This is a genomic window from Paenibacillus taichungensis, from assembly GCF_050994985.1.
Taxonomy (GTDB): domain Bacteria; phylum Bacillota; class Bacilli; order Paenibacillales; family Paenibacillaceae; genus Paenibacillus; species Paenibacillus taichungensis.
Genome location: NZ_CP194720.1, coordinates 6458668 through 6689353, shown reverse-complemented (window position 1 = coordinate 6689353; position 230686 = coordinate 6458668). Strand labels below are relative to the sequence as shown.

General features: G+C 48.3%; 185 protein-coding genes and 2 riboswitches (2 of these 187 running past the window's edge). Of the genes, 47 read left to right on the top strand and 138 right to left on the bottom strand.

The window, feature by feature from the left end; genetic code table 11:
* From atpD to ACR1R9_RS29950, 25 genes are all read right to left on the bottom strand, one after another.
* A protein-coding gene (atpD, locus tag ACR1R9_RS30070) for a F0F1 ATP synthase subunit beta (RefSeq protein WP_024632716.1) crosses the window boundary here: on the bottom strand, window positions 1-1296 show its 5' portion. It extends 108 nt beyond the left edge of the window; 1296 of the gene's 1404 nt are visible here — the first part of the coding sequence; the start codon lies at window positions 1294-1296; its stop codon lies off the left edge, out of view.
* Window positions 1297-1392: 96 nt separating this feature from the next.
* Window positions 1393-2265 (bottom strand): ATP synthase F1 subunit gamma, encoded by an 873-nt coding sequence (gene atpG, locus ACR1R9_RS30065; protein ID WP_076287594.1) that lies wholly within the window; start codon window positions 2263-2265, stop codon window positions 1393-1395.
* A 212-nt stretch (window positions 2266-2477) separates the two neighbouring features.
* Window positions 2478-3992 (bottom strand): F0F1 ATP synthase subunit alpha, encoded by a 1515-nt coding sequence (gene atpA, locus ACR1R9_RS30060; protein ID WP_076287593.1) that lies wholly within the window; start codon window positions 3990-3992, stop codon window positions 2478-2480.
* 16 nt (window positions 3993-4008) lie between these two features.
* Window positions 4009-4557: a F0F1 ATP synthase subunit delta gene (locus ACR1R9_RS30055; RefSeq protein ID WP_076287592.1), complete on the bottom strand. Its 549-nt coding sequence runs from the start codon at window positions 4555-4557 to the stop codon at window positions 4009-4011.
* A complete protein-coding gene (gene atpF / locus ACR1R9_RS30050; protein WP_024632720.1) occupies window positions 4554-5042 on the bottom strand; it encodes a F0F1 ATP synthase subunit B in 489 nt (162 codons plus the stop codon). The genes ACR1R9_RS30055 and atpF overlap by 4 nt, the downstream gene beginning before the upstream one ends.
* 114 nt (window positions 5043-5156) lie before the next feature.
* Complete coding sequence (gene atpE / locus ACR1R9_RS30045; protein WP_017691934.1) at window positions 5157-5381, bottom strand: F0F1 ATP synthase subunit C; 225 nt, start codon at window positions 5379-5381, stop codon at window positions 5157-5159.
* 78 nt (window positions 5382-5459) lie between these two features.
* Complete coding sequence (gene atpB / locus ACR1R9_RS30040) at window positions 5460-6278, bottom strand: F0F1 ATP synthase subunit A (RefSeq protein ID WP_076287591.1); 819 nt, start codon at window positions 6276-6278, stop codon at window positions 5460-5462.
* A 45-nt stretch (window positions 6279-6323) separates the two neighbouring features.
* Complete coding sequence (locus ACR1R9_RS30035) at window positions 6324-6701, bottom strand: ATP synthase subunit I (RefSeq protein ID WP_076287590.1); 378 nt, start codon at window positions 6699-6701, stop codon at window positions 6324-6326.
* Window positions 6694-6948, bottom strand: a complete 255-nt coding sequence (locus ACR1R9_RS30030; protein ID WP_076287589.1) for an AtpZ/AtpI family protein — start codon at window positions 6946-6948, stop codon at window positions 6694-6696. The genes ACR1R9_RS30035 and ACR1R9_RS30030 overlap by 8 nt, the downstream gene beginning before the upstream one ends.
* A gap of 186 nt (window positions 6949-7134) precedes the next feature.
* Window positions 7135-8292 (bottom strand): non-hydrolyzing UDP-N-acetylglucosamine 2-epimerase, encoded by a 1158-nt coding sequence (wecB, locus tag ACR1R9_RS30025; protein ID WP_433922035.1) that lies wholly within the window; start codon window positions 8290-8292, stop codon window positions 7135-7137.
* Between the two features lie 56 nt (window positions 8293-8348).
* Window positions 8349-8978: a uracil phosphoribosyltransferase gene (gene upp, locus ACR1R9_RS30020; RefSeq protein WP_053782842.1), complete on the bottom strand. Its 630-nt coding sequence runs from the start codon at window positions 8976-8978 to the stop codon at window positions 8349-8351.
* A 426-nt stretch (window positions 8979-9404) separates the two neighbouring features.
* Window positions 9405-10652, bottom strand: coding sequence for a serine hydroxymethyltransferase (glyA, locus tag ACR1R9_RS30015; RefSeq protein WP_175381407.1), 1248 nt, complete (start codon window positions 10650-10652; stop codon window positions 9405-9407).
* Window positions 10653-10866: 214 nt separating this feature from the next.
* A complete protein-coding gene (locus ACR1R9_RS30010; protein ID WP_099857623.1) occupies window positions 10867-11460 on the bottom strand; it encodes a TIGR01440 family protein in 594 nt (197 codons plus the stop codon).
* A 139-nt stretch (window positions 11461-11599) separates the two neighbouring features.
* Window positions 11600-11681, bottom strand: a riboswitch (ZMP/ZTP riboswitch).
* 116 nt (window positions 11682-11797) lie between these two features.
* Window positions 11798-12370, bottom strand: coding sequence for a low molecular weight protein arginine phosphatase (locus ACR1R9_RS30005; protein ID WP_076287586.1), 573 nt, complete (start codon window positions 12368-12370; stop codon window positions 11798-11800).
* A gap of 124 nt (window positions 12371-12494) precedes the next feature.
* Window positions 12495-13055: a manganese efflux pump MntP gene (locus tag ACR1R9_RS30000; RefSeq protein WP_076287585.1), complete on the bottom strand. Its 561-nt coding sequence runs from the start codon at window positions 13053-13055 to the stop codon at window positions 12495-12497.
* A 168-nt stretch (window positions 13056-13223) separates the two neighbouring features.
* A complete protein-coding gene (locus ACR1R9_RS29995) occupies window positions 13224-14333 on the bottom strand; it encodes an L-threonylcarbamoyladenylate synthase (RefSeq protein WP_433923778.1) in 1110 nt (369 codons plus the stop codon).
* Window positions 14334-14657: 324 nt separating this feature from the next.
* Window positions 14658-15320, bottom strand: coding sequence for a stage II sporulation protein R (gene spoIIR, locus ACR1R9_RS29990; protein ID WP_099857619.1), 663 nt, complete (start codon window positions 15318-15320; stop codon window positions 14658-14660).
* Window positions 15321-15621: 301 nt separating this feature from the next.
* Complete coding sequence (locus ACR1R9_RS29985) at window positions 15622-17181, bottom strand: glycosyl hydrolase family 18 protein (protein ID WP_310854019.1); 1560 nt, start codon at window positions 17179-17181, stop codon at window positions 15622-15624.
* Between the two features lie 754 nt (window positions 17182-17935).
* Window positions 17936-19156 carry an FtsW/RodA/SpoVE family cell cycle protein gene (locus ACR1R9_RS29980; RefSeq protein WP_076287581.1) on the bottom strand — a complete coding sequence of 407 codons (1221 nt, stop codon included), beginning with the start codon at window positions 19154-19156 and terminating at the stop codon, window positions 17936-17938.
* A 212-nt stretch (window positions 19157-19368) separates the two neighbouring features.
* The gene (locus tag ACR1R9_RS29975) at window positions 19369-20589 is read right to left on the bottom strand and encodes an FtsW/RodA/SpoVE family cell cycle protein (RefSeq protein ID WP_076287580.1); all 1221 of its coding nucleotides are present in this window, start codon (window positions 20587-20589) and stop codon (window positions 19369-19371) included.
* An 85-nt stretch (window positions 20590-20674) separates the two neighbouring features.
* Window positions 20675-21559: a peptide chain release factor N(5)-glutamine methyltransferase gene (prmC, locus tag ACR1R9_RS29970; RefSeq protein ID WP_175381525.1), complete on the bottom strand. Its 885-nt coding sequence runs from the start codon at window positions 21557-21559 to the stop codon at window positions 20675-20677.
* A 25-nt stretch (window positions 21560-21584) separates the two neighbouring features.
* A complete protein-coding gene (prfA, locus tag ACR1R9_RS29965; RefSeq protein ID WP_063566965.1) occupies window positions 21585-22652 on the bottom strand; it encodes a peptide chain release factor 1 in 1068 nt (355 codons plus the stop codon).
* Between the two features lie 383 nt (window positions 22653-23035).
* Complete coding sequence (locus ACR1R9_RS29960) at window positions 23036-23635, bottom strand: SUKH-4 family immunity protein (RefSeq protein ID WP_433922036.1); 600 nt, start codon at window positions 23633-23635, stop codon at window positions 23036-23038.
* Window positions 23636-23853: 218 nt separating this feature from the next.
* Window positions 23854-24954 carry a redox-regulated ATPase YchF gene (gene ychF / locus ACR1R9_RS29955; protein WP_063566964.1) on the bottom strand — a complete coding sequence of 367 codons (1101 nt, stop codon included), beginning with the start codon at window positions 24952-24954 and terminating at the stop codon, window positions 23854-23856.
* Between the two features lie 192 nt (window positions 24955-25146).
* Entirely contained in the window at window positions 25147-25617 is a 471-nt protein-coding gene (locus ACR1R9_RS29950) for a GNAT family N-acetyltransferase (RefSeq protein ID WP_433922037.1), read from the bottom strand.
* A gap of 166 nt (window positions 25618-25783) precedes the next feature.
* Between ACR1R9_RS29950 and ACR1R9_RS29945 the strand changes: the two genes are divergently transcribed.
* The gene (locus tag ACR1R9_RS29945; RefSeq protein ID WP_433922038.1) at window positions 25784-26215 is read left to right on the top strand and encodes a hypothetical protein; all 432 of its coding nucleotides are present in this window, start codon (window positions 25784-25786) and stop codon (window positions 26213-26215) included.
* A gap of 303 nt (window positions 26216-26518) precedes the next feature.
* Here the strand turns inward: ACR1R9_RS29945 and fni are convergent, their stop codons facing one another.
* The 9 genes from fni to ACR1R9_RS29900 all read right to left on the bottom strand — a co-directional run bounded on the left by fni (window position 26519) and on the right by ACR1R9_RS29900 (window position 37355).
* Window positions 26519-27586: a type 2 isopentenyl-diphosphate Delta-isomerase gene (gene fni / locus ACR1R9_RS29940; protein WP_433922039.1), complete on the bottom strand. Its 1068-nt coding sequence runs from the start codon at window positions 27584-27586 to the stop codon at window positions 26519-26521.
* Between the two features lie 333 nt (window positions 27587-27919).
* Window positions 27920-29401, bottom strand: a complete 1482-nt coding sequence (locus ACR1R9_RS29935) for a phytoene desaturase family protein (protein WP_433922040.1) — start codon at window positions 29399-29401, stop codon at window positions 27920-27922.
* A complete protein-coding gene (locus tag ACR1R9_RS29930; protein WP_433922041.1) occupies window positions 29398-30546 on the bottom strand; it encodes a glycosyltransferase in 1149 nt (382 codons plus the stop codon). The genes ACR1R9_RS29935 and ACR1R9_RS29930 overlap by 4 nt, the downstream gene beginning before the upstream one ends.
* Window positions 30547-30548: 2 nt before the next feature.
* Entirely contained in the window at window positions 30549-31307 is a 759-nt protein-coding gene (locus ACR1R9_RS29925; RefSeq protein ID WP_433922042.1) for a lysophospholipid acyltransferase family protein, read from the bottom strand.
* Entirely contained in the window at window positions 31276-32043 is a 768-nt protein-coding gene (locus ACR1R9_RS29920; protein ID WP_433922043.1) for a carotenoid biosynthesis protein, read from the bottom strand. The genes ACR1R9_RS29925 and ACR1R9_RS29920 overlap by 32 nt, the downstream gene beginning before the upstream one ends.
* Window positions 32043-32915 (bottom strand): phytoene/squalene synthase family protein, encoded by an 873-nt coding sequence (locus tag ACR1R9_RS29915; protein WP_310854024.1) that lies wholly within the window; start codon window positions 32913-32915, stop codon window positions 32043-32045. The genes ACR1R9_RS29920 and ACR1R9_RS29915 overlap by 1 nt, the downstream gene beginning before the upstream one ends.
* Window positions 32912-34375, bottom strand: coding sequence for a phytoene desaturase family protein (locus ACR1R9_RS29910; protein WP_433922044.1), 1464 nt, complete (start codon window positions 34373-34375; stop codon window positions 32912-32914). Before ACR1R9_RS29910 ends, ACR1R9_RS29915 begins: the two co-directional genes overlap by 4 nt.
* Window positions 34372-35922, bottom strand: coding sequence for a phytoene desaturase family protein (locus ACR1R9_RS29905; RefSeq protein ID WP_076287569.1), 1551 nt, complete (start codon window positions 35920-35922; stop codon window positions 34372-34374). Before ACR1R9_RS29905 ends, ACR1R9_RS29910 begins: the two co-directional genes overlap by 4 nt.
* A 290-nt stretch (window positions 35923-36212) precedes the next feature.
* Window positions 36213-37355, bottom strand: coding sequence for a MerR family transcriptional regulator (locus ACR1R9_RS29900; RefSeq protein ID WP_433922045.1), 1143 nt, complete (start codon window positions 37353-37355; stop codon window positions 36213-36215).
* A gap of 21 nt (window positions 37356-37376) precedes the next feature.
* Between ACR1R9_RS29900 and ACR1R9_RS29895 the strand changes: the two genes are divergently transcribed.
* From ACR1R9_RS29895 to ACR1R9_RS29860, 8 genes are all read left to right on the top strand, one after another.
* The gene (locus ACR1R9_RS29895) at window positions 37377-38855 is read left to right on the top strand and encodes a phospholipase D family protein (RefSeq protein WP_076287568.1); all 1479 of its coding nucleotides are present in this window, start codon (window positions 37377-37379) and stop codon (window positions 38853-38855) included.
* A 126-nt stretch (window positions 38856-38981) separates the two neighbouring features.
* Complete coding sequence (locus ACR1R9_RS29890; protein WP_433922046.1) at window positions 38982-39605, top strand: TetR/AcrR family transcriptional regulator; 624 nt, start codon at window positions 38982-38984, stop codon at window positions 39603-39605.
* A complete protein-coding gene (locus tag ACR1R9_RS29885; protein WP_024632750.1) occupies window positions 39602-39943 on the top strand; it encodes a DMT family transporter in 342 nt (113 codons plus the stop codon). The genes ACR1R9_RS29890 and ACR1R9_RS29885 overlap by 4 nt, the downstream gene beginning before the upstream one ends.
* Window positions 39943-40257, top strand: coding sequence for a DMT family transporter (locus tag ACR1R9_RS29880; RefSeq protein WP_099857480.1), 315 nt, complete (start codon window positions 39943-39945; stop codon window positions 40255-40257). The genes ACR1R9_RS29885 and ACR1R9_RS29880 overlap by 1 nt, the downstream gene beginning before the upstream one ends.
* 131 nt (window positions 40258-40388) lie before the next feature.
* Entirely contained in the window at window positions 40389-40520 is a 132-nt protein-coding gene (locus ACR1R9_RS29875) for a hypothetical protein (protein ID WP_256716718.1), read from the top strand.
* Between the two features lie 299 nt (window positions 40521-40819).
* Window positions 40820-41749 carry a TetR/AcrR family transcriptional regulator gene (locus ACR1R9_RS29870; protein WP_076287732.1) on the top strand — a complete coding sequence of 310 codons (930 nt, stop codon included), beginning with the start codon at window positions 40820-40822 and terminating at the stop codon, window positions 41747-41749.
* A 40-nt stretch (window positions 41750-41789) separates the two neighbouring features.
* On the top strand, window positions 41790-45008 hold the full coding sequence (locus tag ACR1R9_RS29865) for an efflux RND transporter permease subunit (protein WP_433922047.1): 3219 nt from the start codon (window positions 41790-41792) through the stop codon (window positions 45006-45008).
* Window positions 45009-45378: 370 nt separating this feature from the next.
* Complete coding sequence (locus ACR1R9_RS29860; protein ID WP_433922048.1) at window positions 45379-47067, top strand: PucR family transcriptional regulator; 1689 nt, start codon at window positions 45379-45381, stop codon at window positions 47065-47067.
* A gap of 4 nt (window positions 47068-47071) precedes the next feature.
* Here ACR1R9_RS29860 and ACR1R9_RS29855 read toward each other — a convergent pair whose 3' ends face one another.
* The 11 genes from ACR1R9_RS29855 to ACR1R9_RS29805 all read right to left on the bottom strand — a co-directional run bounded on the left by ACR1R9_RS29855 (window position 47072) and on the right by ACR1R9_RS29805 (window position 59212).
* Entirely contained in the window at window positions 47072-47299 is a 228-nt protein-coding gene (locus tag ACR1R9_RS29855; RefSeq protein WP_433922049.1) for a hypothetical protein, read from the bottom strand.
* Between the two features lie 5 nt (window positions 47300-47304).
* The gene (gene hydA, locus ACR1R9_RS29850; RefSeq protein WP_433922050.1) at window positions 47305-48744 is read right to left on the bottom strand and encodes a dihydropyrimidinase; all 1440 of its coding nucleotides are present in this window, start codon (window positions 48742-48744) and stop codon (window positions 47305-47307) included.
* Window positions 48741-50036: an NAD-dependent dihydropyrimidine dehydrogenase subunit PreA gene (preA, locus tag ACR1R9_RS29845; protein WP_433922051.1), complete on the bottom strand. Its 1296-nt coding sequence runs from the start codon at window positions 50034-50036 to the stop codon at window positions 48741-48743. The genes hydA and preA overlap by 4 nt, the downstream gene beginning before the upstream one ends.
* A gap of 267 nt (window positions 50037-50303) precedes the next feature.
* Window positions 50304-51671, bottom strand: coding sequence for an NAD(P)-dependent oxidoreductase (locus ACR1R9_RS29840; RefSeq protein WP_433923779.1), 1368 nt, complete (start codon window positions 51669-51671; stop codon window positions 50304-50306).
* 60 nt (window positions 51672-51731) lie between these two features.
* Entirely contained in the window at window positions 51732-52613 is an 882-nt protein-coding gene (locus ACR1R9_RS29835) for a nitrilase-related carbon-nitrogen hydrolase (protein WP_076287561.1), read from the bottom strand.
* A gap of 45 nt (window positions 52614-52658) precedes the next feature.
* A complete protein-coding gene (locus ACR1R9_RS29830; protein WP_433922052.1) occupies window positions 52659-53939 on the bottom strand; it encodes a M20 family metallo-hydrolase in 1281 nt (426 codons plus the stop codon).
* Window positions 53940-54019: 80 nt separating this feature from the next.
* On the bottom strand, window positions 54020-55393 hold the full coding sequence (locus ACR1R9_RS29825; protein WP_433922053.1) for an aspartate aminotransferase family protein: 1374 nt from the start codon (window positions 55391-55393) through the stop codon (window positions 54020-54022).
* A gap of 88 nt (window positions 55394-55481) precedes the next feature.
* Complete coding sequence (locus tag ACR1R9_RS29820; RefSeq protein WP_433922054.1) at window positions 55482-56558, bottom strand: ABC transporter substrate-binding protein; 1077 nt, start codon at window positions 56556-56558, stop codon at window positions 55482-55484.
* Window positions 56559-56656: 98 nt separating this feature from the next.
* Window positions 56657-57607 (bottom strand): ABC transporter permease, encoded by a 951-nt coding sequence (locus ACR1R9_RS29815; RefSeq protein WP_433922055.1) that lies wholly within the window; start codon window positions 57605-57607, stop codon window positions 56657-56659.
* Window positions 57604-58428, bottom strand: coding sequence for an ABC transporter permease (locus ACR1R9_RS29810; protein ID WP_256716714.1), 825 nt, complete (start codon window positions 58426-58428; stop codon window positions 57604-57606). The genes ACR1R9_RS29815 and ACR1R9_RS29810 overlap by 4 nt, the downstream gene beginning before the upstream one ends.
* On the bottom strand, window positions 58397-59212 hold the full coding sequence (locus ACR1R9_RS29805; protein WP_433922056.1) for an ABC transporter ATP-binding protein: 816 nt from the start codon (window positions 59210-59212) through the stop codon (window positions 58397-58399). Before ACR1R9_RS29805 ends, ACR1R9_RS29810 begins: the two co-directional genes overlap by 32 nt.
* Window positions 59213-59756: 544 nt before the next feature.
* On the opposite strand from ACR1R9_RS29805, the gene ACR1R9_RS29800 reads away from it, so the two are divergent.
* From ACR1R9_RS29800 to ACR1R9_RS29790, 3 genes are all read left to right on the top strand, one after another.
* Window positions 59757-61979 carry a methyl-accepting chemotaxis protein gene (locus ACR1R9_RS29800; RefSeq protein ID WP_433922057.1) on the top strand — a complete coding sequence of 741 codons (2223 nt, stop codon included), beginning with the start codon at window positions 59757-59759 and terminating at the stop codon, window positions 61977-61979.
* 119 nt (window positions 61980-62098) lie between these two features.
* Window positions 62099-63100, top strand: coding sequence for a GTP 3',8-cyclase MoaA (gene moaA, locus ACR1R9_RS29795; protein WP_076287554.1), 1002 nt, complete (start codon window positions 62099-62101; stop codon window positions 63098-63100).
* A 323-nt stretch (window positions 63101-63423) separates the two neighbouring features.
* On the top strand, window positions 63424-64260 hold the full coding sequence (locus ACR1R9_RS29790) for a methyl-accepting chemotaxis protein (RefSeq protein WP_076287553.1): 837 nt from the start codon (window positions 63424-63426) through the stop codon (window positions 64258-64260).
* An 87-nt stretch (window positions 64261-64347) separates the two neighbouring features.
* On the opposite strand, the gene ACR1R9_RS29785 is transcribed toward ACR1R9_RS29790, so the two are convergent.
* Window positions 64348-64956 (bottom strand): LysE/ArgO family amino acid transporter, encoded by a 609-nt coding sequence (locus tag ACR1R9_RS29785; protein ID WP_433922058.1) that lies wholly within the window; start codon window positions 64954-64956, stop codon window positions 64348-64350.
* Between the two features lie 157 nt (window positions 64957-65113).
* On the opposite strand from ACR1R9_RS29785, the gene ACR1R9_RS29780 reads away from it, so the two are divergent.
* Window positions 65114-66601 (top strand): PLP-dependent aminotransferase family protein, encoded by a 1488-nt coding sequence (locus ACR1R9_RS29780; RefSeq protein WP_433922059.1) that lies wholly within the window; start codon window positions 65114-65116, stop codon window positions 66599-66601.
* 115 nt (window positions 66602-66716) lie between these two features.
* Here the strand turns inward: ACR1R9_RS29780 and ACR1R9_RS29775 are convergent, their stop codons facing one another.
* The 6 genes from ACR1R9_RS29775 to ACR1R9_RS29750 form a co-directional block, all read right to left on the bottom strand.
* Window positions 66717-67544, bottom strand: coding sequence for a carbohydrate ABC transporter permease (locus ACR1R9_RS29775; RefSeq protein ID WP_076287550.1), 828 nt, complete (start codon window positions 67542-67544; stop codon window positions 66717-66719).
* Window positions 67541-68425: a carbohydrate ABC transporter permease gene (locus ACR1R9_RS29770; protein ID WP_076287549.1), complete on the bottom strand. Its 885-nt coding sequence runs from the start codon at window positions 68423-68425 to the stop codon at window positions 67541-67543. The genes ACR1R9_RS29775 and ACR1R9_RS29770 overlap by 4 nt, the downstream gene beginning before the upstream one ends.
* A 78-nt stretch (window positions 68426-68503) precedes the next feature.
* Window positions 68504-69784 (bottom strand): ABC transporter substrate-binding protein, encoded by a 1281-nt coding sequence (locus tag ACR1R9_RS29765; protein ID WP_076287548.1) that lies wholly within the window; start codon window positions 69782-69784, stop codon window positions 68504-68506.
* Between the two features lie 144 nt (window positions 69785-69928).
* Window positions 69929-71029, bottom strand: coding sequence for a response regulator (locus tag ACR1R9_RS29760; RefSeq protein WP_076287547.1), 1101 nt, complete (start codon window positions 71027-71029; stop codon window positions 69929-69931).
* Window positions 71026-72816, bottom strand: coding sequence for a sensor histidine kinase (locus ACR1R9_RS29755; protein WP_076287546.1), 1791 nt, complete (start codon window positions 72814-72816; stop codon window positions 71026-71028). The genes ACR1R9_RS29760 and ACR1R9_RS29755 overlap by 4 nt, the downstream gene beginning before the upstream one ends.
* A 130-nt stretch (window positions 72817-72946) precedes the next feature.
* Window positions 72947-74950, bottom strand: coding sequence for a beta-galactosidase (locus ACR1R9_RS29750; RefSeq protein ID WP_099857447.1), 2004 nt, complete (start codon window positions 74948-74950; stop codon window positions 72947-72949).
* 246 nt (window positions 74951-75196) lie between these two features.
* On the opposite strand from ACR1R9_RS29750, the gene ACR1R9_RS29745 reads away from it, so the two are divergent.
* On the top strand, window positions 75197-76171 hold the full coding sequence (locus ACR1R9_RS29745) for an AraC family transcriptional regulator (RefSeq protein WP_433922060.1): 975 nt from the start codon (window positions 75197-75199) through the stop codon (window positions 76169-76171).
* 41 nt (window positions 76172-76212) lie between these two features.
* Here ACR1R9_RS29745 and mobA read toward each other — a convergent pair whose 3' ends face one another.
* Window positions 76213-76809: a molybdenum cofactor guanylyltransferase gene (gene mobA, locus ACR1R9_RS29740; protein ID WP_246318005.1), complete on the bottom strand. Its 597-nt coding sequence runs from the start codon at window positions 76807-76809 to the stop codon at window positions 76213-76215.
* 96 nt (window positions 76810-76905) lie between these two features.
* Between mobA and ACR1R9_RS29735 the strand changes: the two genes are divergently transcribed.
* Complete coding sequence (locus ACR1R9_RS29735) at window positions 76906-78132, top strand: MFS transporter (RefSeq protein ID WP_175381434.1); 1227 nt, start codon at window positions 76906-76908, stop codon at window positions 78130-78132.
* Between the two features lie 390 nt (window positions 78133-78522).
* Here the strand turns inward: ACR1R9_RS29735 and ACR1R9_RS29730 are convergent, their stop codons facing one another.
* Window positions 78523-80262, bottom strand: a complete 1740-nt coding sequence (locus ACR1R9_RS29730) for a glutamine--tRNA ligase/YqeY domain fusion protein (protein ID WP_076287543.1) — start codon at window positions 80260-80262, stop codon at window positions 78523-78525.
* A gap of 261 nt (window positions 80263-80523) precedes the next feature.
* Here ACR1R9_RS29730 and ACR1R9_RS29725 point away from each other — a divergent pair, with 261 nt between their 5' ends.
* Both ACR1R9_RS29725 and ACR1R9_RS29720 read left to right on the top strand, forming a co-directional pair.
* Window positions 80524-80781 carry a DUF2164 domain-containing protein gene (locus ACR1R9_RS29725; RefSeq protein WP_090808970.1) on the top strand — a complete coding sequence of 86 codons (258 nt, stop codon included), beginning with the start codon at window positions 80524-80526 and terminating at the stop codon, window positions 80779-80781.
* A 31-nt stretch (window positions 80782-80812) separates the two neighbouring features.
* Window positions 80813-81361, top strand: coding sequence for a GNAT family N-acetyltransferase (locus tag ACR1R9_RS29720; protein ID WP_076287542.1), 549 nt, complete (start codon window positions 80813-80815; stop codon window positions 81359-81361).
* A gap of 186 nt (window positions 81362-81547) precedes the next feature.
* Here ACR1R9_RS29720 and ACR1R9_RS29715 read toward each other — a convergent pair whose 3' ends face one another.
* Window positions 81548-82336 carry an SDR family oxidoreductase gene (locus tag ACR1R9_RS29715; protein WP_433948846.1) on the bottom strand — a complete coding sequence of 263 codons (789 nt, stop codon included), beginning with the start codon at window positions 82334-82336 and terminating at the stop codon, window positions 81548-81550.
* A gap of 24 nt (window positions 82337-82360) precedes the next feature.
* Window positions 82361-82864, bottom strand: a complete 504-nt coding sequence (locus ACR1R9_RS29710; protein ID WP_433922062.1) for an N-acetyltransferase family protein — start codon at window positions 82862-82864, stop codon at window positions 82361-82363.
* Between the two features lie 237 nt (window positions 82865-83101).
* On the opposite strand from ACR1R9_RS29710, the gene ACR1R9_RS29705 reads away from it, so the two are divergent.
* Complete coding sequence (locus tag ACR1R9_RS29705; protein WP_433922063.1) at window positions 83102-84373, top strand: methyltransferase domain-containing protein; 1272 nt, start codon at window positions 83102-83104, stop codon at window positions 84371-84373.
* 127 nt (window positions 84374-84500) lie between these two features.
* Here ACR1R9_RS29705 and ACR1R9_RS29700 read toward each other — a convergent pair whose 3' ends face one another.
* Together ACR1R9_RS29700 and ACR1R9_RS29695 are read right to left on the bottom strand one after the other, a co-directional pair.
* Window positions 84501-87902, bottom strand: coding sequence for a GH36-type glycosyl hydrolase domain-containing protein (locus tag ACR1R9_RS29700; protein ID WP_433922064.1), 3402 nt, complete (start codon window positions 87900-87902; stop codon window positions 84501-84503).
* A gap of 279 nt (window positions 87903-88181) precedes the next feature.
* On the bottom strand, window positions 88182-89177 hold the full coding sequence (locus ACR1R9_RS29695) for a LacI family DNA-binding transcriptional regulator (protein WP_433922065.1): 996 nt from the start codon (window positions 89175-89177) through the stop codon (window positions 88182-88184).
* A 457-nt stretch (window positions 89178-89634) separates the two neighbouring features.
* Here ACR1R9_RS29695 and ACR1R9_RS29690 point away from each other — a divergent pair, with 457 nt between their 5' ends.
* The 3 genes from ACR1R9_RS29690 (at window position 89635) to ACR1R9_RS29680 (ending at window position 94178) form a co-directional block, all read left to right on the top strand.
* Window positions 89635-91284, top strand: a complete 1650-nt coding sequence (locus ACR1R9_RS29690) for an ABC transporter substrate-binding protein (protein ID WP_433922066.1) — start codon at window positions 89635-89637, stop codon at window positions 91282-91284.
* 96 nt (window positions 91285-91380) lie between these two features.
* The gene (locus tag ACR1R9_RS29685) at window positions 91381-92388 is read left to right on the top strand and encodes an iron-hydroxamate ABC transporter substrate-binding protein (protein ID WP_433922067.1); all 1008 of its coding nucleotides are present in this window, start codon (window positions 91381-91383) and stop codon (window positions 92386-92388) included.
* Between the two features lie 77 nt (window positions 92389-92465).
* Window positions 92466-94178 (top strand): ABC transporter ATP-binding protein, encoded by a 1713-nt coding sequence (locus ACR1R9_RS29680; protein ID WP_433922068.1) that lies wholly within the window; start codon window positions 92466-92468, stop codon window positions 94176-94178.
* An 81-nt stretch (window positions 94179-94259) separates the two neighbouring features.
* On the opposite strand, the gene ACR1R9_RS29675 is transcribed toward ACR1R9_RS29680, so the two are convergent.
* From ACR1R9_RS29675 to ACR1R9_RS29570, 22 genes are all read right to left on the bottom strand, one after another.
* Complete coding sequence (locus ACR1R9_RS29675) at window positions 94260-95840, bottom strand: hypothetical protein (protein ID WP_433922069.1); 1581 nt, start codon at window positions 95838-95840, stop codon at window positions 94260-94262.
* Window positions 95841-96037: 197 nt separating this feature from the next.
* Complete coding sequence (locus ACR1R9_RS29670; protein ID WP_433922070.1) at window positions 96038-97330, bottom strand: ABC transporter substrate-binding protein; 1293 nt, start codon at window positions 97328-97330, stop codon at window positions 96038-96040.
* Window positions 97306-99084, bottom strand: a complete 1779-nt coding sequence (locus tag ACR1R9_RS29665) for a histidine kinase (RefSeq protein ID WP_433922071.1) — start codon at window positions 99082-99084, stop codon at window positions 97306-97308. The genes ACR1R9_RS29670 and ACR1R9_RS29665 overlap by 25 nt, the downstream gene beginning before the upstream one ends.
* A gap of 92 nt (window positions 99085-99176) precedes the next feature.
* Window positions 99177-100826, bottom strand: a complete 1650-nt coding sequence (locus tag ACR1R9_RS29660) for an ABC transporter substrate-binding protein (protein ID WP_433922072.1) — start codon at window positions 100824-100826, stop codon at window positions 99177-99179.
* Between the two features lie 27 nt (window positions 100827-100853).
* Window positions 100854-101723: a carbohydrate ABC transporter permease gene (locus ACR1R9_RS29655; protein WP_175381446.1), complete on the bottom strand. Its 870-nt coding sequence runs from the start codon at window positions 101721-101723 to the stop codon at window positions 100854-100856.
* 15 nt (window positions 101724-101738) lie between these two features.
* Entirely contained in the window at window positions 101739-102704 is a 966-nt protein-coding gene (locus ACR1R9_RS29650) for an ABC transporter permease (RefSeq protein ID WP_433922073.1), read from the bottom strand.
* 227 nt (window positions 102705-102931) lie between these two features.
* Window positions 102932-104479, bottom strand: a complete 1548-nt coding sequence (locus ACR1R9_RS29645; RefSeq protein WP_433922074.1) for a response regulator transcription factor — start codon at window positions 104477-104479, stop codon at window positions 102932-102934.
* 267 nt (window positions 104480-104746) lie between these two features.
* Complete coding sequence (locus ACR1R9_RS29640) at window positions 104747-105661, bottom strand: class I SAM-dependent methyltransferase (RefSeq protein ID WP_433922075.1); 915 nt, start codon at window positions 105659-105661, stop codon at window positions 104747-104749.
* A 210-nt stretch (window positions 105662-105871) separates the two neighbouring features.
* Window positions 105872-107095 (bottom strand): MFS transporter, encoded by a 1224-nt coding sequence (locus tag ACR1R9_RS29635; protein WP_076287726.1) that lies wholly within the window; start codon window positions 107093-107095, stop codon window positions 105872-105874.
* A 218-nt stretch (window positions 107096-107313) separates the two neighbouring features.
* Window positions 107314-109377 carry a molybdopterin-containing oxidoreductase family protein gene (locus tag ACR1R9_RS29630; RefSeq protein WP_433922076.1) on the bottom strand — a complete coding sequence of 688 codons (2064 nt, stop codon included), beginning with the start codon at window positions 109375-109377 and terminating at the stop codon, window positions 107314-107316.
* 473 nt (window positions 109378-109850) lie between these two features.
* Complete coding sequence (locus ACR1R9_RS29625; protein ID WP_099857423.1) at window positions 109851-110705, bottom strand: formate/nitrite transporter family protein; 855 nt, start codon at window positions 110703-110705, stop codon at window positions 109851-109853.
* Window positions 110706-110917: 212 nt separating this feature from the next.
* Window positions 110918-112279 carry an FAD-dependent oxidoreductase gene (locus ACR1R9_RS29620; RefSeq protein WP_433922077.1) on the bottom strand — a complete coding sequence of 454 codons (1362 nt, stop codon included), beginning with the start codon at window positions 112277-112279 and terminating at the stop codon, window positions 110918-110920.
* Window positions 112280-112653: 374 nt separating this feature from the next.
* A complete protein-coding gene (locus tag ACR1R9_RS29615) occupies window positions 112654-113136 on the bottom strand; it encodes a glutathione peroxidase (protein WP_076287522.1) in 483 nt (160 codons plus the stop codon).
* 186 nt (window positions 113137-113322) lie between these two features.
* The gene (locus tag ACR1R9_RS29610) at window positions 113323-114135 is read right to left on the bottom strand and encodes a ferric iron reductase (RefSeq protein WP_433922078.1); all 813 of its coding nucleotides are present in this window, start codon (window positions 114133-114135) and stop codon (window positions 113323-113325) included.
* Window positions 114136-114225: 90 nt separating this feature from the next.
* Window positions 114226-115113, bottom strand: a complete 888-nt coding sequence (locus ACR1R9_RS29605) for an ABC transporter ATP-binding protein (RefSeq protein WP_090995058.1) — start codon at window positions 115111-115113, stop codon at window positions 114226-114228.
* A 437-nt stretch (window positions 115114-115550) separates the two neighbouring features.
* Entirely contained in the window at window positions 115551-118724 is a 3174-nt protein-coding gene (locus ACR1R9_RS29600) for a hypothetical protein (protein ID WP_433922079.1), read from the bottom strand.
* Window positions 118721-119980 carry a TRAFAC clade GTPase domain-containing protein gene (locus ACR1R9_RS29595; protein ID WP_024632789.1) on the bottom strand — a complete coding sequence of 420 codons (1260 nt, stop codon included), beginning with the start codon at window positions 119978-119980 and terminating at the stop codon, window positions 118721-118723. Before ACR1R9_RS29595 ends, ACR1R9_RS29600 begins: the two co-directional genes overlap by 4 nt.
* A gap of 44 nt (window positions 119981-120024) precedes the next feature.
* Window positions 120025-120672, bottom strand: coding sequence for a beta-mannanase (locus ACR1R9_RS29590; RefSeq protein WP_099857415.1), 648 nt, complete (start codon window positions 120670-120672; stop codon window positions 120025-120027).
* A gap of 20 nt (window positions 120673-120692) precedes the next feature.
* Window positions 120693-121976 carry a vWA domain-containing protein gene (locus tag ACR1R9_RS29585; protein WP_163758177.1) on the bottom strand — a complete coding sequence of 428 codons (1284 nt, stop codon included), beginning with the start codon at window positions 121974-121976 and terminating at the stop codon, window positions 120693-120695.
* A gap of 226 nt (window positions 121977-122202) precedes the next feature.
* Window positions 122203-124734 (bottom strand): transcription initiation factor TFIID, encoded by a 2532-nt coding sequence (locus tag ACR1R9_RS29580; RefSeq protein WP_433922080.1) that lies wholly within the window; start codon window positions 124732-124734, stop codon window positions 122203-122205.
* A gap of 1 nt (window position 124735) precedes the next feature.
* Window positions 124736-128125, bottom strand: coding sequence for a tubulin-like doman-containing protein (locus tag ACR1R9_RS29575; RefSeq protein ID WP_433922081.1), 3390 nt, complete (start codon window positions 128123-128125; stop codon window positions 124736-124738).
* Between the two features lie 276 nt (window positions 128126-128401).
* Entirely contained in the window at window positions 128402-130195 is a 1794-nt protein-coding gene (locus ACR1R9_RS29570; protein WP_175381456.1) for a vWA domain-containing protein, read from the bottom strand.
* Between the two features lie 433 nt (window positions 130196-130628).
* Between ACR1R9_RS29570 and ACR1R9_RS29565 the strand changes: the two genes are divergently transcribed.
* Entirely contained in the window at window positions 130629-131561 is a 933-nt protein-coding gene (locus tag ACR1R9_RS29565) for a hypothetical protein (protein WP_099857405.1), read from the top strand.
* Between the two features lie 236 nt (window positions 131562-131797).
* Here the strand turns inward: ACR1R9_RS29565 and ACR1R9_RS29560 are convergent, their stop codons facing one another.
* The 23 genes from ACR1R9_RS29560 to ACR1R9_RS29450 all read right to left on the bottom strand — a co-directional run bounded on the left by ACR1R9_RS29560 (window position 131798) and on the right by ACR1R9_RS29450 (window position 155287).
* Complete coding sequence (locus ACR1R9_RS29560) at window positions 131798-133354, bottom strand: DEAD/DEAH box helicase (RefSeq protein WP_163758185.1); 1557 nt, start codon at window positions 133352-133354, stop codon at window positions 131798-131800.
* Between the two features lie 565 nt (window positions 133355-133919).
* On the bottom strand, window positions 133920-135371 hold the full coding sequence (locus tag ACR1R9_RS29555) for a SulP family inorganic anion transporter (protein ID WP_310854062.1): 1452 nt from the start codon (window positions 135369-135371) through the stop codon (window positions 133920-133922).
* 550 nt (window positions 135372-135921) lie between these two features.
* A complete protein-coding gene (locus ACR1R9_RS29550) occupies window positions 135922-137592 on the bottom strand; it encodes an ABC1 kinase family protein (protein ID WP_076287511.1) in 1671 nt (556 codons plus the stop codon).
* Entirely contained in the window at window positions 137593-137970 is a 378-nt protein-coding gene (locus ACR1R9_RS29545) for a phasin family protein (protein ID WP_433922082.1), read from the bottom strand. It abuts the gene before it with no gap.
* Between the two features lie 72 nt (window positions 137971-138042).
* Window positions 138043-138681, bottom strand: a complete 639-nt coding sequence (locus tag ACR1R9_RS29540) for a ThuA domain-containing protein (RefSeq protein WP_099857399.1) — start codon at window positions 138679-138681, stop codon at window positions 138043-138045.
* Window positions 138682-138716: 35 nt separating this feature from the next.
* Window positions 138717-139439, bottom strand: a complete 723-nt coding sequence (locus tag ACR1R9_RS29535; RefSeq protein ID WP_256716713.1) for an SDR family oxidoreductase — start codon at window positions 139437-139439, stop codon at window positions 138717-138719.
* Between the two features lie 274 nt (window positions 139440-139713).
* Window positions 139714-140550, bottom strand: coding sequence for a uroporphyrinogen-III synthase (locus tag ACR1R9_RS29530; protein ID WP_076287509.1), 837 nt, complete (start codon window positions 140548-140550; stop codon window positions 139714-139716).
* Between the two features lie 129 nt (window positions 140551-140679).
* Complete coding sequence (locus ACR1R9_RS29525; protein WP_076287508.1) at window positions 140680-141885, bottom strand: GerAB/ArcD/ProY family transporter; 1206 nt, start codon at window positions 141883-141885, stop codon at window positions 140680-140682.
* Window positions 141886-141930: 45 nt separating this feature from the next.
* Window positions 141931-142152, bottom strand: coding sequence for a hypothetical protein (locus ACR1R9_RS29520; RefSeq protein ID WP_076287507.1), 222 nt, complete (start codon window positions 142150-142152; stop codon window positions 141931-141933).
* Window positions 142145-143392, bottom strand: a complete 1248-nt coding sequence (locus ACR1R9_RS29515; protein WP_310854066.1) for a Ger(x)C family spore germination protein — start codon at window positions 143390-143392, stop codon at window positions 142145-142147. Before ACR1R9_RS29515 ends, ACR1R9_RS29520 begins: the two co-directional genes overlap by 8 nt.
* Window positions 143349-144809, bottom strand: a complete 1461-nt coding sequence (locus ACR1R9_RS29510) for a spore germination protein (RefSeq protein WP_409347648.1) — start codon at window positions 144807-144809, stop codon at window positions 143349-143351. The genes ACR1R9_RS29515 and ACR1R9_RS29510 overlap by 44 nt, the downstream gene beginning before the upstream one ends.
* A 302-nt stretch (window positions 144810-145111) precedes the next feature.
* On the bottom strand, window positions 145112-146098 hold the full coding sequence (locus ACR1R9_RS29505; protein WP_076287504.1) for a siderophore ABC transporter substrate-binding protein: 987 nt from the start codon (window positions 146096-146098) through the stop codon (window positions 145112-145114).
* Between the two features lie 38 nt (window positions 146099-146136).
* Window positions 146137-146895 carry an iron ABC transporter ATP-binding protein gene (locus ACR1R9_RS29500; RefSeq protein WP_076287503.1) on the bottom strand — a complete coding sequence of 253 codons (759 nt, stop codon included), beginning with the start codon at window positions 146893-146895 and terminating at the stop codon, window positions 146137-146139.
* Window positions 146889-147851 carry an iron chelate uptake ABC transporter family permease subunit gene (locus tag ACR1R9_RS29495; RefSeq protein WP_076287723.1) on the bottom strand — a complete coding sequence of 321 codons (963 nt, stop codon included), beginning with the start codon at window positions 147849-147851 and terminating at the stop codon, window positions 146889-146891. Before ACR1R9_RS29495 ends, ACR1R9_RS29500 begins: the two co-directional genes overlap by 7 nt.
* A gap of 2 nt (window positions 147852-147853) precedes the next feature.
* Window positions 147854-148807: an ABC transporter permease gene (locus tag ACR1R9_RS29490; protein WP_076287502.1), complete on the bottom strand. Its 954-nt coding sequence runs from the start codon at window positions 148805-148807 to the stop codon at window positions 147854-147856.
* A 241-nt stretch (window positions 148808-149048) separates the two neighbouring features.
* Window positions 149049-149384, bottom strand: a complete 336-nt coding sequence (locus tag ACR1R9_RS29485) for a hypothetical protein (protein WP_099857394.1) — start codon at window positions 149382-149384, stop codon at window positions 149049-149051.
* A 48-nt stretch (window positions 149385-149432) separates the two neighbouring features.
* Window positions 149433-150134 (bottom strand): pirin family protein, encoded by a 702-nt coding sequence (locus ACR1R9_RS29480; RefSeq protein ID WP_433922083.1) that lies wholly within the window; start codon window positions 150132-150134, stop codon window positions 149433-149435.
* 225 nt (window positions 150135-150359) lie between these two features.
* The gene (locus ACR1R9_RS29475; RefSeq protein ID WP_099857390.1) at window positions 150360-150770 is read right to left on the bottom strand and encodes a DoxX family protein; all 411 of its coding nucleotides are present in this window, start codon (window positions 150768-150770) and stop codon (window positions 150360-150362) included.
* A gap of 40 nt (window positions 150771-150810) precedes the next feature.
* A complete protein-coding gene (locus ACR1R9_RS29470; protein WP_433922084.1) occupies window positions 150811-151671 on the bottom strand; it encodes a M56 family metallopeptidase in 861 nt (286 codons plus the stop codon).
* A gap of 1 nt (window position 151672) precedes the next feature.
* The gene (locus tag ACR1R9_RS29465) at window positions 151673-152089 is read right to left on the bottom strand and encodes a BlaI/MecI/CopY family transcriptional regulator (RefSeq protein WP_076287498.1); all 417 of its coding nucleotides are present in this window, start codon (window positions 152087-152089) and stop codon (window positions 151673-151675) included.
* A gap of 242 nt (window positions 152090-152331) precedes the next feature.
* Complete coding sequence (locus ACR1R9_RS29460) at window positions 152332-153795, bottom strand: catalase (protein WP_113052987.1); 1464 nt, start codon at window positions 153793-153795, stop codon at window positions 152332-152334.
* A 314-nt stretch (window positions 153796-154109) separates the two neighbouring features.
* Entirely contained in the window at window positions 154110-154916 is an 807-nt protein-coding gene (locus tag ACR1R9_RS29455; RefSeq protein WP_433922085.1) for a winged helix-turn-helix domain-containing protein, read from the bottom strand.
* Complete coding sequence (locus ACR1R9_RS29450; RefSeq protein WP_076287495.1) at window positions 154892-155287, bottom strand: Fur family transcriptional regulator; 396 nt, start codon at window positions 155285-155287, stop codon at window positions 154892-154894. The genes ACR1R9_RS29455 and ACR1R9_RS29450 overlap by 25 nt, the downstream gene beginning before the upstream one ends.
* A gap of 276 nt (window positions 155288-155563) precedes the next feature.
* Here ACR1R9_RS29450 and ACR1R9_RS29445 point away from each other — a divergent pair, with 276 nt between their 5' ends.
* On the top strand, window positions 155564-156691 hold the full coding sequence (locus ACR1R9_RS29445; RefSeq protein WP_076287494.1) for a GGDEF domain-containing protein: 1128 nt from the start codon (window positions 155564-155566) through the stop codon (window positions 156689-156691).
* A gap of 131 nt (window positions 156692-156822) precedes the next feature.
* Here ACR1R9_RS29445 and ACR1R9_RS29440 read toward each other — a convergent pair whose 3' ends face one another.
* Both ACR1R9_RS29440 and ACR1R9_RS29435 read right to left on the bottom strand, forming a co-directional pair.
* Complete coding sequence (locus tag ACR1R9_RS29440) at window positions 156823-157761, bottom strand: aldo/keto reductase family protein (RefSeq protein ID WP_063567219.1); 939 nt, start codon at window positions 157759-157761, stop codon at window positions 156823-156825.
* A 206-nt stretch (window positions 157762-157967) separates the two neighbouring features.
* Window positions 157968-159614: a cellulase family glycosylhydrolase gene (locus ACR1R9_RS29435; protein WP_433922086.1), complete on the bottom strand. Its 1647-nt coding sequence runs from the start codon at window positions 159612-159614 to the stop codon at window positions 157968-157970.
* A 302-nt stretch (window positions 159615-159916) separates the two neighbouring features.
* On the opposite strand from ACR1R9_RS29435, the gene ACR1R9_RS29430 reads away from it, so the two are divergent.
* Window positions 159917-160930 carry a LacI family DNA-binding transcriptional regulator gene (locus ACR1R9_RS29430; protein WP_076287493.1) on the top strand — a complete coding sequence of 338 codons (1014 nt, stop codon included), beginning with the start codon at window positions 159917-159919 and terminating at the stop codon, window positions 160928-160930.
* A 49-nt stretch (window positions 160931-160979) separates the two neighbouring features.
* Here the strand turns inward: ACR1R9_RS29430 and ACR1R9_RS29425 are convergent, their stop codons facing one another.
* Window positions 160980-162620: a hybrid sensor histidine kinase/response regulator gene (locus tag ACR1R9_RS29425; protein WP_175381466.1), complete on the bottom strand. Its 1641-nt coding sequence runs from the start codon at window positions 162618-162620 to the stop codon at window positions 160980-160982.
* A 373-nt stretch (window positions 162621-162993) separates the two neighbouring features.
* Between ACR1R9_RS29425 and ACR1R9_RS29420 the strand changes: the two genes are divergently transcribed.
* The 3 genes from ACR1R9_RS29420 (at window position 162994) to metE (ending at window position 168482) form a co-directional block, all read left to right on the top strand.
* Window positions 162994-164955, top strand: coding sequence for an anaerobic ribonucleoside triphosphate reductase (locus ACR1R9_RS29420; RefSeq protein WP_433922087.1), 1962 nt, complete (start codon window positions 162994-162996; stop codon window positions 164953-164955).
* The gene (nrdG, locus tag ACR1R9_RS29415; RefSeq protein WP_099857377.1) at window positions 164952-165461 is read left to right on the top strand and encodes an anaerobic ribonucleoside-triphosphate reductase activating protein; all 510 of its coding nucleotides are present in this window, start codon (window positions 164952-164954) and stop codon (window positions 165459-165461) included. Before ACR1R9_RS29420 ends, nrdG begins: the two co-directional genes overlap by 4 nt.
* Window positions 165462-165715: 254 nt before the next feature.
* Window positions 165716-165913, top strand: a riboswitch (cobalamin riboswitch).
* A 220-nt stretch (window positions 165914-166133) separates the two neighbouring features.
* Window positions 166134-168482, top strand: coding sequence for a 5-methyltetrahydropteroyltriglutamate--homocysteine S-methyltransferase (gene metE / locus ACR1R9_RS29410; protein WP_433922088.1), 2349 nt, complete (start codon window positions 166134-166136; stop codon window positions 168480-168482).
* A gap of 102 nt (window positions 168483-168584) precedes the next feature.
* Here metE and ACR1R9_RS29405 read toward each other — a convergent pair whose 3' ends face one another.
* Window positions 168585-171404 (bottom strand): glycoside hydrolase family 3 C-terminal domain-containing protein, encoded by a 2820-nt coding sequence (locus tag ACR1R9_RS29405; RefSeq protein ID WP_433922089.1) that lies wholly within the window; start codon window positions 171402-171404, stop codon window positions 168585-168587.
* Window positions 171405-171785: 381 nt separating this feature from the next.
* Here ACR1R9_RS29405 and ACR1R9_RS29400 point away from each other — a divergent pair, with 381 nt between their 5' ends.
* The 5 genes from ACR1R9_RS29400 to ACR1R9_RS29380 all read left to right on the top strand — a co-directional run bounded on the left by ACR1R9_RS29400 (window position 171786) and on the right by ACR1R9_RS29380 (window position 176226).
* Complete coding sequence (locus ACR1R9_RS29400; RefSeq protein WP_433922090.1) at window positions 171786-173330, top strand: FAD-dependent oxidoreductase; 1545 nt, start codon at window positions 171786-171788, stop codon at window positions 173328-173330.
* A 274-nt stretch (window positions 173331-173604) separates the two neighbouring features.
* Complete coding sequence (locus ACR1R9_RS29395) at window positions 173605-173934, top strand: PadR family transcriptional regulator (RefSeq protein ID WP_076287486.1); 330 nt, start codon at window positions 173605-173607, stop codon at window positions 173932-173934.
* Window positions 173927-174517 (top strand): HAAS signaling domain-containing protein, encoded by a 591-nt coding sequence (locus ACR1R9_RS29390; RefSeq protein ID WP_076287485.1) that lies wholly within the window; start codon window positions 173927-173929, stop codon window positions 174515-174517. Before ACR1R9_RS29395 ends, ACR1R9_RS29390 begins: the two co-directional genes overlap by 8 nt.
* A 2-nt stretch (window positions 174518-174519) precedes the next feature.
* Window positions 174520-175425: a DUF4097 family beta strand repeat-containing protein gene (locus tag ACR1R9_RS29385; RefSeq protein WP_433922091.1), complete on the top strand. Its 906-nt coding sequence runs from the start codon at window positions 174520-174522 to the stop codon at window positions 175423-175425.
* A gap of 81 nt (window positions 175426-175506) precedes the next feature.
* The gene (locus ACR1R9_RS29380) at window positions 175507-176226 is read left to right on the top strand and encodes a 3-ketoacyl-ACP reductase (protein WP_433922092.1); all 720 of its coding nucleotides are present in this window, start codon (window positions 175507-175509) and stop codon (window positions 176224-176226) included.
* Between the two features lie 219 nt (window positions 176227-176445).
* Here the strand turns inward: ACR1R9_RS29380 and ACR1R9_RS29375 are convergent, their stop codons facing one another.
* Together ACR1R9_RS29375 and ACR1R9_RS29370 are read right to left on the bottom strand one after the other, a co-directional pair.
* Window positions 176446-176994: a helix-turn-helix domain-containing protein gene (locus tag ACR1R9_RS29375; RefSeq protein ID WP_064641803.1), complete on the bottom strand. Its 549-nt coding sequence runs from the start codon at window positions 176992-176994 to the stop codon at window positions 176446-176448.
* Window positions 176995-177050: 56 nt separating this feature from the next.
* Window positions 177051-177416, bottom strand: coding sequence for a glyoxalase superfamily protein (locus tag ACR1R9_RS29370; protein WP_433922093.1), 366 nt, complete (start codon window positions 177414-177416; stop codon window positions 177051-177053).
* Between the two features lie 224 nt (window positions 177417-177640).
* Here ACR1R9_RS29370 and ACR1R9_RS29365 point away from each other — a divergent pair, with 224 nt between their 5' ends.
* The 4 genes from ACR1R9_RS29365 to ACR1R9_RS29350 all read left to right on the top strand — a co-directional run bounded on the left by ACR1R9_RS29365 (window position 177641) and on the right by ACR1R9_RS29350 (window position 181191).
* Window positions 177641-178315, top strand: a complete 675-nt coding sequence (locus ACR1R9_RS29365) for an alpha/beta hydrolase (RefSeq protein WP_433922094.1) — start codon at window positions 177641-177643, stop codon at window positions 178313-178315.
* Window positions 178315-179085 (top strand): DODA-type extradiol aromatic ring-opening family dioxygenase, encoded by a 771-nt coding sequence (locus ACR1R9_RS29360; protein ID WP_433922095.1) that lies wholly within the window; start codon window positions 178315-178317, stop codon window positions 179083-179085. The genes ACR1R9_RS29365 and ACR1R9_RS29360 overlap by 1 nt, the downstream gene beginning before the upstream one ends.
* 199 nt (window positions 179086-179284) lie before the next feature.
* Window positions 179285-180286 (top strand): cation diffusion facilitator family transporter, encoded by a 1002-nt coding sequence (locus tag ACR1R9_RS29355; protein ID WP_310854080.1) that lies wholly within the window; start codon window positions 179285-179287, stop codon window positions 180284-180286.
* Window positions 180287-180690: 404 nt separating this feature from the next.
* On the top strand, window positions 180691-181191 hold the full coding sequence (locus ACR1R9_RS29350) for a hypothetical protein (protein ID WP_113053006.1): 501 nt from the start codon (window positions 180691-180693) through the stop codon (window positions 181189-181191).
* A 421-nt stretch (window positions 181192-181612) separates the two neighbouring features.
* Here ACR1R9_RS29350 and ACR1R9_RS29345 read toward each other — a convergent pair whose 3' ends face one another.
* Window positions 181613-182692 (bottom strand): YiiG family protein, encoded by a 1080-nt coding sequence (locus ACR1R9_RS29345; protein ID WP_433922096.1) that lies wholly within the window; start codon window positions 182690-182692, stop codon window positions 181613-181615.
* 163 nt (window positions 182693-182855) lie between these two features.
* Here ACR1R9_RS29345 and ACR1R9_RS29340 point away from each other — a divergent pair, with 163 nt between their 5' ends.
* A complete protein-coding gene (locus ACR1R9_RS29340; RefSeq protein ID WP_076287479.1) occupies window positions 182856-183488 on the top strand; it encodes a hypothetical protein in 633 nt (210 codons plus the stop codon).
* 235 nt (window positions 183489-183723) lie between these two features.
* Here the strand turns inward: ACR1R9_RS29340 and ACR1R9_RS29335 are convergent, their stop codons facing one another.
* The 4 genes from ACR1R9_RS29335 to ACR1R9_RS29320 are packed head-to-tail and all read right to left on the bottom strand — an operon-like array spanning window position 183724 to window position 187507.
* Entirely contained in the window at window positions 183724-184797 is a 1074-nt protein-coding gene (locus ACR1R9_RS29335) for an ABC transporter substrate-binding protein (RefSeq protein ID WP_433922097.1), read from the bottom strand.
* Window positions 184794-185600 carry an ABC transporter permease gene (locus tag ACR1R9_RS29330; RefSeq protein ID WP_064641797.1) on the bottom strand — a complete coding sequence of 269 codons (807 nt, stop codon included), beginning with the start codon at window positions 185598-185600 and terminating at the stop codon, window positions 184794-184796. Before ACR1R9_RS29330 ends, ACR1R9_RS29335 begins: the two co-directional genes overlap by 4 nt.
* Window positions 185575-186408, bottom strand: coding sequence for an ABC transporter permease (locus ACR1R9_RS29325; protein ID WP_024632841.1), 834 nt, complete (start codon window positions 186406-186408; stop codon window positions 185575-185577). Before ACR1R9_RS29325 ends, ACR1R9_RS29330 begins: the two co-directional genes overlap by 26 nt.
* Complete coding sequence (locus ACR1R9_RS29320) at window positions 186398-187507, bottom strand: ABC transporter ATP-binding protein (RefSeq protein ID WP_079695543.1); 1110 nt, start codon at window positions 187505-187507, stop codon at window positions 186398-186400. Before ACR1R9_RS29320 ends, ACR1R9_RS29325 begins: the two co-directional genes overlap by 11 nt.
* A 257-nt stretch (window positions 187508-187764) precedes the next feature.
* Here ACR1R9_RS29320 and ACR1R9_RS29315 point away from each other — a divergent pair, with 257 nt between their 5' ends.
* Entirely contained in the window at window positions 187765-189036 is a 1272-nt protein-coding gene (locus ACR1R9_RS29315) for an MFS transporter (protein WP_433922098.1), read from the top strand.
* A gap of 36 nt (window positions 189037-189072) precedes the next feature.
* On the opposite strand, the gene ACR1R9_RS29310 is transcribed toward ACR1R9_RS29315, so the two are convergent.
* The 4 genes from ACR1R9_RS29310 to ACR1R9_RS29295 all read right to left on the bottom strand — a co-directional run bounded on the left by ACR1R9_RS29310 (window position 189073) and on the right by ACR1R9_RS29295 (window position 192580).
* Window positions 189073-189540, bottom strand: a complete 468-nt coding sequence (locus ACR1R9_RS29310; protein WP_326066827.1) for an NUDIX hydrolase — start codon at window positions 189538-189540, stop codon at window positions 189073-189075.
* Between the two features lie 143 nt (window positions 189541-189683).
* On the bottom strand, window positions 189684-190889 hold the full coding sequence (locus ACR1R9_RS29305) for a nitric oxide synthase oxygenase (protein WP_433922099.1): 1206 nt from the start codon (window positions 190887-190889) through the stop codon (window positions 189684-189686).
* Window positions 190890-191017: 128 nt separating this feature from the next.
* Window positions 191018-191497, bottom strand: a complete 480-nt coding sequence (locus tag ACR1R9_RS29300; protein ID WP_076287474.1) for a Dps family protein — start codon at window positions 191495-191497, stop codon at window positions 191018-191020.
* A gap of 342 nt (window positions 191498-191839) precedes the next feature.
* Complete coding sequence (locus tag ACR1R9_RS29295; protein ID WP_433922100.1) at window positions 191840-192580, bottom strand: HAD family hydrolase; 741 nt, start codon at window positions 192578-192580, stop codon at window positions 191840-191842.
* A gap of 237 nt (window positions 192581-192817) precedes the next feature.
* Here ACR1R9_RS29295 and ACR1R9_RS29290 point away from each other — a divergent pair, with 237 nt between their 5' ends.
* Window positions 192818-193081, top strand: a complete 264-nt coding sequence (locus ACR1R9_RS29290; RefSeq protein WP_246317994.1) for a hypothetical protein — start codon at window positions 192818-192820, stop codon at window positions 193079-193081.
* Between the two features lie 151 nt (window positions 193082-193232).
* Complete coding sequence (locus ACR1R9_RS29285) at window positions 193233-193664, top strand: SMI1/KNR4 family protein (protein ID WP_076287472.1); 432 nt, start codon at window positions 193233-193235, stop codon at window positions 193662-193664.
* A 147-nt stretch (window positions 193665-193811) separates the two neighbouring features.
* Here the strand turns inward: ACR1R9_RS29285 and ACR1R9_RS29280 are convergent, their stop codons facing one another.
* The 13 genes from ACR1R9_RS29280 to ACR1R9_RS29220 all read right to left on the bottom strand — a co-directional run bounded on the left by ACR1R9_RS29280 (window position 193812) and on the right by ACR1R9_RS29220 (window position 211935).
* Window positions 193812-195569, bottom strand: coding sequence for an adenine deaminase (locus ACR1R9_RS29280; RefSeq protein ID WP_433922101.1), 1758 nt, complete (start codon window positions 195567-195569; stop codon window positions 193812-193814).
* A 119-nt stretch (window positions 195570-195688) separates the two neighbouring features.
* Window positions 195689-196747: an ABC transporter ATP-binding protein gene (locus ACR1R9_RS29275; protein ID WP_063567191.1), complete on the bottom strand. Its 1059-nt coding sequence runs from the start codon at window positions 196745-196747 to the stop codon at window positions 195689-195691.
* An 18-nt stretch (window positions 196748-196765) separates the two neighbouring features.
* Window positions 196766-197557, bottom strand: coding sequence for an ABC transporter permease (locus ACR1R9_RS29270; RefSeq protein ID WP_024632851.1), 792 nt, complete (start codon window positions 197555-197557; stop codon window positions 196766-196768).
* Window positions 197558-197561: 4 nt separating this feature from the next.
* The gene (locus tag ACR1R9_RS29265) at window positions 197562-198380 is read right to left on the bottom strand and encodes an ABC transporter permease (RefSeq protein ID WP_433922102.1); all 819 of its coding nucleotides are present in this window, start codon (window positions 198378-198380) and stop codon (window positions 197562-197564) included.
* A gap of 282 nt (window positions 198381-198662) precedes the next feature.
* Window positions 198663-199601, bottom strand: a complete 939-nt coding sequence (locus tag ACR1R9_RS29260; protein ID WP_433922103.1) for a nucleoside hydrolase — start codon at window positions 199599-199601, stop codon at window positions 198663-198665.
* 315 nt (window positions 199602-199916) lie between these two features.
* Entirely contained in the window at window positions 199917-200987 is a 1071-nt protein-coding gene (locus ACR1R9_RS29255) for an ABC transporter substrate-binding protein (protein WP_076287717.1), read from the bottom strand.
* Window positions 200988-201493: 506 nt separating this feature from the next.
* Window positions 201494-201838, bottom strand: coding sequence for a Na-translocating system protein MpsC family protein (locus ACR1R9_RS29250; RefSeq protein WP_024632855.1), 345 nt, complete (start codon window positions 201836-201838; stop codon window positions 201494-201496).
* Between the two features lie 204 nt (window positions 201839-202042).
* On the bottom strand, window positions 202043-205711 hold the full coding sequence (locus ACR1R9_RS29245) for a GH32 C-terminal domain-containing protein (protein ID WP_433923781.1): 3669 nt from the start codon (window positions 205709-205711) through the stop codon (window positions 202043-202045).
* Window positions 205712-205989: 278 nt separating this feature from the next.
* A complete protein-coding gene (locus ACR1R9_RS29240; protein WP_433922104.1) occupies window positions 205990-206880 on the bottom strand; it encodes an ROK family protein in 891 nt (296 codons plus the stop codon).
* A 19-nt stretch (window positions 206881-206899) separates the two neighbouring features.
* Window positions 206900-208381 carry a glycoside hydrolase family 32 protein gene (locus ACR1R9_RS29235; RefSeq protein WP_433922105.1) on the bottom strand — a complete coding sequence of 494 codons (1482 nt, stop codon included), beginning with the start codon at window positions 208379-208381 and terminating at the stop codon, window positions 206900-206902.
* A gap of 98 nt (window positions 208382-208479) precedes the next feature.
* Window positions 208480-210087 carry an ABC transporter substrate-binding protein gene (locus ACR1R9_RS29230; RefSeq protein WP_076287466.1) on the bottom strand — a complete coding sequence of 536 codons (1608 nt, stop codon included), beginning with the start codon at window positions 210085-210087 and terminating at the stop codon, window positions 208480-208482.
* A 56-nt stretch (window positions 210088-210143) separates the two neighbouring features.
* Window positions 210144-211025: a carbohydrate ABC transporter permease gene (locus ACR1R9_RS29225; protein WP_433922106.1), complete on the bottom strand. Its 882-nt coding sequence runs from the start codon at window positions 211023-211025 to the stop codon at window positions 210144-210146.
* 16 nt (window positions 211026-211041) lie between these two features.
* Window positions 211042-211935 (bottom strand): ABC transporter permease, encoded by an 894-nt coding sequence (locus ACR1R9_RS29220; RefSeq protein ID WP_326066890.1) that lies wholly within the window; start codon window positions 211933-211935, stop codon window positions 211042-211044.
* A gap of 506 nt (window positions 211936-212441) precedes the next feature.
* Between ACR1R9_RS29220 and ACR1R9_RS29215 the strand changes: the two genes are divergently transcribed.
* Complete coding sequence (locus tag ACR1R9_RS29215) at window positions 212442-213503, top strand: LacI family DNA-binding transcriptional regulator (protein ID WP_433922107.1); 1062 nt, start codon at window positions 212442-212444, stop codon at window positions 213501-213503.
* A 164-nt stretch (window positions 213504-213667) separates the two neighbouring features.
* On the opposite strand, the gene ACR1R9_RS29210 is transcribed toward ACR1R9_RS29215, so the two are convergent.
* Genes ACR1R9_RS29210 through efeO form a run of 3 tightly spaced genes read right to left on the bottom strand, consistent with a single transcriptional unit; the run spans window position 213668 to window position 217756 of the window.
* Window positions 213668-215566, bottom strand: coding sequence for an FTR1 family iron permease (locus ACR1R9_RS29210; protein WP_433922108.1), 1899 nt, complete (start codon window positions 215564-215566; stop codon window positions 213668-213670).
* A gap of 14 nt (window positions 215567-215580) precedes the next feature.
* On the bottom strand, window positions 215581-216855 hold the full coding sequence (gene efeB / locus ACR1R9_RS29205; protein WP_433922109.1) for an iron uptake transporter deferrochelatase/peroxidase subunit: 1275 nt from the start codon (window positions 216853-216855) through the stop codon (window positions 215581-215583).
* A 4-nt stretch (window positions 216856-216859) separates the two neighbouring features.
* Complete coding sequence (gene efeO, locus ACR1R9_RS29200) at window positions 216860-217756, bottom strand: iron uptake system protein EfeO (RefSeq protein WP_099857328.1); 897 nt, start codon at window positions 217754-217756, stop codon at window positions 216860-216862.
* A gap of 303 nt (window positions 217757-218059) precedes the next feature.
* Here efeO and ACR1R9_RS29195 point away from each other — a divergent pair, with 303 nt between their 5' ends.
* From ACR1R9_RS29195 to ACR1R9_RS29185, 3 genes are all read left to right on the top strand, one after another.
* Window positions 218060-218983 carry a hypothetical protein gene (locus ACR1R9_RS29195; RefSeq protein WP_433922110.1) on the top strand — a complete coding sequence of 308 codons (924 nt, stop codon included), beginning with the start codon at window positions 218060-218062 and terminating at the stop codon, window positions 218981-218983.
* A 274-nt stretch (window positions 218984-219257) separates the two neighbouring features.
* Window positions 219258-219989: a DUF3105 domain-containing protein gene (locus ACR1R9_RS29190; protein ID WP_433922111.1), complete on the top strand. Its 732-nt coding sequence runs from the start codon at window positions 219258-219260 to the stop codon at window positions 219987-219989.
* A 277-nt stretch (window positions 219990-220266) separates the two neighbouring features.
* Window positions 220267-221985: a methyl-accepting chemotaxis protein gene (locus ACR1R9_RS29185; RefSeq protein ID WP_433922112.1), complete on the top strand. Its 1719-nt coding sequence runs from the start codon at window positions 220267-220269 to the stop codon at window positions 221983-221985.
* 161 nt (window positions 221986-222146) lie between these two features.
* Here the strand turns inward: ACR1R9_RS29185 and ACR1R9_RS29180 are convergent, their stop codons facing one another.
* Window positions 222147-223100, bottom strand: a complete 954-nt coding sequence (locus tag ACR1R9_RS29180) for a nucleoside hydrolase (RefSeq protein WP_063567354.1) — start codon at window positions 223098-223100, stop codon at window positions 222147-222149.
* 277 nt (window positions 223101-223377) lie between these two features.
* Window positions 223378-225609: an MMPL family transporter gene (locus ACR1R9_RS29175; RefSeq protein WP_310854096.1), complete on the bottom strand. Its 2232-nt coding sequence runs from the start codon at window positions 225607-225609 to the stop codon at window positions 223378-223380.
* Window positions 225610-225873: 264 nt separating this feature from the next.
* On the opposite strand from ACR1R9_RS29175, the gene ACR1R9_RS29170 reads away from it, so the two are divergent.
* Both ACR1R9_RS29170 and ACR1R9_RS29165 read left to right on the top strand, forming a co-directional pair.
* The gene (locus ACR1R9_RS29170) at window positions 225874-226413 is read left to right on the top strand and encodes a TetR/AcrR family transcriptional regulator (RefSeq protein ID WP_310854097.1); all 540 of its coding nucleotides are present in this window, start codon (window positions 225874-225876) and stop codon (window positions 226411-226413) included.
* Window positions 226414-226497: 84 nt separating this feature from the next.
* Window positions 226498-227079, top strand: a complete 582-nt coding sequence (locus ACR1R9_RS29165; protein ID WP_175381495.1) for a GNAT family N-acetyltransferase — start codon at window positions 226498-226500, stop codon at window positions 227077-227079.
* Window positions 227080-227092: 13 nt separating this feature from the next.
* Here the strand turns inward: ACR1R9_RS29165 and ACR1R9_RS29160 are convergent, their stop codons facing one another.
* Entirely contained in the window at window positions 227093-228304 is a 1212-nt protein-coding gene (locus ACR1R9_RS29160; RefSeq protein WP_310854098.1) for a serpin family protein, read from the bottom strand.
* Between the two features lie 289 nt (window positions 228305-228593).
* Between ACR1R9_RS29160 and ACR1R9_RS29155 the strand changes: the two genes are divergently transcribed.
* Entirely contained in the window at window positions 228594-229184 is a 591-nt protein-coding gene (locus tag ACR1R9_RS29155; protein ID WP_099857309.1) for a hypothetical protein, read from the top strand.
* A gap of 99 nt (window positions 229185-229283) precedes the next feature.
* On the opposite strand, the gene ACR1R9_RS29150 is transcribed toward ACR1R9_RS29155, so the two are convergent.
* Window positions 229284-230686 carry the 3' portion of an ABC transporter ATP-binding protein gene (locus tag ACR1R9_RS29150; protein WP_076287452.1) on the bottom strand. 478 nt of this gene lie beyond the right edge of the window, so only the last 1403 of its 1881 coding nucleotides appear in the window; the start codon falls outside the window, past its right edge — the gene reads right to left on this strand; it ends in the stop codon at window positions 229284-229286.

Here is a 230686-nt window from a genome sequence, read left to right as displayed (position 1 = left end):
GCGCACCGTTTCTTTAACCGGAACGTATTTACCCGGAATACCGTTAAATGCTTCAGCAACGTGGAAAGGCTGGGACAAGAAACGTTGAATCTTACGAGCACGGTAAACGAGTGCTCTGTCTTCCTCACTCAACTCATCCATACCCAGAATCGCAATAATATCCTGCAATTCATTGTAACGCGCCAAGATGCGTTTAACGCCTTGAGCTACGTTGTAATGCTCTTCGCCTACAACTTCAGGGGACAAGATCCGGGAGCTGGATGCCAACGGATCTACCGCAGGGTAGATACCCATCTCTGAAATTTTACGCTCCAGGTTCGTCGTTGCATCCAAGTGGGCAAACGTCGTTGCTGGAGCCGGGTCAGTATAGTCATCCGCAGGCACGTAGATGGCCTGGATGGATGTTACTGAACCTTTTTTGGTCGAAGTGATACGTTCTTGCAGTTGACCCATTTCCGTTGCCAGCGTTGGTTGGTAACCTACCGCGGAAGGCATACGTCCGAGCAAGGCAGATACTTCTGAACCTGCTTGGGTGAAACGGAAGATGTTATCGATAAAGAGCAACACGTCACGGCCTTCTTCATCACGGAAGTATTCCGCCATGGTCAGACCTGTGAGGGCTACACGAAGACGTGCGCCTGGAGGCTCGTTCATTTGTCCGAAGACCATTGCTGTTTTGTTGATAACGCCTGAATCACTCATCTCGTGATACAAGTCATTACCTTCACGTGTACGCTCACCAACACCTGCGAATACGGAGATACCGCCGTGTTCTTGTGCGATGTTGTTGATCAATTCCTGAATCGTTACAGTTTTACCTACACCGGCACCACCGAAGAGACCGATTTTACCACCTTTGGCGTAAGGAGCCAACAAGTCGATAACTTTGATTCCTGTCTCCAGCATTTCAGCCTGGGTAGTCAGTTCATCAAATGCAGGAGCCGAGCGGTGAATCGGATTTTTATGTGCAGCAGCTACAGTTCCGCCAGTATCAATAGCTTCGCCGAGTACGTTAAATACACGACCCAGTGTCGCTTCCCCAACAGGTACAGAGATTGGAGCTCCTGTATCTACGGCTTCCATACCACGAACGAGTCCGTCCGTGGAGGACATCGCGATACAACGTACCCGGTTGTCACCCAGATGTTTCGAAGCTTCGAGTGTCAGATTCACACTTACGCCGCTTTCGCTTACTGTAGTGATCGTAATGGCATTGAGGATTTCCGGCAGACCGCCGCGATCAAACTCGACGTCAACAACCGGACCCATGATGCTCACAACGCGTCCTTTGTTCATCTTAACGTTCCCCTCCTACAAGCCTGCTAGTTTTGCAGAAATAAAGTTCCGTTCTCTGTTATCTCTGCACTGCAAGCCTTCATTAATAAAAAACGGTTAGCCTTGTGCTGCGTTGGCACCTGCCACAATTTCCGTAATCTCCTGCGTAATCGCCGCTTGACGAGCACGGTTATAGGTCAATGACAAGTCGTTGATGAGTTTCGATGCATTTTTGGTTGCATTACCCATCGCAGTCATTTTGGCACCCAACTCACTCGCCTTACCATTCAGAAGTGCACCGTAGATCAGCGTTTCCGCATAACGCGGAAGCAGAACTTCCAGTACAGCTTCAGCTGAAGGCTCGTATTCGTAGCTTGCCGTCGGTCCTTCCGCAGCAGTTACCTCAGGTGTTTCCATCGGAAGAAGTTTTTCTACCGTAGGAATCTGGGTCAACGCATTCACAAAGCGGTTATAACAAATGTACAATTCATCAAATTTAGCCAGCTCAAATCCTTGAACAGCTTCGTGTGCAATGGATTTGATATCTGCAAATGCTGGTGAATCGGATAGATCCGTTGTAGTGGATGCGATCGCAATTTCGCGCCGTCTGAAATAATCGCGTCCTTTACGCCCTATGACGAACAATTCGTAGTCATCCTGAGAGTTGTGTTTTTCTTTGAGTGTCAGATTGACCTGACGCAAAATATTTGCATTGTAACCACCCGCAAGACCACGGTCCGATGTAATGATTAGATAAGCTGTCTTTTTGACCGGACGACTCTCCAGCATCGGATGTTGAATTCCCTGCGTGCTTGATGCAATACTAGCCACAACTTCTTTCAGTTTCTCCGAATATGGACGAGCTGCTTCCGCTTTTTCCTGCGCTTTACGCAGTTTTGCAGCAGCAACCATCTCCATTGCTTTGGTGATCTGCTTGGTGCTTTGTACGCTTTTAATTTGCCGCTTTATTTCGCGCATGCCTTTTGCCATGATTTCACCACCTTCAAGTTTTGACGTAGTCAAAACTACTTCGTAAGCTCAAACTTAAACTTTGGCAGAGCCAAAGTTACTTCGTAAGCATTCAATAGTTTTGACCAAGTCAAAACTACTTCGTAAGCATAATCTTACCTTTGGCGGAGCCAAAGTTATACATGCAGACATGCGGAATCGGTTAAACAACTCCGCAACTGCATATCATCTATTTAGACGGAGACAGAAAAGCTCTTTCTGAACTTCTCGATAGCGCCCTTCAGAGCATTCTCATTGTCTGCAGTCAATTCTTTAGTATCACGGATGGATTGAAGAATCTCAGGATGGCTGCTCTCCATGAACGCGAGGAATTCTTGTTCAAAACGAGTCACATCACCTGTAGGAATTTCATCCAGGAATCCTTTAACCGCTGTGTACAAGCTGACAACCTGTTGTTCTACAGGCAAAGGCTGGTTCACACCCTGTTTCAGGATTTCCATCATGCGAGCACCACGATTCAGGCGGGCCTGAGTCGCTTTATCCAGATCGGAACCGAACTGGGAGAACGCTTGAAGCTCACGATATTGAGCGAGGTCGAGACGCAGGGAACCTGCAACCTTTTTCATCGCTTTGATCTGAGCAGAACCACCAACACGGGATACGGAGATACCTACGTTGATCGCCGGGCGTTGTCCAGCATTGAACAAGTCAGCTTCCAAGAAGATTTGTCCGTCCGTGATGGAGATTACGTTCGTCGGAATGTAAGCAGATACGTCGGAAGCTTGTGTTTCAATGAACGGCAGTGCGGTTAAAGAACCACCACCAAGCTCATCATTCAGCTTCGCTGCACGCTCCAGCAAACGGGAGTGCAAGTAGAAGACATCACCCGGATAAGCCTCACGACCCGGTGGACGGCGAAGAAGCAAGGAGAGTTCACGATATGCGGAAGCTTGTTTGGTCAAATCATCGTAGATAACCAACACGTGCTCACCTTTGTACATAAAGTACTCACCCATCGAACAACCGGAATACGGTGCGATGTACAACAATGGTGATGGATCAGATGCTGCTGCAGTTACAACAATCGTGTACTCCATTGCGCCTTTACGACGAAGAGTTTCTACGACTTGTGCAACTGTAGATTGTTTTTGACCGATAGCAACGTAGATACATTTCATGCCGCTGCCTTTTTGGTTCAGGATCGCATCAATTGCGATTGATGTTTTACCTGTTTGACGGTCACCGATGATCAACTCACGTTGTCCGCGACCGATTGGAACCATTGCGTCAATCGCTTTGATCCCTGTTTGCATCGGCTCATGAACTGATTTACGATCCATTACGCCTGGTGCTTTACCTTCAACCGGACGGAATTCCGTTGTAGCGATTGGCCCTTTGCCATCCACTGGAATACCGAGCGGGTTAACAACGCGTCCAATCAATGCTTCGCCAACAGGCACTTGCATGATTTGACCGGTACGTTTTACTTGGTCGCCTTCACGAATATCATAGTAAGGTCCCAGGATAACGACACCAACGTTGCTCTCTTCCACGTTCATGGCGAGTCCCATAACACCGCTTGGGAATTCAACCAACTCGTTGGACATTACGTTCTCAAGTCCGTATACACGAGCAATACCATCACCGACCTCAATAACTGTCCCGACTTCGACTACATCGATATCGGTTTTGTATTGTTCGATCTGGCTCTTAATTAATGTACTGATTTCTTCTGGTTTGATACTCAAGTGTCCTCACCCCAATCTACTGTACTCGTCTGTTAAAAGACTGCTCAAGACGTTCGAGCTTGCCAGCCAAGCTGCCGTCATAGATCGTATCGCCAATGGCGACTTTCAATCCGCCCAGCAGAGTCGGATCAACAAAATTCTCGATACGAATCTTTTTATTCACACGGCCACCGAATTCACGAGCAACCGCTTCTTTTTCTTCATCATTCAATGCATAAGTCGAGTAGACGCGCGCATCAGCTATGCCGAGCGACTCGCCTTGGATCTTCAGATAATCATTCAGCAAAGCTTCCAGCAATTCAACGCGTCCGCGCTCAATCAACAGCAAAACTGTGCGAAGGACAGGCTCGGACACCTTTCCATCAAGGCTTGAATGAAGGACATTCTGCTTTGCTTCGTCCGAGATGTTGGGAGATACGATGAATTTTTCGATATCAGCATCCCCAGTCAATGCACTGACAACCACACGCAGTTCCTGTTCAACTTCAAGTACCTGCTGCTGCTGAAGAGCAACTTCGAACAATGCTTTCGCATAACGCTTGGCAACTATCGTATCGCGGCTCATTGTCGGCCTCCTACCTCATTGAGGTATTGGTTCACAAGTTCCTCTTGTGCAGGACCGTTCTCAACTTCTTTTTTGATCAATTTGGAAGCGATTTGAACGGAAGCTGTACCCAGTTCGCTGCGAAGCGCTGCGACCGCTTTGTTCTTCTCACTCTCAATCTCACGTACAGCATCGTCTTTGAGACGATTAGCTTCCGCTTTCGCATCAGCCAAGATCGATTCGGCTTGTTTACCGCCCGTTTGTTTGGACTGTTCAATGATGTCGTAAGCATCTTTGCGCGCTTGCTCCAGAGCTTGTTTTTGTTCCTCCACATAGGCAATGGCCTGTTCCCGAGTCTGAGCAGCCTCATTCATCTGCGTCATCACGAGTTCACGACGTTTTTCCATAATGGAGAACAAAGGCCCGAAAGCATAACGGCTAAGCAGCCAATATAAAATTGCAAATGCAATAATCGCAAGAAGCGTATTTTCCCATACGAAACTCAATCTGTTCACTCCTTCCTGGAGGTATCCTTGAAACGTCATCCGTTAGAACGGACATTACCTAAAAAGAAGGCGCGGATGGCTATGGCCTTCCCCGCCAAACCTGTATCGATTTAATTAAGCCATACCGTAGAACATGAACGCCAGTACCACACCGATGATCGGCAATACCTCGATCAGACCTACACCGATAAACATTGTTGTTTGAAGAGTGGATTTCGCTTCCGGTTGACGAGCGATACCTTCCACCGTTTTGCTGATTACCATACCGTTACCAATACCTGCGCCAAACGCGCCCAGTCCTGCAACAATTGCTGCTGCGATTAATGCCATTGCTCCCATTTGTATATCCTCCTTAAAATGTTAAATCGTATTTTTTATTGTTCAGCCTGGTGAAGAAATCTTCGTAGGGCTTGAAACTTAATGTTCGTCATGCGTCTCGATGCTTTGTGAAATGTACACCATCATCAAGATTACAAAAACAAATGCCTGGATTGCGCCGATAAAGATACTAAAGCCCTGCCACACCATAAGCAACGGAATCGCTGCAATGGCACCAAACACTTTGAACGTGGTCAGCTTCAGGATCGTTGTAATCAGTACCTCGCCCGCGAAAATATTCGCGAACAAACGCATTCCGTGTGTCAGCAGCTTGGATGCCGTCTCTATCAGGTTGATCGGCAAGAACAAGGCGAACGGTTTAAGATAATGTTGGAGATATCCTCTTGTGTTACGGAACAATCCGAGTCCATGAGATACCAGGAATGCTACGAGTGCCAGTCCCATCGTTACAGACAAGTCGGCTGTCGGTGATTTCCACCAAGCCAGTTCAACGTGTGGATGTGCTTCAGGGTCCTTGGCATGCGCTTCGTTAAACGCATCAACAGCAGTGACAATCGGTTGATTGAATACCTGCGCCTGACTAACCTCCGTAACTTCAGTAACCGCCTGAAACGGAAGACCTAGCATATTACCTACAAAAATGAACATAATCATGGAAAGAGCGAGAGAGATAAAATGTTTCCCTTTCTTCATATCCATCGTGCTGGAAATCAGATTGCGGACGAATTCTACTGCCCACTCCATAAAATTTTGCAGCTTGCCGGGATTTTCAACGGATAATCTACGTGTTGCTAGTACAGCAAAAATGAAAACAAGTGCACCTGTAACCACCAGCATCAACAGAACCGATAGATCCAGTCGAAATCCGCCAAGCATAATAATTGGAGCTTCATGCATATTTTTCTCACCCCTTTCTCGACTTGAAAGCTGCAGCACCTAACATCATTCTGCTCTGCGGGAATAGACGATCCCTATAATCAGTAAGGAAAATTGTGCAATGACCAGACCGCCTGCAACCGCATATGTATTGAAGTACTGCGGAAAGCGCATCGATATGAAGATACCGAGCACTGCGAGTGCCGCTCTTGTCAAAAATCCCAGGTTCACACGCTTCAAGTTACCTTCTGCCGCATCATCAGACATTTTCCTCACTTTGAAGCCTAGGTAAAATGCATTGATCCAGCTAATTCCTGTACCCAGGGCCAGTCCCAAAGCAATTGTCTCCACACGTGGCATAAAGGCCGCTGCGAGAAAACAAATCATAAGAAAGTACATGATGAAAACAGTCATCATTCTGCGGTATCTGGTTAGTTCACTCATCACTTTCCCCCATGAATTTTTTCGCGATAAAGTAGATGCTTACGCCGCCTGCTGCCAAAAAAAAGAGAACGCTTACGGCGATCCATATTCCGCTACCTCCGATGGTCTTGTCCAACCAGGAGCCAACGTAATATCCGGCAACAGCGAGAATGGCAATCTCGATTCCAAAAGCTGTCACGAGCCCCATTGCTTTCCACACATTATCATCATGGTTACGGGATGAATTTGGTTTGTTCGAATCGGCCATTTTCCACGCCACCCTTGCAATCCCAGTTAATTTTACTGAATGATGAGAGCCTTTGTCAATTGAATGATTTTAGCGTTTTAAAGGGGAAAACGACGGGATTACAGGCCATCAGAGCCCATAAACCCGCGTAAACCGTACAGTTTAACTGTATGCTGTACCCTTTATTAATCCATCAGAAAAAATGAATTATTTTTTGAATTTTCTGTGAAATGATTCCGGACGTTCACTATTCACACCAAAATGATGCAAAATCGCATTGACAATTCTTTCCGAAGCATGTCCATCACCATACGGATTGGCAGCCTGACTCATGCTTGCATACAGTGTTTCGTCTGTAAGCAGAGCTTTGGTCCGCTCATATACACGTTCCTCTTCGGTGCCCACCAGCTCCAGTGTTCCAGCCTCAATTCCTTCCGGGCGCTCCGTTGTATCCCGAAGAACGAGAACAGGCACACCAAATGAAGGAGCTTCTTCCTGCAAACCGCCTGAATCGGTCAAAATCAAGTGAGTATGCGGGTAAAAGTTATGCAAATCCACCACGTCTAGTGGATCAATAAGTTTAATACGGGGGTGATTCCCCAAAATCGCGTGAGCCGGCTCCTTCACAGCAGGACTTAGATGCACCGGATACACGATGGCAATATCCTCAAACTCGTCGGCAATCCGTTTGACGGCCTGGAAAATGTTACGGTGAGGCTCGCCTTGGGATTCACGGCGGTGAGCTGTCATCAGCACAAGACGCTTGCCCTGTGCCCAATCTAGTACCGGATGTGTGTAATCCTGCCGTACTGTATATTGAAACACATCTGTTACCGTGTTGCCTGTGACATACGTACTAGACTCCGATTTATTTTCTTTGGCAAGATTGGAAGACGACCAGTCCGTAGGCGCAAAATGCAAGTCAGCAAGCACTCCGGTTAACTGACGATTCATTTCTTCCGGGTATGGAGAGAGCTTGTTCCATGTGCGAAGACCTGCTTCCACATGACCCACCTGGATCTGCTGCAGGAACGCAGCATAGCTGGCTACAAACGTTGTCAGCGTATCACCGTGAACCAGTACGATATCCGGTTTTGCTTCACGCAAAACCGGCTCCAGTCCTCCCAGCACACGAATCGTAATTTCATTCAGCGTCTGGCGATCTTTCATCACATCCAGATCGTAGTCTGGATGAATATTGAATACTTCAAGAACCTGATCCAGCATCTGACGATGCTGTGCAGTAACGCAAACGATCGATTCAATAGATTCGGGATGTTTCTGCAGTTCCAAAATAAGCGGAGCCATCTTGATGGCTTCCGGGCGCACCCCGAATATCGTCATGACTTTAATTTTCTTGGACATTGAAGCAAAGCCCCTTTTCTATAAGTTCGGAACCTCTTACAAAGCATGCGATATGCTTATTTAGTGCCGTATAGACGGTCTCCTGCATCTCCCAGTCCGGGAACAATATAGCCGTGATCATCCAGACGGTCGTCCAGTGCAGCAACGTAGATGTCTACATCCGGATGCGCATCCTGAACAGCTTTCACTCCTTCAGGAGCTGCCACCAGGTTCATCATTTTGATTTGCGTGCAGCCGCGTTTTTTGAGCACGTCAATAGCAGCAATGGCAGAACCGCCAGTTGCCAGCATCGGGTCGATGACAATCAACTGACGCTCTGTAACGTCCGTAGGCAGCTTGGTGTAGTACTCAACAGGTTGCAGGGTTTCCGGGTCACGGAACAAACCTACATGTCCAACTTTTGCCGCTGGCAGCAATTTAACAACACCATCCAGCATTCCAAGGCCTGCACGCAAAATCGGAACCAGCCCAAGCATACGTCCAGAAATGACTTTTCCTTGTGTTTCAGCTACTGGTGTCTGTACATCAATAGTCTCCAGCTCAACATCTCTTGTAATCTCATAAGCCATCAGTGTTGCCACTTCATCCACCAATTCACGAAAATCTTTCGTATTCGTACGCATGTCGCGTATAAACGTCAGTTTGTGTTGAATCAAAGGGTGATCACATATTACTAATTTTCCCATCTAATTTGTCCCTCCGGTATGTTCTTCATGTTCAGCATTACCAAATATGCCTAATCATCATTCATAGGCCCCGATAAATCCTGTATATTATATCATCACCTACACCGAATTACACCATCAAAGGGCACTCAATCATTACAGAAAACCGAATCCTATAAAAATAGGACCGGAAAAATGAGTCTTCCGGTCCTTTTTGCTCTCGCTGTTATGTCAGTTGAGATGATGAAATGCATGTAAACACAATGATGCTCCGCAAACAGAATGACCCTTCGATCGCTGTTACCCCCGGATTTTTTTGAACTCCTTTATTAAGGGGAAAATCCAGGGATAAAGGCGAACGCTACGCTTCTACGTCTTCATTCTGTCTGCTCCGTCTGAGTGTTTACATAAGAACATCTCAAATACAAACACCATGAGCAAGTTTTTTTAGTATTTAAGGTCAGTGTACAGTGGGAATTGATCCGTAAGTGCCGTTACTTCAGCACGGGCTTCGTCCAATTTAGCTGCATCTTTAGGGTTTTTCAATGTTTTGGCAATGATTTTACCAATAGCTACCATTGCTTCTTCGTTCATACCACGCGAAGTAGCAGCAGGTGTACCGATACGGATACCGCTCGTTACAAACGGGCTAGTTGGATCAAACGGAATTGCATTTTTGTTCACGGTAATGCCGATGGAATCAAGTACATGCTCGGCTTCTTTACCTGTGATATTCACGCTGCGTGTGTCGATCAGCATCAAGTGGTTGTCTGTACCGCCGGATACGATGTTCAATCCTTCAGCAATCAGTGTTTCAGCCAATACTTGTGCATTTTTTACCACGTTTTGTGCATACGTTTTGAACGAAGGTTGCAATGCTTCACCAAATGCTACCGCTTTGGAAGCAATCACGTGCATCAGAGGTCCACCTTGGGAACCCGGGAATACCGCTTTATCAATCGCTGCTGCCCAAGCTTTGCGGCACAGAATCATACCACCACGAGGTCCACGCAGCGTTTTGTGTGTAGTTGTCGTTACGAAATGCGCATGTGGAACCGGGCTTGGATGCAAGCCTGCAGCAACCAGTCCTGCGATGTGAGCCATATCCACCATGAACAAAGCACCTACATCATTAGCGATGGAAGCAAGCTTTTCAAAATCAATGGTACGCGGATATGCACTTGCACCTGCAACGATCATACGAGGGCGATGTTTAAATGCGGCTTTGCGCACTTCATCATAATCAATCAGGAATGTATCTTCTTGTACACCGTATGCCACGAAATTGTACAGCAATCCGGAAGCGTTAACCGGGCTACCATGTGTGAGGTGTCCGCCATGCGCAAGGTTCATACCCAGAACGGTATCACCTGGTTTCAGAGCCGCAAGGTATACTGCCATGTTCGCTTGTGCACCGGAGTGAGGTTGAACATTCACATGTTCTGCTCCAAACAATTCTTTGGCACGATCACGCGCGATATCTTCTACGATATCAACATGCTCACAACCACCATAGTAACGTTTGCCCGGATATCCTTCAGCGTACTTGTTGGTAAGTACAGATCCCATTGCCTCGATAACCGCTTCGCTTACGATGTTCTCGGACGCGATCAGCTCAATGTTGTTTTGTTGACGTTTTAGTTCAAGATTCATCGCTTCCAGTACTGCCGGGTCATTCTTGCGCAATTGTTCCATGATTAAATTCCTCCAGTTATAAGTGAAGTTATAAAGCGAAATCATGTTTACACGAAAACGGAGAGTGCAACACCAATCTGGAGAAGCAGAGCGTTCGCCTTTATCACCGGATTTCCCCTTATATAAGAGATTCAAAAAATCTGGGGATAACAGCGATCGTAAGATGGTGATGCAATCGAAGTCAGGAGTGTAACCAATCGTTTCGGTTTATACGTTAGTCACAAAATGTCGAATCTGGTTGCTCTTCCATACGATACACTGCACGCTCGCCGCCAATCAACTTTGGACGGGTCAATGCTGTAGTAACACGGGCATCACCGATGTAGCGGAGTGCTGTCCGGAAGGGTACTGCCACATGCCGCAAATGCATGCCAATCATCGTCTCCCCAATATCCAGTCCAGCATGGGCCTGCACATGTTCAGCCAGGCATGGATCGGTCAGCGAGCGATACGCTGCGGATGCCATGGAACCACCTGCTTTGGGCACAGGTACTGCACCCACTTCAGTCAATCCAAGACGTGTAAGCAGTGAACGCTCCATAACCAGTGCACGGTTCAGGTGCTCACAGCATTGGAATACAACATCAAAACCGAACTCCTGCTGCACCTCGCGTATACCCGCAAGAAGCTGCTGCGCTACTTCAACCGCACCGCTTGTACCAATCCGTTTGCCTGCGACTTCACTTGTACTTGTACCGATCACAACGATCTGTCCAGTTCCAAGCTGTCCGGCAAGCGCCAGTTCACGCAGAATGGATGCGGTCTGTTCATGCAATCCGGGTTGTTCCGAATCTAATTCAATAGTCATCCTATCGCCTCCCGATAAAATCATGCCCGGCTTCCTCTTGGCTGCCCTTGGTATTCTTGCATGGCATTTCAGGTACTATTATAGCGAATAATCAGATGAAAGACGAAAAAAAGAGCAGTCTGCGGGTAACGCAGAATTGCTCTTTTGCCCAGGCGACCGGCCGTTTGTTCCGGTGCTCCATCGTGGTTATGCCCACTTCGTCGCCAGTTACACCGGATCCCTGTTTTCCCATTCATCATAAAACAACCTGCGTTTAAAATCAACGGGTAATTTACATCCCGTGTACGTTTTTTTATATGGTAATCCACCGGTAGCTGGAATGATTAAACGAATCCAATTAACCCAGCTTGTCCAAAAGTCTGTCGAGCGCGGTCCGAATCTCTGCCGCAGCGATGTTGTAATCGTCGCGACTGCCACCAAACGGGTCCGAAATATCAAAACTCGGAATCCGCTGTCTGATCTCGATTGCCCGTTCACGTTCAGATGCCAAAATCTCCTGACCCAGCGCACGTTTCATCTCCAATGTCGCAAACAGGCTGTCCAATTCCTGAAGATCATTCAGGACTTGTTCATCATTTTCCACATACTCTTTCAAGGTATAGGTCTTGTGTACAGAGTCGGGAAAAACCTGCATAACATGCTGTTTATGACTGCGTGTCAACGTGAGGATCAGATCGGCCCAACCGACCAGGTTGGAGCTAAGTAGCGTCGAATGAGGCGGTCCCTCCACATTGTGATCCCTTAATACGGCCTCCGCATGACGGGAAATCGGCATGCCCGTTGTGGCGGCTACACCTGCGGAACGAACGTCCACCTGAATGCCCCGCTCAGACGCCAGTTTACGTAAGAGTCCCTCCGCCATGGGGCTGCGACATGTATTCCCTGTACATACAAACAAAATATGTTTCATTGTGATTAGCCTCCCCATTTTGCAAATGTTGTCGAATCATGTTTGAAACTAAATCTGAACAAATGAACCTCTTAACTATATATTGAAGACTGCACTAGGCTGTAATCATGGTTAACGTCGTTTTTTAAAATATAAACAAAAGTCCAAAAGCGAGCAAGATCGCTCCGCCAACCGCTTCCCCGTAATCTCCCATGTTTTGGCTCACACGCCGTCCCAACAGCAGACCCATAACGGACATCGCTCCACCACAGACACCAAAAGCCAGTACTGTTAACACCAAGTCACTGCTGAACATGCCGAGCGAGACTCCAACGGAAAACGAATCTACACTGACACTCAGTGAGAACAGTATCACACCGAGCAAAGATCGATGATCCACCAGTTTGGTGTCTCCCTCCCGGAAAGCGTTCAAGATCATATGGGCACCGAGCAGGACCAGCAGACCGCCAGCTGCATACGTCGTAATGTCACCAAGCAGGGAACTGACGTATTTGCCCGTATACATACCGATGAGTGGCATGATGATGTGAAACAGGGCCGTTACGGTACTGATTCGCAATACGTCTCTCAGACGAATACCCTTCATGCCAATCCCGATGCCGAGTGAGAACGCGTCGAGTCCGAGAGCGACGGCCATAATCAAAATGGTTACCAACTGCCCAACATGGGCAGACACATCCCACATCCCCATACCCCCAAGTCACGTAAAGGTTCTTGTACACCATATGCGGACAAGAACACAAACATGACCTGATAAGGCTTTTTGCATGGCTGGCATTCAAAAAATGAATGGCTAGTCGTGGCTAGAGGGCGGGTGCCAAGGGGAAGTATTCATAGCGATGGAAAAAGGGGGCTATCGGTTACCGACCTGAATGAGTCGGTGACCTGCCGCCTTGAGCAGCCGGTTCATGACGGCTGCTCCCAGCCCTTCGCGCGAGCAGGCTTCAGCCACAATATATGTGGCCCCCTGCTCATCGCAGCTGCGCAGCGCGGCGTACAGCCGGCGCGCTGCTTCCTCCAGCTCGCTGGCTTCGCCCAGCGAGAACACGGCATCGGCGCGGTACTGCTCCGCGTGCTCGGCGAACGCCAGCACCGCGGTGCGCTCCCCGCGCTGCGCCGCCTCTGCGAGGGCGGCGCTGATCCAGGCCGCCACCGCTGCGGGCGGCCCCTCCACCACGCACAGCGCACCTGTGGGCGCGTAGTGCGTGTACTTCATGCCCGGCGAGCGCGGCGCCGGGCTATCATCGCCACCGGGCCCCTCGGCGAGCAGCGCCGGGTCCGTGGCGACACGGGTGGCAACGGCGGACAGCTGTTCCGCCGTAATGCCGCCAGGGCGCAGGATGGTGACGGTACCGTCGTCACCGACCTGCACCACCGTGGACTCGACGCCCACCCCGGTGGGGCCGCCGTCCACGATGCCGCCGATGCGGCCTGCCAGATCCTCGCGTACATGTGCAGCGAGGGTCGGGCTTGGCCGCCCGGAGCGGTTGGCGCTCGGCGCGGCGACCGGGCATTCCGCCGCCGCGATCAACTGCAAAGCCACCGGATGATCCGGCATCCGCACGGCCACCGTGTCCAAACCGGCGGTAACCCGCGGGGATACCGCCCCAGGCCTAACCGGCAGCACAAGCGTAAGCGGCCCCGGCCAGAAGGCTGCCATCAGAGCCTCCGCTGTGCCATTCACTTCCGTGACCAGTGAATCCAACTGGTCACGCTGTGCAATATGAACAATCAGCGGATTGTCTGAAGGCCGCCCCTTGGCTGCAAATACAGCTTCCACCGCAGCTGTACTGCGAGCGTCTGCACCCAGACCGTATACCGTCTCGGTTGGGAATGCCACGGTCTGCCCTTGACGAAGACAGGCTGCAGCATCCTGTAGGTCAGCAAGAGCCTGTTTATACGCACTCCCTTTTGCCGCCTCATCCTTGTTCTCATTGGTTACCAGTACATTGACATCCCACATACTTGTAACCATTTTCTCTGTACTTTCATCGTTCTCCATACCTTTCATGGAAGACTGATGCAATTGCTCGTTTTCTCTCATCATATATCCATCATTCCTAAACTTCAGTAGGGTAGTTAATGCAAGACATCCCACTTCCGCGATGCCTTCTTCGCTTATATTTTCTGATTCCTATAATTATAACATATCTGCTCTGCCCGAGGATGCGGTCTGAATCTTACCAGCGATTAACATCACATAGTCTCTGACTCAAACCCATAATAAAACAAAAGGGCACTTCCCTGAATCGAAGTCCCCCTGATAAAGCTTATATCTAGCATTATGTTATGCAAACAATCCCGATACCCAATCCCATAATTTGATCGCCATATCCCACAGGAAGAAACGTGCTTCCGGTGTAGCTGCCTGCACAGATGCTTGTGCGTCCCCAGGCTCAGCAGCTGCTGATGCTGTTGCTGTTGAAGGCTTCGCCAGTGCATCACCTGTTCCTGCATCTATGAAGCATAATGGTGGAAACAACACACACCACCAGTTTTGTCCTTCACCTTTTCCCAGTGTTATCCGCACTGCTTCATAATCTCCAGCAGGATATACGGTGCCGCCATATAATTTGGTTGGAAACGGAACCACCCCAAGTTCCACCTGATATGAATAGGTTAAGCCACGATTGGCAAGCTCTTCTCCCACACGATCCTCTATTTCAGATAGATGCTGACGAATGACCCCACGCGCTTCTTCCAGACTTTGCGGATTCTCCAGTTCGGTTACCCACTCATTCATTTGGGCAACGACGGCGTCACGAATCTCGCGTTTGACCAACTGATCTCCCGCTGCATCCGAGTTTGCGAGAATACGCAAACGAATGGATTGTTCCGGAATCGCTGTGGCCGCCACAGCTGCATCGGTTTTCTGACCTTCCCACATCATAATAATCATCATAAGACATACAATTATAAGTCCAATTTGTTTCACGATTTTTCTGCTCATTCCATTCTCCCCCTCGGCTCCCGTGATCATGATCCCTGTAACTCTCTCATGTCTATCAGTATGCCCGGAAGAGACGGAAGTAAACCTGCTAGATTACAAATCTACTAAAATTTTAATAGGCGGGTAAGACTTAAAACGAAAGGACTATTATCTCCCTCATGAAACTGGCGAAAAGTCAAAAAAGCGCCTGCCTATGGAACACTTTTTGGCTGGCACTTCTTTGATTAATCTAAAACTCTATCCTAGCCTTGATGTTCCATTTAGCATGCTGTTTGAATACCCTTGCTTCTCGGCTTCTCGATTATTTATTCACCCGGAAAGCTTCCCAAGCCCCGCCAACCGAATTGCGGCTCGCTACAAGTTTACCGCCGTTATTCAGATCACAGGTCACATACAGGTTATTGGCGAGAGCCTGCAATGCGATTGTTCCATCACCCAAATCTACACGATTGAACTTCTCCCATTGCTGAATGGTTGTGGCTTTTGCGATCAGGGCACCACCCAGAATAACATCTGCTGTGACATATTTATTATTGATTTTGGACTTGAGGGATATCGTTCCATCGGAGTTCGTGATCCATTCAAAAAGCTCCCAGTCTCCTGCCGTCGTCCGATTTGCGACAAGCTGGTCATTGCCCTGATTATCAGCAGAGACGATTTGCTGATTGGCTTGAGCAACAAGATAGTTGTACCCACTTGGATTTGGAGGCTGCACCGTGCCCCCACCTGTAACCTCTGAATATACAGCCTGAAGCAGCGCACCTGAGCGGTCATTGCTGTACTCCCAGAACATGATGCCACCCAGATTGCTGTTTTTCACATATTGCACCTTCAGGCTGAGTGATTGCGGGTCATCATAGGAGATAAAGGTATTTCCATTAAACAGATAAGGAGCTTGGGCACTGCTGTCCCAGTATCGTGTATATCCGTTTTTATTCAAATACTGGCTGACAATAGTGTTGTAGTCGGGTTCAAAACCACCTGAACCGGGCCTGTCCAAACCATTGTTCGAATTCTGAACCCCAGTCCAGGCCCGGCCATAAAAGGCTCCGCCAATGACCAGTTTGTTCGCGGGAACACCGCTATTTCTGAACAGATTGACCGCAGACGTTACACTAATATCTCTTCCGGACAGATTCGTATGATGCCCAGTGGTTGCATCCCAGGTTCCATGAAAATCGTAAGTCATCAGATTGATCCAATCGAGCAGAGGCGTGATATTATTGATCTCCACACCGTTCAGATAACTGCTGCTCGCTCCGGCGGCAATGGTCAGTAGATATTGTTTGCCATTAATCTGTCCTTGAGCATTCAGCTTCTCCCGCACCTTCGAGAGCAGTTGTGTGAAGTTTTGTTTATCCTGTGGCCGCGCAGTTGTACCAGCAGCAGGGTTGGTCGGATATTCCCAATCTAGATCGACGCCATCCAAATTGTTGGAGGTTACCAGTTGCACAATGCTGTCAGCAAAGGTTGTGCGTGAGGCGTCCGTTAGCGCAGCGTCTGAAAAACCGTTAGCTCCCCAGCCACCAACAGACAATAACACCTTCAGATCAGGGTTTCTGGATTTCAATCCAACCATCATTTGCAGTTTGGTACGATCTGAATTTGTAATTGTTGCTTTACCGTTAGAGATGAGAGCGAAGGAATAATTGATATGAGAGAGCTGTTCTGCCTTGATATCATTCGCGGTCCAGTTGGCCCAACCAGCCACATAAGCAATAATTTTCTTCGGAAGAGGAGCTGCGTCAGCTTGTTTCGCTGGTCCGATGGCAAATGTTGAAACAGTTAGTGCAAAAGATAAAAACAAGAGCATGAACACTTTTACAAATGAAGGGATCGTACCAACTCGATTTAGGTTCATTATATAACTCTCCTTTGGGGTTTTAATTTTAGGAATTCAGCAGCACCCTTACATTTTGGTTAGCAGGAGGATCACGCCCTGTACTCCCTACTACTTCTCTCGTTAATGCCGCTGAAAGACTATGTTTGTTGATCCACATCGCCTTTTCACCCTCTCTTTCCCAATCAAATTAGAATCAAAGGAAGCGTTTACAATTAAATGTAATCGATTTCATTTATGAGAAAAAGAAATCTGGTTCGCAGAAAATCATGGATGGAATAAATAGATTCGCAGATAAAAGTAGGCTAACTTAAATAGGATCATAGTACATTAAGCTGAAGGGCAATGGGATATCAAAGGATCTTTATAGCTGAAATATTTTGATAATCTAGGGAAGAATACACCAGCGAATTACGGTTACATTCATCATTGGCATGACTGGGTGTATGGATGAGGAGTAGGTTCATAACCCACTTTCAAAGTATTGATTACTGTCTAACGTGTAGAGTGTATAAGTAGGCGGGCAAGTTACTGATATAATCTAGTTAAAATTAGGATAATACAGAATTGAAATATTTGTCAATAAAAATTAAATTTGTCATTCTTCCAAAGTTACAAATTCACATCTATTTTAAAAACAAAAAAAGACCTTCACCTGACAGCCGCAGGCAAAGATCGGACTAGCACACAAATCACTTACTGCTCCATAACATACTCCAACACCCTTGGGAAGATGGATGTCCAAGGCAAAGTTGAATCATACCAAAGTTTAAGTTCACGCTGTTGTCTTTTCCTTTTTGACCATACTCCATAAACGTTCCAGCAAGGTTGGTCGTTGTTCTCCCATAAGAAGCTCGTCCTCGTCTTCCTGACCATACAATTTAATGCTCATCACCAGCCCGATACAAGCCATATTAATGAGCAACGAGGTTCCCCCATAGCTGATAAACGGTAGCGTAATGCCCGTTAGCGGCATCAGCCCGAGGAAAGCGCCAATATTTTCAAACACCTGATATAACAACATGCCGATAATCCCTACAATCACGACAGGTCCTGCCCTATCTCTACATTGTAATGCGATTAACACCATACGATGAATGAGGATAAAATACATTAAGAGCAGAACAGATCCACCTACAAAACCAAACTCCTCAGCAATGACCACAAAAATGGAATCTGAATATGTGTACGGTACACGCCCCGATTGGACGGATGTGCCCTGCATGTAACCTTTGCCTGTTATGCCTCCCGAGCCTATGGCGAGACCCGCATTTTTCGTATGCCAGGAAGCTTTCGACGTTGCTTTATCCGGTACAAGCCAGGGATCAATTCGCTCGGCCCAATGCTCCCTGTTCGCCTTTTCCAAGAAGGTAAAAATCTCATCGTGATACGACGTATATGCTTTGACGAATCCAAAAAAGGTGATTCCCACAATAGCAAGAGCAATTAATGCATGAGACCACTTGATATTCCCTATCCATAACACAGCAACCAGAATCACGATGTATCCGAGGGCGTTGCCCAGGTCATTCTGAATCATTACGAGTGCAAAGGGAACGAACGTCCATAAACCAATGGGCACGATATCTTTCCAGAAATGAAGCGTAGAATTTTTTCTTTTGACCAATAAATGAGCTAGAAACAGAATTAAGATCATTTTAAACAATTCTGCCGGTTGAAAAGAAAGATAATCATTAATCTTTATCCAGCCATTCGCATTATTAATAGGTCCGCCAATAAAGTTGACAAGAACCAGTAGAATGATCCCCACTGCGTAAATATAAAATGCATATTGGATATACAGTTTATAATTCACTAATCCAATACCGATGATGGCTAGGAATCCAATCCCGTAAAACAGCAAGGTTTTGATATGATGATTGCCCAATTTCGGATCGGACTGAATCGCACTGTACACCGTAAATACACTCATGACCATAAGCAGCAACAACACAAACAGAATAACCCCATCCATCTTCTTCAGCATTCTCAGCATGTTCCCACATATCCCCCTGAGGTTTAATACCCAATAATTATTTCCATTAGTCTTTAATATTACCATTGTATAGAATTGGAAGACAAATTGGAAATCCGTCAAATAAATAACGAAAAACCCTGAAACCCACAGATCCATCTTGCTCTAATCTGTTGATTCCAGGGTTAGCTTATATCGTATTCACTTGCAAAGAGTCTGGCCTAGGATCAAAACTATTGCTCCTGCTGTGTTGATTTGCGTCTAAATAATTTCAATACCAGTTCCGTAATGCTTGGCTGTTCTGAGGAACCGAGTATATCCTCGTTCTCTTCTGTATGCACTTTGATACTCATCACAAGTCCCATACTAAGCATGTTGAGCACAAGCGAGGTTCCCCCGAAACTGATAAACGGCAGTGTAATCCCTGTCAGCGGCATCAGACCAATGAACGGACCAATGTTGACAAAGATCTGGTAGAGCAGCATCGCTATAATACCGACAATCAGGTATGGCCCTGCCCTATCCTTACACTCCAGTGCAATCAGCACCAGCCTGTGGATCAAGATAAAGTAGAGCAGCAGCAACACCGATGCTCCAACAAAACCAAATTCTTCACCAATCTGCACAAAGATCGAGTCCGCGTAGGCCAGCGGCACCCGATTCGACTGAATCGTGGTACCTTCCATGTATCCTTTACCACTAATACCTCCAGAACCTATAGCCAACTTGGCATTGTAGGTCTGCCAGAGCACGTCCCTTGACGTCTGATCCGGTACAAGCCAAGGGTCGAAACGATCTGCCCAGTGAGAGCGACCAATGTCCTTCAGAAATTTTACAATTTCATCATGGTAATGAATATAGGCTTGTGTCCCACCGATCAAAGCGGCCACGGCTATGACAAAACCGATCAGGGCATGCGTGAATTTGATATTGCCTATCCAGAGAAGCCCTACCAGGATAACGACATAACTCAGTGCATTCCCCAAGTCATTTTGAAGCAAGACGAGAAGCAACGGGGGAAGCACACAGAGTGAAATCGGGATGACATCTCGTCCAAAAAACAACGGCCTGTTTTTCTTCCTCGCCAGAAGCGCTGACAGGAAGACAATCAGACATAGCTTGAACAACTCCGCAGGCTGCAAGCTCAGACCAAATATGGATAACCATCCTTGAGCACCGTAATACTCCTGACCGATAAACATGACCAGGATAAGCAAAATCATGCCTACCGCGTAGATGTATAGATAATTTTTAATAATCACTTTGTAGTTGATCATGGACATCCCGAAAAAGACGATAAAACCTATAATGTAAAATATTACGGCTCTTTTGGGGAAGGCTTCCCATTTCGGTCTGCCGAAGGTAGTACTGTAGATCGACAAGATACTGATGACCATCAGAATGAGTAATATAAAAACAATCGAATAGTCTATTTTTTTGAATTTATGCAGCATGTAGTTATGTTCCTCCAAGCATTCAGCAATCTTCGGTATATCTCATTGTAGAGGATTTCACGGCAAAAAGAAAACCCGTGGAACCTTACATTTTCGTCACCTGTTCCGAAGTACGAACACCCAGTACATGCCGTTCAATGCCTGCAAGGTCTGGCACGACGATAATCTCCGGCCAATATCCGGCCGATTCAAGCAGAGCTGCGATGTCCCCAGCCTGACCCTGACCCAGCTCAAAACCGATGATCTGCGGCGGTGCAGGCAGCAGCGCTAGCTGCTCCAGCATGATGCGGTACGGCCCCAGTCCATCGGGGCCGCCGTCCAGTGCCGTGCGCGGCTCATGGTCGCGCACCTCGGGCTGCAACCCGGCGATATCTGCCGCCGGGATGTAAGGCGGGTTGGACACCAGGATGTCCACCCGTGCCCCTGCGAACGGGGCCAGCAGATCGCCTTCACGGAAGTCGATCTGTACCCCGTTCGCGGCCGCGTTCCGCGCGGCCACTTGCAGGGCAGCCGCCGAGATATCTCCGGCGCCTACCTGCCAGCGCGGGCGCTGCGAAGCCATCGTCACTGCGATGGCGCCGCTGCCCGTGCCAATGTCGACGGCGAGCGGAGCGCCGCCGGGAAACACGCGGTCGGCTTCGCGCAGCACAGCCTCGACCAGCAGCTCAGTCTCCGGCCGCGGGATCAGCACGGCCGGCGTTACCTCGAACGGCAGCCCGTAGAACTCCTGGCTGCCGATAATGTACTGCGCCGGCTCACCTGCAGCCTTACGCGTGACGGCGTCTTCCCAGCGACTACGAAGATCGCTGGGAAAGGGCTCCGGCTGCATCATATAGTACTCGGCCCCTTCGCGGCCGAGTACATGTTCCAGCAGCAGCCGGGCATTGTTGTGCGGCTCGTACACGCCGCACTTCTCCAAAAAAGAGGAAGCCTCCACGAAGGCTTCCCGACAACTCTGTTCCGGCGTCATGACAAACTGCGCGCGGGTCACAGCATTATTCTCCTCTATCCATCATATCCGTCTGCTCGGCAATCGTCAGCGCAGACACGATATCAGCAATCTCACCATTCATGATTTGATCTAGCTTGTGCATCGTCAAACCGATACGGTGATCCGTAACACGGCTTTGTGGGAAATTATAGGTACGAATCCGCTCACTGCGGTCACCTGTACCCACTTTGCTCTTCCGTTCACTCGAAATCTTCGCTTCTTCTTCCTGACGCATCATATCGAAGATACGCGTACGCAGAACCTGCAATGCTTTTTCCTTATTCGAGTTCTGGGATTTACCATCCTGACAAGTAGCCACAATTCCCGTTGGAACGTGAGTTACCCGTACAGCCGATTTCGTGGTATTAACCGATTGTCCACCAGCACCACTGGAACAGAACGTATCTACACGGATATCTTTATCATGGATTTCAATATCGAAATCTTCGGCTTCAGGCATAACCGCTACTGTGGAAGTAGACGTATGAATCCGGCCGCCCGATTCCGTTGTAGGAATACGTTGCACACGGTGTGCGCCACTTTCGTATTTCATTTTGCTGTAAGCGCCGCGTCCATTAATGAGGAATACAACCTCTTTGAAGCCGCCCAGATCATTTGTGTTAACGTCCATCAGTTCGACGCGCCAGCCTTGCGTATCGGCATAACGTGTGTACATCCGATAGAGATCCGCTGCAAACAACGCCGCTTCATCGCCACCAGCAGCTCCACGAATTTCAACGATGACGTTTTTATCATCATTCGGGTCTTTTGGCAGCATGAGAACACGAATCAGATCGTCTAGTTCTTTCTGGCGAGTGCTCAGTTCATCAATTTCCATTTTGACCATTTCACGCATCTCGTCGTCCAGCTTCTCGCCCTGCATTTCTTTCGCAGCTTCAAGATCCTGGCTCACTTGTTTGTACTCATTGTATGCTTCATAGGTAGGCTGCAGATCCGATTGTTCTTTGGAATATTCCCGCAACTTCTTGTTGTCACTTGCTACATCCGGGTCACACAGCAGCTCGCTGAGTTTCTCGTAACGGTCGGCTAACGCCTGTAATTTATCAAACATGTATAGTCACCTCACGCGTTATTTTCGTTCCAGCATTCAAATTTCATTCGATTCCGATAGGCATTCATTGATGCGTTATCAGACCATTTATATTTCACAAGGCACGGAGTTCACAGAAATCCCTGACCGTAACATTTCATTTTATGATCGACGTATAACATCGCTACAACGTCATCAAATCCTTTACTTTTAAGTTATATAAAAGAAATCGCGTACCCGGTATCCACCCGCTTCAACTCATTAAGCTGAGGCGTGAAATTTAACATAGGTATACGACTCTTAATTATAGCATATTCTTATGTTCCTGAATAGCAACTGTTTGCGGATCCTGCATCCAAATTTTGATTCACTTATTCTAAGCAACCAAATTGATTTGCAAAGGACTATAAGAGATCATCCTCCAGCTGCTCAAGCACAACACTCCACCATGTATCCTCATTCAAGACACTCATCGGATCCTTTTCCACAAATAATAAACGAAGTTGCTTTAACACAAGCTTCCTCGCCGATTGAGAAGAAGATTGTTGTGAAGATATAATCTCACCCCGCCGAAAAGCAGCCAGCTTCGCCTGTGCTTGCTCGAGCGTCATCACAGTTGGCTCGTAGCTCTCCGAATTCTCATTAATAAATGCAGCATACCTTTGCAGAAACTCGATAAATAGAGTCAGATTGGAGTTCATGAGGCTGTAATCTCCCGTTTGCACATCCACCCTGTAGAGCGTACCCACATCCGTTTCCAGTCCCAATATAGCTGACGTCTCCTCATACTCATAGCCAATAGGAAGTAACGTTTTCCGATCATCCCGAGTCCTTATGAGACCTTGTTCTGTCAGAGGTTTAAAATGTATACCGAGCAAGTTCTCATCATCCAGACGGAGCTGTGGCAAGCCGGATATCAATAATAGTTCCTCCGTCTCCTCAGGCAAACGAGCAGAATGTACAAGCGCTTGATTATATCGAACGTACTTCGACTGTTTCTCCAACTTGCCACCTCCCATGAGCCTTCTTCCTTTTATTATATCCAGAGCGAGTAAACAATCCAGTAGATGTACAGGATATACAGACAATTTTATTGTTGGATACCTTAGGCTTATTGAAGATTATTCTGCGATATGTAAAAAGCCCTGCCATCTTCATAAGAAGACGACAGAGCTGCTATACTCGTAAATTCAAGTATGTTTTCTTATCTAGATTATCGAGATTAGACGTTGAAGCGGAAGTGCATAACGTCGCCGTCGCTGACAACATACTCTTTACCTTCTAGACGAAGTTGTCCACGTTCTTTCGCACCGTTCATGGAACCAGCAGCAACCAGATCGTCGTAGGAAACAACCTCTGCCCGGATGAATCCGCGCTCGAAGTCGGTGTGAATGACACCCGCTGCGCCAGGTGCTTTTGTACCCTTACGGATCGTCCAAGCACGAACTTCTTGTACGCCTGCTGTGAAGTACGTATACAGACCCAGCAATTTGTAAGCAGCTTTGATCAACAGGTTCAGACCGGAATCCTCGATACCGAGCTCTTCCAGGAACATTTGTTTATCTTCGCCTTCAAGCTCCGAGATCTCTTCTTCCACTTTCGCACTGATCGGCACCACTTCTGCATTTTCAGCAGCTGCGAATTCTCTTACTTTTTGCACATAAGCATTGTTCGCCACATCACCGATTTCGTCCTCAGCTACATTGGCTGCGTACAGAACAGGCTTCAGCGTAAGCAAATGCAGATCGCGTACGATCAGGCGTTCTTCGTCTGTAAGCTCCATGCTGCGTGCTGGCTTGTCTTCGTAGAGAACAGCCTTCACTTTCTCCAGTACTTCCACTTCCTGAGCAGCTGACTTGTTGCCGCCCTTCATGTTTTTCTTGGAGCGATCGATTTTTTTCTCAACACTCTCGATATCAGCCAGGATCAGCTCCAGATTGATCGTTTGGATGTCGCTTACCGGGTCAATTTTGCCATCGACGTGTGTGATGTTCTCGTCTACAAAGCAGCGTACCACGTGTACAATCGCGTCTACTTCACGAATGTGTGCAAGGAACTTGTTACCAAGACCTTCGCCTTTGCTCGCACCACGAACAAGACCTGCAATATCTACAAATTCAAACGCCGTTGGTACCGTTTTTTTCGGTACAACGAGTTCTGTCAATTTGTCCAAACGTTCATCCGGTACTTCAACGATCCCCACGTTAGGGTCAATCGTACAGAACGGATAGTTTGCCGATTCAGCACCAGCTTGTGTAATTGCGTTAAACAGTGTGGATTTACCTACGTTAGGCAAGCCCACGATTCCAGCTTTCAAAGCCATGTATATGACAACTCCTCATTGATTACTTGTTCGGTATGGATAATCCTATACATTATATATGACAAACCCCAAGGCATCAAGGAACTTCGCCAATTCGACCAGAGTACTATCCACTTCCCGAAATCCCCGGTTACTGCGGACGATTCGTTTTGCGTAGATCATACGTTTGACTTCGATTATCCGTGTTCAGGTTTACCCTTTGATTTCCTTGTACATCGTTAGATCGGTTACCTCGTACCCCATCTTGCGATACAGGCTGCTTGCCCGCACATTATGTCCAAACACATGCAGACCAATGCGATCTACGCCAAGACTCAAGGCTTCCCTTTCAAGTGCCTCCATCGTCTCTGTACCATAACCCTTGCCCCGATAGGCTTCTTCGACCACAATATCTAGCAAAAAAGCGTCTTTGCCACGGCGGTTATCCGTAACGTTAAACCAGATATAACCCACATTCCCGTCCACGGCATGTACCAGATTATAGAGGTAAGCACCCGGTGTATTCAGCCCTTCAGGCAAATACTTATCGTAGGCTGCCTCCGCAAGTCCCTGCGCCTCTTCCGCAGCCCAAGTACCCACCTCCACTTTCTCTTCTGCAAAATCTTTAATCGATCGAATACGGAAATTAGCATATTCTTCTTGATTCATGGGGATCAGTTCCATTGGTTTCCCTCCTAGTTCGAGTGTTCTATGTATGAACTTTTTGCACTCTATAGTATTGTATCTTGTTAAACCATGGTCTGCATGATGCAATTCAAGCCAAATCCTATACAACTTTTAGTTACCTCACTCTGTTTATATCTATATGAGAGAAAGGAGCAGAATACTTATGAATACGCGTCATCCCTTTTCAAAAAGGAAAATAATCATCCTATCTACAGTGATTCTCTTCATTGGATTAGTTATTTCTATGGGTTACCAGGCGATGGACCCCTTTAGACATTTAAGGATCACAATTTATAATCAGTCCGATTATGATCTTTCTAATATTACAGCACGTGTGAGCAGCGGCTTTGACTCGTCCAATACAAACAATGAGGGTACTATACACGCCTTAAAGAAAGATGTTCCCAGCGGTGAAAAAGTGAAGTTCGCTCCACAGCTGCGACTCTCCGGTGAAGGATCCATCTATCTGGAGTTTACGGACAGCCGTGGTGAAACCTATAACAAGACGGTATGCGGTTATACCGAATACTTGTCTGGCAACTCCTATGTAACTGTAACCAACGAAACGATAACTGTGAAAGAAGAATGTATGTAGCCTTTTTTCCCTGGTTTAACAACAAAAAGAGGCTCCCCAATACGCCATGACCTGACGGGGTGCCACTTTTAACACGTTAAAGTTATCAACTTGTAACGAATCACACACGTTCTATTAGATCTTAATTGCACAGAATTGGCGGGGTAACGAACCACATACGCTTTATACCCTCATTTTGCATGTCACATCATACGGTTTGCAGGAATAGCGTGTCTAAGGTTCGTTAGCCTATTCATCCCAAGCAAATGCACATAATAAAATGCATCCAATTCGTTAGCTCAGCTCACATATAACCAAATCGAGTCAACGCCGTTCCACCAGACGTGACGTCTGCTTCAAATCCTCGATCCGTCCTGCACCAATACCAAACATCACGGTACGCAGCTCGAATTCAACCTGTTCCAGCCGCTCATTCAGCGCATCATCGGAAGCGACCGCGGATTCGAGCAAAGATCGCCCGAAACCGGCCAGGTCTGCACCAAGCGCCAGCGCTTTGGCCGCATCCACGCCAGTGTACAATCCACCGCTGCCAATCAGAACACCTTCCGGGTTTACCGATCTCACTTCCTGAATACACTCAGCTGTCGGAATACCCCAATCTGCAAAGGCTTCTGCCGCCGCACGACGAACCGGATTAGAATTCCGGAACTTCTCGACCTGCACCCAGCTTGTACCACCTGCTCCAGCCACATCGATAAAGGCCACACCTGTTTCGTACAATCGCTGTGCCGTTACTCCATCGATGCCAAAACCCACTTCTTTCACGCCAACAGGTACATCCAATTGACGGCACAACTCCTCGATCCGCTGAAGTAATCCGCTAAAGTCTGTATTTCCCTCCGGCTGAAAAATCTCCTGCAAACTGTTCAGATGAAGCACAAGCATGTCCGCTCCCGCAATCTCAACAGCCCGCTGGAAATCAGCAGTGTTGAAGCCGTAATTTAGCTGCACCGCTCCAAGGTTCGCGATGACCGGAATATCCGGTGCCCAGCGCCGCACATCAAAGGTCGTTGCCAGCTCGGGCTGTTCCACGGCAGCCCGAATTGAACCTACGCCGAGTGCCCAGCCTCGGGCGTTCGCCACACGGGCTAGGCGCTCATTGATGGCGCCCGTTGTCTTGCTTCCACCCGTCATCGAACTGATGAGCAGGGGTGTGCGCACCCTTTTGCCAATAAACGCAGTCTCCAGACTTACCTCTTCAAAATTCAATTCAGGTAACGGGTTATGACGAAAAGCATACCGCTCCATTCCGCTGGTTACCCCTTCTCCTGCAACATTCTCTTCAAGACAGAGGCGCACATGTTCCAGCTTCCGTTCCCCCGTAGCCACCTCGGGAAGCAGCCGTTCGCCGGCTCGCTCTTGTTCATTCATGATGAGACCTCCTTATGTGAGAATAGTGCTGATGGACAGGATAATTGCCAGTTCCGGCTAGGTTCCGTTCAGGATTTTGCCCGATACAGCAGAGAGATTCTCAAAATATTAATTCTTATTATGTAACGTACAAACGGTATGATTTGGATCTATATTATAAATAATAATCACACTCAACGCATCAACTCTACCAGTATAACGTTTCCGGCCCGGCAATGGAAAGGGTGCCCCGAAACCCAACAATAACTTGAATTTCGAGGTCCAATTCATATTTGCTACTCAGATATTTGGAGGTTGGGTAAGTCATTCTGTTAAATGAATCTCTTCTATAACTTACGTTACGATTTCCGATGCAAGCTGCGCTCCAACAAGTTGCCCGGACAATGTCACAATTGGTGTTCCGCCGCCCGGATGCGTCGTTCCACCCACGTACCACAATCCTTGTACATCTTTGCTTTTGTTGCCGGGGCGCATGAAGGTCTGCTTCACGGAGTTGGACGAGATGCCGTAGATCGACCCTTGATGGGCCAGGGTTTCCCGTTCTATATGCTGTGGCGTGTACCGGATCAGGACATCCGACTGCTTCAATCCCGTAATCCCCCGCTCGGCCAGCTTCTCCAACACCAATTCTCCATAACGATCCATCTGCTCATCCCAATGCCAGGAGTCCGACAAATACGGAGCGTTCACCAGAATGAACAGATTGCTGGCTCCCGCTGGAGCCATACCCGCTTCCGAATAACCGGAATAACAGATGTAGATCGTGGGATCGGCAGGCATTTTTCGGTCACGGAAAATATGGTCAAACTCCGGTTCATACCGTTCCGGGAAAAAGACGGTATGGTGCAGCAGGGATTCATACTGTCTCCGCACACCAGCCAGTGTCACGAACCCCGAAATCGACGGCTCATACTTGCGAATTCGCTCATCGCTCATCTGTTTGCGATATTCTGGCGCAAGCAGCAGCCGATTGACGCTGAGCACATCTCCATTGGCAACAACCTGATCAGCTTCCCGGAAGCCCTGATCCGTATCCACACCTGCTACTTTGCCATTCCTGACAACAATTTGCTGGACTTCGATGCCAGTAACGATCTGCACCCCTTTTTCCTGTGCAAGCCGTGTCATTGCTTCTATTAGTTGATAGGTTCCACCCTTGACCCCATAGATGCCCTCTTCTGCTTCCACATGACCCATCATGGCAAAGATTGAAGGCGCCTGATATGGTGATGACCCAACATAGGTAGCATACCGACCGAGCATCGCAAGGGTATGAGGGTGTTGGAAATAAGAACGCAGCAGCTTATCCAGCTTCACTGTAGGTCGTACGCGCAGCAGACTGCGCAGCATTCGAAGATTATATTTATCCTTTGGCGACAACAGTAGCTTTCCAAGAAAATGACGATTAGCTTCCGCATACAGCGCAGCAGACTCATCCATAAATGCATCATAACGAGCCGCATCTTCCGGGCTGTAGGCAGCAATCTGCTCCTTCATCCACCCTCGATTGCCCGACAAATCGACCACGGTCCCATCTGCAAAACTATTACGTGTACGTGGTTCCAGCTCGTATAACTGCACGTAATCCTCCATCACTACACCTGCGTGATCGAAGACGGAACGGAAGCTTGCGGGCATCGTGATCGTACTTGGCCCTCGGTCAAAATGATATCCATCCTGCTCAATCTGCTGCAGCTTTCCTCCGACCCGCTCCTGCCTTTCCAGAATGGTGACCCGTACGCCCTGTGAAGCTAGCCGAATGGCACACGATAGACCTCCAAATCCTGCTCCGATAATAATGACGTTACCCTTCAACTGTACCGCCTACCTTTCCATACATACCCCTTGCCGGAACGACCTGCCTGCCAGGAAGCGATGCCGATCGCAATGACACATGCCATGCTAATCGGTTGCAGGAAAGCAAGCCACCAGGGTTGTCCTCCAGCGTGATCCGATACCCTTTTAACTGCCATCCCGAGTACGGTCCCCACAAGACCATAGATGATGGAAGTAGAATTGCCGGTCAACAAACCGATCATCAGACCGAGCGGAGGCACAATATACATCAGTGTATACATCAGCATCGTGCCTAACAGCAGCACATCTTTGCGCCCCATGCCTTCGTACATGTTTTTCTTATAGCCGTTCCACACTTCTGCACCATTCTGGTACATTCGTGTATTTGTCACATCATGAACATCGGTCAGCATAACGGGATGTCCCGCACGCTTAACCGCCTTCGCCAGACTCATGTCATCGACCAGATCAGCCTGGATTGCAGCATGTCCACCCGAGGCCTTATAACTGGAACGGTGAATGAGCAAAAACGCCCCTGTAGCGGCTACAAACATCGGATTAGATGATCTGCGTATCATGAAAATGGGGAGATGACTGATGATGGTGAACACCATCATGGGTACAACGAGCTTTTCCATCCAGGTCTTCGTGACCTGATAGGGGAATCCCGTTACGAGGCCGCCGCCCTGCTCACACCCCGCACCAATAGTCTGCCGGATGGCCTCAGGTTCCAAGCGAACATCGGCATCCACGAACATAAACCATTCACCCTTGGCCTCCTGCACCAGTCGGTGACAGGCATGAGATTTCCCCATCCAGCCTGCGGGAAGCTCCACACCATGCAGCAGGCGTACACGTGGATCATGATCGGCAATCGACTGAACTATGACTGCGGTCTCATCTTCGGAGCGATCATCCAGCACCAGTACTTCCATCTGGAATCCGGATGTATCGCTGGCAAGCACACTTTCCACACATCCTTGAATGTGCAGTTTCTCGTTGCGGGCAGGAATTAGCACAGATACCAGGATATCCTTGTCTTTCAATTCATCTGCGTTGAATGAACGTACTTTGGGCAGACAGGATACGTTCCATATTGCAAACATCAACTGAACGCCCAATACACAAGTCAGTATGATCCAACCTATTTCAGATGCACTCATCGCTAACGGTTCACCCGCTTTCGTGCCGCATCGTATTTTTCACTTGTTGAACGCACATGCCGAATCAGTGGAAAAGCACCCGACAAACTCCCCTGCCCGATGCGTACCAGCTCTGATTTATGATCATTCAACTGCTTCTCCAGCACCCTGCTCAATCTGGTCGCAATCTCTTCACTCTTCCATGCCTTCCATTCTTCTATCAAAGGCGTACCCACCTGCATCGATACCTCCGGCAAATCATGCTGAACCATGCCATGACACAAAGTCACAGGTACAGCTATGGCGCGTGGAGAGCGGCGTAGCAACAAACCAATGCCTGGGCGAAACTCAATTGGCCTGGCATCCTGATGCAGAATTTCCCCTTGGGGAAAGATCCAGACCCTTTTGCCGGAGTGAAGCAGCTCGGTCGTATATTGCAAGGAGGTTCGAATACCGGACGCATCCTCCTTGTTGATTGAATACGCGCCAAGTTTACGAAAAAAGGCATATTGTCGCAGCTGCTCTTCTTCCATCATGACATAATGATCGCCTCGGGAAGTCTGCTGCGATGCATGATAGAGCAGTAGACCATCCCACCAGGAGCTGTGGTTCATGAAATAGATGACCGGTTGATCCGGTTCCATTGGTGAACCCGTATTCGGTAACAGCGGGTCCAATGAACCTGATAGTGTAAATGAGCGAAAACGTCTCCGCAGCAAATAATAATGATTGTATAAGGAAAAAATCCGGTTAAACGGTTTTGATTTTACGGCGCGAATCATATAGCCAGCTCCCCTCAGCAAGAAGCACACCTACAATAGCAATGATGAAGCTGCCCGTAATTCCTTCTTTGAGAGCTAACAACCCAAACAAAAGAATAAACAGCTGATACAACCACTTCGCACGCAGCAATGAGCTTCGATCTGAAGGCATTGCGGGAAGAAACAAAGAGAGAAACGCTCCCATTACAAACCAGCTTATGTAATTGGTCCAGGGCACACCGTAGAATCCACCTGGAGCTTGCCATTGCCAGAATCCTCTGGCATGCGCAACCGGGTCCAGCACCAGGTCGAGCACGATAGCCCAAAATCCGGTCTTAACCGCCCGAATCAGCTTGCCAGTCCAGGTCGATCCACCGCCACTGAGCAGAGCCGAGTTACCTACCACGGCAATCCAGGCGAAGCCTAATGTAACGGGTACACTGAACAGGTGGATTCCGAAGAAGTCCGAATACGAATATTCGCCAAAGGGCCAGTGTGTATGCACGCCGACCCATTCTACCCCCATGCCGCCCAGCCATATAATAAAGGAAACCAGCCAGAGTCCAGGTTTCATCCAAATGACTGACTGGTCGGACAACCCTGACCGTTCCCGTCCTTGATATATCAGATCCAGCACATACAGTGCATAGAAGATTAGAAACAATCCGTTGGAGAAGGACAGTACATCCGGAACACCGATCGTCAGCATCAGTACCGCTCCGATGATATACCACGCCCAGTACAGGCCCTGAACCATCAGGATACCGCCGTGCGGGAGGCATGGTAAGCCAGCATTGGATAACGTTTCACAATGGCACCCAGCATCTCCAGTTTCAGTTCATCACTGACAAATGCACGCTTCGTATACACGTCATAGTCGTTGCGCTCAACCGCATGCAGAATAGTCGAATAAAAGGCTGCTGCCAGCTCAATCGCAAATGCACTTTCGGTTGGATACGTATCCAGACGGTCCATACCGATACGGAACCAGCCCAGGGCAGCTGCTTTTAATTCATGAATAATGGCTTTAAACCTTTCATCAACAACACCGTTAGCCCAATCCTGTTCGGAATATCCATGCTTCTCCATCAACTCCAGCGGAACATAGCGGCGGAGCCTTGCCCGGTCTTCACCCACATCACGGATAATGTTGACGATCTGCATACCTTTGCCCAGCGCAATCCCGTTCATCGCAACGTCTGCACCGTTATCATCCCGCAATACAGGTAGCAACATCTCGCCCACGGTTCCGGCAACCAGATAACAATACTGCTCCAGTTCCTCCATTGATGTATAATGCGTTACTTTAAGATCGGTTAATTGACCGTCCATTTGACGAAAAAAAGGTCCCTTGTCTAGATGAGGGAAACTTGTAAACAGCCATCGTAATGCCGGCCAAATAAAGTGTCCTTCCGCTTCTTCCAACAGATTGAACAGATGGCGAATTTCATGAATCGTATAGGGCGACTGCTCCGGCTCATCCACACTGTCATCGATCATACGGCAAAAAGCATAGATCACGTACACGGCCTCGCGGCGTGGGCTGGGCAGACCTCTGAAGGCTTGATAAAAAGATGACGAGCCCTTTTGCATTAATTCCTCACACTTGTTCAAAATCGCTTCATTCATGTTTCCATCTCCTTCATGAGTTGATTCACTGCCATCCGTGCACTTTGCATCACAATAGGAACCCCGCCTCCCGGATGTACAGAAGCTCCAGCTGCATATAGTCCCCGGATTTCCGGGAACGGCTTCGGTTGCGGACGATATACACCGGATTGAAACAATACGGGTGCGATGCCAAAGCTGCCGCCGCCATACAGCCCGTCACGCTCAGCGTCAGCGGGTGTACGTATTTTTTGCCACTTAATCGCTTCACGAAGTCCCGGAAATCCGCGTTGCTCCGCTTCTTCCAGTACACGCTCTGCCAGCGCCTCGCTCTCCCGAGACCAGTCGACACCATTGGCATCCGGCACCGGAATAAGGAAGTACAACACACTCTGACCTGGCGGAGCTGCCGTCTCGTCCAATGCAGCCGGATTAAATACATAAAAAGAGGACTTCGCCGGAATGCGGCGCTGGTCGAACACTTCCCGTAAACTGCCGTCCAGACTTGGAGGCAGGAAAAACTGATGCGTCGTTGCATCATCCCACGTTTTGTCTACACCCGCGTAGATCAACACACATCCCGATGAGGGACGATATGGCTTTCGTTTGCGTGAACCATCAGGCGTCTGACCAAGCAGACCCGACAGATGGGGGAAATCGCCATTGTAGATAACTGCATCCACATTTTCTGCGCCTGCGGCGGTTTCTATACCTTCGCATACACCATTTTTAATATTCAGTCCCGTCACTTCGGTGTTTAATACGATGCGACCACCACGTGATATCAGTTCCTGTTCCAGTATGGTAGGTAATGCAGCATAGCCACCTTTCACCATCCAGATGCCATATTCGTGCTCTGCATAAGGAAGCAGGGAGTAAATCCCCGGCGTACCGAAGGGAGATCCACCAATATAAAGGCTTTGCAGCGAATATGCATCCAATAGTTCCTCATGCTGAAAATAATCACCTACAGCCTTCCGTACACTCTTGTGCGCGCGTAATCGGCCCATCAAGGACATCAGAGACGGAGTGAAGAAATCCCTTTTTCGCGGAAAAGCCCGTTCCAGAAACGCAGCCCGTCCCGCAGGAAACAGCGTGTCCATATCTTTCATAAATTTCGAGAATCCCTGACTTTCTCCAGGGAAGAGACGTTCAATCTCTTCCGCCTGCTGTTCACGTGCCGTCATTTTGGTCATCACACGACCGCTGCTATAATGCACCCTGTACAATGGATCACAACGCAGCAGCTCAATCTTCGAACGATCCACCCCTGCTTCCTCCAAAATGCCAAGCAGCATCTCAGGCAGAAGTACGATGGTCGGGCCTTGATCGATCCGATAGTCCCCTTCCTGCTCATAGCCGATACGACCACCAACTCTGGAACCCCGTTCATATACGGTTACGTCCCAACCCTGTCGATTCAGAAGCAACGCTGAAGTCAGTCCGCCAATACCTGCACCTACAATGGCTGCCCGTTTCATGAATGGCCTCCTGCTTCCGCCGTTTTCACATACGAGGATGGTTTTGAGCGCTTGCGAGCGTCCTCTTCCTGGATCAGCTTCACGCTGATTCGAGCTGATTCAAAGATGGTTGGCAATCCACTGCCCGGATGTGTTCCACCACCTACCAGCCACACCCTTTTCAACTCTTCAAACTGGTTATGCGGCCGCAGGTACATCATCTGCCCAAGATTATGAGCCATATTAAATGTTGCTCCACGGTACACGTCGAGTTCATTTTGCCAATCCAGCGGTGTAAACATCATGGATTCTTCAATACGACTGCGGATGTCTGACAACTCAGGAATCAATTCCATCCGCTTCATCATCGCCTCCCGCACATTCTCCCGTTCTACCTCCCAATCGATGTCTCCGGTAAGGTTCGGCGTAGGCATGAGAACATATAATGCAGATTTTCCTTCCGGTGCGAGCGTCGGATCGAGTCTGGAAGGGTTATGAATATAGAGGGACGGATCTGCAGACAACACTTTATGCTTCGTAATCTCGTCGACATTCAGTCGATAGTCCTCGGGAAAATAGATGGAATGATGCGGTAAATCCACTTCACCGTCCACACCCAGATACAGCATGGCTGTGGAGCAAGAGAATTTTTTACGCTTCATTTTCTCCGGTGTATATTTCTTAAGTACGCCTGGTTCAAACAGATGGTTCACGGCATGCGCAAAGTCCGCATTAACGACGACATGATCTGCTTCAATGCGTTCGCCATTTTCAAGCAATACGCCTTCTGCACGACCATTGCGAACAATGACCTGTTTGACCGGACAGGATGTATGTATTCGTCCTCCATATTCTTCAACGACATCAGCCATAGCTTGAAATACGCGATTGACGCCGCCAATAGGGTGAAACAAACCATAGTTGTGCTCAATAAACGACAGAATCGTAAACGTACCCGGGCAATCCCATGCAGACATGCCAAGGTATTTGGATTGGAACGTGAATGCCCAGCGCAAGCGCTCATCCGTGAAATAGCGGGACAGAATGCCATAGACCGTATTGTTAATATCGAGTTTTGGCAGAGCTGTCATGGCATCTCTTCGCAAATAATCCGCCAGCTTGCCGAAAGGTCTGCGCAGCAAAGGCATAACTTTGCCAAACTTCACTTCCTCTTCCTGCATGAATCGAAGGTAATTGTCCTCGTTGCCGGGGAAAAGCTCCTTAATCTGTGCGGCTGTATCTTCACGGTTACGGGAAGGCTTAAACACCTTATCGCCAAAGTTCAGTGCATATAGCGGAGTTAGCTCTTTCATCTCCACATAGTCGGATAATTGGCGTCCCACAACATCGAACATCTCTTCAATCAGCTGAGGCATCATCAAAAACGTCGCACCCCGGTCGAACCGATATTCGCCCAGCTCCAGTCTGGAAGAACGTCCCCCGATGACTGGCTGTTTCTCATATACATCTACTTCGTACCCTTGGCCGGACAATAACATCGCTGCTGCAAGTCCACCCGGACCTGCACCAATGACTGCTGCACGTTTACGTTGCTGATTCGGTATCATGCCACTCACCTTTCCTATGTTAAGAACTATCTCTAGTACTATAGTCTCTAACCTATTATTAAACCGCCCTTGAACTGTTCAAGCGGGTAAACGCAAAAACATTATACAAATGTAGTACAAATATTATACAACCTATTAAATCAAAAAATGACCCGCTGGTCAAATTCTCTATTAAGATATTTTAGAAAGCAAAAAAAAACACCCTCCGCGCTCTTGCGTCAAAGGATGTCCTGTATATCTAAACCTATACATTTTATTTTAAAATACATTTTCAAAAAGATACGAATCCGTTATCTTCGCCCAGGCGAATGTTCAACAAAATACTCACGTTCCATCCATGATTGCCAATCCGCTGAATCTCCGGGCATAATCCACTGCGGATAACGTGCGTTCTCTGCACGCTCATAGCCCTTCCCTCCAAGTACAAAGCGCATATCAGGGAACTCGTCCAAAATCCGTCCTATGAGTTGATCACACCGTTCAAGCAGTTCTGAACTGGTAATCGAAAGGCAAATCAACCGTATTTTCTGCTCCCGGATTATTGGATATATTCCTTCTTCAGGTGTGTTAGCTCCGAGATAGAGCACTTCTGCACCATTTTTACGCATAAACAGGGAGAACAACAATAAGCCAACCTGATGATGCTCCCCTTCCGGGCACAAGGCTAGAACTTTGGGCAGATGCGGATAGATCGGGAACAGATGGAAAAACTGATAAAAGCGCTGTGAAATCAATTGAGTCATAAAATGTTCTTGAGCGACCGAAGCCCTGCCCTGCTCCCACGCATCCCCAACACGAACGAGAATTGGCACCAGCACATGATAAAACATTGAATCATATCCGTACATGGTGAAGCCAAAATCAATCAAACCATTGGCCCGTTCGCCCTGAAAGTTGTATAACGAGTCGTAAATCTGATCGGCTATACGTACATATGCCTCTTCCATCGTGGGTACTGGTGGCGTAAATGACGTAGGCACTGCAGCAGCTTCCTGTGAACTGGTTTTGTTCACCTTCAGCATGCGTACCGCTTCCGAAATATTGGTCTGGTGCTGCTCCACTTGCTCTTTCAACCAGCGCAGATCTGCAACGTTCTCTTCCGTGTACAAGCGATAACCCGATTCCGTCCGCTCAGGGGTGACCGCACTGTACCGATTCTCCCAAGCCCGGAGCGTTACCGTCGGAATACCCAGCATGGCAGCGACTTGTTTGATGGAATACACCTTATTACCTACTTTCTTTCCTGAAATAGCCGGACTTTCATAGGTTAAACGAATCCTTATCCCGTCCTTGTCAGGTATATGCAAATCCGAACATTCCACAAAAATAATACACTCATTATACACAACGCTCATATGCATGTCGATTGAATCGATCGAATTGGTTTTGCACTGCTTCAATGTTGTCATCCGGGTGGTAATAGAAGTCAGCAAGTTCAGAAAGGGGAGTTATTGTTGTTTTCTTATTATCGCCGCCAGACATCAGGCCGCAAGTCTTCACGCGGCAAATTTCCATACATACGAACAGGTCTCGTACTACTGGTCCTATGGCTCATCGCCGTCATGCTCTACCAGACCTATAAACCTTTACCAGCCGGCGTTTCCTATGAAAGTCGTGAATACCGTGTGGATCAGGTGCAATTTCTCCATGATCTGACTTACCCCTCTGCTGACGGACAGATGGAGCACGAACAGCAGATCTTCCAGCGCATGCAACAGATCGTTGAAGACGCGGAACAGTTCGTCGTCGTTGATATGTTTTTATTCAATAACTACCAGCACAAAGGTCAGAGTTTTCCACCCGTCAGCACTGAGTTCACGGAAACACTCGTCGCCAAAAAAAATCAGAACCCGGACATGGATATCTGGTTCATTACGGATGAAGTGAACACCAACTATAACTCTGCACCCAATCCACTGCTAGAGCAGATGAAACAGGCTGGAATTCATGTAGTGATCACAGATGTAGACCCTTTACGCGATTCCACTCCCGTGTACTCCGCGGTCTGGCGAACCTTCTTCCAATGGTTTGGCCAATCCGGGAAGGGATGGATTCCGAACCTGATGGCAACCGACGGACCGGATGTCACTGTGCGTTCCTACCTTAAGTTGCTCAATGTGAAAGCCAATCACCGTAAAGTGGTGGTCAGTGAAAAAACGGCCATCGTCTCTTCGGGTAATATTCATGATGCCAGTGCCTACCATTCAAACATCGCTTTTGAAATAACTGGACCGATCATCGGCGATATCCTTGAGTCGGAACAGGCTGTGCTGAATTTCTCAGGCGGGGGAAAACTTCCTTCCTATACAGCACCTTCTACAGATCCGAATAAGGGAGATTTGCGAATTCGTTATCTAACCGAGGGCAAAGTGAATGACGCGGTGCTCCATGAGATCAATCAATCGGCAAAAGGGGACACCTTGTGGATGGGCATGTTCTATATTGCTTCCCCCAAAGTATTGGACGCCCTGCTGGAAGCCTCAAAACGGGGAACCGAGATACGGCTTGTACTCGACCCGAACGAAAATGCCTTTGGTCAGGAGAAGACTGGTATTCCCAATCGTCCTGTAGCTGCTGAGTTACATGATAAATCGGATGGCAAAATCCAAATTCGCTGGTATAACACAACCAAGGAACAATATCATACCAAGATGATGTACATTGCCAAAGCTACCGGAGATCATATCGTCCTTGGAGGATCGACCAACTTCACCCCCAGAAACATGAATGATTATAATCTGGAAAATGACCTCTGGGTTGCTGCTCCACCAGACAACTCATTCACTCATGATGTCGCGAATTATTTTGACCGGATATGGAATAATGAAGATGCCGAGTTCACCCTGGACCTGGATGAATTTCAGGAGAAGACTACATTTTTGAAAGAAATCGTATATAAGCTGCAGCTGATTTTGGGTTTAACGACCTTCTAATTGAAAATGAAATCTCTAGCATAAACCCGCCTGTACACTATCGTGCAGGCGTTTTTTGTGGCTTGACAGGGAATATAAAGTGTGAAAATATAGGTTACCTAACGACCGTTAGGAAGGTGAGAATTAATGACTGCACATTTGATTCGGGATGCAGCCCTGTTCCATTTTGCAAGAGATGGATATGAAGGAGCCTCCTTAAGAGCAATTGCTGACGAAGTCGGGATTAAAAAACCGTCCATATATGCACATTTTAGCGGCAAGGATGACCTGTTTTTGCAAACCCTTGCGCATGCGTTTAAGGATGTTCAGCGTCGAACGCTGGAATATTTTCGTGATCACGCCGATCTGCCACTGGAACAAAGGTTGAAGGGTTTACTGATATGGTTTGAGCAGGAGTATAACTGTAATGCCTCTGCCCGCTTTATGCTGCGTATGTGTTACTTCCCGCCGCTTTCGCTATATAGCGAAGTGATGGATCTCGTTTATCCGTTTCTGGACGGTATGGAACGGTCACTGACACGACTGCTGCAAAGGGCGACGCGCAAGGGGGAACTACAGGCTATTCCAGCAGAACAAGCTGCGATTACTTATATGACTTTTCTCGATGGCATCACAGTTGAGATTATTTATGGAAGTTCACGTCGATACCGAAGACGGATTGAAGCTTCCTGGCCAGTCTACTGGCATGGCATTCATCATCTGAAACAAGAGGCACAGCCCGTTGTGCCGAAAGGAGATTCATCATCATGAACCGCAACTGGTTATATGTATTTATCGGAGGACTCATTGAGATTGTATGGGTAAGTGGGCTGAAACACGCCTCCAATGTTTGGGAGTGGGCTTTGACGGCCCTAGCCATCATCCTCAGTTTTGGATTAATCATCGCTGCTTCCAAAAGATTGCCTGTGGGAACGGTATATGCCGTATTTACGGGGATTGGTACTGCAGGTACGGTACTGACTGAAATGCTGCTATTTGGTGAAGCATTCTCACTCGCCAAAGTTTTGCTAATCGGTCTTTTGCTATGTGGTGTGGTCGGACTGAAATTGGTCACGGATCAACAATCAGCAAAAGGAGGTGAAGCATAATGGCTTGGATGGCAATTGTGGGTGCAGGCATATGTGAAATTTTTGGCGTCATCGGCATTAATGGTGCTTCTTCCCGGAAGGGCTGGCCATATATCGTGCTCATGCTTGTATCGTTCGTATTCAGCTTCTCCCTACTATCCTATGCGATGATGTCTATTCCCATGGGTACCGCGTATGCGGTGTGGACTGGAATTGGTACGGTAGGCAGTACGTTAACAGGGATGTTCCTGTTCGGTGAGCGGAAGGAAGCCAAGCGGCTGCTGTTTATTGCCATGATTTTGGTGGCGGCAATCGGATTGAAACTGATTACGTAAATACCTTCATTATATTTTTTATAATATTTAATTATTAATAAAGACGACTTCGTTCAGGAAGTCGTCTTTTTGGGATATGATATAAAAGGAACCTCCTCACACTCTGTTACGTAAGAAAGGATGTCGTGAAGATGAAGAAATTGTTCGCGCGCATGGGTTCTTTTACCGGTTACTTCTTTCTGATCGCTGTCGGAGCCTTTTATTTGTTTGCTCTTGTAGCCATCATCCTTCTAGCCATTTACGTCTTTAAGGGCGGAGCCTGATATAGACTATTTTGAACTCATCCTATTCAGCTTGCTCGCCCTAACTAACCTGAGTACTCATACTTATCATACATATCGCAATGAACATTCGTCGCTCATTATATAGCCTTTATGGCGTCTACATGTTATAGGAAAAATGCTCCAATCCCCTTATATTACGCCTCTTCTTTTTCCATTTTTCTCCCATTTGAATTCCGTTGTCTTTATCGTTTATACTTGATTTGACCCTAAAGTCAATTCGAGAACTCGTAAGTTCCGCAGGTGAGGTGGATGTATCGTTAATGAACCCTATCCATGAAATGAATGAGAAGAAAAAGCTCATTATTACCACAGCACTCAAGCTGTTCTCAGCCAAAGGCAGTGCTGCAACCTCCATGCAGGAGATTGCAGAGATATGTGGGATGTCAAAAGGAAGCCTCTACCTCATGTTCAAATCCAAAGAGGAATTAGAGGCCAGCACGATGGAATACTGCATATTCACGCTCATGGACGAAATGTCCCAGATTGAACATGAAGCTGGGCTCACTTCGAGAGAACGTCTGCACAAACAGATTGAAACACTACTTGTCCATGTATCCGAGCTGAAGGAATTTTTACGCGTGCAAATGCGCAGCATGATGATGGATGAAGAGCAGCATCGCAAGGAAAAGTGCAAACCGAAAAACAAGGATCTGGAGATCCGTACCCTGCACTGGTTTAAGGACAAACTGGAGGATCTGTACGGACCGGAGATTGAACCCTATACCATAGACCTTATCATGCTCACGCATGGTCTGTTCCTCTCCTACGTCAAAATCTGGTTTACGGAAATGCCTTCCCTTACCGTATCCAAGATGGCAAGCAACATGCTGCAAACGATTGATTATGCAGCTCGCGGATTGCTCGATCAACGCCCCGCCCCTCTGGTTCCTTTGGAACATTGGCCAGCATGGAGCAGCGATTCAGATACAGATTCGACAATGATGCGTCACCCCATTCATATCATCAAACAAATGAAGGATATCATCACTTCTGATATGCCTCCAGGGCAATTACGCAATGACGCGCTGGAGACCATCGCCATCCTGAGACAGGAAATGATGGAATTCACACCGCGACGTGCCATTATTCTGGGCATGATGCGCAACCTGGATCACATTCCTGTCATCCAGCCATTGCACTCCGAGCTTCAGCATATTATGGATGCCATGTATAGCCGGTTTATCCAAGCTGACTCGTCACAACAATAAAGAAATATAGGGAGAAACAGAGAGGAGAAGAAACCATCGTATGAAAGGAATTATTAATTTTTCACTGAACAACAAGTTTGCGATCTGGATTCTGACCATCATCGTTTCCTTCGCCGGTTTGTACAGCGGACTGACGATGAAACAGGAGACCATTCCAAACATCAATGTGCCATTCTTGAGTGTTACGGCCATTGATCCAGGGGCAGCTCCTGAAGGTATTGTCGAGGATGTCACCAAACCACTCGAACAGACCTTAAGAAATGTAGAGGGAATTAAGACACTCACCTCCACTTCCATGGAGAATGCCTCTTCCATCACCCTCGAATTTGATTATGGTACCGATCTGGATAATGCTACCGCAGCGGTTCGCGAGGCACTGAATGAGGTGCAGTTGCCGGATGGTGTACAGAAACCAACCATTTCCAAGTTCAGCATCAACTCCTTCCCGGTTGTCTCGCTCAGCTTGTCTGACAAGGACGGCGGCGATCTGGAGCAATTGACTCGACTGGTTGAAACGGATATCCAGCCTGCACTTGAAGATATTGACGGTGTAGCTCAAGTCCAAGTTTCCGGCCAATATGTTAAGGAAGTTCAACTGAAGTTTGACCAGAAAAAAATGAATGAACTCGGTTTGACTGAAGATACAGTCAACGGCATCGTTCAAGGCTCTTCTGTCCGTGTACCACTCGGACTGTTCGAACTGGACAAAGCGCAGAAAGCTGTTGTTGTTGATGGCAATATCATCGATCTGGATGATTTGAAAAATCTCGCCATTCCAGTTGTACCAAGCAGTGCAGGAGCAGGCAGTGGTTCGGCCACAGCACCACAAGGCGCCGGCGCACAAGCTGGCGGGGCAGCTCAAGGCTCTGCACAAGGGTCTGACCAGGCTGCAGGACAAGCTGCTGGCGGAAATGCCAGTGTGGGCAGCACTTCAGGTGCCGCTAATGCACCTGGAATTCCAACGGTTAAATTAAGCGAGATCGCCAAAATTGAAGTCATTGGTCAGGCGGAATCCATTTCCCGCACAGACGGTAAGGAATCCATCGGGATCTCCATCGTTAAGTCCAATGATGCCAATACCGTTGATGTCGTGAAGGCGGTTAAAGACAAAGCGGAAGAGTTGCAGACGCAATTCAAAAACGCAGAGTTGACTGTTTTGCTCGACCAAGGTAAACCTATCCAGGACTCCGTAAACACGATGTTGTTCAAAGCGATGTTTGGTGCTTTGTTCGCCATTTTGATTATTCTGTTGTTCCTACGTGATATTCGTTCCACCATTATTTCCATCATCTCCATCCCGCTCTCCTTGCTCATTGCATTGACAGCACTGAATATGATGGACATTACGCTGAACATGATGACCCTGGGTGCCATGACGGTTGCGATTGGACGGGTTGTCGATGACTCCATCGTTGTTATCGAGAATATCTATCGTCGATTGACACTCAAGGGAGAGAAACTTAAAGGCCGTGATTTGATCCGGGAAGCTACTCGTGAAATGTTCATTCCGATCCTTTCTTCCACGATCGTAACCATTGCGGTATTCCTGCCGCTGGCACTGGTAAGTGGTATGGTCGGTGAGCTGTTCATGCCATTTGCCTTGACGATGGTCTTTGCTTTGCTGGCATCCCTGATTGTAGCTGTTACGATTGTACCTATGCTGGCACACACGCTGTTCCGCAAAGGTCTGAAGAACAAGCAGAATCATGAGGAAAAACCAGGCAAGATGGCGGAAGCTTACAAACGACTCTTGAACTGGACATTGTCACACAAACTTATCACCGTCGGCGTTGCTGTATTGCTGCTTGTCGGCAGTTTGTTCCTGTATCCGTTCATCGGTGCAAGTTTCTTGCCGGAACAACAGGATAAATATGTGACCATTACGTACAGCCCGGAAACTGGAGCTTTGCGTGAAGATGTAGAAAAAGAAGCACTCGTAGCCGAGAAATGGTTGCTGACGCAGCCAGGTCTGGAGAAAATGCAGTATTCCATCGGCGGCAGTAATCCACTGAGCAGCATGGGTGGAGGCAGCTCCAACTCTGCTCTCTTCTATATCGAATATAACGAAGATACGAAAGACTTTACAAAAGTGAAAGAACAGCTTGTGGAAGGTCTGAAAAAAGAAGTGACTGTAGGAACCTGGAATGAGCTTGATATGTCCGGGGGTCTGGGAGGCAGCAGCTTGAGCCTTTCCATCTATGGTGACAATGTAGATCAGATCAAACCTGTTTCGGATGAAATTCTGAAACTGGTTGAAGCAGATACCGAATCTTTTGAAAAAGCCGACACTACGCTCTCCGATACCTACGGGCAATACACGCTCGTCGCGGATCAGGAGAAACTGAGCTCGCTGGGTCTGACAGCTGGCCAACTGGCTATGACGCTCAGTCCTGCACGTGAACGCCCTGTGCTCACAGAAGTGGATATCGACAACAAAACGTATAAAGTCTATGTAGAGACTGACAAAAAGACATTTACCAGCATTGCTGATATTGAAAACGAAAAAGTCACTTCACCACTCGGCATTGAAGTACCTATCAAAGATGTCGCGAAAGTGGAAGAAGGTACTTCACCGAACTCCATCATGCGTATTGATGGTAAAGTCGTTGTGCAGGTGTCAGCCAACATTCTGGCTTCCGATGTGCAAAAAGCATCATCAAACTTGCAGGCGAACATCGACAAACTGGACCTGCCAGATGGTGTTGAAGTGAAATTTGGTGGTACAACCGAACAGATTAATGACACGTTTACCCAACTTGGTCTGGCCATGCTAGCAGCCATTGCGATTGTGTACTTTGTGCTTGTTGTTACGTTCGGCGGTGGACTGGCGCCATTTGCCATCCTGTTCTCCCTGCCATTTACCGTCATTGGTATTATGGTCGGCCTGTTCGTAGCTGGGGGTACGCTTGACGTATCTGCCATGATGGGTGGACTGATGCTGATCGGTATCGTGGTCACCAACGCCATCGTCCTGATCGACCGTGTTATTCACAAGGAAAAAGAGGGAATGCCTACTCGTGAAGCCTTGCTGGAAGCCGGAGCAACGCGTCTGCGTCCAATTCTGATGACAGCTCTGGCTACCATTGGTGCCTTGCTGCCACTGGTGACAGGACTTGAAGAAAGCGCAGGGATCATCTCGAAAGGTCTCGGTATTACCGTAATCGGCGGTCTGATCAGCTCCACGCTGCTGACTCTGGTTATCGTGCCAATCGTGTATGAGTTCCTGATGAAGTTCAAAAAGAAAAGAATTGAAGATTAATCGACACCTTCTGTTGATCGAATAAATCATCATTCAGAATTAAGATGAACTTCTAACATAGAACACCCCTTAGTCCGCATTAGAATGGTTTGTACATTCTGATCTCCGGCTAAGGGGTGTTTTACATTTAGATACGATCTCTTAAATAGTCACAGCAACATTTACATGTTAGGTAGATCTACATAGGAATAATCCCATTTGTTTTATTTCATAAAAGGAAGAGATCATTTTGTGAAATAAAACAAATGAACGTGAGATTTCAGCTCATCTGTTGTTAACAGACTTATAATCAAGACAAACGCTCTTCAGAAGCTCGACTTACAAAGCGGGTATGTAAACTGCATGTATTTGAGGGAAGGACGGTGGTTGTGTGGGGGAAACGACGCTGCATATTCAGATGAGAGACATGCTGAAACGTCCAGTGTTCCGCAAGGCTGAGGTACTCGCCAGTGAACGGGCCTTGGAGCGATATGTGCGTTGGGTGCACATTATGGAGGTTACCGAAGTAGGCAACTTGCTGAATGGCGGGGAACTGGTGCTAACGACTGGCATTGGCTGGCAGGATGATGAAAAGCAGGGACTGTCTTTCATGCGCCAGTTAATTGCTCGTGGAGCTGCGGGACTCTGTATCGAACTGGGGGCTCACACCAAGTCCCAGCTCGGACCTATGAAGGAACTTGCAGCAGAAGAGGATTTTCCACTGATCTGGTTCCACGAACAAGTACGTTATATCGATATTACACAGGACCTGCATTTCGCCCTGATTCGCAGCCACCAGCGTATGCTCGCTGATCTCGACAGCCTCACTACCTCGTTCAACCAACTTCTTTTGAATGGAGACGGTGTACAACCACTGCTCCGACTGTTGTCTCGAACAACGGGTTACCCTGTAGCGCTATATCCACTGGATGGGGAAGCAAGTGCCGTTCCCTACTGCCCTCCAGCCCAATTGGAGATTCGTCGGCAGGAGTGGTTGTCACGTCGTGGTCATTCGGACGAGGGAGAGCATTTGGGAGATCATTCCGTGCAGAGGAATCATTCGGTGCATTCATCGGATGCACTCACTCTGCCTGTACAGGCGCTTGATTATGCATTTGCCGATCTGGTGCTGATGCTCGACAAGCTGTCGGATCACGATCAGGATCTGCATAACAGACCCTCTGAAGAGTTCATCATCCAGGCACTGGAACGTTGTGCAGCAGCCATTGCTCAGGACTGGATGCGTACCAAATACATGGAGGAAAAGCGACGCTATAAGGAAGATATGTGGGTCATTGACTGGCTTAACGGACATCATTCTGCGAAAGAAATTCTTGAATATGTATCTGCTGCCAACGCCCAGCTTGCTTCTGGAAAAGGTACCGTCATTTTGTTCGATAGCAATCCCAGCTACACAGACAGTCTCAAGCTACAGAAACTGCTGATTCAACGTAACATCGTTGCCCGTTCCGTGTTCTCGCGGGAAGGATTTGCACTGTACAGCACGGTTTTAAACCACCAGATCATTCTGATTATTGTTGACCCTCTGCCTGGATCTCAGCGAAAAAGCAGTCTATGGCGCTGCATTGAACAGTTGCAGCAGCATGAGCAGGAACAGACCCATCGCCTCTTCTCGGGTCTGTTCGGCATCGGTCACAGCTGCGCTGATCTATCACGTCTGAAAGACAGTCTTGAGGCAGCAAAGGATACCCTGCGCATTCAGAAGGACATCGGTGTGATGCAGCAGCCCTTTTACAGCAATCTTCACTGTTATCGCATTATTGCCAGCATGAAGCAGAGCGGCAGTCTGGATGATTTCATTGAGGAATATCTCGGGCCAGTCATTCGTTATGATGCCGAAAAAGGCGGTCAGTTGTTACGTACGCTTAAACAATATTTTATTCTATGCTGCTCCAAGCAGGAGACGGCCACGGCTTTGTTTATTGTCCGACAGACGCTTTATCACAGATTGCACAAAATTGAGACACTGCTGGGTGATGACTACACCCTCCCCGAGAAACGTGTCGCCATCGAACTGGCTATCTATGCATACGAATACGTTCATGGACCATTCGCGTGACCTTCTACGCTCCTTTTTGCTCCTGAAGCTGCCTGATCAGGATATGACTGAACCACTTCCGCCCAGACGCCGTACCCACATATTGCTCCTGTTTTTCTCCGGGAAGGTCGGGGTGCCCCCACACGACATGAGCACCCTCCAGATGTTCCCGAACGGCATGAATGCGATAACCCTGTGCCACCATTCGTTCAATCGCTATCTTTTCCGCTTCAAATACTTCATGATCAGACATCAGCCTCACCCTCCATTCACTGCCGTCACAGGCTGTTTTACAGGTAATGGTGCATCGGCATCATATTTTTCACGCTTCACATAGCGACCCGCGCCTGCCACTCCGGCAAACTGCCGGTCCCGAATCACATATTCCCCGCGGCATAACACCGTCACTGGACATCCCTGAACCTGCATGCCCTCAAAGGCGCTATAGTCCACATTCATATGGTGGGTAGCTGCCGAAATCACCCTTGAGATAGATGGGTCAAAAATAACGATATCCGCATCTGTCCCCACAGCAAGGGTTCCTTTCTGCGGAAATAACCCAAATAACTTGCTTGCCCGTGTAGAGCATAAATCCACCCACTGATTAAGCGAAATACGCCCCTTCATTACCCCTTCGGAATATAAAATGCTGAGCCGATCTTCAATGACAGGCCCGCCATTTGGAATTTTGCTGAAATCATCCCGTCCCAGTTCCTTCTGTCCCTTGAAGTTAAACGAACAATGATCCGAGCCAATGGTCTGCAATTGACCGCTCTTAAGCGCATTCCACAGCACTTCCTGATGAGGGGCTTCACGCAGCGGTGGGGACCAGACATACTTCGCACCTTCAAAATCCGGTTGATCCATCTTCGATTGATCCAGGGTTAAGTACTGCGGACAGGTCTCGCCCCAGATTCGATAACCCATGTCTCGCATACGCGCGATCTGCTCCACGGCTTCAGCACAGGTGACGTGCACCACATAGAGCTGTGAATCGGCAAGTGCTGCCAATCGGGCCGCACGCCCTGTAGCCTCTCCTTCCAACATGGAAGGTCGGGTAAGTGCATGGTGGATCGGCTCGGTTCTTCCATCCGCCAGCGCCTGCCGGACCAGCAGATCAATAACATCGCCATTCTCAGCGTGCACCATGACGAGTGCACCGTACTCTTTGGCTTTTTGCAGCGTCTGAAAGAGAATGCCGTCATCGGCCTGGAACTGGTTTTTGTACGCCATGAACACCTTGAAGGAAGACACACCCTCTTCTTCAATGATCTGTGGCAGTTCCTCCAGCACCTGATCATTCATCTCGCCAATCATCAAATGAAACCCATAATCAATGGCGGCTTTGCCCTCGGCTTTGGTATGCCATTCCTGTAGGGATTCAAGCAAAGATCGGCCTTTTTGCGTCAAACAGAAATCAATGACTGTCGTTGTGCCGCCGAAGGCAGCAGCTGCGGTTCCTGTTGCAAAATCATCCGCCGTCACCGTTCCGCCGAACGGCATATCCAGATGAGTATGCGGATCAATCCCGCCAGGGATGACATAACAGCCAGATGCATCCACAACCTCCGTTCGTTCATCCGGCACAAGTCCCATGCCAATCTGCACGATCTTTCCATTTTCAATGTAGATATCCGCCTCAAACGTATCCGAAGCTGTGACCAACATTCCATTACGAATCAATTTGCGGGTACTCATGATATCGCCTCCTTGGTGGATTGATCTCTGGCCGATTGCAGCAGGGCAATCGCAGACTGACGGTCATTCCAGGTTAACGGTTCCTGTTCATGTGCGATCTCTACCATCTCAATTGCGCCGTCCACCGGACAGACAATCGAGCACAGATTACATCCGACGCAATCTTCCTCAACGACCTCCAGATAGGAGCCAGAGGGATCAGACAGCATATCAATACATTGATGCGAGGTGTCTTCGCAGGCGATATGGCATTTGTTGCATTTGATGCAGACATCGCGGTTGATGCGGGCTACCACTTTGTAATTCAAATCGAGATTGCCCCAATCGGAATAGCGCGGAACCGTTTGGCCAATCAATTCAGATACACTTCGCAGACCTTTCTCATCCAAATAATCGTTCAAGCCATCGATCATGTCCTCCACGATACGGAAGCCGTGATGCATGGCTGCAGTACATACCTGGACCCCCGTCGCGCCCATAAGTAAAAATTCTGCGGTATCCCGCCAATCGGATATGCCTCCGATACCGGAGATGGGCACACCAACTGCAGGATTGCGCGCACACTCAGCAACCATGTTCAGCGCAATCGGCTTCACGGCCGGACCGCAATAGCCGCCATGCGCCCCTTTACCACCTACATGCGGCACGGTATTCCAGGAATCGAGATCCACACCCGCCAGGGAGTTGATCGTATTAATCAGGGAAATCGCATCCGCACCGCCGCGCACCGCCGCCCGGGCAGTCGCCGTAATATCGGTGATATTAGGCGTTAGCTTCACAATGACAGGTGTGGTCGCCACTTCCTTCACCCACATCGTCTGCAATTCGACCAGATCCGGTTGCTGACCAGACGCTGCTCCCATACCACGCTCAGCCATGCCGTGCGGACACCCAAAGTTCAGCTCCAGCCCGTCTACGCCGACAGCTTCGACTTTCTTCACAATCTCATGCCACTTCTCCCGTTTCGGTTCAACCATGAGTGAAGCAACCACTGCCCGATCTGGGAAACGCCTCTTGGTCTCGGCAATTTCCCGCAGATTCACCTCGAGCGGACGGTCGGATATTAACTCAATATTGTTAAAACCCGCGACGCGCTGTCCGCCAAAATGAACGGCTGCAAATCGCGAAGAGGTGTTAATGATCGGCTCGCCCAACGTCTTCCAGACGGCACCACCCCAACCTGCTTCAAAGGCGCGCTGAACCTGGTATCCGGTATTCGTCGGCGGCGCCGAGGCCAGCCAGAATGGATTGGGCGATCGAATACCTGCCAGATTAATAGATAAGTCAGCCATAACGATCCCTCCTTGGTGTGGTTTGAACTCACAATGGTGTTTGTTTGAACTTCACAAGATAGACTGGAATCTCTCGTATGACCCAGGAATCCTGCTTGATCAGGGTTAGTATGAGTGATTGGTGTTGCCAACCTGCTGTTATAAACTGTTGGTGTACATTCTAACGAACCGTGCACCTTCTGTTTGGTGCACATGCGGTAGGTGAGCGTTTTAACGAATCGTAGAAGGCTTGGTGCATAAGATTCGTTAGCTATAACTAAATATATCTCATGCCGTCTCTTCCACCTGTCCGGGCAACGCCTTCATCACCGATGCAGCCGCCAGCTTGCCCTGCTGTGCAGCGGAGACCACCATCGCTTCGCCCTGCCCCTGTCCGAAGATTACATCTCCTGCCGCGTAGATCTGTGGATGGGACGTACGGTACGTCTGTGGTTCCACTTCAACAACGCCCCAGTGATGACGCAGGCCAAATGCCTCAATTAATGGCAGCAAACGGTTCTGTCCAATGGCTCGAACAACAGTGTCACATTCAAGCATGAACTCCGATCCCTCTATCGGCACAGGCAGTGCCCGACCACCTCCAGGTGGAGTAACCAACTTCATTTTCACACACTCTATAGCCTTAACTCGCCCATTCTCGTCTCCAATAATGCGCTTCGGCATAGTGAACCAGCGAAATTCCACACCTTCCTGCTTCGCAAATGTATATTCAAAGGCATAAGCTGTCATCTGGCTCTCCCCGCGTCGATAAAGCATCTGCACACGCTCGGCCCCCAGGCGTACCGAACAGGTCGCTGCATCCACTGCCGTATTGCCCGCACCAATAATGGCAACCTTCAGACCGTTCAGCGCCGGAGGCACACCCTGCTTCGTGGATTCCACTAGCTCAATGGCATCATAGACACCTTCCAGGGTCTCTCCTTCAATGCCAAGCATTGGGACTGCGCCCATCCCGCAGGCTAGAATAACGGCTTCGTGCTGTTCCAATAACTCTTCAGCGGACACATCCACCCCAATACGCACACCATACCGAATCTGCACACCCAGTGCCTGCACCTGTTCGACTTCCCATAAAGCTACGGATTCTGGCAGGCGAAAGGACACGATACCATACGTGTTCAGCCCTCCGCCTTTCGCTTTGGCTTCATAGATCGTCACCTCATACCCTGCACGCCCCAACTCTCTAGCCGCAGACAATCCCGCTGGCCCTGCGCCTACAACTGCAACATTTCTTCCGTTGGCAGGCGCTGCCTTGAATAACGGTTCATTCTTCGTCCGTGCCCAGTCTGTTGCATATCGCTGCAAATCACCGATCCGAATCGGCTTGGATGACTCGTTCAGTACACAAGCTCCTTCACACAGTTCCTCTGTGGGGCAGACCCGTGCACAGCTAGCACCAACCGGGTTGGCTTCCATAATGGTCCGAGCCGAGCCTTTGAGGTGACCTGTCGAGATTTTTTTGATAAACGAAGGAATATTAATGTCGGTTGGACACGCCTTGATACACGGTGCATCATAACAGTACAGACAGCGGTTCGATTCCTCCATCGCTTCCTTGCCTGTCATTGCAGGCTTCATTTCGGTAAAACGACTCTCCCATCCGTAATCGGACAACGTTGCTCCTGCGCTGTTCATCATGTCTTACACCTCCAAGGTTGATCTCTGATATCCCCAAATTTTCATTCCAGGCCACTGCTACAGGTTAACGAGATGTTCGTAGGTCTCAGGCCGTCGATCGCGGTAAAATTGCCACACATTGCGTACTTCCCGAATCAACTCCATATCCATCTCACCAATGATAACCTCATCCTGATCCCTGCTGCCCATGGCAACCATCCTGCCTCGCGGGTCCACCAGATACGACTGACCATAAAACTCACCCATATTCCATGGCGATTCCACTCCCACTCGGTTAATGGCAGCCACATAATAGCCATTAGCTACCGCATGGGCAGGCTGCTCCAGCTTCCACAAATATTCCGATGTTCCGGCTACCGTTGCGGAAGGGTTGAATACAATCTCCGCACCAGCCAGCCCAAGAAGTCGTGCTCCCTCCGGAAAATGACGATCATAACAGATGTACACACCCACTCTGGCGTAGGCTGTATCAAATACCGGATAGCCCAGATTACCGGGTCTGAAATAATATTTTTCCCAGAATCCATTCGTGCCTTCGCCTGCTTCCACATGCGGAATATGATGTTTGCGGTATTTCCCCAGGTAGGAGCCGTCCGCATCTATAACAGCAGCTGTATTGTAGTACGTAGCGATTCCTTCTACCTCATATACAGGCAAAATGATTACTACCCCGAGCTCCTTCGCAAGCTCCTGAAAACGCCTAGTCGTCGGTCCTTCCGGCACCTGCTCGGCAGATGCATACCACTTGGGGCTCTGCTCCGTGCAGAAGTATGGTCCGTAGAACACTTCCTGCAATCCAATAATCTGTGCTCCCCGAGCAGCCGCCTCACGTACCAGCGCAATGTGTTTCTGAATGGCGGCCTCCTTATGCACTTCAACTGGGGCCGAGCCTTCAACCTCATGTGAAGCCTGAATCAATCCGATACTGATTTTACCCATAATGTCACATCGCCTCCCTGGGAAATGGTTTGATATGAACAGCTTTTACACGTCCGTCCCGTTACTCGCAATTTCCGGGCTGCACATTTGCCTGATCGTGCGGTACAACACTTCTGTACCGAGAGCAATGTCCTCGGGCGAAGAATACTCACTTGGATGATGGCTGACCCCATCCTTGCTGCGAACAAAGATCATGCCATAGTCACACACGTAAGAAAGGGCAAGTGCATCATGGAACGGACCACTCATCAGCTCTGGTAAAGGCAGGCCGATCTCTTCGGCAGACGAGCGAATGGCATTTTTGATTCGTTCTGCACAATATCGCGGTTCGCTGTTGGTATCTTCGGTCAAAGAGTAGGTCAGGCCGTATTCCGAGCTAACGTCATCCAAGAGGCTCATTAACCTTCCTTCAAGCAGATTTCTGCGTTCCATCTCCATATCTCGCAAATCAACCGTAAAGCTGACTTGTTCAGGAATGATGTTGCGTGAGTCCGGGAAGACACTGAGGCTCCCCACGGTCCCTACTGTCGGAGCTTCCGGTTCTTCTCTGACCATATCGTCAAAAGCCGCAATGACCTTGGCGCTGCCCACCAGCGCATCATGACGCATCCCCATCGGTACGGAACCGGCATGCCCTGCCATGCCTTTCATTGTCACCGTGAGCCACAGCGGGCCAGAGATGCCAGTCACCAGACCTAACGGGGCGGCCAGCGATTCGAGAACAGGTCCTTGCTCAATATGCAGTTCCAGATAACTGCCAATAGAGCCAGCCGGATAGATCGCTTCGGCAAATTGTTCTGGTGCACAGCCAAAGGCCTCCAATGCCTCTCGTCGGGTCACCCCATTTTTGTCCTTTCGCTCCAATTCTCCCACTTCCAACTGTCCGGTTATGCCACGTGAGCCAAATAATCCTTTGTTAAAACGCGAGCCCTCTTCATCACAAAAAGCAATGACCTCAATGGGCATCCGAGGGCGAATGCCTTGTTCCATCAGGCACTGTACAGCTTCCAGCGCGCCAAGGACGCCGATGGCCCCATCATACCGACCGCCGTACGGCTGGGAATCGATATGTGAACCGATCATGAGGATCGGCAGGGACGAATCTGTACCTTCAAGGCGACCAATCAGATTGCCAAACGGATCAAGCCGAGTCACAAGCCCGGCCTCTTCCATCCAGAGGCGAACCTGGATAATGCCCTCCATATCTTCCGGAGTCAACGCGAGTCGGCAGACACCCGTCTCCACAATTTGGCCAATACAAGACAACTGTTCAATTCGATCATCCAGACGCAGCTGATTGATGATTTTCCCGGTGGTGGTCTGCATCCTCCATCGCCTCCTCACGCATATTCATAAGCACGATTTAAATGAACATCCCACCTAGATTTCCGCTTCGCCCTCCATCACTACCCTGCATCCAGACTGCGTAGTGCAGCCAGCAAACTGCCAGCGATCAGGTCCAATTCTTCCTCAGTGGTGACGAACGGCGGTGATATGGTCAAAATATTCGCAAATCCCGGCACGGTATCGCCGTTCTTGCCAATCAGGACACCGTCCTGTTTGCAGCTTGCCAGTACTTTCATGACCTTATCCGCATGAGCAGGCGAACCATCGGCTTCAATCAGCTCCACCCCGCAGGCAAAGCCAAATGTGCGGATATCTCCAACCACCGATAACTCCAGCAGCGGCTCCAGCTTATCCCGAAGCAGGTATCCAAGTTCATCAGCACGGCTGACCAGATTCTCTCGTTCCAGAATTTCAAGATTCGCCAGTGCCACGCGGCAGGATACAGGGTTGCCCCCGAACGTATTCACATGACGAAAGTGTGAATCGGGTCCGGGTTCTCTGAACGTGTCATACAGATCCGCTCGAACGGCTGTCGCCGATAGTGGAGCGTACGCGCTCGTCATGCCCTTTGCCATCGTGACGATATCGGGCTGCACCCCGTAATTCTGATGACCGAATTTTTGCCCGGAGCGGCCAAACCCGCAGATGACCTCATCCACTATGAACAGCACACCATAACGCTCACAAATCTCCTGTACGGTTCCCATATACTCCGGAGGCGGGACAATCATGCCGCCCCCTGTAATGACCGGTTCCATAATGACCGCAGCTACCGTCTCGGGCCCTTCCCAGCGAATAACCTCTTCATAGATGGTGGCGCATTCCAGTCCGCATGCATCCTTGTTTCGTCCAAATGGACAGCGGTAGCAATAAGGAGGTGGTACATGAGAAAAGCCTACACCTAGCGGCTCGTATTTGATTTTGCGGGCGGCTTGCCCGGTAGCGCCCAGCGCGCCCATGGAGTTGCCGTGATAGGCACGGTGACGGGAGATGAATTTGTGACGGGTTGGCTCACCATTCTGGTGATGAAACTGACGGGCTATTTTGAACGCTACTTCATTGGCATCTGAACCCGAGTTGGAGAAGAAGATGCGATACTCCCCCTCCAGCCAGTCATTCAGCTTCTCTGCCAGCAGAATCGCCGGCTCATGACTCTGGGTCATGGGCACGTACGCGAGAGCTTTCATCTGCTCATAGGCACTTCGAGCAATTTCCTCGCGTCCATGCCCGACGTTCACACACCACAGTCCCGACATCGCATCCAGATACCGTGTGCCATCCTGATCCGTGATCCAGCTGTCCTCCCCGCTTACGGCAATCATCGGATGATCGTTATGAGGCGAGATGTGATGCCACACATATTTGCGATCCTTCTCCAGCCACTCTTCCTTCGTACTACCAAACGGCTGGGGTTGCTGATCCACTGAGCTCATTCGTCATCCTCCTCTCCAAGCTGAACCTATGGACTTTACACTTGACCACTCCGATTGCAGTGCCCACTTCCGAACGCTCCACGCTTATTTATTTCGTCACATCCTTCACCGCTTCTTCATAGACGCTTTTCTCCAGTGCTTCGTCCAGATTGGCGGCTTTCTTGATCAGGCCATACTTCAGGGCAATATCCGCAGTACGGGTAAAAGACTCATCCACGAAACTGCCCACCTGTTTCTCCGTAAACCCTTCCGGGCGAATCAGCTTCGCAATCTCTTCGAGCATGGTCACCTGATGTTCACGGGTCGTGCTGCCGTCTGTTACGTTCTTCATGACGATATCCACCGTTTCATTCTGATTGTCGATAGCGTAGTTCCAGCCTTTCAGAACGGCACGGGTCACTTTCACCGCGAGCTCTTTATTACTGTCCACCCAATCCTTCTTGGCGATCAGCGTATCCTCCAGCATGCCTACCCCAGCATCCTCAATGTTGAATACATCCAGGTCGGACTCCTTCGTCCCACTTTCAAGTACCACGTGATATTCGTTATAGATCGTTGCCGTGGCGACATCCACCTGATCGTTGAAGAACTGATCCATCGTGAAGCCCTGCTTCACCAGTTCAATATCCTTCTTGGGATCAAGGCCGTTCTTCTCCATAAAAGCGAGAACCTGAAACTGCTGGCTACCAAACCATGTGCTCACTTTCTTGCCTTTCATCTGGGCGGGATCGGTAATACCCGCGGACTTCTTCGCAATCAATCGATAACTGCTCTTCTGCGAAATCTGGGCGAGGGAGACAAGCGGAAGACCGTTATCCCGGCTGACCAGCAAACTGTCCACTCCGGTGATGCCCACATCGGCTGCGCCGTTAACCACCTGCTGTTCGATCACGATATCCGGGCCACCCGGAATGATCTCGGCATCAATACCTTCATCTGCAAAGAAACCTTTCTCCTTAGCGGCGTATATCCCGGCGAACTGAGCCTGAGGCACCCATTTGAGCTGAATCTTCACTTTGGTTAAGGGCTGATCTGACCCTTCCGCTCCCTCCGAGCTGGCAGCAGCAGGGGTGACGGACGGCTCTGATTTCGCAGAGCACGCTCCCAGCATCGCAACGACCAACAGGACCAACACCAGAAAACCCGGTTTTAACGTTTTGTACATATACAGAACAACCCCCTGTTTATATAAGGATCTTCAATCAGGTACTGTGAAGCCTGCTTCACGAGTCAATCGATCTGTGGTTGGCACCTTGATGGGCTTTACGGATCGGTACGTGCACGATTCCACGGGGTCAGCCGTTTCTCGGCCAGAACGACGGCTTCATACAACACAATACCGAGCACGGCGGCGATAACAATACAGGACCAGGCAAGTGGCATGTTTGCCAGTCGGATCTGATCTGAGAGCAAGTAACCCAGCCCCTGGGAGGCGATGAAAAATTCACCCACAATGGCGCCAATAATGCTGGTCGACATATTAATTTTCAGACCTGCGAAGAGAGAAGGTAGCGCATGTGGCCAGCGCAGCTTCACGAAAAACTGCATCCTACTGGCGGCAAGACCACCCATCAGATCACTGTATTGCGGCTGAATGGAGGTTAATCCCTTGAATAAACTCACAGCCATGGCAGCCATCGTAACTACAGCCACGACGGCGATACGGGACCATATCCCGTCCCCAAACCAGTTGTTCATAATCGGGGCCAGCGCAACAATCGGAACGGCGTTCAGTGCTGACATCACGGCAACCGCCGCCCTGCCGCTCGTCGGGAAGAAGGATGCACCCACAGCGGCCAAGGCTCCCAGCAAGGAGCCGAGCAGAAAGCCACCCAGCATCTCGGTTCCGCTATACACTGCGTATCGGAAAAGCATCTCTGCATTTTCCCTGATGGACGCTGCAATCGCTGACGGAACAGGCAATTGGTAACTTTCAAGCGAGAATAACTGATGGAACAATCGAAGCTGCCACAGGGTTAGAAATAAGGCTCCGGCAAGCCACGGCAGTAGGCGCAATCCAATTGATCTTTTGCGAACACTGCTGCCCAGCGGCCTCTGTCCGGCTTGTCCCTGATGTCCATCGATATCCGTACTTGAAGGAGATGGTACCCTAACCGAATCCGCGATAGACTCCCCAATAGATGCCGTGCTTGAGACAGCTGCCGTCGCACCCTCCTCACCTTTGCGGCTTACCATCACACGTTCATTCATCATGCAGCATGCCCTCCCTTGGCCCTGAATTCAGGCTGCCATGGGGTTAGCCAGCGCTCAGCAAGGCTGATGGCAAGATACGAGATGAGTCCAATGCCAATGCTGAGCATGATGGTTGCCCAGAACATGCCGATTTGGGCACTGCCGTAATACAAGGAGCTGACCATCAGTACGCCAAGTCCATCCGGCGCTCCCATTAGTTCCACCACAATGGAAGAAGTGACTGCAAGTGGAGCAGCTATTTTCATACCGGAAAATAGACCCGGTAGCGCAGAAGGCAGCAAACATTTGATATAACGAGCAGGCAGGGAAGCTCCACAGGAACGCATAAGCTCCAGATGCTCCGGCGCTGCACTTTTTAATCCTTTGAGTGTGTGGATGATAATCGGGAAGAACGTAACGTAAGCCGCCATTATAATTCGGGCCCACTCGGCGTTATGGATAATGCCATAGACAATGGGCGCAAGACCGATTACGGGCACCATCTGGGAAGAGATGACATACGGAGATAAGGTACGCTCCACCCAAACCGCCACACTCATGAGCAGGGCCAGCAGCAGGCCTAACACAGTTCCACCGGCAAAACCAATTGCTGCATTCCCAAACGTTACGGCCCCCTGTTCAGCCAATGTGCCTGAGTAACGAAACAAGGCTGCTAGAACCTCGTGCAGATAAGGAAGACGGGATGCTGCCTGCTGGGGTGACAAGAACAAGTGGAGAATCCAGGCGATACCTTCCCACAGCAACAATACGGACAAAATCCAGATCACTACCCAGGAGCGAAAACCCAGCTTATTGGTGTGCAGGAACATGGATTGGATCACGCTCCTCATAGAAACAATTGCGGATGGTGGTCATCATGCGGTAAAAGGCTTCGGTTTCCCTCAGCTCTCGATCCCGCTCGGCTGGCAGGTTGACGGAATGAATGGAGTGCACCTGACCGGGGTGTGCGGAGAGGACGATGATGCGGTCAGATAGAAATACGGCTTCGGGGATGCTGTGTGTAACAAAAAGGAATGTCTTGCCTGTAGATCGCTTAATATCAAGCAGTTCCAGTTGCAGCTTCTCCTTCGTGAATTCATCCAATGCGGAGAAAGGTTCATCCATAAGCAGCAATGGCGGATCAAGCGCGAGTGCACGTGCAATGGAAACGCGCTGCTGCATGCCCCCACTGAGCTGCCACGGATAATGGTCAGCGAAGCGGGTCAACCCGACCATTTCAAGCAATTCACCACTCATGCGGCGGCACTCCTTCCGGCTTGTGCCGAGCAGCTCCAGAGGAAGCTCCACATTGTGGCGTACCGTGCGCCAATCAAACAGAGCTGGAGTCTGGAAGACAATACCGAACTGACGCTGCAACCGCGCCCGCTCTGGTTTTTCCCCGGCAACCCGGATGCTGCCTGTCGTTGGCTGGAGCAAATCGGCTACGAGTCGCAGCAGTGTGGACTTGCCACACCCCGAGGGGCCAAGCAGAGAGACAAATTCATTGGAATGGATTTGAAACGAAATGTCGGACAGGGCGGTAACTTGTTGTGCTCCACTGCCAAATACAACGGACACGTGATCCAGCTCAATATGGCAGGTGTCGGGGACGATGATTGAGGACATGGGCATTCTCCTTTTCGCGGGAAGCTCGCAATCTTTTCACACCAAGGCTGAATGGAAGGTTTGTATACACGAACGTAACAGGTTTTGCTTGTTAGGTAATACTATATATCTTTGGGCGGGGATTACATTATACAGACTGTTTTGAGTATGGGCCTGTTCATGTTACACATTGTAAAATGATACCGATTCTCAGTCCTAAACATGTCAATGTCCGTGTATGTTATCTTACATCTGCTTCACTCACACAGAACTCTTGTAATATCCAAGTAAAGGCGCATAATCATTTGTATTTATTGAATAAATATTCGGAAAATATGACATATACCCTCGTAATCTTGTTGATTTTCTTGTATAAACATTGATAACAGCATTTTGCAAAATGCTCATATAGAAGGACGTGAAATCTCGCCCCGATACGGTGTCTGGTTCTGGGATCATGAAGGCGGTGTCATTGATTCCCGTCCACCACCCATAGTGGCTGGATAATCGCGTTTCCGAACAGTCTCGCAAAAGATTTTTAAAATCAGAAATCGGGGTGGTCCGTATGTTTGATTGGCTGGGATGGAGAAAAGGGTGGCCGCTGTGGCGGTCGTATCGGTTGAATGAAAATATGAAGCAAGACGTAGAGGAAATCTTTGAGGGCATCGCCGAGACCCGGCGGCAGCTCTTGATGGATTGGGCTGAGGAGCAGTGGAATCATCTGGATCGATTGCTTCAGCAGGTACGAGCTGTTCATCCGCAAGGTATGTTACAAGGCACAGAAGATGTACACGGATTGGAGGTATGGTTCGCAGCAAGTTATGTACGCGCTACTGATTGTACTGAGCTTTTTATGCTTAACGAGCAAAACCAGGTTGTATTTTCTACATATAAGAAACATATTGGACAAGTCTACGAAGATGGAGATGCTTTAATCGGGCCAGGATTAAGGTATACCCAGGCGGATATCAACGGACAAAAGTGCCTGTTTGGACCTTATTCTGATCCGCTCACACTAGAAATTGGACCACGTTCTTCCACGTTTCACGATGATGTAACCTTGACGTTTATCGTACCGATCATGGAAAACGGCCGTTACATCGGTTCCCTGTGCAGTCGTGTGCCTAATGATGTATTGGGCGATCTGATCCAGCGTGAATCAGGCCACATCTACCCTGATTCGGGGGATAATTATCTTTTTATGGCTGAATCAAAACTGCGGCCCACGCTTCAACCCGGGACTGCCCTGTCCCGCAGCCGCTTCGAGGATCATACATTCACCCATGGGGAGAATCTGAAAGACGGCGTAACCACCGAATGGGGCGTTGTATCTGTTAAAGAACATACCGAATTGGAACTGATGTTTACCGATCCTTCCACCAACGAACTTCATCCTGGTGTAGCGAATACCATTCGCAATGGCTCCAATCTGTTTGTGGCTTTTCCAGGTTATTCGGACTATCGTCATATTTCAGTTATTGGTAAAGGCATCACGTTCCAGCTCCCCCATTGTCCGGATCTGTGGGGCATGATGTGTGAAGGCGATCTGGAGGAAGTTTATCGTATACGCAGCATTGGCTGGCGCCAATTCAAGCAGCACAGCTTATACATCCTGTTGTCAGGCATTGCAGGAGCAGCACTTGTATATGCGCTGACTGGAAGTGCATGGAGCGCAGCAGCCATCGCTGCCTTTAATATCATCTATGGATTTCTGACCGCAAACCAGCTGCAACGGAAACATGTTCAACGGGTCCATGAGGATTTGCGCCGCATTAGCCGATTTATTCGAATTAACGCAGAAGGCAAGGGCGATCTGACCCAGCGTCTGGATACGTCCGCTTTTGCCCAGGATGAATCAGGTGAACTGGCGAAATGGATCAACAATATGATTGACTCTCTGGAAGGAATTATGCTCAAAGTACAGCTTGCCACCGTGGATGTGATGAACAACCAGCACCAAATGCGGACGTCAACGGAAACTACACAGGGAACAACCGAACGTGTAAATCTCAAACTTGGCTCCATGATTCAGGGGATACGCAAGCAGCTTGAGGACCTGGATCAGGCCAAAGTAGCCGCCGACGAAATGCGCCTCACCCTTCAGCAGCTTGAAGTGTCTGCCACCGAGCAGATTGACGTTGCCCGTCAGGAAGTGGAGCGTATCGGAGACAAAATGACCCAGATCTCGGGAGCCGTGTCCGACACCAACCATACGATTTTATCCTTTATGGCGACCATGCAGGACATCTACCGCGCACTTGCTGTCATTGATGAAATTTCGGCACAGACCAATCTGCTCGCACTGAATGCTTCCATTGAAGCAGCTCATGTTGGCGAACACGGACGTGGATTTGCCGTCGTTGCTGGTGAGATCCGCAAGCTGGCCGAATTATCCCGTTCCTCCACGGAAGATATTCATCAGATTCTGGATAATATCTCTGTAGCGGCAGGAGCAGCCTCGCAATCCATCAAGGAAGGCGATCAGGTGCTGGCTGAAGGCACAACGCTTGTTCAGGCTGCTTCGCAGTTACTCCAAAGTGCGACGGCTGAAGAACCCCAAAGAACACAGGTTGTGGATCAGGTCGTGGTATTGATGGAGAATATCGCTGCCATCAGCCACAAAAATCGTTCCACGTCTTCGGAGGTGGAAGCCGAGATGGTCGAGCTTATTAACGACATGCTGCACGTTCAGCATTCATCGCACAATGTGGAAGCCATCACGGTCTTCTTGCAGCAGCTTGTCGGACAATTCCAACTGACCCATCCCGATAAAAACGTAATTATCTGAGGTCATCATTGACGCGGATTGGAGAAATAGCTAAAATTTGATGCAACTGTTCGTTTAGATATTGTCGGTTCATTTCATATAGAAGCTTTCCAATTTGAATCAATGAAAGGGTGGTCTGCATGGAAATGCTCCAGGATTCTTTTGGCAGAATACATGACTACATCCGTATTTCTGTTACGGACCGCTGTAATTTGCGTTGTGTGTACTGTATGCCCGAAGAAGGCATGGAATTTGCCCCGCATGACCAAATTATGAGCTACGAGGAAATCGCACAGGTACTCAAAGTGCTGGCTCCAATGGGAATGCGCAAAGTCCGTCTGACCGGAGGCGAGCCTCTGGTACGGAAAGATCTGCATCAACTCGTAAGTATGATCTCGGCCATTGACGGGATTGAAGATATTGCTTTAACTACCAATGCATTGCTGCTGGACAAACAGGCTCAGGCCCTTAAGGACGCCGGACTGAACCGGATTAACATCAGTCTGGATTCCCTGCAAGCGAGCCGTTTCTCCATGATTACTCGCGGCGGGGATGTAAATAAGGTGCTGAAAGGCATTGAAGCCGCCACGGCAGTTGGACTTGCTCCGATCAAGCTGAATGTCGTCTTAATGAAGGGCATCAATGATGATGAAATCAAAGATTTCATTGCCATGACCATAGATCAGCCACTGCATGTGCGCTTCATTGAATATATGCCGATTGGGCAGGCTTCAGATTCATGGCGCAAATCGTATTTGCCGCTGGAAGCAGTCACCGATGTATGCGCGGAGGCTGGCTGGACGGTGGAAAGTACGGCAGGTCCGGCAGGGAATGGTCCATCACGAAACATGAAGATTGCCGGTTCACAAGGAACATTTGGATTGATCCATCCGGTCAGTGATCACTTCTGTGATAACTGCAACCGACTCCGCCTGACAGCAGACGGGCATATCAAAGCTTGTCTGTACTGGTCGGATGAATACAATGTTCGCCGCTTCGTAGATGCCCCCGATGCTATGGCAGCTCTCTTCCTCAAAGCTCTTGGCACCAAACCGAAGAATCATGAAATGGCGCTTGCCCTAGAGCAGAAAATGCAAAGCCATACACCGACGGTACGACGCATGTCCCAGATTGGCGGATAGGCAAGCGTTATCTGGTGGGTAACACATCCATATTTATGTGCATCAGAGCAGGCAGATATAACAAACGTAAGCACATGATATACTTCACAAAATACAGCCATTATCGATGTACTAAATGCTGCTGAGGTCAGATGATCCTCAGCAGCTTTTTTATCATGTATTCTTCTTTTGTCTAACCTTGTTGATCAATTTTCCTGATCCCAAAATTAAAATAAAATTAATCTGCTTTTTGCCCTCTTTAGGCCTTCAAGAATCACGCAATTCTGACGATGAATATACAATACATCACGATCATACGCACACATATATAGGAGTTGATCCAATTGAATATTGTTGAAGCACTTGTTGCAGCAAGCCCGTATTTTAAAATCATGCTCAAGGAAAATGATTTGATGATTGCTGTTACCGATATGGAGCAGTTCCGGTATTACGTACGGAGCGAAGATCTTGATCTGGGTATCAAGGCTGGAGACCCGATCTCGCTTGAAGATCCTACACTACGCCGGGCGCTTATCCATGGTGAGACTTCAGCCAATCGTATTGAAGCGCATCATTACGGGACTCCCATTAACTCTGCGGCTACCCCACTTCGCGATGAAGCAGGCCAGATCGTAGGCGCATTAGCCATTGGATTTTCACTCAAAAACGAGGAAAAACTGGGGCACTTCACCGAATTGATCGGGGAAATCAGCGGTAAGTTAACCGATATGGTTCAGACCGTAGCGGCTCAATCCCAGCAACTGACCGCTTCATCTTCACAGATTTTGGACAACACACGGATGGCGGTGCAAAATTCCAGTGAAGTCACCAAGGTCGCTTCATTCATTCGTGAAATTTCGGAGCAGACGAACCTGCTGGGTCTGAACGCTGCTATTGAAGCGGCTCGAGCAGGAGAAGCAGGCGCTGGCTTTGGCGTTGTTGCTACCGAAGTACGCAAATTATCCACCGGAACCAAAGAAGCTACAGTGAACATTGAACGCTCCTTGAAGGAAGTACAGCATTCCATTCGTCAGATGGAACAGGAGATTACATCCATCGCCCAATCCAGCAACCAGCAGGCCGAACTCGTCACCGAGTTCAGCGAGGTGATTGATCAACTGAACAATGCATCTCAGGATCTCAAAGCTTTTATTGAATCCATGCTATTGAAGGCAGAATAAGATAAAATACTCATTTGGCGCATTAACTATAAGGCCAGCATATAAACAATCCCCACACGTTTACCGTGAGGGGATTCTTTTCTATTTTTACGATACGATCAGCTTCCACAGCATCATGCCTGCCATTCCGACCATGACTACAGCGGACAATCGATTGAAGAAAACACTGATCCGGCCTGTACGATCTGTTCTACCTACTAGCCTGCCTGCACCTGCCAGTCCCAGAAACCATACCCATGATACCAATGCCGCCGTTATCGCAAAATAAAACCGTGCCACCCCTTCGTATTGAAGTGAACTGGTGCCGATCACGGCTACCGTGTCCAGCAGGGCATGCGGGTTAAGCAAGGAAACGGAAGCAGCAAAGGCGATCTGTCTTCCCGCAGATAGCACTGCTGCTGAACTATTGGCAGGTCCGGATGACCTCCAAATGCTCCATGCCATATAGAGCAAAAATACACTCCCTCCTGCATACAATACATTTGCCAGCAGCGGCCATTGCAGCAAAATGAGGGACACCCCTCCGACCGCTGCTCCAATCAACAACGTATCACTGAGTCCTGCGGTTACTATCGCTGGCAGCGCCCGTGCATAACTTCGCTGACTCATGCCCTGATTAAAAATAAACACATTTTGTACACCGAGTGGCAAAATCAGGCCAAATGCCAGCACCACCGCGTGAATAATTACCCCCATCGTTCATCCCCCTTAGATATGTCTCCATAGTAGTAGAGATAACATCAGGCGTAACCAACCACTTGGATGGCACTGGACCCAACCAAATGATATAGTGTTCAAAATAAGAGGAAACATAAATCCCATCACTCATTCTATAAAGGAGGCAAACCTGCCCATGAATCGTTCTGATTCTCGACAGGGGGGCAGCTGGAAGCCGGACCCCTCCCATTCCCTACCTCTGTACCGACAGATTGAAGTCTATATCAGTGAGAAAATTACTGCCGGCGAATGGACAGCAGGATATCGGCTTCCTTCACAACGAACATTGGCTCAATCCATGGGTGTGAACCGCAGCACGCTGGTTACTGCACTGGAAAATCTGGCCGCCTCAGGCATGATTGAAGGCAGACATGGCGGCGGAACATATGTCTGTGGCTCTGGCTGGCATGCGCTGGCTCACGGAGCCCTACCCAACTGGGAGGAAGCCATCGAAGAAGGCTGGTATTACCCCAATCTGCCAGAGGTACAGCAGATTAACCGGGCTGAGTTCCAGCCAGGCATCATCAGGCTTGGTACAGGTGAGCTTGCGCCTGAGCTGATGCCCCAGGAGGCTTTTAACGACATCCTCCATGCTCTATCCAGTCGTTCTCGTACACTAAACTACCTCGAACCTCAGGGTAGTCTGGAGCTCCGTCAGGCTTTGTCCGTTTACTTGCAAGCAAGCGGCATCCAAGCCTCCCCTGACTCCATTCTGATCGTATCCGGCTCTCTCCAGGCACTGCACCTTATTTCAGTTGGGCTTCTGCCCCGCGGATCGGCAGTCCTGCTGGAAAAACCATCTTATCTGTACTCCATTCATGCCTTCCAATCGGCAGGATTGAAAATGAGTGGCATTCCGATGGATGCCGAGGGATTACACACTCCGCGTCTGGAAGATGCCGTACAGAATAATGCAAACAGGGAAAGCATCTCGCTGCTCTATACGATTCCGAGCTTCCACAATCCTACCGGCTCCGTCATGAGTGACAGCCGCCGGGAAGAACTGCTCGCCACAGCGCGGAACATCGGCATCTCCATATTGGAGGATGCCGCGTACAGCGACCTGTGGCTGGACGAGCCCCCGCCGCCATCACTGAAAGCGCGTGATAAAGAAGGACGGGTGCTGCACATGGGCACCTTGTCCAAGGCGGTCAGCCCCGGTCTGCGCCTCGGCTGGCTAGTTGGGCCGGAGCCGGTCATCCGTCGCCTCGCAGACATCAAGATGCAGACGGATTATGGCACCAGCTCCCTCGCTCAGGAGGCTGCTGCACTCTGGTTTGCGGATGGATACCACGAGCAGCATATGGATCGCCTGCGGCCAGAACTTCGCAAACGCAGAGACTTTATGCTTGAGCTTCTGCAACGCGATTTCAGTGAACTCGCTGAGTGGAGCATTCCTGCCGGAGGCTTTTATATCTGGCTCCGATTTACCGCCAGTACTCTATCCATTCGCGAACTGTTCCATGCCTGTCTGGAGAATCATGTGCTGATTCATCCGGGTTATCTCTATGACCGCCTAGATGCAGAGCACATTCGTCTGTCCTATGCCTATGCTTCACCGGATGAGATGGAGCGTGGTCTTCACTTGCTGGCACAGGCAGTCAAGAAGCTGATGTCATCATAAAATGAAAGAACCGCCATGATCGGAAGGAGTGACATCCCTCAGATCAAGGCGGTTCTTTCATGTTTTGTTATTAATAAGACAGATACGTCTCGTCTAGATCGCAGGCGGGTTTTCCTTACCCTTTTACCGCACCTTCTGCAATACCCTCCATGATGAACTTTTGGAAGAACGCATAGATGAGAACCACCGGAATCGCGGTAAGTACTAGGGAGGACAGAATCAACGGCCATTCCTTATTGTACTCGCCAAACAGCATGTTCGTGGACAGAATCAGTGTATAACGATTCACATCCGTCAGCATGAGCAGTGGCAACAGGAAGTCATTCCAGATCCATAGGAAGTCCAAGATGGCGATGGTGACCGTAATTGGCAGCAACAGTGGGAAGATGATCTGGAAGAACGTCTGAAACTCATTACATCCATCCATCTGTGCCGATTCTTCCAATTCACGCGGGATGGACTTAACAAACCCGTGATACAGGAAGATCGCCATGTTCACACCAAGTCCGATATAGATCAGGGCCAATCCGTATGTGCTTCCTTGGACATGAAGTCCTTTGGCAACCCGTGTCAGCGGAATCATGATCGAGTGAAAAGGAACGAGCATGGATGCCACGAACAGGAAGAAAATCAGGTTGCTCAATCTGCCTGAAGTACGCGACAGCTTGTATCCAGCCAATGAAGCGCAGAATACAATACCGCCAATCCCCAGGAAGGATACAATCGCCGAGTTCAAGGAGCTGCCCAGTAGATTGATTTTGTGAAATGCATCCGAGTAGTTTTCCCAATGAAATGTTGTTGGGAGAGCTATAAAGGACTGGAACATTTCGCCTTGTGTTTTGAATGAGTTCACAATCGCCATGTAGATTGGCAGCATTGCGACGAGGGAGCCCAGCACCAGCAGCAGTCGAATCAGGTAGCTGTTAATTCGTTGCATCCTCATGCTTCCACCTCTTTCTTCTTCATCACCGTAATCTGAATGAGCGTGAAGATGAGCACGATGACGAATAACACAACCGACTTGGCACTGGCATATCCGTATCTAAAATTGTTGGAGAATGCCTCTTCATAGATATTCATCGTAATGACCTGAGTGGCTCTGCCTGGACCGCCACCTGTCAGACCGTACACAACTTCAAATACTTTGAAGGCACCGTTCAGTGTCAGGAAGAAACAGATTGTAACGGCATGAGTAATCATTGGCAATACGACATTACGCAGTACCTGGAACGCGTTGGCTCCATCAATAACAGCCGCTTCCTTCAGACTCTTCGGCACACCCTGGAGTGCAGCCAGATAGATGATCATCATGTACCCCACACCATTCCAAAGCGATACGATCAGGATGGAGTAGAATGAGAATTTCGGATCACCCAGCCACTGTTGGTCCAAAAAGGAGACCGCCAACTTCTCGGCCAGCTGCGGCAGCACCTGGGAGAAGATGAATGTCCACATAAAGGCGCTGATGATCGTACTGATCATGTTCGGCATGAAAAACAGGGTCCGGAATAACCCCTTGCTGCGCGTCCGTGTCTCAATGAACACGGCGAGCAGCAAGGCAATTCCATTTTGCAGAATCAGCATAAACACCACATATTTTAACGTGAACCATAGGGAATTCAGAAAGTCGGGATCTTCCTTGAACAGCTCCACGAAGTTTCCCAAACCGATAAAACTGTAATCCCGGTTCAGACCATTCCAGTCCGTCAAGCTGTAGAACAAGCCGCTAAATGTAGGATACAGCAGGAAAATGGCATAGATGATAAAGGCAGGCGCAGTGAACGCTAGCAGCGACAGATACTTCTTGAATACATTCGTAGCCATTGGTTCTCCCCCTTTTCACTATAAGCAGACTCGCGGAAACGGGGGAACGAAGACCGTTCTGCCAGCCGTTTCATCTGCTTACTTGTTGACTTTGTTGTAGGATTTCCACGCCTTGTCGAGCGCATCAATCACCTGCTGCTGATCCAGTTGTCCGGAGTAGTAACCTTGCAGCGCTTTGCCTGATTCATCCTTAACCGCTTGAGGAATGGATGGATCCTGATACGCTTTGCCTTCATTAACATATTTCAGGGCATCGTCTACCCAAGGGAAACTTTTGAAGTCATGAATTTTGGCAACCGGATTGAATTTCAGTGCTTCGTAGAATGCACTTGAATCCTTGTCATCGAGAACATAGTTTACGAAGTCGAGTGCCACTTCCTTGTTTTTGCTGGAGGAAGATACGGCCAGTGAAGTCGATGTGCTCAGGTTGATTTTGGTATCATCCGGGTTGTCATTGATCGGCAGTGGAGCTACGCCGAAGTTGATATCCGGATTGGACTTCAGGATGGTTTCTGCGAACCAAGGTCCTTGAATCCACATTGCTGCTTTGCCTGTTGCAAAGGCTGCCGATCCATCATCGCCGCCCACTTCGAGCGCTTTCTCCGTTCCATTGGCATTGACGAGATCGAAGATGTCGAACAAGGATTTCATATCCGAGAAGGAACCTTGATCCTGATTCATCTTATCCAAGAAGTCTTTATGCTCTGACTGAGTCAGTGCACCTACTGTAAGTGGCAGGAAGAGTTGTGGAATCCAGGCCTCTTTGTAGGACAGTTCAAACGGTGTGATGTTGGCTGCTTTCAGCTTTTCCACGACCGCTTTCATTTCCGTCAAGGTGGTAGGAACCTCTAGCCCCTGCTCTTTGAAAATATCCTTATTGTACAGGTATCCCCAAGACAACGTTTCCAAAGGAACGGCCACGACTTTACCCGACGCATCCGTTACGGAAGGCTTAACGGAATCCAGTAATTTATCGACAAAAGGTTGACCCGACAGATCTTCCAGATAACCCGCTTTGCTGAACGGTGGGATTTCATTGACCGCATGAAGTGCGAACACGTCCGGTGCATCATTGGAGGCAAGTCGTGTTTTCAGAATCTGCGGCGCATTATCTGCTGGCGGCATCTCCAGTTGTACATTGACCTCAATATTCTTTTCGGCTTTTTCCTTGGCTTTGAACTGTTCTATATATTTATCGTAATGTTCTTTCAGCCGCGGCTGTGCAATGAATACTTTGAGGGACACCGTACTGCCCGATGCAGTCCCCTCCTCCTTACCATCCGTACCCGCATTGGAACCGCAGCCTGCGAGCAGAACACTCACAAGTACCGCACTTGCTACGCTTTTCCATACTTTCATCTCTTATGACCTCCCGGTGTAACTGGTTTGTCTTTCATAGGATCATTATATATCACGAAATGAAAGCGCTTCATTGGACATTATTAGACTCGTTTATTGGATTATTTTAAACCTTAATCCAATAGTAAACTCTCTGTGAATGAATTATTTAGGGCTGTTACCTGATATTCGAGGTTGTCCCTTTCGCATCTCTCCAGGTGAAACCCCGAAGTGTTTCTTGAACACCCGGTAAAAGTACGATACATCCTCATAACCCGTCATCTCGGCAATATGTTTGAATGGAATCTGATCATCGAGCACCCATTCCTTGGCTCTTGCCATGCGTAACTGGACAATATAGTCGGTCACATTCACGTTATATTCTTTTTTGAACACCTTGCTGAGATATTCTTTGCTGACAAAAAAGATCTGAGCAAGCTGCTCCAGCGTAATCATCTCCATGCAGTGCTGCTCGATGTATTGCTTCACCTCATCCAGGTTCAGCTTGTTCTTGAATTTGCGCTGCGCAATCAGCTGCTCCAACGAAGTATAATAAGGCGCTGATATCCAGTCCACTGCTGATGTGATGGACGCCAGAGCAGTTGGCGGCGGGAGTACAGCTGCTACAGGTTGCTCGCATAAGCCGTTGGAAACACAAAGCTCGCCCAGCAGCGTCTGCAATTCATATGCGATCCGCCCCAGCTGTTGCGGTCTTCGGATATCACTGGTATCAAGTCGGTGCTCCAGCTGCCCGAACAGCTCATGCAATCCCTGAACGTTCAAGTCGTTAAAACGTAGGCGTGCCTGCTGCTGGAACAACGAGAACTCGCCAGAAAAAGCGGAAGGATAAGGTTCCCATGACTCCGGCCCGGACTCGGTCTTTTCCAATTCACGTTTACACTTGGCCAGAACGTTATTCAATTCATCGGGATTTACCGGCTTGAGCAGATAATCAGCGGCACGGTGACGAATCGCATGTTTCGCATAATTGAAATCATCATATCCACTAACCACAATCACTTTGATATGCGGATATTGTGCACTTAGCGTCTGAAGCAGCTCCACCCCGTCTTTACCCGGCATACGCATGTCTGTAATGATAATATGGGGCTGATGCTGCTCGACCAACCGGATCGCCTCTCCGCCATCCTCTGCCTCACCTGTTACCACCATGCCAAGCTCATCCCACGTGCCCAAATTGCGCAAAATATCTCTGTTCCATGGCTCATCGTCCACTAATAGCACTCTATAATGATCTTTGTTCACGTGATCTCGCCTCCTGTATGGCAAGGAATTCGAACAGTGACACTCGTTCCCTGTCCTTCCCCACTCTCCATGTTCATACCGTATGCAGGCCCAAAGTGCATCACGATGCGTGATGCGGCATTGACCAGGCCAATGCTGGTGCTCGAGCTCCATACTCTGTCTCCTTGCTGGGACAGCTTGGACAGTCTCGATTGCATCTCGGCCAACCTTTCTTGATCCATGCCCACCCCATTATCGGAAATGCGGATGGTTACCTCATGATCTAGCCGGACAACTTGAATGTTCAATTTCCACTCTCCCTGCTTTTTCTCCAGACCATGGACAAATGCATTCTCCACAATCGGTTGCAGGGACAACTTCGGAATGTAGCAGTCACTGAGCCCGCCTTCAATCTCCAGTTTATATTCAAGTCTGCTTCCAAAACGCTGCTTCTGGATGAGCATATAATGCTCCAGTTGGTCCAATTCGGACTGCAATGGCACGAGACCATCCGGCGCTCTGACAATATAACGGAACATCTCACTCAATGCACGAATAACTTTGTAACTGTCTGCCGGCTTCTGTGAGTACACCATACCTCCGATCATCTGCAACGTATTTTGCAGAAAATGCGGATGAATCTGAGACTGAAGCGCTTTGAGCTCGGCCGTCTGTTTCTCCAGATTCATGAGGTAGTTATCCCGGATATGCTCCCGAATGCGACTTGCCATACCATGCAGATTTTTCTCCAGCAGGCCAATCTCATCCACCCGACCACTGCGGACCACTTCCTTGTCCTTGATCAACTGGATTCCTTTCATGGAATTCGCCAGTCTGACAATCGGTTTAGATGTTCGCCAAGCCACAAATGCTGCCAACAACACCGAAACCACGGTAGCCAGCCCACCTACAACAAGACCATATTTCATCGTTTCCAGTGCACTCTCATTGATAACATGGGAAGGAACAATTTTGATCAAACGCATCCCTGACGGATCAATTGCATGATAGAATACATATTCCTTGGCTGTTCGAATGAAGCCGGAACTGTCCTTCGTAGCTGCAAGCTTTTCCAGTGCCTCTGCTGAAGGCTGTATCTCCTTGTTTGGCTGATAAACCGGGCTTCCTGTACTATCCGCGATGTACACCGCATAATCGCCCCGGCTGTCCAGCAATTCCAGCGTTTGATTGAATTCGGCCCACTTGACTTCCAGACTGATTGCGCCGATCTGCGCCTGATCCTCAAAACGGTTCATGCTGCGGGTCATATGAAACTTTTCCGGATCATTCGAATCATTAATAATCGTAAAGTCCTTATGCTGCTCAAAAAGTTCATGGTATGCCGCAGGAATGTCCGGGACCGATCGAATTCGGCTTTCCATTGAGTTGAAGGTGAACAGCGTGTCCAGTTCCTTCAGGTATAATTCCACGCCAAATACATAGTTACCAGCTGAATAATATACACTGTTCAGCATGTTGAACATAGCCTTCTGCTCATCGAATCGACTGGCAGCTGGAGCATCCTGATTCAATGCCAAATACTGATGCAACTCATCACTGATCTGAATGGAATAGATGAGATTGTTCATCCGCGCGAATTGTTCACCCAAATAGATGGAGGCCCAATTCATATTCGCACGGTTGGTCTCCATGACCTCTTCTTCCATGGAAGAACGGGTATTTTCTGCTGCTACAACTGTCATGGCAATTACGGGCAGAATGGCCAGAAACGTCATGGTGAGGATTAATTTGTTGCGAATGCTGCGTTTGAACGGATCAGTAAGCTTCCGATATAATTCGGTAAACACGAGGCATCCACTCCTGAGCTATGAGCTAAAATAAGATAAACGCCCCAGCATGAAGCCGAGGGCGCTTTGGTCTTGGTATTCTTTTTATAATCATTGAAAACAGACTTGTCAATTCATTTATGATTTCCCATTATTGCTCAATAATGCAGAACCCCCATGGTTCAAGCACCATATTCTGCCCTCCGGACACCGCTGTTCCTGCCAAAAGTTCCGTTCCGTCCCCGTAAGCATATACGAACGAAGTCGCCTGATCGGAGTAGTTAAAGAAATACCGAATCGTATTCCCTTGCTCATTCACTCCGTTCTTAACGATAATTGGAAAAGCCAATTCCTGATCGGTTCCCCACAGTCCGGCTTCCTTCATGACACGCTCCAACACGTTGCGGATCACCGCGGAGCTGGTATAACATCCAACGTACGTTGCTTTGCCCTTGCCATAGGCATTCTGGGTAATTGCCGCATATTCTCCCCAATGAGGATGATCATACCAGGCCAGCACTTCTGCAGTTGTTGGTGTAATCAGTTCCATCCAGGTGTGAATCTGATTCTGTTCCTCTCCAACCTCGAACGGATCATCTCGAAGCGACACATTTTTCGGCTCAACGAACAGGTTGTAACTGATGCCACAAGCCTCACTGATCAGTCCAGGCTGGCGGGTAGAGCGGACCTTAATATGCTCATTGGCGAATCCGCTCTTGAAGGAGTAAACGACATGCCCACCATCCTGTACAAATTGGTTCAGCCTCTCAAGCAAGGCATCAGAAGCTGCGTACAAAGCAGGCACAACAATCACATCATAGCCTTCATAACTCTCCACGGACGGATCAATCAGATCACAGCCAATATTCATTTTGTATAATTCGTCATACATCCAGCGGATAACGTCGTTGTATTTTTTGTCACTCGTAAAATTAAATCCGAACCACTTGATCGACGTCAAAGCCTCATTGCTGAACAGCACGGCTACCCGATTCGTTTTCTTCAAATTCACCAGTTGCGGGCTAAGTCTGGCAAAATCCCTACCGATTGTTTTGGCCTCATTGTAGACCGGATTCGGTTCAAAATCATGGCTCAGCAACCCTTTCCAATACGTCTCGAACGAATTATGCAAGGAATGCCAGTGCCAGTAAGCAACCATGTTTGCTCCCGAGGCCAGGTGGCTAAACGCCTGAAGGCGAAGCTGTCCCGGATAGGGAACCCAATGCCAGAAAGCCTGCGCTTCCGTCTCCAGTACAAGATAGTTCGATTGTTTGGTGGAACGTGCCACGTCACCGCCGAATGAAATCTCAATGCCGGTCAGATCATCCTGCGACGGATGGTAGATGTCCACACTAGTGATATCAAAAGGTTTGGATGCGGCAAAATGGTCCACATCCCCCTGAATGCCGTACGAGTATCCACGCCAGTCGAAGTCAAAGTTCTGGGTGACAAACTGACCTTCCTGTTTGTACTCATTTACAATTCCGACCTGCCACGCCAGAAAGTTGGTTACCAGTTGGCGCTGGAATTTAGCAAATTCAGCTCCCAGACTGCCATTGATTGTACCAACAACAGACGGGAAATCCTCCCAGCTATTGATACGGTTACTCCAATAGTCGAGACCAAATTCCTTGTTCAGATCATCCAATGAGCTGAACTTGTTACGCATATATTTGACGAATTGCAATTGTACATTATCTCCGGCAGTGTTGTAATGCTTCGTTTCGTTATCCGTCTGATAGCCAATCACGGCAGGGTGTTTGCTGACACGGGAAATCAGCTTGCGAATGATGCGTTCCGCGTAGAACAGATACGTTGGATGTGTGATATCCATGATCTGCCGTGCTCCATATTTTCCCGGTCCCTGTGCCGTTGTTGCCAGAACATCCGGGTGCTCCTTGACCATCCACGTCGGAACAGCATACGTAGGTGTACCCACAATAACCTGAATGCCCGCTGCATGCATGGCATCCAGTACACGATCTACTGAGGAGAAGTCGAATACGCCATTCTGTGGTTCATGCGTACTCCAGGTTGATTCCGCAATCCGCACCACGTTGATGCCTGCATCTTTCATCATCTGAATATCCTTGTCCAATCGCTCATAAGGCATATATTCGTCATAGTAGGCTACCCCGTACAATAACTTGTCCATGTTAAAATCCCCTTTTCATCCGGAAGTATGAAGCTCTTGGCATTTATACAAAATGAAATGATGCAATTGAAAAATGATAACGTTTACATTATTATCTATTGAAGTACATCAGAGACTTAGCAATCTGTCGAACGCTCTCCTGTTCTGCGATTTTCAATGTTGGCGTTAAACTGATTATAATGAAGTATACTATGCGTGCCGATTGTACAAGGCGAGTTGTTTTTACCCTTTTCCGAGGTGAATGTCATGGATATCCGATCGCAGCTTCGAGAAATGCCACATCATACATTGGCTCACTGGTTGCCTATTATCGACTGTAACATTAAATTCTATGGAGCGCACAGCCAACAAGTTCCATACGGTTGGGCGATGCCGGAAGAATGCCATCCGGGCTTTGAAATTATGCTGATTATAAAGGGGACTCAGGAGAGTGTAATTCACGGGTATACCTATACGGTTGAGGAAGGTTCGATTCTGCTGATTCCACCAGGATTCAAACATACAAACCAATGTGTATCATCAGAGGGCATGACATATTTCAGTGCTCATTTCAATGTAGATGATCCCGTATTTACCCTGAAGCTGATGTCACATCACAGCCGAATCTATGAGGCAGGCACCACAGATAACATGCAAATGCGCCCTGTCCTGGAGAACTGGATGAACATGATCAGAACATCAGAGGCATACACTTCCACAGACAAATTTATCATGCAGGCACGCATGTTTGAATTGTTTGCCCTGCTGTCCCAGGCAGCTGACCGTGAACCGCTGCCTACCCGATCTGATGCTTCGCCTAATGCTCCAGCTCCCGCAGCCATGCATTATGCAGGGGCCATCGCAGAAGCCATCAAACAGGCGTTCCATACGCAGCTCCGAATCAAAGAGGGCAATGTATCCACCGTCAAAGTGGAGCAGATCATATCCTCATTTGGTATCAGTCCGGGATATGGGCTGCAGATCTTCCGCAGGGTGTACGGACAATCTCCACGGGCCTATTTATCCAGCCTGAAGCTGCAGGAAGCCAAAGTGCTGATCGAACAGCCGCAGCTCTCTTTGGGGGAAATCGCATGGAAGCTGGGCTATACCCATCTGTCGCACTTCAGTCGGCAATTCAAGCGATGGACTGGCCAGAGTCCACTTCAATATCGTAACGCCGTTCAGAATCTATCCAACGAATCGGGTCCAGTGGACCAGAGTTGGGAGATCAAACCGGACTGAGAAAGGTATGAGATAATGAATGAACTGATGGGCTGGCCGGATTATCGGTTACGAATATGCTCGTACTCTTCCGGGGTATTCATATTACTAAGCTGAATGGCCACATCGTGGACACCAGCGCTTTCCAACTCATCGACGTCGACATATCGGCAGCCGATCTCTTCAAGCCATTGGGTTACTTTCAATTTATTATCTATTAAGCGCTGTTCAAGTTGGGGAAGAACACGTCTATGATATGCACCTGCAAGCGGATGAACATGCCCTGCCAGTCGCGGAACGATCGCGTGATGCTCTTGACCTGATTCGACGAGCCACTTCATACCTTTGAAAAAGGATGGCTCTAGCAGTGGCATATCACAGGCGCAGATGAGGTTCCAGTCTGTTCCCGAGGCTCCCAGCGCGGCATGCAGCCCTGCGAGCGGCCCTTTTCCGGGGTAATCATCCTGAACGCAGTCGTAGGGCAATGCGTTGTATGCAGCTGTGTTGGTTCCTGCGGAAACGATAATACCATTCACAGCTGGTGCCATCGCTTGGATGACCTGCTCCAGCACGCTGTAACCATTCCATTCCAACAATGCCTTATTAGAACCCATACGGCGGGATAAACCTCCAGCCAATATAATACCTGTCCATTCCATCGTGCTCACGGTAATCCTCCTCGTTCAATAAACTTATTCTATACATTGAATACCCTTTCAACAAATGATACATTGAAGAATATTATTCTGAAAGGAATGGCTCTATTGGATAGATATGCACCCGGAAGAGGCAATCCCTCTTTGGTTTCGCTGAAACTATATAACTTTTTCATTTATGGAGCCATTTCAATCTTCGCCGGTTTTCTTCAGTTGTATTTGCAGGAAATCGGGATGACCAAATTGGAGATTGGCAGTCTGATGGCGATTGGTCCGTTTGTATCCTTGTTTGCTAATCCGTTCTGGGGCTTCTGGAGCGATAAATCACGCAATATTCGCATTATTCTGATGATGATGATGGGTGGCACCTTTGTGCTTGCTCAGGCCGTATTCTATGCGCCTACGTATGCCTGGATCTATGCAGCCATGATCTTTTTTTATTTTTTTCAAAGTCCGTTGTTTGCCCAAACCAACAGCCTGATTCTCGGTTATATCGATGGCACGAATCAGAAATTCGGTACGTTTCGGCTCTGGGGGTCGCTGGGTTGGGCTCTGACTGCTGCGGCTGCCGGACCGCTGATTGACCGCTTGGGAGCAGGCAGTGTATCGATTGTATTTGCCTTCATGATTGTCATTGCCTTTGTCTTTGCCTTGTTTCTACCTAGACAGCCGATCGCTTCAGATACACCTGTTGTGAGCTTTCGACGTTTCGGCAAGGTGATGTTCAATCCGTACTTTATGATCTTTATCGGGCTTGGGGTACTCGTTTCCGTACCCAACGCCATGAACAGTACATTTATGTCATTATACATCGTGGAAATGGGGGGCGATAAACAGATGGTTGGCTGGGCCATCTTCACATCATCCATCCTTGAAGTGGGTGTATTCTTGCTCCTGGACCGTTTTCTCAAACGCAAAATGGGCATGCTTCTCTCGTCGCTCATCCTGATCAGTCTGCTGTTCGCCATCCGCTGGCAGCTCATGGCCCTGGCGAACAATCCGTTAGAGATTGTGTTCATTCAGCTCATGCACTCCATTACGTTCGGCGGGTATTTCTATGTAGGGACTCAACTGACGATGCTGTTCATTCCAAGGCCGTACCGTTCCTCTGGTCAGGCCGTGTATACGATGGCCTGGGGCGGCCTCTCTGGTGTCATTGCCGGTCTGTTCGGCGGCTGGCTGTTCCAGAGCTTTGGTGCTGAAGTGATGTATAACATCGGGGTATTCTTCTCCCTGATCGGTGCTGTTGGCTTTGCAATCATGTGGTTCTCGAACCGCCGCAACGGCTATCAGCCAACTGTGCTGACGGAAATGGGTGAAAGATAATCTTTTGTTGGCAAAGGTTGAACCTTTCAAGATTTACACTGGAGCACTACGAGGACAGAACAATCTTTCGATCGCTGTTATCCCCCGATTTTTTTGGATTCCCTTTTTCAAAGGGTAAAATCCAGGGATAAAGGCGAACGCTACGCTTCTCCAGCTTTATTCTGTCCTCTCTGTTATGGTGTAAATAAAGTTCAAACAATCAAACAAAAGATTAAGAATAGTAGTAGTAAAAAGAAAGGCGTCTCCGTTGGCTTATTGCCCTGGAGACGCCTTTTACGTTTATAGATTGAAGTTTATTGATTTAGGTTTACAGCTTTGGCGTATAACCCTAACTTGTTTTCTCACCCTAAACCTCTAACTTTATCTATTGTTCTACCTCTATGCTTTACCTTAAGCTTTTGGCAATTGGAACGAGCTTTTCAGGGATACAACCCGGTTAAATACCGGACGGCCTGGCTCGGAATGTTTCGGATCAACGCTGAAGTAACCGTGACGGAAGAACTGGAATTTATCCTGTGCTTTCGCTTCCTTCATCTCTTGCTCCACAAACCCTTGAACGACTTCAAGAGAGTTTGGATTCAATTGATCCAGGAACGTTTTCTCCGGTTGCTCTTCCACAACCTCCACCTCAGCGCCTGCCACGGCAGCTTCTGGCTCGATATCGGCTTCCGGTGCTTCTGCGGCGATCAGAGGTTCATACAGACGGAATTCAGCAGGCACCGCTTGAGTCGCTTCTACCCAGTGGATTGTACCTTTAACTTTACGGCCTGTGAATCCACTGCCGCTCTTCGTTTCCACATCATAGGTACAATGGATTTCAGTCACATTGCCTTCTGCGTCCTTAATGACATCGTTACATTTAATGAAATACGCATGTTTCAGACGAACTTCGTTGCCAGGGAACAAACGGAAATATTTGTTCGGCGGATTCTCCATGAAATCGTCTTGTTCAATATAAATCTCACGAGAGAACGGAATTTGGCGATTACCCATCTCAGGGTTCTCCACATTGTTCTCTGCTTCGAGCCATTCCACTTGCCCTTCAGGGTAGTTGGTAATGACCACTTTGAGCGGGTGCAGGACAGCCATTGTGCGCGGAGCTTTCAGTTTCAAGTCTTCACGTACAAAGTGCTCCAACGTTTGCAGGTCGATAACGCCTTGGCTTTTGGAAATGCCTGTTTCGAATACGAAATCACGAATGGCTTCCGGTGTATATCCCCGACGGCGCAGACCCGAAATCGTTGGCATGCGCGGATCATCCCATCCATCCACATGTCCTTCATCCACGAGCAGTTTCAGCTTCCGTTTACTTGTCACCATTTGCGACAGGTTCAGGCGGCCAAACTCATATTGATGAGGTTGGTTCTCCATCTCACATTCGGCAATAACCCAATCATAGAATGGACGTTGGTCCTCAAACTCCAGGGAGCAGAGGGAGTGGGTTACTCCTTCAATTGCATCTTCAAGTGGATGTGCGAATGCGTACATCGGATAGATGCACCATTTGTCACCCGTATTATGATGATGTGCATGAGCAATACGGTAAATGACCGGATCACGCAGATTGATGTTCGGTGAAGCCATATCAATCTTGGCACGCAGCACTTTCTCACCGTTCTGGAACTCGCCTGCACGCATCCGTGTGAACAGGTCCAGATTCTCTTCTACAGTGCGGTCACGATACGGGCTGTTCTTGCCCGGCTCGGTGAGCGTTCCGCGCATTGCACGGATTTCGTCAGCGCTTTGGTCGTCGATATAAGCTTTGCCTTTTTGAATCAGCAAGACCGCGCGGCTGTACATTTCATCAAAATAATCGGAAGCAAAACGTTTCTCGCTCCACTCATAGCCGAGCCATTTCACGTCTTCCTGAATCGATTGAACATACTCTACATCTTCCTTGACCGGATTCGTGTCATCGAAGCGCAGATTTGTTTTGCCGCCAAATTCGCCACCCAGTGCAAAGTTAATCCAGATCGCTTTGGCATGGCCGATATGCAGATAACCGTTCGGTTCCGGAGGAAAACGGGTAATGACTTCCTGGACTTTCCCTGACCGGAGATCTTCGGTAATAATATTTTTGATAAAGTTAGGTGGGGTTGTACGATTGTCCACAGGTATCAAACCTTTCATGAATTGATTGGAGCTTTCAGGAATTTGCAGCAATTCCGGCTAAAATCCCTTTATAACGAAGTCATTTCCTGAAAAAATCTATTTTCTTGGAAAGTTTCGTACGCGTTTCATTTAAATATACCTTTAACGAGGGAGGAGTTCAATAAATAACGCCCCAAAATCAGGATCAGTTACACACAAGATAGGCCCAAAACCATTTTGACGGGTTCGCACGAATCATGTAGCATGATAGAAAAACAGAATTTAAGGGAGGGTTTCCCATTGAACGCGCTAAAACTGTCCAAAGAACAACAGGATGAAGCCATACGTACCATCCAGTCGTATTTCGAAGAGGAACGCGGCGAAGAACTGGGCGATCTGGCAGCTTGGGGTGTGCTGGATCTTTTCATGACCCAGTTGGCTCCCTTCATATATAATCAGGCACTGGGTGACGCCCGTACTACGGTGAATCAACGCATGGCCTCGATGGAAGAAGACCTGTTTGCATTGGAGCGCAAGCTACCGAAGAATTCCCGATAATACATTATTTCAAAGAAAGAAGGTTGCACTCATGTTTACCTATTCATTGGATGAATATACCGAACTCCGCCCACTTGCCATGGAGCACACCAAACCGTTGTTCGAACTCACGGACCGCTCGCGGGATCAGTTGAGGCATTGGTTACCGTGGGTGGACAACGTGACCGAGATTGAGCATACTTCGAATTTTATCAGCAATGCATTGAAACAGGGCGCTGACAACGGCGGGTTCACCGCAGGTGTCTGGCTGAAAGGCGATCTTGCAGGCATCATCGGCTTCCACGAAATCAACTGGACCAACCGCTCGGTAAGCATCGGATACTGGCTTGGCAAAGGTTTTGAAGGTCAAGGCTTGATGACCAGCGCATGCCGTGTTCTGGTCGACTACGCTCTCGTCACCCTGGATCTGAACCGTGTCGAGATTCGTTCAGCAACCAACAACAAGCGGAGCCGGGCCATCCCTGAACGGCTTGGATTCGTCCTTGAAGGCGTTATTCGTCAGGCTGAGAAACTGCCTAAGGGCTATGTGAACCATGCGGTGTATGGCATGCTGCAGCATGAATGGGAACTTTTACGCTAAATTAGACTTACATAATTTGAATGGTTGGAGGACTAGCTTCCATTACGAATGACGGCCCTCCACAATGCATACATCAACCCTTAAAGCCCCTCCTACTCCACAACATGTGGAGAATAAGGAGGGGCTTATCTTATTTTGCGCATTTGTGCACCCATATAAATTCGAATCTCTAGATCCGACTTCTTCTTAGAGCGCACGTACCATGCCACCATCCACCACAAGGGATGTACCTGTAATGTACGTATTCGCTCCTGATAAGAGGAAGATAACCGCTTTGGCAAACTCCTCAGGTTGACCATAACGTCCCAGTGGAATTTCCTTACGGAATTGTTCGGCAACCTCTTCCTCACTTATTCCGTTCTGCTCTGCACGCGCAGCATCCAGTTCATGTATCCGATCCGTACCGATTCTACCCGGTGCAACCGTATTGATCAGAATGCCATATGGCGCAAGTTCCTGTGACAAGGTCTTGGCTAATCCGAACACACCCGTACGGAACGTATTGGACAGAATCAGACCGGGAATCGGCTGCTTCACAGAGGTGGAGGCAATGTTCACGATATGTCCGCCATTCTCCTTCATGTAAGGAAGCGCACCGCGAATCAATCTGACGTAGCTAAGTACATTTAATTCAAATGCACGTTCCCAATCGTCATCCGTCAATGACTCGAATGTTCCTGAAGGCGGGCCACCTGAATTGTTCACCAAAATATCAATCTGCCCAAACTGTTCGCCTGTCTTGCGAATCAGGGCATCAATATCTTCCTTGCTTGTCACATCGGTTGCACAATATTCGATACGTCCGCCACCACCGAGCTCCAGCAGCTCCTGCTTCACCGCTGCAAGCTTCTCTTCGTTCCGGCTGGCGAGCATGACATCAGCGCCTTCTGCCGCCAATTGAGTGGCTACCGCTTTGCCCAGTCCTCGACTGGATGCAAGCACCAGCGCCTTTTTACCCCGAAGTCCCATGTCCATTGTTGTTCCTCCTTCTACTCTGTTCTATCCTTTGGCCTGGATGAAATAACTCATAAGAATATCGTCCACATATTTGCCTGCAATATAAAATTCCGACACCAGTCTGCCTTCCGTCACAAATCCGCACTGTGTATAAAAAGCAATCGCCCCTGGATTGCTAGATAACACCCGCAACCTAAGTTTGATGATGCCTTGATCAAAGGCATGCTGCTTCATGGCATCCATCAGAGCTGTAGCAATACCACAGCGCCGATCATGGGGATGAACAGCGATATTAATCTCGTATACATGGCGGTTAACAGGCATTCCTGTCGGCAGATAAAAGCCTACATAACCACATACCCGCTCTCCCTGAACGGCAATCAGCTGACTGCCTGGCGGACAATGCTGCAAATATTGTTGTCTGGATCGCCACTGAAACGGGGCCGGAGAGGTATGCTTATCCCATACCAATGCATCCAGTTCCATCAATTGGGCGGCATCCTTGATCTCGGATGGTCGAATGGTATACGTATGGCTGATAAGCATAAAAATTCAACCTTTCGTGCAATAGTCGATAACACTGCGCACAGCAGCGTTAGAAAAAATGTCTTATACCTTATTCATTTCAACATTTTGCAATTGAATACGATGCAAAATGCTCCTTTGCTTTATATTGTAGCATAGCCTCAGACTTGACTAAAATTTCACCCAGTGGAAAGAAATGAACACTTAACCTTGCCGTAACGTCATCGTTTATACTGAATTGATAAGGAGGTGCACGTGATGAACATCAAAGAAGCCGCGGACAGACTCGGCATATCGGCAAGAGCCATTCGCTTTTACGAGGAAAAAGGACTGATCTCCCCTGTCAAACAGACAAGTAACGGATATCGTACATACACCGAGAATGACATCTGGCGGCTGCAAACCATTGCAGCTCTGCGCGAAATTGGGATGTCGCTTCAGGATATCACCCAAGCGCTCGGAGAGATTGACCAGGGTAATCAGCAGCGGCTGGAAGAATATCTGGAGCTGCAGCAGGCGGTCATGTATGCCCAGTGGGTCGAGCTAAAGCGCATGCTGGATACAACCCAGCGCATGATTGATCTCAACCGCCAGGACGGCCCACTGGATGTCAGCCATCTGCATGATCTTGCAGACAGTTCGCGCCGCCTCAGGGAAGCTCGGCAGAACTGGCATGACCGCTGGAATTACGATATGCAAGCAGCCATCCACGATCAGCGCGTACAGGCGGCGAATGACCGTCTGCCGAGACAAACTGACTCAAACATCAGCATTGATTCGGGACCTGAAGCCATACAAGCAACGGTTGAGTCGGATCGAGAAGACGGACCAGTTCATAACGGCGATGAAGTTCGCAGCCAGAAGAATAGCCGGACAGCACACAGGCCAAACAGCGATACAACGTATCCAGAAGATGCCGGGTCAAGATCGGAAGATTCGAGAGTAGGCGCTGGACTGTTCAATATATATGACAACTATGATGAGGCGCTGGAGCAGACAGCAAGCTGGATATCTCCTGTTGCTGGCGAAAAAGGACTTGATATCGGTACAGGCACGGGAAATTTGGCTGGCAGACTGTTAGAGCGCGGCGCAGCGATGACTGCCATCGATCAATCCCGGGAGATGCTGCGTACATGCCGCACCAAATATCCCGAGATGCATGTGAAGCTTGGCAACTTTCTGGCGTTGCCTTTCGCCGACCAGTCCTTCGATTTTGTCGTATCCAGCTTCGCCTTCCATCATCTGAGCCCAGACCAGCAGCAGTTGGCGTTACAGGAAATGCAGCGGGTGTTAACTGCACGTGGACGGATCTGCCTGACAGACCTCATGTTTGTTGATGCAGCTCACCGCAAGACGTATATCCAACAGGCTGAGGCAGCAGGTCATGAGGACCAGTTACAAACAATAAAGGAACGTCATTTCCCGCTGCTGGACGGCCTGTGCGGCTCGCTGGAGGACGCAGGCTATGTGACGAAACATATACGCCATAATGCGCTTCTGCACACGTTGCTGGCCGTTCCATTGCGTTAGAATGATCATCGTATCGTAACGAGTTCCCCCTGATCTGCCAATAAACCTTCTCAAATAAAAAAAGGTCACCCTGCCTGTTAAGGAGGATGACCTTCCACTCTAGTGAAACATCGAGCTTGTATTGAATTTACATATAAATTTCAACAATCGTGCGCTCCGAAGCATTACGCGCTTGTTTGAACTCATCCAGCGCGATACGAGCTCCACCTTGACGGTAACGGTTCGCCGTTTGCTCGGTGCGGATGTCCTTGCCATTTACCGTTACACGGTTAACCGAACCTTCGTTCAGATGGTAGATAAATGTTACTGGCTCTCCTGCATATTCGAATTCGAATTGCATGCCATTCAGCTCAGCCGGCAGTACCGGGTCAATAACCAAATCTCCGCCTTCCTGACGAATGCCAAGTGCGTTGGAGATCAGTTGGTTCATGTAGATTCCAGGGCCGCTGGAGTAGATTCTCCATCCACCTTTCACCTGTACTGTTCCTTTGCGTAGTTGGTCAAAGTGCTCCTGCGCCTCGTAGCGCGTGTTGAACTTGCCGTCGGAACTGCTGAAATACGCGTTCGCCTGACGAATCTCGGCATTAGGTACAACTTCGCCGATGCCAACCGGGTTGATCATGGCAAGACCATTCCACACCTGATCCGTCTTACCGAGCTTCGCCATCGCTTCAACGTAACGGATATGAGCGTGTACATACTGCAAACCGATCTCGCGACCGAAGTTGGACGCTTGCTCTGCCCGTTTGAAGTGAGTGCTCACACCACCTGCATATTGAGCTGGACGATTCATCAGACGTACCCCGTCCGGGCACAGGAACTGTTCACGAATCAGCGCATAATGCGATTCTGCCTGTTCTGCATTCAGCAATTCACCGATCATGCTGCGCGTCATCGGCAGAAGGCGATATTGAATGCCTGTCTCCGTATCTGTTGGGTGAAGCATCAGCTTCGCCTGATCCGCTTCTTCCATGTATACGAAACCTGGGATCACATCTGTACCCAACATGTAACGATTAAAGTCTTCACGGATGCCTTGAGCCAGAACATCCAGTTCTTGTGCAAATCCAGCATCTTTATGCTGCAGCGCCTGTGCGAGCACATTTACGGACTGATAAGTCAAAGCAACGGTCCAGCTGCTCACCATATATTGTTTGAGCTGTGCATTGGCTGGCTGGAGCGTATCATCCCAGTCCCCATCACCGTAAGAAGACAGGAATGTGTCGTGCAGGAAGTGTGAGCGGATATATTCGATCTCTTTTTTCGCGTGATCCAATACAGTCGCTGTTTCTTCCGTGAACCCGAAGCTATGCTTAACGGTATACGGTACTTTCTCATCCAGAATCGCATAGTCACGAGTCGCTGTCAGGTAGTCCGCCAGCACTTTCAGCGGCCATACGATGATATCACCGTGGCTCTCTTCCTGCTGAATTGCAAAGTATTTATCAAACATGAACCATTGCGGCCAGTTGCCATCATCTTCATATTGGTGGGTATATACCATTTTGATGATATCGCGAACCTGCTCATATTTTTGCGTTGCCATGAAGTATTCAACCGGACCTTGGCATACATCCCGAGTACCCCATGCTGCGCCGCCGTACTGCTCCAATCCGTGAGGTACGGAGTAGTGAACCAGCATGTTGTGTGTGTACCACCAAGCCAGTGCGTTCACTTTGAACAGATCCTCTGCACTTTGGCCTTCCCCACGAGACAAACGGAAACCGTTCATTACGCCTGCGAAGAATTCGCGGTACGCCTGAACTTCCTCTTCAAAAGTAAGGCTGGATCCTGCTGCTACAGAACCGTCTGCTTCGTTAGCTTGACCTTCCAATACGCCTTGTACCTTCAGCGTCCATTCTGCAGTCTCTTCCAGACTAAGTGTAACCAGCGATGCAGATCCACTGCGGATGCCACTCGCCAGCAACGTTTCGTCCCCAACATTTACGGCTGCTCCATCCACCGACATGCGGTATTGCAGGTCAGGATACGTTCCAGCACTAATCGCTTGCGGATCAGCCTTGAAGATCAGCGTGTTGCCATCTTGCGTCATATGCAGCGGATACTCGTATTCATTTACATTCATCGTAATTTGGTTGGTTACCAGGTAACGATATGCTTTGCCACTTGTCGAGCGTACGTTCATGCTCACTTCAGTGGTGTGTGCTCCAGTGTAGTTGGTCACGATAATGGTATCCGATTCGGTTTTGTAGATCCAACGTACATAGTTGAAGCCAATCTCGAACAGCGAAGGCATCGTCAGCAGACGATATTGTCCATCCATTTCCACATAAATGCGTTGTCCAGCCGTCTTCGGCACGTTCAATGCGTTGCGGGCATTACTGATCATTTTATTAAAATTGGTGTTACCAATAACGAGTTGTGAGTTGAAAATACCGTACATATACGATGTCGTCGTAATAACCTGCGCACCAAGCTGTACATTGCCACCACTCATCAGGATATGGCCGTGCGGACGCTCTACGAGCAATTCTTTCGCTTTCAGGACGATGTGTTCATAACTGCCCGTGAAGAAGGATAACAGCGAATCACCGCTACGCTCTTCCTGATGGCGATCAGGGAACAGATCATTAATCTCATCTTGTGTCAAATCAAGCGCAGCAAGTGGTTCACCCAAGAAGGATGACAGTTTCACTTGTTCCAACGTCTCGCCTTGCTCCACAGTCAATGCTTGTACTTCGTTCCATGCTGCAGTCACTTCATCCCCGAATTCCAGTGCGGAGATTCCGGACGGATGATCTGCTTTGGCCAGTCCGTAGAAGACCACTTGGGCTTCCCCATCCAAGCTTACGCGCTCCGATTGCAATGCTGTGTAGGCAAATTCATACTGGTACGTCTCATTTGCCAATGTATTATGGCTCAGGCTTTCAGGCTGGTTTGTTTCCTTGTAGGACAGACCGAAGAATTGGAATCCATCTGTCGAGTAACCAACTGCCTTAGTCAGACAACCTTGTTGCATGTAAGGGAAAGCACCGCCCTGAGGCTGGTTTTGACGCGAACATACCACATATCCCTTCGCTTCATCTTCGAACACCGTATGGTCAATATACTGTGACAGATAGGCTTCATTGCTACGTACTGCACCTGGATCAGCAAGACCTACATCTTGTCCATATACCACGTCAACGTTATGTTGTTGTCCTGTGAGCTTCACATCCCAGAACCAGACGCCTTGCGTTGTGGCTGTAAACACAACCTGATAGCCAATGCCTTGTTCTTTGCCTTCAAGCTGTACTGTACCTTCCCAGATCAGTTGATTGCTTGAATTCGCTTTGCTTGTAATCACTTTGCTGTTCGAATGCACACCCAGCAGTGGGAACGAGCTGATTTTCTCTCCCTCGTGTACACGCAGATACAGGTTATTCAAAGATCCATCAATCTGGTTGCTAAGCAATTGATTCAACATGGTCGTACCAGATTTAGCTTGGTACAGGTCCCCACTGTTCAAAAAGGTAAAGGATAAATCCCCGGCAGTCAGCCGGATTGGTTCATTAATCATCGTTGTCATACTATTCACTCCTTCAATTAGTATAAATCGAAACGTTTCGATAAATCTGAAAAAGAATAGGGGTCCTCTGCGAAATGACCTTTGTCTGGCCAATTCGGACGGTGATCCCCATCATTCAACTCTTAATTCAAAGAGGGCCAATCCCTTTTACAACCACGCGAGTTAGAAAAGAACAACTTCACAAATCTATACAGACCGGATATGGTATGATTTCTGTAAGCAGTATCCAAACCATATCCCATCAGACGAGTTACTTCCTAGGCCGGCTGAATTCCTGACTCAACCTGTACCCGATCGTACAGACTCGCGTTCAACCAGATCAATGGTTAACGTATACGATGTATTCACAGCTTCACCGTTCAGCATCTGGAAGAGCAAATGCCCTGCCAATGAACCTGCTTCATGCTTGGGCTGCCGCACCGTCGTAAGCGGAGGATGAACATATTCGGACAGTTGAATATCATCAAATCCGATGACCGAAATATCATTCGGTACCGAAATACCGCTCTCTTCAAATGCTTTCAATCCACCAATCGCCATTTCGTCATTCCCGTAAAATACGGCTGATGGAAGCTCGCCCTGCATAACCATCATCTTGGTTGCACTATATCCACCCTCACGTACAAAGTTACCGCTTAGACGCCATTTGGACTTCTCTTCAAGGCCCGCCTCTTGCATTGCTCGCAAATATCCTTGATAACGCAGAGCGTTATCATAAGAATTGGATGGCCCGCTGATATAGGCGATGGTCTTATGCCCCTTCTGAATGAGGTGACGTGTAGCGAGGTAACCACCTTGCTCCCCGTCCACCAGCACGTTGACGAGATGGCTACTCGACAGCTGCCGATCCATCACAATGATAGGGAAACGTTCACCTGCAGATTCCACCAGGATATCATCATGGATGTTATGGGCCAGGATGATAGCGCCATCCACTCTTTTTTCCCGCAGGAAACGAACCGCTGTGGAGTCGCGTCCTCCCATAGAGCTGCAAGCAATCAGATCATATCCGTTAGCCAGCGCTACGTCCTGTACGCTGCGAATCAATTCGGAGTAATACGGACCCGACAGATCAGTAAGAATCAACGCAATCGTGTTCGTCCGGCTCCGTTTCAGGTCCATGGCAAAGCCGTTTTTGCGATAATTCAGTTCCCGTGCTGCCGCCAGCACTTTTGCCTTGGTCTTGGCACTTACCTTGCTGTCCCCATTCAGTGCATAGGAAGCGGTCGAGAGCGCCACGCCTGCCAGCTTTGCCACATCCTTAATCGTTGCCATTCCACGTTCGCTCCTTCTAACTTTCTTGTTACCTATCATTTTATACTGTAAATGGTTGCAACAACCATACATTCCTATGCATTATCCATTAGAAATGGCATCAATTCTCATTTATCGAAACGTTTCGAAGTGTTTTCAAAAAAAATTTCTCTTCACGTCTTTTAAGCATCACTGCTGAATCATATACCCTTTTATTGTACATATAGCTTAGTCGATTGACAACATTCCAATATTAGACAAGAGGAAGAATTCATTATAAATCACAATGAACACGCCTGTAAACCATAGATTGAAACGTTTCGACATTTTCATTATAGTCGGTGTTGATAGCGATTTCAACCTCTTTATCCATTTTTCACAGAAATATGTGAAGTGAATGATTCGAAGGGTCCTCATTACACCTTTGTGGTATTATACTGCTTATTAGTCCAATCCTCTATAAGGAGTCCATTATGTTATGAGCAATCTGGATCTAAGCTTTCATAAATCATCCGTGAACAATTCCGGCCGCTTGCAGCAAATCACAACCGTGCCTCCCGCAATGTTCAAACTGTGTCATCTGGTGCAGCTCCATGATCGGGAAGCCTTCTCCCGTATCGATGAACTGTGGAGCAGCAAGCACGTTCTTTATGTCATCACCTCTGGTCAAGCAAGACTGATCAGTTCGAATGGTCAATTGATGGTAAATACCGGATCAGCTGTCGTTCGCCAAGCTGGAACTCTGCTTCAGCATGAAAGCAAGCGTGGCTCCCTTTCCCCGGTTCAGGGTATTGCAATAGCCTTTGATTTTGCAGATAACGAACAAAGGCTCTGGCCATTCGGACATCCTGTTCCCGTTACAAGCCGCCTTATTGCCGAGCTGATCTCCGAATTGGTTCAGTCCAGCTCCAAACGCGATGAGTCTGGACCATTCAAACCTCATATGCTGTTTTATCAGCTGCTGGATACATTGCGAGATCACGCTGTGCGTTTGGCTCATGAAGATCATTCCTGGCTGGATATTGTCCTCGCGCGTATCCATGAAAGAGTTACTCATTCTTTTACACGTGAGCAATTAGCGAGAGAGGTTAATGTGAGTCCAGAGCATTTTTCACGAGAATTCAAGAAATACACCGGATTTACATTCGTGGAGTATGTTACCCGGTTAAGAATTCGAATTGCCCAGGAGCACCTGCTGTTTGCCAATCCCACATTGCAAGAGCTTGCGCAGTTGACGGGATACAGGGATACCTTTTATTTAAGTCGAAAATTTAAACAAACGGTAGGTTGTGCACCGACTCTCTATCGGAAAACGCCAAAAAAAATTGCAAGTCTTACATACAACTATACCGCTTCCTTGCTCGCACTGGGCCACATCCCGCATCTGGGTGCCGTTGCAGAATGGATGAAAAGTAGACTTATTGAAAATGGACAAGACCAATTTGATCAGTGCTATGAGCATGATCTTATTAATCATCCGGATCTAATCGCAGACGCTCATCCCGATGTCATCCTTGGTTATGCACCTCATTCCGGCATGGATGAATTACGGCAGATTGCACCAACGATTTTGATGCCTTTTGAAGAACTTGACTGGCAGGAGCAACTCATTCATTTGGGACGCATCACAGGCCTGGAAGCCAAAGCTCGTGCGCTGTTAGACCAGTATGATACGCTTCAGCAAGAGGCCAATCGTACACTTGATCAAATGATGGGTGTGCGTGGATCAGCAGTATGCATATTCATGATTGGTGAGAGTGGAGCGTACATCTATGGTCACGGATGGGGTAGAGCTTCTCATATTTTGTATCACTCGCTTGGCTTCGCCCCTCCTGCAAGAATGGAAAAGGATGGTCAGCTGCTCACTGGTTACATCCATGTTCCGCTAAATGAAATTCATTTGTACGCTGCAGATCATATTTTTATTGACTATGCCAGGGAGCCATCGGAGCAAGATGCTGTGGACAAGCTGTTCGCTCAGGAGTCCTGGAACAACTTGAGTGCGGTCCGAGAAGGGCGACTGTACGAGATTGAAGCGAATATGTTTTATGGATTCGATCCCATCTCGATTATGGAGCAATTACAGCACATCATACACAAACTGACATCACATCTGTCCATGCATTAGTCATCATAGATGTCCATGTACAAATGTTACGTCATCCTCTATGTTAGTAATGAGAATAATAATCATTATTGATTAAATAACAGGGGGAACAATTATATGTTTGCTGCAAAAAAACGCTTTTCTGGCTTGCTGCTCATGCTCGCCATCATCATGATCCTGACTGCCTGTAACAGTGGTACGGGTTCCGGCACAACGGAACCAACAGCGGCGGGTTCAGAATCGACAACAGCTTCGACCGAAACAAATAACGACTCTTCCGGTGCTACGCGGATCTACAAGTCATTAAGTGGAGATGTGGAAATTCCGGCTGAACCGAAACGGATTGTTACGGATATGTACGTAAGTGATCTGCTCGCACTCGGTATAAAGCCTGTTGGCGCTGTTCAATATTATCTAGAAAACCCGTTCTATGCAGATCAGGTGGAGGGCATTGAAAGTATCGGTGATCGGGCAGCGGTCTCGATGGAGAAGGTCATTGCCATGAACCCGGATCTGATCATTACCTACTCCGACCAGGCCAGCGAAATTGAGAGTTATCAAAAGATCGCACCTACCGTAGTGATTCCTTATGGTACATTCACCAATGTACATGACGAAATTCGGGGATTCGGAGAGCTGATGAACAAATCCGAAGAAGCCGAAGCTTGGCTGAAAACGTACGACGAACGGATTGAAGCCGCTCGTGCTAAGGTGAAAACCGTCATCAAACCGGAGGAAACCTTCTCCATCCTTGAAGTATCCGACAAGAGTTATTATGGATATGGAGACAATTTTGGTCGAGGAGGACAAGCGGTCTACAGTGCTTTGCAACTTGCCCCACTCGAGATCACCAAAAAAGAACTGATGGGTGATACCCAGTGGAAAGAGATTTCGCGTGAAGTTGTTGGTGATTATGCAGGGGATCATATCTTCTTGACCGTTGGGGAGAACAATAAAAATTATCAAGGCGACTCCATCTGGCAATCCCTGCCGGCAGTGAAAAACAATCAGGTGTACGAATTGCTGGAAGACCGTTACTGGTACTTCGACCCGATTGCGATTCAGGGTCAGGCTGAAGAATTCGCTGATATGATCGTAGAACGTGCACAGCAAAATCGCAAATAACATATGAAAGATGCAAGTGTCTGGTCAGGCTATGGAACCTGTCCGGGCATTTGCGTTATATGGAGGAGGACTTACATATGCTTCGCCGTTTTATGGCCTATTATCGTCCTTATCGGGGACTCTTTATATTGGACTTCTCCTGTGCCATTCTGGCTGCACTGCTGGAGCTTGCGTTTCCCTTGGCTGTAAACAAAGTTGTCGATCAGCTGCTTCCCGCAGGCAACTGGTCCATGATTTTATCAGCCTGTGCCGGATTGCTGGGCATCTATCTGCTCAGTTCCTTTTTCCATTATGCAGTCACCTACTGGGGGCATAAGCTGGGTATTAACATCGAATCCGATATGCGGCGGGAACTGTTCCAGCGTGTGCAGAAGCAATCCTTCCGCTTTTTCGATAACAACAAGACTGGGCACCTCGTCTCTCGCATGACCAACGATCTGATGGATATTGGTGAGATTGCCCATCATGGACCCGAGGATCTGTTCATTGCCCTGATGACGCTGGCCGGAGCCTTCGGCATAATGCTTGGTATCAACTGGCAACTGGCTGTCATGACCTTCATCATCGTACCGCTAATGATCTTCCTGTCTCTCTATTTCAGCCGCAAAATGTCCAAAGCGTTCAAGCGTATGTTTGCGGATATTGCAGACTATAACGCACGCGTAGAGAACAATGTGAGCGGAATTCGTGTAGTACAGGCTTTTGCCAATGAAAAGCATGAAGTGAAACGCTTTGTCGAAAATAATGAACGCTTCCGTCTTACCAAACTGATCACCTACCGGATTATGGCATGGAATTCCTCGCTCAGCTTCATTCTGATGAAATTTGTCTCGCTGTTTGTACTGGTGTGCGGTACGTGGTTTGTCATTCAGGGCAGCATGACCTACGGAGAATTTATCGCCTTTGTCATGTTATCCAATGTGTTTCTTGGACCGATTCAACAGATTAATTCCGTCATCGAAACCTATCCCAAAGGCATTGCCGGATTCAAAAGATATCTGGAGCTGCTGGAAGCCGAGCCCGATGTGGATGATACACCACAAGCCAAATCCATCCCACATGTGAAAGGCGACATCGCCTTCCATGACGTTTCATTTGCTTATGGGGAACACAAGCCAACCTTGGATCAGGTCAATCTGGAGATTCAGGCAGGACAAACGGTAGCGCTGGTTGGACCTTCGGGTGCAGGCAAATCTACGCTGTGCAGTCTTATTCCACGCTTTTACGATGTGGATGCGGGGCATATCTCTATTGATGGGATTCCGGTAAAAGATATGACACTGGAGTCACTTCGCTCCCATATCGGGATTGTACAGCAGGATATTTTCCTGTTTGATGGGTCAATCCGTGAAAATATTGCCTACGGCAAACTGGATGCACCTGATGAAGAAATCTGGCAAGCCATCCGCAGGGCCCAACTGGAAGAGCTGGTACAATCCCAACCAGATGGACTGGACACCATGATCGGTGAACGTGGCGTGAAATTGTCGGGTGGACAGAAGCAGCGTCTATCCATCGCAAGAATGATCCTGAAAAACCCGCCTATTCTAATATTGGATGAAGCCACTTCCGCACTCGATACCGAGACGGAAGCCGCCATTCAGCTGGCCTTATCCGAGCTGGCGCAGGGACGTACAACATTAGTAATTGCCCATCGACTGGCGACCATTAGACACGCGGATCGCATCGTAGTGGTGGAGAATGGCAGCGTCACTGAACAAGGAAGTCATGAAGAGCTACTCGCGCGCAAAGGCTCGTACAGCCGACTGCATCAAGCCCAGTTTGGATAAACTAACATAGCAACCATCGAAAAAAGCAAATACGGAATGAAAACAACCTTCCCTCTGTAAACGAGGTGAAGGTTGTTTTATTCATTTCAGGTATCCTTTTGATTTCCAGAATCGCTTCGCAAATGATTCAGCAGCGTACGGCGGCTCCCCATTCAGTAAGTCCTCATTTGCTTGAATGAGCACTTGGCGTCCACGTTCGAGCAATTGAACGGCATGTAGTAATTGAGAGCCGCCTATATAATGAAGTTCAAGCAACACCGATTCTTCTTCCTCATCCTCGTCCTTCTGAGCCGAGTATTCGATCAACACACTTTCCGTGCCGTCCTCATGTTGGTGCAGGGTATAATAGTATTTCTCCACCTGCGTCTCCCCTTGAGTATCCTTATACTCTCTTCCAATACGTAGCATAGCTGGCTGGGGAACACCATCACTCAGCTGACCTGCTTGTCGAAATGCATAATACAAGTCTCCAATCCACAGCCCATGCCGGTCGTCATCATAATAATCGTCATATGGCTCCACGATCGGCAAAGCTAATAAATCACGGATCAGTTGATGCGAAATTAAGGAACGGGCATACTGATAATTCGATACAGACTGCAACAAGGTGCTCCATCCTTGCTCGCTTAACTGCTGAATATCAGCAGGTGAGTTCTCCGAAAATACGTTCCATTCCGAATTCTCATTGTGAAGATAACGATATGCACCTGAGATCATCCAGACAGGTTTACCCGGTTGTAGGATATGTTTATCAGGAGAGTTGGAACCTTGATCTGATGGCTCCATCTTAAGCAACAATGCACAATTGTGGTCATCCTGAAAATACAGACTGCGGAAATACCCCTCCGTATGCTCATCTCCATAGACCGATACTCGGCAAAATTGCTCATCCAACCAAAATTCATAGCTGTTCAGTAACTCATCGTCCTCTCTTACAGGTAACAAAGATGGGTGAGTAAGACGCTCTATGTTCTCAGCGGTAACCCGATGATCTTCGAACCAATCCGGCACATCTGGCTCTGATTCATCAGCATGAATGTAGTTTCGGTTGATTACAGGTTGTCCTTGCTGCAGCCTCCTTAACATTTCTTCTCGCCAAGGAAACGGCTCTGTATCTTCATCAATCACACATTCAGGAACCAATAACGCCAACATGTCAAAGCCCCGCCATGGTCCGAGATCCTCCCATTCTTCAAGCTGACGCTTCACATTACGCTGTCCTTGAACCTGAATCGTATATTGCTCGGTACTTATTAGCAATCCACCTTCTACATTCCCTCTCACTGTCAATTCTCCATGGTTATAATCCCCCCAGAACATATCCTCCACATAGAGATTACCTGTAATATATATTTCCTGCCCACCCACGATCATATAGGGCGTCACAAGATTCCCAAGTACAACCAGATTTGAACTGGCCGCGTCGGAACTTGTATTTCCAATATAACGATCCACTGTCAGATTTCCTTCAACCAAGATCAAGAAAGGTCCTTCATCCAACAACAGTTCACCGATATGAAGGTCACCAGAATGTAACCATACTTCCTCGGCTTCAAATTCACCGTTGTGCGCTTCATTATGAGTGTACATCCAACTTTCCTGAGGCAACTTCGTTTGTATATCTGCAAAAGAAACCTTGTGACCTATCTGATGTATGGACATGTCCTGACACTCCTCATCCAATAATATATGGATAGAATCTATCTAATCTACAGATAGGACGACTACCCATTTTTATTATACTAGAGGAAATATACACCATTCCATAACAAAAACCCTCACCCGAGTAGAATGAAGGTTGAGCTTGTGAACGACAACAGCCCCAAGCCCATTATATACATATATGATCTAGTCCATTCTTATAACTGCCCACCCAGGATGACATTCGCCCGCTCACGGAATTCCTTCGCCGCCTGCTCCGGCGTAATTTTGCCAAACAGCAAAAGATCATACAACTCACGCAGCACCGCAGTAACCTCGGGTGCACCTACAGGATCAGGCGGATCCATCTGGCTGCTGTGATCCGCAACCCAATCCACATAGTCAAACACCTGCGCCAGCTCTGGTTCAACCAGCAGCTTCATCCGCTCTTTGACACGGGATGAGACGGGCACCCCCCGCTCGCCTTTGAGCAGCAGATTGGCATCCAGATCATTAACGAAAAAGCTGATGAACTTGGCAGCCTCCTCCTTATGTCTGGAATTGCCCGCAATGGAGAAAAACATGCCTGGCTTCAGGAACAACCCTTCTTGGCTGTTTGGCCCAGGCATCGGCACAATCGATAACGGCTTGCCATAACGCTGAGCGGTACTGATAAATTGGTTGGAATACCCCCAGCTAAACAAAGCCTCTCCCAGATAGAACGGGTCGTTATCAGGCTGGCCAATATCTGATGTCCAGATATCCGGTGCAAAAATAAGCTTCTTCTGCGCCAGTTGCTGCATCCTGCCAAAGTAATCAATAAACAGCCCATCATCCTCATACCCCAGCCTTGTGCCATCCTCGGTGTACAGCTTGGAACCATACTGTCTCAAGTAATACGCGAAAAACTGTTCCGGCGTGAAATACGTTCCCAGATAGACGCCTTTCCCGAGCAATTGTTCGCCCATCCGGTCAAAATCCGTCCATGTCCACGTATCCGTTGGTAATTCAATATCATTAGCCTTCAACACTTCCGGATCATAGATGCTGAGCATGGCGTTCACACCCAAACTGAGACCATAGGTTTTTCCATTGAGGCTGCCACTCTCCATCTGTTCCTTCTCCATGTCTGTTGTGTCAATCAGCCCGCTCTGCATGTACGGCGTCATGTCTTCCAACAGCTGCAGCGAACTGTACTGAGACAGATAGGAGATGTCCATCTGGATAATGTCGGGCAACGCATTGCCTGCTGCATGTGGGGCAAGTTTTCTCCAGTATTCGTTGAAGCTGCTGTATTCGTATTCAATGTTCACATGCGGATTCAACTTCTCATACAAGTTGATAACGTCAATGGTGGCATTGTTACGAAACTCCCCGCCCCACCAAGCGATTCGCAGCGTGATCGGCTCTTCTTCCATAATCATGCCTGGCCTTTGATCCAACTGGTTCACGCAGCCAGGAAGAGTCAGCATAAGACAGATCATGCCTATGGCTCGCATCCATCTTCCCACAGCCTCTCCTCCTTACCTGGTGATGGGGGTGGCAGCAGCACTGTTACTCTCGTTCCAAGCCCCGGCTTGCTCTCCAGCAGAACATCATATTCTTCGCCAAAAGCCAGACGCACCCGCTCCCTGATATTCAGCAAACCAATACCTGTTCCTCTGGTCTTCACTTCACCGCGCAGCACTTGTTCCACATATTCGGGCTCCATGCCGGGACCATGATCCTCCACGATAAGGGCCAGCCTGTCACCTGACATTTCGGCATACACTCGAATCAGACATGATCCAACCTGTGGTTCCAATCCGTATTGTATGGCATTCTCCAGTAGTGGCTGTAGGGTCAACTTCGGAATGGCACAATTCAGATAAAGAGTGGGTACATCCATGCGAAAATCCAGCCGCTGCCGGAAACGGTAAGTTTGAATGGTGATGTAATGGTTGACGATCTGCAGCTCTTCAGCAAGGGTAATCATATTTTGCTTGAAGCTAATGGAGGAACGCAGCAAATACCCGAGTGACAGCACCATACTGGAGATTTGCTCCTGCCTGTTCTTTTTGGCGAGCCAATGGATCGAATCTAGCGCATTATACAAAAAGTGGGGATTGATCTGCGCCTGCAGCGCCTTGAACTCCGTTTCTTTAATGACCAACTGGCTTGCATAATTCTCTTTGATCAATGTATTAATATGTGTAATCATCAGTCGATACGTACGCTGTAGCAATCCCAGCTCATCCATGTGCTGATGTGTTGGAATAGTCAGATTGGCGTCCATGTTCTCCAGATCTCCATACTGGACCTCCTTCATCTGACTGATCAGCTGCCTAATTGGTTTAGTCAGACTGCGTGCGAACACCATACCGAGCGCGAGCACAACCAGAATGGCGATAAGATAGACGACAATCAGTATATTTTTCAACCATATAATGCGTTCAAAAATTGCATCGTAAGAGGCCATGTTATAGTAAACCCAGCCAGTGTAGGCGGATTTCTTCTGTGAAAGGAATATCACCCTCCCATCCAGATTCTTGATCTCATATCCCCCACTGCCTGGAAGTGGATTCAGTCCGGCAGTCACCGCTTCAGGAAGCTGGCGATAAGGATAGACCACTTCACTGCCTGCTTTTAAAATAATGTCACTGTCCTGACTGTCCATACCCGCGTATTCCTCCACAAGACGCTCGATGTTAATACGCAAAAAGAGAATGCCTACCGGCTCCAGCGTCATCGGTTCATAGGCTCGCACCTGACGCACCATGACCAGCATCGGATCATCATCATCCGGGTATAGCCAGCGCACTGCACCATTGGCCTGCTCCGCAGCTTCAATCATCCGATCATATTTTTCCCGGGATACGGTCAATGTCTCGCCATACTTATTCACCCTTCCTGTGGAATCAATCAGATGTACGGACTGCACATATCGTGCAGCCCCACTAATATGCTCCCATAGCCGATCCGTGATCTTCTTCCGTTCCATAAAGCTGGAGTATGCGCTATCGTCAATCAACAGCGACTTCAAGGCCCTTTGAATCTGAGTATCGGAGATCATGTTTAGTGATAACGCTTCCAACTTCTGAAGTTCAACGTCCACGGTAGAGGAGGACAGGTTTAGAAGACGAGATGACTTGTCGAACAGCTGTTTGTCATAAACGGAGTACGTATAATACAAGGAAGCAAACGCCAGGATGATAATAAACGCCATCATGAACATAATCATCAGAAACATTTTCATTTTGATGCTCAGTTTGCGGTAGGCTGTCATGACCAAAGCGCTCCTTTGAACCACGTGATACTACTAGGTATATCACATGCAGGAAGGTTTTCCCAAAGTTTTAGCGCTCGATTTCTCACGTATTATTTGGACTGATATCGATCATAGGCCGCCTGATGAACCTCAATCGCCCGGTCAATGCCCATGCTCTTGATCGTTTCGGCCATGGTGTCAAATTCGGTGATTGGCTTCTGTCCGCTAATGATCGCAGTCATTGTCTCATTCAAGTACGTATTCACCTGGCTCATAATGGATGTACTTGTGCTTACCTCATCTGTTGACAAACGAATTGGCGGGAGTGTTAATGCCGAGCTTGCTTTCATCCATTCCGCATTCGCCGCACGCTGTCCATCGTCAAATAATAATGCATCCAGATAACGGCTATCCTGATTGATCGGACCGTCCATAATGGATAAGGCATAGGAAGCCAGTGCCTGGTCATACGTCAAACCGTTCGGATTATCAATGATGGTATCTGTGAATTTGACACCTTCCCCATCACGAACATAACTGTCATTTTCGATACCAAAGTTGAACAGATTACTACCCTCTTCGCTATAGTTGTAGTCCATCCACTGAACAATATATTTTAATTTGTCTTCGTCTGCAGAAGCCGTAATGGCCTCACCATAAGTCAACACTTTGGCATCCAGATTAAATGTCGCATAGGACGTTCCATCCTGAGATACAGGCCATGGTACGCCGGTTACATTAAAGTTCGGGTCCGTATCTCTCATCAGATTGAAGTATTTCCCCATGCCACTGAATACGCCACCCTGATATGCACCTGCGAGATTGCTGGTGACCTTGTAGTCGAATGCTTTGCCGTCATTCGTCATGATCTCGGGATCAATCAGCCCTTCCTTGTACCACTTGGCCATGGTCTCCAAGAAATCACGGTAGCCCGGCTGAATCGGTCCGAATTCCACCTTGTCCCCATTCATCTGGAAGCCACCAATTACGCCAAAAGCCGCTGCAAAATCATGGAGCTTGGTCAGGTTACCCGGACCCCAGTTTCCGGTGAAAGGAAGCTCATCAGCCTTGCCGTTGCCGTTCGGGTCCTGTTCCTTGAATGCCTTAAGCACCGTATACCACTCATCAATGTTGGTCGGTACTTTGAGATTTAATTTATCTAGCCAATCCTGGCGCATAATTAAACCGGAAGTGGCATTCAGCTTCAGTGCATCCAGCTTCAGCAGCGGGAACATATAGATCGTTCCATCATCGAGTGCAATCTGCTTCTTCACATCCGGATCGGATTCAATAATCCGCTTCAAGTTCGGTGCATAACTGTCGATCAATTCATTCAACCGGATGATCCGGCCGTCCTTGATCATTTTTTCCGGTCCGCCAACGGCATCCGCCCAGTTATAATAAATGACATCCGGCAGCTCCTTCGTGGAGATCAGCAGATTGAACTGGTCCCGCTGTTGTCCAAGCGGAGGATGCGTGAACTTCACTTTGATACCTGTAAGCTTCTCCTTTTCCTTATAAGCCGCCATATCGCCAAAATTGTTCAAGGAAGCTGTCAGTTTGGCATCATTGGCGCGCCAGTAATCAATGGTAAATGGCTCACTTGTAATCGGTAGCGGTATCTCAGTCAATGCCTGAACCGCAGGTTCTGTCCCCTCCGCTGGTTCTGCATTTCCTGGCTCCTTATCACCCGTACAGCCTGCCAGTAAAGACATGGTTAGTAACGATGACAACAGGATGGACCCCATTCTTTTATTCACGCAATTCGCCTCCATAGGATACATTTTTTATTGTTTCACAGCACCGATTAAAGCGCCCTGAACAAAATAACGTTGGATGAACGGATATACCAGCATAATCGGCAGGGTAGAGATAATGATGGTTGCATATTTGATGTTCTCCCCAATGGCAAAGCCGGTATCGGCGCCAGCGCCCATGGCCTCCGTACTGCTGCTGATCAGAATATCACGCATAATAATCTGGATCGGATATAGCTCCTGACTGCGCAGGTAGAGCATCGGTCCGACATAATCATTCCAATGGTCAACCGCATAATACAGCATCATGACCGCCAGGATCGGTTTCGACAAAGGCAGTACAATCCGGAAAAGAATCAGAAAGTCATTGGCACCATCAAGCTTCGCCGATTCGATCAGACTGATCGGAATGCCTTCAAAGTTTGTTTTCATAATGAGGAAATAGAATGTACTGATGGCACCCGGAATAATAAGCGCGAAACGGGTATCCACCATCCCCAGATTCTGAATTAGCAGAAAAGTTGGAATCATGCCACCGCCAAAAAACATCGTGAACGTAATTAATTTCATCAACGTTTTTCTGCCCATCAGATCACTGCGTGACAGCCCATAGGCGGCCAGCGAAGTCATGAGCAGATTGATGGCGGTACCCACCACAACATAGAACAAGGTGTTCATATATCCCGTGTAGATGCGAGTATCCTGAAATACCGACTTGTACGCTCCCAGCTGGAAGCCTTCAGGAATGAGCATGAGTGACCGGGAACGCAGCATCTGATCCGGATCACTGATTGAAGAATTGAACACGTACAGCATCGGGTAAAAACATAAAATCATGATCACCACGAGCAGCAGTGTATTGAATACATCAAAAACTCGTTCCCCTATAGACTGTTTCATCGCTTCACCTTCCAATTACCAGAGACTGGTTGAGTTAAGCTTTCTGCTGATCGCATTGGCCATAATAAGCAGTGCGAAATTAATGACGCCATTGAAAAGTCCGATGGCCGTGGAATACGTATAATTGCCCTCCAAAATACCGGATCGATAAACAAAGGTGGAGATGACATCCGATGTCTCATAGGTCGGTGCCGTTTGCATCAGCAATATTTTCTGAAAATCAGCGTTCATTACCGCCCCCATGCGCAAAATCAACATGATCACAATCGTTGGCATGATACCCGGCAGTGTAATATGAAGCAGCTGTCTCCAGCGGCCTGCACCATCAATTTTGGAAGCCTCATACAGCTGTGGATCAATCCCGCTGAGCGCCGCCAAAAAGATAATCGATGCCCAGCCCGCCCCCTGCCAGATGTTGGACAGGATGTACATCGGACGGAACATATCCTTCTCCGCCAGAAACATGATGGGTTGCAGGTCGAAAAAGTCACGAATGACGTTAAATAGTCCGCCATCCAATGCGGAGAACGTTTTCAACATTCCGACCACGACGACAACCGAGATGAAATGTGGCATGTAACTAATCGTCTGCACCGTGCTTCTGAACCACTTTTTCCGTACTTCGTTCAGTAACAGGGCCAAGATGATTGGAGCCGGGAAACCAAACACAATGCTGTAAAAACTCAAAATCAGCGTGTTCTTGATCAGTCTCCAGAAATAATAACTTTCAAAAAACATGGTGAAATTGTCAAAACCAACCCATTCGCCTGCCAGGATTCCTTTGACCGGGCTGTAGGATTCCTGAAATGCCATCAGCAGCCCGTACATCGGCCCATAGCTGAAAATCAGATAGTAGGCTACAACCGGAACGAGCATCAGATACACGTATCTGTTGCGGACAAGCTCCTTTTTCACTGAACTCCATTTGCCAGCTGGCTTCAAACGCCCAGGTTCGATCCCCCGGCTTCGATTCAGCTCCATCCACTCAACCTCCACTCTCGATGTTCATTCATTAACATGACACCTCTAATGATAGAAGCGAGCGCCTTTTCTTCCCATGCTCATTTCCGTTAAATGGATGTTCAAAACCGAGTTCCGTCCGACAAAAAAAGACCCTGCTGCCGATGAAAGGCAAACAGGGTGCTATCGTAGGTCGAATATAGACTGGTTATACAGGTGAGCTATGTAGAAGCGACAGCAAGGCTGTTTTAAGGTACTTTTTTATACTCGGAAGGAGAGAAGCCGGTGTATTTCTTGAACATTTTGCTGAAATACGGCCAGTTGGCACCAAACCCCGTCTGTTCAGCGAGCCAGGATACGGTGCAGTTCCCATCCTGCTCCAGAAGCTCTAACGCTTTGCGGATGCGGTAACTTAACACATAGTTCGTAAATTTCTCACCGGTTTCTTTTTTGAACATTTTGCCGATGTAGTCTGGATTCATGTATATTTCCCCGGCGATGGACTGAAGTGTCAGTGTTTCGTCCCTGTAGCGCTTCTCCACGATCTGCTTCACACTGCCCACCATCTGCGATTGTCTGGAGCGGTGTTGTTCGTAGCGGCGTAGCGTGATTTCCTTGGCGACGGCAAGCAAAAACTGTTGAAAAGAATGTAAGGTGCTGGATTCAATCATGCCCGGCAACTGGTCCATATACCTTTTCATCTCGGCAGAGCCGCTGAGCCGAATGATTTCCATAAACATCTGAATGAGATAGGACTTCGTTTGGGATATATCGTATCGTAAGTCAGCGAGCTGCTGAAACATCCGGTTCAGTTCTGTTCCGACTTCCTGCCAGTGTCCAGCCTTAATTGCAGTAGCCATCCGCTCTGGATCATATTCGAATTCGGGAAGAGTGCGCTCCCCGGGAGAGTACACATCTCGCTCCATAATGAGACTGCCCTCACCGAGGTAAAAGCGGTAATTGAGATACACCAGCGTCTGCATGTACAATTGTCGTGCCTGTGGAAGATCCCCTGGTTCGCTCAGCGCAATCGTGAGATCATCATGATAATATCGGGTAAATGTGGCGCGAATCTCATCGATATTATGGAACAACTGTGTTTCAGACAACTTGTCCTCCATCATCAATAACACATGCCCACCAACCGTGGTACTTAAGATCGGATTATGAAAAATATCCTCGGCAATGTTCTTCACCGCGAACAAGTGCAAATACTCATGATCCCCCTCAATCTCTACCAACAGCAATCGCACACGTTGATCCTGAAATTGTACATCGAACAATTCCTCGAAATATTTCCATTCCTTGAGGCCGTACGTTCTGTTGGTGACCAGCTCTTTCAGAAAATATTCCTTGGCATGCGGCAGTACACGCTCCAGATTATATTGGATCGACTGCACAAAACACTCCTGATCGGTCAACTCTCGCTTCTCACTGACCAATTCACTAATAGCCTGTACGAGATGCTCTTCACTGCAGGGCTTGAGCAAATAATGCTTCACTCCATAATGCATGGCCGTCTTCGCATATTCAAACTCCGTAAAACCCGTAAGCATAATAAACGAGATATCCTGATACTTCTCCGCCACAGCTTCAACCAGCTGTAACCCATCCATTCCCGGCATGCGAATGTCCGAGATAATGATATCCGGGCGTTGCCGCTCGATCGAAGCAAGCGCTCCCAATCCATCTTGAGCAATGCCGATCAGTTCTGTTCCTAATCGGGACCAGTTCACGACGCTGGAGATCCCGTCCGAGATCATAAATTCATCATCAACCAACAAAACCTTGTACATCGTATGCATCCTCCTGCCTTTAACCAGTTCCATTCTATTATATGGGCATTATGCACAAATAGAGGGAAGAACGTTGAATGACATGGAATTGAAGCATAACGAGTCGGATATCTGAACAGTTGTATCATATGCGAAAATATTGACTACCGAATCATGGTCTATGTTGATCCTTCGTTCTAACTAAACAACCCTCACCCTGACTCAGGATGAAGGTTGTTCGGTTTGCAAATGTGGGCTATATAAGTGACCATACATGCCCGGATCGATTTATTTTTTTACCGCGTGAATAAAATGTATCGTTTCAAATGCCCTTAGATGATCGGTTCGATCCTGGAAAAACTGTTCCTGAATCGCCTCCGGAGTCAGATGCTCATAGATAAGCAGTCCTGCTTCATCCAGCAAGGCCTCCATCTTCCCATAGGCGTACCCCGATTTCATCGGCTCACCGCCAGCCGCAGCCATCTGGATCATATGGTCCACGCGATTAGATATGCCCTTCGTATCAAAAAGATGTTCGTCAGCGTAGTCAAAAACAATTGAACTCCCGGAAGGCAGTTTCGTAAACAACACTTGCAACAATCGGGACAAGTCTTCCTTGGTCAAGTAAAAAGAGACGCCAAGTAGACTTACAAAGGATTTCTCGCTGCTTAACTCTTCAGTCACGAGCCTTGAAAGGGAGCCCTTATCGGTCAAATCCATAGCCACAAAGTGCAGATTGGATGGAATAGGTAGTTTCGCGGACGACAGCCGACTGCGTTTGAATTGCTGTGTGACCGGGATATCCACTTCAATGATGTTCAGCCTATCCTTTAATTCCGGATACCGAAACGCAAACGTATCCAGACCGGCTCCAAGTATTACATATTGCGTGCCTCCCAATGCCACTTCATGAAGCAGCACCCGTTCGCAATATGCGGCACGTGCCAAGGGAGTTGGAGCAAGCTGAGTTTGTACAATCCACCTCAGTATTTCATCCGGGTCGTCCTTGATCAGATGAGCCATGTCCGGGTTGAAAAAATGGATGCCTTGAATCATATTCTCGCGAATACCCGCAAACTCTTGAGGAGTGATAAGCTCTTTGGCTAAATAATCATCGAAAATAAGAGGTGTGTCGTATTGGCAGTGGTAGGCTCGGCCAAAAGCCGAAATCAAGGATGTGATGCTGGATTCATTTTGCTTCATATTTCAACCTCCCGTACAAACAAAAATAAGATTCCCCCTGGCCAGGAGAACCTTAGTATATACGGAATATTTTTATATGTAAATTATATCATAAAAAGATTTTTTTGTCAATCTAAATCTACAGGATGATCCGACAGATTCAAGTGGCATTCTTTGTCCCTCCACTCCAATCTGCCCTCTTCCTCCTTCATACCACTCAACCCGAAAAGGCTAAGCGTCCAATCCGTACTCCTTCACTTCACGGTTGCGGTTCAGCACCGCATGCAGTACAAAACCAAGCACCGCAATAACCGCCGTGCCAGTCGCCAGCCACGCTACAGGGATCAGTCCCTGTTTGTCGTACATGACCCCCATTGCATACGGCCCGATAACCCGTCCAACCGCACCGATCCCACCGGAGATCCCGATGTAGAAAGGTGCCGCTCTTCCGGCATGCTCTGAGATGAATGCCGGCGTAGCAGGTGAGATCAACATTTCCCCAAAGGTAGCCAGTACCATTGCAAGCACCATACCCGGATAGCTATACATGGTGATCATGACGATGTAAGCCATGCCATAAAACACCGCACTTGCAGTCATCTGAGCGGTCGATGTACGGGCCATCGTACGCTTAACCCAGCTGGTAAAGGGTTGTCCCACAAAGATCAGCACCCCATTTAGGGTCCAGAGCAGACCGTACATTCTTTTCTCCATACCCTCGGAAATAATATACGGAGACACACCCGTATTCCAGATGGAATTACCGAACAGCAGGAACAGTACGCCCAGGCTCATGAACAGATATAATCTGGTGTTTCCTAGCAGCGCCCAGACGCCCGGCCCATCGGGAACCGTTTTGCGCTTGGTCAGATGTACTTCGCCCTGATCAGGTTCCGCCCGCGACAGATAATACCAGAAGAAAATCGCAAACCCGGCAGAGGTCACCCCGTTCAGTACAAAGCTGAGATGATAGGAAAAGTCAGCCAAGAAACCACTGAGCGCCGTACCAATCGCCACACCGATATTGTTGGCGACATAGATCACATTGAACAATTCCCCGCGTCGCTCCGCAAACCGGAAGCCAATAAAGGCTTGAATCGCTGGTAACGACAATGAACTGAATAGACCGATCCAGCCCATGGCACATATAAATACAACCCAATACGCGCTAATCCACGGCAGAGCAAACAGCCCTACCGCATTTAACGCCAGCGATCCGATGATCAGCTTCTTGACGCCCACCCTGTGGTACAATGCACCGCCGAGCAATTGCCCGAAGATGCCGCCCAGTGACTGAATCAGAATAACAAACCCCGCGTTCGCCATCGTGCGTCCAAGCTCGTCAAATACATACATCGTGGTCAGCGGCCACATCAAGGCACTACCTGTCGCATTGACCAAACTTGCCAGCAAAAATATTTTCACTTCTTTTGGATACGTATCCAGCCATCTCATCATCTTGTTTATTCTCCTTAGTACCTTCAAAAAGCATATTGCCATAAAAAATAGACCCTTGCCCTGACGGCATAATTAGCCAGAGCGAAGGCCACTTGAATTTAGAAATTTGAATTTATTTCTGAATCTTGCTCTTTGCATTCTGCTTCCGATCTATTCATTGCTTACGATCTATCCCTTGTTCATCTTACCTGAAAAGATCCGATCTGCAAGCACATTCATTGACGCTTCACTTCGACAGTGGCCGAGAAGAATGTTGCCCCGTTTCCCATGTCGGACAGACGATTGGATGTGAGCGAGTTCACCCGCTGTTTTTTGCCATTGCCATCCCACCATAAGCCTTGACTAATCACCGTTCCTGGCAGCATGGATTCACTAACCTTGGCGGTTAACTCGATTCGGCCACGGTCGTTCCATACGACCACCGCATCGCCGTCTTCCACCTGTCTGCGGGCGGCGTCCTCCGGGTGCATTTGCAATAATGGTATCTTCTCCAAACGTTGATGTTTGGCCGAATTGGCAAAGGTGGAATTCAGGAAATTATGGTTTGGCGGCGACAGAAACATCAGCGGATAAACATCCGCAGGTCCAGCCGGGTTTTCCCCGTCATACCCCTCAACGAGAGCACTATACGTAGGTAAAGGAGGCAATCCCTTCTGTGCCATCGTTTCCGAATACAGCTCAATTTTCCCCGAAGGCGTGGGCAACTGATCCAAATAGGACTCATGTGCAGACATATCCAGCTTGACGAAATGATGCTGCTTCAGCCCCTCCAAGGTTACTCCGTTCATGTAGGGATTACCCGTATCCTGGAGTGCTTCCTCAATCATCTGTTCCGGTGTCTCCCCGAAAATCTCCGGGTCATACCCCATCGCCTGTCCAAGCAAAGAGAACAATTCAACATTGCTCTTGCTCTCACCCAAAGGCGCAATGACTGGCTCTTGCAAATGAACATACTGATGCCAGTAGGACGTATACAGATCCGTCGTTTCAAATGAAGACGTCGCAGGCAGCACAATATCTGCGTATTTCGCCGTATCCGTCATGAATAGGTCATGGACTACCGTAAACAGATCTTCCCGTGCAAAACCTCGCTCCACCCGCTCGGTATCTGGTGCCACCACCAGTGGATTGCTGCAGTAGACCATCAACGCCCGGATCGGCTGCTCTGCTTCCAGTAGCGCTTCGCCAATCCGGTTCATGTTCACCACGCGCGGCTCCGGGTTCTGCCGCAGCTCAGGACGCTCGAGCGCATCGCTATTGGTGCTCGCGTAGCTGTTGGTACGAATAGCGCCCCCGCCGCGCTTCAGCCACTGCCCTGTAATGGCAGGCAGACAGGCTACGCTGCGGACGTTCATGCCACCGTTGTCGTGATGCTGGAGGCCATTGCCGATATGAATATGGGCTGCCTGTGCGTTGCCATACAGCTCAGCCAGCTTCACGATGTCCGCCTCCGGCACGCCTGTAATACGTGCAACGCGCTCCGGGGTGTAGCTGCGGACATGATCACGCAGTGCCTCATGGCCCACGGTATATTTTTGCATAAAAGCCTCATCCGTCAGTCCCTGCTCGAACAATACATGCATTAATCCGAGTGCCAATGCACTGTCTGTTCCGGGGTAGAGTGGAATGAACCAGTCTGCCCATTGGGCGGTCCGATTGCGATGGACATCAATAACGACGATTTGGGCGCCCTTTTTGCGGGCTTTCTCGGCCAGAACAACCTGATGCATATTGGTGCTGACGATGTTGCCTCCCCACACCAGAATGACATCCGCATGCTCTGTATCCTCGGGCAAGGTTCCCCGGTTCGCACCCATCGTATATTTCCAGCCGGTATTTCCCGCTGCATTACAGATAGTCTGTTCCAGCTTGCTCGCACCTAGCGCATTGAAAAATCGACGATCCATGCCATCCACACCAAGAATGCCCATGTTTCCATAGAAGCTGTAGGGCAGGATGCTCTCCGGTCCGTAGGTATCTGCCAGCGAACTAAATCTCGCCGTAATCTCGCCGATGGCTTCGTCCCAACTGATTCGCTCGAACTGGCCTTCGCCCTTGGCTCCGATGCGTCGCATCGGATATTGCAGCCGCTCGGGGTGATACACCCGCTCCGTCATATTTCGGACTTTGTTACAGATGGCGCCTTTTGTAATCGGATGGTCCGGATTGCCCACGACCTTCACGATCTTACCGTTCTCCTTATGAAGCAGCAGGCCGCAAGTATCCGGACAATCGAGCGGGCAAACTGCCGGGAATACGCCATTCTCCTGATCGATCATATACAAGTTCCTCCCCCTTCAAAGTTATCCTCATATCATATCTTCTTCATGGTAATCGCGTAAAGAGAACAGTCTTTTTTACTGCCACAACCGCTCCAATTTTTTTTCAAAAAAAATCTTTTTCCCCTTGATTCAATCTCGAAATTCAAGGGTAAATTAAAAATAAGGCATTAGGCTAGTGTTTCCCCACTTCCTCCTCATGCCATATCATGGACCACTCCCGAAATTCGCCATGAACAGGTTTCGTTCCCCCGAACCTTGTCATGGCGAATTTATTTTGCGTGCATACTTTTACATAAAAAAAAGCGACTCCTCTCCCGCCCATCACAGCAGACAGCCATGACTTGAACGAGATTAGATTCGCCAATTTCTGTTGCTATTTTGTTTAACTTCCCTGTTCCTGTTTAACTTCGCACTCGTCTTTGCAGGCTTATCGTGGTTACAACGCTACTCGATTACTCGAAAAAATGTCGCTACGCCTGCTTGCTCCACATCGGTCTGGCTTCTGTCTCCACAGGCTGGGCCACCGCCATTGCCACCTCAGGCTTCACTTCCGGCTCATGCTTGCGCAGGTACACCATCCAGTAAGCAGCCGCCACAAATAGCGCCCCTCCCGTCAGGTTGCCAAGCCATACCGGAATGAAATTCATGATGTATTGCCCCCACGAATAATGCCCTTCGAAGATCGCCGCAGGAATCAGGAACATGTTGGCGACAACGTGCTGGAATCCAATAGCCACAAAGGCCATCGTTGGGAACCAAATGCCCAGTACTTTTCCACTCATCGTATCCGATGCGTAGGACAACCATACTGCGAGAGCTACCAGCCAGTTACACCCGATCCCGGATATAAAAGCCTGAAGGAAGCTGTCGTCCAGCTTGTGTCCAGCCATATCCACTACTTTGGTCAAATAGGCACCTTCTGCCGTCAGACCGAGCACATGCCCAAATGCATAGGCCACAAAGAGCGCTCCAAGGAAATTACCTATCGTCACTAAGGTGAGATTCTTCAACATGTTGCCCGCGGACAGTTTACGTGCAATCGTCGCAAGTGGGACGGCCATCATATTACCTGTCAGCAGTTCCCCACCGCCAATCAGCACCAATATTAATCCTACCGGGAACACTGCTGCACCAATCAGATTAACCAAGCTGCCCCACTCGGTCGGAGCAGAGGCAATAACCCGAATATCCAGCAGAAATCCGAGCGCAATAAAAGCTCCTGCCAGAAAACTGAGTATCAATACGGAGGACACCGGATTTTGAGCTTTCTTCATCCCCGTATGCGCCGTATATTGTGCAACCTCAAGAGGTGTTTTTGCTGCCATAACGATCCTCTCCTTCACAGTTCATGAACATCATAATTCAACTTGTTTGGTTGATATGTTCATTGTATCGCGAAGGTTTCAAGAGGTTTGTTACTTTTATCACAAAGTCTGAAAACTACATTTTAATATTTCCGTTATGTCTTGTTTGATGTGCTGAAAAAGCAAAAAAAGAACTACCGCAGAATGAATGCGGCAGTTCTTAGATATTATGGTTAAACCATCGCTGGTGTTTTTACTTCTACTGGAGGCAACGCCTGAAGACCAGCCGAGTTCAGGAAGTTCCATGGTTTGTTGTAATGTGGTTGGAAGAAGAAGTCGATGAAGGCCAGCTCATCTACCGTCATGTTGTTCTGGATGCAGACAGAGATCGTATTGATCGACTGTGTCAGATCAGCTTGTGACATGACCTGCGCACCAACAATGCGGCGCGTAGCCTGTTCATAGATTACTTTGAGCAGCAGCTTCTCTGCTGTTGGCATGAACTCTGGACGGTAAGCATCTTCAAGCGTTACAGCTTCAACCACCAGACCCTCATCCGCAGCAGATGCTTCCGTCAGACCTGTACCTGCAATATTTTGCTCATAAATTTTAATACCTGATGTGCCTTGTGTACCCATGTACCGTGTCGTAGGACGAACCAGGTTCCGTGCTACGAGTGTACCCATCCGCACCGCGTTGGTTGCCAGTGGAATGTACGCAGCCTTGCCGGTTGGATTGTAATGAATTGCACAGCTGTCTCCAGCAGCGAAGACGTCTTTTTGGCTGGTTTGCATATATTTATCCACGATGATTGCGCCGTTTGACAGCATATCCACTTGGCCTTTGAGCAGCTCCGTATTTGGACGGAAACCAATGCACAGAATAACGAGGTCTGTATCAAACTCTCCTTTGGATGTAATGACCTTGTTCACTTTGCCATTCTCTCCGGTAAACTTCTGAACAGTTTGGCCCAGTGCCAGCTTGATGCCGTGTCCAGTCAACGTTTCTTCAATGGCATCCGTAAACTCGGGGTCGAGATATTTGTTCAAGATCCGGTCCACGCTATCGATCAGTGTAACTTCCTTGCCGTTCATTTGGAAAGCCTCCACCAGTTCAATGCCGATATAACCTGCTCCTACCACGGTAATACGTTTGGCATGTTTGGCTTTCTCAATAATCGTGTTGGAATGGTTATAGTTTTTGCAAAGTAAAATGTTATCCATCTCGATGCCTTCCAGCTTCGGTACGACAGGCCATGAACCCGTGGTCACGATCAGCTTGTCGAAGGTATCTTCGAATTCTTCCCCAGTTTTCAAGTTTTTAGCCTGAAGTTTGTGACCCACAGCATCTACTGACGTCACTTCATGAAGCATTTTGGTAACGACACCGAGCTCGGCCAGTTGGTTTGGCGAAGAATAGAACAGTCCGTCTGGATCTTTCACCACGCCACCTACATAAAGCGCAATGCCACATGATAAGAAGGAGATGTTGTCATTGCGCTCATACACTGTAATGGTAGCATCCGGGTACAATTTGGCGGTGTTAACGATGGCTGCGGTTCCTGCGTGTGTACATCCGATAACTGCGATTTTCATGATAAGGTTCCCCCTTGGAGTATATAAATAAAAAATTGAATATAACGTCATTGTGGTTGTGAAATATTTCACTTCTAAACGAACAGCGCTTATGTGATTTATTTCACTTTATACACTCATTATAATGTGATATTTTTCACATTGCAATAGGTTAATCAAAATAAATTCGTCGGATGTGTTTTTCTTTACGATCAGGCGAGTCATCGACTCATCTTCATTGACTTCAGTTTTCCCTGCTTATGGCTGGTTTATGCTCAAAATAAGCATAGTAACTACCGCGGAGACACGTATATGGAGAGGATGTTTCGTACTAAAAATTGTATCAAAAAAAGCCTGTCCTCCAATCTGGAGGCAGGCTTCTTCGTTCATTCATTTTATACGCCAAGCAGCTTTTCAATCTCTGCAGTCATGGCTTCAGGGGATTCTTTTGGTTCAACACGCCCTACAACTTCACCCTCACGATTCACGAGGAATTTGGTGAAATTCCATTGGATGCTATTGTCTTCGCCAACACCAGGTTGCTGCTCACGCAGATACTTGAACAAAGGATGTGCATCTTCACCATTTACGTCGACCTTGGCAAACACCGGGAAATTAACACCATAGTTGATTTGACAGAAGGATTCTGCTTCCTCACTGGTACCCGGCTCCTGGCCGCCAAACTGGTTACAAGGGAAACCCAGTACAACCAAGCCTTGATCACGATAGCGATCATAGAGCTTCTGCAATTCACCGTATTGTGGAGTCAGCCCACACTTGCTAGCAGTATTGGCAATCACCAACACTTTGCCTTGATACAGATCGAGTGGAACTTCCTGATTGGCGGTCGTTACCGCCTGATACGAATATACGGACATGACTGATTCCTCCCATGAGTATGATGTAGGTTGGGCTGCTGTATGTATGTACCCAATGACCATGCGGCACACAGCCTGTCTCTATATTATAGACCTGAGGCGATTAATTACCAAATCTGTGATTAAACCCTGACCGAGTTCATTGGTAGAAGTAATCTTCATCCATCAACTTGGACATATTCCCTTTTAGCCTGACTTCGCCGCCATAATAACATCATAACGCTCTTGCCGCTCTGCCTTTGTCAGTTTTGGACAACTGTAGCAATAGTTCTGACCGCCATACACCTGATGGTGTAAGCAGCAGACTGGTTTCATCAGCATGGTTTCTCCAGGTTGATGCGGATTATCAATCTCCACCGGTTTGAAGGTTAGCAGGTTCTTCTTCAACCCCAGAATCTCTGGAGACATTGCGATTACATGCTCATACCCTTGTACAACCGCTTCACGTTCCGTCTCCGTGATGTTCATCTGTAACGCTGTCGTTTTGAACCATCTCAGCATGGATGCGAGTTGTGCCCACATCTGACCTGGATTTGCTCCTCCAGCAACAGCCACGCCTTCAATCAGTGGACGCAGCTGCTCACCGTAATATGCGGTTAATACATCATTACGCCAGGAGGATGGAACGACTTGAGATCCGTCCATCAGATTTGGATGTGATTGCTCGATTGCATTGTCCAGTTGAAAACCAATCACCGGACGGCCATCCTTTAACTCCAGCTGCATATCTATATTCTCCAGAGACAGATCCAGATAAGTGTCACATAACGCCGTCATGTAGTGAACCCCAATCATCAGGCCACGAGCCGAATGCATAAAATATACTGCCGCTGAGCGAAGAGAATCGGCCCGAAGATGCTCATTATAAGCTTCCAGCATAAGTTTGGCCTGCTTCGGATGTTTCAATGCCGTCAAAGGCATGCCAAAGACCGATTCATCGATCGTCCCGGTTGTTATTCGTCCATATTGCTGTAACCAGGTGTAGTTGATTGCTCCCATTCCTGTAGACCTCCTAGAATGCGAATGAGCCGCGTGCATAACGCACAGCGGCTTCATTCTATAGTTTAGGACCACATATGGCCCGTTTCATTAACTTCCTGTCGCATGACGAACACGTTGCTCTGTCCGTCCTCCAGCATGAACCATTGCACTGTTCATGACCACTTGTTCTGGAGGTGCTGATTGCTGACGTTCACCCGCAAGGGCGTAAGGCAAGCAGAGCGGTACACCGGAACGAGGATCAATCACGATATCAGCTTCAATGTTAAATACTTCGCGCAGCACATCGGAGTTCATAACCTCTACAGGTGAACCTGTAGCGATGGCTTTACCTTTTTTAATACCAATCATGTGATGCGCATAACGGGAAGCATGGTTCAAGTCATGCACAACCATAACGATGGTACGGTTTGCTGTGGCATTCAGTTGCTCCAGCAATTGCAGTACTTCAAGTTGGTGAGCCATATCCAGGAACGTTGTTGGCTCGTCCAGGAACAGAATGTCTGTCTCTTGTGCAAGAGCCATGGCAATCCAGGCACGTTGACGCTGTCCACCGGACAGTTGATCGATTGGACGATCATGGAACTCCGTCATGCCTGTCACTTCGATAGCCCATTCAATCATGCGTTTGTCTTCAGCACGCATCGAACCAAAACCTTTTTGATATGGGAACCGTCCGTAGGACACTAGTTCGGTTACAGTAAGTCCTTCAGGAGCTGTTGGATTTTGTGGCAAAATCGCAAGCTGCTTGGCTACTTCACGCGTGGACTGCTTATGGATGGACTTCCCGTCGAGCAATACACTACCTGCTTTTGGATTCATGATCCGTGCCATTGTTTTCAGGATGGTAGACTTTCCTGAACCATTGGCTCCAACAAGTGCTGTAATTTTTCCTTGGGGAATTTGAATATTCAGATCTTCAACAATCAGTCTTTCCTCATAAGCGATATCCAACTTGGACGTCTCCAGACGAAACATGCGATCATCCCTCTCTCATTTATCCCGGTTATGTATTCCGGCTATGACAACGAAAACGAAATTGTAGTTCAGCGTATTTCCGGCGCAACAAGATCTTATACTCTAAAGATACTGATAATCATTATCATTTGTCAACAGTAAATACCATATTCCATGACGGTTAAGAGCTATTTTTGAAATGTTTTACTAGAAATCGGTCAGATTGTCCGCACTTTATGTGAGAGCTTTTCTCATCGTGTACGTGCATTTCATCGCTTTGCGTATGTTCATCCTTGCCAACATCTGAATAATGTGTCCGAATTGTGAAAAATAGACCTGTATTGATTCATTTTTATATTTGTCATCCTCCATCGTTTGAACAAAAACAAAAATACAGCCCCTACGAAATTCTTCGAGGTGGCTGTATTCAAATTAATAACATATTCAATTAATGCCACTTAGAGCTTCGGTTCCGGGACTAGGTTGATCACAGTCGTTCCACTCTGGACACTCACGATGTCCTTCAGATCAAAATCGGCCGGAAGCTCCACTTGGTGCCCATAAGGATACAGACGATCTGCTTCGGAAACAGTCAGGTTTTCCACTGAAGATGAATCTGCTCCCGTAGACTGAGATGAATCTGAAGCCGTGCCGTTTGCATCTCCCTGTCCTGTGCCTTCATCCGTAGTGTCAGAGGTGGTGCCAGTACCTGCATCCGTCGTGCTCCCTGCTGCTGGGTCTGAAGTGTTGCCCTCCGTTGAGGCTGAATCTGCCCCCTGCTCGGCTTCTCCGCTCTGCTGAGTATCGTCCACATTATCGGTAGAAGAACCTGCTGAGCTTCCATCAGGCGTATCCTCTGAGCTGTCACCAGCTATACCTTCGCCATCGGGCTCCTCATTTCGGTTGAAACTCTCCCATTCACCCTCAGCATTGAGCTTCTGTGTAGTACTATCTTTCAAGTTCCATTGGAGAGTGTCCGTTTGCAAAGCATTGCTGTCCGTTTCGTCTCTGTAACGGATCACCAACTGGGCAGGCGTCCGTGTACCGTCGTCCGCTTCGGATGCAGGGACGAGGTAGGCGATCTGTTCAGCGAGCTCCACCACCGGTTCAGCGGGAACAACGGGCTCCTGTGTCGGTGGAGGTGATGCCGCAGGTGTCCCCGCCTTATCGCTCATCAAAGCGTACGTGCCTCCAGCTATACCAAGAATCAGGATGACAATGACCGATCCTAGAAAAAGGTTCTTCCTTTTACCTGTCAGCATGCGCACCAGCGGGGAAGCCAACTCTGTTTTGGCGCGGTCGTAGGCCGGCTTCATCGTCTTGCTTGCTCTGGCATAATAGGGTTTGAAAGCTGACTTTGACTTGAAAGCTTCGCGATCATGGGACTTGAAATAAGCCACGATTGCATCCGAGTATCCCTTATGTGCGTTGGAGCCGCGAATAAACAAACGTTGATTCCCCGACCACTCCATAAATTGATACAACACTTCTGTGCGTCCTGAACTACTGTAGATAAATTCAATCAGGCCTGGATAATCGAGTCTGTTGCTGCCGCTACCACCGCGATAGAAAGCCAGTGGCAGTGCTTCAAATGAAGCCGTATCCGGGCGCTCGCGAAGCTCTCCGGCAAGCCAGCGACGCGTCCAGCGCTGGAGCTCATTACGTTCGGCCAAAGAGAGGGATTCCAGTTCCTCTTCCTCACGCCCTTCACCGCTAAGCCATGCTCTCGCTGCCAGCATCATGTTTGTACGCGCAGATACATCTGAGCCCTGGCGAGCAGCCCAGTCCCGAACCTCGTTTCCGTGCAACAAAATATCAATGCTTAACAGCTGTTCACGGTTAACCCGCTCCAGATCGAGATCCTGGATCATAAACAAGTTAATAACGTAAGCCAGCTTATCTGCGAGCCGGGTTAAATCCTCCTGATACGCTGGTGGTTGGACAGCGGGCCCAGGTCCACCTTTCTGGTTAGCGCGAACTGAAGCTCCAGACTGTCCAATCCGGGCGGTAATACCCGTGTCTAGGGAGCCTGCAGCTGGTACACGATCCAATACACTAACCCGCTTAAGTGCCTCATTGGCAGACTGAACAGGGTTGGGTGCAGAACACAAACGTTCACGCAGCTCGGTTGAAGTCCGTTCCAGCAAGAAACTATTGTGAATGGCAGACGAGTGAGATGTAATCCATCTCTGGATCACTTCCACAACATCCGCAGCTGATTCCGTGCGTTTCAACTGATTATCCAAATAGGGCTCAAACAACAGTTTGGTCAGTGATTCGTTCGCGAGCACTTTGTCGAAGAAAGCACGGCTTAACAGGCTGTCCCGATCCAGCAAGCCGTACAGTTCCTGCACGGCACGCATACGTTTCTGCGAACGGGCGTTATTAATGCCATAGATGAAATAATCCACAATTCGGGACTGTACGACTGGCGCAGCGACCCGAAAATACTCCCCGATGCGTGCTGCAACTGATTCCTCAGGTACATTCTCCCGTTTGACGCTGTCCAGCTCACGACTAAGCAACGTCAGGAACAACTCATTCAAGCGTGAACGTTGGTGCGCTCCGCCTTCCGGTTTCAAGTAGGTGAGCAATCCACTTAGGACATCGCTTTTGTTATCCAGGTACAACTCTTCCATCCCCTGCTCCAGACGATAGAACATAGAAAGTTCCCCGTATGCTTCAATGGAGAGCTCCCGTCCAGGTTCCATTCCAGTTAGCATCTCATCCGCGAAAGCATAAAATGAATCGGCTGCCGCAGGTTCGTGCAGCAATGACCAAGCGAATTCCGCATATGGAAGCTTCGCCACAGATGCATCTGCATGGGTAACTCTGCCCGATACCAGATCAAAGGTGAAATCCTTCTCCGTATTCCGATCTTTCGGACGCAACGTACCCCGCTCTACAAACTGAACGTGAATGCCTTTCTTGGCCTGCGGCTCCTTGGCAAACGTCATAAAGCCGAGCTGCCGCCGGAACGCGTAAGGCAGCGCCGTATATAACAAACGCAGCAGTCCCTTGGCTCCGGCTGTAACTTCCTCAGCGGGCACATCCAGTGCTATATATACCTTCCGACGTGTCGCTACAGCTTGCATAACGGCGTAGAGCAGACGCTTGAATACCACCTCGTCCATTTTCAGAGCACTAAGAATCTGGCTTGGGGAGCTTTGTCCAACACCAGCTGCACGTGGCAATTCAGTAAGCGCAGGCAGTACTGTGCCTTGTTCGATGTCATAGGACGTGGCGAACACAGCATCCAGCCAGCCGCCTTGCTTCATCTGCTCTTCCGAGCGTTCAGGAGACAAGACATAGTTATGAGCGAAAAAGGCGCTGCGCAGCCCGGTAAAATCAGCAGACTGGTACACATTTTGCCCAAGAATCGTCTCACCGCTCTCCAGATGCAGCAGATGAATGGACGGCGGGAATTTCGTCTCATCCTTCTCACTCCGCCCAGTCAGCTCCGCTGGAGCGTCATAGACGCAGTAGGGATGAAGCACTTTTTTGATAAATGAAGGGTCCAGTCCCGGCGATGCGGCAACCGTATCGAACCCCTCCGTTGTGCGGAACACCCCGCGCCGCTCTCGAGTATACAGCTGTTGTTCAATTGGCGGGGTTACGGAAGAACGCATCATCCCACTCTCCCCTCAATGTACTTCAGCTTGTACAACAGCCAGAGGAAGGGTTCATCCACGCGAATCGGGCTGACCACGCCTTGCAGCTTCATATCCACCGGATTGCTTCCCAGCGCAGACACCGCAAAGTAAGCTGTATCCTTAAAGTACACATCCATCGTGCCTTTAAACGGACGGTCCACCTTCTCGATAAACCGCCGGATTTCCCCGTCGATATTCTCGAATTCGGTCAGGTCAAACCAGTCGCGGTGCACCATGTTGCGGAACACGTTACTGTTGGATTTGATATAATCGCCCTCTTCGTCCTTGAGGGAATGAAGCATGTCACTTTTCGTGAGTACAACAGCTGTCGGAATATTCGTCTTGGCTTTGTCCTGGTACGCGATAAAGTCACCGAACATCGTTAACACCACATCACGCGGCTCATCGTATCTTGGCGTCCACTCGCCTGGCTCGTTGCCGAGGTTGATGCGGATTTTGTCCCGAATGGAACGAATCTGAAGCGGGTCCACCATGAACAGAATACCTGCGGAGTTCTTGATATGCTGCCCGTGAAGTCCCAGATAGTCCTGCTCCACCATACCTTCACCAGCGACGTCAAAGAACACCAGTGTCAGCGGAGCTTTATCTTCATCCTTGAAAACAAATTGGAAAATAAACGGCTCCTGCAGTTTCTCCTTCTGCGTTGAATCCAGCAAATCGCCCCGCTCGAATAGCGGTTCTTCATAATCGGCTCGGAATCGGCGGCTAATCTCCGCGTTCAGCGGCATGCAGGCCGCATCAAAATGATCGGCTGTGTAATGCTGCAATGTATGAATCAATGAAGTCATGTAGACGGATTTACCCACCTGGGATGCCCCGATAATGGAAATGATATTGCTTGGTGCTTTGCCTGCTGTGACAGGCAGCTCGTTATGGCACTGTGGGCACAGCCGACGCCGTGTAACCACACCGTAACGATCGTTCAATCCCATCACAATGTTATCCGAATAAATGCGATGTTCCTCAGGTACATCATGCGGAGCCAGCACGGCCTCCATATCAAACACTGTATCCAGTCCAAACCGTTCGCGATATCGATTGAGCTTCGCATCTTCCCCAAGTGCGTAGTCCTCATCGTCGTCGCGATGATGCGCAGCCCGGAACACAACCTCCTCCGGTGAAAACTTGCTGAAACAATACGGACATACGATATCGTAAAACAACGGCCGCTCTTCCGGCTGCTGTCTCTTCAAAAACCGACTAAAAAAGCTCATAGCCACTCCCCTCCCCTGATCAGTTAGACTATAAGCCTAACCATCTAGTCTGATATAAGCCTAAAGGCGGCTCCATACTTTGGTCCGTCCGTGAAGAATAGCCTCACGTAATCGTCCTTGGCTACCTCGACGGGTGGCATTTCATTTCTCCCGGGAGCAAAATCACTCACAAAAGGGTACACCGTGCCATCTTCCTTATTCAACGGAACTCCGCCTTGCTTGCGAACATAACAGAGCGCCTCCTTCGGAACAGGTGCTTCCGTTGTAACGGTCATCAATACACTTTTTCGTTTCTGAAAAAAACCGCTCTTGTATCGGATCGAAAAGTGAATATCCGCCTTGCCTGCACTGGCAACTACCGTGTTGTCTCCATCACGCTGACGCACCAGAACTGGCCCTTCCTCCTCCATCTGACACACATACACTGTATAACGGATGGCACCAAAACCCGTGATTCGATCCATATATCCATTGCTCGCCTTATATTCTTCTTTTGTGTATAACTTCAGTTTGCCCTGTGCAGCCTGTTCCCCGGTACGATCATCACCCATCATATCGAGCTCCAGCCGTTCAACATATACAGCTTCCACGCTCTCTGGCCAGAGCCAGCGAAGTGTACACTGGCTCTCATCCACTGCAAGTGTCAGTCTGCGAATCAGGGGCGCTGAAGGGTCTGCATCCGTAAAACGCATCTATCGCCTACCTCCAGACGTTAAAATCCTTTGCTGCGCGAATCTCTTGCCCGCTGACCGAATCCTTCCACCGAATTGGTTCCTCCGCCAGCATCGCGGCGTCCACGCGTCTTCCGCGGTGTATTTTCCTTGATCGGAATGATCCAGCTGAACAGGGTTAACACACCAGATAAGATGAGCATCGCTCCAAATCTTACAAATGTATCGCCAACCGTTGATCCGTCCAGGCCCCATTCGAGCAGAAGTCCTGCCAATAAACCAGACACGGCACCCCCAATTCCGAAACTGAGTGCGAGATGACGATTATCGAATACAAGTCCGAGCGACACGCCCAGTGCGACACCAATCAACAGTAAGGCAACCACTCGGAAAATAGCCAGATACGTACTGTGCTCCATCATGCCTGTACGTTCGGTCACCAGCGTTCGTTCATCAATCGTATCGTAAATTTGCTGGAATGCCAGATTAAGTCCCCCGGAATCCGGCACATCATAGTACATACCGCCCGTTTGCTGTGCGATATGACGAAGCAAGTCGGTTCCGGAAGGGTCCACCAGACTCAGACCTACCGTATTGACGGCAATCTGTTCATTCGCATACTCAGACAAAATGCTGGATGTGTCTGCATCACTGAATCCATCGGATAACAGGATTGCTACCGTTCCGCGTTTCGGGTCCTGTTTGCCCTTAATCTGCTCCATCGCTTCCCGCAGTACTGCATCGAAATTAGTCCCGCCCGAGGTCGTCACGATGCTGTCTATTTTGCTGTACACCTCTTTTTTAGCAGCTTCGCTGTCCAACGGGGTGAACGACTGGAGCAGCTCGGGTTGATCATCAAAGGTAATCACAGCCACCTGTTTATCGCTTTCCATTTGGCTGATCAGTGTTTTGGCCGCTTCAAAGCGACCGTTATCCGGGTCTGTCTCACTCATACTGCCTGAGTTATCGATCATCAGCACGATATCCTTGACTTGCTTCACACCGCCTGGGTTAATCTGATACAGCAATTGCAGGGCAAGTCCGACGACAAACAACAGCGCCAGCGTTGCTGGAACAAGCAGTTTCCAAGATAGTCCCAGATATCGCAGCTTCCAAGAAGCTCCGTTCAGCTTTGGCGAGATCATCTCTGCGAGTAAACAGAATAATCCGACGCTAAGCGCCAACACGCCAAAGTATAGTCCCATCAGCAATAGACGGGGCATTTCCCCGAGCCATTGACGCAGCATGATTTCTCCAGCCGCAAAGCCCACAGCTCCGCCAATTAGGCTGAACAGGACCAGGAGAAGATTAATTTTTCGCTGCATGTTTGCATGCATCCTTTCCAAACCAGCCGATGAACGGCTGAATTAATACGAAACCGGATGAAGAAAAACAAGAAATTTCATGTTCATGAACGGAAAACAGATCGACGACGTCAAGCCACTCCCGGATACAGCGAGCCAATAAGATGCACTTTGCCCGGCTTCAGGCCCCTGGTTCCGTCATCCATCTGTACCTCCCATCCGTCCATATAAGATACAGCCTTATGTTTTAACGCATGGGTGACAGCTTCTCGGCCAGATCGGAGGGATGGAGCTCATAACCATTCTCCGTATACGAATCGTAATACACCCGACCATTGCGATACACCATCAGGTCTTCCAGATGGAAGCCCCCCATCAGATTCAGCTTCTCCACACCACTGCTCCGTTCTTCGTATACCACACCCAGCTTATAGATCCGTGACGTTTCTTCGGCATGCGCCGCATAGTCCATGAAGGCACTATGGTGATCACCAAAGAAATATTTTTCTTCATAACGATGTTCCTGCGTATAGTCGAATACTCTTACCCGAACGACTGCCTGTTCCTCCAGTGTGCGATACAATCGGCGGAACAGATCATCACGGGTCAGTACATTTTTGTCGCCATACGTAATGGTAACATTCGCCCGTAACAGCAATTCTTCTTCGAAAGGTACCCGGAGCGGTTCTGCTGTAAGCAGCATCACATGACATACCTCCATCAGGCGTTGCAGGAGTCGCTCGTTTCCTTCTGTGGCAAGCCGGTTCATGTCCCCCATATAGCGGTCCTCGAACCAGACATCCCGTCCACGCTTCGCTTCCAAATCTGCGATTAACACTTCCGTCACTTTGCCATAGTACTCCATTACGTTCTGACCGATATATTCATCTGCAGCAGCTATGCTCTCTACCGCTGTCTCACGCAAAACACGTTCCAGCGTTGCCAGTGTTTCCGTTACGCTCCGGCTGAACGTATGCAGTTGTTCCATCTCTGTGTCGTAGACACGAAGCAGCTGCAATTCATTCTCCAAGCGCAGCAATTCAACTTTGGGCACATACACGCGCTCCAGCAAACAATCGATTAAGTTGCGCACGTTCTGTTTGTCACGGAACAAGGCCCGTTTGAACGATTGATCCTCTGCCCGCTCCTGCTGACGCTGCTCAAGCAAGGCACGTGCAGATTCAAGCTGCACCGATTTATCACGAATCAGTCCAAGCAAAGCCTCACGCACGCTGCCGAACCCATTGTCACTCCAAGCGGCCCACTGAAAATAGCCAACCTCAGGATGCTCCGTACGTGATTGCTCAGCTTTACGACGAAGGGAACCTTCTGTGCTGCGCTGACGTACTCGTTCCTCGGCAAGACGGACCACGTTATCACGGAAGTACGCCTCTGCCCCCTGCCCGAACAGTGCTCTCTCCGCTTCACGCAGCGAGAGCGGCTTCAGATCGGAGAAGCTGACGTTATGCGTCATAATGCCGCTCATGCCGCTCACCAGATCCTCATCGGGAAGAATCCCTTCCACTTTGCGCTCTACCGAAGCCCCATCCAGTCCGAAAAAGGCGAGCTTGTCCTTGATGCTCCACTCGGGTTCCTGCCGCATCCGTTCAAGCAAATAACGATATAGATGATACAACACCGCGAGTGCAATAGGTTTGTTCGGCCGTCTAATCTCGGCAAAACCTGCACTGGCATAACCATGCTGATCCGAGGTCGTACGGATGTTATTTTTGAACGATGTATTGTTATACGTGTTGGCCCCTGTGCTTGTCACTGAACCAGAGTTATCTCCATCCTGCTTCCGGTTCTTGAGCAGGCAGATTCGGCAGATGATCTCGGCATTTTCGATCCACCCGCCAGGGACACCGGTTCCCCGCTCGTTCTTGTCTGACAAAATATATACGAGATCGAATAACGGAGAAGCAGGATGCGTAACCGGAATGGAGATACCGTCCTCCGTAACCAGCAGATTGCCATTGAACGTATAGTCCAGCCCCTGCATGTAATCCAGTTCCCGCAGAAAAGCGAGTCCCGCCGCGCTTGCATAACCGAAGGAATCGACCTGCTCCATCTCGCTGACCAGCACATGCAAATCGGTCTGTACCGACTTGAAGGATTGAGCCAGTATCGTCTCAGTTAGCTTGGTAAGCTCCGGCAACAATACATTCAATGGATCATCTGCTCTGGTCACAACGTTCACGTAAATTCGATCGAACGATGAATATAGGCGTCCATATTCGGCAATACGATTACTCACCCGCCGCAAGGTACGATTCAGACCAAAGAGTGCCTGATCTGAATCGTGAAAACTGCGATGCACATCCTTGCGAAGCGTTTTGGAAGGTCGATCCGTCTGTATGGTGGACAAGGGAAGCACGTGACGGGTCACCTGACCATCATCAGAAGTGCTGCCATTCCTTGCATCACTCCCGCCGTTAACACGCGCATATCCTGAATGAGCACCATCGCTGTAATGGTCATGCTTCGTTTGTGCGGGGTCATGGTCACGATGTCGGGCATGCTCCTGATTTTCCGTTCCAATCTGTACATAGACTACGCCTTCTCCGTTATCCCACTTCAGCCGGTTGATTTCCTGGACAGCAGACACTGCCGGAGCGACCTGGTCACCCACAAACAGGAACAACGCGGGGTAATGGATGCTGCTGCGACCATCACCCAGGCTGCCTTGACGCTCCTGCTCAGTTGCATACTGTGCTGCATACTTCTCCAGATTGCGTTTCAGAGCATTGTTCGAGCTGAACTCCATCCCGGCCGCCATCTTACTTCAGCCTTCTGCGAATGTCATTCAGTTTCGATGACATCGTTCTGTAGAACTGGTAGATGTCTTCCCCGTTCGCCAGTTCCACTCGCTCGTATTCCAGACGATCACGGGACTCCATGAACAATGCAGCCAGATCATCCAATTTCGTAAGCAGTGGCGTGATGTCTTCAGAAGCGGTCAGGTCATTATCACGGCGGGAAGCTTTGCGCAGCAACGTGCTGCGATCCTTCTCTGCCAGTCCACGGAAGTTGCCAAACACTTCATATTCGGCAAAGTTACGGCTCTTCATCAGGTTCGCAAACGGCTCCCACGCGTCTTCTTCCGGATCACGATCATAGACGTACAGCGCGCCTTTCTTCACGATGGTATCGGTGTATAGTGCTTCGATGAAGCGGTCATACCACTGCTCCTCGTCCTGATGCTGGGCGAGAATGCCTTCCAGCTCGGCGACTTTGGCCGAGATGGCGTTCATCTTCGCCAGTTCTTCACGTACCCGCGCGATAAGCTGCGGGGAACGCACCAGGTTTTCTTTGGCCATATCTTCATTAATACTTCCGAAAATGTCCTTCACCGACACCCTTGGTAATCCTTCGGATTGCAGGCGTTTCAATTCAATAACTGCCCGCTTCACTTCACCCAGGTTCGGGGTGGTGGACGTCAGGCGCATGTCGTAGGCACCCAGCTTCGCAGACAGGTCAAACGGTTCCGTTGTCACAATTGCATAGCGGTTGCTTGTATTCTCATCAATGGATTTGGCTGTCACAATGTTGTATCCAAGCGCCTTCTCGAATTCGGTACGTACACGGGCATTGTACTGCTTCACCCGGGCGTTCTCATACACATCTCCCCATGACTTTTCTGGAATTGGCGACGGCAGATAGGTCCAGTTGTTCTTCTCAGTTTGCACCAGATGGCGTCCGATACCTTCTTTGTCCAAAATGGTACGTTCATAACTTTCCTCATATACTTTGAGTGGTGTGTACACAAACAATGGTACCCCGTTGCGAGTGTTCAGCCAGAAGATTCGGTTGCGCACTTCACTTTCCTTAACGGTAAAATGAGATTTGCCCACCGCATTATTCTGATAATTGCGAATCCCTCTCAGAATGCCCGGCGCCTGTGCCGGCACCGATACGAATCCCCAGGATGGGAAATGCAGACTGCCTGTGCTGTTGCTCAGATTGAACACCGGAACTGCCTCATCATCCAGTTTGCCTGCAATGAAGCGTTCCACGAATTTCTCGACCGACTCGTCCTGTCCATATTTGATAACCAGGAAGTCCTCCATCGAGCGGGTAATCAGATCTCCGAACTTCTCAGTTAGGAAATCAGAGATGGAGCTGACGATATCGATCTCGTTTTCTTTCACCCACTGGCTGGAGTTCTCCAGCAATTCACGCGAGAAGTCACGGATCAGATCATCCGTATCGCGCTTGTCCAGCAGTCCATCCACCACACTGACGATATCCGGCACACTTACAACGTTCCAGTAATACGTTTTGTTGCCTTTGTGATCGGACTGTTCTTCGCCGCGTGTCAGGATATCCCCGTTTTTGGAGAAGATCGAGCTAAGTGCGTTCAGCGTTTCAGTAAATACGTTATAAATGCGGCTGTTCTCCTGGTTCAGCAATTCGTACAGGTCCTCGTAGAACTCGATCATCTGATCATTGCGTTCCACATCGGCGTGCAGCCAGTACTCATGAATTTTTGCTTCAATATAAGCATTCTTCTTCTTCTCTTTGGAGACAAACGCACTCTTCGCATCGCCCAGCTTCTCTTCGGACTGCTCCTGAGCGGCCTCAATGTCACGCGGAATGCGGAAGGCATTCTCACGCAAGGTTTCAATGTATGACTGAATCATCTTCAGCACACAGAAGCCTTTTTCCGTGTAGATCAGACGGGAGACATAGAACGGACCCTGTTCGGGATGCAAAAACATACGCCGGATCTGTTCGGTGAACTGACCCGCAATTTCTCCCGGCAACTGCTTCTTCGCCTTGATATATTCTTCACGGGCACGAGCCAGGAAGTTCTGCTCCAGTTCGGTGTCCATGTTCACGACCTGTGATTTCACCACATTGCCATAGGAGAGACGCTCACTGTTCTGGTAACCTGGCAGCGGCTCCGGCACACGGGCTTCAAAGGACTTGACCACACTTTCGAGATCAATGCCCAGCTTGCGGGCAAACTTCTCGGTATCCTCCTGGTTCGGTGCTTTGGAGAACATGGTGTTCATTTTGTCGAACATGCGGTAAGCCAGATAAGTCGTCATTTCTTCAATCGGTAGTACCGCCGAGGATGCACCGATAATGTTGTAATCATAGTTGGCCGGATAGGCTTTGTTCATTTGTGCAATGTTCGTGCGAATGTTGCTAATATAATCGTGGATGGCAAACTCCTCGCCGGATTGCTTTTCCTCACTCGCCATAAAGTTGGTGATGTTCTCGGCGGTGACGTTCATGCAGTAATCATAGGCGTTCTCCAGCAGTTTGCCTTCCGTGTTGGTTGCGGAAATCAGATGACACAAGTTGAACGGTGGCAACGGTGAATTCACCGTCAGAATGTTGCCGTATTTCTGAGAGAAACGCTCCCCCCGGCTATCCACGTTCATCCAATAATCCAGTTCCTTGAGCGCAGCGTATCCATTCTTGCGGATGTACTCACGAGTGTGCTCACTCAAGCTTTTGTTGGACAGGTTCACGTCTGGGGTGAACAGATATCCAAGCGTGTTCACGCGGTCAATCCCGGCAGAGCCGTGATCGCGTTCGATAATCCCGCGCACAATATAGGAAATATCGAGGAAGCAACCACTGCCCGTACCGCCGGAAAGACCTGTCAGCAGGAACACCATCAGTTTCTTGTTGGTGCCTACAGATAATGTTTTGATCTTTTTGTCGATCGCCTGCACGACCTGGTTAATCTTCGTGAAAAGCAGCAGTCGTCCAGCCTGGCGCACCCCTGCAGCGCCGTTCATGCCATCGGTGATGCTCAACTCCGGAGACAGCCAGTCCGTAATATACGGCTCCAATACGCTGCGGTTCTGAAGCAATCCACCAATCTCGGCATTGGACAGCAATACGAATTCATTAATTGGATCGAGTCCGATGCCTTTATACTTTTTGGCGCGATCCTGTTCGTTGGTTTCAAAAGCAAGAAACTCCACGTTGGACGGTTTGTCCATTTTTTTCTTGGATACCGGGTCCTGTGGCAACTTGAAACGTCGGTTAATCTGGTATTTAAGACGCAACAGCGCATCAATACCTGTTCCTCCAAGACCGATAATCAGAATCGGGTTATCAATCGTATCGACTCTGATCTTCTCACTGACAATACCTCCGCCAAGCGATACATCCAGTTGCTGAATATGTTCTCTAACAATCGGTTTCATTCGTTGTCCTCCTTAGATTAACGCAGTCGGAACTACAACATAATTACACTTGCTACTCCGATGACAGAACAACCTTCCGATCGCTGTTATCCCCTGATTTTTTGATTTATTTTACAAAGGTGAAAATCTGGGGATAAGGGCGCAGCATATGCTTACGAAGCAGCTTTCTTTCAGAAAGCTTTTAACTCCGCTTCTTCAGGTTATTTCTGTCCTCTACGTTCTTGTGTAAATGGTTAGATCAAATTTATAGCTTACATTCACTTAGGCCATAATTCTTCACACCAGATACTCAATTAAAATGGTCTTATCCGCCTGTTGCAGCGGGATGCTCAGTCGGTCACCGTTCTTCAGTTCAACGCCTGAGCTTGCATCAACGGCACGGCCGGATTTCTCCAGCGTTCCGCCTGCGGTGTTGCGAATTATAATTCGATCCCCATTGCTGGGTGTAAATACATATTTCTCGGTTTCCTTCAATTCAGGGTCTAGTTGTAACAGCTGGTGCAGATGGAATCTGCCCCGGAAGGATGCCAGCTTTTTATATTGCGGGTACGACTTGTCCCCGGTATTCTCATCGCGAATTTCGACAACCATCTGTCCGACAAATCCACGGTTTTTGCGTTTCAACCAGCCTAGCAGGAACCATACACCCACAGCTACCACGATCAAGGCGATCACGCCCAAAATAACAGGCATCCATGGAAACGGCTTGTCCTGATCGCCCGCAGGAGTCGTTGGCTGAGTTCCGCTACCGGCTGCTCCGCCCGCATTGATCGTAATTGGAGCACTTTCCCGGTAGAAGCTGTCTTCTTCTGCACGGATAACAAGCTCGTAGTTATGGTTGTCCGGCACTTCGAACGTTCCGGCGAACCCGGAGCCCGTGTTTTCGAGCGGCTGCTCCGTGCTTTTGCCTGTATCCTGATCGTTTACGACCAATGTCGCCTTCATATCGGCATACAGATCATTATCCTGTAGAGGCTGTCCTCCATTCTCTAGCTTGGCGGTCAGATCCACTTTGTCGCCCTTCGTATAGGACTTGGTCTTAATTGGGTCCACAACGAGCTGGAGATCATAGTTGAACAACAGGTTGATATCGATGCTGTCTTTCGGAGCCCCTTTTACCCGAAGTTTCCAGTCGCCTTCCTGAGGCTTGAGCAGCTTCACCAAGGAATAACTCTTCGAAGTCGAGAGCTTGGCTGCGTCAGAGTTGAGATCTACGGCCTTGCCAGAAGGATCGGTCAATTCAATCTGGACTTGTTTTGAAGACATAATTGAGATGTTGGCTTCAAGTACACTGTCGTTCGGTACGTTCACGGTAACTTCCTGATAACTGCCGTTTCCTGTAATGGAGGGCAGCTTCACGACATTCAGTTTGGCATGATCAGCGAAAATCTCACTCAGAATCTGGGGTAGATCATCCGGTGTATCTGTGATAAAAGACTTGCCTCCGGTCTGCTGAGCCAGATCTGCAAGTGCGTCCTTGTTCAATTTGCCGTCTGCGTTCAGTCCAATCGTATAGACGGGAATCCCCTGATCCTGTGCTTCCTTGACGGCTTTTGCCAGATCCGCATCGGACTGAGACTGGGTGCGACCTTTCGTTTTGTTAAAATCGTTGTTGCCGTCAGCCAGCAGCACGATCATTGGTGAGTGAGATGCGTCTGCCCCATGGTTCAGCACATTCACTGCTTCAGCCACTCCGACAGAGATATCGGTATATGGCCCTCGGCCGAGCTGATCAATAAAATCTTTCAGGCTGCTCTTGTCCGCATCGGACTGAATCTCCAGCAATGCCTTTTCCCGCTCCACCTGATCGGTGTAAGCGACAATCCCTACCTTGTCCCCCTGGACCGGCAGCATATCAATAAACATTTTCATGGCTTCATTGCTGATCTTGTCACGGTCACTTGTATTCATTGAATTACTTACATCGGCTACAAGTACCGCATCGATTCCGCTTGTCTGTGCCTGAGCCGCTGCAGCATGTGGCAGCAACGCCTGAGGTAGCAGCAGCGTTAGAAATGCCAGCAGAACCAGAGTTCCGCTGAGCCAGCGTATTTTGCTTGTCCGCAGCATTGGGTGTACTCCTTCACGTTTGAGATTAAAATGGGAATAGTTTATTATAGGCGTCAAGCCTTAAGGAAATCTTAACAGTCTACTAATAAATTCTGAAAAGCACCCCTATCTTCAGTTACAGTTTTGTAATGACTGACAAAAATCGACGAATTCACGTCATTAACTGGCATGAAAGTTCCAACTATGGAAATATGATATAGTTATTGCCAGCAAACTGCAATATAACGACTTGATCAGTAAACATTATAACTACGCATATTTTAACTATGCCTAGAAAGGAACGGATTATGGTTACATACGGATGCCTCGCCATATTGTTTCTTTTTGTCATTATAAAGGTGATTGCGTTCCTGCTTCATCGGCGCAAACCCGTTTCCCGGGAAGATGCCGATCGAACCCTCTACACTATTCTGAATGGCGAGCGTGATTGAGCATGAGCACTAAACAAGTTGTATCCATCAGACCTTTTATAAGAACAACGCATGCGTTTCAAAAGTTGCGTGTCTGCAAGCGGTGCGGCCAGTATACCTGCCTGTGGGAGGATCACTGTACTGCCTGTGGGCGCGGCACCCTTGCTACAGTGGAAGAACGCGCCTCTTCCCGCGTGAAACGCCGGATCGCACGCGACCTGTTCATCACAGTAATACTTGGTGCGGTTGCTACCTATTTTGGTGAAACCATAGACCAAACGATGGCGGCGGCCAGCGTCTCCCTGCTGCTTCTGGCTGGATTGATCTTCATGCAAAAGCGATCCTTCCAAGTCGAACAGCAGCGTGAACTTAAACGCATGCTGCGTCAGGATGAGGAAGCGATTCGCCAAGGCATTAACCGGAATTGGGCTCTTGTCGCAGAAGCGCGCAAGCAGGATGAAGCGCTCGCCTATGAAATGCTCAGGGAAATCGGTTCACTCGTCTATAACGACCGGATTCGTCTGCAGCAGGTTGCGCTGCTGCAATCCTTTGTACTGCGCAGTGATATGGATCTGCAGCTCAAACCTCTGCTGCTGCGCAGCTTCGAGCGGCTGCTCGCTGAATATATCGGTGAAATCGCACGGCTGAAGCCCGAATTGGTCCGTGAAGATGCGATCAGGTATATCGCCACGTACGAAGTGAATATTTTGCAGTTGCACAACGGGATTCAGATTCTGACAGCTGTAGCTGCCGCTGCTGTACGGAAAAGTAAATATATTGAGTTGTTCCCAAGTCTTATTACCCGCTACGCGCGCTTTATGCCCAAAGATCGGTTTATGCGGCTCTATCGAACTCTGGAGCTGTATCCTGGTAAGGCACGCGGTGGTCTGGCGGAGTCGGTTGGTCGGGTCTATAACGAGAAATATCGGGATTCGTACGCAGATGTTCGTGTGTAGAACTGTAGTAAATGGTCTCGAAATGTAAATTAGTGCAAACTCAATCCCTGTTATATAGACGAACCAAAATTCATTTACCCCTGCATGCGTATTGGATTCGCGCGTGACATTGTATAGTTTTTATCATATAAGCTTCGACGAAAAAACACCCCATCCTTAGGTCTAGGATGAGGTGTTTTGATATTTGGAAAATATATGGCGTCCTTCCAGACTACTTGCCATGGGTTTTATCGTTTTTACCGCCCGCGACGAGAATCGCGGCGGTCGCTCTTGGCCGGCCCGCGTCCTGCGGAGTCCGGTCGACGTGAACCTTCACTGCGTCCGGAGCTGCGCTTGTCGGCGCTACGGCCGCCCCAGCCGCTGCTGCGCTCATCGCCGCTGCGACCTGCACCACGTCCGCCTTGACCCGCTGCACCGCGACTGCTGTCGCTGCTGCGCGCGGAACCACGGCCTGCGCTGCGCTCGTCGCCACTGCGGCCGCCACTACGACCACCGCTGCGTCCACCTTCGCCGCCACGGGAACCACCACGACCACCACGTCCGCCTTCGCTGCGGCCGGTACGACCTGCGCCGCGACGGGCACTGCCTGTCCCAGCGGAGCGTCCGCCAGAACGTTCTTCATCACCCTGACTGTTGATGGAACGTCTATTGGCTCCAGTTGATGCTACCGGACCTTCACTTGTCCATTGGATACGGGACAGCTTCTGGTTGGTGCCTTCCTCAATACGAGCAAGCTCCGGTCTGTCATGTTGTGTTGCAAATGTCACGGCAAGGCCCGTGCCGCCTGCACGACCCGTACGGCCGATCCGGTGGATATAGCTTTCCGCATCATGCGGCATATCGTAGTTAAATACATGCGTTACGCCTTCAACATCCAGTCCGCGTGCAGCAACATCCGTAGCAACGAGGATCTGCAATTTCGCGTCACGGAATGCTTTCATTACATTCTCACGCTTGGATTGGGACAGGTCCCCATGAAGTTCATCGCTCGCATAACCTGCTTCACGCAAATCTTCATTCAGCTTGGAGGCACGGCGTTTGGTCCGACAGAAAACAATCGCCAGGTACGGGCGATACGTATCAATCATACCGCGAAGTGCCTCAAGTTTGCCACGATCCGTGCACTCCAGCACCTGCTGGCGAATCTGATTGATCGGAATTACGGACTTGGAGGATACCTTCACATCTTCCGGGTCTTTCATATAGTTCTTCGCCAGGATGCGAATGCCTTTTGGCATCGTTGCCGAGAACAGCATCGTCTGACGTTTGTGTGGCAGTTCACGAAGGATGGTCTCCACATCATCTAGGAAGCCCATGTGCAGCATTTGATCGGCTTCATCCAACACCAGTTTTTTCACATTATCCAGCTTCAACGTGCCACGACGCAGATGGTCCAGGAGACGTCCCGGCGTACCAATCACGATTTGTGTACCGTTTTGCAGTTTGCGGAGCTGTTTGTCCACATCTTGTCCGCCATATACCGCGAGAACATGTAGCTTATCGTCGTTCGCAGTCAGCTTCTTCGCTTCTTCCGTAATTTGCAGCGCCAGTTCCCGCGTAGGGGCAATAATCAGTGCTTGCGGCGAGCGGTCGGATACATTAATTTTCTGTATAATCGGCAGCAAAAAAGCCAGCGTTTTCCCTGTTCCCGTCTGCGCCTCAGCAATAATATCGCGCCCACCCAGCAATACCGGAATCGAACGCTCCTGTACCGGAGTCGGCACGGCGATACCCTGATGTTTCAGGATCTCGCACCATTCCGGGCGAATGCCCAGTTGTTCAAAGTTTGCCAATCGTTACACCTCTGTATATTCATTTAGATAAGTCCATTTCATAATTGCTTTCACTTGGCTTCAATCAAGACTAGTTTTCCGTATATCAATCATGATTATGAAATGAATTTTTTAAAAAGCAATCGGTCCGTTGCTCTTCTTCTCCATACCCTGTAGTTTACACGTTAGTCAAGCAAAACAAAAGGGGATCGGGCGTTACTTTCCTGCATTTGTCCACAAATGTCCCGGATCGTTGTGTTTAAAGCGTTAACGAATCATACAGACCTTATACCGCAATCATGACACTCTAAGGAATTGTAACGAACTTCAGCCCTGCTATTCCGGCTAGATTTAGCGAAAAAATACAGATAGCGGGCATATAAATCGCCTACGGTTCGTTAGAATATCGGAAGCTTGAAATTACAGGCAATAGGACTTGTAGGGGTCCTTAGACCTCAACTAATTAAGCATTTTGCTAACCTATACAAAAAAGGGCCATCCCTGTCATGATCCATCATGACTTGCAGGACAGCACCTTTTATCATCTATCAATGTTACTCATTTGGATTCAGCTATAGCTATTAAATTACGAACTGTGCCCTTGCACCGTAGCAAATCCGCTTTTCTCAAGCAAACGAGAACTTTCCTCGTTCAGCCCGCGCAGATGTACCGTTTTGCCCAGCTTGGCATATTTGAATTTAACTTTACCAATGGCAACAACCGCCGTGTTATCCCAAATATGTGAGCCACCAAAATCAATTGTGATTTCCTGCGGATCAGCCTCAGCATTGAACTCATCGACGAAGCGGGAAGATGAACCAAAGAAGAATGGTCCGTGGATACGGTACACCTTCTGCCCCTGCTCCTCATTTGCCTGCACACGAATCTTGGTCTGTTTCCAACCAAAATGAAGCACACTAAGAACAACGCCGACCATTACACCAATAGACAGATCGTGGGTATACACTACAATAGCAACTGTGACTACCATAACGAAGGCTTCCGCACGTGGCACACGCGCAATGTTCTTGATGGAACTCCAGTCAAACGTACCGATGCACACCATAAACATCACACCTACGAGAGCGCCCATTGGCACCTCTTTCACCACACCGCTAAGCAATAACAACAATATGGCCAGAAAAGCGCCAGCCGTAAATGTGGATAATCGACCTCGACCACCAGATTTCACATTAATAACCGACTGTCCAATCATCGCGCAGCCACCCATGCCGCCGAAAAGGCCATTAACAAAGTTGGCAATCCCCTGACCACGTACTTCACGGTTTTTGCTGCTCTTGGTCTCGGTCATTTCATCCACAATCGTTGCAGTCAGCAAAGATTCCAGCAAACCTACCAGAGCCATCGTGAACGAATAAGGCAGAAGGATCATTAGCGTATTGAGAGACCAGTCGATATTCGGCAGATGGAACATAGGCAGGGTACTCGTGAGATTCCCCATATCTCCTACCGTTTTGACATCCAGATGTAATAGCGCCGTAATGATCGTCATGATTACAATAGCAATCAGTGGAGCCGGAACGCTTTTGAAAAAACGTGGCAAAATATAAATGATCGCCAGCGTACCCGCTACCATCGCATACATAATCCAGTTCGCTCCCGTAAAATGGGTAAGCTGAGCCATAAAGATGAGAATCGCCAGTGCGTTCACAAACCCGGTCAATACAGAATGAGGCACAAATGTAATAAACCGACCCACCTTGAAAATCCCCAGAATAAACTGAATAATACCTGTCAGAATTGTAGCGGCAAACAGATATTCCACGCCATAATCCTTGACGAGTCCCACCATCAGTACCGCCATAGCACCCGTTGCTGCCGAAATCATGCCCGGTCTTCCGCCTGCAATCGAGATCACGATGGCAATCGTAATTGAAGCGTACAATCCGACCATCGGATCGACACCCGCAATGATCGAGAAGGCAATGGCTTCCGGAATAAGCGCCAGCGCTACCGTAATACCTGCCAGCACATCTCCGCGAATGTTACCAAACCATTGTTGTTTTAAAGTATTCATATCGTCCTTTGCCGGTCCTCCTACGTATTTAAACTCAAATTTGTCTTATCACCTGAACGGCAATGGAATGGTTCGTCACTGACCAACTACAACAGACAACACAAAACAGCGGAATACCCTCCGCAAAAATTCGTCTATATAAGTTAAATTACATGTTGGATTAACCATAATATTGGATAAGGCATCCGATACCATGTCCGTACATGTCTCGTCCGTTCCAGTGTGTACCTCTTATTTCCACTCCAACATTCAGGTATCTTGCTTTTGAGAAATCGTGAATCAATCATGATGTCTCTAGGTTTTCCCCTCTCAGAAAAACCGGGTCCGTTAATGTACTGACCTATTATTATAGTCCCAGTGTCTCTTCTACACGAACAGACTATGTATCCGTAATTGGTATATTATCTTGTATTATCTCTTATTTATATAAAATATCTCAGTTATACTCTGTTTATCTTGTTTAAGTATCACCAAGCCATGCCCAAAACAAAAAAAGTCGCTAATGCTCCCCTGCCAGGAAGCGTTAACGACTATATTGATTATACCTATACTAAAATCTCCCCGATTTAAATATCGAATAAAGCAGGAAGGCCACCATCAGAATAGCTACCAGAAAACCGATCTCAATGACCGGAATATCCCACAGCATGGTTGACTGGTGACTAATCGAAGAACCGATGATCAATCCAACCATAATGATACAAAATGCGAGCAGTACAATACTGAAAGACAGCCGATTACTGATCTGGTCCATTCTGCGCATGAGCGCGTCCAGTTCAGGGACACTGATCTCCAGTCTCAACTTACCTTTGCTAATAATGGAAGACAATTGCCTTAACTGCCCAGGCAGACCCATGACACTTTCGGCCATATCCGCAGCACTGCGGAACAGACGATTCTTGATCCGCCCAGGATTGAAGCGTTCCTTGATCAGCTTTCGACCAAAGGGTTCTGCCATATCCACGATACTCAAGGAAGGATCAAGATGTTCGATAACACCTTCCATCGTGAGCAGTGATTTCCCTAACAGCAGAATGTCGGCAGGCATCACAACCCGATGACGCTGAGCCACGCCGAACAGATCATTCAATGCTTGACCTACGCTGATTTTGGAAAAGGGAATATCGTAGTATTTGCTGCGCAGCTTGTCCAGATCGCTATGGAGACCTCGCAGATCCATATCATCCGGCATCATGCCCAGCTTCTCAATCGCCCGGATCATGCTATCCGTATCTTTGCGCATCAAACCAATAATCAGCGAAGCCAGGTGCTGCTTCATCTCATCACTCAGACTGCCTACCATGCCAAAGTCGATAAAGGCAAGCCTGCCATCCTTCAGAACCATCAGATTGCCCGGGTGTGGATCGGCATGAAAGAACCCATGAATGAAAATCTGATTCAACAACGAATCTACCAGTCGCTGTGCGATATTATTTAGATCATGCCCACGTTTAATCAACTCGTCACGGTCATTGAGCTTGATGCCTTCGATGTACTCCATCGTGAGCACACGAGAAGAAGTTTGATCCCAATAGATCACTGGTATTTTCACTTTGTTTTCCTGCTGATATTGCTGTGCAATCTTTTCCGTATTACGGCCCTCGACGGTATAATCCAGCTCGGCCATCAGTGCCTGTGCGTACTCTTCTACCATTTGCGGGATCTGATATTGCTTCACCCAATCCCAGCGTTTCTCCGCCATCGCTGTCAATTCTCGTAAAATATCCAGATCACGCTGAACGATACGCGATATGCCGGGCCGCTGAATCTTAATAGCTACGGCCTCACCGCTTCGGAGTTTACCCAGATGCACCTGTCCAATACTAGCCGCAGCCACAGGGGTATCCTCGAACCGGGAAAAGATCTCCTCCAGCGGTGTATCCAATTCCTGTTCCAAAATACCCCGTGCCGTCTCCGAGGAAAACGGCGGGACCTGATCCTGCAGCTTCACCAATTCCCGGATCACAGACTCAGGCAACAAGTCTGCCCTTGTGCTTGCCAGTTGCCCCAGCTTAACGAAAGCTGGCCCCAGCTCCTGCAGCACGAGTCGTATGCGTTCACTCAATGTCTTGGTGGTGTGGGCTTCACGCGACATCCACCGCCGGGGTATGGCCAGCAACTGGAACAAACCCAGCTCCTCGACCATATAACCGAAGCCATGACGCACCAGCGCCATGGCAATTTCCCGGTATCTGCCGACATGTTTGATTCGCACAGCCATCTACTCGATCTCGTTTCCTTTGAGAGGAGGAACTTCAAGTGGAGCTGGGGATGCATCAGGTTGAAGCTGTGGTGTGTGGCCCAGTTCCGCAAGCTTTTTCTCAAGCACGGCAACACGCTGTTCCAAACTGGTTACATCACTCTCGGATGGAACGCCCACTTCCTGAAGGACGCGCTTGACCTGTTCGTGAATCATTCTTTTGAACTGGCCCTGCTCTTCATCGCCCCGTTCCATCAGGCGTTCAACCAATGCTTTGGATTCACCAGGCGCCAGTTCCCCGCGCTTGACCAGATCATCCACGGTTTTCTCAATTTTCTCCTTGCTTACAACAGTAAGACCGAGCCCTAACGAGATTGCCTTTTTGAACAAATCGCTCATTCTTGTCATCCTCCTCTTCGTTGATCTCTATAGTATAACCCTAATCAGCTGCTCACAAAAGAAACGGTCCGGCTATACGTAACGCGCAGCCCATTTTCCTGCCTGCAGAATTAACTGACGATAGGTTTCATGGGCAAAAGATGGTACATGATGTCCTGGCATAAGGTAAACAATGCGTCCAAGACCATATCTATGCGCCCATGCTGCAGGTTTCGGCCCTTCTTCGGATTGATACTCCAGCAGAACTTTCGTTTCTGCAAATGAACCGAACTCGAACTGATAAGGCTCTTCCTCCATCGTAAATCCCGAAATGCCTTCCGTCACTGGATGGCTCTCTCCCGTTACTGTGAACTCCAACGGGGCATAAGGTGGATGATGCAGGAATTTGGCACCGATCATCTGCTTCAGCTCATAACGATTTTGGAGCGAAATTCCGTTATGTATAATGACCAGTCCACCTCCATTACTAACATAGGACAATAAGCCTGCTGTCTGCTGTGGAGAGACTTTTCCCTTCCAATCATCCATGTAACAGATACACACATCAAATCCGGTTATATTTTCTTGCAGCAGCATGTTGCGATTCTCACTGCACTGCACAGTCATAGTATCGTGAAAAATCCGACTAATTTCCGCATCCACACCTTGCAGCGGATGCCAGTCCGGATGAGTATAATCACCAAGTAACAACGCTTTTTTACGATGATCCATCAATAAAAACTCCTTTCAAATTACCTATAACAGAATTACCAAGGAAGGGTATCCCCCTTGTAATCTACATACGCAGGCTGATCTCCCATGAACTCCTTATGGCGATCGATGAGTGCTGTGATATATTGAGCCGATTGATCTGGTGTGAGGTCTGCATCGGTATTCAATTCCCCGCTCATATAACTCTGTACCCAGCCGGGATGTATCAGCATCACTTGCCCACCCTCATTCTTCAGACCATTGTGCACAAGGCGAGCCTGCATGTTTAACGCAGATTTGGACATACAATAAGCAAACCATCCATCCCGGCTGCACTGTTCAATACTGCCTGCCTCCGAAGATATATCGACAATCAGCTTGTTAGTCCCTTGCAGAAGGAGGGGCAACAGGGCATGAGTCACACGCAATGTCCCCAAGGTATTTACGTTGAATACTTCTGCCATCTCCGCCATATTTAACGGTCCGCGGATATGATCCGTAATACTTCCTAGTATAGCCGCATTATTGATAAGCATATCCAAATGCTCAGTATCCAGCTTAAGTGTCTCCGTGAACAAAGCTACGGACAGATCATCCGCAATATCCAGTTCAATGACGCGTAAATGTTTTGGATAGGCATCCGTCAAAGTACGAATCCCTTGGGACTCTTCCATGTCCAACCCTGCCGCATAAACGATATAACCTCTCTTCAGCATTTGTGCCGTCAGAGCCAACCCCAGTCCCCGGGCCGCCCCGGTTACACATACGGTTTTCATCATGCTGTCCCTCCCTCACAAGCTTAATCTGTCTTTAATTCATTCCACATTATTATCCAAAAACCTTTAATTATGAATGGGTACAACTAACTTCACGACCAAAGTCTCAGGTGGATTCCCTTGAATCAGAGTCGTTCAGCTTATAGAAAGTGAACCGGTCACAGAGACAAAAACAAAAAAAGTTCTGACCCGTATAGCGGATCAGAACCGGGAACAACGAGGCATCGTAAATACGTTTTATTCAACGCATCCATATGAGTCCAGACGGGATCACATGTTACTGCAGAAGATGAGCCTTGTCCGCAGATTGGGCAGCGTAATAACGCCCCAACTCAACGATTAGTGCTCCCATCTTCTCATCCTCCGGAACTACGAGCGCCTCAATCCCTTCTTCACGCATCGCGTTTGCCGTAACCCTGCCCACCGAAGCAGGCACCACGCCTTGGCGGAAGGCTTCCTGCATGGATTCGAGTTTGCCCTTTGATGCCGCATACTCAACCAAAAAACGTACTTGCGGTCCACTTGTAAACGCGACAGCATCAACCTCATGCCGCAAAATCTCATTCAACAACTGTTCCAGTTCACCCTCTTCGGGTGGGACGTGACGATAAGGAAGCACCTGACGTACTTGAGCTCCTTGTTCCTCCAGCCAACCGACCAACTTGGGCGCGGTTTCCCCGTGCAGTTGCAACATGACCTTCTGTCCCTTAAGTTCATGAGGCGCAAATTCACGAATCAGCCCGTCTGTGCTACCATCATCATCCCGCACGAGCGGGGTCAGTTTACGTTTTCGGAGTGCATTGACTGTTTTGTACCCTCTTGCTGCAATCAAAGATTCCGATAAAACGTCCAGCAATTGATCAGCAATCTCCATATCCTCAGCCATATCAAAAATAGCGTCCAATCCCATACCCGTGGTTAATACCGTCCAGTCTGGCGGGTCGGATATCCAGGATACGAGACCATCCCGAATATTACGATCGTCCAGAAAAACAGTCCCCTGTGCAGGTCGAACTAGTGGAATCCCGCCCATTTTCTCAACCAGCAAGGACATCTCTTTGGATTTTCGTGGTCCTGTCAATGCTACGCGTATACCTGCCAAATGTTGAGCCATCCATGTTCCCCCCGTTAATTCAGCCGAATGTCATCAGTCTGACTACAGTATACAGGGTACTTCTATGGAGGGAAACCGAGTTTCCCCTCTTTTCAGTGGTTCATCTATAACGATTTTTGATGGGATATATCAGGAAGGCTGTAGTTCTCCACCCTGAAGTCCTTCATGTTTGTCCCCGTCGGAATTCTCTCTGTCCTGTGATGTTTTCCCTTGTTTGTCCTCTTTTGGTTGCTGCTTTTGTTTCTGGTTATCTGTTGTCCGTCGATCATTCGCACCTTTTTTGCGAGGACGAAGAAACACGAAGAGTATGATGGGAAATAGCACCTCGAACACAATCCCGATCCATGTCCATTCACGTGTAAAGCGGAAGAGCTGAACAGCGTTTTTGAAAAACCAGAAGGCACAGACAAATCCGATCAAAGCAACTGGCCCTGTCATGACTTTTCCCGAGACCTTCGGAATCATTCGTTTCAGTCCCCAACAGACAAAATATAGATCAAATGCGATCTTTGTAATTAACGTAGGCAGCGTTACGGCTGCTAGCGCAAGGTCAAATCGATCAAGGAAATCACTAATTTGCAGTTGCCTTGCAAGCTCATAGGAAGGATAAACCAGTCTGGAAGCAATGGGTACTCCCACCGCCAAGATGGTTTCGATGACAATCAGCATCATGATCAGTGCTGTGATCGTAATCCCCCACATAACCGACTTGAATCGAAAATCACTGCCTTTAATTACAAAGGGGATGGCAATCATCTCACCAAAAAAAGAAAATATGTACCAGCTTCCCCTGCCAACACCAGTAACATCGATGTCAAAATAGGGCATAAGATTATCCATGTTTATTTGCTGAATGAGCATAAACGGCAAAATCAATGAATTCAGCACAAACAACGTAACATAGAGCTCGGACATCCCTATTAAGGACCCCAACCCTCCCCTCACGATAAAAACAACCATAACCAAGAGGCTCAATACAATGATGGAAATCGGGGTCGTCTCCAGCAAGGTAATACTTACATAGTCACCGATTAGTCGGATATCACGGGCAAATATAAAGAGAAAAAACAGGATATACAACAGACCTGTCACACGACCCAAAAAGGGGAAACGCTCCACTAGAGATTCAAACAGATCCCGATCGGGGAACCGTCGCTGAACACGGCTTAACATCCATAGTGATGCCACCATGACAAGAAACACAGGGATATAAGATAAATAGGCGTGCTGTTCAGCATAAAAAATGGCTTGTGCATGGGGTTGCATCAACGTGCCTGTAGTTCCGAGCAGCATGATGAGCAGCACCAACTGACGACTGGTCACTTTTTGATTCATGGAATACCTCCTTTCTGTCTTATGCTTCAAAATTCGTTGAAAAGCCTAAGGTAACGGTAGCCAACGTTGAATTAACTGGGTTAGCCAAGCCGAAATAAAGACGGTTTTGCTCAAATTAGTCACATAGAACCAAATCCCGGCGCTGATGGCGATTATTCCGTAGGATAACCACCGATTAATGGCCGCTGCCTGCCTCACATGTTTGAAGTCCATGATGATTACGGCAATAACCATACCCAAATAAGTGAACAACAGCGGCTTAATCATGGACAATATCCTCCTCTTGTAATCCAATCGGTTTATTGATAACCCCTACATTTTCAATTATGATGTGTGGTTCAATAATTACCTTTACATCAGGATAGATATCATCCCACCGATCCCTCATTTTTTTCCATTCCCGAGGAAGTTGCTGATGAATGGAACGACCTAGACCCAAGATATCCGCAGGATATTGTTTTTGAATCAGCCTGATCCCTTCCTTAATGTCATCTCCAATTTTCTGGTGAAGGGCCTGGGTAAGGCTCTGCATCTCCTGGTCTCGCAAATCACCATAATTGGATTCGTTATCTACCATGACTCCCTTGGCATACAATTCGATCGTCACCGTGACTTTCCCGTTTTCAACATGAGGATGCAAGGATGAGTTATTCTCGTTTAATTTAATGAACACATCACCTTTTCCACGCGGAGCCTTTACCATCACTTCCGGCTCATTGGCTTCGCCCATGGCTAAAATAAGCGCATCAGCGGGAGCTTTCTCTATCATGCCTACCAGTTTGTCCTTCTTGAAAATTGCGATCCCATCTAACTTAATGTTCGTCTTAACATCCTTCCAGTTACTCGGCACATTGTCAGCAGTCGAAGCAACTGGTAGAAATGGATCTACTCCTTCGGAAAGAATCGCATCCGTAAATGTCTTGAGTGAACGTGGTCTGCGCATATTTAGGAAACACAGTTCGCGTACCATTTCAGAAGGGAATTTTTCAATTGGCGCATCGGTATCCAGCACTTTGTAAGCAGATCCTTTGGTAACAATCGGTAGCGCAGAGAGTCGGTTAAGCGGGTAACGCGTAAGTAAGTCCAGCATGGGAGCAACACCTTCACGTGCAAGCTCTTCTCCGATCAGCATGGTACGTCGATGTGCATAATAAAGCTCACGGGAAAGTGCCTTTTGACCTTCAATTGAAGTCCCGCGCAAGGTTTTGGCTGTAGTGGATAACATGAACCACGATTTGTCGCCACTTGTGCCCCCACCACCACCTTCACTTCCAGAGGAACCGGACTGGCCGGGAAGGGCAATTTGCAGACTGGTTCTGAAATTATCCTCTTCCTTGTCGATAGCGAGACCAATGACAAAAGCGATATCATTAATCTCCTTCCGATCCCAGCAACCTGATATGAAAATAGTACATAGGAGCAGTATGGCTACCGCCCGTCGTTTACGGATGAGAACCATGTGCTCACCACCCTTCTTCTGCTTCAGGCGAACCGTTGATCTTTTCATTCATCCGCTGCTGGTCACGATGAACCGTTGAAGGACGATTGATCATCTTCCACCATGGTGTACGAATAACAATATCCTTGGTATCCGTCTTGCTATAGGGGCTGAGACCTGACAGATAAGGTACTCCAAAAGAGGTCATTTGTGTTAGATGTACCGAGATCAGCACCAGTCCAATTACAATGCCATATAAGCCAAGCGCACCGGCAAGTAACATGATGGGAAAACGCAGCAACCGAACCGTAATGGCAAAGTTAAAACGTGGGATGGTGAACGACGCAATCCCTGTCATCGATACAATGATAACCATGGGCGCCGACACGATCCCCGCCTGAACGGCTGCTTGTCCAATCACAAGTGCCCCCAAAATGCTGACGGCCTGACCTACCGTTTTCGGTAACCTGACCCCCGCTTCTCGCAATGCCTCGAATGATAGCTCCATAATGAGGGCTTCAACCAGTGCAGGGAATGGAATGGCCTCCCTTGCCCCGGCAATACTCAGAATCAGCGTGGTAGGCAACATATCCTGATGGAAGGTTGTAATGGCGATATAGAGTGCAGGCAGAAATAGAGCGATAGCTACAAACAAAAACCGAATCCACCGCACCAGATTGCTGATAAAGAACCGTTCGTAATAATCCTCACTCGCCTGAAGCATCTGCCACATGGTTACTGGGGCAATAAGGACAAACGGACTACCATCCACAAAAATGGCAAATCGTCCTTCCAGCAAGTTGCCCGCCACTGTATCCGGACGTTCGGTATAATGCATCTGCGGAAAAGGGGAATACGGATGATCTTCTATCAATTCCTCAATATAACCGGACTCAAGAATCCCATCGATTTTGATCTTGTTGAGGCGTTTTTTGACATCCTTAATCAGCTTGGGATCAGCGATATCGCTGATGTAGGTCAGTACGACATTGGTTTTGGTCTCAGTTCCAATCGTCATGCTTAACATCTTAAGTGCAGGTGTTTTTAGCTTGAAACGAAGCAAAGCTGTGTTCACCCGCAATGTCTCGGTGAAGCCTTCGCGTGGTCCTCGGATAACCGACTCGGTCTGGGGTTCCTCGACACCACGCCTCACACCGCCCTTGACGTTAAATAGCCAAGCCTCTTTGCTTCCGTTGATCAACAGCAGTGCGGAGGATTCCAGCACACCCTCTGCTGCGTCTGCCCAGGTATCCACTTTCTTCACCTGCGTCAGAGCAATTCGTGTATCATCCAGTGGAGCCGCAGGTTCATCAGTACGTTGCTCGATCAGACCCCGAATGAGAGGCCGAAGCATATGATCCTGAATATCTGCCGAATTCACGATGCCTTCGATGTATACAAGCAGTCCTTCCACTTCAGATGAAATCTTGACATTGCGGAAGACCACATCCGAGCAATCCGAGAAAATGTCTTCCAGTGCCAACATATGGCTTTCATGTGAAAGGCTTATCGGTTGCCTCAAAATAGGGGGAGACGGCAGCCCCAAAGGGATGTGTTTCTTCTTTTCTGAATCCCCGGAACCATTTTTCCCTGATGTTTTGTCCGCCATATGCCGCCCTCCGTTCCTGTTTTTTTATACAAGGTAGCTTGTGCCAGAGCGCGCAGAATTATGTGATCTTTTTATAAAAATCCAGATACCTTCTTCAACTAGGGCAACAAAAAAAGGCCTCTGTATGGATAACAGAGACCTTCGGGCCTAATTAAACTAATGCGTCAATCTTCATTCACTTAATTGATACTCTCGTCCACTTCTTTAATCATTTCTTGAATGGATTCCAAACCACCACCGGACAAGTACCAGTAATCCGGGTCAAGATAAACAATGTGTCCATCTTTATAAGCATTCGTATTTTTGACCAAATCGTTCTCAATAACCTGTTTGGCTGGAGTTGCCTCACCACTGCCTGCAACCACCGCACTCCGATCTACCACGAACAGATAATCTGGATTTTTCTCCATAACATATTCAAATGAAACGCTCTGCCCATGAGTGGACACTTCAATATTTGCATCTGCGGGAGTAAAACCGAACACATCATGTATGATACCAAATCGGGAACCTGCACCATAAGCGCTCAATTTACCTTCGTTCGTCAGAACAACCAGTGCATTCTTTCCAGCAGCCGTTACTTTATCTTTCAAAGCTTTAACAGAGGTATCAATTGATGCCAGTGCCTCTTCTGCTTCTTTTTCTTTACCAAAGATCTCTCCAAGTGTCTTCACATTCGAAGTCAGGGAGTTCATATAATCTTCTGTATCTACCGCCATATAAATAGTTGGTGCGATCTCGCTCAACTCTTCATATGAGTCTTGCAGTCGTCCTGAGATGATAATCAGGTCAGGCTTCAGGGCATTTACTTTCTCAAAATCAGCCTCTTTCAAACCGCCAACATTGGCGTACTTTGCATCGTTATACTTTTCCAGATAAGAAGGAACTCCCTCCTGAGGTACACCGGCAACCTCTACCCCGAGCTGATCCAATGTATCCAGCACCCCATAGTCGAACACAACCACTTTCTCCGGATTCTTCTTCACTGTTGTATCGCCAAGTTTATGTTTAATGACGATTTCTTCGTTGGACTGATCTGCTGCTGCATTCGCTTCTGACCCTGTGCCACTGCTGGAACCTGTATTTTCTGCTGTTTTATTTCCACCGCAAGCTGCCAGAACAACCGACAACACGACAAGCAACGTAAACAACCAACCCTTTTTCATAAATAGACACCTCTCGCTCTCTCTATATTGGTTTAACTTTAAGCAAAATACACACAAATCTTACGCCCATCAATCCATTGCACAGGGATGTGCATGTCATATACTTTCTGCAATACATCCGTATTAATGATGTCCTCCGTTTTACCTTCCTGCACGACACGCCCATCTTTGAGTGCCACGATATAGTCTGAGTAACAGGAGGCAAAATTGATGTCATGAATGACAATAACAATCGTCTTGCCCAATTCATCCACCATTTTACGAAGCACCTTCATAATCTGCACGGAATGTTTCATGTCCAAATTATTCAAGGGTTCATCGAGGAGAATATACTCGGTGTTCTGCGCGATAACCATGGCAATGTAAGCCCGCTGTCGTTGTCCACCGCTTAGCTCATCCAAATACTTTTTGCGGAATGGAGCCAGTTCCATATAATCGATGGCTTCCTGAATCCACTGCCGATCCTCTGCCGTGAGTCTTCCTTGTGAATATGGAAAACGCCCAAAAGCAACCAGATCCTCCACCGTCAACCTGATATTTATGTGATTAGATTGCTTAAGTACTGATATTTTTTTCGACAGATCCTTGTTCTTCCAACCTTCGATCTCTTGCCCTTCGATCAGGACTTGTCCTGCATCCTTGCTGATTAGCCTGGTGATCATGGATAACAGTGTACTTTTGCCTGCACCATTGGGACCAATAAATGAAGTGATTTTCCCTTTGGCAATATTCAGTGATACGTCATCCACTACCCGGACGCCGCCGTATTGTTTGGTTACATTTCTGACTTCTACCACGACTTATTCTCCTTTAGCAGTAAATAGATGAAGTACACACCGCCTACAAAATTGATAATGACACTTACTGTAGTAGCAAAAGTAAATACCCGCTCCACAATGAGCTGTCCACCGACCAATGAAACCACGGCTATAATGACTGAACCCCAGATCAGCACTTTATGACGATGTGATCGGAATATCTGATGCGCCAGATTCACGACCAGCAGTCCCAGGAACATGATTGGTCCAACAAGCGCTGTGGAGATTGACACCAGAACCATCACAACCAGCAGTAACCTTTTCACAATGTATTGGTAGTCCACCCCAAGATTAACCGCGTGATCTTTACCAAGAGAAAGTACGTCGAGATACTTAGTAAACTTCTGTGCATACAGCAGGATCAAAATAATAGCCACCATTGAGATGATCAGCAGATCCGTATTCACATTGTTGAAACTCGCAAACATCTTGCCCTGCAGCACAAGGAACTCATTTGGATCAATCAGTACCTCCATGAAGGAGGACATGCTCTGAAACAGCGTACCCAGAATAAGGCCAACGAGCAGCAGCAAATAGATATTGCGCCCCCGTTCTCTACGGAACATGAACTGATGCAGGAGTAAGGCAAACAAGGTCATTAACAGGACAGATACCGCAAAGTTAAGGTTTTTGTTCACAAAGCTGATATGCGTGCTCCCAAACACAAACACGGCAAAGGTCTGAAACAACATATACAGGGAGTCGAGTCCCATAATGCCAGGCGTAAGAATTCGATTGTTGGTTATCGTTTGGAAAATGGCAGTGGAGTACGCGATGCAAGCACCCGTGAGCACAATAGCAAGAATCTTTTTTCCTCTGCGAGGCAGAATATAATCCCAGTTGCCCCCGGATTGAATGACCAGAAATACACCAATCAACAGCACTGCCGCTGTAATCAAAATGCCAAATTTCCAGGTATTCGCCGTATACTTCATTCTCATGATTCATAAGCCTTTCTTCGAAGCAGTAAATACAGGAACAACACACTACCCACAACGCCCACAGTCAAACTTATGGAGAGCTGATAAGGATAAATAATCAATTGACCCAAAATATCGCAGACCAGAACAAAAATCGCACCGAGCACTGCCGTATGAGGCAATGTATCCCGCAAGTTGTCACCCTTATACAACGTCACAATATTCGGTACTACAAGACCCAGAAACGGGATTGTACCTACCGTAATAATGACGACTGCTGAAACCATGGCAACCAGAATCAGTCCGAGATTAACCACTTTGCGATAAGCCAGTCCAAGGTTGGTTGAGAAATCTTCACCCATGCCTGCAAGTGTAAAGCGATTAGCGAACAGATATACGATAATGAGCAGCGGAATACTGATATAGATCAGTTCATAACGTCCCTTCATAATCGTGGAGAAGTCACCTTGCAGCCAGGATGACATGTTCTGGATCAAATCGTTCTTGTAAGCAAAAAAAGTCGTGACTGAGCTTACAATATTGCCAAACATCAAACCGAGGAGAGCGATGTATATCGTATCCTTGAATTTGACTTTCTCCAGTATCCGCATAAAGATTAGCGTTCCAGCCAGTGCGAAGGCAAAAGCAACCAGCATTTTCTGCAGTGGAGAAGCTCCAGGGAACCACATCAAAGTAACAAGGATACCCAACCGGGCTGAGTCCATTGTTCCGGCCGTTGTCGGAGACACAAAACGATTGCGAGTCAGCTGCTGCATGATTAGTCCAATAACACTCATACTGATACCTGCGACAAGGATGCTAATTAGGCGGGGAAAACGACTGACTTGTAACACCTGAAGCTGGACTGGGGTCAAATGAAATATATCCATGGGTGAAATGTCTGAATTGCCAATAAACAGGTATACGATAGACAAAAAAGCCAGTACGATCAACATATAGCCTAACTTCATCTCTCTACTAATCCCCTCACCAATAGCCGTAAAACACTTCTAGTTGTTCTACTTCGTGTCATTTGATATTGATACTCATTATCAATTAGGGTAATTATATCGATATTAATTTCGTTATGTCAACCTTCCTTTGCTTCTCTTTTGCTAAATTTCATGAAACAACCTGAAACACATATAATTCAAAATTAATTGTATATAAGGAAAAAGACCTTCCAATTGGAAGGTCTTTTTAATCATTCGGTTAGTCGGCAAAATAATCTTCAGGAATATAGCGGATCTCAGATTCCGCATATATCGTCAATGTATGGCGTTCTCCATCATACTGCACCCGGTCTCCCTGAACATAATACCAGTGCTTCACCAAGGGCTGATCTTTACGCTGTACAAAGCGAAACACATTGAGCTCCTGTCTAAGCTCCATAATGCTATCCACCACCTGTTGTTCCAGACCCGTAACGGTAAAAACAAAACCAGTGCCTTCTTTTTGATAACGATAGGACATCGAGTCTGTTTTGCTGTTAACCAGCCCTCGCCCAGTCACTGCATGCTTAACCATGAACCATTCCTGCTGCGTCATAAAAGTACATCCTCCTTTGATCTTGGAGTTTCAATCTATTTCGGTAATCTAGGGCAGATCGATCAACATATAGAAAGAGTCCTCGCTTGCATCCAGGTTCATGGATGTCGTCTGTTCCACACGTGCCGTATCCCCTTCATTTAACTGATACTCTCCGTTCAAGCTAAGCTTGCCTTCTATAGCAAAAATGTACATGCGGCGATCTTCCGCCTGTTCATATGTTAATGCCTTGCCTGCGGCCAATCGGCCAAGATAGATGGTCATATCCTGATGAATGGATGCAATACGCGCCCCACCTTCAGGGGATACCACGGGTACGAGTGCTCCCGCAAGTGCGTCTGGATCAAAAGAAGTTGTCTCATAAGACGGCTCAAGCCCTTTCGTATGTGGCATGAACCAAAGCTGTAATATACGCACTTCTTCAGAATCCGAGGCATTGTGTTCGGTATGGATCATGCCACTGCCTGCTGACATGCGCTGAATCCCACCAAATGATGTTACAGCTACATTGCCCAGGTTATCTTCATGACGCAGTTTCCCGTTCAACACGATGGACACAATCTCCATATCACTATGCGGGTGTGCACCGAAACCACGACCAGGAGCAATTACATCGTCGTTAGCTACCCGCATGGGTCCAAACGAAGTATTCTCCGGGTCCTGATATTCACCGAAGGAAAAGCTGTGATTGCCGCGCAGCCAGCCCCGGTCGAAGCTGGAGCGGGAATCGGATGGAATGACGTTAATCATAAAGCGCACCCTCCTTTATATTCTCTTATTTTTTCTTAGTTGCATACTTATTCTCATTGTACCAAATCGATGGGCTTGTCGTCCAAAACAAAAAGCCATTTCCCGCTTCGAACGGATCACACGTATAATTACGCGTAATCCGAACTAGCGAGAAAAGGCCTCTATGCAGGATATACCTACTTGAATGAACTTGTTATCTATCCCTATTGGATGGATATAAACCCGTTATGCACGCACATTCTGACGAGCGTTCCCTTGTCTGGAGAAGAAATGATCCACCGCTAGGAAACGGCTGCCTGTGAAGAGCAGTGTCAACGAACCCGCCAGCAGCAGGTAATCAAACTCGGTACCACTCATGAACGGCTGTCCCACTTTGGCAGTGAGCAGAACCCCACCCATCACTACGATGAATAATGCAGCAAATACACGTGTTCCCAAGCCCAGAATCATGGCTGCACCACCCACAAGCTCAATGATCGCTACAACAGATGCCAGAAAACCAGGAATGCCGATACTTTCAAAGAAACCGACTGTACCACTAATTCCACCTTCGAATTTGCTCCAACCATGTAATACAAAGATGAGACCAATCATGATCCTTGAGAAAAACAAACCAATCTCCACACTTCTATTCATATTCATCTTCCTCCTTGGAGTTTAAGTTCAACGTTACCTTTCACCCAATTGACCAAACAAACAAAACAGACAGCAGCAGGATCACTGTGGCAGAAATGAATACCGCATAGCGGGGAAGCGACAGTGAAAAATCCTGTTCCGGGTCTAATAAACGGGAAATACGTACATTCACCGAAGTATCGGCAAAAGACGATTGAATAGCTGTCTCTCTAATTCTCCAAGGTTCAGGGCAAGCCCGGATCAGTTTGAGCAGTGCACTACCAATGCCCGCAGCGTTCCCTGTACGTTCAATTGCTTCATTGTCAGCCAGTATTTCTCTAATGATCTTGTAATGTTTTGAAGTATGCTTCAACACCGGAATATAAGGCATCATCACGGCAAATACCGACAATAATGTCGTCTTGAGTGGATCACGATGCCACAGATGGTGCACTTCATGATACACAACCGCTCTTTCTTCTTCAGCATCCAGCATCGTGAGCAGCCCTGTGGAAAGTACAATACAAGGTTTCCAGAGACCAATCGTAAATGCCACCGGTGACGGCTTGTCCACCACAATGAATCCAGGTTGTTTCAGATGACGGTACCGCGCCTGAAGATCCTGAGACATGGCTCTATCTTCCATTGACCGAAGCTTCCTTACCGCTGCATGTGTCTTAATCATCCGATCGAACAGCAACCAGCCTGTACCTGCAAAAGTCAGGAGAACCAGTGCCATAAGAACATGCCCCATGGATAACCAGCCCAGCCTGCTCATCCAGTGATTACATAGCCAGAGCAGATTAAACGGAATGTCCCAACCGAAAATTTTGTACATCGCGTACATGAACATCTGCATGAACACGAATAACGGAATGCCAAACCCGACGGTAAACAACAGCTTCGAGCGGGCCTTCCACATGTCAATCGCTATCCTTTTTCCATTGCTTAATCTTCTGCTCCAGACGCTCAATCAACCCTGCATCTGCTTCATCCAGCGCATCCAGCATGTGATTCACAGCAAGTACCCCGAATTCATCCACCAACTCATGTGACAATTCCTTGGATTGGTCGTTCATAAACTCCTCCCTGCTCTGTACCGGATGGTACAGTGACGTTCGGCCCTTCTGCGACTTGTGGAGCAGTTCCTTGTCCACGAGGCGATTCATCACCGTCATGACAGTATTGAAATTAACGTCTTTATCTTTTTCTAATGCGGTTTGCACTTCGCGAATGCTGCTGCCTGGACGCGCCCATAAAATGTCCATAATCTTCGCCTCAAGCGGACCGAAAAACCGGTTCAGTCCACGCTCACCCACTTTAAAATTGTGTATTCTCATGTTCAGACACCCCTCACACTACCCATTGTAGTGCCAACAAACGAGAAGTCAACCTCTATGTCAGCTATTTATTGTAAATGATTTGTAAATATGTTTTCCATTTCAGAATATTATTTGGATGCACAAGATCAGCTTAGCGTTAAAAAAACCTAAAGACCGGGCAGGTCTGCTATTCTGCAGACCTGCCCGGTCTAATTCATAAATCGATTATTCATTGCTGAAATAATGATGAGATCAGTGCTTTATTTACGATCCTGTGAGGGCATAAAAGCGGAAATATCCACACCCAGTCCATGAGCCAAACGACCACCGAGCTGTCCATCTGCCTGGAAGAAGTGGCACAAGGCACGTAGCTGGGTCTGTTCCGGTACTGCCTTCAAGTCATTGATCAGGTTATCAAGCAGATGTTGCTGCTCCACCGCCGTGAATGAACGGAACAACTCCCCTGACTGCGTATAGTTATCGGTTTTCTCAATTTTCTCACGCGTAACATGGCCCTGTAACGGAGCTTGACTGTCACGATATTCAGGTGCTTCCTCCGGGCTGTTGCCTGAGCTATTCGGTTCATAGTTTACCGGGGACGGGTCCTGATTCACATTCATCAATCCATCACGCTGATGATTGCGAACCGGAGCATAAGGGCAGTTCACCGGAATCTGCAAATAGTTTGGTCCGAGCCGATGGCGCTGTGTATCCGGATAGGAGAACAGGCGGCCTTGCAGCAATTTATCTTCGGAAGGCTCGATTCCAGGCACCAAAGCGCTTGGTGAAAAAGCTGCTTGCTCTACTTCTGCGAAGAAGTTTTGTGGATTTCGGTTCAATGTCATGGTTCCGATCGTCTGGAACGGCAGTACATCTTCCGGCCAAGTCTTGGTTGGGTCGAGCGGATCGAAGGCGAAATCATCCATCTGCTCCGGTTTCAGCAACTGTACCTGTAGCTTCCACTGCGGGTATTGCCCGTTTTTGATATGATCGTGTAAATCCCGGGTGGCATGGTTGAAATCCTGTCCTTGCACCTCTGCTGCCTCTTGACGTGAGAAACCTCGTACGCCTTGGGCCGATTCCCACTTGTATTTCACATAATGGACTTGCCCTTGAGCATTAATCCATTTGAAGGCGTGTACGCCGAATCCATCCATTTCACGGTAACTTGCTGGTGTACCCAGATCGGAGAACAACCAGGTCATCATATGAGTCGACTCGGGTGATAGTGTCATGAAGTCCCAGTAGCGTGCAGGGTCCTGGATATTCGTATCCGGCGCAGGCTTCAGGGAATGAACCATATCCGGGAACTTCATGGCATCACGGATGAAAAAGACGGGCAAGTGGTTACCCACAATATCGTAGTTCCCTTCACGAGTGTAGAACTTCACGGCAAATCCACGTGGATCACGCGCTGTCTCCGGCGAACCCGTGCCGTGAATTACAGTCGAGAACCGCACCAGTACATCCGTCTCTGTTCCCGGGTCTTGTAAGAAATCGGCTGTCGTATAAGCCTTCATGCTCTTCTCCAGCGTAAACACGCCATGTGCACCGGCACCTCTCGCATGAACGACCCGTTCCGGAATACGCTCACGGTCAAAGTGTGCGATCTTCTCAAGCAGATGATAATCCTCAAGTAATGTGGGGCCTCTTCTTCCTGCGGTACGGGAGTTTTGGTTATCACCTACGGGTGCGCCCTGATTGGTTGTCATGCGTTCTGTCATATCGTTATCCTCCTCATGTTGGTCTCATGCCTGCTGTATATACTCTATTAAAATCATATTCGCCATCGGATTAAATATACATTTAGACTTGATCTAACTGTTAAATTGATTCTAACATGTCCCACTCGCCCCTTGCATGAGGTTCGTATGAGATTAAGATGAGTTTCTTGCTCATTTCATGAATGAAATATGAACATCAACTTGGAGTAAGATGAGCATTGAGCCATTCCGATTGGCTTGATCTACTCCATCTAGTGGATATACCCGCATACGAGTGACATGAACAGCATTTTGTGTGCACAAAAAAAAGCGGACTAATCCGCCAGGCGGTAGCCCACTCCTCTTACCGTTACTATATATTGAGGCGAAGCCGCGTTATCGCCAAGTTTTTTGCGTAAGCTTTTGATATGAACATCCACCACATTACTTCCACCTGTAAAATCAGTCTCCCAAATATCGCTGAGCATCTCCTCACGGGAAATCACTGCACCTTTGGCATCAATCAGTTTCAGCAGCAGATCATATTCTGTCTTGGTCAAATGAATACGGTCATTATTGCGATGCACACTCATCCGCTCACGATCCAGCCATAGATCCTTGAAAGCGATACGTTGGCCTTCCTGAGGGAGAAATCCGCGTTTCGGTGCTGCAGGGCTATTGCCAATCATGCGTTGCACACGATACAACGCTTCCTGAGGACGGGCCGGCCAGACCAGCAATTCCTCCTGAAGCATCGGTCCACTGGCACTGCCAATCATCTTCTCCCCCACCAGATACAGACACGGTGTTGCATATTCCGCTTCACGATTCAATCGGCTGCTGATTCCCGCAAAAGCATCAATGGTTCCAGCAACAGACAGGTCATAGATTAACAGATCAAATACAAGCCGTTCATGCAAATCAGGCTCCCAGCGGTGGAACACCAGCACATCGAAGCAGCTGTCCGTCAAAGCCTTGACCAGTTCATGTACCTGCCCGGGCATCGGACTGATCAGAATGACCCGTCTCGTGACCGGGCAATTATCCACAAGGGGAGTTGAATCCGCAAGGGCAGGCTTGACCCGGAGCGGCAGACGACGGCCGGACAGGTTGATTTTTACTTGACCCGTTTGTTTCTGCATTCCGCGCAGACACCTCCAAAGACCACATGAGCGTGATCAATCGCATACCCGGTCTCCTCCGCAACTTGCTTCATCCATTGGGGAGGAACTTCCGTCATGACTTCATCTACCTTGCCGCATACTTCACACATAATATGTTGATGTTCGTCCATGCGGGCATCATAACGACTGGCCGTTTCGCCCAACTTGAGCTCCCGAATCAATTCTTTATCTGTTAAATATCGGAGTGAATTATATACCGTACCATAAGCCAAATTATAACCTTGCTCCACCAGACGGTTCATCACTTCTGCTGCCGTTGGATGGTCTTCGGAATGACGGACTACATCGTAAACGGCTTGACGCTGTATCGTCAGATTTAGAGTTCTCACCAGCAATTCTCCTTTATTAACCCATTCAATAGTATATAAGATGACACAGCAATCTACTGATTGCTATGATTCCCTGAAACATCAAAATCAATTTTGATTTAGATTAAGTATAAATCTCATTGTATAATGAAGTCAATATCCGACTATTTTATTCATGAATAGTGATATCCAAACCATCTTCTACGTAGCCATCACCCCTACTTGGGATAATATGGTTCGCTACTATACTGCTTTTCAGCTAAAATATAGTAATGTGCGCTAAAGGAGGGATGCTTGTTGCTAAGCACGTTTTTCGTCAATCTCTGTGTCATGATCACGTTCATGTATGTGTCCGGAATCATAGCCAAATTCTATCGTATCCGCGTTCCCTTTCCCTCGATGCGTGTTCAGATGATCGGTGGTCTGCTGTTCGGGATCTATGGAACGGTACTGATGAACTATTCCTTTCCTTTAAATGAAACTACCATTGTAGATTTACGTCATTTGGCTATTGTCACAGCCGCCGTATATTTAGGAGGACTGGCTTCGGTCATCTCGGGACTTGTCATTTCCATCCTTCGTATTATCATGTTTGGAATGTCTTCCGCTGCCATCGATGCAGCATTCGTCATGACGATCATCGGACTGTCCGGTGTATATTTTGCCTATGCTCCCTGGTCCCGATTAACCAAAATTATTACCATGAACCTGCTGGGTATGACGCTGATCTTTGTGATCCTAATGCTGAATACAACCAGCATGAACTCACTATTGAAAGTATATCCTTTACAGATGACCATTTCTTTTGTCGGTGGAATCTTTATTTATTTCATCGCAGAATTCATTAATAAATCGAATGAGATGTTGTTTCTGCTCGAACGCAAAGCGACCACCGATCATCTTACCAACCTCAGTAATCGCAGACAATTTGAGAAATCACTTGAGTTTGAACTAGAACGGGCACGTGAGTACAAGCAAAAACTATCGCTACTAGTCATCGACATCGACCGGTTCAAAAAAGTAAATGACACTTTCGGTCATACTTCAGGTGATGCGGTTCTAAAACAACTCGGACAATTGCTCATTGAGCATGCCCGCTCAGCAGATATCGTCTCTCGGAACGGAGGCGAGGAATTCGCTATACTATTGCTCGATTGTGGTCATCACCAAGCCATGGCCATTGCCGAGTCCATCAGACAATCGGTTGAGAAGTACCATTTCGCGCTGCCTGATGGCAATACGATCCGGCTGACTATCTCTATCGGGGTCGCTGTTTTTCCAGATCACTGTGACGACCGGGATGATAACGATTTCTTTGAACAGGCAGACCGTGCATTATATGAAGCCAAGAATACGGGCCGGAACCGGGTATGTGCTATTCCGTTGCGTTCCAGGTCGCTCTCCAGCGGCCAAAGCTCATTCTAATCTCATACTCAAAAAGGGATGTCCCCATAGCCTACAGGCTAGCCAGGACATCCCTTTCTTATCTCACATTTTGCATCCTTCGAATCAACTCGCTTATGGGTACAAGAACAACCTGTGGAGTTGAGTTTGCCTTAAGCTAAGATTTGTTCGATTTCTTCAACGATGGCAGCATCCAGCTTCACTCCGGAAGCGGCTGCGTTCTCTTTCACCTGTTCAGGACGGCTTGCTCCAACAAGCGCACTGGACACGTTATTCTGGCGCAGAATCCACGCCAGAGCCAATTGGCCGACTTTCAGGTCCAGTTTGTCTGCCACTTCAATTAACTGGCGAACCTTGCCGATCCGGTCAGCGTTAATCTTCCCTTCATCCCATCCCAGCTTCGCTGCCCGGCTGTTCTCGGGAATATCGGACACCGAAGTGTATTTCCCGGTCAACAATCCTTGTGCCAGCGGGGAGTAGACAACTTGTCCAATGCCTTTGCGCTCACCCAACGGGATGATTTCACTTTCGATGTAGCGGTCAAACATGTTGTACACCGGCTGGTTCACCACGATATGATCCAGCAACAGGCGGTCAGCAGTACCCAACGCAGCTTCCATTTGTGCCGCGGTCCATTGACTAACACCTACGTAGAGCACCTTGCCTTGACGCACCAGATCATCAAGTGCTCGCAGTGTCTCTTCAATCGGTGTTTCGGTATGATAGCGATGGCAATAATATATGTCTACATAATCAACACCCAGCCGTTGCAAGCTGGCTTCGCATTGTTCCTTAATATGTTTACGGGATAACCCTTGGTCATTTGGACCGTCACCCATTTTACCAAATACCTTGGTTGCAAGGACATAGGAATCGCGGGAATACGCTTTCAACGTCTGCCCCAGCAGTTCTTCTGCTGCACCCCGCTCGTACACATTGGCTGTATCGAAAAAGTTGATGCCTTCATCGAATGCGGCTTCAATTGATTTCACCGCGTTTTCACGTTCCACATATCCTCCGTATGTCAGCCAGCTACCCAGGCTAATCTCGCTTACTTTCAGTCCGCTTCCACCTAGTCTACGGTATTCCATTGAATGCACATCCTCCTTTAAACTGATTAATGATGAAGTTCCCTTTCTATTGTATCGTATTCGGCTCGGATTAAAAGGGCTTTGGAGAAGAATTTGGGAAATAGATAGGGATGAATATGAAAAGCTCCGCTAAAAGAGCGGAGCCACGATACAAGTCACTATGTTACGGTTACTTCATATTATTTATGACTGGGCGCTAGTTTGTCTTAGTTAGCTGTTACGATAAATTGTTCCCATGCTCCGCCCACAGCGTTACGATTGGCATACAGCACGCCTCCGTTATTCAGATCCGCACTGACATATTTACCGTTCGCCACGGATTTGAAGGCAACCAGTCCTCCGCCCAATTCTTCTCGGGTAAACTTCTCCCATGTGGATGGGTATGTGGCCGAGGCGATCAAACGCCCGCCATTATTCAGATCGGCTTGCACATATTTAATATTGCTCATCGACAGCAAAGATACCGTACCATCCGAATTCCGGATGATTTTGAACCTTTCCCAATGTCCGGCAGTATCCCGATTGGCTACCAGCGCATCTGCACCGCCATTCTCTGCGCTGACAAAAGTGCCATTGGCGTTGGCTTTCAGATTGGACCATGTCTCTGTAAAGGAAGCCGTTCCCGTATGTTTCTTGACCACATTCTGGAACGAGGTATTAGAGGCAAAGTTCGCCGTAGTGAACTTGCTCCATTTTGAAGCAATTGTTGCCGCGCTGTCGGTATTCAGGTTCGGCGCCGGGTTGTTGTTATTATTGTAATAGCCCCAAGTTCCGCCCCCTTTGACCTTATAACTCCAGTTCGTCCATGAAGCATTCAGTGCATTCAAACCGGATAGCCACTTCTCGGTCAGATCATCCTGACCGAACGAGAACTCGCCCGCTAACACCGGAACGTTCCAATTCTTCTGATAGGACGCCATATCTTTCAGCCAGCGATCCATCTCCGAATTGGTCAAATCCCAGTTGTTATAATCCGTGAATTGATAATGATGCGTCTGATACATCACATTCGTCCACCCATAAGTCGTTGGTGGAGAAGCTGCCCACCAGTCGAAGAATGCCGCGATGATGATCATGTGATCGGCATCCTTGGCACGGACGGCTTTGTACATCCGGTCATAGAAATCCATCTTTTGCTTGATTTGAGCAGCATTTTCACCCGTTCCCATGGTCACAAGAGGTTCATTGAGCAAGTCGTACGCAGCAACGGTTGGATTGCCTTTGTAACGTGTTGCCATCCGTTCCCAGATCTGAATAGTCCAGTTCTGGTATGTAGAATTGGTCCACAGTTGGTTGGAATTTTCCTGACCGCAGGAATGCCATGGACAAGCTGCTCCCGGTGCACCGTGCAGATCGAGAATGACATACAGGTTTCGTTTGCCCGCTTCATCAATCAGCCAATCCAGTTTGCGGAACGTAACCGAATCAGGCTTCATGACACCGCTGGTGTTCATAAAATCCTCCCAATAGATCGGCACACGCACAACGTTCATGCCCCAGTTCTTGATGTTATCCAGATCACCAGCCTGAATCCAGGTGTCCTGATATCCATTGATCAGACTCTGTGCACCCGATTCCCCAAAACGATTCGTCAACGTGCGACGCAGCGTGTACTCATCTACCGCTCCAGAGGGCGTCATCCATTCTTCCTGCAGCAGCCAGCCACCCAAATTTGTTCCACGCAGATTTACCACATTGCCTGATCCCGAATTATTGCGGACAACCGTCCCGTTAGCCTTCAGGAAATCCCCTGATCCAAAAGCCGCACTGGCCTTCGGTGAACCTACGGCCGAAGCCAGCAGGCCCAGCAGCAGACAGCTGCACAACAGCATGATAGTGCTCTTCTTCAACATGTTGACGCCTCCCTTAAATGGTCATATCTTGAGGTATGACTGAACCAGGATGCAGCACTCACGACGGGTAACGATAATGCTATATAAACAGCGGGTATACGGGGGTATGATCCATGGATGTCCGCTATTTATCACAAGTGAAGGGATGGTGAAATCGATTACATTTTATTGAATATTAAACCCTTTATCTCTCCACTATCCCCAATTATTGTTTCAAACGGTTATAACTTGTAATCGTTTTCAATTGGAATTATAATGAATTTGAATTAATTGTCAATCACTTATTTGGAGTTGTGAAGAATATGGATGTCAAAATCATTGATGTAGCTGCCATTGCAGGTGTGTCCCCGGCAACCGTATCGCGGGTCATTAATCAGCACAGCAAAGTAAGCACCAAGACCAAAGATAAGGTGATGCGCGCCATAGAGCAACTGGGGTATCACCCCAACGCAGCAGCCAAGAATCTTCGTTCACAGAGAACCATGACGATTGGCGTCATCGTTCCGGATATTAACAACTCCTATTATGCCGAAATTATTAAAGGCATTGAGAACATCGCCTACGCTCGCCATTACAAGGTCATTATATGTGATGCCCATAACCTGAAAGAGCGAGAAGTCGATTATCTTAATTTGTTACTCGATCGGACCATTGACGGTGTCATCATTATCACTCCCATGCTGGCGGATGAGGAATTATTCCAGCTTGCAGATAAGGGGTATCGTATTGGCATCGTTGGTAAATACATTGAACATGATCAGATCCCGTGTATATATACAGACAACGTGAAATTTTCCCAGGAAGTTGTTCAGCATCTCGTTGAGGCCGGACATCGGAATATCGTTTTCCTAAACGGTTATCCTGAAGCGATCGACAGCTATGAACGGCTAGAAGGCTACTTGAAGGCCCTGCGCAATCATCAGATTCCGTTCCGTCCCGAACTGATCGAGAATGGGAACTTCAATGAGGAAGGTGGGTACGAGGCCATCAAAAGATTGTTTAACAAAGGCCTGTCCTTCTCCGCTGTATATGCAGCAAATGATGAGATGGCGCTAGGTGTATACAAAGCATGTACGGAATACGGAATACGCATTCCCGAGCAATTGGCTATCGTAGGTGTAGATAACAATCGAATCAGCAAATACATCCATCCTACGCTAAGTTCGGTGAACCAGCCCAAGTATACGATGGGGGCTATTCTTATGGAGAAGATGATTGATACGATGAATACGAATGAATTTCAGGATAAACGTGTATTTAAAGTCGACTCGGAGCTGCTTGTTCGAGCTTCATCTTCCTTCAAAATAACAACATAAAAGCGCACCTGTGACAGGTGCGCCTAGTTTAATATATTTTCTCATGTTCTTAATGCACAATGATGCTTAACGCATTCAACAAATCAGCCTGCTTCACAGGCTTAGTCAGGACCGCATCAAAGACTTCCGCTTCATGCGGATCGATATGCATACCATACGGAATCAGAACAATGACCGGTGAATCTGTAACCAGGCGCTTCAGCTTGTGTACAAAATCCACAGCACCGCCCTCCAGAAGTCCCATATCCACAACGGCCACGTCAGGCTTAAAGCCATCCTGTATCCAGTCGTACGCTTCTGTCGTAACCGAGGTCATATGCACATCCATCTCCCATCTGCGCATCAGGGACGAAGCCCCTTGCAGAATGTCAGGGTCCTTGGCAAGCAGCACCTTTTTGCCCTTCAGTCGATGCTGTATATTGGCAAGCTGAGGCAGTTCCCAATGTCTGCGGAGCGGTAGGCAGATCTCGAATTCTGTCTCCTTGTCTCCCATGCCATGCACCTGAATACGGCCATTCATAAGGATGGCGAGGTTTTGGCTGACTGCCAGTCCGAGATTGGTTCCAACCAGCTTCTGTGTACTTATATTTCCGTCCAAATTGTTAATTGCTCTAAGCTTATTATCCGAAGACAACATGCGTCCGGTGTATTTCACTTGGAGTTGAAGGATACCCTCATCCTCTGCATCTCCACCATCTACGGTTGCCGTAATCAATACCGAGCCTGTCCGTGTTGAATCTATAGCATACTGAATGACATGGGCCAATAGTTGCCCGATCTTGATTTCATCCCCGACAAAAACCTGGGACACATTCAAATCAAGGTTCAATCCCAGCTCAATGTTCTTGCTCAGCGCCAGTCCCGCATAGAGATAAACGGTATTCTCAATCGTCGCTACCAGATCAAATGGATCATCATGTACGACTGTTTTGCCTGCGTCATTGACGTTATTAAAACTCATCATGTTATTCAACAGGGAAAGCAGAATGTTACCGCTGGTTTCAATCATATTCACATATTCTGTCTGCTCGTCCGACATATCCGGTGTACGCATCAGGTCGGTTAATCCCAGAATGCCGTTCAGGGGATTACGAATCTCGTGGCTCATCAGCGACAGCATCTGCGTCTTGGTCATCGCCTCAGACTCCGCACGTTCCTTCTCTGCCTGCAATTGCTCTTGTAATTGCTCCGAATCATTCAGCTTCTGTTCCTGAACTTGAAGCGTATCTTCCAGATCCACCACATACCCGAGAAAAACGGCCATGGCTTGCAGTGTTTTCATATCCGTTTCACTGATCACATAATCAGGATCATCCATCAGACAGATCGTACCGAACGTTTCCCCGGACCTCCGCATGATGGGAATCCCCACAAAGAAACGATTGCCCAGTCCGCTTGTTACGTCCATTGATTTCGTAAGAGGATGTTCACATGTATCCGTGATGATCAGACTGCTGCCCTTATCTCTTAAAACCAGGCTGCAATATGAAGCTTCAAATGGAAGTTCACTACCTTTGGCGATCAACTCTTCCTCACGGTTAAAAGCCTCGATAATAACATTGGTCACGCCATCATTCGTGGCAACGAAGATGGTGTTCACCTTTAAGATTCCGCTTAATACGTCAACAATATGGGACGCGGCTTCCTGTATATTTTCATAGAAGCCCCTTGTAATGCTTACCGTTCCCATGACTCACCCCTCTTGTCTTAGCTGCATTTCAAATCCGTATTCCACAGTATGATTCAATCGATTAACGAGGGTTCAAATATTCCGAAACAGCTGTCACAAACTATTCATATATAAAGTTTTCTATCCTTTTTTTCAAGCATCGTCAACTGAACTTGCACGGTAAATAGAAATTATACGCTTACCCTCCAGCTTTGAAAACCTTTATCACTCAGGGCTATAAATCATGACAGTCGACCAGCCTCTCCCATGTGATCATTATCACACCTAAATAACAATATATAGTTTATAAATGGATAAAGAAACTCTACATGTAGTGTTCAATGAATGGACATTATCCCATACATTTCAATTTTATTATTTAGGAGGAACTGGTATGAACATGCTTGAGTATGCCTCTCCACCGGCATCCGATCTGCTATCTGACCTGGGAAGACGAATTATTGGTGCTGAAGATGCCGATACGCTGAGGGAGAATGCCAATCTGAACGGAGACTCATTCAGCGGCAAGATGAGCAGGCTCGGTTCGGAGACCGCGAAGTGGCATGCTCTGCGTCATGTGCTGCCTAAGGAGCTCGCTCTAGCTGTGGAGAACGGCGATCTGTATGTACACGATCTGGATCAGTATGCCCTTGGTACGACCAACTGTATCTTTATTCCGTTTGACCGGCTGCTGGCCTCCGGATTCAATACCGGCAACGGTTCGGTTCGTACACCACAGACAATCATGTCTGCCATGGCATTGGTAGCCATTATTTTTCAATCCCAACAGAACAGCCAGTACGGCGGGGTATCCGCCAATAAAATCGATTGGGATCTCGCACCTTATGTGAAGCGTTCGTTCCGTAAGCATTACCGGAAGGGACAACGGCTGTTTTGGGAAATCACCTCAATTGAGGATGAGCAACTGCATCTGGATAGCGATGAAGCAAAGGAGAAGTGTCCTCGAGCCTTTGCCTTTGCCTGTGAAGAAACGGAACTGGAGACCGAACAGGCCGCCGAATCCCTGATCCATAATCTGAACACCATGAGCAGTCGTGCTGGGGGACAGATTCCGTTCACTTCGCTGAACTACGGACTGTGCACTTCAGCCGAAGGTCGACTCGTGTCTCGGTCTTTGCTGGAAGCGACCATTCGGGGACTGGGTAACGGAGAAACTCCCGTGTTCCCACAACATATTTTCCAGTGCAAGCATGGAATTAACCAATCTGAAGGAGAGCCGAATTATGATTTGTTCCGGCTTGCTGTGACCTGCTCCTCACGGCGCATGTATCCGAACTTTGTCAATGTGGATGCTTCCTTCAACCTGCCCTATTATCAACCGGAAGATCCCGATACGATCATTGCGACGATGGGATGCCGGACACGCACACTGGCTGATCGCTTCGGACGCAATCGTCAGAGCGGCAAAGGGAACCTGTCTTTTAATACCATCAATCTGGTCAAGCTCGGCATTCGATACGGGATCTGCCAGGGAGCGAGAGCCATTGCTGACCGGGCTGGCTTCTATACTGCGCTGGAATCGGTCATGCACAATGCTACGGACGGTCTGCTACACAGGTATCGAATTCAGATGAACCAACCTGCCAAAGCATCGGACTTCATGATGCGGGAAGGAGTATGGGAAGGCGGTGAACAATTGGCTCCGAATGAATCGGTGGCCGATCTGTTGAAACATGGTACGTTATCCCTTGGTTTTATCGGACTTGCTGAATGTATGACCGCTCTATATGGCCGTCACCATGGACAAGACCTCCATGTACATCGAGAAGCCTTAAATATCATTCGTACGATGAGAGAGTTCTGCGACCGGATGAGTGAGCAGCATAACCTGAATATCACCTTGTTCGCTACGCCCGCTGAGGGCCTATCCGGCAAATTCACCAAGATCGATCGTGAGCGATACGGCAGCATTGCAGGGGTCAACGACAGGGAATACTACACCAATTCATTTCACATTCCGGTCTATCATTCGCTTCCTGCCTATCGCAAGATTGAACTGGAAGCTCCCTTCCACTCCCTATGTAATGCCGGAGCGATCTCATATGTCGAACTCGACGGGAATGTAAGGGCCAATACCGCCGCTTTCCAACGAATCGTTCAATACGCGCTTGCCCAGGACATCGGGTATTTCTCCATTAATCACCCGATTGACCGCTGTCCGTCCTGTGGCTATGAAGGCGTTATTGGAGATGTATGTCCCGGATGTGAGGCTCATGAAAACCATGTGCATTTCCAGCGACTGCGCCGGGTTACGGGATATCTGACCGGTGACTATAAAGTGCGCTTCAATGGCGCGAAGCAGGCCGAAGTGAGAGACCGGGTGAAACATCGGTGAATCTGTATGGTTACATCCCGGAATCAGTGAATGAGGGGCCTGGCCTGCGTGCCGTGTTGTTCATCAGCGGATGCCGCCACGCTTGTCCGGGCTGTTTCAGTCCCGGCTCATGGAGCTTCCGGGCAGGCGAACCCTTTACGGAGAAGAGGCAGCAGCAGATTTTGCATGAAGTGACCTCACATCCCTTGCTGGAAGGGGTAACGTTATGCGGAGGTGATCCTTTTTTCTCTGCCGCAGAATGCGCCTCCTGGGTTCGGCAGCTTCGGGCTGCTCGACCTGATCTGACTGTATGGGCCTACACGGGGTTTGTGTATGAGGAACTGATTACAGACCCGTCCCGGGCGGAGTTATCCCGGCTATGCGACGTCATTATCGATGGGCCTTATATCGCAGCTGAGCGTGATGTGTCTCTTCCTTTTCGCGGCAGTCGTAATCAGCGCATCGTTAATGTGGGTGCAACAATGGCAGACCAGACAATCGTTACCATGCAGTTAGATGCATGGTAACGTTTTTTTATTTAGGGAAATCAAGCACAGCGTGGGCGATGATTTGCTTCATTTTAAGGAGCCAAATCTACCAATAAATCAAGGTTTAATAGAACATTATTTTATTTCCGATCGGATTAATGATATATGTTGCAAGCCCGTTGGTTATCGTCTATGATTGGTAGCAGAAGAGCAAGTATACGACGATTGCATCATGATACAATCTATCATCTATGCTTGGTCGCCAATTTCATAGCCGGAGATGTGTACGCACATTTCTGCACACGGAAACAGGTGCCGACCGCGCTACATGCGTGGTCAGGCTTAAAAGGGAAGCACGGTTTAAGTCCGTCGCGGTCCCGCCACTGTATACGGGGAGTCTATGCATATAATCCACTGGTGCAACCACCGGGAAGGAATGCATATGGCCATGATCCGCAAGCCAGGAGACCTGCCTGTTTCGACAGCATCGCATGACCTACGGAAGATAGGGAGGTGTTAGAGCAGCCGCTACAACTACTTATAGCAGGTGTTCTTTCCCATTCTATCTTTGTGCACAGTCGTCATTCATGATGCCTGTTTCTCGGGGTATGGAATCGGAAGGAATGCCTTTTTTTGATGCTTTCAAAAGAAGCACACCACAATAGCTTCAACTTGATGAGTTCACTTATTATAAATGAGGAGGAATTTTACATGTCGCAATCACAGCAACAACAGCCACAAGTGCTGACAGCCAACCTCGGTTACCCCCGCATCGGTGCGGGACGCGAATGGAAAAAAGCACTGGAGTCCTTCTGGGCTGGCCGAAACGATGAATCTACGCTTCATCAGGAGCTAACCACGCTTCGGTTGCAGGATCTGAAGAAACAGCAGGCACAGCAGCTCGATCTGATTCCTGTGGGCGACTTCTCCTACTATGATCATATTCTTGACGTATCGGCTATGTTTGGCGTCGTTCCTGAGCGCTTTAACCATTCAGGCGGACCCGTATCCGTATCTACCTACTTCGCCATGGCCCGGGGTAATGATCAGGCAACAGCCTGTGAGATGACCAAGTGGCTGAACACGAACTATCACTACATCGTACCTGAGATTCATAATGATACTGCATTTGCATTGCTTGAAAATAAACCCCTTGCCGCCTATCGCGAAGCGAAGCAGGAGCTTGGGCTGGAAGGTAAACCAGTCGTTGTCGGTCCGTACTCGTATGTACGATTCGCCAAAGGCTATGACGCGGAACGCTTCGCAGAAATCGTCACTCGCCTCGTTCCCGTATACGCCCAGCTTCTGTCTGAGCTTCAAGCAGAAGGCGTACAGTGGGTACAGATCGACGAGCCTGCTCTGACGCTGGCCGTCTCTTCCGAAGATGAGGCTTTGCTGCAACAGGTGTATGCTGCCTTGGCACAAGCTGCACCGGAGTTGAAGCTGCTGCTTCAAACGTATTTCGAATCGGTGGAAGCTTATCCGGTCGTGACAGCTCTGCCTGTTGCCGGAATCGGCCTGGACCTGGTCCACGGCTATGAAGGCAACTTCGCCAGCCTGCGGGAGCATGGCTTCCCGCAGGATAAATGGTTGGGCGCCGGTGTCATCGACGGGCGCAACATCTGGCGCGCCGATCTCGCAGAGACGGCGAAGCTACTGGAGCAGGTAGCTGAATTCGCAGCCGAAGGCAAGCTGATCATTCAGCCTTCCTGCAGCCTGTTGCATGTACCGGTTACTGCCGCTCAAGAGAGCGCGCTTGATCCGGTACTGCGCAATGCCCTGGCCTTTGCCGACGAGAAGCTGGAGGAAATAGCGACGCTCGGCACGTTGTTGTCCGGCGGTGCGAAGCAGGCGGACCAGGCAGCGGCTTTGGCGGAAGCCAGCCGCCGCGCCCAGGCGAGCACCGAAGCGGTGCGCCTGCTGAGCGAGTCCGAATCACGGACACGCCTGAGTGGTGCGCCTGCAGGGGTGCATGCTGATGAGCAGCTGCTTCGCGACGCGTCATTCCAGGAGCGACGTGAGCTGCAGCAGCAGAAATGGTCGCTCCCACTGCTGCCAACAACAACCATCGGCAGCTTCCCGCAAACGGCGGATGTGCGCAAAGCACGCGCACTCTTCCGTAAAGGGGAGTGGAATGCGGAGCAATATGATGCCTATGTTCGTGAACAGATCCAGGAGTGGATTACCATCCAGGAGGAAATTGGTCTGGATGTGCTGGTACACGGTGAGTTCGAACGTACCGATATGGTCGAGTTTTTCGGTGAGAAGCTGACCGGATTTGCCTTCACCAAAAATGGCTGGGTACAATCCTACGGCTCACGCTGCGTGAAGCCACCTGTAATCTATGGAGATGTGCTGTTCAATGAACCGATGACGGTAAAAGAAACAGCCTATGCCCAGACACTGACCAGCAAACCGGTAAAAGGCATGCTCACAGGTCCGGTAACGATCCTGAACTGGTCCTTTGTCCGCTCGGATATACCACGCAGTGAAGTATCCTACCAGATTGCTCGCGCCATTCGGGACGAGGTTGAAGCGCTAGAGCAAGCAGGCATTGAGATGATTCAGGTCGATGAGCCAGCTCTGCGTGAAGGACTTCCTCTCAAACGAAGCAAGTGGGATGAGTACCTGCGATGGGCCGTGGAATCCTTCCGTTTGGCTACTGCAACCGTAAAACCAACAACGCAGGTGCATACCCATATGTGCTACTGCGAGTTCGATGATATTATTGAAGCCATCAGCGACCTGGATGCAGATGTGATCTCCATCGAGACATCCCGTAGCCATGGGGAACTGGTAGGCAGCTTCGAGCAGAATACGTATGACAAAGGCATCGGACTCGGTGTATACGATATCCACAGTCCGCGTGTTCCAGGCAAGGACGAGATGTTGAATATGATTGAGCGTGCACTTCAGGTGCTGCCAGCAGATCTGTTCTGGGTGAACCCTGACTGCGGACTGAAAACACGTGGTAAAGCCGAAGTTGTAGATGCATTGAGCATCATGGTGGACGCTGCTCGTACAGCAAGAGAACGAGTAACCGCTGATTCCTCAATCTAAACGAAGCTTGTGAATGCAAATAAAAGCCTCCGAATTTCTTCGGAGGCTTTTATCATTTACCATCATTCTATTTGTTTATCTTGAAAGGTCTTTTTATCCGACTTAATGAATCTCGAAATGACTGGCACGTACTCCTGCGGACAACACAAGGTATACATCCTGTTGACCTGATACACCTTTCAGGTCTGCCTTAACCGTGGACCACTGCTGTGCCTCGCCATGTGCCAGTTCCACGCGTCCTGCCAGTGTACCGTCAGGTGCACCCAGTCGAACTTCCAATACCGCATCTGCCTGCTCTGATGATACACGAGCTTCAATCGCTGCTGCATTGCTGCCCAGATCTGCATCCTTGAAGGCAATCCAGCCTTGTTTACCAATCACACGGACAGAAGTTCCGCCTTCCTTGCTCTCATCCAGATCTACACCGAAGTATGCATCGTAATTCTCGGCGCGCGTAGCCACACCCAGATTACGTGCAGGAATGGTCTCCCCTTGTACTGTCAGGTCAGCAACAAGCTGAACATCGGCAGAAGATTTACCCACCATAATGGAGTAGGTGCCGCTTTCGACCACATAACGATCACGGGTTACATCCCAGATCGCCAGTTCCTGAACTGGCAGTATGAAGCTGACTTTTACTGTAGCTCCAGCTTCAATATGAAGACGACGGAAACCTTTTAACGTTTTGAGTGGACGTTTCACACGGGACTGTCCGGCACGCACATACAACTGTACAACCTCATCACTGGCGATCGTACCTGTATTTGTCACGTCCACATGCACAGTAATGATCTCTTCGACTCCAGCTTGGGCCGGGTTCAGCTCCAAATTACTGTATTTAAACGATGCATACGTTAATCCATGTCCGAATGGATACAGTACATCACCTTCAAAATACTGATACGTACGTCCGGATTGAATGATATCGTAGTCTCTGATATCGGTCAGCTGATCTGCGGATTGTACCCACGTCATATTCAGGCGGCCTGCTGGTGCATAATCGCCATATAATACGTCAGCTATAGCGTTCCCCAACTCTTGTCCTGCATGGGATGTATACAATACAGCCGGAATGTTCTCCTGCACCCAGTTGGACGTGAACGGGTAACTTCCCACGATAACTACAACGGTATTTGGATTCGCTGCATACACGGCTTCAACCAGACGCTGCTGGGATTCAGCCAGGTCCAGACTTGGGCGGTCGATCTCTTCTTTACCATTTACAAGCGGATTGTTGCCGACAAATACAATCGCCGTCTCCGCTTCCTTCGCGGCCGCAACCGCTTCTTCCAATCCATTCACCACAATATCCTTTTTGAACGTTTCCGTAGCACCGAAAGATTTCAACGCTTCGGATACCGCAAACGCATCGTTTCCATTATTGGGTGCCGTTACTGTTTTACCGTTCCAAGTCGTCAGCCCCACGCTTCCGTCCTGTTGTGGCAACAGATGGAATACTTCCTTCACAAACCAGCCATATACTTCATCCGCCGATGCCGTAACCGTTTCTTCATCCGTCGTCAGGTATTTCCCATTACTGTCTGCCTTCAACGTGTAACTGCCAAAGCCCCAGTCACTCACTGTAAATGTCTCAGCATTCCCTGAAGCAATGATGGATGATTTCTCATCCTCAGCCAATCCGACAGCCTTACCGCTTGCCACTGAAGTCAATGTAATGCGGTCATTGCCATCCTTGAATGCAACCTTGTCGCCGCCTACTTTGCCACTGATCGCTTCAAGCGGGGATACGCTATATGGCATGGTGCCTGCATACCAGTCACGATAGACTGTTCCGCCCAGTTGGCCAATCACAGCCACTTTGCCGGATTTTGTTTTATCCAGCGGCAGTGTGCCTTTATCATTTTTAAGCAGTACCACTTGTTCTCTTGCTGCTCTCAGTGACAGGGCCTTCGCTTTCTCCGTCATCATTGCTTCTTCACCAATCGAAGCATATGGATTGCCCTCAGCCGGATCGAATTCACCCAGACGGAAACGCACACGGAATGTATTGAACAACGCCAGATCGATGTCTTCCATTGTGAGTGTGCCTTGCTCCAGCCCTTCACGCAGTGCCTGTTTCGAAAGATCCGCATCATCGGTAATGCTGTCAATTCCGGCTTTGACGGACTCTACTGTTCCTGGTGTGTGGGAATCATAGTATTTATGATCGTTCTTGATCCCCATTACATCCCCTGCATCACTCACGATGAAGCCATCCATGCCCCATTCGCCCTTCACAATCTCGTTTACAAATGGATGCAGCAATGCTGGTGTACCATTAATTGAGTTGTACGCGGTCATCATTGACTGTGCGCTGCCCTCTTTAAACGGTTTCTCGAATGCCTTCAGATAATATTCACGCATGTTGCGTGGATCAATGCTCGATGAACCACTGCCACGGTCCACTTCATTATTGTTAGCAAGGAAATGCTTCAACGTGGCAACTGCCTTGTAATACTTCGGATGGTCGCCCTGAATTCCCTTAACCAAGGCCGTTGTCAGCTCAGCCGTCAGTTCCGGGTCTTCACCATAAGCCTCTTCGTTCCGACCCCAACGTGGATCACGCTCCATATCAACCGTAGGTGCCCACAGAGTCAGACCGTTTACTGCTGGATTGCGTTTGTAAAATACACGTGCCTCGTCTCCGATCACGGAGCCGATCTCTTTCATCAGATCGGCATCCCATGTGCATGCTAGCCCTACCGGCTGCGGGAAGGAAGTCGCTTCGCCAAGCCAGGCCAGACCATGAGCTGCCTCTGTACCGTGTTTATATGCTGCGATACCCAAGCGTTCCACTGCGGGTTGATATTGCAGCATCGATTCGATTTTCTCATCTTCCGACAGTCGGGACACGAGGTCCTTTACACGTGTATCCAGTTCGAGCGTTGTATCCTGGAAAGGATATTTCGTTTGGTTGGTCATAATATGGAATCTCCTTTGGTAATTCATTGATTTATTTAGAATGATAGCGGATACATTACCGATAAATTAATACGATGAAATTCTTGATGTATCCGACCTCAAAATTCGAAGATTTAACCTTTTAGAACAAGCACTTTATGAGTCATCGTTAACTCTTAATTTCGTTTACTAAAACGGTTTCGGTAAATCTATCATATAGCATGTTTAGTAAAAAAAACAGGGGGGCTTCACAGGAAAATGTGAACTTTCCTCAGGAAAGTATGCGGACAATCGTTTTATTCTGGCACAGTATGGTAATCATGGATAGGAGTATAGATATGACGTACTTATTGAGCTAGGCGTAGTCCTCAATGAAGAAGAATATTGAAGGAGGAAAATCGAGTGAGTGACCATCAACAACCCCCGTCAGGTTTGCCCTCCATCCCGGAATCGCTGTGGAGAGCAACAAACCCATTCAATGAATATCCGAAACTGACAGAAGATACAACCGCCGATGTAGCCATTATTGGTGCAGGAATTGCAGGTATTACAACAGCCTATTTGCTGGCCCAGAAGGGCATGCGTGTGGTCGTGCTTGAAGCCGGAAAAGTACTGGATGGCACAACAGGCCATACAACGGCCAAGGTATCGGCACAGCATGGTGTGATATTTGATGAATTGCTTCATCATTTTGGAGAAGAACAGGCCCGCATGTATTATGAAGGCAATGCAACAGCTGCCAAGTGGATGCGTGATCTGGTAAAAGAGAAACAAATTGATTGCCAGTGGGCTGAGGAAGATGCCTATGTCTACATTCAATCCGAGGAAAATCTCAAGAAGCTGGAGATTGAGCTGACAGCCTATGGCAAGCTGAATATTCCTGGTCAATGGGTTGATCCCCTTCCCATCCCTGTTCCGTCCAGGGCAGGGATTAAGATGCCGGGACAAGCTCGCTTTGACCCGCTCAGTTATTTGCATTACTTACTGGAATCCGCAGTCAAGCAAGGTGTACGCATCTACGAACATACAACGGTAACCGATGTAGAGGAAGATGCCTCGCTACATGTGCGTACATATGAGAATGGTCCATCCGTAACAGCCGAACATGTCGTTGTTGCCTCCCATTTTCCGGTCTATGACCCCGGATTTTATTTTTCACGGCTGCACGCTGAACGTTCCTATGCTGTCGTTGTAGAACCTCAGAAACCTTTCGCCGGTGGCATGTATATCTCTGACGATGAACCCTATCGATCCCTGCGTACTGTCATTCATAAAGGGAAGGAACACATCCTCTTTGGCGGGGAAAATCACAAAACCGGACAGGGCATCTGCACTGTCGGTCATTATGAAAATTTGGAGCGCTATGCAGCAGAAACATTTGGCATTCGCAACATCCCTTTCCGCTGGTCAGCCCAGGATCTGATCTCCATCGATAAGGTCCCTTACATTGGGCCAATTACAGGACGACATGAACGTGTCTATGTGGCTACCGGCTTTGCCAAATGGGGCATGACCACAGGAACGATGGCTGGTCATATCCTTACGGACCGGATTACCGGACGCGACAACGCTTACGCTGCTGTATTCGATCCTGCAAGATTCAAGGTAGACCCTGGTGTGAAAAACTTCCTTGTAGAGAATGTCAATGTAGCCGCGGAGCTGATCTCTGGCAAAGTCGGCATTATTCACAAGAACACGGGAGAACTCGGCAACGATGAAGGGGCCGTTGTTCGCCATGATGGTAAACGTGCTGGCGCCTACAAGGACCCGACGGGCAAACTCTTTCTGGTGGATACCACCTGCACCCATTTGGGTTGTGAAGTGGAATGGAATGCTGGGGAACGTTCCTGGGATTGCCCATGCCACGGCTCACGCTTCGATTACGCAGGCAAAGTCATTGAAGGCCCTGCTGTTAAAGACCTTAAGATGCTGGAAGCACAAGAATAAACTAAGCTGATACCCCCATCGTTGTATACCTTCATCCCATAGACCCGGATCGGAATCCGTCTTCAGACGGAAGTAACCGATTCGGGTTTTGCGTATGCTGATCTATAGATTAATTAGCGAGAAAACGAAGTTAGTCCAACTCAGCGGGACATCGTGATACGGAACTATTTTAAAATCACTACCTTGCATTAAACACTACCGGGTGCTATGATGAATTCACGACTACTGAACAATACACACTAGTGATTGGATAGAGCAACAAGGAGGAACCCAAGTGAATGTTAATATTCAATTCAAAAAAGGGGTGCTGGAACTATGCGTCCTCGTGCTGATCAACCGCCAGGATCGTTACGGCTACGAACTGGCTCAGGCTGTATCCCAGCATATTGAAGTGGCGGAAGGTGCGCTGTATCCCCTTTTGCGGAGATTGGTCAATGACGGCTATTGTACGACTTACCTACAGGAATCCAGTGAAGGCCCACCACGTAAGTACTACAAACTGTCTGATACCGGCCGTGACTATATGAAGACTCTCACGAATGAATGGAATAGTTTTGTGCGCAATGTCGCAAATCTTATAGAGGAAGGTACCCCAAATGAATAGACAACAATTCATGCAGGCAATGGAGATTCATCTAAGACCGATGGACCCGCTGGAACGGGCCGAATTGCTCGCTGATTATGAACAGCATTTTGAGATGGGATTAAGAGAAGGAAGACTAGAAGAAGAGATTGCACGGGAACTGGGGCATCCGATCGAGATTGCCAAAGAAGCGTTAGGTGACCGATATGATGCACACACGCCAGGATCTGATCCGTTTTATGCGCCAACATTCGAAGAAATGCGTTCACAGCAAAAGAAGGGGAATCGGGCTGCACGCAACTTCTTCACGGCCATCGGACTTTTTTTCTTGAACATCATACTCGCGATTCCGCTAGGACTGACTCTGTGGTCGGTATGGCTCACCATTGCCAGTTTGTCGCTGCTGGTAGTAGCCCCGGTTGCTGCTGCTGTGGATTTCTTATATCTCGGCCATTTTGAGTATTCTGAATTGTTCGTTTCGATTGGAGTATTCGGTGTAGGCATTCTATTCGCCATTGCAACAAAATCGGTGTTTAAAGCCTTTAAGTCCATCACTCTTCAGTATATAAGATGGAATCAAAAGACGATGAAAGGGGATGTCTAGTCATGAGCACCAAAAAATGGATTGCTTTAGCCATACTATGTATCGGTATCGGTTTGCTCGGAACCTCCATTTACGGAGTTCAGTTCGGAGACAAGAGAGAACCCTACTCCAAACGTTGGGAATTCAAAAATGATGAGCTGCACAATATCATGATGAATGCCAACTTAAGCGCAGATATTGAATTCGTTGTCAGTCCGGATTCCAATGGCTACATTGAAGTCGACGGAAAGTGGGACCCAGCCGTAATTGAAGGTTTTAAACAGGCTTCGATCAAGGATGGAACCTTTACGTTAAACCAGGAAGAGCGTTTGCGTTTGCAATTTTTCACCCTTTATTGGAATAATCAGCAGCAAACGATCACAGTAGCGTTACCTGAAGGACATCAGCTGGATGAAGTTAACATCGTCTCTTCTTCCAGTGATCTGGATCTGAAGGGTCTGCATGCCAATACCTTGGACCTTAACACTACGTCTGGAAGCATTCACCTTCAGGACATTACCGCACCAACCATTCAACTCGATCTAACTTCAGGAGACATTAAAGCTGCAGCTATTGCAGGAGATATGGAAGTCAAACAAACTTCCGGAAGTTTCACGCTGAATGGCATTGATGGCGATGTGACCCGAAGTGTACAGTCGGGAGATACCAAAATTACGCAATTGAACGGTGCAGCAAATGTTAAGTTCACTTCCGGTAGTGTGAAAATTGAGCAAGAAGTTTCCGGTCCAATTGATGTATCGGGACAGTCAGGAGATATCTCCATACAGGCAGCGCCTGATTTTGACGGCATTTACGATGCACAGGCCACATCCGGTGATGTGAAGATACCTGATTCACCCATGGTAAGCCGCGAAGTCATCAAAGCTCGCACTACCTCAGGTAGCATCAAAATCAAACAATCATCATAAATCATGATGAAGCAAATATTCGAACTGTGGGTAATATAGTATAATTAAATGCTAGTCCAATTCTAAGGAGGAGTTACCCACATGGAACTTAAAAATAAAACGGCTGTCATCACTGGCGCCGGTAAAGGTATTGGCCGTGCCATTGCTGAAGCACTTGCCAAGAAAGGTGTACATCTTGGACTTATCGCTCGGACGGCCTCCGATCTGGAGGCTCTCCAGCAATCGCTAAGCCAGGAATATGGTGTAAAAGTAACCAGTGCCATTGCGGATATTTCCGATCGTACTCAGGCTGAAGCAGCCGTAGCTGCGATTGAGATGGAGCTTGGCGCAGTCGACATTCTGATCAACAATGCAGGCATTGCAAGCTTCGGCACACTACTGGACATGGACCCGGAAGAGTGGGAACGTATCCTGCATGTTAATGTCATGGGTACATACTATGTAACTCGTGCTGTACTGCCAAGCATGATTAAGGAAAGCAGCGGCAGCATTATCAACATCGCCTCCACCGCAGGCGAGCGTGGATTTGCTACAGGCTCAGCTTACTGTGCTTCCAAATTCGCATTGCTCGGCATGACCGAATCCCTGATGCAGGAAGTGCGCAAATCCAATATCCGGGTTACTGCGTTAACACCAAGTACAGTGAACACGGAGCTGGCAACGAATGCCGGACTCAAAATTGGAGACGAAGACCGCATGATGCAAGCGGAAGACGTAGCTGAACTGGCTTTGGCGACACTCAAACTGTCGGACCGTGTATTTGTTAAAGCCGCAGGCATCTGGACAACCAATCCACAGTAAGCAAGAGAAGTCAGACCATTTATAAAGAACAATGAATGACGAAGCAACCATTTCTAATGATGCACTCCGTCGCCATCCGGCCGCCCGAGAAACCTCTGGGCGGCCTTTTATATATTCAGTAGCCGCCAAAGTGTCCGAATACGATTCATCACGCTGATTCTCTATCCTTATGATTAATGCAGCGTTACTTCTCTCCTTCTCCATTCCAAGATCCTTTGCTTATGCGTTCCACAAATGATCCAAATCCAACTCCTTGGACACGGCGATCAGTACTACCGCGGGCTCCTCCCCAATATTGGTTACTTCGTGGGGAACGATGGCATTCCAGCTGAATGAATCCCCCGCTTCCAGAATCTCTACATCCTCACACTGCTCTGCGCGAATTCGGCCTTGCAGAACCAGATGGCTTTCTTCTCCGGCGTGCTTATTAACTCCAGTCGATGCACCTGCTGGCAGCTCCACAATGGACATACGCATGGCGCCCTTGGCTGTTAGATGTTGTACTTTGATCTGCCCACTTCCGGCAGTCGTCTCCTTGCGCTCATCCTTGCGCACCACGTTCATCCGCTGTTCCGGTGACAGCAGCAAGTATGGCAGTGGCACTTCCAGATAATCCGCGATACTTTCGAGCGTCGCGATGGACGGTGATGTCTTATTATTTTCCACGTTGCTGATAAATCCCTTGGATAGCCCCGTACCTTCGCACATTTGCATGATGGTGATCTGTTTTTGTTTGCGGATCGTACGAATGGCTAGACCAATATCCATGCTGCAATCCTCCCCCTTTGATCTGTATATCCGATCTGTATATTCATTACTCCATCTTATTCTGCGTTTGGTTCATAAAAAACAATCCGGTTGCCAAACGGATCAATCACTGTCATTTCCCTGAGATTCCACGGCGTGCCGGTAATGCCAGGTCTGGAATGCTTGTACTTTTTCCGATTGAGCGCCTCACATAATGCATCAAGCGCATCCGTTTCTATTCGTAAAGCCGCTCCAGGCGTACAATCGCCATGATGTCCGGATAGATGCAATTGAATGGAATCCAAAGATACCTGCATATATAACGGCAAATCTGGCTCAAACCGATGTTCCCAATCCAATCGAAAACCCAGATATTCCAGGTAGAACTCTTTCGCCTTGTCTTCATCAAATATCCTCAGAATAGGTACGATTCCGTTGAGCATTATTATCACGTCCTTGGGAGTAATATATGGATTACTTTGCCGATCCGCCTGCTACATCGTTATAGATCATTATAGATTTCTTATACGGAACATATTTTCATAATACAAAAAAAATATTGACCCTACAATGGAATCATGATAAATTTTGTTCATTAATAAGAATATTAATTTCATATTAGTGAACTTTATTTTGATTACTTATTTCTTATCAGGTGGTGGTTGCATTGAATTATTCATTGACTTACGAGGTTCGGCTTCCTTCCAATTACAATACAGAACAACAATATCCCGTTATCTTTGCCCTGCATGGCATGGGTTCGGATGAACAGGATATGCTTCGCTTAATGGAGCCTCTTCAGTCCGATTTTATTATCGTCGCCGTACGTGGGCCTATTGGTCAGGGGAGCGGCTACGCCTATTTTCAAATTAAAAGCATTGGCAATCCCGTCCGTGAATTGTTCGACGCCTCTGTTCAGGGACTGCAACAGCTAATCGTTGACTTGTCCGCCAGATATACCATTGACCCCGCACGGCGTTATATCGCCGGGTTCAGTCAGGGAGCCATTATGGCGATGACGCTCTCACTGATTATGGGAGATGCTATCAAGGGAATTGTAGCCATGAGTGGTTACATTCCGCAATTTGTGAAAGACGAATACAAGATACAGCCCAACTCGGAGTTATCTGTATTTATTTCGCATGGCGATCAGGATCATCTCTTCCCGCTGCAACTTGGTGAAGATAACGCCAGCTTCTTCCGTGAACAGACCAATAACGTTACGTACGTTCCATATCACGGTGGACATCAAGTCACCCCCGACTTATATCAACAATTTCAACAATGGCTTCGGACGGATGCCAAGCTGACTGCCGAAGACCCGAAAGGACTGAATTCATAATGATGCCATCCCTGTTTATTGCTCATGGTGCGCCATCACTTGCACTGGAGGAAAATGCATACACTGAATTTCTGCAAAAACTTGGACAGGAACTGCCGAAACCCAAAGCGATCGTATTGTTCTCTGCTCACTGGGAATCTACAACTCAGTTGGTTTCTTCAGTAGCCAATTACGAAACCATCTATGATTTCGGCGGCTTCCAGCCCGAGCTGTATCAGATCAAATATCCTGCTCAAGGACATGAAGAGACAACAGCGGAAATCCAGCGCCTGTTTGCGAATGCTGGTATTCCTGTAGAAAGTGACTCCGTTCGCGGTCTGGACCACGGTGCATGGGTCGTCCTTCGTCTGCTCTATCCGAATGCGGACATTCCGGTCGTTGCTTTATCCGTGAATCGATATCTGTCCAATGAACAGCAATATCAGGTAGGAAAAGCGCTGGCTACATTGCGTGAGCAGGACGTTCTAGTGATTGGCAGTGGAGGAACGGTACACAACCTGCGTCAGTTAAACTGGGAAAGCGCAGGCGTTGACCCTTGGGCCATGGCGTTTGACAACTGGCTGCAAGACAAACTGGTGAGTTGGGATACAGAGTCCCTCTTAGCCTATGATAAACTGGCGCCATCAGCCCAAGCAGCCGTGCCAACGCCAGAGCATTTTGTACCATTGCTGCTCGCCATGGGTGTGGGAGATCAGAACAAGCAGGCATCACTCCTGTTCAAAGCCTATCAGTATGGCAACCTGAGCCTGTCTTGCTGGAAATTTGATTGATTCATTGATATAACACCTTATATAAAAATAACCAGACACTCGTGCGAACTCGCACGGGTGTTTTTAGTGATATGACCTTTTTTGCATAATGCTGGGATTTGTAAAGCAAGCTATAATAACATTTAGTGGAAATGACCAAGCTGTAATTAAGGAATACTCTTTCTACACCTATCACATCTTTCTGGGAGGAACATTCGAAGTGGCTGAACAACCAAAGTCTGAGAGCTTAATGTCTCTCGTCAAAAAGGGGAACACATCCTCGGCTGTAGCTATGGCAGGAAATGCTGTACTTGCACTGTGCAAAGGAGGAGCCTTTCTATTCAGTGGCAGTGGCGCCATGTTCGCCTCGGCGATGCACTCTCTAGCCGATGCCATCAACCAAGGGTTTGTCTTTGTCGGAAGTGTGTTGTCCGAGAAAAAACCTACACGCCGCTTTCCGACCGGATTCGGGCGGGTCATCAACATTTTCTGTATGATTGCCGTTATCGTTGTTACCATTATGGCGTATGAAACGATCCATGAAGGGATTCACTTGTTACTGCATCCGGCTGCTCATTCCGGCGGTATCTGGATTAACATCGGCGTGCTGGTGCTTAACATTGTGATCGATGGAGCCATTTTAATTAAAGCGATGAAAGAAATTCTACACGAAGCACGTGCGCCCAAAGCGTCAGGTCTCGCCCTGTTCCCTGCTGCGATCAAAAATGTAGGACGCGCCGCACCGCCAACACGCCTTGTATTTTACGAAGATATTGTAGCGGTACTCGGTGCGACACTCGCACTGATCTCTGTCGTCGTCATTGCACTGACCAATTTTGCATTGCTCGATGGAATCGTGACGACCATTATTGGATGCTTGATGATTGCTGTCGCTTTCCGTGTCGGTTATGACAATATGATCGGACTGATTGGTGTAGCTGCTCCACAGGATGTTGAGGATAAAGTATCCCAGACCATTCTGGCAGACTCTCATGTTGCAGATATCCAGATGATGCGCATTATTCAGGAAGGTCGTTATTATCACGTAGAAGGTCTGATTGAACTGACCAAAGGATTGAGTCTTGCCGATGCCGATGATATCAAGTTCCGTATCCAAGAGAAGTTAATGACAGATCCGGACATCGCTGATGCGGCCATTTCAATTATCGAAGATGATGGCGTGAACAGCTGGGGCAAGAAGCATTCTGATGTATTGAAATAACGGATTGTCCTGTTTTAATAATAGAAAAGGGCCCACACTTCGCGGAGTGGGCTTCTTTACATAGCAAACAACGTGACATAGCTAATATAACTCCATGGCTGCTAAAGTTGAGCTAAACTTGTTGGTTAGCATTCGTTGAGTGACAGGCATGAGGTTTACTTCTGCCACCTTGCTTCATGCCCATCTTTATCAATTGATCCAGCCATTTCAGACGGAACGTTTCAGTGGAGCCTTTGATTGGACTAATCTCGATTGCATGTTTTTAACCTAGACTTTAGTCTAGGTACAGTTTAACTCCAAAGACCGAGGATACCCTTTTGCGGTTCATGGTATGCTGTGAATAACGAGAAAACATACTCCATGACCGTTCGGGAATTGATCTTGTATTGAAAAGGAGAGATATTATGGCTAAACGCACCATCCTTGCGCCTGTGCTTATTTTGCTCGGCGTATACCTGATTTTGAACCAGGGAGGTTCACTCGGTCCGGGTACGATCTTCGCCACGTTCTGGCCCACCCTATTTGTGATTCCACTGGGGCTATTCTTCCACTGGCTGTACTTCTCCATGATTGGACGAGGGGTTGGATTGCTGGTTCCCGGGGGCATCTTGCTTACGGCAGGTATTGTCAGCCAGATCGCCATGCTCTTTGGTAACTGGAGCACGATGTGGCCTGGCTTCATTCTTGCGGTAGCGGTAGGTTTGTTTGAATTGTATTGGTTCGGTGGCCGTAACAAATGGTTGCTGATTCCAATCAACATTCTGACAGTTATCTCACTGTTATTCTTCTCCGTCATGTCGATTGGCACGATGCTGAACAGCCTGTCCTTTGTCCAGCCGTTCGTGGCAATTGTGCTGATTATGGGCGGGGCATGGATCATTGTGGGTCGCAAAAAGCGCATGTAAATCTTATGTCGTTTACACTTGACCACTGCGGTGACAGAACAACTTCGGATCGCTGTTATCCCCAGATTTTTTTGAATCCCATCTAGAATGGGAAAATCCGGGGATAAAGGCGCACGCTTCGCTTCCTTCGTTTGTTCTGTCCCCTCCGTTAACGTGTAAACAAAGATAAGACAACCACCTGAGCTATTTGCTCTGAGGTAGGGTAAAGAAAAAGCCAAACATCCCCTGGTCCATTAAAGGATCAGGGGATGTTTGGCTAAGAGTCATGTATGCATGCCTCTATACTGGCAGGCGTGTGTGCTGATATATATTCGGCATATAGAAATAATCCGCATGGCTATGCACTTTTACTTGCTATGCATTTTAAATTCGAGGAACAAATCGTTATATTGCGTATACTTCGAGCTTGCCTGTTAGCCTCTCAATAGATGCCCTGATTGTATATATTAATTGCCGCAATGACCGCAGCGTTATACTTTTCAGGCGTTCCTTTTTCATGTTTAAGCGCAAATTCCGCTCTTAACTTATAATCGGGAACTTTATTCTTATCGTTGATCCGCTCGATGATTTCAGATGCAGCCACTTTCACTGCTTTGGCATTATCCATGAACATGTTCAACTGATTCGGTGAAAAACCTTCTGACCGCACCCTCGTATCGTCAGAGGAATACTGGATCAAGGACTCCATGGTACTTTTTAGAGAATCGTACATCTTCTTGAATTTCTTCATATCGATATCTAGCACATTGCTTGCGTTGATGCCCTGCTCCTCCATCTCTGCCGTTAACGCATTAGCATCGCTTATAAATTGCAACGCGCTATATCGGAGTAGCTGATCGTTCTCCTTCAATTGTTCCATCGTTTCCTTTAGATGCTGTTCTGACATCTTACTCAATGCCAGAATGAAAACCTCCGTTGCTTTCTCATACTCATCATAGGATGAGAGAATCTGATTATGTAGTTGCTTGCCTTTTTCGAACTGGTCATCCACATACATTTTCAAATCATAATAGTCATGCGCTTCCTTGACGTACCCAATCAGCTTATTCATGGATGGTTCCAAATTAAGAGCGGCTGTATCCAACGGGTCAAATGCCGGTTCTTGACGAGCAAGTTCAAAGGCTTTCTTAATGTATGTCTCATCCCTGTCCACAAATGACCTTACCCAATAGTTATGTTTTTTGTTGAATTTAATATTAGGCTTGCTACTAAATGTTTTTAAATAATGCTCCATTACATCGTTCAGCCGCCCAGTTATAATATTATTAAGCATGATATAGGCGTTATATTTGTTCATTTTAAGTTCTTCTGCCTCAGCTTCACTAAGCTTGTCTTTATGATCTTCAGATACAGATTGTTCTGTCTGTACATCCCCCGATGTACTAATTCCCTCGTTAGGACTTACCTTGTCCGCATTCGGCTTGCCAATCTCATGTTTGGTACAACCAATTAATACCATAACGATACTCAGAACAATTGTTATGCTGCGCCAACTTTTCATTTCCTTATCCTCCAAAATTTTGTATAAGCATCCTTATTTCATCGGCAAATCCATAAAATAAATTAATCCTTTATTAGATTTCTTTTTTTATTTTGTAAACATTTAACTTTAATTGATAAACTCCGATAAATATATAGATATTAGCTAAGGAGGATTTAATTAAATGACAGAGGAATGGACTATTGAGAGCTTCGACATGGACAAAAACAGGACATTAATTCTTACTCCCGAGTATCTGTATGTGAAAATCCCCAAAGAAGATGCACTAAGATTTGTTACAGAAGGTAAGCAAGGGAACTGGGAGTGGACTGACAACGTCAACTCCAAAGATGTTGTTCACTTAAGCTCGATCCATCGTGTAAAAGCCAACAAAAAAGATTCGATGGTAGACATGGATTTGGATAATAATTCACTCAAAAAGTACAACTTCTATTTTTTCATCGACGAACCAGAGATCAAGCAGCAATTTCTCGAAAAATTGCATTCTTACCTAAACGAAAGCCATACATACGAAGAAAAACAGGTTTCTCCGCTGAAATCCGCCTTCAAACCTTTACTTACACTGTTTATAACAGCGGCTGTTGCTTTTATTCTTGCTTATCTTGCCTCTGACCCTTTGGAACCAGGCAAAAGCTACAAAGTAAGGTTGAAGGTTAAGGTACTTTTCGACTTCCTTACCGATATTGGCCCTGTTCCCATTATCATAACGGCTAGCTTGATTGCACTCATCACAGTCATGGTCATGTTTGCACGTATCAAAAACCCACCGCTTCTCGTATCCTTGCAAAGAAAATAATTAATAAGTACAACATTTTAGTAAGGTTCTTGCTATATAAATTGAACACCTATATACACGAGAACATAAAGGACAAGAATCCTTTATGTAGTAGCAAAGGTACATTCAACACAACATCAGCAAGGAAAAATCAAAAAAAAAGCAGCAACCCTCGCCCGATTTGTACTGGGAGATGGTTACTGCTTTTTTTGTTAGCTTAGCAATATAACAGCATATTCAGCTACGAATCGCCTTCTTACTTGCTATGCATTTTAAATTCAAGGAACAAATCGTTATAATGCGAGAGCATTTTTTTGCCCAGATTATTGTATACTTCCAGCTTACCCGTCAGCGTCTCATCTGGATAGAATCGCTCATCCTCCGAAATATCCTCTGGCAGCAGATTCAATGCCTGAGCGTTCGGTGTAGAGTACCCGACATATTCAGCATTACGAGCCGCATGATCCGGGTCCAGCATGAAGTTAATAAACTGATGAGCGCCTTCAATATTACTCGCAGTCTTCGGAATGACCATGTTATCGAACCAAAGGTTCGAGCCTTCCTCCGGAACCACGTAATCCAGCTTGTCGTTCTCATCCATAATTTCTGACGCATCACCGGACCATACGAGTCCAACCGCCGCTTCCTCGTTTGCCAGCAGCATTTTGATCTCGTCTCCGACAATCGCTCTGACGTTAGGCGTCAGGGTGGACAGTTTCTTCAAAGCTTCCTGCAGATGATCTTCGTTCGTATCGTTCAACGAATACCCGAGGCTGTTCAGCCCCATACCGATGACTTCACGGGCACCGTCGAGCAGCAAGATTTGATTTTTCAAACGTGGGTCCCACAGGTCGTTCCAGCTCTCAAATGTTAACCCATCAACCAGTTCAGGATTGTATACAATACCTACCGTACCCCAGAAGTAAGGGATGGAGTACTTGTTGTCCTCATCAAAGGATAGGTCCATGAACCGAGAGTCGATGTTGCTCAGATTGGGCAGCTTGCTGTGATCCAGCGGAATGAGCAGGTTTTCCTCTTTCATTTTGCTAATCGCATACTCGGAAGGAATCGCCACATCAAACGTCGTTCCGCCCTGCTCAATCTTGGTTAACATCGCTTCGTTCGAATCAAACGTCTGGTAGATCACCTTGATGCCGGTCTCTTGCTCAAATTCCTTCAGCAAATCGGGGTCGATATAATCGCCCCAGTTGTAAATCGTCAACGTGTTGCCGCCGGAATATCCCTGACTCTTGTTCAGATACGAAGCGAGAATCATCAAGGCAAAGGCAGCCACAAATACAATTGCAAATGTCCGAACCAGTTGCTTCATGGACGCAGCCCCCTTCCGGCAGGCGTACGCGCGGCACGACGGTTAATGAAGTAATACCCAACCACCAGCAGCACCGTCAGCAGGAACAGCAGCGTGGACAGCGCATTGATGGACAATGACACACCCTGCCTTGCTCTTGAATAAATCTCCACAGAGAGTGTAGAGTACCCGTTCCCTGTAACAAAGAACGTTACTGCGAAGTCATCAAGCGAGTACGTCAAGGCCATGAAGAACCCGGCAAATATACCCGGTTTGACGTATGGCAGCACCACACGAGTCAGAATCTGCCACGATCCAGCACCCAGGTCGCGTGCCGCATCCATCAGCGTTGGACTCATCTCCTGAAGCTTTGGCAGCACCATAATCACGACAATCGGCACGCTGAATGCGATATGAGACAACAATACCGAAGTGAATCCAAGCTTGATGCCAATCATGGTGAACAGAATCAGAAAGGATGCACCAATGATGACATCCGGACTAACGATCAGCACATTATTGAGTGACAGCAATGTATTCTTGGTCCGTTTGCGCCGCACATGATAGATCGCCAGTGCTCCTGCCACACCCAGCATCGTAGAGATCGCCGAGGACAGGAGCGCAATAATAAACGTATTCAGTACAATGATCAGCAGCCGAGTATCGGCAAATACTTCCCTGTACCATTCCAATGTAAATCCTTCGAAGCCGCGCATATGCCCGCCACTGTTGAAGGAATAGAAGATCAGATACGCGATCGGTGCGTACAGTATGGCGAATACAACGGCCAGATAGACGTTAGACAGCTTTCCGTTTCTTCCCATTACGCACCTCCTTTTTGCCTGATCCGGTCAGGAACATAATGATCGCCATCGCAATAATCAAAAAGACGGCAATCGTCGAACCCATCCCCCAGTCCTGGGTGACGAGAAAATGCTGCTCAATCGCTGTTCCCAGCGTAATTACCCGGTTCCCCGCAATAAGGCGGGTAATCATGAACAAGGATAGCGCCGGAATAAATACGGCCTGACAGCCGGATTTCACACCGCTGAGCGTCAGTGGGAAGATAACCCGGCGGAACGTCAGCCATGAAGATGCTCCGAGATCCCGGGCTGCATAGATCAGCGACGGATTCATCTCTTCCAGCGCGTTGAAGATCGGCAGGATCATAAACGGAATGAAGATGTACACAGAGACAAAGATAAAACTGAAATCGGTGAACAAAATCTGTTGCGTGCCAATGCCCACTACTTCAAGTAGGGAATTGGTCAAGCCATACGTTCCGAAGAGGCCGATAAAGGCGTACGCTTTTAACAACAGATTGATCCAGCTTGGCAAAATAATAAGCAGCAGCCACAGCTGCTTGTGCTTCGTACGAGTCAGTAAATACGCCGTCGGATACGAGACCAACAGCGAGAACACCGTGATCAGAAATGCATACCAGAACGAGCTCAGGGTCATCTGCATGTACACAGGTGTAAAGAAGCGAGCGTAGTTACCCAGCGTGAAATTGCCCTCCACATCGAAGAACGAGTAATACACCACCAGCAGAACCGGAGCAACTACAAACAACACCATCCATAATACATATGGAATCAGATACGCATTGCGTGTACTCGCCTTAGTCTGCATGAACGGCCTCTTGATAGGCTTCCAGACGTTTATCGAACTCTTCTTCCGTCTCGTTAAAGCGCATGACGTGGATGGCTTCCGGGTCAAAATACAGTCCAATACGAGCACCTACAACGGCTTTCTTCGTGGAATGCACCAGCCACTCATTACCCGCATCATCGTAGGTGGATATCTCGTAGTGCACCCCACGGAACAGCTGGGAGTCCACGTTGACCTGCATCTTGCCCTGTTCCTCAGTTGTAATCTCCATATCCTCTGGACGGATCACAATCTCCACAGGCTCGTCCCGCTGCAAACCCTGATCGACACACTCGTACTCTGCGCCAGCGAATTCCACCACAAAGTCCTGCTTCATTTTGCCGGATACAATGTTCGATTCACCAATAAAGTCCGCCACAAAACGGTTAATCGGCTCATCATAGATATCATTCGGCGTGCCGCTCTGTTGAATGACACCTCCGTTCAGGACAAAAATTTCATCCGACATCGCCAGGGCTTCTTCCTGATCATGCGTGACAAAAATAAACGTAATGCCCAGCCGTTGTTGCAACTCACGCAGTTCATACTGCATTTCGGTCCGCAGCTTCAGATCGAGCGCCGAAAGCGGCTCGTCCAGCAGCAAAATCTCGGGCTCATTCACAATCGCCCGCGCAATGGCGACACGCTGCCGTTGTCCGCCAGACATCTCGCCAATTTCACGGTTTTCATAACCGGAGAGATTGACGAACTTGAGTGCTTCCAGCACTTTGCCGCGAATTTCAGCGGTTTTCATTTTTTTGATGCGCAAACCAAAAGCCACGTTCTCAAATACGTTCAAATGTGGAAATAACGCGTAATCTTGAAATACGGTATTCACCTGCCGCTGGTGAGCCGGCACTTGGTTAATCAGTGCACCGTTAAAATAAATACTGCCCTGTGTCGGCTCCGCAAAGCCGGCGATCAGGCGCAATATCGTTGTTTTCCCGCAGCCTGACGGGCCGAGTAGCGTATAAAATTTACCCCGCTCAATCTCGAAGCTGACTTCCTTCAATACGGCTTCATCCTGATCGTATTGCTGGGTCACCCGGTCGAACCGGATAATCGGTTGTTGTTCTGACATGCTTCATTTCGCCCCCTTTAAACTTGAGGTATACCTTGAGCCTGTACACTTCTTTTCATGCATGCTTCATTACAAATCCCATCTATTATATATGATTCAGCTATATCCGCAATGGTTTTGATGTAAACGCCATGTGTTATTTCTTCTTATTCTCACAAATACAGCATACATTACGGGTATATGTCGATATCTACGCATCCAAGTAGAGCGATTTCATGAGGATTTCGGAATCAAGTCATGTGAAAGGAGTCCTGTTCGTGGATATTCGCCGTAACCTGCCTTTGCTGATGATCATTTGTTTTCTGAGTCAGATGGGCGGTTTCATGATCCTGCCCCTGTTCCCTTTGTTTATTGAGGAATTCGGCCTGTCCGGCTGGATGATGGGGGTTATTTTTGCACTCTTTTATGTCGGCAAAGTGATTGGCGGGGTGCCCGCTGCGGCACTCTATCGAAAAATTGGGGGCAAGCGGGCACTTATTGCCATGCTGCTGCTGCTCGCTGTTTGTATGGGCGGTTTCGCTGTATCTTCTGCGGCGCTCGTATTCGGTCTGCTGCGACTGCTGCAAGGGCTCGCTTCTACCGGACTTACAGTCGTCGTGCGTTCCATCATCGGGGATGAGGGGAATGTCGACAACCGGGGGCTGTACAACGGTTACATCAGCAGCAGTGAAGGCGGGGGCATGGTGCTGGGTCCGGTCATCAGCGGCTGGCTCTCGTTGCATTGGCCTTTATCGGTGCCTTTTTTACTCGTTACCGTGTGCTGCCTGATGGCTGTGGTTGCAGCAATGGGGATGAAGACAGCCACTAAGCCCAATCCTGTATCTGAAAATGTGGCGGACGGTCACGCCTCAAACGAGTCTCCAACGGATGCCAAACCAACGCAAACGCCTGCCGATTATACAGTTTCTCCAGGAAACACTACTCCTAGCCCAATCACTCCTAAACCATCCACCGGACTTACCCGGAGGCAGCAACTGATTGGCTACGGTACGGTTCATTTCCTGGAGATGAGCGCTTATGCCGTGTTTCTGACTTATTTTGCATTGTATGCGGCTCATATCATGCACTGGGACCCGTTTGCGATCAGTCTTGCCTTTACCGTCGTTGGTATCTCTACACTCGCGGCTGCTCCGGTAGCCGGTTATCTGTCTGATCGGATGGGTGATCGTCTGCTGCTCTGCATGTTCGGCATGCTAATGATTGGTATCGAAGTGGTCGTTTTTCTGAGCACATCTTCATATGTGCTGGTTTACGTGGGCATGCTGATCGGCGGTGTAGGCGGTGCATGTTACATGGATTCGTTCTTTGCTCATATCGGGGATCATATCCCGGACGAGGGTAGAAGCTCCGTCATAGGCAAAATTGTCTCTGTGGCAGAGATCGGTTCCATCGTGTCCCCTCTGGTGGCTGCTCTGCTTGTGGAGCGTGGATCGCTGTATACCGTGTTTGTGTTCAATCTGCTTCTGATTGCTGCTGCCATTGCCGTTCAGGCTGTGATGCGCAGCCGTTACAGATCGAAACGAGTGTAGACGCACAAACTGCCCACATCAGTGGGCAGCCTCCAATCATTTTTTACCCAATAGCGCTGCGATATGTAGTGCATTTTCTTCGATTTTACTTTTTAAATAAAGGTCTGTGTTCTCAGGCAATTCCGTCGGCTTGTAAAACTTTGCTTCAAGAACTTCCACCCCATCGGGCTTCAGCTCACCTTCAAACTCCGTGCAAATATAACCAATAACCACATTATAATATTCATGTCCATTTCTTAATTTCGTATATAACTCTTTTCCCGAAAAGACGCCGTACAACTCAAGTTTCTTGATCTCTATTCCAATTTCTTCTTTGACCTCTCGCCTTGCAGACTCTTCTACCGATTCGCCCAACTCCATAAATCCACCCGGTACTCCCCAGGTATGATCCACATGTCGAACCAACAACATTTCACCTGATTTATTCAATATCAAAATACTCGGTCTCACCAGAATAACTGGTGCATTGCCAACCATTTCTCGAAGCGATTCAATGTAACCCATGGGTAGGCCTCCTATATTAAGTCATGATCCTTATTATAGAAGTTCAATTAATTTCCATATAGAGAAATAATATTCAGTTATATTTCCTATTTTAGAATCCGTGCTTTGATAAAAAAACAGCAAAAAAACAACCCGTTCACACATCAGTGTGCAAACGGGCATTTCATTGGTGGGTTCTCAGCATGAGGCTGCTGATCCCCCTCGGTGTGTTGTTTTTCCCTGTCCATCCGTTCAGCTTCCGTTTTCTCTGTATCCAGTGTGTAGGAATGATCTCCATAGAAAAAGTTGGGCTTCACAATCTCATTGCGATAGGAACTATGGAAAATATGCGTCGTCGCCGGAGACACCGGCGGAATCAGCCAGACCCAATCGCCTGTCAGCTCGCGCCCGGCCTTCTCTTCCCGCTGTTCAAACAGGGCAAATTGCGCTGCCGCTGTGTGGTGATCCACAATGCTAACGCCTGCTTTCTTGAATGAATGCAGCACAGCTACATTCAGCTCTACCAAAGCTCGATCCTTCCAAAGTGTCGTTTCACTCGACGTATTCAGGCCAAGTGCTGCCGCTACCGCTGGTAGTTTATTGTAACGAAACGTATCCGCCAGATTGCGTGCGCCAATCTCAGTCCCCATATACCAGCCGTTGAATGGTGCTGCCGGATAGGATATGCCGCCAATCTCCAGCCGCATATCGGCAATCATCGGTACACCGTACCAGCGCATGTCCAGCTCAGCAATCTCAGGACGCTCCGGGTGTTCGATCCTCACTTCCACGATGTCTTCCTCAGGTACAGGATACCACTCTGGAGCTTGTCCCTGAGCCTGGATAATCAATGGCAGCACATCATAAGGCGTGCCTTCCCCCTGCCAGCCAAGCGACATTGCTGTCTTCGTTAGCTCAACGGATGCAGGATCACCTACAATGCCTTCCGTCGTCTCATATCCGGCATAACGGATCAACTGGTGATTCCAAATCCGCACGGGGGCTCCATTTGGTCCATCAGGTGGAAGGATCGTAATCATCGGAATGATCTTCCCTTTGTTGGAGGCCGCTCTGATGTGCGTCATCACAGCATCGGCTGCCGTTCCAACCGTATCTGCATGACGTGCATCAACGATGCGCAGTTTATCCCAGAATAGCCGCCCGATGCAGCGATTGCTGTTCCGCCATGCCATTTTACAGCCATGCTCTAGTTCCTCCGCAGTATGCACATATGTACCTGTGTGCTCAATCTCGTTCAAAACTGCAACAAGCCGGGCCTGCGCGTCTTCACGCGAATGGCCCAGCTCTTCATAACATCTATATATAAACCGTTCAGCTTCATCCCGCAGTTCTTCCAGGTCTGTCCGCATTATTCACTCCACCAATCTATACATCTTGAATGCCATCATTATACGGCAAGCACACCGGATTTGTAAGCGAACGGGCACTTTGTTCACGGACTCTACATATCGTTGTTCAGGATGCAGGGTAACTTAGCTTATTTGCCCAGAAATGCGTTTAACATCCAGACCTCTTTATCCAAGGCAGCGGTGAATCCAATCAGCATATCTTCAGTCGCATTATCCTTAGCTTCGCCTGCTACTTGAATACCCTGGTTAATAACACCCACCATCGCTTGCAGATCAGCAACTACGGTTTCTACCATTTTTTCAGCCGACAACTGTCCCTGTGCTTCCTCAACAGGTGACAACCGCAGTTGTTCAGCCATCGTTGCGACCGGACGTCCACCAATTGCCAACAGACGTTCTGCGGCTTCGTCCATATTCGCCGTTGCCAAGTTATACAACTCTTCGAATTTGGCATGCAGTGTGAAGAAATGAGGACCTTTCACATACCAGTGGAAGTGGTGCAATTTGGTGTACAGTACAGACCAACCTGCGATCTGGCGGTTCAGGACCTCTTGAAGTTCAGTGGCGTGGTTTGCAAAAGTATTGTTTCTAGTTTGGATTGTGCTCATGGAATTTATCCCCTCTCGAATACGATATAGTTTTGATTATGATCACGTAATTTAACTTACTTCCGTTTTTTAATTTAGACTTAATCTAAATCTTGTTTTAATTATAACACTACCCTTATCCTTTGTGAAGGCTTTAGCCTACTCTTTCGAATGAAGATTCCATGAAGCTACACTTCATGTTTGGCTTGGGTAGGAAGACCCTTTTAAACACCTTTACACACAGTATCTATACCTCGATTTTCACCGATGTACAATGACAATCCTCACGTCGTATATAACAAAAAACAGCCCTAATCCTCATGGAGGATCAGGACTGCAGCACCAATGCACATAGCTCATGCTTTATTGTTGAATCAACTCGGATGTAAGGATACAGCTTACCTCTTCATAACTACGAGCAACATGATGAGGCTGATGCTCTGATTCTGGCAAAGCATCACGATGGTTGAACCAAATCACTTTCCATCCGGCATCCACCGCACCAACAACATCATTGCGCCAGGAATCGCCGATGTAATAACTGGAACCTGAATCCGATTCTGTCTGCCTGCTTACATGCTCAAATAATCTAGGATCGGGCTTGGCGTAACCAAGGGTACCCGATATGAAAATGCGTTCCTCGGGAATAAGACTGAGTACATCCAGCGCTTCGAGCTTCCGCTGCTGATGTTTTCCTTCTCCGTTGGTAATTAATCCCACAATATGCCCTTCTGCAAGAAGTCTTCGGATAAGTTCATATGCTCCATCAAAGGGCTGGATCTGAAACTGTCTACTCAAATACTGTGCTTGCAGTTCTTCAGCCTGCCCCGGTTGTAGGGGATACCCAAATTCCGCCATGGTCAGTTCAAATCTGCGATGACGCATCCGTTCAACCGCCTCCGGTTCGGGTACAGCAGACAAGTCTTCTTGGGCAGATAGCCAGTCGCTATAAAAACGGAAGCGATGGTATGCCTCCCCATACGGGAAATCATCTGGCAGACCAAGAACTTGCTGTAATGCACCACGAAGCGGCTGCAAGTGATCATACAAGGTATCGTCTACATCGAAAAAGATGGCTTTAGCTGCATTTATTTTATCTATCATCGTTGTTAATCCTCCTGCTATTGGCTCAAAACATACTCTTCCAACTATATATGTATTCCGCTTCTCCGTCCAAACAAGGATTCATACTCCAACATGATTTACCACGTATATGTTAAAATAAGGATGAATAATCTCAGAGGTGATGCTTATGTTCAATCCGAAATTCTTCTTCTATTAGTTGTGTCTAAGGCCATGGCTCTCGAAGCCAAAATTTAACCCGGCACAACGGGGATGAAGATGTTTACACTGGAAGAGATTCGATCCTGGGAAAAGGAACAATCGCTTAGTCTGAAAAACAGCAAGAAGTTCATTGATCCCAGAAAAGAGAAGCTCAAAGATTTCCGCAAAGGAATCCAGAGCGTTCATTTCAACAAAGAAAGTAAAATGGATCGAAAACATGATTATCGTCTGTATAGAACCAGAATGAAACGGTTGATGTACAGCGAGCAATACGATCTCCTTCACAATTATAAACGAACGAGTGGTTGGCTTACTTGGTAAGCTAGAGTTAGAAGAGGCAGCCCTAAAGACTCTCCTTATTGTTATTTTGTATCAGCAGTAGGGCCAGTCTATAAAGTGCTGCTTCTTTTCATTGAACAATACGCCGGTTTACATACAAATCATGATTCAATAATGTGAGGAGGATTCCTTCATGTGGAAAGACTATTTCAGGGGAGTTTCAGAAGAGTACACTTTCAGTTCTCCAGCTTCCAGAGACGAAATTGCAAAGGTTGAGAGCTTGTTCCATGTCACTCTGCCCCGTGAACTAAAGGAAATATTGTTGGAAACCAATGGGGTAAGAGCCATTTATGATTTAGGACTAATCTGGCCAGTAGATCGAATCAAGAATGAAAACAAACACTATCGGGACGACCACTTCCAAGAATATTATATGCCATTTGATAACTTGGTCTTTTTCGGTGAAAGTGGAATTGGCGATTTATTCGCGTTTCCAGTGACGGGGGATGGAATCTGTAAAGAAGACGTCTTTGTATGGAATCATGAAAATGACAGCCGAAAATGGGTTGCGCCATCGGTATCCAAATATATGGAATGGTCGCTAAAAGGAATGATCAAAATCTAGCTCAATGTTCCTCTTGCCAAGCTCAGCGCTTAGAATTTTGATTTTGAATCCTTGGTTATAGAACAATACCCCGTCACACCACTCATCGTGGGCGAAACGGGGTATTGGACTTTTCTTTTTATACATCACGAATTATGTGTATTCCAATTAAAGTATCAACGGTACAACCTTACCTGCATTCACATCAATCAGGCCGTGATCGGTAATTTTCAGAGCCGGACTTACCGCAAGAGAATGGGTACTGATGGACATGATTGGGTTATAGTGCACGTAACCAAGAGACAACATCGCTGCACGCAGCTCTTTCACTTGGTGTGACACTACCGCCAGCGGCTCCTCCGTCAATATACCACCCACAGGAAGTTCGAGATGGGACAACACTTTGCCGTCTTCCACCACACAGAACCCACCCTGGCTCGAAATCACCGTGTTAGCTGCCAAGATCATATCTTCACGATTGCGCCCTACGACCAAAAGGTTGTGGTTATCATGTGAATATGTTGTCGCAATGGCACCACGCTTGATCGTGTCTCCACCAATCAAACCATGTGCTCGGTTGCCGTTCACTCCATAACGTTCAAAGGTCGCAATCTGTCCATATTCGCTCTCTTCCCAGAGCAGTTCACCATTCGTAGCCTGAACCTGTGCAATATGCTCTTCCACAAAGGTTGAACCATCCTTCACCATCATAACCCGGCAGTTGTTTAAACCATTTTCAGATAACTGTGCATCTGAGTCAGATGCTTCACTTTGCCCATTCACCTTTGGATCAGACAAACGGATTGCGAAATCCTTGGCTCCCAGTAGATTCAATTGTACGCTCTTGTAAAAGTGAGGTGGGAACTGTCCACTAATTCGGTCCTGCTTGTACGGTTCGTAGTCGTCATAAGCTTTACGGCCATTTTTGTATACCTGCTCTACTGCAAGTGTATCTAAGTTGGACAGCAGCACATAGTCCGCCACTTTGCCTGGGGCAATGCTACCGCGATCAGTCATTTTCATCCGGGATGCAGGGGTTGAGGTTGCAGCGTAAATCGCATCTTCGGGGCGCATACCCATCCGAATAGCTTTACGTACGATATGATCCAGATGTCCCCGTTCCACCAGCGAATCCGGCATAACATCGTCCGTTACGAAGCAGAAATGCTGAGCGACATCATGCTGAATCAGGTATTCCATGACTTCTGGCGTCATCGATTTTTCCTGAATTTCAATGAACATACCGGCCGCAATTCGCGCCTGCAAGCCCTCAATGCTCTGATGTGTATGATCCGAATCGATGCCCGCATAGATCAGTCGGTGCAGATCCAGCCCAAGCAATTTCGGTGTATGACCTTCGATCACAAGATCTGGATAGTTTTTGCGAATATGCTGAAGAATCTGATTGGTCTTGCATTCCGGATCACGGATGACGTCCACATAGTTCATGATCTCACCGAGACAGATGATCTCTCCAGTAGCGAGCAGCACATCCATGTCTTCGATTTCGATTGAACCACCTGTTGTTTCCATCGGTGTCGCCGGAACGGAGCTTGGGATAGCGTAGAACATGTCCACCGTTGTCTCACGACTTGCCGACATCATCTCCTGCACACCTTCCAGCCCAAACACATTCGCCATCTCATGCGGTTCCGCCACAATGGACGTTACTCCGCAGCGGATCAGGCCATGGGAAAAGGTTGCTGGTGTCACCATTGTACTCTCAATGTGCAGATGAATATCAATAAGGCCCGGGATCATGTAACGTCCACGTGCATCAATCACTTCATCGGCTTCAATCATCTCCGGTCCGCCTGGACCAACATACATAAATCTACCGTCCAATACAGCCACGTTGTTCATTTCGAATCGTTTATAATAACTGTTATACACATGTACATTCTTAATTAGTTGATCTGCACGCATGGGGCATAATCTCCTTCTTCATGAGCATCTTACAGCGATCCAGAGCAGCAGCTACAACTAGCTATATTGCTCTGGATTCAGCTGATAAATGCCTCTTTTGCTGCTTCTGCTTCCTGCTGCTATTCCACAAGGACAAGTTTATCCTGCGGGAAAATCAGATTAACCCGTTGTCCGCTGAGATAAGGTGTCTCCATCTCCTGATTGGCTGTGAAGTCGCCAAGTTCTGTCTCAATGACGTACTGATAACTGCGTCCAAGGTACGTGCTTACTTTGATAATCCCTGGCAAAGCATTCGCCATGTCACCAGAGGTATCTCCACTAACCATCAGATCATCCGGGCGAATCGCACCTTTGCGTGCACCGGGACGTGCTGTTCCGGGATGCGCTGTTGCCGTAAACAAACGACCACCCGCTTTCAGCGTGATCACCTCTCCTGCATCACTGCGCTCTGCGAATTCAATAAAATTGTGGAAGCCGATAAATTGGGCTACAAATTCCGTGGCCGGGTATTTAAAAATGGTTTCCGGACGGTCGAGCTGCTCGACAACGCCTTTGTTCATAATCGCTACCTGATCCGAGATGGAGAAGCACTCCTCCTGATCATGAGAGACATAAAGTGTCGTAATGCCCAGTTCCTGCTGAATCCGGCGGATCTCCACCCGCATATTCAGCCGCAGGTTGGCATCCAGGTTACTAAGCGGTTCATCGAACAACAGCAAATCCGGTTCAATGACGAGTGCGCGGGCAATCGCCACACGTTGACGCTGTCCACCGGAAAGTTCCTGCGGGAAGCGTTTCTCGAAGCCGTTCAGGTTCACCACTTCAAGGATGCGCATTACGCGTGAAGAAATATCCTTATCTTTTACCTTGCGCATCCGCAGGCCGAAGGCCACGTTGTCATAGACAGACAGATGCGGGAACAGCGCATAACTCTGAAATACAAATCCGAAATTCCGCTTGTTTACCGGAACCTTCGTGTAATCCTTGCCGCCGAACATAAACTTGCCCTGTGTTGCTTCCAGGAATCCGGCGATGAGGCGCAGCGTAGTTGTTTTGCCGCAACCGCTCGGTCCGAGCAGGGAGAGCAGCTTACCTTTTTCCAGCTCCAATTGAAAATCCTTCAGGATCGTCTGGTTATCGTAAGCCACCGATACGCGATCCAATGTCAGCAATGCCATAGCGTTCTGCGCCTCCAATTAACGTTTAGTAAAGTATGAGAATCCGCCCATGATCCGTTCGATCACGAACATTAAAAGTCCAGTTAATACCATCAAAAGCACGGAAATGGCTGCAATGGTTGGGTCAAAATAATTTTCTACATAGGTCAGCATCTGAATTGGCAATGTGCTTACCCCTGGTCCGGTCATAAACACGGAAATGTCCACGTTGTTGAACGACTCCAGAAAGGCAATCAGCACCGCTGCGAGAATCCCTGAGCGAATGTTAGGCAGCACGATCTGGAAGAACGTTCTAACCCGTCCTGCGCCGAGACTCAGGGCTGCTTCTTCTACCGCAAAGTCAAAGCTCGACAGACTCGATGCGATAACGCGAATGATAAATGGAAGCATAATAATCGTGTGACCGATTAGCAGACCCAGATACATCGGCAAATGATAGATCACGATCAGGTATTTCATCAATGTAAAACCAAGCACGATTCCCGGAATGAGTACCGGAGACAGGAACAATGCATTCAGCACCGACTTGCCTTTGAAATCATAACGACTAAGTGCGTACGCAGCCGGAACCCCGAGCAACAGCGCCAACAAGTTTCCCAGTAGGGAAATGATGATGGACGTCTGGAACGTGCGGAGGAAACCGCCTGTGTTGAAAATATTCTCGTACCAGCGGAGGGAGAAGCCCTCCGGCGGAAATTTGAGTACCGTCCCCGGTTCAAACGAAGTCACCGAGATGATCAGAAGCGGGCCCAGCAGAAAGATAAAGACCAGCAGACTGAACAGGCCCAGCCCGATATGTTTCTCCCGCATATGTCTACCCCTTCGGATTTAAAGTTTTGGCCATTTTGTTCATGACACCGACCACGACAAACGTAATGACAATCATAATCGCAGCAACGACCGAGGCCAGATACCAGTCGTTCAGGGTCATGGCGTTCTGATAGAGGAACGTCGCAATTACGCGCTGTTTGCCTCCCAATAGTGCAGGCGTCGTATAAGCCGTCAGGCTACCGACAAAAACAAGTACGGCTCCGATAACAAGCCCTGGCACAGCCAGCGGGAACACCACCCGGCGGAATGCCGTGAAGCGGGATGCACCCAGGCTCTGCGCTGCCTTGAGCAGATCACCATCGATGTTCTCAAGCACACCGACCAGGGAAATGATCATGAGCGGCAGGAACAGATGGGTCAAACCAATCATCATAGCTGCCGGCGTATACAGAATATCCAGCGGCTTGTCCACGATACCAAGCCCAACAAGGGCGTTGTTAATCAGCCCTTTGCGTCCGAGAATAATCATCCAGCTAAACGAGCGCACAACCGGGCTCGTAAGCAGTGGGAAGATTGCCAGCGCGAGCAGAATGCCTTTGCGACGCGGCGCTTTCTGTGAAATATAATAAGCTGTCGGGAATCCGAGCACCACGCAGACGATGGTGGTGACCACGCTGACCTGCAGCGTCGTAAGCAATATTTTCAAAAAGTAAGGGTCTCTGAAAAAATGCATGTATCCTTCAAACGTGAAGGATTTTTCCTGAAAAAACGTCGATCCGATCGTCAGGACAATCGGAATGATCATAAATGCCGCCAAAAACACAAATCCCGGCAGCAATAGCCAGTATACTGATTTCTTCATCGCGGTACTCCTGACTTATAAAATGGTTTTATTCACACGTTTTATTGGAGCACATTTCAAAATAAATGCTACACGTTAGTCGCACCAGCCGTTACGGTTACGAATCGTTCTTTCGATCGCTGTTATCCTTAGATTTTCTTGATCTCCTTCTGTTTAGAAGGAAAAATCCAAAGATAAAGGCGAACGCTTCGCTTCTACAGAATCGATTTCGTCCCCTCCACTACCAGCGAAATACGTAAGGATTTATTTTTAGACTGCACCCCAATGCCGTGAAGATCATAGCTACGCATTTAATGCGTTAATAAATAACTCAAGGAATCCTTCGGCATCTACCGTTTCGCATACCAATGTGTTGGGGTGTTCGCCCAAACGATTTTGGAAGTCACATACCATCTGACCATCACACAGGCGGCTGGCCGTCTCTACATCGACGTAATACGATTTGCGTCCAACCAGTTCCGGGGCAAGAGCGACGCCAACGGCCAGTGGATCATGCAGGGCACAGGCGCGTATGCCGTTCATTTCTTCATACCTCTTGATGTAAATCTCTGTGCTCTGTGCCACGTAATCGCGCAATACCGGATCAGTCAATCGTCCGATGGCTTCTTCATTCAGTAGCGTTTGGCGGGTAACATCCAAGCCCACCTGCGTTAGCTTCTCGAAACCAGCATGCAATACAATGCGTGCGGCTTCGGGATCAGCGTACGTGTTGTATTCCGCAGTAGGTGTAATGTTGCCATGCCCACGAACGACACCACCCATGAAGATGACTTCCTTCAATAATGTAGGTAGTTCAGGACACTTCATTAACGCCAGAGCCAGATTCGTTAACGGCGCGGTCATGATCAGTGTTAGTTCGCCTGGGTACAACTTCGCTTGTTCAACGATAAAGTCGGGGGCAAAACCTTCATCCGCCTGCTTGGACACGGCCGGATCGGGCAGCGCACCACCCAATCCGTCTTGTCCATGTACCCGGTGCTCATAGTGAGATTTGCGTGTGAGTGGCCCAGCCGCTCCGGCAATGACCGGAATGGAGGGTGCTCCCACCAGCTCGAGAATTTTGCATGTATTATCCGTTGCCTGCTGAAGTGATACGTTCCCGCAGACGGTGGTAATCCCGAGAATGTCCAGCTTCCGACTCTTGACGGCCAGCAAGATCGCCAGCGCGTCATCAATACCGGTATCCACATCCAGAATGATGCGATTTCCTGTTTCACTCATACATGCCCAACTCCTCTGCCGTTAAAATATTGCTTGCTGCAAATGATATAAGTTCAACTAAAGAATATTTACACTTACCACTCCGATGACAGAATAACCTTCCGATCGCTGTTATCCCCAGATTTTTTTTAATTCCCTTCTTCAAAGGGAAAATCTGGGAATAAAGGCGAAGCGTATGCTTTCGATGCAGCTTTCTTTCAGAAAGCTTTTAGCTCCGCATCTTCAAGTTATTTCTGTCCTCTCCGTTCTCGTGTAAAAAGTTTAGTGGAACCTATATAGATAAAAGATAAATTTTAAGTCAATCGGCTACTTGTTTTACTGTGCAATCTCGCGGTTCCAACGATCTGTCCATGCTTTAGCCTGTTGATTCACAAATTCCATATCCAGCTTGTTCAGCTTGCCAACGACGTCCGCACCATACGTTACACCTTCAGCTTCTTCGGCATTCAATTCAACTTTTGTATTTACCGGGGAATCCACTTTAGCTTTGGCGGATTTGGTTTGTACATCCTGGCTGAGCTGCCAGTTGATGAATTCTTCGGCGAGTTCTTTGTTCTTGCTGCCTTTCACGACATTGATCGTATTCATGACGGCATACGCACCTTCGCTAGGCGTAACAAACTTCGCATTTGGCACTGCCGCTTTCAAATCTTTGAAGTACATTTCCATAATCGGTCCGCCAGCAATCTCTTCCTGGGAGAACATGTTCACGAATTCGGAGGTTTGCGTGTAAAATTTAACAACGTTGCTGCTTAACTTTTTCAGTTCCGCAAAAGCTGCATCTTCATTAAATGTTTCGTTTCCGGCTACACGTGAAGCTGCATCCAATACCATTGGGCCTGCTGTTGCCGTAATGTTCGGAATGGTCAGGTTACCCGCAAACGCTGGATCCCACAGATCAGCCCATGAAGTGACTTCTTTGTTAACGAGGTCTGGGTTATAAGCGATACCAAGCTGTCCAACCGTGTAGGCCGGGCCATAATCTTCACCAAGTGGTGCTTTGGCAATATCATAAATGTCATTTACATTTGGAATTTTGGAACGGTCGATTTTCTCAAACAGACCTTCATCGATACCTTGTTGTGCATAGTAATCGGACAAATAGATCACATCAACATTGGATGTACCTTGGCGGATTTTGTTCAAACGCTCAGCGTTGTTACCCACTTCAAGCACGATGTCTACATTATGTTCTTTTTCAAATGGACCAAATACTTCTTCATTGAAGAAATCTTCCGAGAACCCCCAAGTGGAGATGACCAGTTTGTTTGGCGCCGTGCCTCCGCTGCCTGATCCGCCTGTTGCGTTGTCTGTACTGCTGCCGCATCCTGCAAGTAATACTGATGTCATTGCCACTGCTGCCAAACCGCTAATCCACTTCTTCATCATGATCCTGATTCCCCCTAATATGTGTGTTTTAACAACCCAAACCATTAAGTTGAACTAACTTGATATTCTCAACTAAAAATTTCACACAATAACGTAGAGGACAGAAAAAACCTGAAGTAGCGGAGCTAAAAGCTTTCTGAAAGAAAGCTGCATCGAAAGCATACGCTTCGCCTTTATTCCCGGATTTCACCTTTTCTAAATACAATCAAAGAAATCTGGGAATAACAGCGATCGGAAGGTTGTTCTGTCATCGGAGTGCCAGTGTGAATATTTGTTAGTTGGGCTCATATAGTTCAACTTAAAAAAACAAAAAGAAAAGCATTCTTGTATAAACAAGAACACTTTTCTTCGTAAACAAAGGAAAGCGACACCCGCTGCCGGTACATCATCGGTTTCTGCTTCAGAATCAATCCGAAGTCAGACGCCATCATATGAAATTGTTCGGAATCCGAATGATGAATAAGAATTGTGTGCAACGCATGCATCGAACCTGTCGATCCATTCTATGCTTGTTCCAATATCACATTCGTAATGGCCCACTGCGTGGACGCATCGTAATCCCGTAATACAGCTTCGATTGGCAAACCCATGTGCTGCTCCAACTTCTCCCTGAATTTCTTCTTATACAAGACAGACATGCGGAAGTCCACTTCCAGCTTCAAGCCGGGGGCCTCCCCTTCCAGGGCGTCAGAGCGCGGTGAACGTCGGTGCTTCGCGTAGAAGGTCACAATGTTCTGATCAATGGTCACTCTCAGGAGAGTGGTGCCAAAGCCGAACAGTTCCTTCGAAATTTCGTTATAATACTGGCACATCTTCTTCTTGCTCTCATTGCTGTCCAGCAGTTCCATGAACTCACCCACATCATTTACTACCGTACGTTCGACGTGTTAACACGATTGATTATACATATATCTACGATTTTAGGCAACCCAAAAGATATAGTTAACATGTAAATAACACATAAAAGCGAACGATAGGCATAAAACTAGCGAAAACAATTCGTAAATGTTCACCGTGAGCGTGCTTGGAGATAACTGCACCCCTTTTCTCTATTATTGTTGCTTAATAACCCACTTTTGATACTCATTCTCTTGACGATACTCATCCATTACCAGCTCAGCCCCATCCTCGGATATGCCAAGTGCTTTCCCGTTATGAGAACTTGTAACGCGCATCGTCCCGTCCTCATTCTTTGAAATGTTCCAGCGTTGATTCGCATAACCAAGATACGAATAGAGCTGAATACGATTCTGTCCTACATCCCAATCAAGAGACATTCCACTCAAGGTTCGAATGGAGTAAGAGCCGGAATCATCGCCTGTCGGTACAAGTACCCATTTGAAGCCTTTACTCGCACTCTCTGCCTCGTCGGCAACTCTTATCACTTCTCCTACTTCAGATGGAACAGCCTGCAACGCAACGGGACGTCCTGCGTTATGAATCATCACCTGCTCCAATTCTGCGTTCTTCCTATGGATTGCATTCACATTCTGGAATGACACATTCCCACCGAACACATGAAGTCCAAGATGTCCTTCGACAAACGTTCCATCCTGAAGATCCAGAATTCGCTCACCATCTACATCAACCTGAATTCGAGGACCGTTCGCCTGAATCCGGATGTGATACGTATGATCTTTACGAACGAATCTCGGGATTTGAGCAAGTACCTGTCGATTTTCGATTTTTCCATTCACTTTATAAAATAGTCGGATGGACTTCAGGTTTGGGTCCATATTCAAATAGTAGCCGCTTCGTCCATCCTCACTTGCACGGAATACAATAGACCCTGCTCCACCCAGTGCTCCCAGCGTCAGATCAGCATCATATTGAAAATCCCCTGCCGTTTCCTGTGCGATATATTGTGTATCTCCACTATAGTTGCCCTGTATGCCTTGTTTGGAAATAAGCCATTGGGCAGATGATTTATCCGACTTCCAGCCGGACAAGTTGGTATGGAATATGCCACTGGATACCGTTATCGGTATGTGGGCAGAAGCTTTGCCGTCTGCCGTTGATACCGTTAATAGTGCTTCGCCTCCACCCACAGCTCGAACCGTCGCTTTCGTTTTATCAGAATGAATGATTTGCACCACTTTAGGATTGCTTACCTTCCATTTCAACGCTGGAGTGACGCCTTTTCCGGGTCTGCCTTCCACCGTGGCGTATAGCGTTTGTGTCTGCCCAACATTCGCCGTTCTTCTTTGTATATCTGCAATAACCTGAGACTTGGAGGAAGTGCTCTTTCTCCAGATGTTATCTAAGGCGTACACCTTCATGGAGCTCACCTTCACTTCCCCACCAAGGCTATAAAAAGCCATTGCCCTTCCCGCCGGATCTGGAAAAATTACATCCGAGAAGACCACCTTGCCATCATTACCAAAGACCTCTATAGAGGATTCATCGACGAATATACGTAACTTCACCTTTCGATTTTCAGGTTGTAACGGGGCCTCGTGTACCTTGGTGAATAAGTCGGAGAAGCTTACGTCTCCCGAAGCGGTGCGATCCACGAACATGTTCTGCGTATTTACTCTGTATCCTACAGTGGTCTTCTGCCCTTCTCTTTGACGCAGTTGAAAACCAAACTCGGTTACAGAGCTGTTAGCTGGGATTTCCACTTCAGCTTCAATCTCATACGCACCCGCCGTTAGGCCATCAAGCGGATTTTTTGTTTTTGGTCCCACCACCATTTGTTGTGCACTATACAGGTTATGCCGCAGTGTCTGGAGTTCAGTGATTGGTGTTTGCACCAAACGTATTCCTTCATCCGTGGTTCGAAGAGAGACTTCTCTCGGTATGGTCAGTTGTCCCTTCCATGAGGAAGTTGGGAATTCAAACGGATAATCCCAGTTCGTCATCCATGCAAGCATGACTTTCCGCTGATCCGGCATATTCGAAAAGGACATCGATGCATAGAACTCCTTACCGAAGTCCGTTCTCAACACTTGACCAGCCCGATGATCGTTCAGGAATTTCCCATCAGCTGTTAGCTGGCCTACAAAATATTCCGCATCTGACCCTTGGGTCTTCGGATTGGCCCCTGTACTGATCATTAGCACCCACTTACGTTGACCCGTTCCATCTACAGGCAGTTGAATCAGATCGGGACACTCCCACACACCACCTCGAACATAATCGCCATATCCGAAGTTATCAGTTAAGGTCCAATCGAGCAGATTGGTTGAAGTAAAGAACCGGATGTGATCCCCGCCGGACACCACCATCACCCAACGGTTGTGATCTTCATCCCGGACGACCTTCGGATCACGGAAATCCCAGCTTCCCGGATCATCACCATTCCTGCCCGGATTCTCAATGACAATCGGACGATCTTTGGCGTATTGCCAATTCCGGCCTTGATCAGTACTATAGGCGAGGCCGATACGTTGATTGCCACCAGGTTTATCTGGATGATAGGAAGTGTAGTACGCAATCAGACCTTTTCCGCCCGAATCCGTGAACAGACCGGAGGCATTATTCAGATCAGCAATTGCTGATCCCGACCATACATGGCCCTGATCATTCCAGGGCAACGCGATAGGTAAACGCTTCCAATTTATTAGATCAGAACTGACGGCATGAGCCCAGGTGCCTCCATCCTGATGAAACAGATGATATTCTCCTTCGTAATAGACTAGCCCGTTTGGATCACTTGCCGATCCTCGAATCGGAGAATAATGGTACTGGGGACGATAGTTCTCTTTATAGTACGCCGACTCTTCCGTTACATAGATATCCTGAAAATAAGCGATGCCTTGCTGAACGACAAGTCCAGCATTTCCATTAGCGTAGCTTTTATCTGTCACCTCAACAGCCGCAGGCGTGTACCCATCTACATAGACCTGAATCAAGCTGCCCGAGGCTATAACTTCGATGTGATGCCTCGCTCCCGGTTGGCTTGGAAACTTGCGATTCGAGCTGACGAGCACTGTACCGTCCGCTTTTCGAAGTTGTACCCGAACTTCTTCCCCTTCCCGAATCAGGGCTGCTTCATATCCCTTCGTTCCGTCTGCATTTGCCCTGAATAGCAGCGCTGCTGAGGTACTCGCATTGGCAAGCGATATATTTCCTTCATATACAAAATCAGATGCTGCTTTCTCGTAGATGACTCTTCCTTTCCCCTGCGCGTTTGCTTTCCCTTTATATCCTTTCAAATCCGGCTGCCATTCACCTACGCTGCTGATCGTTTTGCCGATATTACCATTCATGGTACTAACCTGCACATTCTGGAACAAAGCCGACCCATCCCACACATGAAGCCCAAGATTCCCTGATGAGTAGGTACTGTCTTTCACATCAATCACCGGGTCATACCGATTATCCCAATATACCTGAAGACTCTCTCCGTCCGCTTTCACTTTCAGATGATAGATACCTCCAGATTGAAGGTTTGCTTTATGTTCTACATTTAACGTTCCCGGCTTTCCACTGGCATCTCTTAGACGTATCACACCAGCCTGGGGAACCACTTGCAGCATATATGAAGACCAGCCTGTATCATTGGATCGAAAAATAAGACTCGTATCCGCTTTCATATCCTGAATCATCAAATCAGCTTCATAGATAAAATTATCGGCTCGTGTGGCCGATATGGCCATCACATTCTCCCCGGCGTCCGAAGTCAGACGAAGTCCTTCATCCGTATCTTCCAGATTACCTCTACCTTGCAATGTCCAGTCTGACAAATTCGTTATTGCCTTAGACACTTTGGTTAACATTTGAACCGTCTCCCCCTGTTTTGCTGATTCCTTGGAGGTCTGCTCTATCCTTTGCGAGGCATTTGTCTCCTTAACAGATGCTGTGGAATAGGCTCCAGCAGAAGAAGATCCAAGGACACATGATAATAGAACATAACCAATGGAACGGAAGATGATTTTCACGAGCATTCCCTCTTTTCATATTAGTAGATGAACAAAAATCCCACAAAGGACGGCGCAGTCTCTTAGATAAGTGAACCTGCATCCGCCCCTTCTGGGACGTCCATACATATCAAACGCTATAAAGCATATGTTTCATGCTGCAATGCTTCTATACCCAATGCGAGGGCGCCGCATAGTCCTGCGTGCTGGCCCAATCCAGGCTGAACAATATATTGGTCAATATGTTGCGTTATTGCGGCTGCATTCACATAACCATTCAGATTCCGTACAACCTGATCCCGGATCATGGGAAACAGATGACTTTGCTGCATCACCCCTCCGCCCAAGATGACCTTTTGAGGGGAGTGAAGCAGAATGGCCGTTGTGATGGACTCCGCAATGTAAAAAGATTCGATCTCCCAGGCCAAGTGGTCTGTCGGGAGTTCGCTTCCAGGGCTCTGCCAGCGGGCTTGAATGGCTGGGCCCGCAGCCATTCCCTCCAGGCAATCGCCATGATACGGACATAATCCGGCAAAATGATCTTCCGGGTGGCGTCTCGTCCGGATGTGTCCACCCTCTGGGTGCAGCAATCCATGCACACGTTTGCCTCCCGCCACAAGTCCAATCCCAACACCTGTGCCGATCGTATAATACACACAATTGTCCAGTCCCTTCGCTGCTCCCCACGTGACTTCTCCAAGGGCCGCTGCATTCACATCCGTATCCCATCCGAAGGGAACCGGGAATTCGCGCTTCAATGATCCAATAACATTACAGTTTTCCCACCCTGGCTTGGGCGTTGTTGTAATGTAACCATAGGTGGGGCTACCCCGTTGCAGATCAATCGGACCAAAGGAGCCGATCCCGATCGCCGCCACTCCTTTGTCCCTGAAATAGTCGATGACCTTCGCCAGTGTGGTCTCGGGATGTTCCGTTGGAAAGCTGCACCAATCTTCAATTTCCCCTCGCTCGTTACCTACACCACATACAAACTTCGTTCCACCGGCTTCTATTGCTCCTATACGCATCTTACTGTCCCCCTCGCGATTATTCCGACTGACCTTCAACTCGGATGGGGGATAGCTCGTAGATATGAAGCGAAGAAAATACTACATCCTTATTTTCGGACTGAACAGAGATTCCCTCGGAACCCGCATCCGGATAGATCAGATCCGTAATAACCGCTTGACCGTCATTGGCAAATACCTCTACGGATGAGTAATCCACATAAATACGCAGATGTTGGTTGCCGTCCACTGCTTTTAATCCCGCTGCATGGCGGCCCAGGAAATGTTCATGGAAATTGCTAATACCCGATCGACTGCGATCAACATATACCTCATTCTGGCTAGCGTCCACACCGATGAGCGTTTCATTGTCTGCACCACTTCGTAATGCAAATTGAACAGATTGATCAGAAGCCCATTCCGCATCAATCTCATAGTTTACAAGGCCCAAGGTGTTCAACTGCTCACTCACTTGTTTGATGGAAGCATTCTGTAAGGATAGTACTGGTGTGCGGGCGTGCTCGAGCTCGCGTGCAGGACGCTGAACCAGCAGGACTTCCCCGTCCCTTTTCTCCAATGTCAGCTCTCTCGCAATGGTCATGGCGCCGCGGTAACCTTCGGTTGGTGTCTGATTGGCATACATCCAGTTGCTCATCCAGCCCATAAACAGGCGTCTGCCGTCTTCTGCCGGAATGTCGGACCAACTAACCCCTGCGTAGTTATCCCGACCATGATCAAACCAGCGAACGGTATGGGAAGCTTCATCAGGAACAAATGTAATCCCATTAAAATCTCCGGTGAAGTATTGCGTTCTGGAGCCTTCCTTGAAGGCCGGATCTGCACCAATGCTGACAAGCATCACCCATTTCTCCTGGCTCGCATCCCCATCCACGGATAGCGGGAACAGATCAGGGCACTCCCAGACGCCATCATGCGAACCGATCCCGGCGCCGAATTCACTGCCCAATGTCCACTCCTTCAGATCGGGAGAATGGTACAGACATACCGTCTGACCACAAGCGATAATCATAATCCATTCCTTGGTCTGCTCATGCCAGAACACTTTGGGATCACGGAAATCCACGAATGACTCATGCTCCAGTACCGGATTGCCCTCGTATTTCACCCATGTTCTTCCACTATCCTTGCTATATGCGAGGCTCTGCCGCTGGATCGGATGATCGTTTGGCACCTCCTGATGATGGGTAAAAATAGCTACCAGTCCTGGCTCATCGTCAAAGAATCCAGACGTATTGTTCCAGTCCACCACGGCACTGCCGGAGAATATCATGCCAAGTTCATCCGGCGCCAAAGCCACAGGAAGCTCTTCCCAGGTCACCAGATCCTTCGTCACCGCGTGTCCCCAATGCATCGGCCCCCATGTTGTGCCAAACGGATGATGCTGATAGAACAAGTGATACTCACCTTTGAAAAATACCATGCCATTTGGGTCATTCATCCACTTCTCCTTGGGTGAGAAGTGATAGACGCCCCGGTAATCGGTTGTTGAAATGGTAGACATATTGGTTTACTCCTTTGATTCAAACCGTTGAAGAGGTAACTTTGCTTCACTCACGCAACTTAATGCTATGTGCGACAAAGCCCCTCATCCAGTTTGTTTTATTGGGTGTTGCGGTCATATCCCGCTTGTTTAATCTGCAGCCACTCTTGCAAGCCAAGACGATCCAACTCTTTCAGATAAGCATCCCACTCCTGATCGATCTTTCCATTCTGATACCATTCCGTGCGCATACGCAGCACGTAGGCGAACAGATCAGTCTCAATGGTGGAAAGGCGGTCGAGTTCATCGATTGAGAAGAACACGCTTGGATAGACGTTTTCTGCTTTCATGTGTGGAACCATATATTTATCGAGCAGTTCCATACGCCACGCAGCATCTTCCGGTTTGGTTGTGTATTTGTCATAGTAACTGTCGAGAATAGCCAGCGGTCCTGCAATACTCGTTTTCTGTCTGAGCTCAACAGGTGCAGCGCCTTCCAGCGGAAGATGCTTCAGCATGCCTTTAGCTTCATCCAATTCAAAAATATTCTGTTGTGTCTCATCACCGTAAGTTCCCCAGTTGTTCTGCACGGACTGGAGCGGATCGTACAATTGGTCCACCCACTTCGCTGTGGATTCCAGATTTTTATTGCTGCTCGTAACAACCATGCGTCCCCGGTCTAGACCGATACCGTTTGTACGTGCGACATTAATTTCTCCATTCGGTCCGGCGACAGGAGGCAGAACATCATAGGTATCATTCATACCTGTAATGTTGGCCTTATCCCAAGTGAAGTACATGCCATACTTGTTGTCTTTGCCCTTGGCCAGATACGTATTCCAATCCTGCTGATATGCTTCCACATCCACAAGACCTTCCTGGACCAGTTCGTGAATGTATTTGACCGCTTCTTTGTAACCTTCATCAGCTGCAGTGAAGACCACTTTTCCATCGTTGGTCACCACCGTGTGGTCCCAGTTCTCCCCGAGTCCAAATGCTGCAAATAGAAATGTCAGATCTTCTCCGCCCGGCTTGTTAATGAAGGACAACGGAATTTCGTCAGCCTTGCCATTGCCGTTCGGGTCCTGAGTTTTGAACGCAATCAGCACTTGTTTCAGTTCTTCGGTTGTCGTTGGCATCTTCAGTCCGAGCTTGTTCAGCCACTCCACGTTGATCCAAGGTAAGTCATCCACCGCCTGTATGCGCTGCTTGCCACTTCCGAGCTCCTCAATCCAGGGAAAGGAATAAATATGTCCGTCTGGAGCCGTAATCATGCTCTTGTATTCAGGAGCTTCCTCCAGCACCTTTTGCAGGTTCGGCATGTATTGCTCAATCATGTCCTCCAGTGGAATGATGGCCCCATCCTTCGCCAGTTTCAGGAGATCATAATCCCCATAACCTGCGTCAAAGATGGCATCAGGCAAATCACCGCTGGCTACCGCCAGGTTTCTTTTCTCTGCAAATACGTCACTCGTATAGTTCTTCCAGTTGATATGCACATTGGTTTTCTCTTCAAGTCGCTTGTTAATCAGCTTCTCGTTCGGATCAGCAGGGGCCAGCGGAGAACTCTGTGTTATAAAATTCAATGTCACTTTGCCATCAGGTGACTGGGCTTCACTTGCCGCACCGCCTCCTCCCCCACCACACGCCGAGAGCAGGAGCATGGCTGACAACATGGAGATGGATGCCGTTGTAGCGGCTTTTCTGGACTTGTTCACTTTTTTCATAATAATGACCTCCGTGGATTGTGTTGGGTCGAACGTGCTTTATTTCAGGCTGTTCACTATTTGAGTGAACCTACCATGACACCTTTTTCGAAATATTTCTGAAAGAACGGATACATGATGATGAGTGGTAGACTCGAAATGACAATGGCTGAATATTTGATCATTTCCGAGAGCCGTTTCAGTTCCGCCATGGCAAGCTGATCACTAATCATGCCCGGCGCAGCCTGATTCTGAATCAGAATGGAGCGCAGTACGAGCTGTAAAGGATGGAGGTTTGGATTATCCAGATAGATCATGGCGTCAAAATAGGAATTCCACTGCCCCACAAACGCGTACAACGCGAGGACAAAAATGATAGGTTTCGACAACGGAATAACGATCTGGAAGAAAATCTTCATCTCGGAGGCACCATCCACATTGGCGGCTTCTTTCAGTTCTCGCGGTACCCCTTTGAAGAAGGTTCTGGAGAGAATGATGTTCCAGACATTGACTGCGCCTGGGATGATAATGGCCCATACCGTGTCCAGCATGCCGAGATTACGAACAAGCAGATAGGTCGGGATCAAACCGCCACCGAAGAACATCGTGATGATAAATATAATCATGAAAAATCCTCGCCCAGCCAGCCTTTCATCAGACAAGGCATACCCTGCAAATATCGAAACGGTCACCGTCACGAGTGCAAAAGAAACCGAGTACAGCACCGCATTAGCAAACCCTCGAATCATGGCTGGATTGGACAAAATCATCTGATACCCATCCAGACTCCAGTCGGATACATTGAAGGACAGTCCACGGTTCAGCAGCACCGTTGGGTCCATGAATGAGGCAACCACGATATAAATCAGGGGGACAACCACAACCAGTACGGCACAGGTAAGAAAAATCGCGTTCAGTGCGAGGATCAGACGATCCAGTCCCGTATGTTTGATAACCATGGATAACACTCCTTTCCTAATAGAGGCCTTCGCCTTCATTCAATTTCTTCACGATCAGATTCACAGTCACCAGCAAAATGACATTGATGACCGAGTTGAACAATCCCACTGCCGCAGAATAAGCGTAATCTCCGGACTGCAAGCCCACCTTGTAGACATACGTGGCAATGATTTCGGAGGAAGGCAGGTTCATGGACGTCTGCATCAGGTAGGCCTTCTCAAATCCAATCGACATGATCCCGCCAGCGGCAAGAATAAATACGATGGCCATAATCGGTCGAATCGTCGGAAGGTCGATGTGGCGAATACGTTGAATGAGATTCGCTCCATCCAGATTGGCTGCATTGTGAAGTTCCGGATCGACATTGGCCAAAGCAGCGACATAGATGATAGAAGCCCAACCCGCCCCGGTCCAGATATCCGACAAAATGTATATCCAACGGAAATATTCCGGTTCGGACATAAACATAATGGGATGCCCTGTAATTGCTGTGGCTATCTGATTGATCGGCCCTGTTGGGGATAGAAAGATGAACAGCATACCTACAACGACGACCACCGAGATGAAGTTGGGGGCATACAGAAACAATTGGATGTTTTTCTTCACTCCGGCTTTACGTACCTGATTGAGCATGAGAGCAAGCAAGATCGGGACCGGAAAGCTAAAGATCAATCCGAAAAAGCTGAGTTTAAGCGTATTCATAAAAATGACATCAAAATTGGGCGAAGCTAAAAACTTCTCAAAATGCTTCAAGCCTACCCACTCACTGCCCATGATACCTTTGATCGGACTAAAATCCTTAAATGCAATAATGGCTCCGTACATCGGGATGTATTTGAAGATAAGGGTCAGGATCAGAGCTGGTGCGAGTAACAAGTACAAAAAATAATTCTTTTTGAACTGCTGCATCCTGTGACCGGTCGATGTCCTCTCTTTCAACGCCCTTCCTGTACCCTTTTTGGTATCCACTGTGTTATCCAACACATGACCTCCGTTCATTCCTGAAGTTGACAATTGTTTGTAGTAAGGGCTTTCAATATTTACAATTGCTCATTTAATAATTTACAATTTAGCAGGTAATCTAGGCATTAGTCAATACATTATGTAAAAAATAATTGTGCATTTGATCTCATTTTGTATGTTTTTCGAGTTCGAAATGTACATTAAATTGTATATACAACGTTTATTTATTCCTCTTCAACCTGTCACCCCTCTTATCATCAGCAGGATACTTCGAACTAATTACCATTTGCAACGAAACTACTGAATACAAATAATAGCGCATTATCTGAATTAAAAACGTAAACTAAATTGTGCATATGTAAAATCGCGATTGCTATTTGTTCCGATCTATTATACATTTGACTAAGATAATACTATCGACGACCATATGATCATTAGAGGTGAAGCACTAGATGGCAAAAGAAAAAGTCACGATACAGGACATCGCGGATGCTTTGGGCATCTCCCGGAATACAGCTTCCAAAGCCTTGAATGATAGCGGAAATATCCCGGATGAGACACGTAATCGTGTAATTAAAAAAGCAATTGAACTTAAATATAAACAGTTTGCCTATATGGAAAATGAGCATATTCTAACCAAGGCTCCAAGCAATATCGCCCTGTTAACGGAAAATCTGCCCAATACATCTCACTTTGGTTCGATGTTAATCAGTGGTCTGGAGAAAAGAATCAGCGCAGAGGGCTACAATCTCTCCATTCATATCGTGCGTGAGGTTGATCAGGATTCACTTACACTTCCCAACAATTTTGATATTTCCAACGTGGACGGTATCATTTGCATTGAATTGTTCGATCTCAAATATACTCAGCTTATTACCGATCTTGGAATTCCCACGATCTTCATCGATAGCGCTTCCGACATCTGTTATCCGGAATTTCATGCCGATTTGCTGCTAATGGAGAACGAGCACAGCACGTATCAGTTAACCAGAAAATTAATTGAGAGTGGCTACAACCAAATTGGATTTGCCGGGGATTACAATCATTGCAAGAGCTTCAATGAACGTTGGGTAGGATACCAGCGGGCCATGCTGGAAGCGGGGCTGCAGGTCGATCCATCCCAATGCATTGTGGATGATGACCGCCTGTTCTTCTCGAAGCCAGGCTGGTTAAACGAGCGGGTAGCTGAGCTGAAGTCGCTGCCTGATGCGTATGTATGTGCCAACGACTTTATCGCAGTCGAACTGATCAGAGCGTTGAGAGCGAGGAATGTTACTGTACCGCAGGATATTGTCATATGCGGATTCGATAATGCGCCTGAATCACGAATTATTGAGCCTCCATTAACAACTGTGCATATCTACAGTAACGAAATGGGAATCAAGGCTGCGGAGATGCTATTATCCCGGATTGACAATCCATCCCAGCCTTATCAGGTCTCGCATATCGTGACCAAACCGATCATACGGGAGTCCACACCCACAATGATGAAGTCCAATCCACAGACCGTTTAACCTATCTCATAGATCTCTTAAAAATAAAAAGCCATATCTTTCACGCAGAATAGAACGTGAAGGATACGGCTTTTTTTATAGGGACTTATAGATCCCTTCGATTATAGCAGTCACAATATGATGCGAACAGGACGCAGCCTCTTATCGGGATTCGTAGCTCCGTGCTACACGGATGCCTTGGATGATCCTTTAGCTGAACGTACCTCTGTACGAATCAAATTGAAGATCATAAAGACCAGCACAACGAGTTGTGGAATAAAGGTCTCCCATGTCGGATACATGCCAAGCCAGCCCATCGTCGGCAGACTCGGTTCGACATGGGCCCCAAGGGTTGCCGAAACTTGAAGGGAGTGTATGCTCTCTCCAAGGAAACGAAATACCAGATAATAAATCAGCAGCGTAGCGGTCAGGAAAAACCATCGTACAGGCAGACGTACACTGAACTGAATAATGGCCACAGCCAATACAATCAGGATGAGCAATGCTGCCCCCATGCCGATCAACATCTGCGAGGTCTCAATTGCAGGCGCCATACCAATATAAAAGATCGCAGTCTCCGCACCTTCTCGCAATATGGCGAGTCCCGCCACGGCAAAGAGTGACCACAGACTCCCCCTTGCCAGTGCACCACCTACCTGTCGCTGTACATAACTATTCCAGGAGCGGGTATTTGATTTGCTATGCATCCAATGCCCAACCGTCAACATTAGTACAACGGCTGCAAGCCCCGTATACCCCTCAATCATCTCCCGTGTGCTACCCGATGATGCCACAGCAAGGGTCAGCGACAGTACAACGGCCAGCGCCGCACTAAGCAGCAGACCACTACCGGCACCAGCCCAGATCCAGCGCCGGGCCGCAGTCTCGCCACTCTTCTTGGCATAAGCGAGCAATGCAGCCAGTACCAGAATGGCCTCCAATCCTTCGCGAAGCAGAATCAATGCTGCATCCCATGCCGTATATGAGGTAGTAGCCGTTAACGGCTCCAGCCGATGGATCATTCGGGTTACAACCTCGGTTGCCTTCACCGTATTTGGCGGATTGGAGACGACATATCCGGATGCTTCCGCCATTTCATTCTCAATGGCCGTATATGAAGCTGGAGATGATATCTGTACCTGACCTTCAACCAAAGGCCAGGACACAATAAACTGCTCCAATCCCGATGCGGCAGAAGTCGTATCCCCCGCTTGAATCTGCTGCTCTACTTGCTCCAGTAATTTCAGCAGGTCGGACAAAGAAGAAACACCAGAGGATGCTGACGTATCCTCAACTTCCCCTTCCTTGAGTGTCCCTGCACTATAGTCTGTGAGCAACGTGACCAGTTCCTGCATACGCTCTGTTGCCTGTTCTTCCTTGCGGGGTTCGGCCTGCATTGAAATACGAATTAGGCTGATGTCTTTCTCCAACTGGCTGTATACACCAAAATGATCCTGGCGGATCGGAGCTTCGGTGCCTTTCCAGGCCGTAACAATCCGTTTATAGGCAAGCTCTGCCTGGGTCCAATCGCCCTGTTCCATTGAACTCAAACTTTTACGTGCGTCCGGCAACAGCCTTTCGGCCGCTTTACGGCCTGCATCGCTGCTCTCTTCCGCACCCTGAAACGCCTCAATGTACTGATTGGTCGCACGGGCAAGATCAGCCAGTGCTTTCTTGGCAGCATCAGAATCCTTGCCAGACAGTGCCTGTTCCGTTTTGGACAGGGCATCACTTACAACGCTGGCGGCCGTCGCAACCTGATCTGCGTTCTGCTCCGGCACCAACGTGCTGGCAGTATCCCACAGTTGCCGGAATTCAGCGACATCCTCCGTCGCTTCTGCCAGCTTGCCCTGTCCGACTTCAACCAAGGCGCTGCCCACAGGCGGCAACAGACTATCCAGTTGTTTTTGCACAGACTGCTCTTTGTTTTGGAGCCCCTCAGCAGAAGCGTGTGACATGCCCGGCAAACGAATCACCCCGGACCCCACCATCAGGAACACCAGCAGCATCAGCAAGGAACGCATCAACCTTCCTTTGTACAGCAGCCGCTTCTGCGCCTTCCGATCTGTGATCCTGCCCATCATTGTCATCCTCCCCATTAAATTAAGGTGTCCCCAATATATCCGCCATTCGTAATCCCAGGAAAACAGGCAAATACAGCACTGCCTGTGTGCACGGTATATTCATTCAGCTTATCGTTCTTTGCCAGTCGTTTCTGAATCGGAATAAACTGTTTCTCCAGGTCCCGTTGATAGCTAATGAACAGCAAACCTGCATCCAGCTGTCCGGTCTTGGCATCGAGCCCACTCGAATACGAGTAGGAGCGGCGTAAAATTTGCTGACTGCCATCTCCCTTGGCGAGACGCAGATGTGACGTTGCAGGAATGACAGGCTGCCCATCGGCAGACTTGGCCTTCAGATCTACCGGATCGAACTCCCCGCGGCTGCCGAGCGGCGCTCCGCTGTCCCGGTGGCGTCCAAAAGTCGCCTCCTGGTCTTTCAATGTGGAGCGGTCCCACACCTCCACACGCATGCGAACCCGGCGGACGGCCATATAGCTGCCGCCGGCCATCCACCCCGGACCGTCAGCCGGCTGCGCCCAGACGGTCTGGTCCATCAGCACGGCATCCGTTGTATCCGGATTGCCGGTGCCATCCTTAAAGCCGAGCAAGTTGCGCGGTGTTCCACCCGCAGGGTCAGCTCGGCCTGTGCGCTGGAAACCTTCCTGCGTCCAGCGCAATACCGCATGCCCGCGTGCGATGCGCGCGAGATTGCGGATAGCATGGAAGGCGACCTGCATATCGTCTGCGCAGACTTGCACGCACAGGTCGCCACCACACCACTGCGGGTCCAGCGCATCTCCGGCGAATGCCGGCAGATCGCGCAGGCCCTTGGGCTTCCGGCCCTGCAGCCCGAAGCGCCCGTCAAACAAAGATGGCCCCACACCAAACGTCAACGTAGTTCGTGACGGTGTCAGGCCTGCCGCTTCGCCCGTATCGGTAGGGGGGGTATTCAGCGTTGTATTATGTTCGCCAATCATCTCTCCGGCGGCCATGGCAACGGCGGCCGCCGTCCAGTTCTTGAACAGACGGCGGAGGTCATCCGCACTTCCCGCCGTCACATCAAAGGCGGCAAAGCAGATGAAATCTTGAGCCGGGGTAATAATGCCTGCCTGGTGCTTGCCATAGAAGGGCAGTGCTTTGTCCGGCGTGTTCACATCCAATGCCGCCGAACTGCTTTTGCGGCCCAACGCCATCAGACCGCTGGCACCGCCTCCGCCCAAGAGCAGACCCAATCCGGCCACGCCGGTCAGCTTCAGCATTTCACGCCGTGACAACGGCTTTTTCAGCGAATCCTTTTTCTGCTCGGTCATCGTTCTACACTCCCAGTACCTGTCCCATGTTCGACAGTGGCTCAGCCAATGCATCCAGGTTCTGACTCAGCTTCTTCACGTCCTCATCCTTCAGCTTCTCATAGGAAACGTACCCGTCTCCATCCTTGAATGGAGCAAGTTCTTTCTCGAGCGCATCGAATCGGTCCGCAATTTGCTGATTCAGATCTTTGTCTTTGGCAGCCAGATCATCCTTAAACAGGTTATATATCTCGCGTGCTCCCTCTACATTCGCTGCAAAATCATACAGATCCGTATGGGAATAACGTTCTTCTTCACCCGTTACCTTACTGGAGGAAACCTCATTCAGCAGTTCTACCGCACCCGTTACCATTAGACTCGCATCGATGTCCATCGTCTCGACTTTGGCACGCAGGAGCTTCGCATCACTTAACAATGTATCCGCAAAGTCAGTCATGCCTTCGGTCGTCTTGTCTTCCCAAAGTGCTTTCTCAATCCGGTGGAATCCACGCCAGTCGGCAGCCTCCACATCCCCGTCACGAGCATCGATATTCGGGTCCAGATCCCCAAGTGCTTCGGCTACTGGTTCAATGCGTTCATAATACATACGAGCTGGTGCATATAATGATTTGGCAGTCTCCAGATCACCAGCTTTCACGGCATCGGTGAACTTCTCCGTTTGCTTCACGAATTCATCGATCTGCTCGATTGCAAACGCGCGATAGCCATCCACTGCGGTTGTATAATCACTTCCGGCAGCTTCCTGATCTGCTGCATCCGTGGTATCTGTGGAAGTTTGATTTTCGCTTTGAGCAACGGGCGTTTCCGCCTGCTTGTCCGAACCAGCTTCATTATTGCCGCAAGCGGCGAGTAAAACCGAAGTTGCCAGCACAACAGCCGGCAGTGCCAATATTTTTTTCAACACGATACACTCCCCATTGGTTAAACTGATATGGTTGTACACCTACGATAAATATGTCGATGAGTACAAACCCTTAGATTAACGTTCATTTAATGATAATGATTATCAATTTCGGTAAAGACATCATAATTCCGGCGCATACTTATGTCAATATGAAAATAAGGGGACCGGTTTAACCACATACTCAGGTGGAAAATACCGGGTATTAATTCCCTTGAAAACATAGACAAACTTCGTCATCAGCCGTTAAAATGAGACAAAATGTCTAGATTATTTTAATTTATGAAATTGGAGGCTTATGCCATGAAATGCCCAGTATGTAATCATGAAAATGGAAATGCCAGTTTTTGCGAGAGGTGCGGCTCTAATCTAACCCCTTCCTCCCCTACTGCAGATTCCGCTCAGGATCAACAATCCGCTGCTGCCGAACCTGAATATACCCGTTGGTCGAGCACACAGGCGACACCTTCTCACGCTCCCATTTCTTCCAACACACCTTCTGCTCCCAGACCTGTACAACATGTTTCCGAATCTTCAGACTCTTCCGGCACAGAGGGCGCTTCAGCTTCAGGAGACAACAACACCAATCAGTGGAATAACATCGTACAAAATGAGAAAGTTCAGCAAGCCAAAGAAGTAAGCAAACAGTATCTATCCTATTTCCTTAGTGTGCTCACCCGTCCTTATCAAACTATGAAAACTGTTGGTGAACAGCATTCTCTTAACGGCTGGATCACGATGGCTCTGATTGCGGTTCTATCCTCTACATACTTTTTGATTACTTTCGGCCGGATGGATATGGACGGATTGTTCATTGGCGGGTTTATCAGACCGCTGTTGTTCACCGCCATTTCTTTGGTCGTAGCTATCGCATTGATGTATGCCATTTTGAAGATTGAAAAAATAACGTTCCGCCCCAAAACACTGGTTGCCCAGTTCGGTACATTGCTTGTGCCCGCTGTAGCGTCGCTCGTCCTGGCGAATCTGTTTATTGTTATCTCGTATTCCATCGCTATCTTCTTCCTCGTTGTCTCGTTTTTGATTATCTTTGTATCTCTTAACACGGTACTGTTCCAGTATCCGCTGAATCGTACGAAGGCAGCCATCGATAGCATGTACAGCGTGTTGATTGCCAATGTTGTATTGTTTTATATTTTATATCGCTTGTTGGCCACAATGATCATGGGATTGATCAGCCTTATGTTCTCTCCATTTGGTCGTATGTAGCATCTAGTTCAAAAGCTCTTACGAAGGCTCTCCCTGCTCATGCGAGGAGGGTCTTCTTTTGTTTTCAACGTCAGCAGATTGCACTCGTTACGTTCCATACACTATAATGTGTAGTGTAAAAGGTATGTCCTTTTTTACGTAAGGATATGAGGTAAGAAGCGCTCCATGCTTATATCTGATCTGCACCATTGTCATCAACACTACATTTTGTAGTGAATCGTTGTGATCATTCATTTTATTAAGAAGGGTAGAGGGAATCGATATGGACATGAATATGAATCATATGCAAATGGAGCACGAGGCAGGCACATCCTACCTATGGCTTATCGTTGGAGCAATCGTTCTATTGTTCTCCATCGCAGCTTATATCTGGACTGCACGCACCCAGAAGTCTGTACTGGCACATATGAAGAAGAATGAACGAGCCGTGATTAAAAAGAAAACCCGATCCATCCGCCTGGGTGCACATGCACTACTGGGGGTGTCGATCATTGCGTTTGTTCTTTTCTTCATGCAGGGCGCACTTACCAAGTATGATGTTGCGGATCTGAATGCCGGTGCTGCGATCGAAGTGACTGACGATAAATACTACGGAGCTGATCATACAGAAGAGCCGATTCAATATGAGATGACCATCCCAACGTCAGGGCCTCATAACCCGCATGATATCAAGTTTGGATTTTACACCGATTTCCCCGGCTATCCATATCTGGTACATAATCTGGAGCATGGAGATATCATCATTTATTACCGTGAGAGTGCAAGTGATGAGCTGAAAGAGCATCTGAAATACCTTGCCAAGTTCCGCAAAGCTGGATCAGGTATCCTGGCAGTGCCGAACAAGGACATCCCTGAGGGTAGTGAGGTCGTTGTGACGGCATGGACCAAAACCATGAAGCTGGACCAATTCGATGATGCCAAAGTAGGCACTTTTATTAATAAATATATTAACCAAGGACCAGAGAAGATCCCTGCCTCCATCCGCCAGGGTGGCGGGACGATGTAAAGCCCCCATCTTTGTAGTAATAACAGCAAAGGGTTCCTTCAATCAAGGGGAGTCCATGAGATGAGATATCCATTTATACGTTTCAAACAAGATAAGCTCCTGGATCTACTTGATCCGGGGGCTAATTCTTTATCATGCAGATGCCGATATTTTAAATAGAAATGAAATACATATATGTACGTTAGCAAAGTAGGAAACGCATTCCCAATAAGACGATTCATCCAACTTCAATATAAGAATTCATAGTCCTACATATCAAGGGGGAACATTTCTACTAATGAACAGTTTGTTTATGCGTATCTTTTTATTTTTTTCCTGTCTGATGCTGGCGGCAGGAGCCGTTCTTGGCATTACTATGTATCGCTCATCTGCACAGCTGGTTGAACAATCAATGGGCATGCAGGCACAGGCTGTTGCCGAACGAGCAGCACAATCCATCGACACCTCCCTGTATGCGCCGCTCAGTACAGGACAGGATCAAACCGAGTATTACGATACCTTGCGCGAACAACTCAGCCAGCTTCGTCAGGCCAATGGGTTGAAGTATCTGTATACACTTGGTAAGCGTGAAGAGAACGGAGCCGCATCGTATTATTACGTAGTGGATGGCGCTGCTCCGGATGTGGAAGAGGATGATTTCTCTCCCTACGGGTCCCCTGAAGAGAACCAATATGCGGGAATGCTGCAAGCCTTTGCGCAAAACGAACCTTTCCGGGGCGATCTGACCCAGGATGAGTACGGCGCGACGATTACAGCCTATGTACCGATTCATGGGGTTAATGGGGAACTGCTTGGTCTGGTTGGCGCCGACCTCGACTCCACTGCCGTCTACGAGTTAATGACACGCAATCGGATGACCATGATCTGGACTGCCCTTGCCATCGTATTACTCAGCGTGCTGCTGGTCTATGGATTTGCTCATTATTTGACCCGTCCTCTGGTGAAACTGAAGAAGATCATTGCTGAGGTGGGCAAAGGTGATCTGACCGTCGATGTCGAGCTTGGACGGAAGGATGAGGTTGGACAACTGGCTTCGGAGTTCAAACATCTGGTCACAGATACACGAGATGTCATGACAGGTATCCGCAAAAGCTCCGATTCCCTGTTGCAAGCAGCCGAAGGGGTATCCAGACACTCGCTGGCGACAGCGGAAGCCAGCCAGCGCATTGCTGAGCACACAGACCACACAGCCAAAGGCGCTGCGGAGCAGGTTGCACGGGCAGGCGAAGTTACTGTAGCAATGGAGGAAATTACACGCAGCATGCAGCATATTGCGAATTCATCTTCCATGGTGGCTGATGTATCCGAGGAGACGACCCATAACGCGATACAGGGTCAGACCAACATCAACACAGCGATTGACCGCATGGACAAAATCCATCAGGCCAACACACAGATGGAAGCATCTACCTCCCAGCTTGCGCAATACTCCAGCAAAATTGAATCGGTAGCCCACATGATGAAGGGCATCGCTTCCCAGACCAGTCTGCTGGCATTGAATGCAAGCATTGAAGCTGCTCGGGCCGGGGAACATGGCAGCGGATTCGCCGTTGTTGCTTCCGAGGTTCGGAAGCTTGCGGGGGAATCAGAGCAATCTTCCCAGCATGTGACTGAACTGATCGCCGAAATGACGCGTCAGACTGCCGTTTTATCTTCGCATATGTCGGCCAGTACCTCAGAAGTTCAGGCCGGTCTTGCTGTTGTACAAGAAGCAGGACGTTCGTTCACGTCCATTCATTCCGGCATTGAGACGATGAATGAACGTCTGCACGAAGTGTCCGCCGCTTCCGAACAGCTCTCCGCCAGTGCCGAAGAGGTATCCGCCTCCGTTGAGGATATGGAACATATTTCGCGCAAGTCTTCTTCCAGCATTCAGGAGGTTTCCGCCGCAACTGACGGGCAGCTGAAATCGATGGATGAGATGAGCACATCTGCGGAATCCCTTCGTGTGTTGTCCAGTGAATTGAATGGGTTGATAAGCCGATTCAAAATATAAATCCGATTGTAGATGGGCAATCCATGGAGCCCACCGGATGAATACAAAAAAAGCCGCAATGCAGGGAACAGGAACATGGGGTTTACCCCATTCCTGCTCACTCTGCCTGCGGCTTTTTATTGTTGTCAATTTAATGGAGGCTGGCCTTGCGGCTGCCTGAATTAATAACGCTGCGGAGCAGCTTTTTTGCCCAAATCCGTCATGTATGTGAAGAACGCTTCTGGATCAGTATCATACACAAGTTGTACTGGACGTCCGTCTGCTTGTTCCACCGTACGGCCTTGGCTTGGACCATCCGGGATAACAATACAGTTCACCGTTTTCTTCTTCACGATGTCCTCACGTCCAACGGAAGCCGTAGTCAACACATCCCACAGATAATACGTGGAGTTCGTTTCACTGTATACCAGTGGCGGACATCCTGCGTAACAGTTACCCAGGAAGTCAACGCCTTCAAAGCGGCGCTCTGCAGCCCAACGGTTACGTACAGCAGGTGTCAAAGGTACTTTGTTCGTGCTTTCCAGGGCTACCAGATCAATCTGGATGCCGCTCTGCCATACACGGTAAGCCGCTTCCGGGTCCCAGAATACGTTCCATTCTGCTGTACCATCATGCTCAGGCTCTTCAACGTTCCCTCTTTCGAACGTTCCACCCATCCATACAAGCTTGTCGATTTTCTCTTCAATGTCCGGTGCTTCGTCCAGTGCACGCGCAAGATCAGTCAGCGGTCCTGTGAACAGGAGCAGCGTTTTGCCTTCGGTGTTGCGCACTTTCTCAATCAGATGCTGGTGAGCCGGAACGGCAGACAAAGGAGCTTCCATTTTGCCGGATTCGTTCAGTACTGGAAGTGCATCTACATAGAAGGAATGCAATCTCCACGCCGCAGGAAACGGATTCTTCCCTCTGGAGTTGGATTTCGCTACCTCTACAGAATATGTGCCGAAGCGATCGATAATTTTACGGCTGGCATCTGTAGCTGGCTCCAGATATCCGTCTGCCGGAATAACCGATACACCGGTTACATTTACATTGTCCATTTGCAGAAGCATGAACAGCGATACGAGGTCATCCACGCCGCCGTCATGGTTAAAGTACACATTAAGTTGGTTCGTCATGCTTGTTTTCATCCTTCCCCCTGGTTGTCCCATTGATGTTCATCCCATCCGTCTGCCTAAGGCTGACGTTACCTCTATTATGTCCCAAAACCCTTGGCCACGTAAACCTTCCTCGTACAAAGAAAATAGCGGGCAGGTTTGTTTTTGCGGATATTTTACAGTTCCTCCATTCCATCTCAGCATATACCCGGATCAACCTGCACTCCAATATAAAAATGGTAAAAAAAGGACAGTAGGCTTGAGGTCCCCACTGTCCTTGTCTGAATCTATCCATCAATTACATGGATTGTTTTTGTTTCTCTTTGGCTTTCTCTGCAACAGGCACATACTTGCCTGGCCAGAAAGCCCATTTGCCCAGCAACGTAGTAATGGCTGGCACCATGAACGGTCGAACAAGGAACGTATCGAGCAAGACACCCGCAGCCGTGATAATACCGAACTGCACCAGCACCTGTATAGGCAGTGTTGCCAGTACGGCGAATGTACCTGCGAGAATCAGTCCTGCGGAAGTAATTACAGATCCGGTTTCACCCACACCTTCCTTGATCGCTTGGCGAAGTGGCATCGTTTTGCGTTTTTGCCAGATGCTTGAGATCATGAAGATGTTGTAGTCTTCACCCAGCGCCACAAGGAATACGAAGGAATACAGCGGAATCGCTCCCTGAATGGCGTCTGCCCCCAGTCCATAGTGGATAATGAGCCAGCCAAGGCCCAGTGCGGAGAAATAGGACAGTACTACTGTGGCAATCAGATACGCCGTCGCTACGACGGAACGCAGGTATAACAGCAACAGCAATGTGATCATTCCGATTACCACTGGGATAATGATGCTGGCATCCCGCTCTCCAGTGACTTCGATATCATACTGCTCAGCCGTCTGACCATCGATCCAGACATGGCTGTCCACGCTTGTTATTCCAGCATCTTTCAATGCCTGTTCAGCCGTTGCCCGCAGATCCGGGATATGTTGCATCGCCTCCATCGAGTATGGATTCAGATTGAATTCCACATCGTAAGCGGTGATGTTTGCATTCTCAGCACCCTGCTGCGCTTCACCTACCTTGCTTACGTAATCCAGCGATTCCAGACGTTGTTTCAGATCTGTCTCGCTGCCTTCTGTATCGATAATCACTTTCGCCGGAGCGAGTTCACCTTCCGAGAACTGTTCTCCAATGACTTTGAAACCTTCACGAGATGCAACATTCTCCGGGAAGGACGATAACAAGTCATACGTGAATTTTATTTGGCTAGAGAAAGCAGCCAGTCCACCCAACAACACCAGCGTAATCGCCAGTACTGTCCACGGTTTGGTTACTACTGTACGGCCAATCCAGCTTTCCTTGATTTTACGCGGAGCAGGCGCTGGTTTGCCTTTTTTCTTCGCACGTTCTACTTCCATATCATGCGTACGCGGTACAAACGGGTAAAATGAACCCCGACCGAAGATCGCCAGCAAAGCCGGAACCAGCGTCAGGCTCGCAATAAACATGATGAAGATGGATAAACTGAATGGTACTGCAAAACGGTGATAGGCACCATATTCTGCGAACAGCAGTACAAGCAGTGCTGCAACAACTGTAAATCCACTCATGGCAATCGCACCGGACGATCCGGTAATCGCCTGGAAGAGTGCTTTCTTTTTATCCGACTCATGATAGAGAATTTGACGGAATCTGGAGATCATGAACAGACAATAGTCCGTACCTGCACCGAACAACAGCACTGTCATAATCGAGATGGACTGCGCGTCCACTGTAATCCAGCCCTGATCCGCCATAAATCCGAGAATCGGACTAGTGACCATATAAGCGAACCCAACTGCAATAATCGGGATAATCGCCAGTACGGGCGAACGGTAGATCAACAGCAACAGCACGAGTACCAGCACAACTGTTGCAATCAGCAGGGATACATCCGCAGATGAGAATAATCCGCTCGCATCAATTGATATCCCAACCGGGCCTGTAACCCGCGCGCTTAGTGCGCTGGCATCATCAATGGCAACGTCAAATGGGTCGGAGCCAAAAATGTCTTTCGTTTTCTGCTCCAGCGCTGCAATGCCCTCTTTCAACTGTGACGAATCAGCTTCCTGATTGAAAAATAGCGGCATAACCAAGGTGCTTCCGTCTTCCGAAAGCTGACCTTTCAGAGCCTGTGGCGGCAACTGATATAGCGGAACCACAGATTGCTGCTGCTCCACCGGATCTTGATCCAGTCGCTCCGTTAACGCCTGAATGTTCTTAATCTGTTCATCCGTCAGACCGCCGGCTTGACGCCAGACGATGAGGGCGGGAACACCTTCGCCGCCGGGAAATTCTTTCTGGGCAACTGCTGCCGCCTGCACCGATGGCTTGGAATCACTCAGATCCTGCGCGTTATTCGTTTCACGATCACCAACAGCAGGCCACACCACACCAAGTACAACCGCGACGATGATCCATACCAACAGTGTAATCCATTTGCTTCGTTTGCCGGCAACCCAGCGGCCGTAGCCCGAACCTTCTTGCATTGTCTCTTCATCTCCCTATTTTGGTTCTATGAAGCCGTTTTTATGTGATAAATATAGAAATGAACCACGGGTCATAGTATAATTGACTTAATTATATATACCGGAAGGTTAATATTGCAAATACTAATTTTGTGAACACTTTTGTACAGCCAACATGAATAAGTAAAGAGGTATGCAACCATGAGCAAAAAAACGAACCCTCCCCGCTCGCCGGGCAGGCCCAAAGCCGATGCCGATCAGGCATCAGTCCAGTCAAAAATACTGATGACCGCCTCGCGGCTATTTATGGAATACGGGTATGAGCCCGTCTCTCTCCAGCAAATCGCCTCGCTATGCGGCGTGACCAAAGCATCAATTTATTATCATTTTTCCAGCAAGCCGCAGCTATTCACCGTCGCCATCACCAGTATGATGGCCATGGGCATGCAGCAGACAGCTCTTCGTATGGATGCACCCGGTACATTACAAGAAAGACTGGAGAAAGTTGCGGAAGGACGGATGCAACAATCTCACGTCGATACCGAGACCATGATGCGTGAAGCCAATACCTATTTGGATGCAGATCAGTTGGCCCAGATCCGTGAAGCCGAAGTACGCATCTATGAAGTCCTCGCCACCCACTTTAAGCAGGAGATGGACAACGGTTATTTGCGATCTGCCAATCCGATGCTGCTTGCCCACGCGTTCACGTCCTTGCTGATGCTGGCAAACCGTGAAGACGTGCGCGACATGCATGCAACAATTGCCGATCTGGCACGTGAACTGGTAGCTTTATTTTTGGACGGAGCCGCTCACAAGGCTTAAAGATCTCTCCATGCTTTTGCCAATGCCGCGACATCAGTTCGATCGGTCCTGCATGACGACTTGAACTCACAGGAGGAATAACCCATGTCCCAACCAACACCATCCCCGCGCATCCCACGTCTGTTGGAAACGAAGCGCATCTATCTTCGTCCATTTGAATCGACTGATGTTGATATCTATTTTCCCGGATTGTTTGACGCCGAGATGCGCAGACTTACTGGAACACAAAACAGCTTCACCCGTACCCAAGTAGAACGCTACATCGAAAACGCGGCCCAGGATGACTCACGCTTGATGCTGCTGATCGCCTTGCAGGAGAATGACCAGGTCATCGGGGAGATTGCCCTGATGGACCTACATACCAAAAATCTCAGTGCACATATTCGGATCGCCATTGATCATACAGAGCATCAAGGAAAAGGCTATGGTAGCGAGGCATTGCTGCTTATGTTGGACTACGGCTTCGGTATCTGCAATCTGCACCGAATCGAGCTTGAAGTGTATGCCTTCAATCAACGTGCGATTCGTACATATGAGAAACTAGGATTTCAACGTGAAGGTGTACGGCGAGAGGCCTTGTATTACAATCATCAATATCACGATGCCATTCAGATGAGCATGCTCGAGAATGAATTTCGAGAGCGGCATGTCAGCAGACTTAGATAACGAAGACTACGTGCTACCGGGAGGGGATTTCTTCCGGTTGGTTTACGTTCCCGGCAAATAACCATGCTCCAGTGGATTTATCCACTACAGCGACCATAAATGGACGATTCACATCCATCCTCACCAGATCCGTTGGTGGAGCACTTCCAGCCGCCATTCCCACTAATGTTGAAGCAGCAGCTACAGTCCCTTGCTCGCTCACTTCCATCACGGCACGATGCAGTACCTGACCAATGTATGCTTGCAAGTTCGGCCCGGGAGAAATCATTTCCGTGAAATTGGCGGCATACGGATCAAAGGCTATTTCCATCCCCATCTGCTGCAACGTTTCTTTCAGGTTCATGCCATACTCCGCACGAAAACGTGGCAAGGACAGCTCAACTAAGCTATATTCGGAGCCGCGATCAAGCCGTTTTGGGTCATCCAGCAACTGCTGCTGAACCTCATCCAGCGTACGCCCCTCTCGCGGCAAAACGACAAGCAGATGCATCTGGCCATCTCCGTAAGGCAGTCTAACCGCCTGCCAATCCTCATTCTCAGAGTATTGGAACTGCTTTGTCTGATGCATCATCCGCACAGACAGGTCCTTTCCATTGGCCAGCTTAAACTCTTCGTCCGTCGTGTACTCCGGGTCAAACTCATCCATCCAATTACCATCAAATGCAATGGCATTCACCAGAATCATCAGAGCTTCCTTTTCGGGCGGCTCCTGCATCAAATTTGGAATCATGCCGTTGGTGTGCTGCTTCACCCATTGATTAATCTCTTCCTTTGCTTGTGCTGGTTGTCCATTGAGTGTCCTGATTTCGGCTTCATACGTTTGCTGTACGGCTGTTTGGTACGTTTCCTCTACCGGGATTCCGTGCTTCACCCACATGGAGTTCGCAATACCGATCTGTATTCCTTTTCCCGGATGGGTCAACAACTGCTGCAAAGCCGCTTGAAAAGCATTTACTTGCTCCATTTCTAGCCCCGACCAGCCCATGACCTTTGCCATCTCTTGCCTAGTCTCACCTACACTGCCGTTATATGCCATGCCAATTGCCGCCGTAATACTGTAAGGAGAGATCAGCAGATTATTCCCGTCAGCTTTTTCTTTTGTACCCATCTGTTGAAGAATATGCAGCCCCATGGTGTTCATGGCTTGGATTCTTTCGGGTTCGATCTCTTTCAGAGCAGCTTTTCGTTCTGACTCGGATAACTCCTGATTCGAATTAGATTGCATCTTGTTTGGGTCCCCCTTTGCTGAACAGCTCGTAATGATCAGCCCACTTATACAGCATAATAACAGTAATACTCCTAACCGTGCATGCATCGAAATCCCCCCTCATCCGTAATACTCAGATACCCGTCATAGCAATGCACTGATTTCCTTTTTTTACTAGACGTACGGTTGAGGAAAAAGGTTACTTTACACTCATATGCCAAGGTCACCAATTTCTACTGAAGAAAACACCATTCAAAACGAGTCAAAACGGTTATATCTATACCATATACGAATGGAGGGATTCCCTATGATTCCGGCAACGTTGGAACAATTGGAGCAAGTTCGCAAGGAATGCCGCACCATGGTCAAAAAGAGAGCTACCGCTTCCGCCGGTACAACACTCGTTCCTCTTCCAGGCACAGACGTCCTGGCTGATGTGGGAATGCTCATGCAGCTACTGCCTGCCATTAACAATAAATTCGGATTATCGCAAAAGCAGCTCGACGGTATGGACCCTGAGACCAAATCCATGATTTACGGATTCGTCATGTCCATCGGAAGTAAAGTCATCGGACGTATGGTAACCAAAGAACTGGTCGTACAGGTTCTGAAAAGGGTCGGAGTACGCGTAGCTACCAAATCGGTCGCCAAATTCGTCCCTTTTGCAGGTCAGGGATTGGCAGCCGCGCTCAGCTTCACGGCCATGCGATATGTTGGCAACAAACATGTTGAGGACTGTTATGAGGTCGTAAAACGCATGATTGAGCAGCGTGAATTAATACCGGGCGAACCGGCACCTTCTGCGCTTGAGGAAGCAGGCGAAGATCCGAAGCTGGAAGTAAAGACGTCTTCCGGCGTGAACGAAGATAAAGCTCCAGAAGATTCGAAAGAGGGTTAAGGAAAGAAAAACGATACCGTGAGACTAGCCGCGGTAGCAAACAAATAGCCGGGTGCACCCAATGGGTGCACCCGGCTATTATGTTAACGCCATTTAGGATCAGATCGCCTGTGGCTGTTGCTCCGTAAACTGACTGTTATACAAATCAGCATAGAAGCCTTGCTTCTCCATCAATTCCTCATGATTACCCTGCTCAATCACATTACCATGATCCATGACAAGAATCAGATCGGCTCCGCGAATGGTGGACAATCTGTGGGCAATGACAAAGCTGGTGCGATCCTTCATTAGATCATTCATCGCTTTCTGGATGAACACTTCGGTCCGTGTATCGACACTGCTCGTCGCTTCATCGAGAATCAGAATGGCCGGATTTGCCAGAATCGCTCTCGCAATCGTCAGCAGTTGCTTCTGGCCCTGTGAGATGTTCGAGGCTTCTTCATTCAGCACCGTATCATATCCATCAGGCAAGGTACGAATGAAGTGATCAGCATGGGCCGCATCGGCTGCTTTAATGACTTCCTCTTCCGTTGCGCCCTCTCGACCATAGGCGATGTTGTCACGGATCGTTCCGTTGAACAGCCATGTGTCCTGAAGTACCATCCCAAACAGGCTGCGCAGCTTGCCGCGTTCCATGTCCACAATATTAACGCCGTCAATCGTAATTTGGCCGTCCTGAATTTCATAGAAACGCATCAGGAGGTTGATCAATGTTGTTTTCCCCGCTCCAGTCGGCCCGACAATGGCTACCGTCTGTCCCGGTTTTACATCAATATTCATATTTTGAATGAGTAACTCATCCGCTTTATATCCAAAATTCACACCATGGAATGCAACGGCACCCTGTGGATGCTGCAATTGTACTGGTTTCGAAGACTCTGGAACCTCTTCCTCTTCATCCAGCAATTCAAATACCCGCTCCGCTGAAGCGATAGTGGACTGAATGATATTCGAGATGTTGGCAATCTGGTTAATCGGCTGAGTGAACTGACGGGAGTACTGTGTGAATGCAAGGATATCCCCGATGGAGATGGCACCACGTGTAACAAAGATCCCGCCGACCACACAGATCAGCACATAACCAAGGTTACCTACAAACGTCATCAGTGGCATGATAATCCCCGAGATAAACTGGGCTTTCCAACCGGATTCATACAGCTCTTCGTTCACTTTTTCGAACTGTTCTACCGAATGTTCTTCCCGTCCAAAGGCTTTAACCACTTTGTGTCCGGTGTACATTTCCTCGACATGACCGTTCAACTCACCAAGTGATTTCTGCTGGCCTGCAAAGTGTTTTTGCGAACGGGATGCCACCAGCATAACTACTACCACGCTTAATGGCAGTGTCAAAATGGTAATGAGGGTCATCCATGGACTTATGGTCAACATCATGATGATAACTCCGACAATGGTAACTACAGACGTAATAAATTGCGCCAAACTTTGCTGGAGTGTATTACTGATGTTGTCCACATCGTTTGTCGCCCGGCTTAATGTTTCTC

Coding starts and splice junctions, on each gene's coding strand:
- atpG (WP_076287594.1), bottom strand. CDS start 2,265: ATGGCAAAAGGCATGCGCGAAATAAAGCGGCAAATTAAAAGCGTACAA.
- ACR1R9_RS30055 (WP_076287592.1), bottom strand. CDS start 4,557: ATGAGCCGCGATACGATAGTTGCCAAGCGTTATGCGAAAGCATTGTTC.
- atpE (WP_017691934.1), bottom strand. CDS start 5,381: ATGGGAGCAATGGCATTAATCGCAGCAGCAATTGTTGCAGGACTGGGC.
- atpB (WP_076287591.1), bottom strand. CDS start 6,278: ATGCATGAAGCTCCAATTATTATGCTTGGCGGATTTCGACTGGATCTA.
- ACR1R9_RS30035 (WP_076287590.1), bottom strand. CDS start 6,701: ATGAGTGAACTAACCAGATACCGCAGAATGATGACTGTTTTCATCATG.
- ACR1R9_RS30030 (WP_076287589.1), bottom strand. CDS start 6,948: ATGGCCGATTCGAACAAACCAAATTCATCCCGTAACCATGATGATAAT.
- wecB (WP_433922035.1), bottom strand. CDS start 8,292: ATGTCCAAGAAAATTAAAGTCATGACGATATTCGGGGTGCGCCCGGAA.
- upp (WP_053782842.1), bottom strand. CDS start 8,978: ATGGGAAAATTAGTAATATGTGATCACCCTTTGATTCAACACAAACTG.
- glyA (WP_175381407.1), bottom strand. CDS start 10,652: ATGGAACAATTGCGCAAGAATGACCCGGCAGTACTGGAAGCGATGAAT.
- ACR1R9_RS30010 (WP_099857623.1), bottom strand. CDS start 11,460: ATGACTATTGAATTAGATTCGGAACAACCCGGATTGCATGAACAGACC.
- ACR1R9_RS30005 (WP_076287586.1), bottom strand. CDS start 12,370: ATGAAACATATTTTGTTTGTATGTACAGGGAATACATGTCGCAGCCCC.
- ACR1R9_RS30000 (WP_076287585.1), bottom strand. CDS start 13,055: ATGTGGGATGTGTCTGCCCATGTTGGGCAGTTGGTAACCATTTTGATT.
- ACR1R9_RS29995 (WP_433923778.1), bottom strand. CDS start 14,333: ATGTGGGATGTCAATGTACTGGTAACCAATGAGAACAAGGATGAGGCG.
- spoIIR (WP_099857619.1), bottom strand. CDS start 15,320: ATGAGCAGAAAAATCGTGAAACAAATTGGACTTATAATTGTATGTCTT.
- ACR1R9_RS29985 (WP_310854019.1), bottom strand. CDS start 17,181: ATGAACCTAAATCGAGTTGGTACGATCCCTTCATTTGTAAAAGTGTTC.
- ACR1R9_RS29980 (WP_076287581.1), bottom strand. CDS start 19,156: ATGCTGAGAATGCTGAAGAAGATGGATGGGGTTATTCTGTTTGTGTTG.
- ACR1R9_RS29975 (WP_076287580.1), bottom strand. CDS start 20,589: ATGCTGCATAAATTCAAAAAAATAGACTATTCGATTGTTTTTATATTA.
- prmC (WP_175381525.1), bottom strand. CDS start 21,559: ATGACGCCGGAACAGAGTTGTCGGGAAGCCTTCGTGGAGGCTTCCTCT.
- prfA (WP_063566965.1), bottom strand. CDS start 22,652: ATGTTTGATAAATTACAGGCGTTAGCCGACCGTTACGAGAAACTCAGC.
- ychF (WP_063566964.1), bottom strand. CDS start 24,954: ATGGCTTTGAAAGCTGGAATCGTGGGCTTGCCTAACGTAGGTAAATCC.
- ACR1R9_RS29950 (WP_433922037.1), bottom strand. CDS start 25,617: ATGGAACTGATCCCCATGAATCAAGAAGAATATGCTAATTTCCGTATT.
- ACR1R9_RS29945 (WP_433922038.1), top strand. CDS start 25,784: ATGAATACGCGTCATCCCTTTTCAAAAAGGAAAATAATCATCCTATCT.
- fni (WP_433922039.1), bottom strand. CDS start 27,586: ATGAATGAACAAGAGCGAGCCGGCGAACGGCTGCTTCCCGAGGTGGCT.
- ACR1R9_RS29930 (WP_433922041.1), bottom strand. CDS start 30,546: ATGAGTGCATCTGAAATAGGTTGGATCATACTGACTTGTGTATTGGGC.
- ACR1R9_RS29925 (WP_433922042.1), bottom strand. CDS start 31,307: ATGATTCGCGCCGTAAAATCAAAACCGTTTAACCGGATTTTTTCCTTA.
- ACR1R9_RS29920 (WP_433922043.1), bottom strand. CDS start 32,043: ATGGTTCAGGGCCTGTACTGGGCGTGGTATATCATCGGAGCGGTACTG.
- ACR1R9_RS29915 (WP_310854024.1), bottom strand. CDS start 32,915: ATGAATGAAGCGATTTTGAACAAGTGTGAGGAATTAATGCAAAAGGGC.
- ACR1R9_RS29910 (WP_433922044.1), bottom strand. CDS start 34,375: ATGAAACGGGCAGCCATTGTAGGTGCAGGTATTGGCGGACTGACTTCA.
- ACR1R9_RS29905 (WP_076287569.1), bottom strand. CDS start 35,922: ATGATACCGAATCAGCAACGTAAACGTGCAGCAGTCATTGGTGCAGGT.
- ACR1R9_RS29890 (WP_433922046.1), top strand. CDS start 38,982: ATGACTGCACATTTGATTCGGGATGCAGCCCTGTTCCATTTTGCAAGA.
- ACR1R9_RS29885 (WP_024632750.1), top strand. CDS start 39,602: ATGAACCGCAACTGGTTATATGTATTTATCGGAGGACTCATTGAGATT.
- ACR1R9_RS29880 (WP_099857480.1), top strand. CDS start 39,943: ATGGCTTGGATGGCAATTGTGGGTGCAGGCATATGTGAAATTTTTGGC.
- ACR1R9_RS29875 (WP_256716718.1), top strand. CDS start 40,389: ATGAAGAAATTGTTCGCGCGCATGGGTTCTTTTACCGGTTACTTCTTT.
- ACR1R9_RS29870 (WP_076287732.1), top strand. CDS start 40,820: ATGAATGAGAAGAAAAAGCTCATTATTACCACAGCACTCAAGCTGTTC.
- ACR1R9_RS29865 (WP_433922047.1), top strand. CDS start 41,790: ATGAAAGGAATTATTAATTTTTCACTGAACAACAAGTTTGCGATCTGG.
- ACR1R9_RS29855 (WP_433922049.1), bottom strand. CDS start 47,299: ATGTCTGATCATGAAGTATTTGAAGCGGAAAAGATAGCGATTGAACGA.
- hydA (WP_433922050.1), bottom strand. CDS start 48,744: ATGAGTACCCGCAAATTGATTCGTAATGGAATGTTGGTCACAGCTTCG.
- preA (WP_433922051.1), bottom strand. CDS start 50,036: ATGGCTGACTTATCTATTAATCTGGCAGGTATTCGATCGCCCAATCCA.
- ACR1R9_RS29840 (WP_433923779.1), bottom strand. CDS start 51,671: ATGAACAGCGCAGGAGCAACGTTGTCCGATTACGGATGGGAGAGTCGT.
- ACR1R9_RS29835 (WP_076287561.1), bottom strand. CDS start 52,613: ATGGGTAAAATCAGTATCGGATTGATTCAGGCTTCACATGAGGTTGAA.
- ACR1R9_RS29830 (WP_433922052.1), bottom strand. CDS start 53,939: ATGCAGACCACCACCGGGAAAATCATCAATCAGCTGCGTCTGGATGAT.
- ACR1R9_RS29825 (WP_433922053.1), bottom strand. CDS start 55,393: ATGAGCTCAGTGGATCAGCAACCCCAGCCGTTTGGTAGTACGAAGGAA.
- ACR1R9_RS29820 (WP_433922054.1), bottom strand. CDS start 56,558: ATGTACAAAACGTTAAAACCGGGTTTTCTGGTGTTGGTCCTGTTGGTC.
- ACR1R9_RS29815 (WP_433922055.1), bottom strand. CDS start 57,607: ATGATGAATGAACGTGTGATGGTAAGCCGCAAAGGTGAGGAGGGTGCG.
- ACR1R9_RS29805 (WP_433922056.1), bottom strand. CDS start 59,212: ATGTCCTCAATCATCGTCCCCGACACCTGCCATATTGAGCTGGATCAC.
- ACR1R9_RS29800 (WP_433922057.1), top strand. CDS start 59,757: ATGTTTGATTGGCTGGGATGGAGAAAAGGGTGGCCGCTGTGGCGGTCG.
- moaA (WP_076287554.1), top strand. CDS start 62,099: ATGGAAATGCTCCAGGATTCTTTTGGCAGAATACATGACTACATCCGT.
- ACR1R9_RS29785 (WP_433922058.1), bottom strand. CDS start 64,956: ATGGGGGTAATTATTCACGCGGTGGTGCTGGCATTTGGCCTGATTTTG.
- ACR1R9_RS29780 (WP_433922059.1), top strand. CDS start 65,114: ATGAATCGTTCTGATTCTCGACAGGGGGGCAGCTGGAAGCCGGACCCC.
- ACR1R9_RS29775 (WP_076287550.1), bottom strand. CDS start 67,544: ATGAGGATGCAACGAATTAACAGCTACCTGATTCGACTGCTGCTGGTG.
- ACR1R9_RS29770 (WP_076287549.1), bottom strand. CDS start 68,425: ATGGCTACGAATGTATTCAAGAAGTATCTGTCGCTGCTAGCGTTCACT.
- ACR1R9_RS29765 (WP_076287548.1), bottom strand. CDS start 69,784: ATGAAAGTATGGAAAAGCGTAGCAAGTGCGGTACTTGTGAGTGTTCTG.
- ACR1R9_RS29750 (WP_099857447.1), bottom strand. CDS start 74,950: ATGGACAAGTTATTGTACGGGGTAGCCTACTATGACGAATATATGCCT.
- ACR1R9_RS29745 (WP_433922060.1), top strand. CDS start 75,197: ATGGATATCCGATCGCAGCTTCGAGAAATGCCACATCATACATTGGCT.
- mobA (WP_246318005.1), bottom strand. CDS start 76,809: ATGGAATGGACAGGTATTATATTGGCTGGAGGTTTATCCCGCCGTATG.
- ACR1R9_RS29735 (WP_175381434.1), top strand. CDS start 76,906: ATGGCTCTATTGGATAGATATGCACCCGGAAGAGGCAATCCCTCTTTG.
- ACR1R9_RS29730 (WP_076287543.1), bottom strand. CDS start 80,262: ATGAAAGGTTTGATACCTGTGGACAATCGTACAACCCCACCTAACTTT.
- ACR1R9_RS29720 (WP_076287542.1), top strand. CDS start 80,813: ATGTTTACCTATTCATTGGATGAATATACCGAACTCCGCCCACTTGCC.
- ACR1R9_RS29715 (WP_433948846.1), bottom strand. CDS start 82,336: ATGGACATGGGACTTCGGGGTAAAAAGGCGCTGGTGCTTGCATCCAGT.
- ACR1R9_RS29710 (WP_433922062.1), bottom strand. CDS start 82,864: ATGCTTATCAGCCATACGTATACCATTCGACCATCCGAGATCAAGGAT.
- ACR1R9_RS29705 (WP_433922063.1), top strand. CDS start 83,102: ATGAACATCAAAGAAGCCGCGGACAGACTCGGCATATCGGCAAGAGCC.
- ACR1R9_RS29700 (WP_433922064.1), bottom strand. CDS start 87,902: ATGACAACGATGATTAATGAACCAATCCGGCTGACTGCCGGGGATTTA.
- ACR1R9_RS29695 (WP_433922065.1), bottom strand. CDS start 89,177: ATGGCAACGATTAAGGATGTGGCAAAGCTGGCAGGCGTGGCGCTCTCG.
- ACR1R9_RS29690 (WP_433922066.1), top strand. CDS start 89,635: ATGAGCAATCTGGATCTAAGCTTTCATAAATCATCCGTGAACAATTCC.
- ACR1R9_RS29685 (WP_433922067.1), top strand. CDS start 91,381: ATGTTTGCTGCAAAAAAACGCTTTTCTGGCTTGCTGCTCATGCTCGCC.
- ACR1R9_RS29680 (WP_433922068.1), top strand. CDS start 92,466: ATGCTTCGCCGTTTTATGGCCTATTATCGTCCTTATCGGGGACTCTTT.
- ACR1R9_RS29675 (WP_433922069.1), bottom strand. CDS start 95,840: ATGTCCATACATCAGATAGGTCACAAGGTTTCTTTTGCAGATATACAA.
- ACR1R9_RS29665 (WP_433922071.1), bottom strand. CDS start 99,084: ATGACAGCCTACCGCAAACTGAGCATCAAAATGAAAATGTTTCTGATG.
- ACR1R9_RS29655 (WP_175381446.1), bottom strand. CDS start 101,723: ATGAAACAGTCTATAGGGGAACGAGTTTTTGATGTATTCAATACACTG.
- ACR1R9_RS29650 (WP_433922073.1), bottom strand. CDS start 102,704: ATGGAGCTGAATCGAAGCCGGGGGATCGAACCTGGGCGTTTGAAGCCA.
- ACR1R9_RS29645 (WP_433922074.1), bottom strand. CDS start 104,479: ATGTACAAGGTTTTGTTGGTTGATGATGAATTTATGATCTCGGACGGG.
- ACR1R9_RS29640 (WP_433922075.1), bottom strand. CDS start 105,661: ATGAAGCAAAATGAATCCAGCATCACATCCTTGATTTCGGCTTTTGGC.
- ACR1R9_RS29635 (WP_076287726.1), bottom strand. CDS start 107,095: ATGAGATGGCTGGATACGTATCCAAAAGAAGTGAAAATATTTTTGCTG.
- ACR1R9_RS29630 (WP_433922076.1), bottom strand. CDS start 109,377: ATGATCGATCAGGAGAATGGCGTATTCCCGGCAGTTTGCCCGCTCGAT.
- ACR1R9_RS29625 (WP_099857423.1), bottom strand. CDS start 110,705: ATGGCAGCAAAAACACCTCTTGAGGTTGCACAATATACGGCGCATACG.
- ACR1R9_RS29620 (WP_433922077.1), bottom strand. CDS start 112,279: ATGAAAATCGCAGTTATCGGATGTACACACGCAGGAACCGCAGCCATC.
- ACR1R9_RS29615 (WP_076287522.1), bottom strand. CDS start 113,136: ATGTCCGTATATTCGTATCAGGCGGTAACGACCGCCAATCAGGAAGTT.
- ACR1R9_RS29610 (WP_433922078.1), bottom strand. CDS start 114,135: ATGGGAGCAATCAACTACACCTGGTTACAGCAATATGGACGAATAACA.
- ACR1R9_RS29605 (WP_090995058.1), bottom strand. CDS start 115,113: ATGTTTCGTCTGGAGACGTCCAAGTTGGATATCGCTTATGAGGAAAGA.
- ACR1R9_RS29600 (WP_433922079.1), bottom strand. CDS start 118,724: ATGATGCGTTCTTCCGTAACCCCGCCAATTGAACAACAGCTGTATACT.
- ACR1R9_RS29595 (WP_024632789.1), bottom strand. CDS start 119,980: ATGAGCTTTTTTAGTCGGTTTTTGAAGAGACAGCAGCCGGAAGAGCGG.
- ACR1R9_RS29590 (WP_099857415.1), bottom strand. CDS start 120,672: ATGCGTTTTACGGATGCAGACCCTTCAGCGCCCCTGATTCGCAGACTG.
- ACR1R9_RS29585 (WP_163758177.1), bottom strand. CDS start 121,976: ATGCAGCGAAAAATTAATCTTCTCCTGGTCCTGTTCAGCCTAATTGGC.
- ACR1R9_RS29580 (WP_433922080.1), bottom strand. CDS start 124,734: ATGGCGGCCGGGATGGAGTTCAGCTCGAACAATGCTCTGAAACGCAAT.
- ACR1R9_RS29575 (WP_433922081.1), bottom strand. CDS start 128,125: ATGAAACCGATTGTTAGAGAACATATTCAGCAACTGGATGTATCGCTT.
- ACR1R9_RS29570 (WP_175381456.1), bottom strand. CDS start 130,195: ATGCTGCGGACAAGCAAAATACGCTGGCTCAGCGGAACTCTGGTTCTG.
- ACR1R9_RS29565 (WP_099857405.1), top strand. CDS start 130,629: ATGAGCACTAAACAAGTTGTATCCATCAGACCTTTTATAAGAACAACG.
- ACR1R9_RS29555 (WP_310854062.1), bottom strand. CDS start 135,371: ATGAATACTTTAAAACAACAATGGTTTGGTAACATTCGCGGAGATGTG.
- ACR1R9_RS29550 (WP_076287511.1), bottom strand. CDS start 137,592: ATGGCTGTGCGAATCAAACATGTCGGCAGATACCGGGAAATTGCCATG.
- ACR1R9_RS29545 (WP_433922082.1), bottom strand. CDS start 137,970: ATGAGCGATTTGTTCAAAAAGGCAATCTCGTTAGGGCTCGGTCTTACT.
- ACR1R9_RS29540 (WP_099857399.1), bottom strand. CDS start 138,681: ATGGATCATCGTAAAAAAGCGTTGTTACTTGGTGATTATACTCATCCG.
- ACR1R9_RS29535 (WP_256716713.1), bottom strand. CDS start 139,439: ATGATGAAAACCGTATGTGTAACCGGGGCGGCCCGGGGACTGGGGTTG.
- ACR1R9_RS29530 (WP_076287509.1), bottom strand. CDS start 140,550: ATGGCTCAACATTTGGCAGGTATACGCGTAGCATTGACAGGACCACGA.
- ACR1R9_RS29525 (WP_076287508.1), bottom strand. CDS start 141,885: ATGAATCAAAAAGTGACCAGTCGTCAGTTGGTGCTGCTCATCATGCTG.
- ACR1R9_RS29520 (WP_076287507.1), bottom strand. CDS start 142,152: ATGATTAAGCCGCTGTTGTTCACTTATTTGGGTATGGTTATTGCCGTA.
- ACR1R9_RS29515 (WP_310854066.1), bottom strand. CDS start 143,392: ATGAAAAGATCAACGGTTCGCCTGAAGCAGAAGAAGGGTGGTGAGCAC.
- ACR1R9_RS29510 (WP_409347648.1), bottom strand. CDS start 144,809: ATGTTGGCACTGGAAGACATTTTCTCGGATTGCTCGGATGTGGTCTTC.
- ACR1R9_RS29505 (WP_076287504.1), bottom strand. CDS start 146,098: ATGAAAAAGGGTTGGTTGTTTACGTTGCTTGTCGTGTTGTCGGTTGTT.
- ACR1R9_RS29495 (WP_076287723.1), bottom strand. CDS start 147,851: ATGAAGTATACGGCGAATACCTGGAAATTTGGCATTTTGATTACAGCG.
- ACR1R9_RS29490 (WP_076287502.1), bottom strand. CDS start 148,807: ATGAAGTTAGGCTATATGTTGATCGTACTGGCTTTTTTGTCTATCGTA.
- ACR1R9_RS29485 (WP_099857394.1), bottom strand. CDS start 149,384: ATGACGCAGCAGGAATGGTTCATGGTTAAGCATGCAGTGACTGGGCGA.
- ACR1R9_RS29480 (WP_433922083.1), bottom strand. CDS start 150,134: ATGATTAACGTCATTCCATCCGATTCCCGCTCCAGCTTCGACCGGGGC.
- ACR1R9_RS29475 (WP_099857390.1), bottom strand. CDS start 150,770: ATGAATAGAAGTGTGGAGATTGGTTTGTTTTTCTCAAGGATCATGATT.
- ACR1R9_RS29470 (WP_433922084.1), bottom strand. CDS start 151,671: ATGTGGAAGGCCCGCTCGAAGCTGTTGTTTACCGTCGGGTTTGGCATT.
- ACR1R9_RS29465 (WP_076287498.1), bottom strand. CDS start 152,089: ATGAGAATACACAATTTTAAAGTGGGTGAGCGTGGACTGAACCGGTTT.
- ACR1R9_RS29460 (WP_113052987.1), bottom strand. CDS start 153,795: ATGACAGAACGCATGACAACCAATCAGGGCGCACCCGTAGGTGATAAC.
- ACR1R9_RS29455 (WP_433922085.1), bottom strand. CDS start 154,916: ATGCAGAAACAAACGGGTCAAGTAAAAATCAACCTGTCCGGCCGTCGT.
- ACR1R9_RS29440 (WP_063567219.1), bottom strand. CDS start 157,761: ATGGAATACCGTAGACTAGGTGGAAGCGGACTGAAAGTAAGCGAGATT.
- ACR1R9_RS29435 (WP_433922086.1), bottom strand. CDS start 159,614: ATGTTGAAGAAGAGCACTATCATGCTGTTGTGCAGCTGTCTGCTGCTG.
- ACR1R9_RS29430 (WP_076287493.1), top strand. CDS start 159,917: ATGGATGTCAAAATCATTGATGTAGCTGCCATTGCAGGTGTGTCCCCG.
- ACR1R9_RS29425 (WP_175381466.1), bottom strand. CDS start 162,620: ATGGGAACGGTAAGCATTACAAGGGGCTTCTATGAAAATATACAGGAA.
- ACR1R9_RS29420 (WP_433922087.1), top strand. CDS start 162,994: ATGAACATGCTTGAGTATGCCTCTCCACCGGCATCCGATCTGCTATCT.
- metE (WP_433922088.1), top strand. CDS start 166,134: ATGTCGCAATCACAGCAACAACAGCCACAAGTGCTGACAGCCAACCTC.
- ACR1R9_RS29405 (WP_433922089.1), bottom strand. CDS start 171,404: ATGACCAACCAAACGAAATATCCTTTCCAGGATACAACGCTCGAACTG.
- ACR1R9_RS29390 (WP_076287485.1), top strand. CDS start 173,927: ATGAATAGACAACAATTCATGCAGGCAATGGAGATTCATCTAAGACCG.
- ACR1R9_RS29385 (WP_433922091.1), top strand. CDS start 174,520: ATGAGCACCAAAAAATGGATTGCTTTAGCCATACTATGTATCGGTATC.
- ACR1R9_RS29380 (WP_433922092.1), top strand. CDS start 175,507: ATGGAACTTAAAAATAAAACGGCTGTCATCACTGGCGCCGGTAAAGGT.
- ACR1R9_RS29375 (WP_064641803.1), bottom strand. CDS start 176,994: ATGGATATTGGTCTAGCCATTCGTACGATCCGCAAACAAAAACAGATC.
- ACR1R9_RS29370 (WP_433922093.1), bottom strand. CDS start 177,416: ATGCTCAACGGAATCGTACCTATTCTGAGGATATTTGATGAAGACAAG.
- ACR1R9_RS29360 (WP_433922095.1), top strand. CDS start 178,315: ATGATGCCATCCCTGTTTATTGCTCATGGTGCGCCATCACTTGCACTG.
- ACR1R9_RS29350 (WP_113053006.1), top strand. CDS start 180,691: ATGGCTAAACGCACCATCCTTGCGCCTGTGCTTATTTTGCTCGGCGTA.
- ACR1R9_RS29345 (WP_433922096.1), bottom strand. CDS start 182,692: ATGAAAAGTTGGCGCAGCATAACAATTGTTCTGAGTATCGTTATGGTA.
- ACR1R9_RS29340 (WP_076287479.1), top strand. CDS start 182,856: ATGACAGAGGAATGGACTATTGAGAGCTTCGACATGGACAAAAACAGG.
- ACR1R9_RS29335 (WP_433922097.1), bottom strand. CDS start 184,797: ATGAAGCAACTGGTTCGGACATTTGCAATTGTATTTGTGGCTGCCTTT.
- ACR1R9_RS29330 (WP_064641797.1), bottom strand. CDS start 185,600: ATGGGAAGAAACGGAAAGCTGTCTAACGTCTATCTGGCCGTTGTATTC.
- ACR1R9_RS29325 (WP_024632841.1), bottom strand. CDS start 186,408: ATGCAGACTAAGGCGAGTACACGCAATGCGTATCTGATTCCATATGTA.
- ACR1R9_RS29320 (WP_079695543.1), bottom strand. CDS start 187,507: ATGTCAGAACAACAACCGATTATCCGGTTCGACCGGGTGACCCAGCAA.
- ACR1R9_RS29310 (WP_326066827.1), bottom strand. CDS start 189,540: ATGGGTTACATTGAATCGCTTCGAGAAATGGTTGGCAATGCACCAGTT.
- ACR1R9_RS29305 (WP_433922099.1), bottom strand. CDS start 190,889: ATGCGGACAGACCTGGAAGAACTGCGGGATGAAGCTGAACGGTTTATA.
- ACR1R9_RS29300 (WP_076287474.1), bottom strand. CDS start 191,497: ATGAGCACAATCCAAACTAGAAACAATACTTTTGCAAACCACGCCACT.
- ACR1R9_RS29295 (WP_433922100.1), bottom strand. CDS start 192,580: ATGATAGATAAAATAAATGCAGCTAAAGCCATCTTTTTCGATGTAGAC.
- ACR1R9_RS29290 (WP_246317994.1), top strand. CDS start 192,818: ATGTTTACACTGGAAGAGATTCGATCCTGGGAAAAGGAACAATCGCTT.
- ACR1R9_RS29285 (WP_076287472.1), top strand. CDS start 193,233: ATGTGGAAAGACTATTTCAGGGGAGTTTCAGAAGAGTACACTTTCAGT.
- ACR1R9_RS29280 (WP_433922101.1), bottom strand. CDS start 195,569: ATGCGTGCAGATCAACTAATTAAGAATGTACATGTGTATAACAGTTAT.
- ACR1R9_RS29275 (WP_063567191.1), bottom strand. CDS start 196,747: ATGGCATTGCTGACATTGGATCGCGTATCGGTGGCTTACGATAACCAG.
- ACR1R9_RS29270 (WP_024632851.1), bottom strand. CDS start 197,557: ATGCGGGAGAAACATATCGGGCTGGGCCTGTTCAGTCTGCTGGTCTTT.
- ACR1R9_RS29265 (WP_433922102.1), bottom strand. CDS start 198,380: ATGAAGAAATCAGTATACTGGCTATTGCTGCCGGGATTTGTGTTTTTG.
- ACR1R9_RS29260 (WP_433922103.1), bottom strand. CDS start 199,601: ATGAGTGAAACAGGAAATCGCATCATTCTGGATGTGGATACCGGTATT.
- ACR1R9_RS29255 (WP_076287717.1), bottom strand. CDS start 200,987: ATGAAGAAGTGGATTAGCGGTTTGGCAGCAGTGGCAATGACATCAGTA.
- ACR1R9_RS29250 (WP_024632855.1), bottom strand. CDS start 201,838: ATGGAACTGCTGGACAGCAATGAGAGCAAGAAGAAGATGTGCCAGTAT.
- ACR1R9_RS29245 (WP_433923781.1), bottom strand. CDS start 205,711: ATGTTAACCAAAGTGTCTAAGGCAATAACGAATTTGTCAGACTGGACA.
- ACR1R9_RS29240 (WP_433922104.1), bottom strand. CDS start 206,880: ATGCGTATAGGAGCAATAGAAGCCGGTGGAACGAAGTTTGTATGTGGT.
- ACR1R9_RS29235 (WP_433922105.1), bottom strand. CDS start 208,381: ATGTCTACCATTTCAACAACCGATTACCGGGGCGTCTATCACTTCTCA.
- ACR1R9_RS29230 (WP_076287466.1), bottom strand. CDS start 210,087: ATGAAAAAAGTGAACAAGTCCAGAAAAGCCGCTACAACGGCATCCATC.
- ACR1R9_RS29225 (WP_433922106.1), bottom strand. CDS start 211,025: ATGGTTATCAAACATACGGGACTGGATCGTCTGATCCTCGCACTGAAC.
- ACR1R9_RS29220 (WP_326066890.1), bottom strand. CDS start 211,935: ATGCAGCAGTTCAAAAAGAATTATTTTTTGTACTTGTTACTCGCACCA.
- ACR1R9_RS29215 (WP_433922107.1), top strand. CDS start 212,442: ATGGCAAAAGAAAAAGTCACGATACAGGACATCGCGGATGCTTTGGGC.
- ACR1R9_RS29210 (WP_433922108.1), bottom strand. CDS start 215,566: ATGATGGGCAGGATCACAGATCGGAAGGCGCAGAAGCGGCTGCTGTAC.
- efeB (WP_433922109.1), bottom strand. CDS start 216,855: ATGACCGAGCAGAAAAAGGATTCGCTGAAAAAGCCGTTGTCACGGCGT.
- ACR1R9_RS29195 (WP_433922110.1), top strand. CDS start 218,060: ATGAAATGCCCAGTATGTAATCATGAAAATGGAAATGCCAGTTTTTGC.
- ACR1R9_RS29190 (WP_433922111.1), top strand. CDS start 219,258: ATGAATCATATGCAAATGGAGCACGAGGCAGGCACATCCTACCTATGG.
- ACR1R9_RS29185 (WP_433922112.1), top strand. CDS start 220,267: ATGAACAGTTTGTTTATGCGTATCTTTTTATTTTTTTCCTGTCTGATG.
- ACR1R9_RS29180 (WP_063567354.1), bottom strand. CDS start 223,100: ATGACGAACCAACTTAATGTGTACTTTAACCATGACGGCGGCGTGGAT.
- ACR1R9_RS29175 (WP_310854096.1), bottom strand. CDS start 225,609: ATGCAAGAAGGTTCGGGCTACGGCCGCTGGGTTGCCGGCAAACGAAGC.
- ACR1R9_RS29170 (WP_310854097.1), top strand. CDS start 225,874: ATGACCGCCTCGCGGCTATTTATGGAATACGGGTATGAGCCCGTCTCT.
- ACR1R9_RS29165 (WP_175381495.1), top strand. CDS start 226,498: ATGTCCCAACCAACACCATCCCCGCGCATCCCACGTCTGTTGGAAACG.
- ACR1R9_RS29160 (WP_310854098.1), bottom strand. CDS start 228,304: ATGCAATCTAATTCGAATCAGGAGTTATCCGAGTCAGAACGAAAAGCT.
- ACR1R9_RS29155 (WP_099857309.1), top strand. CDS start 228,594: ATGATTCCGGCAACGTTGGAACAATTGGAGCAAGTTCGCAAGGAATGC.